The 194,208-nt window shown below is 74.5% G+C and carries 163 protein-coding genes, 3 tRNA genes and 3 pseudogenes (1 of these 169 running past the window's edge); 100 read left to right on the top strand and 69 right to left on the bottom strand.

Annotation, left to right across the window (positions count from 1 at the left end; all coding sequences use genetic code 11):
* Positions 1-65 precede the first annotated feature (65 nt).
* Positions 66-656 carry a mycofactocin system transcriptional regulator gene (mftR, locus tag ACI8AC_RS03070; RefSeq protein WP_456895060.1) on the bottom strand — a complete coding sequence of 197 codons (591 nt, stop codon included), beginning with the start codon at positions 654-656 and terminating at the stop codon, positions 66-68.
* Positions 657-811: 155 nt separating this feature from the next.
* Here mftR and mftA point away from each other — a divergent pair, with 155 nt between their 5' ends.
* From mftA to ACI8AC_RS03030, 8 genes are all read left to right on the top strand, one after another.
* Positions 812-925 (top strand): mycofactocin precursor MftA, encoded by a 114-nt coding sequence (mftA, locus tag ACI8AC_RS03065; protein WP_117378871.1) that lies wholly within the window; start codon positions 812-814, stop codon positions 923-925.
* A gap of 35 nt (positions 926-960) precedes the next feature.
* Positions 961-1,272 (top strand): mycofactocin biosynthesis chaperone MftB, encoded by a 312-nt coding sequence (gene mftB / locus ACI8AC_RS03060; protein ID WP_456895057.1) that lies wholly within the window; start codon positions 961-963, stop codon positions 1,270-1,272.
* Positions 1,273-1,308: 36 nt separating this feature from the next.
* Positions 1,309-2,538, top strand: coding sequence for a mycofactocin radical SAM maturase (mftC, locus tag ACI8AC_RS03055; RefSeq protein WP_456895055.1), 1,230 nt, complete (start codon positions 1,309-1,311; stop codon positions 2,536-2,538).
* Positions 2,499-4,484 carry a mycofactocin system FadH/OYE family oxidoreductase 1 gene (locus ACI8AC_RS03050; protein ID WP_456895072.1) on the top strand — a complete coding sequence of 662 codons (1,986 nt, stop codon included), beginning with the start codon at positions 2,499-2,501 and terminating at the stop codon, positions 4,482-4,484. Before mftC ends, ACI8AC_RS03050 begins: the two co-directional genes overlap by 40 nt.
* Positions 4,485-4,516: 32 nt before the next feature.
* On the top strand, positions 4,517-5,338 hold the full coding sequence (locus ACI8AC_RS03045) for a mycofactocin-coupled SDR family oxidoreductase (protein WP_456895053.1): 822 nt from the start codon (positions 4,517-4,519) through the stop codon (positions 5,336-5,338).
* 96 nt (positions 5,339-5,434) lie between these two features.
* Entirely contained in the window at positions 5,435-6,271 is an 837-nt protein-coding gene (locus ACI8AC_RS03040) for a mycofactocin-coupled SDR family oxidoreductase (protein ID WP_456895051.1), read from the top strand.
* An 11-nt stretch (positions 6,272-6,282) separates the two neighbouring features.
* The gene (locus ACI8AC_RS03035) at positions 6,283-7,110 is read left to right on the top strand and encodes a mycofactocin-coupled SDR family oxidoreductase (RefSeq protein ID WP_456895049.1); all 828 of its coding nucleotides are present in this window, start codon (positions 6,283-6,285) and stop codon (positions 7,108-7,110) included.
* A gap of 20 nt (positions 7,111-7,130) precedes the next feature.
* Positions 7,131-7,964, top strand: coding sequence for a mycofactocin-coupled SDR family oxidoreductase (locus ACI8AC_RS03030; protein WP_456895047.1), 834 nt, complete (start codon positions 7,131-7,133; stop codon positions 7,962-7,964).
* Here the strand turns inward: ACI8AC_RS03030 and ACI8AC_RS03025 are convergent.
* Positions 7,918-8,586 (bottom strand): pyridoxamine 5'-phosphate oxidase family protein, encoded by a 669-nt coding sequence (locus tag ACI8AC_RS03025; protein ID WP_456895045.1) that lies wholly within the window; start codon positions 8,584-8,586, stop codon positions 7,918-7,920. The two genes, ACI8AC_RS03030 and ACI8AC_RS03025, sit on opposite strands and share 47 nt — an antisense overlap.
* A 71-nt stretch (positions 8,587-8,657) precedes the next feature.
* The gene (locus tag ACI8AC_RS03020; protein ID WP_456895043.1) at positions 8,658-9,032 is read right to left on the bottom strand and encodes a YchJ family protein; all 375 of its coding nucleotides are present in this window, start codon (positions 9,030-9,032) and stop codon (positions 8,658-8,660) included.
* A 37-nt stretch (positions 9,033-9,069) separates the two neighbouring features.
* On the opposite strand from ACI8AC_RS03020, the gene ACI8AC_RS03015 reads away from it, so the two are divergent.
* Positions 9,070-10,998, top strand: a complete 1,929-nt coding sequence (locus ACI8AC_RS03015) for a mycofactocin system FadH/OYE family oxidoreductase 2 (protein ID WP_456895041.1) — start codon at positions 9,070-9,072, stop codon at positions 10,996-10,998.
* A 21-nt stretch (positions 10,999-11,019) separates the two neighbouring features.
* Here ACI8AC_RS03015 and ACI8AC_RS03010 read toward each other — a convergent pair whose 3' ends face one another.
* Positions 11,020-11,697: a TetR/AcrR family transcriptional regulator C-terminal domain-containing protein gene (locus ACI8AC_RS03010; protein ID WP_456895039.1), complete on the bottom strand. Its 678-nt coding sequence runs from the start codon at positions 11,695-11,697 to the stop codon at positions 11,020-11,022.
* Between the two features lie 29 nt (positions 11,698-11,726).
* Here ACI8AC_RS03010 and ACI8AC_RS03005 point away from each other — a divergent pair, with 29 nt between their 5' ends.
* The 8 genes from ACI8AC_RS03005 (at position 11,727) to ACI8AC_RS02970 (ending at position 20,013) form a co-directional block, all read left to right on the top strand.
* Positions 11,727-12,728: an ATP-binding cassette domain-containing protein gene (locus ACI8AC_RS03005; protein ID WP_456895037.1), complete on the top strand. Its 1,002-nt coding sequence runs from the start codon at positions 11,727-11,729 to the stop codon at positions 12,726-12,728.
* 30 nt (positions 12,729-12,758) lie between these two features.
* Entirely contained in the window at positions 12,759-13,637 is an 879-nt protein-coding gene (locus tag ACI8AC_RS03000; protein ID WP_456895035.1) for an ABC transporter permease, read from the top strand.
* A 119-nt stretch (positions 13,638-13,756) separates the two neighbouring features.
* Positions 13,757-14,452 carry a mycofactocin biosynthesis peptidyl-dipeptidase MftE gene (mftE, locus tag ACI8AC_RS02995; RefSeq protein ID WP_456895033.1) on the top strand — a complete coding sequence of 232 codons (696 nt, stop codon included), beginning with the start codon at positions 13,757-13,759 and terminating at the stop codon, positions 14,450-14,452.
* 65 nt (positions 14,453-14,517) lie between these two features.
* Positions 14,518-15,150, top strand: coding sequence for a hypothetical protein (locus ACI8AC_RS02990; protein WP_456895031.1), 633 nt, complete (start codon positions 14,518-14,520; stop codon positions 15,148-15,150).
* Positions 15,151-15,185: 35 nt separating this feature from the next.
* Positions 15,186-15,728: a cysteine hydrolase family protein gene (locus tag ACI8AC_RS02985; RefSeq protein ID WP_456895029.1), complete on the top strand. Its 543-nt coding sequence runs from the start codon at positions 15,186-15,188 to the stop codon at positions 15,726-15,728.
* Positions 15,725-17,167 carry a mycofactocin biosynthesis glycosyltransferase MftF gene (mftF, locus tag ACI8AC_RS02980; RefSeq protein ID WP_456895027.1) on the top strand — a complete coding sequence of 481 codons (1,443 nt, stop codon included), beginning with the start codon at positions 15,725-15,727 and terminating at the stop codon, positions 17,165-17,167. Before ACI8AC_RS02985 ends, mftF begins: the two co-directional genes overlap by 4 nt.
* A gap of 239 nt (positions 17,168-17,406) precedes the next feature.
* Positions 17,407-18,729: a GAF domain-containing protein gene (locus tag ACI8AC_RS02975; protein WP_456895025.1), complete on the top strand. Its 1,323-nt coding sequence runs from the start codon at positions 17,407-17,409 to the stop codon at positions 18,727-18,729.
* Between the two features lie 78 nt (positions 18,730-18,807).
* The gene (locus ACI8AC_RS02970) at positions 18,808-20,013 is read left to right on the top strand and encodes an MFS transporter (protein WP_456895023.1); all 1,206 of its coding nucleotides are present in this window, start codon (positions 18,808-18,810) and stop codon (positions 20,011-20,013) included.
* Between the two features lie 17 nt (positions 20,014-20,030).
* Here ACI8AC_RS02970 and ACI8AC_RS02965 read toward each other — a convergent pair whose 3' ends face one another.
* On the bottom strand, positions 20,031-21,032 hold the full coding sequence (locus ACI8AC_RS02965) for an iron-siderophore ABC transporter substrate-binding protein (protein ID WP_456895021.1): 1,002 nt from the start codon (positions 21,030-21,032) through the stop codon (positions 20,031-20,033).
* Between the two features lie 309 nt (positions 21,033-21,341).
* Here ACI8AC_RS02965 and ACI8AC_RS02960 point away from each other — a divergent pair, with 309 nt between their 5' ends.
* The 4 genes from ACI8AC_RS02960 to ACI8AC_RS02945 all read left to right on the top strand — a co-directional run bounded on the left by ACI8AC_RS02960 (position 21,342) and on the right by ACI8AC_RS02945 (position 26,311).
* Positions 21,342-21,863, top strand: coding sequence for a (2Fe-2S)-binding protein (locus ACI8AC_RS02960; protein ID WP_456895019.1), 522 nt, complete (start codon positions 21,342-21,344; stop codon positions 21,861-21,863).
* Positions 21,860-24,352, top strand: a complete 2,493-nt coding sequence (locus ACI8AC_RS02955) for a xanthine dehydrogenase family protein molybdopterin-binding subunit (RefSeq protein ID WP_456895018.1) — start codon at positions 21,860-21,862, stop codon at positions 24,350-24,352. The genes ACI8AC_RS02960 and ACI8AC_RS02955 overlap by 4 nt, the downstream gene beginning before the upstream one ends.
* Before the next feature lie 34 nt (positions 24,353-24,386).
* Positions 24,387-25,244: an FAD binding domain-containing protein gene (locus ACI8AC_RS02950; protein WP_456895016.1), complete on the top strand. Its 858-nt coding sequence runs from the start codon at positions 24,387-24,389 to the stop codon at positions 25,242-25,244.
* Positions 25,245-25,345: 101 nt separating this feature from the next.
* A complete protein-coding gene (locus tag ACI8AC_RS02945) occupies positions 25,346-26,311 on the top strand; it encodes an SRPBCC family protein (protein WP_456895014.1) in 966 nt (321 codons plus the stop codon).
* Positions 26,312-26,383: 72 nt separating this feature from the next.
* Here ACI8AC_RS02945 and ACI8AC_RS02940 read toward each other — a convergent pair whose 3' ends face one another.
* The 3 genes from ACI8AC_RS02940 to ACI8AC_RS02930 are packed head-to-tail and all read right to left on the bottom strand — an operon-like array spanning position 26,384 to position 28,382.
* Positions 26,384-27,010 carry an alpha/beta hydrolase family protein gene (locus tag ACI8AC_RS02940; protein ID WP_456895011.1) on the bottom strand — a complete coding sequence of 209 codons (627 nt, stop codon included), beginning with the start codon at positions 27,008-27,010 and terminating at the stop codon, positions 26,384-26,386.
* A complete protein-coding gene (locus tag ACI8AC_RS02935) occupies positions 27,007-27,693 on the bottom strand; it encodes an HAD-IA family hydrolase (protein ID WP_456895008.1) in 687 nt (228 codons plus the stop codon). The genes ACI8AC_RS02940 and ACI8AC_RS02935 overlap by 4 nt, the downstream gene beginning before the upstream one ends.
* Positions 27,690-28,382 carry a DedA family protein gene (locus ACI8AC_RS02930; protein WP_456895006.1) on the bottom strand — a complete coding sequence of 231 codons (693 nt, stop codon included), beginning with the start codon at positions 28,380-28,382 and terminating at the stop codon, positions 27,690-27,692. The genes ACI8AC_RS02935 and ACI8AC_RS02930 overlap by 4 nt, the downstream gene beginning before the upstream one ends.
* Before the next feature lie 64 nt (positions 28,383-28,446).
* Here ACI8AC_RS02930 and ACI8AC_RS02925 point away from each other — a divergent pair, with 64 nt between their 5' ends.
* Complete coding sequence (locus ACI8AC_RS02925; RefSeq protein WP_456895004.1) at positions 28,447-29,739, top strand: amidohydrolase family protein; 1,293 nt, start codon at positions 28,447-28,449, stop codon at positions 29,737-29,739.
* 199 nt (positions 29,740-29,938) lie between these two features.
* Here the strand turns inward: ACI8AC_RS02925 and ACI8AC_RS02920 are convergent, their stop codons facing one another.
* On the bottom strand, positions 29,939-30,547 hold the full coding sequence (locus tag ACI8AC_RS02920; RefSeq protein ID WP_456895002.1) for an SACE_7040 family transcriptional regulator: 609 nt from the start codon (positions 30,545-30,547) through the stop codon (positions 29,939-29,941).
* 69 nt (positions 30,548-30,616) lie between these two features.
* On the opposite strand from ACI8AC_RS02920, the gene ACI8AC_RS02915 reads away from it, so the two are divergent.
* From ACI8AC_RS02915 to ACI8AC_RS02905, 3 genes are all read left to right on the top strand, one after another.
* Entirely contained in the window at positions 30,617-32,230 is a 1,614-nt protein-coding gene (locus ACI8AC_RS02915) for a carboxyl transferase domain-containing protein (protein WP_456895000.1), read from the top strand.
* A 178-nt stretch (positions 32,231-32,408) separates the two neighbouring features.
* Positions 32,409-34,409, top strand: coding sequence for an ATP-binding protein (locus ACI8AC_RS02910; protein WP_456894998.1), 2,001 nt, complete (start codon positions 32,409-32,411; stop codon positions 34,407-34,409).
* Between the two features lie 6 nt (positions 34,410-34,415).
* Positions 34,416-35,570, top strand: coding sequence for an acyl-CoA dehydrogenase family protein (locus tag ACI8AC_RS02905; RefSeq protein WP_456894997.1), 1,155 nt, complete (start codon positions 34,416-34,418; stop codon positions 35,568-35,570).
* A 70-nt stretch (positions 35,571-35,640) separates the two neighbouring features.
* Here ACI8AC_RS02905 and ACI8AC_RS02900 read toward each other — a convergent pair whose 3' ends face one another.
* Positions 35,641-36,849, bottom strand: coding sequence for a globin domain-containing protein (locus tag ACI8AC_RS02900; RefSeq protein WP_456894995.1), 1,209 nt, complete (start codon positions 36,847-36,849; stop codon positions 35,641-35,643).
* A 279-nt stretch (positions 36,850-37,128) separates the two neighbouring features.
* Here ACI8AC_RS02900 and ACI8AC_RS02895 point away from each other — a divergent pair, with 279 nt between their 5' ends.
* On the top strand, positions 37,129-37,335 hold the full coding sequence (locus ACI8AC_RS02895) for a cupin domain-containing protein (RefSeq protein WP_456894993.1): 207 nt from the start codon (positions 37,129-37,131) through the stop codon (positions 37,333-37,335).
* Positions 37,336-37,365: 30 nt separating this feature from the next.
* Here the strand turns inward: ACI8AC_RS02895 and ACI8AC_RS02890 are convergent, their stop codons facing one another.
* From ACI8AC_RS02890 to ACI8AC_RS02880, 3 genes are all read right to left on the bottom strand, one after another.
* Entirely contained in the window at positions 37,366-38,058 is a 693-nt protein-coding gene (locus tag ACI8AC_RS02890) for a helix-turn-helix transcriptional regulator (protein WP_456894991.1), read from the bottom strand.
* A gap of 91 nt (positions 38,059-38,149) precedes the next feature.
* Positions 38,150-39,163, bottom strand: coding sequence for an NADPH:quinone reductase (locus ACI8AC_RS02885; RefSeq protein ID WP_456894989.1), 1,014 nt, complete (start codon positions 39,161-39,163; stop codon positions 38,150-38,152).
* A gap of 10 nt (positions 39,164-39,173) precedes the next feature.
* A complete protein-coding gene (locus tag ACI8AC_RS02880; protein WP_456894987.1) occupies positions 39,174-40,040 on the bottom strand; it encodes an IclR family transcriptional regulator domain-containing protein in 867 nt (288 codons plus the stop codon).
* Positions 40,041-40,122: 82 nt separating this feature from the next.
* On the opposite strand from ACI8AC_RS02880, the gene ACI8AC_RS02875 reads away from it, so the two are divergent.
* The 12 genes from ACI8AC_RS02875 to ACI8AC_RS02820 all read left to right on the top strand — a co-directional run bounded on the left by ACI8AC_RS02875 (position 40,123) and on the right by ACI8AC_RS02820 (position 55,123).
* Entirely contained in the window at positions 40,123-42,126 is a 2,004-nt protein-coding gene (locus ACI8AC_RS02875; protein WP_456894985.1) for an acetoacetate--CoA ligase, read from the top strand.
* A 22-nt stretch (positions 42,127-42,148) separates the two neighbouring features.
* Positions 42,149-43,957, top strand: a complete 1,809-nt coding sequence (locus ACI8AC_RS02870; protein ID WP_456894983.1) for a PEP-utilizing enzyme — start codon at positions 42,149-42,151, stop codon at positions 43,955-43,957.
* Between the two features lie 16 nt (positions 43,958-43,973).
* Positions 43,974-45,062: a PEP/pyruvate-binding domain-containing protein gene (locus tag ACI8AC_RS02865; RefSeq protein ID WP_456894982.1), complete on the top strand. Its 1,089-nt coding sequence runs from the start codon at positions 43,974-43,976 to the stop codon at positions 45,060-45,062.
* Entirely contained in the window at positions 45,059-45,577 is a 519-nt protein-coding gene (locus ACI8AC_RS02860; RefSeq protein ID WP_456894980.1) for an acetyl-CoA carboxylase biotin carboxyl carrier protein, read from the top strand. Before ACI8AC_RS02865 ends, ACI8AC_RS02860 begins: the two co-directional genes overlap by 4 nt.
* Complete coding sequence (locus ACI8AC_RS02855; protein ID WP_456894978.1) at positions 45,574-46,938, top strand: acetyl-CoA carboxylase biotin carboxylase subunit; 1,365 nt, start codon at positions 45,574-45,576, stop codon at positions 46,936-46,938. Before ACI8AC_RS02860 ends, ACI8AC_RS02855 begins: the two co-directional genes overlap by 4 nt.
* A complete protein-coding gene (locus ACI8AC_RS02850; protein WP_456894977.1) occupies positions 46,938-48,416 on the top strand; it encodes a biotin carboxyl carrier protein in 1,479 nt (492 codons plus the stop codon). Before ACI8AC_RS02855 ends, ACI8AC_RS02850 begins: the two co-directional genes overlap by 1 nt.
* The gene (locus ACI8AC_RS02845) at positions 48,409-49,251 is read left to right on the top strand and encodes an HAD-IIA family hydrolase (RefSeq protein WP_456894975.1); all 843 of its coding nucleotides are present in this window, start codon (positions 48,409-48,411) and stop codon (positions 49,249-49,251) included. The genes ACI8AC_RS02850 and ACI8AC_RS02845 overlap by 8 nt, the downstream gene beginning before the upstream one ends.
* An 89-nt stretch (positions 49,252-49,340) precedes the next feature.
* Positions 49,341-50,243: an ATP-grasp fold amidoligase family protein gene (locus tag ACI8AC_RS02840; protein ID WP_456894973.1), complete on the top strand. Its 903-nt coding sequence runs from the start codon at positions 49,341-49,343 to the stop codon at positions 50,241-50,243.
* A gap of 196 nt (positions 50,244-50,439) precedes the next feature.
* Positions 50,440-51,948, top strand: coding sequence for a GntP family permease (locus ACI8AC_RS02835; RefSeq protein WP_456894971.1), 1,509 nt, complete (start codon positions 50,440-50,442; stop codon positions 51,946-51,948).
* A gap of 10 nt (positions 51,949-51,958) precedes the next feature.
* The gene (locus ACI8AC_RS02830; protein WP_456894969.1) at positions 51,959-53,284 is read left to right on the top strand and encodes a four-carbon acid sugar kinase family protein; all 1,326 of its coding nucleotides are present in this window, start codon (positions 51,959-51,961) and stop codon (positions 53,282-53,284) included.
* Between the two features lie 13 nt (positions 53,285-53,297).
* Complete coding sequence (gene pdxA, locus ACI8AC_RS02825; protein WP_456894967.1) at positions 53,298-54,335, top strand: 4-hydroxythreonine-4-phosphate dehydrogenase PdxA; 1,038 nt, start codon at positions 53,298-53,300, stop codon at positions 54,333-54,335.
* A complete protein-coding gene (locus ACI8AC_RS02820) occupies positions 54,332-55,123 on the top strand; it encodes a DeoR/GlpR family DNA-binding transcription regulator (RefSeq protein ID WP_456895070.1) in 792 nt (263 codons plus the stop codon). The genes pdxA and ACI8AC_RS02820 overlap by 4 nt, the downstream gene beginning before the upstream one ends.
* Here ACI8AC_RS02820 and ACI8AC_RS02815 read toward each other — a convergent pair.
* The 3 genes from ACI8AC_RS02815 to ACI8AC_RS02805 all read right to left on the bottom strand — a co-directional run bounded on the left by ACI8AC_RS02815 (position 55,101) and on the right by ACI8AC_RS02805 (position 59,467).
* Positions 55,101-56,237, bottom strand: a complete 1,137-nt coding sequence (locus tag ACI8AC_RS02815) for a glycerate kinase (RefSeq protein ID WP_456894965.1) — start codon at positions 56,235-56,237, stop codon at positions 55,101-55,103. The two genes, ACI8AC_RS02820 and ACI8AC_RS02815, sit on opposite strands and share 23 nt — an antisense overlap.
* Before the next feature lie 80 nt (positions 56,238-56,317).
* Positions 56,318-58,921 (bottom strand): bifunctional FO biosynthesis protein CofGH, encoded by a 2,604-nt coding sequence (locus ACI8AC_RS02810; protein ID WP_456894963.1) that lies wholly within the window; start codon positions 58,919-58,921, stop codon positions 56,318-56,320.
* Positions 58,922-58,975: 54 nt separating this feature from the next.
* A complete protein-coding gene (locus tag ACI8AC_RS02805; RefSeq protein ID WP_456894962.1) occupies positions 58,976-59,467 on the bottom strand; it encodes a flavin reductase family protein in 492 nt (163 codons plus the stop codon).
* A 34-nt stretch (positions 59,468-59,501) separates the two neighbouring features.
* On the opposite strand from ACI8AC_RS02805, the gene ACI8AC_RS02800 reads away from it, so the two are divergent.
* Positions 59,502-60,929 (top strand): dihydrolipoyl dehydrogenase family protein, encoded by a 1,428-nt coding sequence (locus tag ACI8AC_RS02800; RefSeq protein ID WP_456894960.1) that lies wholly within the window; start codon positions 59,502-59,504, stop codon positions 60,927-60,929.
* 16 nt (positions 60,930-60,945) lie between these two features.
* Here ACI8AC_RS02800 and ACI8AC_RS02795 read toward each other — a convergent pair whose 3' ends face one another.
* Both ACI8AC_RS02795 and ACI8AC_RS02790 read right to left on the bottom strand, forming a co-directional pair.
* Complete coding sequence (locus tag ACI8AC_RS02795) at positions 60,946-61,473, bottom strand: NUDIX domain-containing protein (RefSeq protein WP_456894958.1); 528 nt, start codon at positions 61,471-61,473, stop codon at positions 60,946-60,948.
* Positions 61,474-61,518: 45 nt separating this feature from the next.
* Complete coding sequence (locus tag ACI8AC_RS02790) at positions 61,519-62,304, bottom strand: transglutaminase-like domain-containing protein (RefSeq protein WP_456894956.1); 786 nt, start codon at positions 62,302-62,304, stop codon at positions 61,519-61,521.
* A gap of 97 nt (positions 62,305-62,401) precedes the next feature.
* On the opposite strand from ACI8AC_RS02790, the gene ACI8AC_RS02785 reads away from it, so the two are divergent.
* Positions 62,402-63,196: an SGNH/GDSL hydrolase family protein gene (locus ACI8AC_RS02785; RefSeq protein WP_456894954.1), complete on the top strand. Its 795-nt coding sequence runs from the start codon at positions 62,402-62,404 to the stop codon at positions 63,194-63,196.
* 161 nt (positions 63,197-63,357) lie between these two features.
* On the opposite strand, the gene ACI8AC_RS02780 is transcribed toward ACI8AC_RS02785, so the two are convergent.
* Both ACI8AC_RS02780 and ACI8AC_RS02775 read right to left on the bottom strand, forming a co-directional pair.
* On the bottom strand, positions 63,358-65,334 hold the full coding sequence (locus ACI8AC_RS02780) for a putative bifunctional diguanylate cyclase/phosphodiesterase (protein ID WP_456894952.1): 1,977 nt from the start codon (positions 65,332-65,334) through the stop codon (positions 63,358-63,360).
* A 69-nt stretch (positions 65,335-65,403) separates the two neighbouring features.
* Positions 65,404-66,093, bottom strand: coding sequence for a glycoside hydrolase family 16 protein (locus ACI8AC_RS02775; RefSeq protein WP_456894950.1), 690 nt, complete (start codon positions 66,091-66,093; stop codon positions 65,404-65,406).
* 81 nt (positions 66,094-66,174) lie between these two features.
* Here ACI8AC_RS02775 and ACI8AC_RS02770 point away from each other — a divergent pair, with 81 nt between their 5' ends.
* The gene (locus tag ACI8AC_RS02770; protein WP_456894948.1) at positions 66,175-67,215 is read left to right on the top strand and encodes an LLM class flavin-dependent oxidoreductase; all 1,041 of its coding nucleotides are present in this window, start codon (positions 66,175-66,177) and stop codon (positions 67,213-67,215) included.
* Positions 67,216-67,277: 62 nt separating this feature from the next.
* Here ACI8AC_RS02770 and ACI8AC_RS02765 read toward each other — a convergent pair whose 3' ends face one another.
* The 6 genes from ACI8AC_RS02765 to ACI8AC_RS02740 all read right to left on the bottom strand — a co-directional run bounded on the left by ACI8AC_RS02765 (position 67,278) and on the right by ACI8AC_RS02740 (position 72,234).
* On the bottom strand, positions 67,278-67,943 hold the full coding sequence (locus ACI8AC_RS02765; protein WP_456894946.1) for a DUF4333 domain-containing protein: 666 nt from the start codon (positions 67,941-67,943) through the stop codon (positions 67,278-67,280).
* 260 nt (positions 67,944-68,203) lie between these two features.
* Positions 68,204-69,043: an ABC transporter permease gene (locus tag ACI8AC_RS02760; RefSeq protein WP_456894944.1), complete on the bottom strand. Its 840-nt coding sequence runs from the start codon at positions 69,041-69,043 to the stop codon at positions 68,204-68,206.
* Positions 69,040-70,032 carry an ATP-binding cassette domain-containing protein gene (locus ACI8AC_RS02755; protein ID WP_456894942.1) on the bottom strand — a complete coding sequence of 331 codons (993 nt, stop codon included), beginning with the start codon at positions 70,030-70,032 and terminating at the stop codon, positions 69,040-69,042. The genes ACI8AC_RS02760 and ACI8AC_RS02755 overlap by 4 nt, the downstream gene beginning before the upstream one ends.
* Entirely contained in the window at positions 70,029-71,465 is a 1,437-nt protein-coding gene (locus tag ACI8AC_RS02750; protein WP_456894940.1) for a pentapeptide repeat-containing protein, read from the bottom strand. Before ACI8AC_RS02750 ends, ACI8AC_RS02755 begins: the two co-directional genes overlap by 4 nt.
* 247 nt (positions 71,466-71,712) lie before the next feature.
* Positions 71,713-71,785, bottom strand: a tRNA-Arg gene (locus ACI8AC_RS02745).
* An 86-nt stretch (positions 71,786-71,871) separates the two neighbouring features.
* Positions 71,872-72,234: a hypothetical protein gene (locus ACI8AC_RS02740; RefSeq protein WP_456894938.1), complete on the bottom strand. Its 363-nt coding sequence runs from the start codon at positions 72,232-72,234 to the stop codon at positions 71,872-71,874.
* A gap of 160 nt (positions 72,235-72,394) precedes the next feature.
* Between ACI8AC_RS02740 and ACI8AC_RS02735 the strand changes: the two genes are divergently transcribed.
* The 3 genes from ACI8AC_RS02735 (at position 72,395) to ettA (ending at position 76,919) form a co-directional block, all read left to right on the top strand.
* Positions 72,395-74,404 (top strand): transcriptional regulator, encoded by a 2,010-nt coding sequence (locus ACI8AC_RS02735; RefSeq protein ID WP_456894936.1) that lies wholly within the window; start codon positions 72,395-72,397, stop codon positions 74,402-74,404.
* A gap of 206 nt (positions 74,405-74,610) precedes the next feature.
* Positions 74,611-75,150, top strand: coding sequence for a single-stranded DNA-binding protein (locus tag ACI8AC_RS02730; protein WP_456894934.1), 540 nt, complete (start codon positions 74,611-74,613; stop codon positions 75,148-75,150).
* Between the two features lie 98 nt (positions 75,151-75,248).
* A complete protein-coding gene (gene ettA / locus ACI8AC_RS02725) occupies positions 75,249-76,919 on the top strand; it encodes an energy-dependent translational throttle protein EttA (protein ID WP_456894932.1) in 1,671 nt (556 codons plus the stop codon).
* A 171-nt stretch (positions 76,920-77,090) separates the two neighbouring features.
* Here the strand turns inward: ettA and ACI8AC_RS02720 are convergent, their stop codons facing one another.
* Positions 77,091-77,549 carry a protein-tyrosine phosphatase family protein gene (locus tag ACI8AC_RS02720; RefSeq protein ID WP_456894931.1) on the bottom strand — a complete coding sequence of 153 codons (459 nt, stop codon included), beginning with the start codon at positions 77,547-77,549 and terminating at the stop codon, positions 77,091-77,093.
* Between the two features lie 60 nt (positions 77,550-77,609).
* Here ACI8AC_RS02720 and ACI8AC_RS02715 point away from each other — a divergent pair, with 60 nt between their 5' ends.
* On the top strand, positions 77,610-78,023 hold the full coding sequence (locus ACI8AC_RS02715) for an acyl-CoA thioesterase (protein WP_456894929.1): 414 nt from the start codon (positions 77,610-77,612) through the stop codon (positions 78,021-78,023).
* A 42-nt stretch (positions 78,024-78,065) separates the two neighbouring features.
* Here ACI8AC_RS02715 and ACI8AC_RS02710 read toward each other — a convergent pair whose 3' ends face one another.
* The 6 genes from ACI8AC_RS02710 to ACI8AC_RS02685 form a co-directional block, all read right to left on the bottom strand.
* On the bottom strand, positions 78,066-78,521 hold the full coding sequence (locus ACI8AC_RS02710) for a YccF domain-containing protein (RefSeq protein WP_456894928.1): 456 nt from the start codon (positions 78,519-78,521) through the stop codon (positions 78,066-78,068).
* Positions 78,522-78,631: 110 nt separating this feature from the next.
* Positions 78,632-79,231 carry a biotin transporter BioY gene (locus tag ACI8AC_RS02705; RefSeq protein WP_456894926.1) on the bottom strand — a complete coding sequence of 200 codons (600 nt, stop codon included), beginning with the start codon at positions 79,229-79,231 and terminating at the stop codon, positions 78,632-78,634.
* A gap of 116 nt (positions 79,232-79,347) precedes the next feature.
* Positions 79,348-80,946, bottom strand: coding sequence for a glycoside hydrolase family 13 protein (locus tag ACI8AC_RS02700; protein ID WP_456894924.1), 1,599 nt, complete (start codon positions 80,944-80,946; stop codon positions 79,348-79,350).
* An 88-nt stretch (positions 80,947-81,034) separates the two neighbouring features.
* Positions 81,035-81,469 (bottom strand): globin, encoded by a 435-nt coding sequence (locus tag ACI8AC_RS02695; protein WP_456894922.1) that lies wholly within the window; start codon positions 81,467-81,469, stop codon positions 81,035-81,037.
* The gene (locus tag ACI8AC_RS02690; protein ID WP_456894920.1) at positions 81,466-82,758 is read right to left on the bottom strand and encodes an MFS transporter; all 1,293 of its coding nucleotides are present in this window, start codon (positions 82,756-82,758) and stop codon (positions 81,466-81,468) included. Before ACI8AC_RS02690 ends, ACI8AC_RS02695 begins: the two co-directional genes overlap by 4 nt.
* On the bottom strand, positions 82,755-83,777 hold the full coding sequence (locus ACI8AC_RS02685) for a mechanosensitive ion channel family protein (RefSeq protein ID WP_456894918.1): 1,023 nt from the start codon (positions 83,775-83,777) through the stop codon (positions 82,755-82,757). Before ACI8AC_RS02685 ends, ACI8AC_RS02690 begins: the two co-directional genes overlap by 4 nt.
* 233 nt (positions 83,778-84,010) lie before the next feature.
* On the opposite strand from ACI8AC_RS02685, the gene ACI8AC_RS02680 reads away from it, so the two are divergent.
* From ACI8AC_RS02680 to ACI8AC_RS02670, 3 genes are all read left to right on the top strand, one after another.
* Positions 84,011-84,991: an ABC transporter substrate-binding protein gene (locus tag ACI8AC_RS02680; protein WP_456894916.1), complete on the top strand. Its 981-nt coding sequence runs from the start codon at positions 84,011-84,013 to the stop codon at positions 84,989-84,991.
* A gap of 134 nt (positions 84,992-85,125) precedes the next feature.
* Positions 85,126-86,115 (top strand): ABC transporter substrate-binding protein, encoded by a 990-nt coding sequence (locus ACI8AC_RS02675; protein ID WP_456894914.1) that lies wholly within the window; start codon positions 85,126-85,128, stop codon positions 86,113-86,115.
* Positions 86,116-86,334: 219 nt separating this feature from the next.
* Complete coding sequence (locus tag ACI8AC_RS02670; protein ID WP_456894912.1) at positions 86,335-87,330, top strand: ABC transporter substrate-binding protein; 996 nt, start codon at positions 86,335-86,337, stop codon at positions 87,328-87,330.
* Positions 87,331-87,444: 114 nt separating this feature from the next.
* On the opposite strand, the gene ACI8AC_RS02665 is transcribed toward ACI8AC_RS02670, so the two are convergent.
* Positions 87,445-89,514, bottom strand: coding sequence for a prolyl oligopeptidase family serine peptidase (locus ACI8AC_RS02665; protein ID WP_456894910.1), 2,070 nt, complete (start codon positions 89,512-89,514; stop codon positions 87,445-87,447).
* A 277-nt stretch (positions 89,515-89,791) separates the two neighbouring features.
* On the opposite strand from ACI8AC_RS02665, the gene ACI8AC_RS02660 reads away from it, so the two are divergent.
* Together ACI8AC_RS02660 and ACI8AC_RS02655 are read left to right on the top strand one after the other, a co-directional pair.
* On the top strand, positions 89,792-90,256 hold the full coding sequence (locus ACI8AC_RS02660) for an HNH endonuclease (RefSeq protein ID WP_456894908.1): 465 nt from the start codon (positions 89,792-89,794) through the stop codon (positions 90,254-90,256).
* Entirely contained in the window at positions 90,253-91,113 is an 861-nt protein-coding gene (locus ACI8AC_RS02655) for an SCO6745 family protein (protein WP_456894906.1), read from the top strand. Before ACI8AC_RS02660 ends, ACI8AC_RS02655 begins: the two co-directional genes overlap by 4 nt.
* A 115-nt stretch (positions 91,114-91,228) precedes the next feature.
* Here ACI8AC_RS02655 and kynU read toward each other — a convergent pair whose 3' ends face one another.
* Together kynU and ACI8AC_RS02645 are read right to left on the bottom strand one after the other, a co-directional pair.
* On the bottom strand, positions 91,229-92,485 hold the full coding sequence (kynU, locus tag ACI8AC_RS02650) for a kynureninase (RefSeq protein WP_456894904.1): 1,257 nt from the start codon (positions 92,483-92,485) through the stop codon (positions 91,229-91,231).
* Between the two features lie 10 nt (positions 92,486-92,495).
* Entirely contained in the window at positions 92,496-93,707 is a 1,212-nt protein-coding gene (locus ACI8AC_RS02645; protein WP_456894902.1) for an MFS transporter, read from the bottom strand.
* A 24-nt stretch (positions 93,708-93,731) separates the two neighbouring features.
* On the opposite strand from ACI8AC_RS02645, the gene ACI8AC_RS02640 reads away from it, so the two are divergent.
* Genes ACI8AC_RS02640 through ACI8AC_RS02630 form a run of 3 tightly spaced genes read left to right on the top strand, consistent with a single transcriptional unit; the run spans position 93,732 to position 96,084 of the window.
* Positions 93,732-95,156 carry an amidase gene (locus tag ACI8AC_RS02640; protein ID WP_456894900.1) on the top strand — a complete coding sequence of 475 codons (1,425 nt, stop codon included), beginning with the start codon at positions 93,732-93,734 and terminating at the stop codon, positions 95,154-95,156.
* A gap of 37 nt (positions 95,157-95,193) precedes the next feature.
* A complete protein-coding gene (gene ctaJ / locus ACI8AC_RS02635; RefSeq protein WP_456894898.1) occupies positions 95,194-95,571 on the top strand; it encodes an aa3-type cytochrome oxidase subunit CtaJ in 378 nt (125 codons plus the stop codon).
* Between the two features lie 51 nt (positions 95,572-95,622).
* Positions 95,623-96,084 (top strand): DUF5130 family protein, encoded by a 462-nt coding sequence (locus ACI8AC_RS02630; protein ID WP_456894896.1) that lies wholly within the window; start codon positions 95,623-95,625, stop codon positions 96,082-96,084.
* Between the two features lie 194 nt (positions 96,085-96,278).
* Here the strand turns inward: ACI8AC_RS02630 and pepN are convergent, their stop codons facing one another.
* Positions 96,279-98,828 carry an aminopeptidase N gene (pepN, locus tag ACI8AC_RS02625; protein WP_456894895.1) on the bottom strand — a complete coding sequence of 850 codons (2,550 nt, stop codon included), beginning with the start codon at positions 98,826-98,828 and terminating at the stop codon, positions 96,279-96,281.
* A gap of 112 nt (positions 98,829-98,940) precedes the next feature.
* Between pepN and ACI8AC_RS02620 the strand changes: the two genes are divergently transcribed.
* The gene (locus ACI8AC_RS02620) at positions 98,941-99,606 is read left to right on the top strand and encodes a mycothiol-dependent nitroreductase Rv2466c family protein (RefSeq protein WP_456894893.1); all 666 of its coding nucleotides are present in this window, start codon (positions 98,941-98,943) and stop codon (positions 99,604-99,606) included.
* A 77-nt stretch (positions 99,607-99,683) separates the two neighbouring features.
* Positions 99,684-100,439 (top strand): SDR family oxidoreductase, encoded by a 756-nt coding sequence (locus ACI8AC_RS02615; protein WP_456894891.1) that lies wholly within the window; start codon positions 99,684-99,686, stop codon positions 100,437-100,439.
* Between the two features lie 97 nt (positions 100,440-100,536).
* Here ACI8AC_RS02615 and ACI8AC_RS02610 read toward each other — a convergent pair whose 3' ends face one another.
* Complete coding sequence (locus tag ACI8AC_RS02610) at positions 100,537-101,214, bottom strand: DUF429 domain-containing protein (RefSeq protein ID WP_456894890.1); 678 nt, start codon at positions 101,212-101,214, stop codon at positions 100,537-100,539.
* A gap of 26 nt (positions 101,215-101,240) precedes the next feature.
* Between ACI8AC_RS02610 and ACI8AC_RS02605 the strand changes: the two genes are divergently transcribed.
* On the top strand, positions 101,241-101,732 hold the full coding sequence (locus ACI8AC_RS02605) for a ribose-5-phosphate isomerase (protein ID WP_456894888.1): 492 nt from the start codon (positions 101,241-101,243) through the stop codon (positions 101,730-101,732).
* 329 nt (positions 101,733-102,061) lie between these two features.
* Positions 102,062-102,679, top strand: a complete 618-nt coding sequence (locus ACI8AC_RS02600; RefSeq protein WP_456894886.1) for a dihydrofolate reductase family protein — start codon at positions 102,062-102,064, stop codon at positions 102,677-102,679.
* A 188-nt stretch (positions 102,680-102,867) separates the two neighbouring features.
* Here the strand turns inward: ACI8AC_RS02600 and ACI8AC_RS02595 are convergent, their stop codons facing one another.
* The 4 genes from ACI8AC_RS02595 to ACI8AC_RS02580 form a co-directional block, all read right to left on the bottom strand.
* Positions 102,868-104,103: a GNAT family N-acetyltransferase gene (locus ACI8AC_RS02595; protein WP_456894884.1), complete on the bottom strand. Its 1,236-nt coding sequence runs from the start codon at positions 104,101-104,103 to the stop codon at positions 102,868-102,870.
* A 464-nt stretch (positions 104,104-104,567) separates the two neighbouring features.
* Positions 104,568-104,822, bottom strand: coding sequence for an MBL fold metallo-hydrolase (locus tag ACI8AC_RS02590; RefSeq protein ID WP_456894882.1), 255 nt, complete (start codon positions 104,820-104,822; stop codon positions 104,568-104,570).
* 62 nt (positions 104,823-104,884) lie between these two features.
* Positions 104,885-105,529, bottom strand: a complete 645-nt coding sequence (locus ACI8AC_RS02585) for a response regulator (protein WP_456894880.1) — start codon at positions 105,527-105,529, stop codon at positions 104,885-104,887.
* Positions 105,517-106,821: a sensor histidine kinase gene (locus ACI8AC_RS02580; RefSeq protein WP_456894878.1), complete on the bottom strand. Its 1,305-nt coding sequence runs from the start codon at positions 106,819-106,821 to the stop codon at positions 105,517-105,519. The genes ACI8AC_RS02585 and ACI8AC_RS02580 overlap by 13 nt, the downstream gene beginning before the upstream one ends.
* A 218-nt stretch (positions 106,822-107,039) precedes the next feature.
* Between ACI8AC_RS02580 and ACI8AC_RS02575 the strand changes: the two genes are divergently transcribed.
* From ACI8AC_RS02575 to ACI8AC_RS02565, 3 genes are all read left to right on the top strand, one after another.
* A complete protein-coding gene (locus ACI8AC_RS02575) occupies positions 107,040-108,689 on the top strand; it encodes a hypothetical protein (protein WP_456894876.1) in 1,650 nt (549 codons plus the stop codon).
* 71 nt (positions 108,690-108,760) lie between these two features.
* Complete coding sequence (locus ACI8AC_RS02570) at positions 108,761-109,738, top strand: sigma-70 family RNA polymerase sigma factor (RefSeq protein WP_456894874.1); 978 nt, start codon at positions 108,761-108,763, stop codon at positions 109,736-109,738.
* A gap of 130 nt (positions 109,739-109,868) precedes the next feature.
* Positions 109,869-110,627 (top strand): potassium channel family protein, encoded by a 759-nt coding sequence (locus ACI8AC_RS02565; RefSeq protein WP_456894872.1) that lies wholly within the window; start codon positions 109,869-109,871, stop codon positions 110,625-110,627.
* A 19-nt stretch (positions 110,628-110,646) separates the two neighbouring features.
* Here ACI8AC_RS02565 and ACI8AC_RS02560 read toward each other — a convergent pair whose 3' ends face one another.
* Positions 110,647-111,462 (bottom strand): alpha/beta fold hydrolase, encoded by an 816-nt coding sequence (locus ACI8AC_RS02560; RefSeq protein ID WP_456894870.1) that lies wholly within the window; start codon positions 111,460-111,462, stop codon positions 110,647-110,649.
* 160 nt (positions 111,463-111,622) lie between these two features.
* On the opposite strand from ACI8AC_RS02560, the gene ACI8AC_RS02555 reads away from it, so the two are divergent.
* From ACI8AC_RS02555 to ACI8AC_RS02545, 3 genes are all read left to right on the top strand, one after another.
* A complete protein-coding gene (locus tag ACI8AC_RS02555) occupies positions 111,623-114,511 on the top strand; it encodes a BTAD domain-containing putative transcriptional regulator (RefSeq protein ID WP_456894868.1) in 2,889 nt (962 codons plus the stop codon).
* 101 nt (positions 114,512-114,612) lie between these two features.
* On the top strand, positions 114,613-115,110 hold the full coding sequence (locus ACI8AC_RS02550) for a hypothetical protein (RefSeq protein WP_456894866.1): 498 nt from the start codon (positions 114,613-114,615) through the stop codon (positions 115,108-115,110).
* A 149-nt stretch (positions 115,111-115,259) separates the two neighbouring features.
* Positions 115,260-115,688: a response regulator gene (locus tag ACI8AC_RS02545; protein WP_456894864.1), complete on the top strand. Its 429-nt coding sequence runs from the start codon at positions 115,260-115,262 to the stop codon at positions 115,686-115,688.
* Positions 115,689-115,723: 35 nt separating this feature from the next.
* On the opposite strand, the gene ACI8AC_RS02540 is transcribed toward ACI8AC_RS02545, so the two are convergent.
* The 4 genes from ACI8AC_RS02540 to ACI8AC_RS02525 are packed head-to-tail and all read right to left on the bottom strand — an operon-like array spanning position 115,724 to position 119,375.
* Positions 115,724-116,059, bottom strand: a complete 336-nt coding sequence (locus tag ACI8AC_RS02540) for a DUF1097 domain-containing protein (protein ID WP_456894862.1) — start codon at positions 116,057-116,059, stop codon at positions 115,724-115,726.
* Positions 116,056-117,249 (bottom strand): hydroxypyruvate isomerase family protein, encoded by a 1,194-nt coding sequence (locus ACI8AC_RS02535; RefSeq protein WP_456894860.1) that lies wholly within the window; start codon positions 117,247-117,249, stop codon positions 116,056-116,058. Before ACI8AC_RS02535 ends, ACI8AC_RS02540 begins: the two co-directional genes overlap by 4 nt.
* Before the next feature lie 9 nt (positions 117,250-117,258).
* The gene (locus ACI8AC_RS02530; RefSeq protein ID WP_456894858.1) at positions 117,259-118,041 is read right to left on the bottom strand and encodes an SDR family oxidoreductase; all 783 of its coding nucleotides are present in this window, start codon (positions 118,039-118,041) and stop codon (positions 117,259-117,261) included.
* Positions 118,042-118,097: 56 nt separating this feature from the next.
* Positions 118,098-119,375 (bottom strand): NYN domain-containing protein, encoded by a 1,278-nt coding sequence (locus tag ACI8AC_RS02525; RefSeq protein ID WP_456894856.1) that lies wholly within the window; start codon positions 119,373-119,375, stop codon positions 118,098-118,100.
* Between the two features lie 251 nt (positions 119,376-119,626).
* Here ACI8AC_RS02525 and ACI8AC_RS02520 point away from each other — a divergent pair, with 251 nt between their 5' ends.
* On the top strand, positions 119,627-121,042 hold the full coding sequence (locus ACI8AC_RS02520; RefSeq protein ID WP_456894854.1) for an FAD-binding oxidoreductase: 1,416 nt from the start codon (positions 119,627-119,629) through the stop codon (positions 121,040-121,042).
* Positions 121,043-121,318: 276 nt separating this feature from the next.
* Here ACI8AC_RS02520 and ACI8AC_RS02515 read toward each other — a convergent pair whose 3' ends face one another.
* On the bottom strand, positions 121,319-122,257 hold the full coding sequence (locus ACI8AC_RS02515; RefSeq protein WP_456894852.1) for a sugar phosphate isomerase/epimerase family protein: 939 nt from the start codon (positions 122,255-122,257) through the stop codon (positions 121,319-121,321).
* Positions 122,258-123,222: 965 nt separating this feature from the next.
* Between ACI8AC_RS02515 and ACI8AC_RS02510 the strand changes: the two genes are divergently transcribed.
* The gene (locus ACI8AC_RS02510) at positions 123,223-127,545 is read left to right on the top strand and encodes a multicopper oxidase domain-containing protein (RefSeq protein ID WP_456894850.1); all 4,323 of its coding nucleotides are present in this window, start codon (positions 123,223-123,225) and stop codon (positions 127,543-127,545) included.
* Positions 127,546-127,761: 216 nt separating this feature from the next.
* On the opposite strand, the gene ACI8AC_RS02505 is transcribed toward ACI8AC_RS02510, so the two are convergent.
* The 3 genes from ACI8AC_RS02505 to ACI8AC_RS02495 all read right to left on the bottom strand — a co-directional run bounded on the left by ACI8AC_RS02505 (position 127,762) and on the right by ACI8AC_RS02495 (position 130,362).
* Positions 127,762-128,883 carry an IS630 family transposase gene (locus ACI8AC_RS02505; RefSeq protein ID WP_456894848.1) on the bottom strand — a complete coding sequence of 374 codons (1,122 nt, stop codon included), beginning with the start codon at positions 128,881-128,883 and terminating at the stop codon, positions 127,762-127,764.
* A gap of 343 nt (positions 128,884-129,226) precedes the next feature.
* Entirely contained in the window at positions 129,227-130,150 is a 924-nt protein-coding gene (locus ACI8AC_RS02500; RefSeq protein WP_456895068.1) for an IS3 family transposase, read from the bottom strand.
* Between the two features lie 8 nt (positions 130,151-130,158).
* Complete coding sequence (locus tag ACI8AC_RS02495) at positions 130,159-130,362, bottom strand: transposase (RefSeq protein WP_456895066.1); 204 nt, start codon at positions 130,360-130,362, stop codon at positions 130,159-130,161.
* Between the two features lie 131 nt (positions 130,363-130,493).
* On the opposite strand from ACI8AC_RS02495, the gene ACI8AC_RS02490 reads away from it, so the two are divergent.
* Together ACI8AC_RS02490 and ACI8AC_RS02485 are read left to right on the top strand one after the other, a co-directional pair.
* Positions 130,494-131,417: an IS5 family transposase gene (locus ACI8AC_RS02490; protein WP_456894846.1), complete on the top strand. Its 924-nt coding sequence runs from the start codon at positions 130,494-130,496 to the stop codon at positions 131,415-131,417.
* A 123-nt stretch (positions 131,418-131,540) separates the two neighbouring features.
* Positions 131,541-131,666, top strand: coding sequence for a hypothetical protein (locus ACI8AC_RS02485; protein ID WP_456894844.1), 126 nt, complete (start codon positions 131,541-131,543; stop codon positions 131,664-131,666).
* 87 nt (positions 131,667-131,753) lie between these two features.
* Here ACI8AC_RS02485 and ACI8AC_RS02480 read toward each other — a convergent pair.
* From ACI8AC_RS02480 to ACI8AC_RS02465, 4 genes and pseudogenes are all read right to left on the bottom strand, one after another.
* A pseudogene (locus tag ACI8AC_RS02480) lies at positions 131,754-132,070 on the bottom strand (transposase); the annotation flags it as partial.
* A gap of 66 nt (positions 132,071-132,136) precedes the next feature.
* Positions 132,137-132,664 carry an endonuclease/exonuclease/phosphatase family protein gene (locus ACI8AC_RS02475; protein ID WP_456894842.1) on the bottom strand — a complete coding sequence of 176 codons (528 nt, stop codon included), beginning with the start codon at positions 132,662-132,664 and terminating at the stop codon, positions 132,137-132,139.
* A 37-nt stretch (positions 132,665-132,701) separates the two neighbouring features.
* Positions 132,702-133,124: pseudogene (locus ACI8AC_RS02470) on the bottom strand (endonuclease/exonuclease/phosphatase family protein); the annotation flags it as partial.
* Between the two features lie 1,016 nt (positions 133,125-134,140).
* Positions 134,141-136,246 carry an RCC1-like domain-containing protein gene (locus ACI8AC_RS02465; RefSeq protein ID WP_456894840.1) on the bottom strand — a complete coding sequence of 702 codons (2,106 nt, stop codon included), beginning with the start codon at positions 136,244-136,246 and terminating at the stop codon, positions 134,141-134,143.
* A 329-nt stretch (positions 136,247-136,575) separates the two neighbouring features.
* Between ACI8AC_RS02465 and ACI8AC_RS02460 the strand changes: the two genes are divergently transcribed.
* From ACI8AC_RS02460 to ACI8AC_RS02385, 16 genes are all read left to right on the top strand, one after another.
* Positions 136,576-138,084: a phage tail sheath family protein gene (locus tag ACI8AC_RS02460; protein WP_456894839.1), complete on the top strand. Its 1,509-nt coding sequence runs from the start codon at positions 136,576-136,578 to the stop codon at positions 138,082-138,084.
* 10 nt (positions 138,085-138,094) lie between these two features.
* Positions 138,095-138,595: a phage tail protein gene (locus ACI8AC_RS02455; protein ID WP_456894838.1), complete on the top strand. Its 501-nt coding sequence runs from the start codon at positions 138,095-138,097 to the stop codon at positions 138,593-138,595.
* A 6-nt stretch (positions 138,596-138,601) separates the two neighbouring features.
* Positions 138,602-139,540 (top strand): T4 family baseplate hub assembly chaperone, encoded by a 939-nt coding sequence (locus ACI8AC_RS02450; RefSeq protein ID WP_456894836.1) that lies wholly within the window; start codon positions 138,602-138,604, stop codon positions 139,538-139,540.
* Between the two features lie 1,264 nt (positions 139,541-140,804).
* Positions 140,805-141,965, top strand: a complete 1,161-nt coding sequence (locus ACI8AC_RS02445) for a Pvc16 family protein (RefSeq protein WP_456894834.1) — start codon at positions 140,805-140,807, stop codon at positions 141,963-141,965.
* On the top strand, positions 141,962-143,938 hold the full coding sequence (locus ACI8AC_RS02440) for an ATP-binding protein (protein WP_456894832.1): 1,977 nt from the start codon (positions 141,962-141,964) through the stop codon (positions 143,936-143,938). The genes ACI8AC_RS02445 and ACI8AC_RS02440 overlap by 4 nt, the downstream gene beginning before the upstream one ends.
* The gene (locus ACI8AC_RS02435; protein ID WP_456894830.1) at positions 143,935-144,207 is read left to right on the top strand and encodes a hypothetical protein; all 273 of its coding nucleotides are present in this window, start codon (positions 143,935-143,937) and stop codon (positions 144,205-144,207) included. Before ACI8AC_RS02440 ends, ACI8AC_RS02435 begins: the two co-directional genes overlap by 4 nt.
* Positions 144,204-144,878, top strand: coding sequence for a hypothetical protein (locus ACI8AC_RS02430; protein ID WP_456894828.1), 675 nt, complete (start codon positions 144,204-144,206; stop codon positions 144,876-144,878). The genes ACI8AC_RS02435 and ACI8AC_RS02430 overlap by 4 nt, the downstream gene beginning before the upstream one ends.
* Positions 144,879-144,902: 24 nt before the next feature.
* Positions 144,903-145,178: a hypothetical protein gene (locus tag ACI8AC_RS02425; RefSeq protein WP_456894826.1), complete on the top strand. Its 276-nt coding sequence runs from the start codon at positions 144,903-144,905 to the stop codon at positions 145,176-145,178.
* Positions 145,179-145,182: 4 nt separating this feature from the next.
* Positions 145,183-146,328: a contractile injection system protein, VgrG/Pvc8 family gene (locus ACI8AC_RS02420; protein ID WP_456894824.1), complete on the top strand. Its 1,146-nt coding sequence runs from the start codon at positions 145,183-145,185 to the stop codon at positions 146,326-146,328.
* On the top strand, positions 146,325-146,999 hold the full coding sequence (locus ACI8AC_RS02415) for a phage baseplate assembly protein V (RefSeq protein WP_456894822.1): 675 nt from the start codon (positions 146,325-146,327) through the stop codon (positions 146,997-146,999). Before ACI8AC_RS02420 ends, ACI8AC_RS02415 begins: the two co-directional genes overlap by 4 nt.
* 27 nt (positions 147,000-147,026) lie before the next feature.
* Positions 147,027-147,485, top strand: a complete 459-nt coding sequence (locus ACI8AC_RS02410; RefSeq protein ID WP_456894820.1) for a hypothetical protein — start codon at positions 147,027-147,029, stop codon at positions 147,483-147,485.
* 12 nt (positions 147,486-147,497) lie between these two features.
* Positions 147,498-147,866 carry a GPW/gp25 family protein gene (locus ACI8AC_RS02405; RefSeq protein WP_456894818.1) on the top strand — a complete coding sequence of 123 codons (369 nt, stop codon included), beginning with the start codon at positions 147,498-147,500 and terminating at the stop codon, positions 147,864-147,866.
* 59 nt (positions 147,867-147,925) lie between these two features.
* Positions 147,926-150,307, top strand: a complete 2,382-nt coding sequence (locus ACI8AC_RS02400) for a hypothetical protein (protein WP_456894816.1) — start codon at positions 147,926-147,928, stop codon at positions 150,305-150,307.
* Positions 150,304-152,874 carry a putative baseplate assembly protein gene (locus ACI8AC_RS02395; protein ID WP_456894814.1) on the top strand — a complete coding sequence of 857 codons (2,571 nt, stop codon included), beginning with the start codon at positions 150,304-150,306 and terminating at the stop codon, positions 152,872-152,874. Before ACI8AC_RS02400 ends, ACI8AC_RS02395 begins: the two co-directional genes overlap by 4 nt.
* A complete protein-coding gene (locus ACI8AC_RS02390) occupies positions 152,871-156,281 on the top strand; it encodes a phage tail protein (RefSeq protein WP_456894812.1) in 3,411 nt (1,136 codons plus the stop codon). Before ACI8AC_RS02395 ends, ACI8AC_RS02390 begins: the two co-directional genes overlap by 4 nt.
* A gap of 27 nt (positions 156,282-156,308) precedes the next feature.
* A complete protein-coding gene (locus tag ACI8AC_RS02385) occupies positions 156,309-159,740 on the top strand; it encodes a DUF6519 domain-containing protein (RefSeq protein WP_456894810.1) in 3,432 nt (1,143 codons plus the stop codon).
* Between the two features lie 125 nt (positions 159,741-159,865).
* On the opposite strand, the gene ACI8AC_RS02380 is transcribed toward ACI8AC_RS02385, so the two are convergent.
* Entirely contained in the window at positions 159,866-163,609 is a 3,744-nt protein-coding gene (locus ACI8AC_RS02380; RefSeq protein ID WP_456894808.1) for an eCIS core domain-containing protein, read from the bottom strand.
* A 758-nt stretch (positions 163,610-164,367) separates the two neighbouring features.
* Between ACI8AC_RS02380 and ACI8AC_RS02375 the strand changes: the two genes are divergently transcribed.
* Entirely contained in the window at positions 164,368-164,775 is a 408-nt protein-coding gene (locus tag ACI8AC_RS02375) for a hypothetical protein (protein ID WP_456894807.1), read from the top strand.
* 844 nt (positions 164,776-165,619) lie between these two features.
* On the opposite strand, the gene ACI8AC_RS02370 is transcribed toward ACI8AC_RS02375, so the two are convergent.
* Complete coding sequence (locus ACI8AC_RS02370; protein ID WP_456894805.1) at positions 165,620-166,876, bottom strand: serine hydrolase domain-containing protein; 1,257 nt, start codon at positions 166,874-166,876, stop codon at positions 165,620-165,622.
* Between the two features lie 350 nt (positions 166,877-167,226).
* Here ACI8AC_RS02370 and ACI8AC_RS02365 point away from each other — a divergent pair, with 350 nt between their 5' ends.
* Positions 167,227-167,616, top strand: coding sequence for a hypothetical protein (locus tag ACI8AC_RS02365; protein WP_456894803.1), 390 nt, complete (start codon positions 167,227-167,229; stop codon positions 167,614-167,616).
* 155 nt (positions 167,617-167,771) lie between these two features.
* Here ACI8AC_RS02365 and ACI8AC_RS02360 read toward each other — a convergent pair whose 3' ends face one another.
* Both ACI8AC_RS02360 and ACI8AC_RS02355 read right to left on the bottom strand, forming a co-directional pair.
* Positions 167,772-168,899, bottom strand: a complete 1,128-nt coding sequence (locus ACI8AC_RS02360) for a site-specific integrase (protein ID WP_456894802.1) — start codon at positions 168,897-168,899, stop codon at positions 167,772-167,774.
* Between the two features lie 41 nt (positions 168,900-168,940).
* Positions 168,941-169,159 carry an excisionase family DNA-binding protein gene (locus ACI8AC_RS02355; protein ID WP_456894800.1) on the bottom strand — a complete coding sequence of 73 codons (219 nt, stop codon included), beginning with the start codon at positions 169,157-169,159 and terminating at the stop codon, positions 168,941-168,943.
* Positions 169,160-169,240: 81 nt separating this feature from the next.
* Between ACI8AC_RS02355 and ACI8AC_RS02350 the strand changes: the two genes are divergently transcribed.
* The 4 genes from ACI8AC_RS02350 to ACI8AC_RS02335 all read left to right on the top strand — a co-directional run bounded on the left by ACI8AC_RS02350 (position 169,241) and on the right by ACI8AC_RS02335 (position 172,936).
* Positions 169,241-169,492, top strand: coding sequence for a hypothetical protein (locus ACI8AC_RS02350; protein ID WP_456894799.1), 252 nt, complete (start codon positions 169,241-169,243; stop codon positions 169,490-169,492).
* A complete protein-coding gene (locus tag ACI8AC_RS02345; protein WP_456894797.1) occupies positions 169,489-169,902 on the top strand; it encodes a type II toxin-antitoxin system VapC family toxin in 414 nt (137 codons plus the stop codon). The genes ACI8AC_RS02350 and ACI8AC_RS02345 overlap by 4 nt, the downstream gene beginning before the upstream one ends.
* 329 nt (positions 169,903-170,231) lie before the next feature.
* Positions 170,232-170,702: an IS110 family transposase gene (locus ACI8AC_RS02340; RefSeq protein WP_456895064.1), complete on the top strand. Its 471-nt coding sequence runs from the start codon at positions 170,232-170,234 to the stop codon at positions 170,700-170,702.
* Entirely contained in the window at positions 170,702-172,936 is a 2,235-nt protein-coding gene (locus tag ACI8AC_RS02335; RefSeq protein WP_456894795.1) for an ATP-dependent nuclease, read from the top strand. The genes ACI8AC_RS02340 and ACI8AC_RS02335 overlap by 1 nt, the downstream gene beginning before the upstream one ends.
* 179 nt (positions 172,937-173,115) lie before the next feature.
* Here ACI8AC_RS02335 and ACI8AC_RS02330 read toward each other — a convergent pair whose 3' ends face one another.
* From ACI8AC_RS02330 to ACI8AC_RS02320, 3 genes are all read right to left on the bottom strand, one after another.
* Complete coding sequence (locus ACI8AC_RS02330; RefSeq protein ID WP_456894793.1) at positions 173,116-173,466, bottom strand: hypothetical protein; 351 nt, start codon at positions 173,464-173,466, stop codon at positions 173,116-173,118.
* Positions 173,467-173,756: 290 nt separating this feature from the next.
* Complete coding sequence (locus tag ACI8AC_RS02325; protein WP_456894791.1) at positions 173,757-174,506, bottom strand: DUF4839 domain-containing protein; 750 nt, start codon at positions 174,504-174,506, stop codon at positions 173,757-173,759.
* A 350-nt stretch (positions 174,507-174,856) separates the two neighbouring features.
* A tRNA-Gly gene (locus ACI8AC_RS02320) sits at positions 174,857-174,930 on the bottom strand.
* Between the two features lie 170 nt (positions 174,931-175,100).
* Between ACI8AC_RS02320 and ACI8AC_RS02315 the strand changes: the two genes are divergently transcribed.
* The 10 genes and pseudogenes from ACI8AC_RS02315 (at position 175,101) to ACI8AC_RS02270 (ending at position 184,753) form a co-directional block, all read left to right on the top strand.
* Positions 175,101-176,600, top strand: a complete 1,500-nt coding sequence (locus ACI8AC_RS02315) for an amidase (RefSeq protein ID WP_456894789.1) — start codon at positions 175,101-175,103, stop codon at positions 176,598-176,600.
* A gap of 41 nt (positions 176,601-176,641) precedes the next feature.
* A tRNA-Pro gene (locus ACI8AC_RS02310) sits at positions 176,642-176,715 on the top strand.
* A gap of 142 nt (positions 176,716-176,857) precedes the next feature.
* Positions 176,858-178,378 (top strand): trigger factor, encoded by a 1,521-nt coding sequence (gene tig, locus ACI8AC_RS02305; RefSeq protein ID WP_456894787.1) that lies wholly within the window; start codon positions 176,858-176,860, stop codon positions 178,376-178,378.
* Positions 178,379-178,631: 253 nt separating this feature from the next.
* Complete coding sequence (locus tag ACI8AC_RS02300; RefSeq protein WP_456894785.1) at positions 178,632-179,267, top strand: ATP-dependent Clp protease proteolytic subunit; 636 nt, start codon at positions 178,632-178,634, stop codon at positions 179,265-179,267.
* Between the two features lie 20 nt (positions 179,268-179,287).
* Positions 179,288-179,914, top strand: coding sequence for an ATP-dependent Clp protease proteolytic subunit (locus ACI8AC_RS02295; protein WP_456894783.1), 627 nt, complete (start codon positions 179,288-179,290; stop codon positions 179,912-179,914).
* A 278-nt stretch (positions 179,915-180,192) separates the two neighbouring features.
* Positions 180,193-181,464: an ATP-dependent Clp protease ATP-binding subunit ClpX gene (gene clpX, locus ACI8AC_RS02290; protein ID WP_456894781.1), complete on the top strand. Its 1,272-nt coding sequence runs from the start codon at positions 180,193-180,195 to the stop codon at positions 181,462-181,464.
* 530 nt (positions 181,465-181,994) lie between these two features.
* Positions 181,995-182,642: a response regulator gene (locus ACI8AC_RS02285; protein WP_456894780.1), complete on the top strand. Its 648-nt coding sequence runs from the start codon at positions 181,995-181,997 to the stop codon at positions 182,640-182,642.
* An 11-nt stretch (positions 182,643-182,653) separates the two neighbouring features.
* On the top strand, positions 182,654-182,818 hold the full coding sequence (locus ACI8AC_RS02280; protein ID WP_456894778.1) for a hypothetical protein: 165 nt from the start codon (positions 182,654-182,656) through the stop codon (positions 182,816-182,818).
* 12 nt (positions 182,819-182,830) lie between these two features.
* Positions 182,831-183,589, top strand: a pseudogene (locus ACI8AC_RS02275) (GAF domain-containing protein); the annotation flags it as partial.
* Positions 183,587-184,753 carry a GAF domain-containing sensor histidine kinase gene (locus ACI8AC_RS02270; RefSeq protein ID WP_456895062.1) on the top strand — a complete coding sequence of 389 codons (1,167 nt, stop codon included), beginning with the start codon at positions 183,587-183,589 and terminating at the stop codon, positions 184,751-184,753. The pseudogene ACI8AC_RS02275 and the gene ACI8AC_RS02270, both read left to right, overlap by 3 nt.
* Here ACI8AC_RS02270 and ACI8AC_RS02265 read toward each other — a convergent pair.
* The 7 genes from ACI8AC_RS02265 to ACI8AC_RS02235 form a co-directional block, all read right to left on the bottom strand.
* On the bottom strand, positions 184,740-185,660 hold the full coding sequence (locus ACI8AC_RS02265) for a glycoside hydrolase family 6 protein (RefSeq protein WP_456894776.1): 921 nt from the start codon (positions 185,658-185,660) through the stop codon (positions 184,740-184,742). The genes ACI8AC_RS02270 and ACI8AC_RS02265 overlap by 14 nt on opposite strands.
* A gap of 106 nt (positions 185,661-185,766) precedes the next feature.
* Positions 185,767-186,162 carry a response regulator gene (locus ACI8AC_RS02260; RefSeq protein ID WP_456894774.1) on the bottom strand — a complete coding sequence of 132 codons (396 nt, stop codon included), beginning with the start codon at positions 186,160-186,162 and terminating at the stop codon, positions 185,767-185,769.
* Between the two features lie 592 nt (positions 186,163-186,754).
* A complete protein-coding gene (locus ACI8AC_RS02255) occupies positions 186,755-187,570 on the bottom strand; it encodes a polyprenol monophosphomannose synthase (RefSeq protein ID WP_456894772.1) in 816 nt (271 codons plus the stop codon).
* A 7-nt stretch (positions 187,571-187,577) separates the two neighbouring features.
* Positions 187,578-188,666 carry a PAS domain S-box protein gene (locus ACI8AC_RS02250; protein WP_456894770.1) on the bottom strand — a complete coding sequence of 363 codons (1,089 nt, stop codon included), beginning with the start codon at positions 188,664-188,666 and terminating at the stop codon, positions 187,578-187,580.
* 23 nt (positions 188,667-188,689) lie between these two features.
* Positions 188,690-190,687: a hypothetical protein gene (locus tag ACI8AC_RS02245; RefSeq protein WP_456894768.1), complete on the bottom strand. Its 1,998-nt coding sequence runs from the start codon at positions 190,685-190,687 to the stop codon at positions 188,690-188,692.
* Positions 190,687-192,312: an ArnT family glycosyltransferase gene (locus ACI8AC_RS02240; protein ID WP_456894766.1), complete on the bottom strand. Its 1,626-nt coding sequence runs from the start codon at positions 192,310-192,312 to the stop codon at positions 190,687-190,689. The genes ACI8AC_RS02245 and ACI8AC_RS02240 overlap by 1 nt, the downstream gene beginning before the upstream one ends.
* Positions 192,313-192,757: 445 nt before the next feature.
* Complete coding sequence (locus ACI8AC_RS02235) at positions 192,758-193,273, bottom strand: GtrA family protein (RefSeq protein WP_456894764.1); 516 nt, start codon at positions 193,271-193,273, stop codon at positions 192,758-192,760.
* 526 nt (positions 193,274-193,799) lie between these two features.
* On the opposite strand from ACI8AC_RS02235, the gene ACI8AC_RS02230 reads away from it, so the two are divergent.
* On the top strand, positions 193,800-194,208 hold the 5' end (the start) of the coding sequence (locus tag ACI8AC_RS02230; protein ID WP_456894762.1) for a glycosyltransferase. 890 nt of this gene lie beyond the right edge of the window; 409 of the gene's 1,299 nt are visible here — the first part of the coding sequence; its start codon is at positions 193,800-193,802; its stop codon lies beyond the right edge, outside the window.

Below are 194,208 nucleotides of genomic sequence, written 5' to 3'. Positions count from 1 at the left end.
AGCACCGGTGCTGAGCCAGGAGCGGCAACGACCAGGTCAGCTGATCACCGGGGAGCGGCCCCGGTTCAGTGCGCGCGGAGGGTGGGGAAGCCGGCCGCCAGCTGGGCGAAGGCGGCGTGCAGCTCGTCGGCCAGGGACGTCGTGCCGTCGGCCAGCCACACCTCGAACGCGGTGGTGGCCGCGGCGCGGCTGCTCGTCGCCACCAGCCGGGGCAGCAGCGCCTCGGGGCGCTCGCCGGTGCGCCCGGCGACGTGGCGGGCCACCACCCGGTCGACGTCGGCGTAGCGCACCTGCGAGTGCGCCTGCAGCGCCGGCTCCCGGAGGATCATCGTCATCCGCTGGCGCAGCACCGGGAGGTCCTCGGCCGCGTAGTCGTTGACCTGCACGTAGGCGGCGCAGATCGAGGCCAGCACCGGCTGGCCGACCGCGGCCGCGAGCAGCCGGTCCAGCCGGGCCACGTGGGAGGCGAAGTCGCCCCAGACCGCGTCGGCCTTGGTGGCGAAGTGCCGGAAGAACGTGCGCCGGCTGATGCCCGCGGCCTCGGCGATCTCGTCCGCGGTGACCTGCTCGAAGCCGCGCCGGGTGAACAGGTCGAGGGCGACCTGCTCCACGCGGGCCCGGGTGTCGGTCCGCGCGTCGGGCAGCAGGGAGGTCACGGGTCCCATCTTGCGCCACCCGGCAGCCGCCGAGGCGGGACGACGCGACACCTCGCCCGGCCGGGTGGTCGCGGCGCGCCGGAACCGCTGTTGCCCGTGGCACTGGGTGTCACTAACGTGCGCTCCACCCGTAACCCCGATCACAGGGAGGCCCCGTGCCCGAGACCACCGAGACCCAGACCACCGAGGCCCCGGCCGCCGAGGAGACCCTGGTCGAGGAGTCCCTCGTCGAGGAGGTCTCCATCGACGGCATGTGCGGGGTGTACTGATCGACGCCCCCGCGGCGGCGCCGGCGAGCACCGCGATGAGCGACGCCGGCGCCGCTCCCCCGCCGGGCGGCGGCGCCGCCCCCGACTTCGACCCGGCCCTGCCCTGGCGGCGGGCCCGCTCGGTGGCGCTGCGCCCCGAGCCGTTCGGCGCGCTGGTCTACCACTTCGGCAACCGGAAGCTGTCCTTCCTGAAGTCGAGGACGCTGGTCGCCGTCGTCGAGGCGCTGGCCGAGCACCCCAGCGCCGAGGCCACCCTCGTCGCGTGCGGGGTCCCCGAGGCCCAGCGACCCGCCTACGTCAAGGCGCTGGCCGACCTCGCCCGCTCCCAGATGATCGAACCCCGCTGAGCCACCACCCGCGCTGAGCTCCCAGGAGAACGCCGCATGACCGCCGTCCTGCCGTCCCGCCCCACCACGCCGCGTCCGGAAGGCGGCCGGCTGATCGACCAGTTCGAGTACGGGCTCGACGCGCCGATCTGCCTGACCTGGGAGCTCACCTACGCCTGCAACCTGGCCTGCGCGCACTGCCTGTCCTCCTCCGGACGGCGCGACCCCCGCGAGCTGTCCACCGCCGAGGCCGAGGCGGTCATCGACGAGCTGCAGCGGATGCAGGTCTTCTACGTCAACGTCGGCGGCGGCGAGCCGACCGTCCGGCCGGACTTCTGGCACCTGCTGGACTACGCCATCGGCCACGACGTCGGGGTCAAGTTCTCCACGAACGGCGTGAAGCTGAACCGGGAGCGGGCCGCGCAGCTGGCCCGCACCGACTACGTCGACGTCCAGATCTCCCTGGACGGCGCCACGGCCGAGGTCAACGACCGGGTCCGCGGCACCGGCTCCTACGCCACCGCGATCCGGGCGCTGGAGAACCTGGCCGAGGCCGGGATGAGGGACTTCAAGGTCTCCGTCGTCGTCACCCGGGAGAACGTCTCCCAGCTCGACGCGTTCAAGGCGCTGACCGACCGGTACGGCGCCCAGCTGCGGATCACCCGGCTGCGCCCGTCCGGTCGGGGCGCCGACGTCTGGGACCAGCTGCACCCGACCCAGGAGCAGCAGCGCGAGCTCTACTCCTGGCTGCTGGCCAACGGCGACCGGGTGCTCACCGGTGACTCGTTCTTCCACCTGTCGGCCTACGGCGAGGCCCTCCCCGGGCTGAACCTGTGCGGCGCCGGCCGGGTGGTCTGCCTGATCGACCCGGTGGGCGACGTCTACGCCTGCCCGTTCGCCATCCACGAGAACTTCCTGGCCGGCAACGTGCGCGACGAGGGCGGCTTCCAGCGGGTCTGGCAGTCCTCCGAGCTGTTCGCCGAGCTGCGCAGCCCCCAGACCGGCGGCGCCTGCACGAAGTGCGCCCACTTCGACGCCTGCCGGGGCGGGTGCATGGCGGCCAAGTTCTTCACCGGCCTGCCGCTGGACGGCCCCGACCCCGAGTGCGTGCAGGGGTACGGCGAGTCCGCGCTCGCCGCCCGCGACGCCTCGACGGTCATGCCGAAGAGCTCCGTCGACCACTCGCACACCGGCCCGGTGCGCGGCCAGCCCACGCTGCTCGGCATGCCGTCCATCCCCGGCAAGATCTGCGACGAGTCGCCGCTCGCGGGCCTCGGCCTGCGCTGACCCGGCTCACCGACCCCCTGGTCCTCGCGGGCCGGACGGCGCCCTCCCGGGTGCTGTTCGGCCCGCACGAGACCAACCTCGGCCGCGGCCGGGCGCTGTCGGCGCGGCACACCGCCTACTACGCCCGCCGCGCCGCCGGCGGCTGCGGGATCGTGGTCACCGAGACCGCCTCGGTGCACGAGTCCGACCACCCCTACGAGCTCAGCCCCCTGGCCGCGGGGTGCGGCCCCGGCTGGGCCGCCGTGGTCGCCGCCTGCCGGCCGCACGGAACGCTGGTCCTCGCCGGGCTCGGGCACACCGGCGCGCAAGGGTCCTCGGCCTGGACCGGCACGGCGCTCTGGGGCGCCTCGGCGGTGCCGGACGTCGTCACCCGCGAGGTCCCGGCGGTCATGGGGCGGCCGGAGCTCGAGGCGCTGGTGGCCGGCTCCGCCGCGGCCGCGCGGACCGCCGTCGCCGCGGACGCCGACGGGGTCGAGGTGGACGCCGGCCCGCGGTCGCTGCTGCGCCAGTTCGCCTCCGGGCTGACCAACACCCGCACCGACGCGCACGGCACCGACCGGCTGCGGCTGCTCGAGGAGGTGCTGGTGGCCGTCCGGGCCGAGCTCGGGGCCGGCCGGGTGCTGGCGCTGCGGCTGTCGTGCGACGAGCAGGCGCCCTGGGCCGGGATCACCCCGTCGTCCGCCGCCGCCGCGGTCGCCCGGCTGGCGCCGCTGCTCGACCTGCTCGTCGTGGTCCGCGGCAGCGGGCCGGCGACGTCGGCGTACCGGCCCGACGGCAACGAGCCGCCCGGGTTCAACCTCGGGCTCACCCGCGCGGTGCGCGCCGCGGCCGGGGGCGTCCCGGTGGTGCTGCAGGGCTCGGTCGTCGACCCGGCCGCGGCCCAGGCCGCCCTGGACGACGGGGTCGCCGACGCGGTCGAGATGACCCGCGCCCAGATCGCCGACGCGGCGCTCGTCGCCCGGGTCCGCGGCGGGTCCGCCCCGCGGCCCTGCACGCTGTGCAACCAGGCCTGCCAGGTCCGCGACGTCCGCAACCCGGTGGTCGGCTGCACCGTCGACCCGGCCAGCGGCCGGGAGGCCGAGGAGGCCGAGGGGGCCGCGGGAGGGGGCGGGCAGCGGGGCGCCGGGCGGGGCCTGCGGGTCCAGGTCGTCGGCGGCGGGCCGGCCGGGCTGGAGGCCGCCCGCGTGCTCGCCGGTGCCGGGGCGCGGGTCGAGCTGGTCGAGCGCGCCGACCGGCTCGGCGGCCGGCTGGCCACGGTGGCCGCCCTGCCCGGCCGGGCGCGGTTCGCCGACCTGGCCGGGTGGCTGGTGGCCGAGTGCGAGCGGCTCGGCGTCCGGGTCCGGCTCGGCGTCGAGGGCCCCACGCGGCCGGACGGACCGGTCCTGCTCGCCACCGGCGCCCGCCCGCGGCCGCCCGCCGTCCCGGTCGGGCCCGGCGTGCAGGCCGTGACCGCCGCGGCGGTGCTCGACGGGGCCGTGCCGGCCCCCGGCCCGGTCGTGGTGCACGACCCGGTCGGCGGGCCGGCCGGGGTAGGGGTGGCCGAGCTGCTCGCCGCCGCCGGCCGCGAGGTCGCCCTGGTGACGCCGCACGAGGTGGCCGGCGCCCGGCTCGGCGGCGACCTCGCCCCGGCCAACGCCCGGCTGGCCCGCGCGGGGGTCCGGCGCGAGACCGCGGCCGTGCTCCGCTCCGCCGCCGGGGGCCGGGCGCGGGTCGCCGACCGCTGGTCGGGCGCTGAGCGCGTCCTGCCGTGCGCCGTGCTCGTCGACGCCGGGCCGCTGCTGCCGGGAGCCGCGCCTCCCGACGCGTCCCCGGGGCTCCGGCCGGCCGGGGACGTCGTCGCCCCGCGCACCGTGCGGGAAGCGGTCGAGGAAGGGCGGCGGGCGGCGGTCGCCCTGCTCGCCGCCGGGCACGGGTGGCCGGTGCACCGGGCCCCTCCTAGCGTGTGACCCGGGTCACCGGGCGCCGCGGAGGAGTGGGCATGGGCACGCTGGACGGCAAGGTCGCGTTCATCACCGGAGCCGCGCGCGGGCAGGGCCGCACGCACGCCGTCCGCCTGGCGCGGGAGGGCGCCGACGTGATCGCCGTCGACCTGTGCGCGCAGATGGACACGATCGCCTACCCGATGGCCACCCCGGAGGACCTCGCCGAGACCGCCCGCCAGGTCGAGGCCCTCGACCGCCGCATCGTCGCCCGCCAGGCCGACGTCCGCGACGTGGCCGCCCTGCGCGGCGCCCTCGAGGACGGCGTCGCCGAGCTCGGCCGGGTCGACATCGTGCTGGCCAACGCCGGCATCTCCGCGGCCGGCAGCCCGGAGGAGGACCCCTCCCGCACCTGGGACGACGTCATCGGCGTCAACCTGACCGGCGTCTGGAACACGGTGCACGTCGCCGCCCCCCGGATGATCGAGCAGGGCGACGGCGGCTCGATCGTGCTCACCAGCTCCACCCAGGGGCTCACCGGCCGGGGCGGCGACGGCAGCGGCGCGGTCACCGCGTACGCCGCCTCCAAGCACGGCGTCGTCGGCCTCATGCGCAGCTTCGCGCACTGGCTGGCGCCGCACCGGATCCGGGTAAACACCGTGCACCCGACGGGGGCGGCCACCCCCATGGTGGAGAACGACGTCCTGCAGAACTGGCTGGCGGCGAACGCGGAGTCCGCCGGGATGCTGGCCAACCTCATGCCGGTCGAGCTGATCGAGGCGGTCGACGTCAGCAACGCCATCGCCTGGCTGGTCAGCGACGAGGGGCGCTACGTCACCGGCGTCACCCTGCCCGTCGACGCCGGCTTCTGCGTGCGGTAGCCGTTCCCGGCGGCGTCCACCCGGCTCAGGGTTGATCGGCGGCATAACCTCCGCATAGTTTGTGTGCGTCCCGTCACACGACCGCGGAGGGTCCCCATGGGCAAGCTCGAGGGCAAGGTCGCCTTGGTCACCGGAGCCGCGCGCGGGCAGGGCCGCAGCCACGCGGTCCGCCTCGCGCAGGAGGGCGCCGACGTCATCGCCGTCGACCGCTGCGCCGACGTCCCCACCGTCGGCTACCCGATGGCCACGCCCGAGGACCTCGCCGAGACCGTGCGCCAGGTCGAGGCGCTGGACCGCCGCATCGTCGCCACGCAGGCCGACGTCCGCGACACCGCGGCGCTCGGGGCGGCGGTGGACGACGGCGTCGCGCAGCTGGGCCGGCTGGACGTCGTGCTGGCCAACGCGGGCATCGCCAGCTTCGCGCCGGTCGAGGAGCTGAGCGACGAGATGTGGGACGAGATGATCGACATCAACCTCACCGGGGTGTTCAAGACCGTCCGCGCCGCCGTCCCGCACCTGCGCGCCCACGGCCAGGGCGGGGCGATCGTGCTCACCAGCTCGACGGCCGGCATCAAGGGGCTGGCCAACCTGGCGCACTACGTCGCCGCGAAGCACGGCGTGGTCGGCCTGGTGAAGACGCTGGCCAACGAGCTGGCGCCGGACATGATCCGGGTCAACTCGGTGCACCCGACCGCGGTCAGCACCGACATGATCCACAACCGCGAGACCTACGGGAACTTCGTGCCCGACAAGCCCGAGGACCAGGTCACCCGGGACGACGTCGCACCCCTGTTCCAGGGCCTCAACGCCCTGCCGATCCCGTGGGTGGAGTCGGCCGACATCAGCAACGCCGTCGTGTGGCTGGTCAGTGACGACGCCCGCTACGTGACCGGGGTGCAGCTGCCCGTCGACGCGGGGTCGGTGGTCAAGTAGTGCCCGGCCGGATGCAGGGCAAGGTCGTCTTCGTCACCGGCGCGGGGCGGGGGATGGGCCGCAGCCACGCGGTCCGCCTGGCCCGGGAGGGCGCCGACGTCATCGGGGTGGACGTCTGCGGGCCGATCCCGAGCGCGACCGCCCCGGTGACCACGCCCGAGGAGCTCGCCGAGACCGTCCGCCAGGTCGAGGCCCTCGACCGGCGGATGGTCGCCTTCCAGGCCGACGTCACCGACGAGGAGGCGCTCACCGCCGGCCTGGCCGAGGGGGTCGCCCAGCTCGGCCGGCTCGACTGCGCCGTGGCCAACGCGGGCATCGGCGTCCCGCCGCACGAGGTCGCCGACACCCCCGCGCAGGAGTGGCGGGACATGCTGGAGACCAACCTGACCGGGGTCTTCCTCACCGCCAAGGCCGCTGTCCCGCACCTGCGGGCCACCGGGGACGGCGGGTCGCTGGTCCTGGTCAGCTCGGCGCTGGGTCTGCGCGGCATGGCGAACGTCGCCTCCTACGTCGCCGCCAAGCACGGGGTGGTCGGCCTGATGCGCAGCCTGGCGCTGGAGCTCGCGCCCGAGGGGATCCGGGTCAACTCGATCCACCCCACCAACGTCGACACCCCGCTCATCCAGAACGAGAACGTCTACCGGCTCTTCCGGCCCGACCTGGAGCACCCGACCCGCGAGGACGTCAGCGGCGTGTTCCAGGAGCTCAACCTGCTGGCCACCCCCTGGGTGCAGCCCGAGGACGTCAGCGAGGCGGTGCTCTACCTGGCCGCCGACGACTCCGGCCGGTTCGTCACCGGCACCACCCACCGGGTCGACGCCGGCTGGATCACCAAGTGACCGCATCGAGAGGGGATGTCATGGCAGGACGGGTGCAGGGCAAGGTCGCCTTCGTCACCGGCGCGGCGCGCAGCCAGGGCCGCAGCCACGCGGTGCGGCTGGCCCAGGAGGGGGCCGACATCATCGCCGTCGACCTCGCCGGGCCGGTCGAGTCGATCCAGATGTACCCGCCCGCGACCGAGGAGGACCTCGCCGAGACCGTCCGCCAGGTCGAGGCCCTCGACCGGCGGGTCGTCGCGACCAAGGCCGACGTCCGGGACTCCGGCGCGCTCAAGGCCGCGGTGGACGAGGGGGTGGCCCAGCTCGGCCGGCTGGACATCGTGCTGGCCAACGCCGGGGTCTTCGAGCTGGCGCCGTCGCTGGAGCTGACCGACGGCGCCTGGCAGGAGATGATCGACATCAACCTGACCGGCGTGTGGAACACCTGCAAGGTGGCGCTGCCGCACCTGATCGAGGGTGGCGGCGGGTCGATCGTCATCACCAGCTCGACCGCCGGGCTCAAGGGGACGCCGAACACCGTCCACTACACGGCCGCCAAGCACGGCGTCATCGGCATCATGCGGACGCTGGCCAACGAGTTCGGCAAGCAGGCGATCCGGGTGAACACCGTGCACCCCACCGGCGTGGACACGGTGATGATCCAGAACCCGAAGACGTGGGGGCTGTTCACGCCGGACGACCCCGAGCCGACGAAGGAGAAGTTCACCGAGCTGTTCGAGACGCTGCACCCGCTGCCGGTGGCCTACGTCGACCCGGTGGACATCTCCAACGCGATGCTGTTCCTCGTCTCGGACGAGGCGCGCTACATCACCGGCGTGACCCTGCCGGTGGACGCCGGCTACACCGTCCGCTGAGGCCGCGGCGCGCCCGGGTCGAGGAAGCCGTGCCCGCGTCGGGGCGCCCCTGACGCGGGCACGGCTTCCTCTTCCGCGCTCCCCCCGGGCCCGCTGCCCTTGCCCGCGCTCGCCCCGGGCCCGCTGCTCGTCCCGGGCGGCCGCGGTCAGAGGTCGACGATCTCGTTGTCCGAGGAGATCCGCTGCCGGTCGCCGTGGCCTTGACGAAGCTGAAGGCCGTCGCCAGCCGACCGCCGGGGGAGTTCCAGTACTCGGCGGTGTCGGCCTCGACGCGCACCAGCACCACCGACGGGTCCTCCGCGCCCTGCGGCAGCCAGGCCGAGACGCCGGAGTTCCACAGCTGCTCCTTCTTCTCCACGTCGTGGACGACGACGGCGTGCCCGCTCAGCGACACCCGGGTCCCGCCCGACCCGACGCCGACGTTGACCTGAGGTGAGGCCTCGACGTGGCCGATCCAGTCGGAGCCCTGCTCGGCGAAGAACCACAGGTCGCCGTCGAACCCGACCTCCTGCAGCGCCATCGGCCGGCTGGTGAGCTTCCCCTGCGGCGTGGTGGTGGTCAGGAAGCCGACCTCCTGGCCCTTGATCAGCTCGGCGACCTTGCGGGTGTCCTCGGCGCTCACGTGCGTCGTCCTCTCGTGCGGGATCGGATGCCGCCCGACCGGTGCCCGGCCGGGCCGCCCGCGAACCCCGGCTACCGCGCGGCGAGGTAGCGCCAGGCGCCGCCGTCCCGCACGAACCGGCTGACCTCGTGCTGCGCACCGGGCTCCCGGTCGACGAGGTAGGACGCCCGGAACTCGACGGTGCCCTCAGCGGCGAGCAGGCCGCCGCCGGTGGTGGCCAGCACCTCCAGGCCGGTCCAGCGGACGGCCGGGTCCAGGTCCACAGTGCGCGGGCGGGTCGAGGGGTGCCAGGTGGCCAGCAGGTAGCCGGCGTCCCCGACCGCGAAGGCGCTGTACCGGGCGCGCACCAGCTGCTCGGCGGTGGCCGCCGGCGCGCCGGCGTGCAGCCGGCCGCAGCAGTCGTCGTGGGGCGGGCCGGTGCCGCACGGGCAGCGTCGGGGCGTCATGCTGCCCGAGTCTGCTCGGCCGGCGGCGGGAGGTGCGGTGACCCGGTACCCGCTGCTGTCCGCGCCCGTGCGGCTGGGGCCGCTGCGGCTGCCGAACCGGGTCGTCTTCCCCGCCCACCTCACCAACTTCGCCGAGGACGGCCTGCCCACCGCCCGCCACGCGGCCTACTCCTCCGCCCGCGCCGCCGGCGGCGCCGGCCTGGTCGTCGTGGAGGAGTCCACCGTCGACCCGGCCGACCGGCCCTACGAGAAGCTGGTCCGCGGGTGGGACCCGGCCGTCGTCCCGGCCTGGCGGGCGGTCACCGACGCGGTGCACGCGCACGGCGTCCCGGTGGTCGCCCAGCTCAACCACAACGGCGGGCAGTCCGACGGGCTGCACACCCGCGCGCCGGTGCTCGCCCCCTCCCCGGTGCCCGACCCGCTGTTCGGGGAGGTGCCGCGCGAGGCCACGCACGCCGACCTGCGCCGGCTGGTCGCCGGGTTCGCCGCGGTCGCCGGGCACTGCGCCGCGGCCGGTTTCGACGGGGTGGAGGTCCAGGCCTCCCAGTCGGCCCTGGCCCGCCAGTTCCTCTCCCGTGCGACCAACCGGCGCACCGACGGCTACGGCGGGTCGCTGGAGAACCGCGTCCGCTTCCTCGCCGAGGTGCTCGCCGCGGTGCGGGAGGCGGTGGGGCCCGAGCGGGCGGTCGGCGTCCGCCTCGCCGACGAGGAGGGCGCGGACGGCGGGACGACGGCGGCCGAGGCGGCGGCCACCGCGCGCCTGCTGGCCGGGCGCGGGCTGGTCGACTGGGTGAGCACCACCGTCGGCGTGGCGACCGCGACCCTGCACCGCGTCGTCCCCCCGATGACCACCCCGCCCGGCTACGCGCGCCCGTTCGCCGCCGCGGTGCGCGCGGCCGTCGACGTCCCGGTCATCGGGGTGGGCCGCTTCCTCACCCCCGACCAGGCCGAGGCCGCGCTGGCCGCCGGGGACTGCGACCTGGTCGGGGCGGTGCGCGCCCAGGTCGCCGACCCCGCCTGGGCGGCCAAGGCGCTCTCCGGCCGGGCGGGGGAGATCCGCCGGTGCCTGGGCTGCAACCAGGAGTGCGTCGGCGCGGTGGGGCTCGGCCGGGCGCTCGGCTGCGTGACCAACCCGCGGGCCGGGCGGGAGGCGCCGCTGCCGGCGCCGGCTCGCCGGCGGCGGGTGCTGGTCGTCGGCGGCGGCCCGGCCGGGCTGCGGACGGCGGCGACCGCGGCGCAGCGCGGCCACGCGGTGACCCTGCTCGAGCAGGCCACGGTCCTCGGCGGGGCGGTGCGGACGGCGGCCGCCGCCCCCGGCCGGGACGGGCTCCTCCCGCTGGTCGAGGACCTGGCGGCGGAGTGCGTGCGGGCCGGGGTGGCGGTGCGCACCGGCGTCCGGGCGACCGCCGCGGACGTGCTGGACGCGGCGCCGGACGCCGTCGTCCTGGCCACCGGCGCGCGGCCGGCCCCGCCCGCGTGGGCGGTCGACGTCCGGGACGTGCTCGGTGGGCGGGTGCGGCCGGCCGGGCGGGTGCTGGTCGTCGACGAGCTCGGCGGCGCGGCGGCCCCCTCGGTCGCCGAGCTGCTGGCCGCGCGCGGCTGCCGGGTGGAGCTGGTGACCGCGGCGCTGGCGGTCGGGCAGGACCTCGGGCCGCTGCTGGAGCTGCCGCGCTGGCGCCGGCGGGCCGGCGGGCTGGGGATCCGGCTCACCCCCGAGGTGGTTGTGACCGCCGTGGACGGCGGCACGGTCGCGCTGCTGCACCACCCGACCGGCGCGGTGCACGCGCGGGAGGTGGACGCCGTGGTGGTGGCCGCCCCCGGCGTGGCCGACGACGCGCTGTGGCGCGAGCTGTGCCGCGCGCCCGGGGACGGCGGCCCGGAGGTGCACCGGGTGGGGGACTGCGTGGCGCCCCGGCGCGCCTCGGCCGCCACCCGGGACGGCGAGCGGGTCGGCGCGGCGCTGTAGCCGCCGGAGGGGGCCGGCGGGTCAGGCGTCCGGGGCGTACCGCGCGCGCAGGCCCTCGACGAGCAGGTCCAGGCCGAACTCGAAGGCCGCACCGTGCGGATGGCGCATCAGCTCGGTGATCGCGGCCAGCAGCAGCGGCTGCCCGGCCAGGGCGCAGGCGCGCCGGGTGGTGGGGTCCTCGACCGCGGGGGCCGGGGGCTGGGTGCGCTCCCGGTCGGCCTCGGCCTGCCACTCGACGGCGCTGCCGATCACGTAGGAGCCCAGCGCGAACAGCGCCTGCTGCGCCTCGCCCGGCCGCAGGCCCGCCTCCACGAGCACGCCGAGCACCCGCTCGATGCCGGCGAAGCTCTCCGGGCTGGGCCGGTTGCCGGCCACCACCCGCGGCGCGTCCCGGGTGGCGACCAGCGCGGTGAACATGCGCCGGGCGTCCTCGCGCAGCCACTCCCACCAGGGCTGGCCCTCTTCCGGGCCGGTGTAGACCCGCCCGGTGCGGCGCAGCAGCTCCTCGGCCATGAGGTCCATGAGCTGCCGCTTGTTCTCCACGTGCCAGTAGAGGGTCGGCCCGGAGACCCCGAGCCGGGCGGCGACCCGGCGGAACGAGACCGCCTCCAGGCCGCCCTCGGCGAGCAGGTCGAGGGCGGCGCCGACGACGGCCTCGCGGGTCACCCCCGGCCGCTCCGTCGCCGTCCCCGGTTTCACGCTTGACACCCTAACGGTGTAAGAGGACGGTGGCCGCTGTGTCTAACGCCGTTAGAGAGCCGGCGATCGAGGTCGCCGGTCTCCGCAAGACCTACCCGGCCGGCGACTCCGTGGTCGAAGCGGTGAAGGGCATCGACCTGCGGGTCGAGGCCGGGCAGACCTACGGCTTCCTCGGCCCCAACGGCGCCGGGAAGTCCACGACCATCGAGATGCTCTGCACCATCCGGAACCCGACGTCGGGCACCGCCCGCGTCGCCGGCTTCGACGTCGTCCGGCAGCGCAGCGAGGTGCGCCGCCGCATCGGGCTGGTCTTCCAGCAGCAGACGCTGGACCTGCAGCTCTCCGCCGAGCAGAACCTGCGCTTCCACGCCGAGCTCTACGGTCTCTCCCGCCCGGAGGCCGACCGGCGCATCGCCGAGGTGCTCGACATGGTCGCCCTCGCCGACCGCCGCTCGGACCGGGTCGACAAGTTCTCCGGCGGCATGAAGCGGCGGCTGGAGATCGCCCGCGGCCTGGTCCACGCCCCGCAGGTGCTCTTCCTCGACGAGCCGACGATCGGCCTGGACCCGCAGACCCGCGCCGCCATCTGGGACCACCTGGCGTGGCTGCGCGAGCACACCAGCATCACCGTCTTCGTCACCACGCACTACATGGACGAGGCCGAGCACTGCGACCGCATCGCGATCATGGACCACGGGGAGATCGTCGTGGAGGACACGCCGGAGGCGCTGAAGTCCAGCGTCGGCACCGACCGCATCGCGCTGCGCACCGACGACGACGAGCTGGCCATCACGCGGGTCCGGGAGCGGCTCGGGGTGGAGGCCGGCATGCACGAGGGGCAGGTGACCCTCGCCGTGGCCGAGGGGGCCGCGGTGGTACCCCGGCTGTTCACCGAGCTGGGGGTCGGCATCCGCTCGGTGACCGTCACCCGGCCCAGCCTGGACGACGTCTTCCTGACCTACACCGGCCGCACGATCCGTGACTCCGAGGGCCCCCAGGCCCCGACGAACCCGTTCGCCGGGAGGCGATGACATGACCCGCTCCCCGGGAGAGGACGCAGCGTGACCACCCGCGACACCGCCGTCCCGCCCGCCGCCGAACCGCAGCTGCTCACCGAGGTGCGCAGCGACGCGGGGCACGAGGTGCGCGCCACCTGGGTGGTGATGCGCCGCGAGCTGCTGCGGCTCAGGCAGGACCGGGCCCGCATCCTCACCATGCTGCTGCAGCCGCTGCTGTTCGTCTTCGTCATGGGCACCGGCCTGGGCAGCATCGTCGACACCGGCGGCGACACCAGCTTCCGGACCTTCCTCTTCCCCGGGGTGCTGGCCACCTCGGTGCTGTTCACCGCGGCGTTCGCCGGCATCAGCCTGGTGTGGGACCGGGAGTTCGGGTTCCTCCGCGAGATGATGGTCGCCCCCATCTCCCGCGGCGCCATCATCTGGGGCAAGTGCCTCGGCGGCGCGGTCGTCGCCACCGTGCAGAGCCTCCTGCTCCTCGCGCTGGCCGGCACCGTCGGCATCCCCTACGCCCCGGTGCTGCTCCTCCAGCTGGCCGGCTGCCTGTTCCTCGGCTCGCTGCTGCTCACCGCGCTGGGCGTCCTGCTCTCCACCCGGATCAAGACCATCCAGACGGCGATGCCGGTCAGCCAGCTGCTGATCATGCCGATGATGTTCCTGTCGGGGGCGCTGTTCCCGATCGCCGGGCTGCCGGACTGGCTCGCCGTCCTCACCAAGCTCAACCCGCTGACCTACGTCGTGCAGCCGATGCGCTCCTTCGTGCTCGACCGGCTGGCGCTGTCGGCGGCCGAGCAGGAGCGCCTGGTCCCGGTGATCACCTGGGCCGGCTGGGAGGTGCCGGTCGGGGTCCAGCTGCTGACCGTGGCCGTCCTGACGCTGGGACTGGTCACCCTCGCCGCCCGGGTCTTCCGCACCACCGAGTAGGAGGACCACCCTTCCCCACGCCTCGCAGGCTCGGCGCAGGGCCCCGGAGGGTGGCCGTTCCAGCGCGTCCCGGGGGCGCGGCGCGGGACCGGGGACGGGGCCTCGGTAGGGTGCCGTCGGTGAGCTCACTAGCCGGTGCCGTCTGGCCCGAGCTGCCCGAGCGCCCGCTGCTGCTGGTGCCGCTGGGCGCGGTCGAGCAGCACGGCCACCACCTGCCGCTGGCCACCGACACCACCGTCGCCTGCGCGGTCGCCGAGGCGGCCGTCGACGACCTCCCCGGCGCGCTGCTGGCCCCCGCGCTCGCCTACGGGGCCAGCGGCGAGCACGAGGACTTCCCGGGCACCGTGTCGATCGGCACCGAGGCGCTGGCCGGGCTGCTCGTCGAGTACGGCCGCTCGGCCTGCCGCTGGGCCGGCCGCCTGCTCGTCGTCAACGGCCACGGCGGCAACCTCGACGCCCTGCGGGCCGCGGTCCCGCTGCTGCGCTCCGAGGGCCGGGACGTCGCCTGGTTCCCGTGCGCGGTCGCCGGCGCCGACCCGCACGCCGGGCGCACCGAGACCGCGCTGATGTTGCACGTGGAACCGGGGTCGGTGCGCCTCGAGCAGGCGGTGGCGGGGGAGACCGCACCGCTGGCCGAGGTCCTGCCCCGGCTGCGCCAGGAGGGGGTGCGCGCGGTCAGCCCCACCGGCGTGCTCGGGGACCCGCGCGGCGCCTCGGCGGAGGAGGGCGCGGCCCTCCTCGGCGACCTCGCCGAGCGGCTGGCCGGTGCCGTCGCGCGGTGGGACGTCGACCCGGGCGGGCGACTGCGGGGCTGAGGACGGCGTCCCACCTCCTGCGCGGCCCAGGGGTCGCCGCCCGGCCCCCGGGGTAGCCGGGCGGCATGGACCTCCTCTCGCTCCCCCGGGCCGCGACGGCGTCCGCCCTCGCCCTCGGCACGGCGCTGCGCGGTGCGCGCGTCGTCCACCCCCGGGGGCGCGCGCACACCGGCGTGGTCGTCACCGACGGCGGTGGATCCTGGGGTGCCCGCGTGCTCGACGAGGCCGGCCGCCACGAGGTCGTGGTCCGCGTCTCGCGGGCCGTCGGGCTGCCCGAGCCGCTCCCCGACGTCGTCGGCCTGGCGATCCGGTTCGACGGGCAGGGCGGGGACGGCGGGCCGCTGGACGTCCTCGTCACGACCGCCGGGAGCCCGCCCGGCCTGCGCCACGTCTTCCTCCCGGAGCCGCTGGGCCGGACCTTCTCCGCGGTGCTGCCGCACCGCACCGGCAGCGGGCGCCTGGTCGTGCTCGGCGCGCGGCGCGACGCCACCGGGGCGGGCTGGGACCTGCTGGCCGCCCCGGTGGCCGGGCGCTGGCGGCGGTGGGGCGGCCTGACCCTCGGCGCGGCCCTCCCGGACCCCGATGCGGAGGGGCTCCGGTTCCGGCCCACGGTGGGCGCCGACGACCTGCAGCCGGTCGCCCTGTTCCGCGCCGTCCGCGCCCGGTCGTACCGGGAGAGCCAGGCGCGCCGCCCCTGACCGGGGCCGCCCGGCCCGTGGTTAGGGTTCCGGGCATGGGCTCTCCTGCCGGGTGGCTGCTCGTCGTCGACTACCAGGAGGTCTTCCGCGACCCGACGTCCCCCTGGACGACGCCCCGCTTCGACGACATCCGACCCCGCGTCCGGTCCCTGGTCGGGGCCTTCGGCGAGCGGGTCGTGTTCACCCGCTTCGTCGTCCCCGAGCACCCCGAGGGCGCCTGGGCCGACTACTACCGGCAGTACGACTACTTCACCCGGCCGCACGCGATCCCGCTCTTCCAGCTCTCCGAGGACCCCGGCGGTCGCACGGTCGTCGACGCCCCGACCTTCGGCAAGTGGGTGCCCGAGGTGGCCCGCGTGGTGGGTGACGGGCCCCTGACGGTGGCCGGCGTGGCCACCGACTGCTGCGTGCTCTCCACCGTGCTGCCGGCCGCCGACGCCGGCGTCCACGTGCGGGTGGTCTCCGACGCGTGCGCCGGGGCCAGCGACGAGGCGCACGCCGACACGATGCGGATCCTGGGGTGCTACGCCCCGCTGGTCGAGGTCACCACCACGGCCGAGGTGCTCGCCGCGGCATGACCGCGGTCCCCGGGCCGCCGGCCGGGCGGCTCCCCGACGGCTTCGTCGTCCGCCTGGACCCGCGCACCCGCCGACGCGAGGGCGGCACCGTGCTCCTGGGCGGCTCGCCGCTGCGGCTGGTCCGGCTGCTGCCCCGGGCGCAGGCCCTCGTGGCCGGCGACCGGCTCGAGGTGCGGGACGCGGCGACCGCGGCGCTGGCCGCCCGCCTGCTCGACGCCGGCCTCGCCCACCCCTCGCTGTGCGGCTCGCCGGCCGCGGAGATCACCGTCGTCGTCCCGGTCCGCGACCGGGCCGCCGAGCTGGCCCGGCTGCTCGCCGCGCTGCGCGCCGACCCGGCCACCGCCGGCGTCCCCGTGCTCGTGGTGGACGACGGGTCCGCCGACCCCGCCGCGCTCCGGGCGGTGGCCGGGGAGTCCGGCGCCCGTGTGCTGCGCCACGCGGTCACCCGCGGCCCGGCCGCCGCCCGCAACACCGGGCTGGCCGCCGCCACCACGGAGCTCGTCGCCTTCCTCGACTCCGACTGCGTGCCGCGGCCCGGCTGGCTGGACCCGCTGCTGCGGCACACCGCCGACCCGCGGCTGGCCGTCGTCGCGCCCCGGATCACCGCGCTGGGGGAGCCGGCCGGGTTCGTCGCCCGCTACGAGACCGCGGTGAGCGCCCTGGACATGGGCCCGGACCCCGCGCCCGTGGCACCCGGGACCGCGGTCTCCTACCTGCCCAGCGCGGCGCTGCTGGCCCGCCGGGCGGCGCTCGGTGCGGGGTTCGACGAGTCCATGCTGGTCGCCGAGGACGTCGACCTCGTCTGGCGGCTGGCCGCGGCCGGCTGGCGGGTGCGCTACGAACCGGCCGCCACCGTCGCCCACGAGCACCCCGCGGGCGCCCGCGACTGGCTGCGCCGGCGGGCCTTCTACGGCACCGGCGCCGCCCTGCTGGCCGCCCGGCACGGCGCCGCGGTCGCCCCGGTGGTGGTCTCGCCCTGGACGGCGGCGGCCTGCGCGCTGGCGCTCACCGGGCGCCGGTCCGGGCTGCTCGCCGCGGCGGGGGTGCTCGGAGCCGCCACCGCCCGGCTGGCCCCGCGGCTGGCCGGTCCGGCGGGGCGCCCGCCGGTCGGCCTGGCCGCCGCTCTCGTGCTGCGGGGCAGCGCGGCCGCCGTCCGCACGCTGGCCCGCGCGGTGACCCGGCACCACTGGCCGCTCGCCCTGGTGGCGGCGCTGGCCTCCCGGCGGGCCCGCCGGGTCGTGGTCGCCGCCGCGGTGGCCGACGGGCTGCTGGCCGGCCGGGCGCACCGCCGGGACGTCGGGTTGCTGCGCTTCGCGGCCGCCCGCCGCCTGGAGGACCTCGCCTACGGCGCCGGTCTGTGGGCCGGTGCCTGGCGGGCCCGTGACCCCCGGGCGCTGCTGCCCGCGGCCCCGCCGTCCCTCCCGCGCCGCCGCCGCTGACGCCACCCAGGCCGTGTCCCGGACCTCCTGGCTCGCCGTCGCCGTCGAAGGACCCCGTCCTCCCCACCCCTCGCTCCGCTCGGGGCGGTGCCCTGGACGGGGCCGTGGTGGGCCCGGTCCTCCGGCGACCAGGTCACCTGATCGTCGGAGGACCGGGTGCACGCGACCGGGTTGGTGGTGCGAACGCCCTGGACAGGTCACGATGGGGGTGACATGAGCGAGCGCCCGGGCACGACGCGGTGACCACGGTCAACCCGTGGCTGGCCCTGCCCGAGGGCCGCCCCGACCCGCTGCTGACCCGCCGCCTGCGCGCCGCGCACGAGGCCCTGGTCACCCGCGGCGCCCCCGCCGGCGACCAGGTGCGCGCCGTGGTCTGGGACTCCTGGCGGCGCAGCCTCGGCAGCGGCGTGGACCCCGACGGCGGGGCGCCGCCGGTCGAGCTCCTGGACGACGACCTCGTGGCCTACCGCGAGGCCCACCCCCTGGCGCCGGTGCTGCCGGTGATCCGGCGGCTGCTGGTCGCCGACGCCGAGGCCGACCGGATGATCGTCGCGGTCACCGACGCCGCCGGCCGGATGCTCTGGGTGGAGGGCGACCGGCGGCTGCGTGCCCGGGCCGAGACCATGCACTTCGTCGAGGGGTCCCGGTGGTCCGAGGAGGTGGCCGGCACCAACGCACCCGGCACCGCGCTCGCCGTCGACCACGCCGTCCAGATCTACGGCAGCGAGCACTACCGCCGGCCGGTCCAGCCCTGGAGCTGCTCGGCGGCACCCGTGCACGACCCGGTCACCGGGGTGCTGCTCGGCGCCATCGACGTCACCGGCGGTGACCACGTGGCCAGCCCGCACGTGCTCACGCTGGTCCGCGCCACCGTGGCCGCCGTGGAGTCCGAGCTGCGCTGGCTGCACCGCGAGCGGCTGGCCCGCCCGGCCCCGCCGCCGCCCGCGGCCGCCCGGTCCCTGGTGCCCCGGCTGGAGGTGCTCGGCCGCGAGCGGGCCCGGCTGGTGCGCCCCCAGGCGTCGGTCGAGCTGTCGCTGCGCCACTCCGAGCTGCTGCTCCTGCTGGCCGAGGCCGCCACCTCCGGCACCGGCCGCACCGCCGAGCAGCTCGCCGCCGAGTGCCACGCCGGGGACGCCGCCGCGGTCACCGTGCGCGCCGAGCTCTCCCGGCTGCGCCGGCTGGTCGGCCCCGAGCTGGTCGGCTCGCGCCCCTACCGGCTGCTGGGCCCGCTGGACACCGACCTCGACGCGGTGCGCCGGCTGCTCGCCCGGGGCGCGGTGGGCCCCGCCCTGGAGCGCTACCCCGGGCCGGTGCTGCCCCGCTCCACCGCCCCCGGCGTCGTCCGCGCCCGCGGCCGGCTGTCCCTGTCGCTGCGCCAGGCCGTGCTGGCCGGCCGCCGTCCGGAGCTGCTGCTGCGCTACAGCCGGCTGCCCGAGGCGCAGGACGACGTCGCGGTGTGGCAGACCTGCCTCGAGTGGCTGCCCGCCGGCTCGCCGCGCCGCCCCGCGGTGGCCGCCCACCTGCACCGGCTGCGCCGCACCCCGCGGGCCCCGCTCGCGTAGCGGGCGGCGTCCCGGGCGTGCCCGCGCGGTCGGCGTCCCAGGGAATGCCGCGGAGCCGCCCGGCCTTGCCACCGGCACGTGGAGCACCCCCGCCGAGTCGCCCTCGCCGTCGCCGCGCTCGCCCTCGGCGGGTTCGCCATCGGCACCACCGAGTTCGTCACCATGGGCCTGCTCCCCGACATCGCCGCCGGCGTGGGCGTCGACGTCCCGACGGCCGGCCACGTCATCTCCGCCTACGCGCTGGGCGTGGTCGTCGGCGCCCCGGTGATCGCGAGCCTGGGCGCGCGGCTGCCCCGCCGGGGCCTGCTGCTCGGGCTCATGCTGGCGTTCCTGCTCGGCAACGTGGGCAGCGCCCTGGCACCGGGCCACACCGGCCTGCTGCTGGCCCGGTTCGTCAGCGGCCTGCCGCACGGGGCCTACTTCGGCGTGGCCTCGCTGGTCGCCGCCTCCCTCGTCCCCCCGCACGCCCGGGGCCGGGCGGTCAGCTCGGTGATGCTCGGCCTCTCCGTCGCCACCGTCGCGGGCGTGCCGGCCGCGACCTGGCTCGGCCAGCAGCTGGGCTGGCGGGCGGCCTACTGGGCGGTCGGCGCCCTGGCGGTGCTCACCCTGCTGGCGGTGCTGCTGGTCGTCCCGCCGTCCCCGGGGGAGGGCGGGGCGCGGGTGCGCACCGAGCTGGCCGCGCTGCGACGGCCGCAGGTGCTGCTCACGCTGCTGGTGGCCACCGGCGGCTTCGGCGGCATGTTCGCCGTCTACAGCTACGTCGCGCCGCTGAGCACCGAGGTGGCCGGTCTGCCCCGCGGTGCGGTGCCGTGGGTGCTGCTGGCGTTCGGGGCGGGCGGGGTGCTCGGCACGGTCCTCGGCGGGCGGCTCGCCGACCGGGCGCTCTTCGGCTCCCTGGTCGGGGCCATGGCCACGGTCGGGGTGCTGCTGGCCGCCGTCGGCCTCGTGGCCGGGGAGCCGGCCGCGCTGGTGCCCGCCATCGTCGCCCTGGCCGGCACGGCGTCGGTCCTGGTCGTCTGCCTGCAGCTGCGGCTCATGGAGGTGGCCGGCGAGGCCCGGATGCTGGGGGCGGCGCTCAACCACTCGGCGCTCAACGCCGCCAACGCGCTGGGTGCCTGGCTCGGCGGGCTGGTGATCGCCGCAGGCCTCGGCTGGACCGCCCCCGCCTGGGTCGGTGCGGGGCTGGCCGCGTTCGGCCTGCTCGTGCTCACCGCCTCGGCGGTGCTGCGGCGGCGGGAGATCGCGGCCGGACCGGCGCGGGCGGTGCCCGCGCCGGCCCGGTGAATGCGGAGGCTCCGCTTTCAGCCGAGGGTCTCGGCGAACAGCGGGACGGCGTTGTCCAGGGCGTACTCGATGCCGAGCACGGAGCCGCTCGAGAAGGCGCTGACCAGCTCCTCGTCCTCGAGCACGAGCGCGTCGCCCTGCTGCACCGACGGCAGGGTCTGCCACACCGGGTTCGAGGTGATCTCCGAGGCCTCGACGAAGATCGGGAAGACCACGGTCAGCGGGGCGTCGAGGAGGCCCACCTCCTCGTCGCTCACCGGGATGAAGAAGTTCTCGCCGGCCAGCTCCTGGATCGCCGGCTTGTTGACGAAGCCCAGCGACTCCATGAAGTCGACCCGGGCGTCGCCGCGCACGTAGGCGCCGAAGCCCTCGGAGGTGTAGGCACCCACGGCCACCTCGGTGCCCTCGAACTCCGGGTGCTCCGCGCGCGCGTCCTCGAACTGCTGCTCGAGGTCGGCCTCGAGGTCGGCGGCCTCGTCGCCGCGCCCGAGCGCCTCGCCCACCAGCTCCAGCTGCTGCTGCCAGGTGGTCTGGTACGGGCCCACGCCCTCGGGCTGGCCGACGGTCGGTGCGATCTGGCTCAGCAGGTCGTAGCGCTCCTGGGTCCCGTCGGAGCGGGTGTCGAGGATGAGGTCGGGCTCCAGGGCCGCGATCGCCTCGAGGCTGGGCTCGAGGGTGTCGACCAGCTCCGGCGCCTCGTCGTAGCGGCCCCCGGCCCAGGGGCCCACCCCCTCGCCGCCGAAGCCCAGCCAGTCGCTGGCCCCGACCGGCTCCACCCCGAGGGCCAGGGCGGTCTCGGCGTCCGACCACCCGAGCGCGACCACCCGCTGCGGCTCCTCCTCGACCGTCACCTCGCCGAAGGCCGTGTCGACGGTGACGGGGAACGCGCCGTCCCCCGAGCCGGTGGCGGAGGTGCCGCCGGCGGCGTCGCCCACCTCCTCGTCGGAGGTCGAGCCGCAGCCGGCGAGGAGGGCGGCGCTGAGCAGGGCAGCGCCGAGGGCGGCGGGGCGTCGGGTCATCGGGGACTCCAATCCAGTAGGACAGGCTCACCTAACTACACCGGGCTCGCCGACGGGGCACGAGGGTGCCGGGGGAGGAGCGGGCGCGGTGCTGCAACGGCGCTGCAACGTTGCCCCGGGGCGCGGATCCGCCCCGCCCACGAGGGCTGACCTGCGCACCTGAGGGTCCAGTGCCGGCACCGCGCCCGCATACGCGGCACCGGAAGCCGTCGCCGCGCAGGTAAGCGTGGCCTAAGTCACTCCTGCCTCGGCAGACTCCGCAGCAGGTGGCGCTCGTCCGCCACGCCCCTGCAGAGAAGCGGAGGACTCGTGTCCCAGATCACCGTGCGGGTCGACGGGGTGACCTACACCGACGAGGTCGAGCCCCGGACCCTGCTGGTCCACTACCTGCGAGAGCAGCTCGGCAAGGTCGGCACCGTCATCGGCTGCGACACCAGCAACTGCGGCGCGTGCACCGTGCACCTCGACGGCGCCGCCGTGAAGTCCTGCACCGTGCTGGCCGTCCAGGCCGACGGGAGCGAGGTCACCACCATCGAGGGCCTGGCCGCCGAGGACGGCACGCTCCACCCGGTGCAGAAGGCCTTCCACGAGATGCACGGCCTGCAGTGCGGGTTCTGCACCCCCGGGATGATCATGGCCTCGGTCGACCTGCTCAAGGAGAACCCGGACCCCAGCGAGAGCGAGGTCCGCGAGGGCATCGAGGGCAACCTCTGCCGCTGCACCGGCTACCAGAACATCGTCCGCGCGGTCCGCCAGGCCGCCGGCGAGATGGCCGGCCGGACGTCCGCCGGCCAGATGTCCGCGCCCGAGACGACGGGAGCCCAGGCATGACCCTCATCGAGGAACCGTCCGCCGAGGCGCCGGCCCGCGAGGTCGGCCGTGCCCGGCGGCGCAAGGAGGACGCCCGGCTGATCACCGGCCGGACCACCTGGACCGACAACATGGTGCTGCCCGGGATGCTGCACATGTCCGTCGTCCGCAGCCCCGTGGCGCACGCGAAGATCCGCAGCGTCGACGTCAGCGCGGCCAAGGAGGCCCCCGGCGTCGTCGCCGTCTTCACCGGCCAGGACTTCGCCGAGGAGCAGGGCTCCATCCCCTGCGCCTGGCCGGTCACCCCGGACATGGTCAACCCCGGCCACCCGTCGCTGGCCGTGCACGAGGTCAACCACGTCGGCGAGGCCGTCGCGGTGATCATCGGACGGAGCCGGACCGCCGCCGCCGACGCCGTCGAGCTCGTCGACGTCGACTACGACCTGCTGCCGGTCGTGCTCGACATGGAGGAGGCCGTCAAGGGTGAGGCCGACCTCTGCCACGACCACACCGAGTCCAACACCAGCTACCACTTCGTCTTCGACTCGGCCGAGGCCGGCACCGGCGGGGACGTCGACCAGGCCCTCGCCGACGCCGAGGTCGTGGTCAGCCGGCGTTTCGTCAACCAGCGGCTGATCCCGGCCTTCATGGAGCCGCGGTCGGTCGTCGTCCAGCCGCAGGGCGACAACTTCACCATGTGGTCGGCCACCCAGATCCCGCACATCCTGCGGGTGATGCTGGCGATGGTGACCGGCGTCCCGGAGCACAAGCTGCGCGTCGTCGCCCCCGACGTCGGCGGCGGCTTCGGCGGCAAGCTGCAGGTCAACCCGGAGGAGGTCCTCGCGCTGCTCGTGGCGCGGCGGCTCGGCAAGCCGGTCAAGTGGACCGAGACCCGCAGCGAGTCGCTCATGACCGCCCACCACGGCCGCGACCAGATCCAGTACGTCGACATCGCCAGCGACCGCGAGGGCAACATCACGGGCCTGCGCGTGCGGCTGCTCGCCGACATGGGCGCCTACCTGCGGCTGATCACCCCGGGGGTGCCGGCGCTGGGCGGGCTGATGTACCCGGCGATCTACAAGGTGCCGGCCTTCCGCTTCGAGTGCGACGGCGTGTTCACCAACAAGGTGCCCACCGACGCCTACCGCGGCGCCGGCCGGCCCGAGGCCACCTTCGCCATCGAGCGGATCATGGACGAGCTCGCCGTCGAGCTGGGCATGGACCCCCTCGAGCTGCGCCGCAAGAACTGGATCCAGGCCGAGGAGTTCCCCTACACCACGGTCGCCGGGCTGGAGTACGACAGCGGGGACTACGACGCCGCGACCCAGCAGGCGCTCGAGCTCATCGGCTACGACGAGCTGCGCGCCGAGCAGCGCCGCCGCCGCGAGTCGGGCGACCCGGTGCAGCTGGGCATCGGGTTCTCCACCTTCACCGAGATGTGCGGCCTGGCGCCGTCCCGGGTGCTCGGCTCGCTGTCCTTCGGAGCCGGCGGCTGGGAGGCGGCGTCCATCCGGATGCTGCCCACCGGCAAGGTGGAGGTCGTCACCGGTTCCACCCCGCACGGGCAGGGCCACGAGACCGCGTGGAGCCAGCTGGTCGCCGACACCCTCGGCGTCCCCTTCGAGGACGTCGAGGTCCTGCACGGCGACACCCAGGTGGCCCCCAAGGGCCTGGACACCTACGGGTCCCGCTCGCTGGTCGTCGGCGGCACCGCGGTGGTCAAGGCCGCGGAGAAGGTCATCGCCAAGGCCCGCAAGGTCGCCGCCCACCTGCTCGAGGCCAGCGAGGACGACCTGGAGTTCGAGGGCGGGAAGTTCTCGGTGCGGGGCACCCCGGGCGCGGGGATCGGCATCCAGGAGGTGGCCCTGGCCATCTTCGCCGCGCACAACTACCCGGAGGACGTCGAACCCTCCATCGACGCCGACGCGACCTTCGACCCGGTCAACTTCTCCTTCCCCCACGGCACGCACATCTGCGCCATGGAGGTCGACACCGAGACCGGGATGGTGAAGATCCGCAAGTACGCCTGCGTCGACGACGTCGGCACCATCGTCAACCCGCTGATCGTGGAGGGGCAGGTCCACGGCGGCCTGGCCCAGGGCATCGCCCAGGCGCTGTACGAGGAGGCCGTCTACGACGCCGACGGCAACCTCACCACCGGCACCTTCGTCGACTACCTGGTGCCCTCGGCCGCCGACCTGCCGCACTTCGACACCGGGAACACGGTGCACCCGGCCACGAGCAACCCGATCGGGGCCAAGGGCGTCGGGGAGGCCGGCTGCATCGCCAGCACGCCGGCCGTCGTGAACGCCGCGCTGGACGCCGTCCGGCACCTGGGCGTGACCGACATCCGCATGCCGCTGACCCCGGAGCGGGTGTGGCGGGCCCTCCAGACCGGCGGTGACGGCGGCGACCGTGCCGCGGCCGGCACCACCGCCTACGGCGGCGCGTCCACCGAGTCCACCGCCGGCGTCTCCACCCCCGCGTCGAACCCCGGGGGGATTTCGTGACCGTCCTCGCCCCGACCCCTGCTGGAGGTGCCCGATGATCCCCGCGGCGTTCGCCTACGCCCGGCCCACCACCGTCGAGGAGGCCCTGCAGGCCATCGCCGACGGCGGCGAGGACGTCAAGGTCATGGCCGGCGGCCAGTCCCTGATCCCGGTCATGCGGCTGCGCATGGCCGCCCCGGAGACCGTCGTCGACCTGGTCAGCGTGAGCGAGATGCGCGGGGTCCGGGACGACGGCGACGCCATCGTCATCGGCGCCATGACCACGCACCACGACGTGCTGGTCGACCCGCTGATCGCCGAGCACGCGCCGCTGCTGGTGCAGGCCACCGAGACCGTCGCCGACCGGCAGGTCCGCGCCCGCGGCACGTTCGGCGGGGCGCTGGCGCACGCCGACCCGGCCGGGGACCTGGCGGCGGTGGCGCTGGCCCTCGACGCGGAGATGGTCATCGCCGGCCCCGGCGGGCGGCGCACCGTTCCCGCGGCGGACTTCTTCGTCGACTACCTGACCACCTGCCTCGAGGAGGGGGAGCTGCTCGTCGAGGTCCGCATCCCCAAGCTCAGCGGGGAGTGGGGGGTGCGCTACGAGAAGTTCAACCGGGTGGCGCAGGCCTGGTCGATCGTGGCCGTCGCCGCGGCGGTGCGCCGCGAGAACGGGCACATCGCCGAGGCGCGGATCGGCCTGACCAACATGGGCTCCACGCCCCTGCGGGCCCAGGCCACCGAGGCGGCCCTCGCGGGTGCCGACGCGAGCGCCGCGGCCATCGCCGCGGCGGCCGCCCGGGCCGCCGAGGGGACCAGCCCGACCAGCGACCTCAACGCCCAGGCGGACTACCGCGAGCACCTCGCGCGGGTGCTCACTCGCCGCGCGGTGAGCGCCGCCGCCGGGCTGTAGCGTCGCACTCCCGCCCCGGATCCAGACCGTCCACCGCTCGGCCGGCCCGCTCCCCCCGGGGGCGGACCGGCCGAGCCACGTGACCCCTCGGAGGTAGCCCCGTGCAGTTGGAGAACTCGTTCACCGTCCCCGTGCCGATCGACGAGGCCTGGCGCGTGCTGCTGGACATCGAGCGGATCGCGCCCTGCATGCCCGGCGCCGCGCTGGACTCGGTCGAGGGTGACTCGTTCACCGGCCGGGTGAAGGTGAAGCTCGGCCCGATCAACCTCACCTACCAGGGCAAGGCGTCCTTCGTGGAGAAGGACGAGGCGGCGCGCCGGGCCGTCATCGACGGTCGCGGCAAGGACCAGCGCGGCAACGGCACCGCGGCGGCGCTCATCACCGCCCAGCTCAAGGAGGAGGGCGACACCACGCGGGTCGACGTCCTCACCGACCTCAACATCACCGGCAGGCCGGCCCAGTTCGGCCGCGGCGTCATGACCGACGTCGGCAACAAGCTGCTCGGCCAGTTCGCCGACAAGCTCGCCACCCAGCTCGGCCAGGGCGACCAGCCGGCCGCCGAGCCGGGCCCGGCCGCGAAGGCGGCGGCGACCGCCGCCGGCACCGCCGAGGAGGTCGCCGCCTCCGCCGAGCAGGTGCCCGGCGAGGGGGCGGCGGCCAAGACCACCCGCAAGGCCGCCGGTGCGGCGAAGAAGACGGCCGCCGCCGCCGCGGACAAGGCCGCGAAGCCGGCCGCGGAGGCCGCCGCCCCGACCGGGACGACCCCGGCGAAGGCGACCCCTGCGGCGCCGGTGACCACCCCGGCCGGCCCCGCCGCGACCCCGGCCTCCACGCCCGCGGCGCCGGTGACCCCGGCGCCGGCGGCCCCGGCGGCGACCACCACGCCCGCCGGGCCGGCCGCCGCACCGGCCTCCACGCCGGCCCGCTCGACCGAGGAGCCCGAGCCGATCGACCTGCTCGAGGTCGCCGGCGGCGCGGCCATGGCCCGGTACGCGGCACCGGTCGGTGCCGCGGCGTTGCTCCTGCTGCTGATCACCCTGGTCGTGCGTCGGCGCCGCCGCCGCTGACGACCACCCCCGGGCGCCGGGGGGAGGGCTCGCGTCCTCCCCCGGCGACCGGCCGCCGGGGCCCTCCGGCCGTCAGGTGCCGAGCGCGCCGAGCCAGTCCAGCGCGGCCGCGGCGACCACGTCGACGTCCCGGGCCAGCGCGTGGTCCCCGGGGACGGCGTACACCGAGGCACCCGGCCGCCCGGCGAGCACCGCGGCGACCTCCTCGGGGCGGCCGAACGCGTCCCGCTCACCCTGCACCACACCGACCGGCACGCCGGCACCGGTGAGCTCCGCCGCGCGGCTGCGCTCGGGACGCCCGGGCGGGTGCAGCGGGAACGCCAGGCACAGCACGCCCGCCGCCCCCTGCGCGGCCGCGGTGCGGCAGGCCACGCGGGCGCCTGCGCTGCGGCCGCCGAGCACCAGCGGTCCCGTCAGCCGGCCGGCCTCCCGCAGCGCCCCGAGCACCGCCGTCCAGGCCTCGTCGAGCCGGGGCGGCGCCGGGGCGACCCGCCGGCCGGCCACCCGCCACGGCTGCTCCACCCCGAGGACCCGCCAGCCGCCGGCGGCCGCCCCGGCGGTGACGGCGGCGAGGTCGGCCGAGCCCAGGCCCCCGCCGGCACCGTGGCCGAGCACCAGCGTGCCGCGCGGGCCGTCCGGGCCGCGGGCGACCACGTGGGCCGGGCCGAGGGGGGTCGGGAGCTCCTCGCCGGCCGTCACCGGGCCGGCAGCGCCAGCAGGGCGTCGACCGCGCCGGCGAGGTCGTCGGCCAGCAGCGCACGCCGGTCGTACACCTCCGGGTAGGCCCGCTCGCTGCGCGGGAACCAGGCCGCTCCCAGGCCGGCCCGCAGGGCGCCGTGGACGTCCCAGCCGTGCGCGGCGACCAGGCCCACCGCTCCCGGCGGCACGTCGCAGACCCCGGCGGCCCACAGGTACACCGCCCGGGCCGGCTTCCAGGTGCGGATGACCTCGCTGGAGAGCACCCGCTCGACCAGCGGCGAGACGCCGCCGCGCTCCAGCCCGGCCTCGGCGACGGCGGCCGAGCCGTGGGTGAGCGCCACCGCCCGCACCCCGGCCGCGGTCAGCCGGCGCAGCGCCGGCTCGACGTCGGGGTGCGGGGCCAGCTCGGCGAAGGCGTCGGCGACCCGGGTGCGGGCGGCCGGCGCCAGGTCGGTGCCCTGCGCGAGGGCGCCCAGGAAGGCGTCGCGGAAGCTGGTCCAGGTGCCGGCGGTGGCCGCGGCGAAGCCGGTGAGCAGCGTCCGGGAGAACACCGCCGGCAGGACGTGCTCGGGCTGCCCGAGCTCGACCAGCGTCGCCCGCACCGGGGCGAGGTCGAGCAGGGTCTCGTTCACGTCGAAGGCGACGACCTCCGGGCGCCGGGCGGCGTCGCCCGCGGCGGTCACGCCGCCGGCCGGTCGGTGTCGTCGGCGGGCAGCGGCGGCAGGGGCCGGCGCTCCCGGCCGCGGGCCCGGACGTCCTTCACCCGCTTGTAGACCAGCCAGCCCACGCCGAGGACCGCCGCGACCACCACCGCGTAGTCGAGGAAGCGCAGGTTGTCCTGGACGAAGTCGCCCGCGGCCACCCCCAGCCCGATCAGCACGCTGTTCCAGATCAGGCTGCCCGCGGCGGTGTAGACGATGAACTGCCAGAACGGCATCCGCACCACGCCGGCCGGCACGGAGATGAAGCTGCGCACGATCGGCACCATGCGGCCGAAGAAGACCGCCGCCCGGCCGTGCCGGGCGAACCACTCGAAGGTCTTGTCGACGTCGGCGGTCTCCACCAGCGGCAGCCGGTCGAGGAAGGCGTGCGAGCGGCGGGGGCCCAGGGCGCGGCCCACGTAGTAGAAGAAGATCGCGCCGACCACCGACCCGAGGGTCGCGAAGAGGACGACCGGGACCACGCTCATGTCGCCGCTGCGGATGAGCACGCCGGCCAGGCCGAGCACCGCCTCGCTCGGGATCGGCGGGACGACCGTCTCCAGCAGGATGGCCAGCCCCACGCCCACGGGGCCGAGGGTCTCCACCAGGTCGAGCAGGAAGCCGGTGATGCCGCCGGAGTCGGAGGGGGCAGCGGCGGCGAGGGACGACATGGTCCCCACGGTAACGGCGCGGTCGCGGGGACCCCGGGCGCGCGCAGGGGTAGCTTCGCGCACCATGCGCCAGCGCTTCGCCGCCCGGGCCGTCGTCGTGGGGGACAGGGAGGGGACCGTCGTCCCCGACGGGGTCGTCGACGTCGAGGACGACCGCATCACCTGGGTGGGGCCGGCCGCCGACGCCCCGGACGCGGGGGGTGCGGCCACCACCCGGCTGACCGGCGTCCTCGTGCCCGGCCTGGTCAACGCCCACGCCCACTCGCCGATGGTGCTCTTCCGCGGCCAGGGCGAGGGCCTGCCCCTGGACCGCTGGCTGCGCGAGGTCATGTGGCCGCGGGAGGCCCGGCTCACCCCGGAGGACGTCGAGGTCGCGATGACCGCGGCCGCGGCCGAGATGCTGCGCCACGGCGTCACCACGAGCGTCGAGATGTACTTCCACCCGGAGCGGATCGCCGCCGCGGTGCGGGCGGCCGGCTCCCGGGCGGTGGTCGCCAACCCGCTGATCGGGCTGCCCGGCTTCGGCACCTTCGACGAGCAGCTGGCCACCGCGCTCCGGCTGGCCGCCGGCGGCGACGAGGTGGTCGAGTACGGCATCGGCCCGCACGCGGCCTACACGGTGCCGCTGCCCGTGCTCCGGGACGCCGCGACGGCCGCCCGCGCGCACGACCTGCTGCTGACCGTGCACGTGGCCGAGACCGCCACCGAGGGCGACGAACTGCTGGCCGCTCACGGGGTCAGCGTCCCGCGGCTGCTGGCCGCCCACGACGTGCTGGGCGGCCGGGTGCTCGGGGCCCACTGCGTGCACATGGACGACGGCGACCTCGCGCTGTGGCAGGAGTACGACGTCGCGGTGGCGCACTGCCCCGGCAGCAACGCCAAGCTGGCCAGCGGCACCGCGCGGCTGCGGGACATGCTCGACCTGGGCATCCGGGTCGGCATGGGCACCGACGGCCCGGCGTCCAACGACAACCTCGACCTGTTCGAGGACCTGCGGCTGGCGGCCGGGCTGGCCCGGCTGCGCGAGCGCGACGCCACCGCCCTCAGCGCACCCGAGGCGTTCTGGCTGGCCACCGGCGGGGCGGCCGCGGCGATCGGGCGCCCGGACCTCGGGCAGCTGACCCCCGGCCGCCGCGCCGACCTCGTGCACGTCGACACCGACGACATCGCCTTCGTCCCGATCGGAAACCCCACCGACCTGCTCACCCACCTCGTGTGGTCGGTGGGCTCCCGGCACGTGCGGGACACGTGGGTCGGCGGGCGGCAGGTCGTGGCCGGTGGCGCGTCGACGACCGTCGACGAGGCCCCGCTGCGCGCCGACGTCCAGACCCGCGCGCTGCGCCTCGCCCGGGGCTGAGAGGAGTGGGGGGGGGGGGGGGGGGGGGGGCCGCCCCCCCCCCCCCCCCCCCCCCCCCCCCCCCCCCCCCCCCCCCCCCCCCCCCCCCCCCCCCCCCCCCCGCCCCCCCGCGCCCCCGCCCCCCGCCCCCCCGCCCCGGCCCCCCCCCCCCCCCCCCCCCCCCCCCCCCCCCCCGCCCGGCGACGACCAGCTCAGCTGATCATCGGGACGGCGCGGTCGCGGCGGCCTCGGCCATCGTGGTCAGCAGCGCGGCCAGCGCCTCCCGCGGCAGCCGCCCGGCGGTGTGCGGCGTGGAGTTGACCAGCCCGAAGAGGGCGTGCGCGCGGGCCCGGCAGGCCGCGGCGTCCTCCCCGGGGTGCAGCCGGGCCAGCACCGCCACCCACACCTCGACGTAGCGCCGCTGCAGCCGCCGCACCCGGGCGGAGTCGTCCGGGGCGAGCGAGCCCAGGTCGCGGTCGTGCACCGTGATCAGCGCCGGGTTGTCGACGGCGAAGTCGACCTGGAAGGCGATCAGCGAGCGCAGCTGCTCGGCCGGGTCCGCGCCGGCCGCGGCGACCCGCTCGGCCCCGCCGGCCAGCAGCCGCTCGCTGATCCGCAGCAGCATCTCGGCGAGCATCGCGTCCTTGCTCGCGAAGTGCCGGTAGATGGCCGGGCCGGTCACGCCCACGGCCGCACCGACGTCGTCGACCCCGACCGCGCGGGCGCCGCGCTCGGCGAAGAGCCGGGCCGCCGCGCGCAGGATCTGCTCCCGCCGCGACGGGCGCGCGGCGTCGACCGCCAGCGCGGTGTCGGTGCCTGCGTCGCCCACGGCCGCAGATGTTAACCGTCCCTCACCCGACGCTGGCCACCGCAGTGAACGGTGGTTAACATCATCGGCGTGGACGCTCCCGCCCTGGCCCTCCCCGCGCCCGCGGACGCCGCGGCCGCCGCCCGCAACGCCGCGGCCCACACCGCCCTCGCGGCCGACCTCTCCCAGCAGCTGCGCCGCGTCGCCGAGGGCGGCGGCGAGCGGGCCCGCACGCGGCACACCGAGCGCGGCAAGCTGCTGCCGCGCGAGCGGGTCGACGCGCTGCTGGACCCGGGCAGCCCCTTCCTCGAGCTCTCCCCGCTGGCCGCGCACGGCCTCTACGGCGGCGAGGCGCCGGCTGCCGGGATCATCACCGGCGTCGGCCGGGTCGCCGGCCGGGAGTGCGTGGTGGTCGCCAACGACGCCACCGTCAAGGGCGGCACCTACTACCCGATGACGGTGAAGAAGCACCTGAGGGCGCAGGAGGTGGCGCTGCACAACCGGCTGCCGTGCGTCTACCTCGTCGACTCCGGCGGGGCGTTCCTGCCGCTGCAGGACGAGGTCTTCCCCGACCGCGAGCACTTCGGCCGGATCTTCTACAACCAGGCCACGATGTCGGAGGCCGGCATCCCGCAGATCGCCGCCGTCCTCGGGTCCTGCACCGCCGGGGGCGCCTACGTGCCGGCCATGAGCGACGAGGCGGTCATCGTCCGCGAGCAGGGCACGATCTTCCTCGGCGGTCCGCCGCTGGTGAAGGCGGCGACCGGCGAGGAGGTCACCGCCGAGGAGCTCGGCGGCGGCGACCTGCACAGCCGGGTCAGCGGGGTCACCGACCACCTGGCCGAGGACGACGCGCACGCCCTCCAGCTGGTCCGCCAGATCGTCGGCACCCTCGGCCCGCGCGCGCCCCGGCCGTGGGACGTCGAGCCGGTGGAGGAGCCGCGGTACCCGGCGGAATCCCTGTACGAGGTCGTCCCGCCGGACCCGCGCACCCCCTACGACGTGCGCGAGGTCATCGCCCGGCTGGTCGACGGCAGCCGGTTCGCCGAGTTCAAGCCCCTCTACGGTCACACGCTGGTCACCGGCTTCGCCCGGCTGCACGGCCACCCGGTCGGCATCGTGGCCAACAACGGGGTGCTGTTCGGGGAGTCGGCGCTCAAGGGCGCCCACTTCATCGAGCTCTGCGACCGCCGCAACACCCCGCTGCTGTTCCTGCAGAACATCTCCGGCTTCATGGTGGGCCGCGACTACGAGGCCGGCGGCATCGCCAAGCACGGCGCCAAGATGGTGACGGCCGTCGCCTGCGCCCGGGTACCCAAGCTGACCGTGGTGATCGGTGGCTCGTTCGGGGCGGGCAACTACTCGATGTGCGGCCGGGCCTACTCGCCCCGGTTCCTCTTCACCTGGCCCAACGCCCGCATCTCGGTGATGGGCGGCGAGCAGGCGGCGTCGGTGCTCGCCCAGGTCCGCCGCGACGGGCTCGAGGCCCGGGGCGAGGAATGGGCGGCCGAGGAGGAGGAGGCCTTCAAGGCCCCGATCCGCGCGCAGTACGAGGAGCAGGGGCACCCCTACCACGCCACCGCCCGCCTCTGGGACGACGGCGTCATCGACCCCGCCCAGACCCGCACCGTGCTCGGGCTGGCCCTGTCGGCGTGCGCCAACGCGCCGCTGGGCGAGCTCGGCTACGGCGTCTTCCGGATGTGAGGGGCTCGATGCCTGTGAGGGGCCCGATGCCGAGGACGACGCGCGAGCGGGCATCGCAGCGAGGCGGCCGCCGACAGGGAGTGGGCATCGCAGCGAGCGCCAGTGAGCGAGGAGCGGAGCGACCGCGGAGGTGGCCGGTGGCAACGAGCGAGGAGCGGAACGAGTGCGGAGTCCAGCGATGAGCACCTTCGACACCGTCCTGGTCGCCAACCGCGGCGAGATCGCCGTCCGGGTCATCCGGACGCTGCGCCGCATGGGCATCCGCTCGGTCGCCGTCCACAGCGAGGCCGACGCCCGCGCGCTGCACACCCGCGTCGCCGACGTGGCCGTCCCGATCGGCCCGGCGCCGGCCGCGCAGAGCTACCTGTCGGTCGAGCGGGTCCTCGATGCCGCCGCCCGCACCGGCGCCCAGGCGGTGCACCCCGGCTACGGCTTCCTGTCGGAGAACGTCGAGTTCGCCCGGGCCTGCGAGAAGGCCGGGATCGCCTTCATCGGCCCGCCGGTCGCCGCGATCGAGGCCATGGGCGACAAGATCCGGGCCAAGCGGACCGTCATGGCCGCCGGGGTGCCGGTCGTGCCCGGGCGCACCGAGCCCGGCATGGACGACGGCACCGTGGCCGCCGCCGCCGTCGAGGCGGGCTTCCCGGTGCTGCTCAAGCCGAGCGCCGGCGGTGGCGGCAAGGGCATGCGGGTGGTGCGGGCGCAGGCCGAGCTGGCCGACGCGATCGCCGCCGCCCGTCGCGAGGCCCGCGCCTCCTTCGGTGACGACACGCTGCTGGTCGAGCGCTACATCGGCTCGGCCCGGCACATCGAGGTGCAGGTGCTCGGTGACGCGCACGGCACCGTCGTCCACCTCGGCGAGCGCGAGTGCAGCCTGCAGCGCCGGCACCAGAAGGTGGTCGAGGAGGCGCCGTCCCCGCTGCTCGACGAGGCGCAGCGCGCGCGGATGGGCGCCGCCGCGGTCGAGGCCGCGCGCGCGGTCGGCTACACCGGCGCGGGGACGGTGGAGTTCATCGTCGACGCGGAGCGGCCGGAGGACTTCTACTTCCTCGAGATGAACACCCGGCTGCAGGTCGAGCACCCGGTCACCGAGATGGTCACCGGCCTGGACCTGGTCGAGCTGCAGGTGCGCGTCGCGGCCGGCGAGCCGCTGCCGTTCGGGCAGGACGACGTCCGCCTCGACGGGCACGCGATCGAGGCCCGGCTCTACGCCGAGGACCCCGCCCGCGGGTTCCTCCCGCAGACCGGCACCGTGCTCGGCCTGGTCGACCCCGCCGGCCCCGGGGTCCGCCTGGACACCTCGCTGGCCGTGGGGTCGGTCGTCGGCACCGACTACGACCCGATGCTGGCCAAGGTCATCGCGCACGGCCCCGACCGGGAGACCGCGCGCGCCCGGCTGGTCGGCGCGCTGGGCCGCACCGCCGTCCTCGGCGTGCCGACCAACGCCGCCTTCCTGCGGGCCCTGCTCACCGACCCCGACGTCGTCGCCGGGCGGCTGGACACCGGGCTCATCGAGCGGCGCGGCGAGGCGCTGACCGCCGCCGAGCCGCCGGCCGCGGCCGAGTTCGCCGCCGCGGCGCTGGCGCTGCAGCTGGAGTCCGAGCCGGCCGGCCCGGTGGTCGACCGGTGGGACGTGCCCGACGGCTGGCGGCTGGGCGAGCCGGCCTGGACGCTCCGGCGGCTGCAGGCCGCCGGCGGCGACCCGGTGCCCGTCCGGGTGCGCGGCCTGGCGGGTCACGCGCAGGTCCGGGTCGGGGACGGCGCACCGCAGCCGGCCTCGGCCAGCCGGGACGGGGACGGGCTGCGGGTCACCCTCGACGGGGTCAGCACGCGGTACGCCGTCGTCCACAGCGGGGGCGAGGTGTGGCTGGCCGCCGACGGGCGGGTCGCCGCGTTCCGGGAGCACGAGCGGCTGCACTCGGCGTTCGAGGGGGCCGGGGGCGACGGCGTCGTCACCGCGCCGATGCCCGGGACGGTGACCGTGGTCCGGGCGGCGGTGGGCGACCGGGTCGAGGCGGGGACCCCGCTGCTGGTCGTCGAGGCGATGAAGATGGAGCACGTGCTGACCGCCCCCGTCGCGGGGACGGTCACCGAGCTCGGGGTGACGGCCGGCCACCAGGTCCGGCTCGACGAGCGGGTGGCCGTGGTGACCCCACCGGCCGCCGACGAGGGGAAGTGACGAGACGTGCTGGACTACCGGCTCGACGAGGAGACCGAGGCGCTGCGGAAGACCGTCCGCGAGTTCGCCCACGACGTGATCGCCCCGGAGATCGGCGAGTACTACGAGCGGGACGAGTTCCCGGTGCACATCGTGCGGCAGATGGGGGAGCTGGGCCTGTTCGGCCTGCCCTTCCCCGAGGAGTACGGCGGCGGTGGCGGGACCTACTTCGACCTGTGCGTCGCCCTCGAGGAGCTGGCCCGGGTCGACTCCTCGATGGCGATCACCGTGGAGGCCGGGGTCTCCCTCGGCGCCATGCCGATCTACCGGTTCGGCACCGAGGAGCAGAAGCAGCGCTGGCTGCCGGCGCTGTGCTCCGGTGAGGCGCTGGGCGCGTTCGGGCTGACCGAGCCCGGCGGCGGCTCGGATGCCGGCGCCACCCGCACCACCGCCCGCCTCGAGGACGGGCACTGGGTGGTCAACGGCTCCAAGGCGTTCATCACCAACTCCGGGACCGAGCTGACCTCGGTGGTGACCGTGACCGCGGTGACCGGCACCCGCCCCGACGGCGGCAAGGAGATCTCCGCGATCGCCGTCCCCGCCGGGACGCCGGGCTTCACCGTCGGGCAGCGGTACTCGAAGGTCGGCTGGAACGCCTCCGACACCCGCGAGCTCTCCTTCGCCGACTGCCGGGTGCCCGAGGAGAACCTGATCGGGGAGCGCGGCCGCGGCTACGCGCAGTTCCTCTCCATCCTCGACGAGGGGCGGATCGCGATCTCCGCGCTCGCGGTCGGGCTCGCGCAGGGCTGCGTCGACGAGAGCGTGAAGTACGCCGCGCAGCGGGAGGCGTTCGGCCAGCCGATCGGCCGCAACCAGGCGGTGCAGTTCATGATCGCCGACATGGAGGTGCGCGCCTCCACCGCGCGGCTGGCCTACTACCGGGCCGCGGAGAAGATGCTGCGCGGCGAGCCGTTCAAGCGGGAGGCGTCGATCGCCAAGCTGTACAGCTCCGAGGTGGCGATGGAGAACGCGCGCTACGCCACCCAGGTGCACGGCGGGTACGGCTTCATGAACGAGTTCCCGGTCGGCCGGTTCTACCGCGACGCCAAGATCCTGGAGATCGGCGAGGGCACCAGCGAGGTGCAGCGGATGCTCATCGCCCGCGACCTCGGCGTCGGCTAGGTCACCGCGGGCCGGGTGGAGTGCCCCGGCGCGGGAGGCGCGCCCGTGGCACTCCACCCCGGCCCTCGCCTCAGTCGGTGTCGGCCTGCCACAGGTCGGGGCCGAACACCTCGTACTGCACGTCCCGGGCGGGCACCCCGCGGTCGAGCAGCGAGCTCCGCACGGCCTTCATGAACGGCAGCGGGCCGCAGAGGTAGTAGAGGGCGTCGTCGGGGAGGTCCACCCGGTCCAGGTCCATCGTCCCCGGGTGGACGCCGTCCACGTCCAGGCTGCACTCGGTGCCCCGCTCGAACCAGACGTGCACCGACCCGTCCGGCAGCCGGTGGACGTCGTCGACGACCTGCTTGCGCAGCGGCCACGACGCCTCGTCGACGTCGGCGTGCAGCAGCGTGACGTCCAGGCGGGACCGGGCGGCGACGAGGTGGGAGAGCATCCCGGCCATCGGGGTGATCCCGATGCCGGCGCTGGCGAAGACGACCGGGCGCCCCGAGTCGTCGAGGACGACGTCCCCGAAGGGCAGCGACATCGTCACCGTGTCGCCGACCCCCACCCGGTCGTGCAGCAGGTTGGACACCTCGCCGTCGGGCTTGCCGCCGCCGTGCACCCGCTTCACGGCGAAGGAGCGGTGCTCGCCGTCGTCGGCGCAGGTCAGGCTGTACTGCCGGGGTTGGCGGACGCCGTCGGGCATCTCCACGCGGACGGTGACGTACTGCCCGGGCAGGGAGGTCTTCACCAGCCGGTCGTCGATGCGCCTGCAGCGGAAGACCACCACGTCGTCGGTCTCCTGGACCTTCTCGACGACCTCCCAGTCGCGCCAGACGGTCTCCGGCCGCACCCCGCGGGCGCTGTACAGGCCGCGCTCCTGGTTGATCAGCGCGTACGCCATCAGCCAGTAGACCTCGTCCCACGCGGCGGCCACCTCGGGGGTGACCGCGTCCCCGAGGACGTCGACGATGGCCCAGAACAGGTTGTCGTGGACGACCTGGTACTGGTCCGGGCGGATGCCCAGCGAGGCGTGCTTGTGCGCGATGCGCTGCAGCAGCTGCTCGGGGAGGCGTTCGGGGTGCTCGACCAGGGTGGAGGCGAACACCGCCACCGAGCCGGCAAGGGCCTGCTGCTGGGTGCCCTCGGCCTGGTTGCCGCGGTTGAACGTGCCGTCGAGCAGCTCGGGGTGCTCGCCGAACATGTGCGCGTAGAAGCGCTCGGCGATCGTCGGGATGTTCTCGCCGACCACCGGCAGTGTCGCCTCGATGACCGGACGGGACCTGTCGGAGAGCACAGCGGTTTCCTTCCGTCGTGGGGGAAGCACGAGGGGCCGGGGCCCGGCCCGGTCGCTGCCGACACCGGCGACGCTATCGCCGCCCGGCGAAGGCCACCAATCCGGCTCGTATCTACGAAGGCAGCTGGTAGAAAGGGCCGGGGACGGGGGGTGTGCCGTGGACGAGGTCGACCTGGACGCCGTCGGCCGCCGGCTGCTCCACGCGGTCGACACCGGGACCAGCGGCCGGGCCGCCGAGACGGTCCACGGCGGCCACGACAGAGGCTGCGGCAGACCGTCGTGGCCCTCGCCGAGGGCCGGTCGCTGGCCGAGCACGAGAACCCGGGCGAGGCCACCGTCCTGGTGCTCAGCGGCCGGGTGCGGCTGGTGGCGGGGGACGTCTCGCGGGAGGGCCGCCAGGGCGACCTCCTCGTCGTGCCACCGGCACGGCACAGCCTCGAGGCCCTCACCAGGGCGACGGTGCTGCTCACCGTCGCCACGCGCTGACGACCGGGTCGCCGACCGGAGCGCACCGGGTCACCGGCCCGCGGCGGGCACCGGCGCCAGGTGCGCCTCGCAGAGCGCCGGCTCGACGAAGGGCAGCAGCCGGTCGGCGGTGACCGGCGCGCCCAGCTCGGCCAGCGCTCCCTGCATCAGGCCCAGGTGGATCGAGCAGACGACCTCCCGGTGGGCGGCGGCCACCTCCCGGAAGGGGCAGTGCGGCAGCAGGATCCGCCGCGGCTCGCCGGCCGCCGGCCGGGGCGCGAAGCCGATCTCGTCGAGGAGCCCCAGCAGCGCGCGGACGGCGTCCTCCTCGCCCACCCGCTGGTAGGGCGCGGGCCGCTCGACGAGGTGGCGGCCCCAGGTCCGGCCCAGGCCGAGGGCGACCGCGGCGGGGGCGTCGGCGGTCCCCGCCAGGTGGGTGGTGAGGACCTCGGCCAGCCACCGGTAGTTGCGCCGGTCCCGTGCCGGGTCGGGGACCGCGGCCGCGGTGAAGGTCAGGCGGGGGCGGCCGCGCGCGCCGCGCTCGGCCACCTGCCGCTCGACCAGGCCGTCGGTGACCAGCCGGTCGAGGTGGAAGCGCACGGTGTTGCCGTGCAGCCCGGTCCGGTCGGCCAGCTCCCGCACCCCGAGCCCGGCCGGTGCCGCCCGCAGGAGCTCCAGGACGCGCTGCCGGCTGATCCCCGACCGCGCGAGCTCCCGCCCGGCCTCCGCCGCCGACCCGCTCATGATCCGAGTCTCACAGACCCGGCGGGCCCCGCCGGGCGCTCCACCGGCCCGGTCCTCCCGCCGGGTGAGCGGGACGGCGCGTCGGGTGCGGTCAGGCCGTGACGTCCACGAGCACCTTGCCGACGGCGCCCTCCTGCACGGCCTGGTGCGCGACGGCGGTCTCGGCCAGCGGGTACACGTGCAGCGGCAGCCCGGCGTCCCCGCCCACGCGGACGGCGCCGTCGAGCACGGCCGCGTTGACGTCCTCGACGCCGAGGACCTTGGCCCGCTCCGGCTCGGTGTAGACGAGCACGAACTGCCAGCGCGCGTTCTGCACCATCTGCGAGCGGACCGGCACGCTGACCTGGTCCCCGGCGTCGTCGGCGTACAGGGCCACCGCCCCGTGCAGGCCGATCACCTGGGCGTCGACGGCGGCGTTGACCGCGGGGTTGACCTCGGCGACGACGTCCACGCCGCGCGGGGCGATCTTGCGCACCTCGGCGACGACGTCCTGCTGGCGGTAGTCGACGACGTGGTCGGCGCCGGCCGCCGCGGCCAGCTGCGCCTTCTGCGGGCTGCTCACCGTGGCGATCACCGTGGCCTCGGCCCAGCGGGCCAGCTGGATCGCCGCGTTGCCGACCGCGCCGGCACCGCCCTGCACCAGCACGGTGCGGCCGGTCAGCGACCCGGGGCCGAGCCGGTCGGGTACCGCCTCGCCGAGGGTCAGGCAGCGGTGCGCGGTGAGGAAGGGGATGCCGAGGGCGGCGCCGAGCTCGAAGGACGGCCCGGCCCCCAGCAGCACCGCCTGCCGGGCCGGGACGACGGTGTACTCCGCGGCGGTCCCGTGCGGGCGCTGCCAGGCCGCCTCCCACACCCACACCCGCTCGCCGACGAGGACCGGGTCGACCCCCTGGCCGACGGCGTCGACGGTGCCGGCGCCGTCCTGGTTGGGCACCTGGCCGTCCGGGCCGGGGCGGGCGTTGGTGCGGGACTTCCAGTCGGTCGGGTTGACGCCGGAGAAGGCGAGGCGGACGCGCACCTCGCCGGGGCCGGGCTCGGGGACGGGGCGGTCGACGAGCTCGAGGACCTCGGGACCGCCGGGCTGGGTGTAGGTGATGGCTCGCACGCGGGCCTCCCTACCCGGTCGACGGGCGCAGGTCACCGTGCAGGGCCCGACCGGTGCCGCTGCCGGCGAGGCCTGCAGCGCGCGCCTTCTCCTCCACGGTGCGCACGGCGGCCCGCAGGTCGGGGAGGTGGCGCTGCACCATCCCGGTCAGGGACATCACCTGCCGCCGCCAGGTCAGGTTGATCGTCCCGGCCACCCGGTCGCCGAACCGGACGGGGACGGCGATCGACTCCCGCCCGTCGTCGACCTCCGACCGGGGGCGCACGTAGTCCCCGCCGAAGGCCGGGTCGCGCACCCCGTAGCCGCGTTCCCGGGTGGCCGCCAGCACCTGTTCCAGCGCCGGGGGGTCGGCGGCGAGCCGGTGCGCCGGGCCGTCCCGCTGCCGCAGCCGGGCCAACACCGCCGCCCGCTCCTCGGGTGGGCAGAACGCCAGGTAGGCCCGGCCCGACGCCGAGCGGAGCAGGTTCACCCGGAAGCCGTGCGGGCGCCGGGGGAGGACGTCGAAATAGGTCCGGGAGCTGTTGGTCTCCAGCGTCTCCATGTGGTCGAGCCGCGGCACGGCCAGGACCGAGGGCCACTGCAGCCGGCGGGAGAGCTCCTCGAGCGCGGGCGAGGCGATCTCCGCCAGCCAGGCGTCGTCGTCCGCGGCGTTGCGCGGCTGCAGCGTGTGGCTGGGCAGGAAGGCGCCGTCTACCATCCGCCGCCACACCAGCCCGTGCTGGTGGGCGGTCCAGAGGATGCGGATCAGCGTGGGCTTCGGGATCCCGGTCGCGCGGTGCAGGTCGTGCAGGCTCGCCGCCCGCATCCCGCGCAGGACGTCGAGCACCTGCAGCCCCCGCGACAGCGACTCGATCGGCTTCACCCGGTACTCCCGCACGGCCGTCCTCCCTTCTTTTCGCGCTGCGAAACCCGCCCGCGTGAGTGTTGCCCGTCACACCCGGCTGCGCCAGGGTCCCGGCATGCCGACGACGTCCCGGGCCCGAGCGGCCGTCCGCGAGGGGGACGTCCTCTGGACGCCGTCGCCCGAGCGCGCCGCCGGCACCCGCCTGGCGGCCTTCACCCGATGGGCCGAGGAGCGCACCGGGCGCCGGTTCGGCGAGTACGAGGACCTGTGGCGCTGGTCGACGACCGACCTGGACGGCTTCTGGCAGGCGGTGTGGGACTTCTCCGGCGTCCGCGCGTCCGCGCCGCACACGGCGGTCCTGGCCGACCGGACGATGCCCGGCGCCCGGTGGTTCCCCGGGGCGCGGCTCAACCTCGCCGAGCACGTGCTCGCGGGCGAGCGACCGGGGACGCCGGCGCTGCTGCACTGCTCCGAGGACTCCCCGGTGACCGAGCTGCCGTGGGAGGAGTTCGGCGCGGCCGTGCGGGCGGTCGCCGGCCGGCTGCGCGCGCTCGGCGTCGGCCCGGGGGACCGGGTCGCCGGCTACCTGCCCAACGTGCCGGAGGCCGTGGTCGCCTGCGTCGCGACGGCCGCCGTCGGCGCGGTCTGGGCCACCGTCTCACCGGACTTCGGCGCCCGCGGCGCCCTGGACCGGCTCGGCCAGCTCGACCCGGCCGTGCTGGTCGCCTGCGACGGCTACCGGTACGGCGGGCGCGACTTCGACCGCCGCGGCGAGGTGGCCGACCTCGCCGCCGGTCTGCCCGGGCTGCGCGAGGTGCTGCACGTGCCGGTGCTCGGCCTCGATGCACCGGGGACGGCGTGGGCCGACGTGCTCGCCGGCCCGGCCGTGCCGGCGGCGGAGTTCGCCTGCGCGCAGGTGCCCTTCGACCACCCGCTGTGGGTGCTGTTCTCCTCCGGGACCACCGGGCTGCCCAAGCCGCTGGTCCACGGGCACGGCGGGATCCTGCTGGAGCAGCTCAAGTCCCAGGCCCTGCACATGGACCTGCGCGCCGGCGACCGGGCGTTCTTCCACACCACCACCGGCTGGATGATGTGGAACTTCCTGGTCACCACCCTGCTGTCGGGCGCCGTCCCGGTCCTCTACGACGGCCACCCGACGTACCCGGACGTCGACGTCCTGTGGCGGATCGCCCAGGACAGCCGGGCCCGCCTGTTCGGATCCGGGCCGGCGCACGTCGAGCTCATGCAGAAGGCCGGTGTCGTCCCGCGCGAGCGCTTCGACCTCTCCGCCCTGGAGGTGGTCATGCCGGCCGGCTCCCCGGTCGCGCCGGCGGTCACCGCCTGGTTCTACGCCGACGTGAAGGACGACCTGTGGGTGGCGACCGGCAGCGGGGGCACCGACATCTGCACCGGCCTGGTCGGCGGCGTGCCGACCCGCCCGGTCCGGGCCGGGGAGATCCAGGGCCGCTGCCTGGGGGTGGCCGCCGAGGCCTGGGACGACGCCGGGCGGCCCGTGGTGGGCCGGGTGGGCGAGCTGGTGGTCACCGCGCCGATGCCCTCCATGCCGCTGTTCCTCTGGGGCGACGGGGACGGCTCCCGGTACCGGGAGAGCTACTTCGAGACCTTCCCGGGCGTGTGGCGGCACGGGGACTTCCTGGAGGTCAACGAGCGGGGCGGGTGCTTCGTGCGGGGCCGGTCCGACGCCGTCCTCAACCGGCACGGCGTGCGGATCGGCACCGCGGAGGTCTACCGCGTCGTCGAGGACGACCCCGCCGTCCTGAGCTCGCTCGTCGTCCACCTCGACCTGCCCGGCGGGGGGTCCCACATGCCCCTGTTCGTCGCCCTCGCCCCCGGCGCCCGGCTCGACGAGGACCTCGAGGCACGCATACGCCGCCGGCTGCGCGAGGAGAACAGCCCCCGGCACGTGCCCGACCGCATCGTCGCCGTCCGCTCGATCCCGCTGACCCGCAGCGGCAAGAAGATGGAGGTCCCGGTGCGCCGGCTCCTGCTCGGCGCCGACCCCGCCGCGGTGGCCGACCCCTCGGCGATGGCCGAGCCGGACTCCCTCGCCGACTTCGTCGAGTACGCCCGCACCCTGCGGGACCACCCCCCGAGCTGACGTCCACCGACAGGAGCCCGACATGGCCGACCGCTCGTTCCCGCTGCCGTCGCAGATCGACCCCGTCCCCGGCGCCGAGGGGTGGGAGCAGATGTACCCGTACTTCTCCCGCTTCCAGCCGGAGGACGACCGGCGGTTCTGGTTCTACAACTCGATGCACTTCCCGGAGGTGGTCCCCGCCTTCGACGGGATCACCTCGGAGATCCCCTACACCGCGATCGGCGCCAACACCTCCCGGCTGTTCCCGCTGCCGACCTCGATGGGCATCGAGTACCGCATCCTCCACGGCCGCGTGTACATCACGGCCAACCCGGTGACCGACCCGGCGACGATCGAGCAGCGGCTGCCGCACTTCCAGGAGCGGGCCGGCCACTACTACGCGAACTGGGACGAGATCTACGCCGGCTGGCAGCAGCGGATCGAGGCGCTGATCGCCGACATCGAGGCCGTCGAGGTGCCGCGGCTCGGCGACCTCGACGACCTCGAGGTCGTGACCGGGGCCCGCGGCTTCGCCTCCAACCACTTCCTGCGGGAGAACTACCACCGCTGCATCGACCTCTACTCGAAGATGTGGCACCACCACACCGAGCTGCTGATGCTCGGCTACGGGGCCTACGTAGTCTTCTTCGAGTTCTGCCGGACGGCCTTCCCCGAGATGGGCGACCAGATGGTGGCCCGCATGGTCGCCGGCATGGACGTCACCATGTACCGGCCGGACGACGAGCTGAAGAAGCTGGCCGCCCTGGCCGTGGAGCTCGACCTCGACGACCTGTTCGTCGAGGGCGGCGACCCGCAGAAGGTGCTGGCCGCGGTGGGCGGGCGCGGGGAGGCCGGCGCCCGCTGGCTGGCCGCGCTCGAGGCGGCCAAGGACCCGTGGTTCAACGTCTCCACCGGTGACGGCTTCTACCACCACCACCTGTCGTGGGCCGACGACCTGACCGTGCCGTTCGCCGCGCTGCCCCGGTACGTCGAGCAGATCCGCGCCGGCGCCGACCTCACCAGGCCCACCGAGCGGCTGGCGCAGGAGCGGGAGCGCATCGCCGACGAGTACCGCGCGCTGCTGGGCAGCGACGAGGAGAGGGCCGCGTTCGACCAGATGCTCGGCCTGTGCCGGCAGGTGTTCCCCTACATCGAGTCGCACAAGTTCTACTGCGAGCACTGGTTCACCACGCGGTTCTTCCAGAAGATCCGCGCCTTCGGCCGGCTGCTGGCCGAGCGCGGGGTGCTCGCCGAGGCCGACGACGTCTTCCACCTGCGGCACGTGGAGGTGGAGGAGGTCCTCGCCGACGTCCAGCTCGCCTGGGCCTCGGGCGGCACCGAGCTCGGCGCGCGGCACTGGCGGCCGATCGTGGCCGAGCGCAAGCGGATCGTCGAGGCGCTGTCCGCGTGGTCGCCGCCGCCGGCGCTGGGCCCGGTGCCCGAGGCGCTCAACGACCCCGCGGTGAAGATGCTCTGGGGGGTCACCGACGAGACGATCCAGACCTGGCTCGGCGACGACGAGCTCGACGAGGACACCGTCCGCGGCTACGCCGCCTCGCCCGGCGTCGTGGAGGGCGTGGCCCGGGTGCTGTCCAGCGTCAACGACATCGGGCAGATCCGGGAGGGCGAGATCCTCGTGTGCCCGGTCACCGCGCCGAGCTGGGGCCCGGTGTTCGGCAAGATCGCCGCGGCGGTCTCCGACATCGGCGGCACGATGTCGCACGCGGCGATCGTCGCCCGCGAGTACGGCATGCCGGCCGTCGTGGGCACCGGCCAGGCCACCGCCCGCATCCGCACCGGCGACCGCGTCCGGGTCGACGGCGACCGTGGCGTCGTCACCGTGCTCCGCTGACCCGGTGGGAACCACCATGACCACGACCGCACCGGTGCTGCACCTCTCCGAGGTGGGGCGGCGCGACGTGGCGCTCGTCGGCGGCAAGGGCGCCAGCCTCGGCGAGCTGCTGCGGGCCGGCATCAGCGTGCCGACCGGCTTCACGGTGACCACGGCGGCGTTCCGGCGGACCGTCGCGGATCTCACCGTCGACGGCGAGCCCGTTCCCGCGCGGGTGGCCGCGCTCGACCCCGCCGACGCCGAGGGCCTGGCCGCGGCGACCGCGCGGATCCGGCAGGCGGTGGAGGCCGCGCCGCTGGCCGCCGAGGTCGCCGACGCCATCGCCGCCGGGTACGCGGCGCTGGGCGAGGAGCGCGGGCAGCCCGACCTCCCCGTCGCCGTCCGCTCCAGCGCCACCAGCGAGGACAGCGCCGAGGCCAGCTTCGCCGGGCTGCAGGACACCTACCTGTGGGTGCGCGGTGCGGCGTCGGTGGTCGAGCACGTCCGCCGCTGCTGGGCCAGCCTGTACAGCGTGGAGTCGGTGACCTACCGGCTGCACCGCGGCATCCCGGAGATCGACCTCGGCATGGCCGTCGTCGTCCAGCGGATGGTCGGCGCGCGCAGCTCGGGGGTGATGTTCACCCGCAGCCCGCTCAGCGGGGACCGGTCGGTCGTCTCCATCGACGCGAGCTGGGGCCTGGGCTCGGCCGTGGTGAGCGGCGACGTCACCCCCGACTCCTTCGTGGTGAGCAAGGTGACCGGCGAGGTCGGCAAGCGCACCGTGGCGCACAAGACGCGGTGGCACCGGCCCGACCCCTCCGGTGCCGGGGTGGTGGAGGACGACGTCCCGGAGGAGCTGCGGGACCGGCCGTCGGTCTCCGACGAGGAGATCGCCCACCTCGTCGCCACCGCCCGCCGGGTGGAGGCCCACTACGGCCGCCCGCAGGACATCGAGTGGGCGATCGCGGAGGACGGCGGCGTGTTCCTGCTGCAGAGCCGCCCGGAGACCGTCTGGGCCGAGAAGGACGCCGGGCGGGCCGCGACCCCGGTCGCCGCCCCCGCCGAGCGGGCCTACGACCACGTCTTCAACCTGCTCGGCGGCAGGAAGCCGCCGGCGAAGGGGTGAGCGCTGTGCACCTGGGCCCGGACGACGTCCGCGACGTCCTGCGCGTGCTGGACTCCAACGGCCTCGACGAGCTGCACCTGGAGTTGGCCGACCTGACCCTCACGGTGCGCCGGGAGGGCGCCGGGTGGACGGCGGAGCAGACGGTGCTGCGCGAGCCGGTGCGCGTCCGGACCAGCGGTGGCCCCGCTGGCCGCGCCGTGGACGGCGCGGGTGACGGGCGCGGCGACCGGGACGGCTCCGCTGCGGACGTGCCGGAGGGGCTGGTGCCGGTGCGGCCACCGCTGCTGGGCACCTTCTACCGCGCCCCGCAGCCCGGCGCGCCACCGTTCGTGGACGTCGGCGACCGGGTGGTGGAGGACACCGTCGTCGGGATCGTCGAGACCATGAAGATGATGACGCCGGTGCACGCTGGGGTGTCCGGCGCGGTGGTGGAGTTCCGCACCGGCAACGGCGAGTTCGCCGACGACGGCGCCGTCCTGCTCCTGGTGGACCCGGCCGGAGCGGACGTCGCATGAGGCGGATCCACCGGCTGCTGGTCGCCAACCGCGGCGAGATCGCCGCCCGGGTGGTCCGCACCTGCGCCCGGCTGGGCATCGAGTCCGTGCTGGCCGCCTCCGACGCCGACCTGGACTCGCTGCCGGCCCGGCTGGCCGATCGGGTGGTCCGGCTGGGGCCGGCCGCGGCGTCGGAGAGCTACCTGGACCCCGACGCCGTCGTGCGGGTCGCGACGGCCGTGCTCGCCGACGCGGTGCACCCCGGGTACGGCTTCCTGTCGGAGAACCCGGCGCTGGCCCGGGCGTGCGCGGCGGCCGGCGTGGTGTTCGTCGGCCCGGCCGCCGAGTCCCTGGAGGCCGTGGGGGACAAGCTGAGCGCCCGCGCGCACGCGGTGGCCGCGGGGCTGCCCGTCGTCCCGGGCGGGGAGGCGGCCGACCTGGCCGGCGCCCGGACGGTGGCGGCCGAGGTCGGCTACCCGCTGCTGGTCAAGGCGGTCGGCGGGGGCGGCGGGCGCGGGATGAAGCTGGTCGGCGACCCGGCCGACCTGGCGCGCACTCTGGACCTCGCGGTGTCCGAGGCCGCGGCCGCCTTCGGTGACCCGCGGGTGTACCTGGAGCGGTTCGTGTCCTCCGGCCGGCACGTCGAGGTGCAGGTGCTCGGCGACGGCACCGACGCGGTGGCCCTGGGCGACCGCGACTGCTCCGTGCAGCGCCGCTACCAGAAGCTGCTGGAGGAGGCCCCCGCGCCGCTGCTGCCCGACCGGCTGCGGCGGGACATGGCCGACGCCGCGCTCGCGCTGGCCCGCCACCTCGGCTACCGCGGACTGGGCACGGTGGAGCTGCTCGTCGACCGGGAGCGGGAGACCTTCTACTTCCTGGAGATGAACGCCCGCATCCAGGTCGAGCACCCGGTCACCGAGCTCGTCACCGGCCTGGACCTGGTCGCCGAGCAGATAGCCGTCGCCGAGGGCCTGCCGCTGCGGATCCGGCAGGAGGACGTCGTCCTGTCCGGGCACGCCGTCGAGTGCCGGATCAACGCCGAGGACTGGGTGCACGACTTCCGCCCCTCCCCGGGGCGGGTCCAGCGGGTGGTGCTGCCGGCCGGGGACGGCATCCGGGTCGACACCCACGTGCAGGCCGGCTCGGTCGTGCCGCCGTTCTACGACTCGCTGCTGGCCAAGCTCGTCGTCCACGGTGCCGACCGGGCCGACGCACTGGCCCGGACCCGCGCGGCGCTGCGGCTGCTGCGGATCGAGGGGGTGACCACCACCGTGCCGGTGCACGAGGCGCTGCTGGCCGACCCGCGGTTCGCCGCCGGGGGGGTGGACACCGCGTTCTTCGAGCGGTTCCTGGACGCCGCCCGGCCGGTGGGGGTGCGCTGATGGCCGAGGTCGGGCTGGTCGACGTGTCGATCCGCGACGGCAACCAGAGCCTGTGGGGCGCCACCGGGCTGCGCACGGGGCACGTGCTGCAGGTCGCCCCGCTGCTGGAGCGGGTCGGCTTCCGCGCGCTGGACTACGCGTCGTCGACCTGGATGGGCGTGGCCGTGCGCACCCACCGCGAGGACCCCTGGGAGCGCATCCGGCTCACCCGCGCGCTCGTGCCGACGACCCGGCTGCAGTTCATCGGCACCGGGTTCCGCTTCATCTCATGGGAGCGGTCCCACCCCGACACCATGCAGCTGGTCTACGACCGGCTGGTGGTCAACGGCATCGACCGCGTCGTGGTGCTCGACCCGATGCACGACATGGACGCCGCCCGCACCACCGCGGCGATGCTCAAGAAGGCCGGCGTCGCCGAGGTGGTCGGCGCGCTCACCTTCACGATCAGCGCGGTGCACGACGACGCCTACTACGCCGATCTCGCCCGGCAGATGGCCGAGTGGCCGCACGTCGACCGGGTGTACGTCAAGGACCCGGCCGGCATCCTCACCGCCGAGCGCGCGCGGACGCTGCTGCCCGCGATCAGGGCAGCGCTCGGGACGACGCCGCTGGAGCTGCACTCGCACGCCACCATCGGGCTCTCCCCGCTCACGTACACGATCGCGCCGGACCTGGGTGTCGAGGTGGTGCAGACCGGGTGTGGCGCGCTGGGCAACGGCTCGTCCCTGCCCGAGGCCCGCCGCACGGTGGCCAACCTGCGGGAGAGCGGGCACACCGTGGACGTCGACGACCGCGCCCTCGGCCTGGCATGCGACTTCTTCGACCGGCTCGCCGCCGCCGGTGAGCTGCCGGTCGGGACGCCGCAGGACTTCGACGCGGCGTTCCTGCACCACCAGATCGCCGGGGGTGTGCTGACGACGACCCGCCGGCAGCTGCGCGAGATCGGCATGGAGGACCGCTTCGACGCCCTCGTCGAGGAGGTCGGCCGGGTCCGCGCCGAGCTCGGCTACCCGATCATGGTGACCCCGTTCCCGCAGATGGTGGTCTCCCAGGCGCTGTTCAACGTGCTCGGGGAGCGCTACGCGAACGTCCCCGACCAGGTGGTCCGCTACGTGCTGGGCAGCTTCGGCCGGCCCACCGGACCGGTCGACCCCGACGTGCGGGACCGGATCCTGGACCGGCCGCGAGCCCGCGAGCTCGGGGCGGAGCCGCCCCCGGCGCCGCCGCAGGAGCTGCGCCGCCGGTTCCCGCGGGGGATCAGCGACGAGGAACTGCTGCTGCGCGCGCACATGCCGGCCGAGCAGGTCGACGCGATGCTCGCCGCCGGGCCCGCGCCGCGGCACGCCAACCCCGACCTGGCCCCGGTGCTCGCCCTGCTGGCCGGGCTCGGCTCCCGGCGGCAGGTCGTCGACCTCGCCGTCACCAAGCCCGGCTTCCGGCTGGCCGTGCGCCGGACCGCGGGGGCCGGCGGTGCGTGAGGCGGAGGTCCTGGACCGGCTCCGGCGGGCCGGCGGCGTCGTCCTCGACATGGACGGCACGCTCGTGCTCGGCGACCGCGAGAACCGGGGGCTCGCGCCGCTGCCCGGCGCGCCGGAGCTGTTCGCGGCGCTCGCGCAGCGGGGCACGCCGTTCCGCGTGTTCACCAACGGCACGGTCAAGACGCCGGTCGAGTGCGCCGAGGCGCTGCAGCGGGCCGGGCTGCCGGTCCCCGCGGACGCCGTCCTGACCCCGGCCAGCTCGGCGGTCGACGTGTTCCGCCGCCGCGGGCACCGCCGGGTCATGGTGCTCGGCGGCAGCGGCATCACCGGGCCGCTGGAGGCCGCCGGTCTCGAGACCGTGCCCCCGCGGCGCGGCGCGGCCGCCGACGCCGTCATGGCCGGCTGGTACCGGCACGAGCTCACCTTCGAGGCCCTCGAGGTCGCGGTCGAGACGGTGTCGGCCGGTGCCCGTTACTACAGCGCCTCGCAGTCCCCGTACTTCGCCACGTCGGAGGGCCGGTCGCTGGGGTCCTCGCGGGCGATCAGCGCGGTGGTCCGCGACCTGACCGGTGCGCGGGTGGAGGTGGTCGGCAAGCCGTCCCTGCAGGCGCTGCGGACGGCGGCCCGCTCCCTCGGCGTCGCCCCCGCGGACCTGGTCGTCGTGGGGGACGACCCGGAACTCGAGGTGCCCATGGCGCACCGGGTGAGGGCCCTGGCCGTCGCCGTGCACACCGGCATCGGGCACGCCGGCTCGTTCACCGACCTGCCGGCCGAGGTCCGTCCGCACCTCGACCTTCCCGACGTGGGGGCGCTGGCCGCCCTCCTGCGCGACTGACCGACCTACGAGGTCGAGAGGGCCCGCCGCCCGGCTGACCGCACCGTCCTCGCGTTGCCGGGTCGGCGCGGCGCTGGTGAGGTCGGGCGGTGCCCCTGCCGCCCGACGACCGCCGCCCCACCCCGTTCCTCCCGTCCCGGGTCCGCCGGGTGCTGCTCCACCGGCAGGTCACCGGCCGGTTCCCGCCGCTGCTGCGACCGCGGACCTTCAGCGAGAAGCTCACCTGGCGGGTCTGCTTCGACCGCCGCGCCCTGCTGGCCCCCACCTGCGACAAGCGGGCGATGAAGGAGCACGCGCGGCGGCGGGCGCCCGGGCTGGTCCGGGTGCCCCGCACGCTGTGGGCGGGCACCGACGTGGCCGAGCTGGCCGGCGTCGACCTGCCGGAGCACTGGGTGCTCAAGCCCAACCACTCCTGCCGCCGGGTGCTGGTGGGGACCGGGCCGGCCGACCCCGCCGACCTCGCCGTCCGCACCGCCGGGTGGGTCGCGGAGCGCTACGCCGACCTCAACGAGGAGTGGGCCTACCGGCGGGCCCGTCCCGGCCTGCTGGTCGAGGAGTTCGTCGGCGTGCCCGGCCGGGTTCCCGTGGACCTCAAGGTGCTGGTGTTCGACGGCGTGCCGCGCCTGGTGGAGCAGCACACCGGCCGGGGGAGCGACCACCGGATGCGGCTGCTCACCCCCGACTGGGAGCCCCTGCCCTGGACGGCGGGCTACCGGCCCGGGCCCCCGACCCCGCCGCCCGAGGGGCTGGCCGACCTGGTCGCCGCCGCGGCCGCGCTCGGGGCCGGCTTCGACATGCTGCGGGTCGACCTCTACGAGCACGGCGGCCAGCTGTGGTTCGGCGAGCTGACCCCGTACCCGGGGGCGGGCTGGACGCCGATGGAGCCCGAGCTCGACGCCCTCCTGGGCAGCTGGTGGACGCTGCCCGGCCGCCGTCCGCGGCCGCAGGCCCCGGCGGTGCCGCCGGCAGGGGAGGAGCGGGCCGCGGCGTGACCGGACCCGTCGCCGTCCGCGGTGCCGCGCTGACCGGCGGCCGGGCGGGCTCCGGTCGACCGCCGCACCGGCACCCAGCTGCGGAGTTGCGCGAAGTACGCAGGTTTCTCGTCGGTAACGCTTGCACTGCGCAGGTGTGTCGCGCACCATAACCGGGGCGTCCCCCGACGGCGGGGGACGACGAGGAGGTACCCGCGTGGACGTGCAACTGCTCCTGGCCCTGCTGCTGGGCATCGCGACGATCGTCGTCCTGGTCCTCCGCACCCGGCTCGACGCCTTCGTGGCGCTGCTGATCGCGGCCCTGGTGACCGGCTTCGTGGCCGGCTCGCCGGCGGGGGAGACAATCACCTCGATCACCACCGGCTTCGGCAACACGCTGGCCTCGATCGGCATCGTGATCGGCCTGGGCGTGGCCATCGGCAAGATGCTCGAGGTCTCCGGTGCCGCCGACTCGCTGGCCCGCACGTTCGTCCGGGCGCTGGGCCGGGGGCGCGAGCACTGGGCGATGGCGGGCACGGGCGCGGTGGTGTCGATCCCGGTGTTCTGCGACTCCGGCTACGTGATCATGAACCCGCTGGCGCGGTCGATCGCCCGCCGGCTGCGGGGCCGCTACGTCACCCTCGCCCTCGCGCTGGGCTGCGGGATGACGCTCACGCACCACCTCGTGCCGCCGACCCCGGGCCCGCTGGGCGTGGCCGGCATCCTCGGCGCCGACCTGGGCGCGCTCATCCTGGCCGGGCTGGTCTTCACCGTGCTCCTGGTGCCGGTGGTCATCGGCTACGCGAGCTGGATCGGGCCCAAGCTCGAGTCCGAGGTGAACGAGACGGTGCGCGAGGCCGTGTACGCCGGCAGCCGCGCCCCCTCGCCGGCCACGGGTGCCTCGGCGGGCGGCGGGGCCGCGGTCACCGAGACCGGCGGGCCGACCAGCCCGCCCGCCGGCGGCGAGCCGCCGTCCGACGAGCCGCTCAGCCACCAGCTCGGCGAGGCCCCCGAGGGCGAGAAGCCGCACCGGGTGGGCTTCGGGCTGGCCGCCCTGCCGCTGCTCGTGCCGCTGCTGCTCATCGTGCTCAACACGGTCGCCACGGCGATCGACCGCAACGCCCAGGGGGTCCTGGACCCGAACGCCGACTACACCCCGTCGGCCTGGGCCGCGGTCCTGGCCTTCATCGGCAACCCGGTCGTCGCCCTCATCGTCGGCATCGTCCTGGCCGTCTACCTGCTGCTGCCGCGCTGGACGCCGCGCAAGCGGGTGCACGGCTGGCTGGCCGACGCGGCCGCCTCCGCGGGGCTGATCATCCTCATCACCGGTGCCGGCGGTGCCCTCGGCCAGGTGCTCCGCGACTCCGGGGTCGGGGACGCGCTCGCCGAGGCGATCGCGGACCTCTCCCTGCCGGCGGTCCTCATCCCGTTCGTCGTCGCCTCGCTCGTGCGCGTCGCCCAGGGCTCGGGCACGGTCGCGATGATCACCGCGGCCTCGGTCACCGCGCCGCTGGTCGCCACGATCGGGCTGTCCCCGCTCCTGGCCGCCCTCGCCTGCTGCGCCGGCTCCATGGTGTTCAGCTACTTCAACGACTCCTACTTCTGGGTCGTCACCCGCTTCACCGGGCTCGACGGCACCGCCGCCCTGCGCGGCTGGTCGGGCATCACGACGGCGGTCTGGGCGGCCTCGCTGCCCCTGCTGCTCGTCGCGAGCCTGTTCCTCTGAGGCCGCGCCCGTGGCCTCCGTGCTCGTGGTCGCCGACGACCTCACCGGCGCCAACGCCGCCGCGGCCGGCTTCGCCTCGGCCGGGCTGCGCGCGGTGACGGCCAGCGCGGCCGAGCGCGGGGACGTCGTCACCGAGATGGTGTCCCGCTTCGACGTCGTCGTGGCCACCACCGACAGCCGGCACGCCGACCCGCGCACCGCCCAGCAGCGGGCCCGCGAGGTCGTGCGGGCCGGCTGGCCGGTGCGGCTGGTGTGCAACCGCATCGACACCACGCTGCGCGGCAACGTCGGTGCCACCACCGCGGCGGTGCTCGAGGAGGTGGCCGGGTTGACCGGCGCGCGGGCCGTGGCGCTGTGCGCGCCGGCGCACCCGGCCGCCGGTCGGCACACCATCGGCGGCCACCAGCTGCTCGGCGGGCGGCGGCTCGAGGAGACCGAGGTGGCCCGCGACGCCCGGACGCCGATGCGCACCTCCGACGTGGTCGGGATCGTCCGCCAGCAGGCCGCCCTGGCCGCGCGGGTGATCGACATGGCCGCGGTCACCGGCCCGCGCGACGAGCTGGTCGCCACCGTCCGCGCGGCGCTGGACGACGGCGCGGAGCTGCTCGTCGCCGACGCCACCACCGCCGAGCACCTCGACCGCGTCGCCGGGGCCGCGGTCGCCGCCGCCGAGGGCACGGGCGTCGTGTGGGTCACCAGCGACCCCGGGCCCGCGTCGGTGGCCATGGCCCGGGCCCTCGGCCTGGACCGGTCCACCCGTGGTGCCCCGCTGCTCGTGGTCTCCGGCTCGGCGACCGAGCTGACCCGCCGGCAGCTGCGCCAGCTGGCCGGTGAGCGCGGTGCGCAGCTGAACCGGGTGCCCACGCTGGCCGGCGGCATCGTGCCCGACGTCGACGCCACCACCGCGCTCCTCGACGGCCTGCTCACCACGGCCGGGCAGGACGACGTCGTCGTCCTGGCCACCGCCCTCGAGGACGCCGACGTCCGGGGCGCCGAGCCGGCCGACGCCGACCGCATCCCCCGGGAGCTGGCGCGGGCCGTGCGGCGCAACCTGGAGACGCACGCCGTCGAGGGGCTGTTCACCACCGGCGGTGACGTCACGGCCGCGGTGCTGGCCGAGCTCGGCTCGCACGGCCTGGAGATCGCCGAGGAGGTCGTACCCCTCGCCGTGGCCGGCAGCGTGGTCGGCGGCCCCTGGGACGGGCTGCAGGTGGTCACCAAGGGCGGGCTGGTCGGCGACGCGGGTACCACCGTGGCGTGCGTCGACCACCTGCGCCGCACCGTCGAGCTCAACCGCCGGCACGTGACGTCGGCCGAGTCCCGCACCCCGTACTGACAGGAGCAACGACATGACCCGACACGTCCTCGCGGTGACCCTGGGTGACCCGGTCGGCATCGGACCGGAGATCACCGCCGCCACGCTGGCCCGGACCGCGGGCGCCGCCGACCACCACGGCGTCGCGGTCGGCGACCCCGCCGCCCTGCGCCGCGGCGCCCGGGCCATGGGCCTCGACGTCGAGGTGCGCACCGTGGACGGCTTCGACACCGAGCCGGTCGACGGCGTCATCGACGTCGTCGACACCGGCGTCCTCGGCGACGACGTCCCGGAGTGGGGGAAGGTCGACGAGCGGGCCGGCCGCGCCGCCGTCGCCGCGATCGAGCTGGCCACCCGGGCCGCGCTCGACGGGCAGGTGGCCGGTGTGGTCACCAGCCCGATCAACAAGGAGGCGATCTGGGCGGCCGGGTCGGCGCACCTGGGCCACACGGAGATGCTCGGCGAGCTCACCGGCGTCACCCAGCAGGACACGATGTTCGTCGTCCGCAACACCGCGCAGGAGGGCCACCACCTGCGGATCTTCTTCACCACCCGGCACGTCGCGCTCCGCACGGCCATCGAGCAGATCACCGCCGAGCGGGTGGAGGAGTCCATCCACCGGGCGCACACCGCGCTGCAGGTCTTCGGGGTGGAGAACCCCCGGCTGGCCGTGGCCGCGCTCAACCCGCACGGCGGGGAGAACGGCAACTTCGGGGACGAGGAGATCGTGCACATCGGCCCGGCCTGCGAGGCGGCGCGGGGGAAGGGGCTCGACGTGCGCGGGCCGATCCCGGCCGACTCGGTCTTCCACCAGGGCCTGGTCGGCCGCTACGACGGCGTGCTCTCGCACTTCCACGACCAGGGGCACATCCCGGCCAAGACGTTCGACTTCGACGGCACCATCTCGGTGACCGTGGGGCTGCCCATCCTGCGCACCTCGGTGGACCACGGCACCGCCTTCGACATCGCCGGCACCGGCAAGGCCGGCGCCGGCACGATGCTGTCGGCCTACCTCGCCGCCGTCGACTACGCGCCGTTCGCCGACACCATCCGCAAGGCGTACGCGCCCTGAGCGGCCCGGAGGACACCGCCACCCGGCGGGCCACCCAGCAGCGCCACGCCGAGCTGCTGGAGCTGCTGCGCACCGGCGTCGACGGCGTCGAGGCCCTGGCCGGGCGGGTCGGGGTGTCGCCGTCGACGGTGCGCCGCGACCTCGCCCGGCTGCAGCGCGAGGGCCGGATCGCCCGGACCTACGGCGGTGCGCTGGTCCGCGACGACGTCCTCCACGAGCGGTCCTTCGGCGAGAGCGCGCGGCTGCACGCGGAGGCCAAGCAGGCCGTCGCGGCGGCCGCCGCCGGGTTCGTGCCGGCAGGGGGGACGGTCTTCCTGGACGCCGGGACCACCTGCCTCGCGCTGGCCCGGGTGCTCGCCGGCGCCGGGCCGCTCACCGTGGTGACCCGCGGGCTGGAGGCGGCCCTGCTGCTGTCCCGCGCGGCCGACGTGCGCGTCGTCGTGGTGGGCGGGCAGGTGCAGCCGCTCAGCCACGGCCTGATCGGCCCGCTGGTCTCGGTGGCGCTGGACCGGCTGGCCTTCGACGTGGCCTTCCTCGGCGCGGACACCGTCGACCCCGAGCGGGGGCTGGGCGAGCCCACGGTGGAGGAGACCTGGGTCAAGGAGGTGGCCGCCGGCCGGGCGCGGCGGGTGGTGCTGCTGGCGGACTCCGCGAAGTTCACCGCGGGGGCGGCGCCGGCCTACCTCGGCATCGGGCCGGACTGGACGGTGGTGACCGACGCCGGCATCCCGCCGGCCACCGCGGCGGCCTTCGACCGGCGGGGGGTCAGCGTGCGGGTCGCGCCGTGAGGTGCCGCCCGAGCAGCTCGGCGCCCACCCGCTCCAGCAGCGGGGCGGCCCCGGCCATGCTGCGCGCCGGGTCGGGCTCGAGGTCGGCCAGCGCGTAGGCGGCCTCGAAGCCGGCCGCGCGCAGCTGCGCGTCGTCGAGCGCCCGGACGCCGCAGACCGCCACCACCGCCGCGCCGGCCTCCCGCGCGACGCGGGCCACGCCCACCGGCGCCTTGCCGCGCAGCGACTGCTCGTCCAGCGACCCCTCCCCGGTCACGACCAGGTCGGCGCCGCGGACGTGGCCGGGGAAGTCGAGCAGCTCCAGCAGCAGGCCGATGCCCGGCCGCAGCGCCGCCCCGAGGACGGCGAGGGCGGCGAACCCCACCCCGCCGGCGGCGCCGGCCCCGGGCTCCCCGCGCAGGTCCCGGCCCGTGGCGGCGGCCACGACGTCGGCGAACCGGCCCAGGCAGCGGTCGAGCAGCGCGACGTCGTCGGCGTCCGCGCCCTTCTGCGGGCCGTAGACCGCCGCGGCGCCCTCGGCCCCGGTGAGCGGGTTGTCGACGTCGCAGGCGACCAGCACCTCGGCCTCGGCCAGCCCCGGGTGCAGCCCGGCGAGGTCCACCCGCGCCAGTCGCTCCAGCGCCGCACCGCCCGGGCCGAGCTCGACCCCGTCGGCGTCGAGCAGCCGCACGCCGAGCGCCTGCAGCAGCCCCGCCCCGCCGTCGGTGGTGGCGCTGCCGCCGATGCCCAGGACGACGCGCCGGGCGCCCGCGTCCAGGGCAGCGGCGACCAACTCCCCGGTGCCCCGGCTGGTGGCCGTCCGCGGCGCGGTCCGGCCGCCCGGCAGCCGGGCGAGGCCGGAGGCGTCGGCCATCTCCACGACCGCGGTGCCCCCCGACCGTGCCCAGGCGGTCTCGACCGGCTCCCCGGTCGGGCCGGTGGCGGTCGCCGGGACCCGGGTGAACCCGGCGGCCACCGCCGCGGCCAGCGTGCCCTCGCCGCCGTCGGCGACCGGCAGCGCGACCACCTCGGCGTCGGGGCGGGCTCGGGTCAGGCCGCGGGCCAGCGCCGCGGCCACCTCGGGAGCCGGCAGGGAGCCCTTGAACTTGTCGGGGGCGAGGAGGACGCGGGGCACGCCGCTCGTCGTTCCCGCGATCACGGCGCCGGAACCACCGGGGGCGGCTCGGCGGTGGTCACCGCGCCGTGATCGCGGTGTCAGCGCGGGGTGAGGGAGAGGGTGAGCCGGCGGCGGCCCTCCTCCGACCGCGCGGTGGCGAGCCGCTCGGCCGACGGGGTGCCGTACTCCGTGGTGCGCTGCCGGGCGGGGCGGCCGATGGCGGCGGCCATCGCCTCGAGCTCGGCGATGGTCTTCAGCGAACCGTTCTCGCTGCCGGCCATCCGGCTGATCGTCTCCTCCATCAGGGTCCCGCCGAGGTCGTTGGCCCCGCCCTGCAGGACGGTCCGGGTGCCGACGTCGCCGAGCTTCACCCACGACGTCTGCACGTTCGCGATGCGGCCGTGCAGCAGCAGCCGGGCGACGGCGTGCACGGCGCGGTTCTCCCGCACCGTCGGCCCGGGCCGGGCCACGCCGGCGAGGTAGATCGGCGAGCTGTGGTGCACGAACGGCAGCAGCACGAACTCGGTGAACCCGCCGGTCTCGTCCTGGACGCCGGCCAGCGTGCGCAGGTGGGCCACCCAGTGGGCGGGGGTGTCGACGTGGCCGTACATCATCGTCGAGGTCGTCGGGATGCCCACCCGGTGCGCGGTGGAGATGATCTCCAGCCAGGTCGCGGTGGGCAGCTTGCCCTTGGTGAGCACCCACCGGACGTCGTCGTCGAGGATCTCCGCCGCGGTGCCCGGGACGCTGTCGAGCCCCGCCTCCTTCGCCGCGGCGAGGAACTCGGCGAACGACAGCCCGGTGCGGGCCGCGCCGTTGACGATCTCCATCGGGCTGAACGCGTGCAGGTGGATGCCCGGCTGCCGGCGCTTCACCTCGCGGGCCAGGTCGAGGTAGGCGGTGCCGGGCAGGTCGGGGTGGATGCCGCCCTGCATGCAGATCTCGGTGGCCCCGGCCGCCCACGCCTCGTCGACCCGGTCGCCGACCTGCTGCAGGGAGAGGGTGTAGGCGTCGGCGTCGGTGCGCCGCTGGGCGAACGCGCAGAACCGGCAGCCGGTGTAGCAGACGTTGGTGAAGTTGATGTTCCGGTTGACCACGTAGGTGACGTCGTCGCCGACGGTGTCCCCGCGGACGGCGTCGGCCAGCGCGCACAGCGCCTCCAGGTCGGCGCCGTCGGCCCCGAGCAGCGCCAGGTACTGCGCGTCGGTCAGCCCGGCCGGGTCGGTCTCGGCCCGGCGCAGCGCCGCGTGCACCTCCGGGTCGCCGACGGCCAAGGCGGTCGAGGAGCCGTCGCGGGCGGCCTCGGTGCGCGAGCGCAGCTCGGCCCAGTCGCCGTAGACGGCGTCGAAGTCGCTGCGCCGGTCACCGGTGCGCCCCACGGTGTCGACCTCGACGTGCAGGTCGACCCGGCCGGTCGCCGTCCAGGCGTCGTCCGGCTCCTGCCACGGCAGCCCGGCGGGCACCCGGCCCTCGACGGCCAGCCCGTCGGGGCCGGCCAGCGCGGCGACGTGCGGGCGCACCCGGGGGTCCAGCCACGGTTCGGGGGCCAGCACGTAGGGCGGCTGGGCGGCCAGCCGCTCGCGGAGGGTGAACCCGGCCTCGGCGGAGAGGGCGGCCAGCTTGTCGGTGTTGGGCCACGGCCGCTCCGGGTTGACGTGGTCGGGGGTCAGGGGGCTGACGCCGCCCCAGTCGTCGACGCCGGCGCGCAGCAGCAGCTCGAGCTCGGTGGAGTCCGAGAGGTTGGGCGGGGCCTGCACCCGCGCCTTCGGGCCCAGCAGCAGCCGGGTGACCGCGACCGCGGCCACGTACTCCTGCAGCGCGAGATCGTCGTGCGCGGCCATCGCGGTGCGCGGCTTGGCCCGGAAGTTCTGGACGATGACCTCCTGCACGTGCCCGTGCCGGGCGTGCGCGGCGCGGATCCGCAGGACGGCGTCGACGCGCTCGGCGGCGTCCTCGCCGATGCCGAGCAGCACGCCGGTGGTGAACGGGACGGCGGAGCGCCCGGCGTCCTCGAGCACCCGCAGCCGCACCGCCGGGTCCTTGTCCGGGGAGCCGAAGTGCGGCCCGCCGCGCTGCGACCACAGCCGGGTCGCCGTCGTCTCCAGCATCATGCCCATCGAGGCCGACACCGGCTTGAGCCGCTGGACCTCCTCCCAGGTCATCACCCCGGGGTTGAGGTGCGGCAGCAGGCCGGTCTCCTCGAGCACCCGGATCGCCATCGCGCGCAGGTAGCCGAGCGTGGAGTCGAAGCCGTGCGCCTCCAGCCACTCGGCGGCGACCGGCCAGCGGTCCTCCGGCCGGTCGCCGAGGGTGAACAGCGCCTCCTTGCAGCCCAGCGCGGCACCGGCCCGGGCGATGTCGAGCACCTCGTCGGGGGAGAGGAACGGGGCCTTGCCTCCCCGGCGCAGCTGCCCGGGCGTGGTCACGAACGTGCAGTAGTGGCAGCGGTCGCGGCACAGGTGGGTGAGCGGGATGAACACCTTGCGGCTGTAGGTGACCACGCCGGGTCGGCCGGCGGAGGCCAGGCCGGCGTCGCGGACGCGGCCGGCGGCGGTGAGCAGCCGGTCCAGCGGCTCGCCCTCGCCCAGGCCGCGGGCGGCGAGCAGGGTCTCGGCCTCGGAGGCGTCGAGCGTGGCGCCGCGCTCGGCCCGGGCCAGGGCCCGGCGCAGCGCGTTCGGCTCGACGGTCGGCTTCTCGCTCATCACCTGCACGCTAACCCCCGCAGGTGTCGGCCGGGTTCCCGCCCGGCGCCGGTGTCAGTGCGGGCCGGCGTACCGGCCGCGCAGCCGCAGCAGGGGGACGGCGTCCTCGCGCAGCGCCGGGATCCCGGTGACCTCGAGCAGCGCCAGCAGGTGGTCGCCGGCCGGCACGGCCTGCTGCAGCCGGCAGTCCAGCGCCGCGGGGGCGTCGTCCAGCACGATGGCGCCGCTGCCCTCGGCCCGCCGCCAGGGCACTCCCTCCAGCAGGTGGCGGGCGCTGGGCCGGCCGGCCGAGGCGAACCGGCTGGCGACGATCGCGTGCTGCGCCCCGAGCACGGTCAGCCCGCACGAGCCGACCTCGGCCAGCACCTCGGCCGGGTAGCCGTCGGCGGCCAGGCCGACGGCGACCAGCGGCGGGGCGGCCGAGACGCTCATCACCGAGGAGACGGTGGTGCCCACGTCGTCGATGCCGTCGCGGACGGTCAGCAGGCACACCCCGGCGGCGTACTGGCGCAGCGCGTCGGCGTACTCGCGTGGGGAGACCGGCATGGCGGCCAGTCGACCACACCGACAGGATGGGCCGGTGAGCAGCGCGGTCGAGGTGACCTACGACGTGGTCGTGCTGGGCGGCGGGTCGACGGGGGAGAACGTGGCCGACGCCGTCGTCCGCGGCGGGCTCACCGCGGCGCTGGTCGAGGCCGAGCTGGTCGGCGGGGAGTGCTCGTACTGGGCCTGCATGCCGAGCAAGGCGCTGCTGCGCGGCGGGGACGTGCTGGCCGCCGCCCGCGCCGTCGACGGCGCCCGGCAGGCGGTCACCGGGGGCCAGGACGTCGCCGCCACGCTGGCCCGCCGCGACACCTTCACCCACGACTGGGACGACTCCTCGCAGGTGGAGTGGGTGCGCGGCGCCGGCATCGCCCTCCTGCGCGGCACCGGCCGGCTCGACGGCGAGCGCACCGTCGTGATCACCGCCGACGACGGCAGCACCACCCGGCTGACCGCCCGGCACGCCGTGGCGGTGTGCACCGGCTCCCGGCCGGCCCTCCCGCCGGTCGACGGGCTGGCCGACGTCGACCCCTGGGTGCCGCGGGACGCGACCAGCGCCAAGGAGCCGCCCGGCCGGCTGCTCGTCCTCGGGGGCGGCTACGTCGGCTGCGAGATGGCCACCGCCTGGTCCGACCTGGGCGCCCGGGTCACCCTGCTGCAGCGGGACGGGCAGCTGCTCGACGGCGCCGAGCCCGAGGCCGGCGCGGCGGTCGAGGCGGCCCTGCGGGCGGCCGGGGTCGACGTCCGGCTGGACGCGGAGGTCACCGCCGCGCGCCGGGAGGGCACCGAGGTGGTGCTGACCACCTCCGGCGGCGAGGTCCGCGGCGACGAGGTGCTGGTGGCGGTCGGCCGCGCCGCCCGCACCGGGGACGCGGGGCTGGAGACCGTCGGCCTGGCGCCGGGGGAGTACCTGGACGTCGACGACACACTGCTCGTGCGCGGCTCCGACTGGCTCTACGGGGTCGGGGACGTCAACGGCCGCGCCCCGCTCACCCACATGGGCAAGTACGAGGCGCGGCAGGCGGGCGCGGCGATCGTCGCCCGCGCGCGGGGCGAGCAGGTGCGGCCCGACGACTGGGCGCCGTGGGCGGCGACCGCCGACACCGCCGCCGTCCCCTCGGTGGTGTTCACCCGCCCGCAGGTGGCCTCCGTCGGGCTGACCCGGGTGCAGGCCGAGGCGGCGGGGCTGCCGCACCGCGCGGTCACGTACCCGCTGGGTGGCGTGGCCGGCGCCTCGCTGCTCGCCGACGGGTACGAGGGCACCGCGATCGCCGTGGTGGACACCGAGCGCGAGGTGCTGCTCGGGGTCACGTTCGTCGGCGCCGACGTCGCCGAGCTGCTGCACGCGGCGACGGTCGCCGTGGTGGGCCAGGTGCCGATCGCCCGGCTCTGGCACGCGGTGCCGGCCTACCCGACGGTGAGCGAGATCTGGCTGCGGCTGCTGGAGGCCTGGCGCGACAGCTGAACGCCGTCGGCCACGCTCAGGTGCGGTCGAGCAGCAGCAGGCTGTAGGCCGCCAGGCTGGGGGCGTCGGTGAACCGCCCGTCGCGGACCATCGCCCGCAGCTCCGCCTCGGTCACGAACGCGGTCTCCATCCCGGCCTCGGTCACCTCGCGCGCCGTGGGCCCGGGGGTCAGCCCCGTGGCCAGCCAGACGTCGAACTCCTGGGTCGACTGCCCGGGGGCGAGGTCGAGGTGCCCCAGGTGGCGCAGCGACGCCGCCCGCAGCCCGGTCTCCTCGGCCAGCTCGGTGCGCGCCAACTCCTCGGGCGTGCCCGCCGCCCCGGCGCTCCACGTGCCCTGGGGGAACTCCCACGTGCGCCGGGCGACCGGGTGGCGGTACTGCTCGACCAGCCAGAAGCCGTCCCGCTCGGCCGCGATGACGAGGGCGAAGTGGGCCTTCTCCACGACGCCGTACACCCCGGTCGAGCCGTCGGCCAGCTCCACCTCGTCCTCCCGGACCCGGATCCACGGGTTCCGGTAGACCTCCCTGCTGCCCGTCGTCCGCACCGGGTCAGCCTCTGGCATCCCCCAGGGGCCCGCACACCCGGGGGATCAGGGCAGCGGGTGCGGGGCGGTCGACGCCGCGGGCAGGGGGCCGTCGACGGTCGCGGTGACCGCCATCGACCCGAAGCGGGCGACCCCGCCCAGCGTGGTGAGGAACGCGGTGTCGGCGGCGTCCCGGCCCGAGCAGATCCGCACCAGCGAGTGCAGGGGGGCCAGCCGGGTGGCGTCGACGACGTGCCAGACGCCGTCGACGTCGGCCTCCACGACGGCGTGGAAGTCCATCGGGTCCAGCCCGGGCGCGTAGACGGCGACCAGCCGGGCGGGCACCTCCAGCGCCCGCAGCAGGGTGACGGTCAGGTGCGCGTAGTCCCGGCACACCCCCCGGCCGGCCAGCAGGGTGTCGACGGCGGTGTCGACGGGCCGGCTGGCCCCGGCGCTGTAGGTGAGCCGGCCGTGCACCCAGTCGGCGACGGCCGCGACGAGCTCCGCGCGCGGCAGGCCGCGGTCGAACTCGGCCGTGGCGAAGCCCTCGAGCTCGTCCGACGGGCAGTAGCGGCTGGGCCGCAGCGCCTCCGCCCACGCCGCCGGGGTCACCGGACGGGACGGGCCGTCGCCCTCGACCGTCGCCGTGTAGGCCACGGTCGTCGTCCCGGCCCCCAGTCGCACCCGGTGCACCCGGGCCTCGCCGACGGCGAGCTCCTCGACGTCCAGCGGCCGTCCGTCGCAGAGCACGGTCAGCTGCTCGGCCAGCGGGGCCGCGGCGGCCACCTGCAGCAGCGCCGTCGCCGGGGCGGGGGAGGAGACCGTGAGGGTGGCGGCGACGTCGGTGCGCATGCCGACCATCGTGGCGTCCGCGCTGGTCGGACGGGGTGTGGGCTCACTCACGCACCACGCCCGCGGGATCGGCGCGACGGCGTGCTGGAGTGGGACCGTGCACGTTCCGCCGTCCCGCAGCTCCTGGCACCGCTACGTCGCCCTCGGCGACTCCTTCACCGAGGGGCTCGCCGACCCCGACCCCGAGCGCGCGGGGGAGTTCCGCGGCTGGGCCGACCGGCTGGCCGGGCACCTGGCCGCCGCGGCCGGCCACGACGTCGAGTACGCCAACCTGGCCGTCCGGGGCCGGCTGCTGGGCCAGGTGCTCGCGGAGCAGGTGCCCGTCGCGCTGGAGGCACGCCCGGACCTGGTCAGCCTGGTGGCCGGGGGCAACGACCTGCTGCGCCCCGGCGCCGATCCCGACCGGCTGGCCGCGGCCCTGGAGGACGCCGTCGCCCGGTTCCGCGCCGCCGGGGCCGACGTGCTGCTGGCCACCGGGGTCGACCCCCGGGAGACCCCGATCATCCGGCGCACCCGCGGCCGGGTCGCGGTGTTCAACGCCTCGCTGTGGTCGGTCGCCGCCCGGCACGGCGCGGTCGTGCTGGACCTGTGGGGCGCGCCGTGGCTCTACGACTGGCGCCTGTGGGACGGCGACCGCATCCACCTCACCGCCGAGGGCCACCGCCGCACCGCCCTGGCCGCCGCGGCCGCGCTGGGCCTGCCGGCCGAGGGGGACTGGCGCGAGCCGCTGGCCCCCCAGGCGCCCCGGGCGCTGCGCGCGGCGGTGGCCGAGGAGGTCGCCTGGCTGCGCGGGTTCGTCGTGCCGTGGGTGGCCCGGCGGGTGCGCGGGCGCTCCTCCGGGGACGGCCGCGCCGCCAAGCGCCCCGTGCCGCTGGCGCTGCCGCGGGTCTGAGGGCGCTCCGGCGGTCACGCTGCGCACGGTTCCGCCTTTCAGGATGACGGGACCGTGCGCGCTGTCCGGGTCCCCGGCACCTGCGTCTTCGAGTGCCGTTGCGCTCGGAGACGTAGGACCGCGGGCGGGTCGGTGGCGGCGCGGGCCGGCCCCGCCGGTGATCAGGGCCGCGACTGCCCGGGGGCGTCCCCCTCGTCCGCGGTGCCGACGTCGGTGGGACCGCCGTCCGGAGGCGCGGTGCCGGTGGAGCCGGCGTCCGCCTCGTCGGGCAGCCGCTCGTCCGGCAGCCGGTCGTCCGGCGGCCTGGCGTCCGCTCCACCTGCCGGCTCGGCGGCCAGGACGTCCTCGACGGTGACCACGCCGGGCGGCAGGGTGCCGGTCGCCTCGCCCGGGACCTCTGCCGCGGCGGGGTCCCGGGCCGGCAGCGGTGCGGGCCGGCCGAAGGCGTAGCCCTGCGCCATGACGCAGCCGTGGTCGCGCAGCCACTGGGCCTGGTCGAGGTCCTCGATGCCCTCGGCGATCACCTGCAGGCCCATGCCCAGGCCCAGCTGCACCAGGCCCTGCACGAGCGCGGCGGTGGAGGGCTCGGTGACCACGTCGGCGACGAACGAGCGGTCGATCTTGACCGTGTGGATGGGCAGCCGGTGCAGCGCGGTGATCGCCGAGTAGCCGGTGCCGAAGTCGTCGAGGGCGAGGGTGACGCCGGCGTCGGTGACCTCCGAGACCGCCTGCAGCGTCGCCTCGGCGGCGAAGAGCGCGGTCGACTCGGTGATCTCCAGCTCCAGCCGCTCGGGGGGCAGCCCGGTCACGGCGAGCGTGTCGGTGACCAGGTCGGCGAACCCGGGCTCGGCCAGGTGCCGCGCCGAGATGTTCACGTGCACGCGCAGCCCGGCCGGCCACCCGGCGGCGTCCTCGCAGGCCCGGCGCAGGACCCAGGCGCCCAGCCGGGAGGTGAGCCGGTTGTCCTCGGCGGCGGCCAGGAAGGCGCCGGGCGGGAGCAGCCCGCGGGTGGGGTGCTGCCAGCGGATGAGCGCCTCGTAGCCGAGCAGCGTCTCGTCCGACAGCGCCACGATCGGCTGGTAGAACAGCCGCAGCTCGTCGTTCTCCAGCGCGTTGCGGAGGTCGGCCTCGAGCTGGAGCTGGTCGACCTCGCTGTCGCTGAGCACCCCGTCGTAGACCTCGATGCGGGCCCGGCGGCCGTCGGCCTTGGCCCGGGTCAGCGCGCCGTGCGCCTGGCGGAGCAGGTCGTCGGGGGCGACGTCGGAGCCCAGGGTCAGCCCCACGCTGGCCGACAGCACGAGCTCGCGGTCGCCGATGAGGAACGGGTCGTCGAGCACGGTCAGCAGCCGGTCGGCCAGGGCGCGCAGCCCGTCGAGGTCCTCGACGTCCTCGGCCAGGATGAGGAACTCGTCGCCGCCGAGGCGGACGGCGGTGTCCTCGACCCGGGTGCTCCAGCGCAGCCGGTCGGCGACCTGGCTGAGCAGCTGGTCGCCGCCCTCGAGCCCGAGCGCGTCGTTGACCGCCTGGAAGCGGTCGAGGTCGAGGTGGACGAGGCCCACCTGCAGCCCCCGCCGGCGTGAGAGCGCGAGGGCGTGGTTGAGCCGGTCGTTGAGCGCCCGCCGGTTGGGCAGCCCGGTGAGCTGGTCGGTGAAGGCGCGCCGGACCAGGTCCTCCTCGGCGCGGCGGCGGTCGGTGACGTCGACCAGCGAGAGGACGGCGAACTGCGGCTGCCCCGTGCTCGTGTGCACGACCTCGTGCGACTGCAGCGCCCACAGCTCGGTGCCGTCGGCGCGCCGCAGCCGGCGCTCGCCGTCGACCCGCAGCCACGGGTCCACCGGCTCGTCGGTGCCGCCGGGCCGGTCGGGGACCGGCGCCTCGTCGGGGTGGGCGAGCAGGTCGACGTGCCGGCCGACGAGGTCCTCGGGTGCCCGCCCGGTCATGGCGCACAGCGCCTCGTTGACGACCAGGAAGTGCCCGTCCAGGTCGACCAGCGCCTTCGGGATGGGCGCGGTGAGGAACAGGGCCCGGAACAGCTGGCCGCGGTCGGCGAGCAGGGTGTCGATCGCCCGCAGTCTCGAGCCGGCCGCGCCGGGGCCGCCGGCACGGGGCCGCGGGACGTCGGGAGCGCTCAGGGTCACCGACACAGGGTCGCCGATGGAACTCCGTGAGTGACGGAACCCCGTCCCCGGAGAGTCGTGGTCAACCGGTTACGGTGCGTCACCGGCCCACGCCCAGATGCGAAGCCCGGCGATCTGCACGTGGCCCTCGGCGGCGGCCGCCGGCACCACGGCGTCGGCGGTCTCGGTCTGCAGCACCCAGCGCATCGGCCCGGTCGGGATCGCCCGGGGGTCGGTGGTCCCACCGACGACGGCGCCGTCCAGGAGGAAGGTCAGCCGGCCCGGCGCCCACTCGGTGACGGCCGTGCGCCAGCCGGACATCCGCCCCAGGGACGCGCTGTGGAAGCAGAACTCCGGCGCGGCGCCGACGCACAGGCTGTGCGCGGCGAACTCGCCGTCGAGGGCGCCCTCCGGGTAGTCGACCTCACCGTCGTCCCACACGTCGGACGCCGGCCAGAGCAGCCAGGCGATCTTGTAGCCGGGCACCGGGTCGGCGCGGAAGGTCACCTCGTAGCGCCCGTGCACCTGGCCCGACCACGGGTCGCCGCCGATCGGCGGGAGGAGCGCGGCCACCGTCGGCTGCCCGTCGATGCTGCGCACCCAGACGTCGGCCACCCCGCCGGCCACCGAGACCGTGGCCGCGGTGTCGTAGCGCCCGCGGCCGGTCGTGTCGGTCAGCCCGTCGTAGTGCCCCCAGCCCGGGTAGGCCCCGGCGAAACCGCCGAGCGGTGCGGGAGTGCTGAAGCGCTCGTCGAGGACGAGGACCCAGGGACCGGTCACGGCACCCATCCTGCGGTCGGCGGGAACACCGCGCCCCCCGCCGCTGCTGGTCCTCCCCGTACGAGGAGAGAGGTGGACGACGTGGACGCAGAGCCGAAACGGATCGGCTTCCTGAGCTTCGGTCACTGGCAGCCGGTGCCGGGCTCGCAGGTGCGCACGGCCCGCGACGCCCTGGTGCAGAGCGTGGAGCTGGCGGTGGCCGCCGAGGAGATCGGCCTGGACGGCGCCTTCGTGCGGGTGCACCACTTCGCCCGCCAGCTCGCCTCGCCGTTCCCGCTGCTGGCCGCCATGGCCGCGCGGACCCGGCGGGTGGAGCTGGGCACCGGCGTGGTCGACATGCGCTACGAGAACCCCCTGTACATGGCCGAGGAGGCGGCGGCGACCGACCTGCTCAGCGACGGCCGGTTGCAGCTGGGCATCAGCCGGGGCTCACCGGAGACGGCGCTGCGCGGCTCGGAGGCTTTCGGCTACGTGCCGCCGGCGGGGACCAGCGACGCCGACCTGGCGCGGCAGAAGACCGAGCTGTTCCTGGCCGCGATCTCGGGCCGGACGGTGGTCGAGGCCGACCCCGGGATGACCGGCGGGGCCTCGGGCCGGCTGGCCGTCCAGCCGCAGTCGCCCGGGCTGCGCGAGCGGATCTGGTGGGGGTCGGGCACCCGGGCGACCGCGGAGTGGACCGCCCGCCAGGGGATGAACCTGATGAGCTCCACCCTCCTGGTCGAGGACACCGGTGTGCCCTTCGACGAGCTGCAGGCCGAGCAGATCGCCCGATACCGGACCGCGTGGGCCGAGGCGGGCTGGGAGCACACCCCCCGGGTGTCGGTCAGCCGCAGCGTGGTCCCGGTGACGACCGACCTGGACCGGCGCTACTTCGGCGAGCGGTCGGGCGAGGACCAGGTGGGCCTGCTCGAGGGGGTGCGCGCCCGGTTCGGCAGGAGCTACGTGGGCGAGCCCGACCAGCTGGCCGAGGAGCTGGCCAAGGACGTCGCCGTCCGCGAGGCCGACACCCTGCTGCTCACCGTCCCGAACATGCTGGGCGTCGAGTACAACGCCCGGCTGCTCGGGACGGTGGCCCGGGAGGTCGCGCCGGCGATCGGGTGGGTGCACCCCGACCGGCGCTGACCGCCTGCACGCGCGAAGGGGGCGGGGTGCCACGGCACCCCGCCCCCTTCGCGCGGATCGGGTCAGAGGACCTCGTAGCTCACCGTGCCGGTGTCGTCGACCTCGGCGGCGACGTCGACGCTGTCGGTCGCGTCGGTGGCGTTGGTGACCGTGCAGGCCAGCGGGGCCTGGGTGGCGCCCACCAGGACCGTGCGGCCCTCGGCCTCGCAGGTGGCGACGGCCTCGACACCGGCCTGCGCGCCGATCTCGTCGGCCAGGAAGCCCTCGACGTCGGCGACCAGCGTGTAGGTGTGGTCGCTGGTGAACTCCACGTTGCCCTCGCCGTCGGTCTGCTCGACGGTGAACGACGTCTCCTGGCCGTCCAGGGTGGCGGTGCAGGTGAACGTGTTGCCGGCGCGCGCCTCGACGTCCTCGGGGCACTCGACGCCGGTGGCCGCGAGGCCCACCTGGTCCTCGGTCAGCGCGGCGATCTGCCGCTCGGCCTCGGCGGTGTCGATGGTGGTGGCGCCGAAGAGGAAGATCGCGCCGACCACCAGGCCGCCGATGGCGGCGAGGGCGGCGACGATGCTCCCGACGATCGCGCCGGTGCGCTTCCTGCGCGGGGCCGGCGGCTGGCCCCAGCCGGCCGGCGGGGCGCCGAACGGCGGCTGGCCGCCGAAGCCGGCGGGCGGGGGCGGCGGGTAGGCAGCCGGGCCGCCGCCGTACGGGGTGTTGATCTGCTGGGTCATGGCGTTCTCCTCGGACGGTGCTGGGGGGCTCGGGGAGAACCGTGCCGGGCACCCCTTCGGGCGGACTTGTGGCGCACTTGCAGGCGCGGTCCAAGCCCACGGCCGTCACCCGATCGGGTGACGTCCCCGCGGTGATCGGCGGGTCGGCGTCTCGTCGAGCCGGTCGAGGACACGCTCCTCCAGCAGTCCTGCCGCTCGGCCGCCGAAGCCCGGCGCACCCTCTCCTCCAGCGGGTGAGCCCCGCCCCGGCCGAGCGCGGCTCAGCTCCGCCGGTAGCGGTGGACGGAGATGGGGACGAAGACCGACAGGATGACCGCCATCGACAGCGCCGCCCACCCGAGTTCCGGGAACAGGTCGAACGGCTCCCCGAGCGCCAGGGCCCGCACCGCGTCGGTGACGAGCGTGATGGGGTTGACGTGGACGAAGGCCTGCAGCCACCCGGGCATCGTCTGCACCGGGACGAAGATCGAGGACGCGAAGACGAGCAGGAAGATGAGGGGGAAGGAGGCGGCCTGGACCGTCTCGGGCCTCTTCAGGGTCAGCCCCAGGCAGGCCCCGACCCACGAGAAGGCGAATCCCCACGCCAGCAGCACCAGCAGGGCGAGCACGGCCCCGGCCGGTCCGTCGGTGAAGCGGAAACCGACGAGGTGGCCGACCCCCACCATGACGAGGATGACGCCCATGTTCCGCACGAGATCCGCGCAGATGCGGCCGGACAGAACAGCACCCCGAGCGATCGGCATCGACTTGAAGCGGTCGACGATGCCGTGCGACAGGTCCTCCGAGAGGCCGATACCCGTCTGGACCGCCGCGAAGGTGATCGTCTGGACGAAGATCCCGGTGAGCAGGTAGTCGACGTAGTCGACCGGGCCGGCCGTGGCGATGGCACCGCCGAACACGTAGCGGAAGAGCAGGATGAGGATGACCGGCTGGATGGTCACGAAGACCAGCAGTTGCGGCTGGCGCGCCACGGTCCTCAGGTTGCGCCGGGTGATCGCCCAGGTGTCTCGCAGCGCCCAGGAGATCGACGTCTCCTCTCCGTCGTCCGGGGGAGGCGGAGCAGGGCTGTCGGACGACGATCGCTCCGTCGATGCGCTCACGGGGCCACGACCCGGCGAGGAGTCCCTGCCTCCGGTCGTCCGCCGTCCCCGGGGGGTCCCTGGCCGGTCAGGGTGAGGAAGACGTCGTCCAGAGTGGGCCGGCGCAGGGCCATCTCCTCCACCGCGATGCCGGCGTCGTTGAGCACCGCGGCCGCACGGGCCACCGAGTGACCGCCGTCGGTCGCCGGGATCACGATGATGCCGTCGTCCTCGGTGCTGGGTCCCTCTGCGTCGGCCACCGGTGCCAGCACGCGCCTGGCCGCATCGGGCGCCTGCGCGACACGGATCCGCAGGACCTGCCCGCCCACTCGCTTCTTCAGGTCGTCGGGCGTGCCCTCGGCGACGACGGTTCCGCGATCGATCACGGCGATGCGGTCGGCCAGGCGATCCGCCTCTTCCAGGTACTGCGTCGTGAGCAGCAGCGTCGTGCCTCGTGCCACCAGGTCGTCGATCATGCCCCAGAGCGCGAGCCGGCTCCGGGGGTCGAGACCTGTGGTGGGTTCGTCGAGGAAGAGCACCTCGGGTTCGTGCACCAGGCTCGCGGCCAGGTCCAGGCGTCGCCGCATGCCTCCGGAGTAGGTCCGGACGACGCGATCGGCGGCCTCGACGAGGTCGAACCGCTCCAGCAGTTCGTCGGCACGCCGTCGCGTGCGTGCGCCGAGCCGGTACAGCTCGCCGAACAGGCGCAGGTTCTCCCGTCCGGTCAGGTTGAGGTCGACCGCGGCGGACTGGCCGGCCAGGCCGATGCGCCGCCGCGCCCGGCGGGGCTGGCGGACCACGTCGATCCCGAGGACCTGCATGCGGCCGGCGTCGGGCCGGAGCAAGGTCGTGAGCGCGCGGACGGCGGTGGTCTTGCCTGCGCCGTTGGGGCCGAGCAGCCCCACGACCGTGCCCCGCGGGACGCGGAAGCTGAGCCGGTCCAGGGCCCGTGTCCCGCCGAAGGCCACGTCGACGTCCTCGACGACGACGGCGTCGCCGGGGTCCCTCATGCGGACTCCTCGGCCGGACCCGGACGCTGCGAGATCGGCCGGCCGCCGTCCTCGCGGCGCCGGTGTCGCCGGTCCACCCGGTCGACGTCACCGCGGGTGTCGCTTCCTGACCGATCCGAGGTGCCGGTCGCCTCCGCCGGTAGGCGGATGCCGTCGGGTACCGCCCCCTCCACCGTCGAACTCCACCACGCGGAGACGGACAGGTCCACCGTGGACCCGACGACCCGGGCGTCCCTGAACCGCACCTGCTCCCCGGAGAAGGTCGCCTCGTTGAAGCTGGTGCGTCCCCCGCGGAAGGTCGCTCGGTCGAAGCTGACCTCTCCTCCGGAGAAGGCCGCCCCGGCGAAGCTGGCCATCCCCCCGGAAAAGGTGGCCCGGTCGAAGCTGGCCACCTCTCCGCCGAAGGTCGCCCCACCGAAGCTGGTCATCCCTCCGGAGAAGGTCGCCCCGCCGAAGCTGGTGTGCGCGGCGGAGAAGGTCGCCCGGTCGAAGTGGGCCGTTCCTCCGGAGAAGGTCGCCCGGTGGAAGCTGGTTATCCCTCCGGAGAAGGCCGCCCCGCCGAAGCCCGTGTGCGCGGCGGAGAAGGTCGCTCCGTCGAAGCTGGCCAGCTTTCCGGAGAAGGTGGCCCCGTCGAAGCTGGCCCGCTGCCCGGAGAAGGCGGCACCGCCGAAATCGGTCCTCCCGGCGAAGGTCGCCCCGTCGAAGGTGGTCCGCTCCCCGGAGAAGGTCGCTCCGCTGAAGTCGGCGCTCCACAGGTCGGCGCCGGTGAGATCGATGTCAGCCCGGCACCAGGAACTGCTGCTGGCCGGGGAGAGGAGGTGCTGGCGGAGAACACGGACGACGGTGGAACGAACCTCCGCCTCCTGCTTGCCCGCACCCTGCCCCGCGGGCATGCGGAGATATGCGCAGAGGACATCGACGCAGACCTGCTGTTCGGCCGGATCCCCACGGCGGCTCCACTCGTCGGCGAGCCCCGCCATCGCGTACACGCCGGCCAGGCGGACGGCGGCCTGCACATGCCCGAGCTGCTCGGCGGCCGAGACGTAGCGGCCGCGCAGCTCACCACCCTCGGCCAGTGCGTGGCGCTCGCGTTCGAGCTGATGCCGGCTTTCGGCCGTCCACTGCCGAGCCGCGGCAGTCCGTTGCCGATCTTCAGCGGTCCGCTGACCACGGTAGGCGATCAGGGTGACGCCGCCGGCCGCCACGATGGCCACGGCGACGACGGCACTGCGCAGCACGTCGAGGAGCTGGTCCGAGTTCAGCTCTGTCCAGGCGCTCCACCACGAGCCCTCTCCGGCGACCCACCAGGCGAAGGTCTGGCCGAGGGCGGCGCCGAGGAGGAGAGCCACTGCCGCCCCGAGGAAGACGACCTTCCACAGCTTCCACGGCACTGATCTCGGCCGCCTCGGTCCTTCGTGGGGGCTGCCGGCCACGGGTCGCAGCCTAGGGCGGGCCGGGGTGATCCGGGACCAGTCCATCGAGATGTTCACCGAGCCCGCAGGAATCGGCGCTCGGCGGGGAGGACCGGAACAGCGAGGACGCGCTCGTGGGAGCGACGACGACCCGGGGCGGCCGGGACCGTGGCCGGGGACGATCGCGGTGGCGCGGGGCGGCTGGGTGGTCCCCGGCTGCGTCCCTCCCGATGCGCACCGCCCACACCTGCAGGCCGGAGGTCGTGTGCGCGCCCGGCAGGGATCGAACCTGCGACCAAGTGCTTAGAAGGCACCTGCTCTATCCGCTGAGCTACGGGCGCTCGCGACCGATCATCGCACCGTGGGCGCCGCCTGCCGGGCGGGCCGCGCGGGGCGGCACCCGGTGGCGCCGCCCCGCGCTCCCGGCTCAGCCCAGCTTGGCCCGGGCGTGCTCGCTGAACTGCCGCATGGCCGCCACCGGGCCCACCTCGAGGAAGGCGGTGTCCTCGTCCATCCGGGCGGTGTGGCCGGCCGGCCAGTAGTACGCCTCTCCGGCGCGGGTGACCGACTCGGACCCGTCGGCCGCCGTCACCCGCACGGACCCCTCCAGCACGACGCCCCAGTGGGGACTCGGGCAGCGGTCTCCCGGCAGCCCCATCAGAAGGGGACCCATGTCCGTGCCGCCGGGCACGCGCGCGAAACGGACGGCCATGTCCCCCCACTCGGCGTACCGGGTCACCAGTGGCCCCTGCTGGACCTCGATCGGGAGGGCGTCGAGCGCGGAATTCATGGTGGTCTCTTCTCTCCTCGGGTGCCGGCCCGTCGGACCGGTCACCCGGGGAGGCGGGACAAACCGTGTCCCGGTGGGGACGACGCCGCTCCCGGACGGGCGGGCCGGTCATAGGCTCGGCTCCGTCGGACCCCGGACGACGGCGGAGGGGGCGAGCACGGTGCACGGACCCGACCGTGCGGGACAGCACGCCGACCCCGGCGCCGCGCTGGCAGCGGGGGAGTTCACGGCCGCGCTGCGCCTGCTGCGGGAGGCCCGGGCCCGCCGCCCGCTCTCGCCGGTCGAGCTCGACCAGTTGGCACGGGCTGCCTACGGCGCCGGGGAGCTCGAGGAGGCGATCACCGCCTGGGAGGAGGCCTGCGCCCGCGCGGCGGCCGAGGGGGACGACGTGGCGGCGGCCGCCGCCGCGGCGACCGTCGCGGTCCACCTGATGATGGACACCGGGCTCATGGCGCCCGTCCGGGGCTGGATGGCGCGCGCGGAGCGCCTGCTCGGGGACGCCGCCGGGTCGCCCACCCACGCCCTCCTCGCGATGACGCGCACCTACGAGCGGTTCATGACCGGGGACGTGGAGGGGGCCCGGCGTGCTGCGGAGCGGGCCGTCGACCTGGGCGTGCGACACGGTCCGCCCGTGGCGGCCGCTCTGGGGCGGGTGGCCACCGCGCGGCTGCTCATCCTCGACGGGGACGTCGACCGGGGCCTGGAACTGCTCGACGAGGCGGCCGTCAGCGTGGTCTCCGGCGAGCTCGACGCCCTCGGGACCGGGATGGTCTACTGCGAGCTCATCTGCGCCATGCAGGGCCTGGCCCAGTACGACCGCGCCGAGCAGTGGACCGAGGCCATGGAGCGCTGGCGGGTCGGCACGGCCTTCGGCGGCATCAACGGCCGCTGCCGGGTCCACCGCGCCGAGATCCTCCGGCTCCGCGGGGCGTGCGCCGAGGCCGAGGACGAGGCCCTCGGTGCCTGCCGGGAGCTGCGGCCCTGGATGCGGCGGGAGTACGGCTGGCCGCTCACCGAGCTCGGGACCATCCGGCTCCGCCGCGGCGACCTGACCGGGGCCGAGGAGGCCCTGCTCGCCGCCTCCGAGCACGGGTGGGAACCGCAACCCGGCCTCGCGCTGCTGCGGCTGGCGCAGGGGGACGCGGCCACCGCGGCCGGGATGCTGCAGGATGCGCTCGACCACCCGTGCCCCGTGCCGTCCAAGGAGTGGCCGCCCGCCGGCGCACTCCGGCGGGCGCCGCTGCTCGCCGCCCAGGCCGAGGTCGCCGTGGCGACCGGTGACCTCGGCCGCGCCCGCGCCGCCGCCACCGAGCTGACCGCCGTCGCGGCCACCTTCCGCAGCCGTGCCCTGGACGCGAGCGCAGCGCTGGCGCGCGGCCGGGTCGCCCTCGCCGAGGGGGACGCCCCCGCTGCCGTCGCCGCCTGCGAGCAGGCCCTCGCCGGTTGGGACGACGTCGGCGCGCCCTACGAGACCGCGCTCGTGCGGGAGGTGCTGGCGCGGGCGCACCGGGCCCTCGACCACCCGACCCTCGCCGAGCGGGAGGAGGTGGCCGGGCGGGCGACCCGGGAGCGCCTCGGCGCCGCGCCGCCCCGGCGACCACCCCTCGCCCCGGCCGCGGACGGGGAGACGGGGGTCTTCCGGCTCGACGGCGACACCCGCACGGTCACGTTCGCCGGGCGCACGGTGCTCCTGCAGGACCTCAAGGGGATGCGCTACCTGGCCCGGCTGCTGGCCGCGCCCGACCGGGAGCTGCACGTGCTGGACCTGGTCGCCACCGAGGGGGGCGGCGTCGCCGACACCGGGGACCTGGGGCCGGTGCTCGACGCGCAGGCGCGTGCCGCCTACCGGCGCCGCCTCGCCGAGATCGACGAGGACGTCGAGCAGGCCCGCGCCCTCGGCGACGAGGGTCGGGTCGTGCGTGCGCAGGCCGACCGGGACTACCTGGTCCGCGAGCTGTCGCGGGCCTTCGGGCTGGGCGGGCGGGCGCGGTCGGCCGGCTCGGCCGCCGAGCGGGCCCGGACGAGCGTCGGCCGGGCCGTCCGGTACGCGCTGGCGCGGATCGCGGCCCACCACCCCGCCCTGGGCGACCACCTCGGACGGACGGTCCACCTCGGGACCTACTGCTGCTACGGGCCCGATCGGCGGCTGCCGGTGCGCTGGCGGGTCTGAGCCGTGCGGGGGACCGGGTCGGTGGGGCGTCACGGCCGCAGGTGAGCACGGGCTCCCGACGCGACCACGCCGTCCGTCCACAGGCCGGTCTGCCGTCCACAAGCCGGTCCGTCGGGCTCCCTGCCCGGCGCGGGGCGGGAACGGTCGTCCGCGTCCGGCACCGCGCCGGTCCCGCCGCCCCGGCGGGGCACACCCCGAGGAGCACCGTGAACGACACCTACGTGACCGTCGTCGGCAACGTGGTCGACGCGCCCCGCCGCTACCGGCCCGACAGCGGCAACCCCGTGACCAACTTCCGCATGGCGTCGACCTCCCGCCGCTACGACAACCGCACCCAGGAGTTCGTCGACGGCGGCACCTTCTGGGTCGACGTCGAGTGCTGGAACGAGCTGTCGGGCAACGTGTCCGGCAGCATCAGCAAGGGCGACCCGGTGATCGTGCACGGCGCCCTGACGACGCACAGCTGGGAGGGCGACAGCGGCCGCCGCAGCGTGCCGCGGATCAAGGCCTTCGCCGTCGGCCCGAACCTCGCCCGGGGCCGCGCCGACTTCACCCGCACCCCGCGGCCCGCCCGGCCGGGGGCCGAGGGCCAGGTCCCGGAGCCCGAGGGCCGGGAGCCCGAGGCCGGCGCGGGCTCGCTCGGATCGGGCGGGATCCCGCTGCCCGGCCGGGACTACGTGACCGCCGACCCGGCGTTGCACCAGTCGGACGCCCCGGACCTCGCCGCGGAGCCCGCGCACGTCTAGTTGCCCGGGCTGGGAGGATCGGGGGCGAGCACGCACGGGGCGGGCCGGCCACCGGCCGGCCCGCCCCTCATCGCGACCGACGGAAGGCCCCCAGCCCAGTGGCTCAGTACATCTACACGATGGTCCGTGCGCGCAAGGCGCACGGCGACAAGGTGATCCTGGACGACGTCACCCTGTCGTTCCTGCCCGGCGCCAAGATCGGCGTGCTCGGGCCGAACGGTGCGGGCAAGTCCACCGTTCTCAAGATCATGGCGGGGATGGAGCAGCCCTCCAACGGCGAGGCGTCCCTGGCCCCCGGTGCCACGGTGGGCATCCTCGAGCAGGAGCCCCCGCTCAACGAGGAGCTCGACGTCCGCGGCAACGTCGAGGAGGCGGTCAAGCCCCTGCGCGACGCGCTGACCCGCTTCGAGGAGGTCAGCGCGGCGATGGGGGAGCCCGACGCCGACTTCGACGCCCTCCTCGCCGAGCAGGGCGAGCTCATGGAGGTCATCGAGAACGCTGACGGGTGGGAGCTCGACGCCCGCATCGAGCAGGCCATGGACGCGCTGCGCTGCCCGCCCGGCGACGCCGACGTGAAGGTCCTCTCCGGTGGTGAGCGGCGCCGCGTCGCGCTGTGCAAGCTGCTGCTCGAGGCCCCGGACCTGCTGCTGCTCGACGAGCCCACCAACCACCTCGACGCCGAGAGCGTGGCCTGGCTCGAGCAGCACCTGGAGAAGTACGCCGGCACCGTCGTCGCCGTCACCCACGACCGGTACTTCCTCGACAACGTCGCCCAGTGGATCCTCGAGCTCGACCGCGGCCGCGCCTACCCCTACGAGGGCAACTACTCCACCTACCTCGAGACCAAGGCCGCCCGCCTCAAGGTCGAGGGGGCCAAGGACGCCAAGCGGCAGAAGCGGCTCAAGGACGAGCTGGAGTGGGTCCGCTCCGGCGCCAAGGCCCGCCAGGCCAAGAGCAAGGCGCGGCTGCAGCGCTACGAGGAGATGGCCGCCGAGGCCGAGAAGTACCGCAAGCTCGACTTCGAGGAGATCCAGATCCCGCCGGGCCCGCGGCTGGGCAACGTCGTCGTCGAGACCAGCCACCTCACCAAGGGCTTCGGCGACCGGGTCCTCATCGACGACCTGACCTTCACGCTGCCCCGCAACGGCATCGTCGGCGTGATCGGGCCCAACGGCGTCGGCAAGACGACGCTGTTCAAGATGCTCGTCGGCGAGGAGAAGCCGGACGACGGCGACATCAAGGTCGGGGAGACCGTCCAGGTGTCCTACGTCGAGCAGACCCGCAGCGGCATCGACCCGAAGAAGACGCTGTGGGAGGTCGTCTCCGACGGCCTCGACCACATCCAGGTCGGCAACGTCGAGATGCCCTCGCGCGCCTACGTGGCGGCCTTCGGGTTCAAGGGCCCGGACCAGCAGAAGCCGGCCGGCGTGCTGTCCGGTGGGGAGCGGAACCGCCTCAACCTCGCCTTGACCCTCAAGCAGGGGGGCAACCTGCTCCTGCTCGACGAGCCGACCAACGACCTCGACACCGAGACGCTGACCAGCCTCGAGGGAGCGCTGCTCGAGTTCCCCGGCTGCGCCGTGGTGGTCAGCCACGACCGGTGGTTCCTCGACCGCGTGGCGACGCACATCCTCGCCTACGAGGGCGACTCGAAGTGGTTCTGGTACGAGGGCAACTTCGGCGACTACGAGAAGAACAAGGTCGAGCGGCTCGGCCCCGAGGCGTCCCGCCCGCACCGCGCCACGTACCGCAAGCTCACCCGCGACTGAGCTGCGGTCGCGGTCGACCCGCGGCGGACCCACGACCGGCCGGCCGGAGTACTGCTCCGGCCGGCCGGTCGCCGTCCCGGTCCGACCGCCCCGCCGCGGCCGTGATCTCGGAGATGTCGCCGCGCCGGGGCGGGCGTGTCCCCGGGCAAGAACTCCGAGATCACGGACGGGTCAGGGCACGAACCGGGCGACCAGCGCCCGCTGCCAGGGCGTCTCCACCGCCCGGCGGCGGTAGCGCGCCCGGACGAAGGCCACCGCGTCCTGCGCGGGGACGCCGTCCAGCACGGCCAGGCAGGCCAGCGCCGTCCCCGTGCGGCCGGTGCCGCCGTGGCAGGCGATCTCCACCCGCTCCGCGGCCGAGCGCTCCCACGCCGCGCGCAGCGCCTCCCGCAGGGCGGCGGGGTCCGCGGGCAGCGCGAAGTCCCGCCAGCGCACCCACAGGCTCTCCGCGGCCGGCCCGGTCACCGGTCGCCCCGCCAGGTACACCCCCAGCGCGACCGGCCCGCCCGTCGGTTCCCGCAGCGCCCGGCCCCGCACCCGGCGGCCCGAGGGCAGCTCGAGCACACCGGGGAGCGCGGCGTCCCACGGCCCGTCCGCACCGTGGAGCGCGGCGTCCTCCGGCCCGTCCACGACGCCACCGTAGGCCGGTGCCTGCGCGGGGCCGGGAGGCGGTGCGGCACAGTGTCGGCCGTGAGGCACACGGTGCAGGTCCCGATGCGCTGGTCGGACATGGACGCCTACCAGCACATCAACAACGTCGCCTTCCTCGGCTACTTCGAGATGGCCCGCGTCAGCCTGCTCTTCGAGCACCCCACCCACGACGAGCGCACCGGCATGCGCCGCGGGCTCGTCGTGGCCGCCCACGACATCCAGTACAAGCGCTCGGTGGTCTACGACGCCGAGCCGCTGGAGGTGCAGATCTGGGTCTCCGGGATCCGCGCGGCGTCCTTCACCTGCCACTACGAGGTCTTCGACCACGGCCGGCTGGCGGTCACCGGCAGCACCCTGCTGGCGCCCTTCGACTTCGCCCTGCAGCGGCCCCGCCGGCTCACGCCGGGGGAGAAGGAGTTCCTCGCCCGCTGGGGCGACGAGCCCGCCACCTGAGGGCCCCCTGGCGGGGCGGCCCGGGACCGGCGGGGGCGCGGCTCAGGAGCGGTACCCGGAACCGGCCGGCGCCCCGGCCACCACGCCGGAGCCCGCGTGCATCCAGTCCCGCGGCGGCGCGGTCTCCACCACCCGCTTGCCGAGCGGGAACAGCCCCACGGCGGCCAGCTTGAACGAGGCGATGCCGAAGGGGATCCCGATGATCGTCAGGCAGAAGCCGATGCCCGCGACGACGTGGATCAGCGCCAGCCACCAGCCCGCGACGAGGAACCACAGCAGGTTGCCGACCGCCGAGGCCACCCCCGCGCCCGGCGCGGGGACGGTGGTGCGCCCGAACGGCCACAGCACGAAGAAGGCCAGCCGGAACGCGGCGATGCCGAAGGGGATCGTGACGACCAGCAGGCAGGCGATCAGCCCGGCGACCGCGTAGGCCAGCGCCAGGATCCAGCCCTGCAGCACCAGCCAGACGACGTTGAGCAGCAGTCGGAGGGTGTCCACACCTGTTCCACGCCCGGCGCCGGAGCGGGGTTCCGCGCCCGTCACGGCCCCCGGACGACGACGGGCCCCGCGCCTCCGTGAGAGGGGGGCGGGGCCCGTCGAGGACCGTCTCAGCGGCGCCGCTGCGCCACCCGCCACGCGGTGCCGAGCACGGCCGCGGCCACCGCGGCCTTCACCAGCCCGCCGAGGATGAAGGGGTAGAAGCCGGCGTCCAGCGCCTGAGACGCGGTCATCCCGGTGCTCAGTGCCAGCCACGGCACGCCCACCGCGAAGATCACGGCCTGGCCGGCGACGAACAGCGGCACCGCCTTGAGCGGGGTGCGGTCGGCGCCGCGCCGCGCCGCCAGGCCGATCAGGCAGGCCGCCGGGATGAAGCCGACGACGTAGCCGCCCGTCGCACCGAACACGACGTCCCACCCGCCGCTGGCCTCCGAGTAGAAGGGCAGGCCGACCAGCGCGCTGAGGATGTAGAACACCTGGACCGCGACGCCGCGCACCGGGCCCAGGCTGGCCGCGACGAGCACCACGGCCAGCGTCTGGCCGGTGATCGGCACGGGCGACCCCGGCACCGGCACCGACACCTGCGCCAGCAGCGCGGTGAACAGGACCCCGGCGGCCACGAGCGCGGCGTTGCGCGCCCGGACGGCGGGCAGCAGGTCGGCGAGGACGAGCGGGCGGGACGGCAGCGCCGGCACGGATGCGGTGGCCAAGGATCCTCCTGCGGCTCGGGCGGCACCCGGGGTCGGGCGCCGTCGGTCGCCGGTGAGTCTGCCCCATCCCCGTGCCCGGCGGCACCGCCGGGCACGGGGGACGGCGCCGGGCGCGGTCAGGCGCGCAGCCACACCGCCACGTCGGTGCCGACCTCTCCCGCGGAGACGTCCGCGCTGGCCAGCAGCACCTCACCCTCCGGGACGGGCACCGGGCTCCCGGAGAGGTTGACCAGGCAGACCAGCCCCCCGGCACGGCGGAAGGCCAGGCAGCCCTCGGGCGCGGGCAACCACTCCAGCGACCCACCCGAGGCCGCCGACGCCCGCAGCCGCAGCGCAGTCCGGTACAGCGACAGCATCGAACCGGGGTCGGCGGCCTGGGCCTCCGCGGTCAGCCCCGCCCACCCCTCGGGCATGGGCAGCCAGGTGTCCCGGCCGGTCGAGAAGCCGTAGGGCGGCTCGGTGCCCGACCACGGCACCGGGATGCGGCAGGCGTCCCGGCCGCGCTCGGTCCGGCCCGAGCGCTCCCAGATCGGGTCCTGCAGCACCTCGTCCGGAAGCTCGACGTCCGGCATGCCGAGCTCGTCGCCGTTGTAGAGGTACGCCGCCCCCGGCAGGGCCAGCTGCAGCAGGGCCGCGGCGCGGGCCCGCCGGGTCCCGACCTCCCCGCCCCCGTAGCGGGTGACGTGCCGGGGGCGGTCGTGGTTGGACAGCACCCAGCAGGCCGGCGCCGGGGTGTCGGCGACGGTGGCCAGCGAGTGGACGACGGCGTCCCGCAGGGCGGGGACCGACCACTCGGCGGTCAGCAGCTTGAAGTTGAAGGCCAGCTGCAGCTCCCCGGGCCGCAGGTACTGCGCCAGCCGGGCGTCCTCGGAGACCCAGACCTCGCCGACGGCCATCCGGCCCGGGTAGGCGTCCAGCACGGCGCGGATCCGCCGGTGCACGTCGTGCACGGCGTCCTGGTCGAAGCGGTGGTCGCCCGGGCCGTGGTCGGCGAGCAGCCCGGTGTCCTCCATCGGCAGCATGTCGGGCAGCCCGTCGGGCTTGGCCATGCCGTGGGCGACGTCGATCCGGAACCCGTCCACGCCGCGGTCGAGCCAGAACCGCATCGTCGTCTCGAGGTCGTCGAGGACCTCGGGGTTGGTGAAGTCCAGGTCGGGCTGCTCGGGGGCGAACAGGTGCAGGTACCACTGCCCGTCGGGGACCCGCGACCACGCCGGGCCGCCGAACACCGACGGCCAGTTGTTCGGCGGCTCCGCGCCGTCGGGGCCGCGACCGTCGCGGAACAGGTAGCGCGCCCGCTCGCGGGACCCGGGGCCGGCGGCGAGGGCGGCCTCGAACCACTCGTGCTGGTGCGAGCTGTGGTTGGGGACCAGGTCGACGGTCACCCGCAACCCGGCGGCGTGCGCCTCGGCCAGCAGCGCGTCGAACTCGGCGAGGTCGCCGAACACCGGCTCGACGTCGCGCGGGTCGGCCACGTCGTAGCCGTGGTCGGCCATCGGGGAGGGGTAGAACGGCGTGATCCACAGCGCGTCGACGCCGAGCTCCACCAGGTGCGGCAGGCGGGCGCGGATCCCGGCCAGGTCGCCCACGCCGTCGCCGTTCCCGTCGGCGAAGCTGCGGATGTAGACCTGGTAGAAGACCGCGTCGCGCCACCAGTCGACGTCGGTGCGGCGGGGGGCGACCAGGCCAGGGGTCAGGGCGGTGTCCGGGTTCACCGGTCTCCTCGGTGGAAGGACCTCGGCCTCCTCACCCCTCGCACGCTCGGGGCGAGCCTCGGGCCGAGGCGGGGGGACGGGGGTCCTGCTACAGGGGGGAGAGGCCGCCGGGCGCGTCGTCGGGCCAGCGGTTCTGCATGCTGCGGGCGGCCATCTCCAGGTACCCCCACAGTGTGGCGTCCTGCGCGGCGGGCAGGTCGAGGGAGTCCACCGCGGCGCGCATGTGCTCGAGCCAGGCGTCCCGCTCGACCGGGCCGATGGCGAACGGCGCGTGCCGCATCCGCAGCCGGGGGTGCCCGCGTTGGTCGGAGTAGGTGGTCGGCCCGCCCCAGTACTGCTCCAGGAAGGCGCGCAGCCGGGCCTCGGCGCCGGCCCAGTCGTCCTGGGGGTAGAGCGGCGCGAGGCGGGGATCGGTGCGGACGCCGGCGTAGAAGCGGGCGACGAGCCGGGCGAAGGTCGGGGCGCCGCCGACCTCCTCGTAGAAGGTCCGCGCCGAGGGCAGGGTCCGGCCGGGGTCGCTCACGGTACCGATCGTCCCGCAGCCCGGGCCCCGGCTGCCATGTGACCCTGGGCTCGGACGTAGCCGAGCAGCGGGACGACGACGGCCACCAGCCCGAGCGCCCCGATGACCGCGACGACCTCGGAGGGCGCGAGCCGCTCCGCGACGAGGCCGGCGGCGAGCACACCGATGCCCTGGACGCCGTAGAGCCCGCTGACCGCGACGCCGAAGGCGCGCCCGCGGTAGGCGGCCGGCACGGCCTGCACGAACGCCACGTTCAGCGGGATCGACCAGGCCGCCCCGAGCCCGGCGACGAACATCAGGGCCACCACCACCAGGTAGGTGCCCCGGCCCGGCTCGGCCCAGGTGGCCACCAGCCCGGCGAGCAGGATCGGCGCGAGCGACAGCACCACCAGCGGCGGCACCAGCCGCTCGCGCAGGTGCGGCGGGACCAGCCGGGCGATCACCAGCCCGCCGAGCGTGGCCCCCAGCGGGTTGGCCGCCAGCAGCACCCCGACCTCGGCGGCGCGCTGGTCCAGCTGGTCGACCAGCGGCGCGGCGATGCCCTCGGCCGCGTTGGCGAACAGGGTGCCGACCCAGGTGAGCGCGATGATCGTCCGGAGCCGGGCCGAGCGGCCGATCAGCCGCAGCCCCTGGCCGGTGTCCCGCCAGACCGACCGGGGTCCGGCGTCCTCCTCCTCCACGGCCGGGGCCGGGCGCCGCTGCAGCCGCGCGCCGAGCCAGACGGCCGAGAGCACGAAGGTGCCCGCGTCGAGGAGCAGCACCAGCGACGGCGACAGCAGCGTGATGAGCGCGCCCGCGAGCACGAACCCGACGACCTGCGAGACCTGCCCGCAGACGTTGGTCAGGGAGGTGGCGACGGCGTAGCGGTCCCCGGTGAGGACGTCGGCCATCAGCGCCGAGCGCGCCGAGTCGAACGGGGGCGCGCAGACCGCGACCAGCAGGAGCAGGCCGAGCAGCACCGGCAGCGGGGTGCCGGGGATGGCCATGCCGGTGACCAGCAGGGCGCGCAGCACGTCGCTGGCGATCAGCACCCGGTGCCGCGGCAGCCGGTCGGCCAGCGTGGACAGCAGCGGCCCGCCGAGCAGCCAGGGCAGGTAGCTGATGCCGAAGGTGATCGCGGAGAGCAGGGGGGAGGACGTCCGCTGGTAGACCAGCACGGTCAGGGCGACGCGGGCCAGTTCGTCGCCGATCGTCGACAGCAGGTACGTGCCGAACAGCGGCCGGAACTCCGGTACGGCGAAGACCTCGCGGAAGGTGGCCGGCCGCCGACCCGGGACGTCGTCGGTCACGGCGAGCCCGCGGCCGCGGCGGGGACCGCGCCCAGCAGCGGCAGCGGCGTCCGGATGCCCTCGGCGACGAACCGCTCCTTCAGCCGCAGCCGCAGCTCGCGGCCGACCTGCCACTGGTCGGCGTTGGTGCTGCGCACCTGCACCCGCATGAGCACCGCCTCGGTGGTGATCTGCTCGACCCCGAGCGACTCCGGCGGCGCCAGCAGCACCGCGGCCCACCCGTCCTCGCCGTACATGGCGTCGGCGACCTCCTGCATGAGCTCCCGGCAGCGCTCGAGGTCGGTGTCGTGGGCCACCGGCATGTCGATCACGACCTGCGCGTAGCCCTGGCTCTTGTTGCCGACGCGGAGCACCTCGCCGTTGCGGGCGTACCAGACCACCCCGTTGACGTCGCGCAACCGGGTCGTCCGCAGCCCCACGGCCTCCACGGTGCCACGCGCCTCCCCGAGGTCGACCACGTCCCCGACGCCGTACTGGTCCTCCAGGATGATGCCGATGCCGGCGATGAAGTCCTTGACCAGGTTCTGCGCGCCGAAGCCGAGGGCCACGCCCACGACACCGGCGCTGGCGAGGATCGGCGCCAGGTTGATGCCGAGCTCGCCGAGCACGAGGACGACGGCGATGCCGGTCACCACCATCGACGCGCAGCTGCGCAGCACCGACCCGATGGCCTCGGCGCGCTGGGTGCGGCGGGCCGTGACCGGCTCCGGGGTGTCCCCGGGCACGGTGGAGCGCGGCCGCCGCGGGCGCAGGACCGCCGGCACGGCGCCGGTCGCCGTCCGCTCGGTGAGCCGGCGGATCGCCCGGTGGGCGAGCAGCCGGACGAGCACCGCGACGAGCAGGATGACGGCGATGCGCGCCGGCGTGGCCACCAGCGTGTCGGCGTTGGCCGCCAGCCAGTCGAGCCCGGCGAGGTCGTAGACCCGGGCGCACAGCGTGGTGGGGTCGTCCACGCAGTCGGGGACCGTGTCCGCCAGCCCCCCGTCCCCGGCGGCGACCACGCTCAGTGAGGATCTCATCACGGACGATCCTCTCAGGTCGGAGGGCCCGCGTCAGCGCTTTGTGACAGGAGTGCCACCGCCGCGGGGGCGGCGCCCGCACCCGCGTGCCGGGCGGTCCCCGTGGCGGGCGATCTCGGCGCACCCGATCGGGTGTGCCCGACCGTGGGCGGGTGCGGTGCCGTCCGGCGCCTCCCTAGCGTGCGGCCCGAGTCCGCCGCCGACCGGCGCGGACCGGGAGTCCTGGAGGACCCGTGCGCCGCTCGTTGCTCAGCCTCACCCTCGCCGGGGCCGCCCTGCTCACCGCCTGCGGCGCCGAGGAGGCGGCGCCGGCCGCGCCGGGGGCCGCGACCGCGGAGGGCGGCACGACCGCCGTCCGCCTCGGCGCCATCCCCATCGTGGACGTGGCCCCGGTCTACCTGGCCCAGGAGCAGGGCATCTTCGCCGAGCACGGCCTCGAGGTGGAGCCGTTCCTGGCGCAGGGCGGGGCGGCGATCGTGCCGGCGGTCATGAACGGCGAGGCGCAGTTCGGCTTCTCCAACGTCACCAGCCTGCTGCAGGCCGAGGCGCGCGGCGTGCCGCTCGGCCTGGTCGCGCCGGGGGCCGGGCCGACCGGCGACCCCCGGGCGGACTACGCGCTGGTCCTGGTGGCCGGCGACAGCCCGTACCGCACGGCGGCCGACCTCGAGGGCGGCCGCGTCGGCATCAACACGATCAACAACATCAGCGACACCGTGGTGCGGGAGAGCGTGCGGCAGGCCGGGGGCGACCCCAGCGGCATCGAGTTCGTCGAGATCCCCTTCCCCGACATGGTCGCCGCGGTCGCCTCCGGCCAGGTCGACGCCGCCTTCGTGGTCGAGCCCTTCGCGACCCTCGGCGCGGCCCAGGGCCTGCGCCCGGTCGCGGCGCCCTACACCGAGACCGCCGAGGGCCTCACCGTCGCCGGCTACTTCACCTCGGACCGGTACGCGGCCGAGAACCCCGACGTCGTGCGCCGCTTCGCGGCCGCCATGGCCGAGGCCAACGCCTACGCGCAGGCCAACCCCGACGCCGTCCGGGAGATCCTCGGCGCGTACACCAGCATCCCGCCGGAGGTGGCCGCGCAGCTGACGCTGCCGGACTTCCAGACCGAGGTCGACGAGGACTCCGTGGCCCGGCTGCTCGAGCTCGGGGAGCAGGACGGGATCATCGAGGGCGACGTCGAGGTCGCCGACGTCCTCACCGACGTCGGCTGATCGCCGGGTCGCGGGTCACGATGCGGTCGAGATCCGAGGCTCCGCGTTGACGGTCGTCGTCCGGGCTGCCTAACGTCGCCCGACCCGTCGGCCCCTGTCCGGGGGCGGCGGCGCGGGAGGACGAGGAGGAGCGCGTGCGACGAGGGACGTGGACGAGCCTGGCCGTGGCCGGTGCACTGGTGCTGGCCGGCTGCGGCGGGGACGACGGGGGGACGGCCTCCGGTGGCGGGGGCGAGGGGGCCGGGGACGGCGGTACGACCTCGATCCGCGTCGGGGCGATCCCGATCGTCGACGTCGCCCCGCTGTACCTGGGCATCGAGCAGGGGATCTTCGCCGACGCCGGGCTGGAGGTGGAGCCGTTCCTCGCCCAGGGCGGGGCGGCGATCGTGCCCGCGGTCGTCAACGGCGAGGCGCAGTTCGGCTTCTCCAACATCACCAGCCTGCTGCAGGCCGAGGCGCGCGGCGTCCCGCTCGGCCTGGTCGCGCCGGGCCCCGGCGCGACGGGCGACCCCGCCGAGGACTTCGCCGGGGTGATCGTGCCGGCCGACAGCCCGGTGCAGTCGGCGGCCGACCTGGCCGGCCTGCGGGTGGCGATCAACTCGATCAACAACATCAGCGACACCGTGGTGCGGGAGAGCGTGCGGCAGGCCGGGGGTGACCCCAGCGGCATCGAGTTCGTCGAGATCCCCTTCCCCGACATGGTCGCCGCGGTCAGCTCCGGGCAGGTCGACGCCGCCTTCGCCGTGGAGCCGTTCGCCACGCTGGGCGAGAGCCAGGGCCTGCGGGTGGTCTCCTCGCCGTACACCGAGACCGACGACGACCTGAGCGTGGCCGGCTACTTCACCTCCGACCAGTACGCCGCGGAGAACCCCGAGGTCGTGCAGGCGTTCGCCGACGCCATGGTCGAGGCCCAGCAGTACGCGCAGGACAACCCCGACGCCGTCCGCGAGGTGCTGGGCACCTACACCCAGATCCCCGCCGAGGTCGCCCAGCAGCTCACCCTGCCGACCTTCCAGACGGAGCTGAACCGGGAGTCGATCGAGCGGCTGCTCGAGCTCGGGGAGCAGGACGGGATCATCGAGGGCGAGGTCGACCTCGAGGCGATCTACGCCGAGACCGACTGACGCACCCCGCCCGCCGGGCCCCGCACCGCCGTCGCGGTGCGGGGCCCGCGCGTTCCCGCCCCCGGAGGGGCGCACCGGTCCGGGGGCTCCAGGACACGATGCGGTCACGAGGGCCGGGTCGGGCCGGCCGGCGTCCGTACCGTGTCCACGGGCCGCGCGTGAGCGCGGTCACGGCGGCCGGTGGAGGTCGCCGCCCGAGCGGGAAGCGTGGAGGACCGAGTGCGCCGGACCCTGATGACCCTCACCGTCGCCGGCAGCGTGCTGCTGGCCGGCTGCGGGGGTGCGGACGAGGAGGCTCCCGAGGCCGGTGGCGGGGGAGCCGCGGCCGAGGACTGCGGCGAGGTCGACGCCAGCATCCGCGTGGGCGCCATCCCGATCGTCGACGTCGCCCCGCTGTACCTGGGCATCGAGCAGGGGATCTTCGCCGACGCCGGGCTGGAGGTGGAGGCGTTCCTCGCCCAGGGCGGGGCGGCGATCGTGCCCGCGGTCGTCAACGGCGAGGCCCAGTTCGGGGTCTCCAACGTCACCAGCCTGCTGCAGGCCGAGGGCAGGGGCGTCCCCCTGGCGCTGGTGGCGCCGAACTCGGGGGCCAGCGGCAACGCCGAGGACGACTACGCGGCGGTCATCGTCGCCGGGGACAGCCCCTACCAGACCGCCGCGGACCTCGACGGCGCGCGGATCGGGATCAACTCGATCAACAACATCAGCGACACCGTGGTGCGGGAGAGCGTGCGGCAGGCCGGGGGCGACCCGGACTCGATCGAGTTCGTCGAGATCCCCTTCCCGGACATGGTGTCCGCGGTCAGCTCCGGGCAGGTCGACGGCGTCTTCGCCGTCGAGCCGTTCGTCACGCTCGGCGAGCGGGCCGGGCTGCGCGCGATCTCGGCCCCCTACACCGAGACCGCCGAGGACCTGCTCGTGGCCGGGTGGTTCACCTCCGACCAGTACGTGCAGGAGGAGCCCTGCGTGGTGCAGGCCTTCGCCGACGCCATGGTCGAGGCCCAGCAGTACGCGCAGGACAACCCCGACGCCGTCCGCGAGGTGCTGGGCACCTACACCCAGATCCCGCCGGACGTCGCGCAGGAGCTGACGCTGCCGGCCTACCCGACCGAGATCAACCGGGAGTCGGTCGAGCGGCTGCTCGAGCTCGGGGAGCAGGACGGCATCGTCGAGGGCGAGGTCGACCTCGACAACCTGGTCGTCGAGTCCGACTGAGGGAGGACCCTCCTCCTCCCCACCGCTCGCAGGCTCGGGGCGGGCCCCGGGAGAGGGCCGACCCCCTCCCCGCCCCGTGCAGGTCCGGGGCGGGGAGGGAGGGGCCGCCGGCGGTCAGCCGGTCAGGCCGGTGTGCGCGGCCAGGAACGCCAGCTGGTCGGCGGCCAGGCCGACCGTGCGGCTGACCGCCCGCGCCCCGTGCCCGACCGAGGTCTCGCGGCGCAGCAGCACCGGCGCGTCGGAGGCGGTCGCGTGCTGCAGCGCCGCCGCCAGCTTCCGCGCGTGCAGCGGGTCCACCCGGGTGTCGGACTCGAAGGTCGTGAACAGCACCGCCGGGTAGTCGGTGCCCTCGACCACCCGGTGGTAGGGGGAGTAGCCCAGCAGCCAGCCGAGCTCCTCCGGGTCGTCGGCGGTGCCGTACTCGTCGTTCCAGGTCCGGCCCAGGCCGAAGCGCTCGTAGCGCACCATGTCCAGCAGCGGGGCGCTGCAGACGACCGCGGCGGCGAGGTCGGGCCGCTGGGTGAGCGTCGCGCCGACCAGCAGACCGCCGTTCGACCCGCCCATCACCGCCAGCTGCCCGTGCGTCGTCCAGCACTCGGCGACCAGGTGCTCGCCGGCGGCGGCGAAGTCGTCGAAGACGTTCTGCTTGCGCTCGCGCATCCCGGCGCGGTGCCACTCCTCGCCGTGCTCCGAGCCACCGCGGAGGTTGGCCACCGCCCACACCCCGCCCGCGGCGACCCAGGCCAGCGCCTGGGCCGAGTAGGCGGGGGTGAGGGCGACGTCGAACCCGCCGTAGCCGTACAGGACCGCCGGCCGCGGGGTCCCCGGCCGGCCGTTCCCGGAGAGGACGAACAGGTGCACCGGGGTGCCGTCGGCGGAGGTCGCGTGGGTCTCGACGACCTGCACGGCCGGGACCTCGCCGGCCACCGGGGCCCGCTCGTCCGGCGCGAGGTCGGCCGGGCGGGCGGCGTCCCAGCGCAGCACCGACGGCGGGGTGGCGAAGTCGGTGAACCCGACCCACGCCGTCGTCCCGCCCTCGGGCGGCGCGCTCACGCCGGAGACGCTGCCCGGCGGCAGCGCGGTCACGTCGGCGCGGCGGCCCGATCCGTCGCCGGCCCACACCGACAGCCGGTCGGTGGCGTCCACCGAGTGCACGGCGAGCACCTGCAGGCCGCCGTCCGGCCCGTCGACCAGGGCCGCGTCGGAGAGGACGCCGTCCTCCTGCTCGGGGACGACGTCCCGCCAGGCGCTCGGCTCCCAGGTCGCCGGGTCCGCCGGGTCGGCCACGGCCAGCCGCCAGCGCGGGGTCCCGCGGTCGCTCATCAGCCAGAGCCGGCCGTCGCGGGCCACCCAGGCGGCGGTCTGCGCGTCGACGCCGACCTGCAGGGGCTGCAGCGCGCCGTCCCCGCCGAGGTCGGCCAGCCAGACGTCGTCGCGCGGGGCCGTGCCGGCCGAGGCGGAGACGACCAGCCAGCGGCCGTCGCGGCTGGTGCGCACCCCGTAGTAGTTGGTCGGGTCCAGCCCCTCCCCGTGCACCAGGACGTCCTCGGCGGGGTCGGTGCCCACGCGGTGGCGCCACACCCGGCGGTGGAACTGCTCCTCCCCGGACGGCACCTGGTCGGGGGCCAGCCGCCGGACGTAGAACAGCTCCCCGCCCCCGGGCAGCCACGCCACGGGGGAGTAGCGGCAGCGGTCGACCGGCCCGTCGAGCAGGTCGCCGGTGGCCACGTCCAGCACGTGCAGCCGGGACTCCTCGTCGCCGCCGGTGGAGAGCTGGTAGGCCAGCCGGTCGCCCTCCCAGGACGGCGACCAGGCGTCGAGCGTCGTGGTCCCCGTCGGGTCCAGCGCCATCGGGTCGACCAGCACCCGGGTGCTGCCGTCGGCCTCGCGGACCCGCAGCACCGCGTGCTCCTGGCCGGGGTCGCGGCGGGTGGAGAAGGACCGGCCGCCCCGGTGCACGGGCACGCCGACCGCGCCGGCGTGCACCAGCTCCTCGAGCCGCCGGGCGAAGGCCGGGCGCAGCGGCAGCCCGTCCAGCGCCTCGGCGGTGAGCGCGTCCTGGGCCTCGGTCCAGGCCGCGGTCCGCGGGTCGGCGGGGTCCTCCAGCCAGCGGTAGGGGTCGGCGACGGGGTGGCCGTGCAGGTGCTCGACGAGGTCGAGCCGCGGGGCGTCGGGGTAGCGCACGGGAGGCACGGTAGCGACGGCGGGGCACCCGGTCGGTACCGCACGCGAGCGCGCGCCCGCACTCGCAGGTCAGAATGGGGTCGCCCGCGGGCCGCACTGCACCCGGCGCGCGGTCGGCGGGCACCGGAGGTGCTCCGTGCCGCGATCCCACCCCGGGTCGCCCGCAGGCCAGCCAGGTCCGCGGCGCGACTCCCCACCCCGGCCCCGCACGCCTGTCCCGGCGCGGGCCACGACGGCAGCCACGCTGCTGCTCAACGCCACGTACGAACCGTTGTGCGTGGTCTCCAGCCGGCGCGCGATCGTGCTGGTGCTGACCGAGAAGGCGGTGTCGGTCGACTCGGCCGCCGACGTCGTCCACGCCGAGACGGTGGCCGTCCCGGTCCCGGTCGTCGTCCGGCTCACCCGCTACGTGCGCGTCCCCTACACCGCCCAGGTGCCGCTGTCCCGGCGGGCGGTGTTCGCCCGCGACGGGTCCTCCTGCGTCTACTGCGGGGGGTCGGCGACCAGCATCGACCACGTCGTGCCCCGCAGCCGCGGGGGCACCCACACCTGGGACAACGTCGTGGCGGCCTGCCGGCGGTGCAACCACACGAAGGCCGACCGCTCGCTGGCCGAGCTCGGCTGGGAGCTGCCGCACCCGCCGCGGACCCCGAGCGGGGCGGCCTGGCGGCTGCTCGGCGCGCGCACCGTGGACCCCCGCTGGCGGGAGTGGCTCGGCATGCCCGAGAGCGTGAGCGCGTGACGTCGCCGGGGACCGCGCGGCGGCTGTGGGCGCTGGGCGAGCCGTACCACGCGCTCACCTACTTCGCCGACGAGTGCCGGACGGCCGGCGCCGACGCCGGCCTGCAGGGCTTCTGGCAGACCTACTTCGGGATGCGGGCCGCGCCCCTGGGCCCGGCCGGCCCCGAGCTGGTCACCGCGGTGTTCTACAACTTCGCGCCGGACTTCGTCGCCAAGCGGGTGCCGGCGGTCTGGTCGGCGGTGACGCCCGCGGCCGCGCTCGAGGCCCGGCTGGCGGGGGTCGACGGCGCCGTCCGCCGGGTGCTCGGCGACTGGGCCGGCTCGCCGGAGGCGGAGGAGACCGCCCGGCTGCTGGTGGAGGCCGCCGCGGCGGTCGACCTGCCCGGCCGGCCCCTGGCGGCGGCCAACGCGGGGCTGCCCGTCCCCGCGGAGCCGCACCTGGCCGCGTGGCAGGCGCTCACCACGCTGCGCGAGCACCGCGGGGACGGCCACAACGCCGCGCTGCTCCAGCGCGGCATCCCCGGTGCCGGCGGGCACGTGCTGGCCGCGGCCGCCGGCCGCACCGACCGGGAGTGGCTGCAGCGCGCCCGCGGGTGGGACGACGCGGCCTGGGACGCCGCCACCGCGGACCTCACCGCGCGCGGCTGGCTGGCCGGCGACGAGCTGTCCGCGGAGGGCGCGGCCATCGTGGCCGCGGTGGAGGCCGACACCGACCGCCTGGCGCTGGGCCCGTGGCAGGCGCTCGGCGACGCCGGCTGCGACCGGCTGGCCGAGCTGCTGGCGCCGGTGCGCCTGGCCGTGGTGGCCGGCGGGATGTGGCCCGACCGCAACCCGATCGGCGTCCCCGACCCCGCCTGACCGCGGCGACCCCGCCGATGATCAGGTGACCTGGTCATCGGCGGTCCTGGCTCACCACCGGAGGTGAGCCAGGACCGGCAACGGTGATCTGACCTGATCGTCGGCGGGGCCCGTCTCAGGTCACCCGGGAGCGCTCGGCCGGGTAGCTCTCGTGGGCGCCGGTGGCGAGCACCTCGCGCAGGCGGTCCACCGCGTCCCACACGTCGACGAACCGGGTGTAGAGCGGTGCCGGGCCCAGGCGCACGCGGTCCGGCGTCCGGAAGTCCGGCACCACCCCGTGGTCGACCAGCGCCCGGGTGAGCTGCCAGGCCTGCGGGTGGGCGAGGCTGACGTGCCCGCCGCGGCGGGCGGGGTCCCGGGGGGAGGCCAGCGCGACGCCGTGCGGGGCCAGCCAGGCGTCGGCCAGCGCGACGACCAGCTCGCCGAGCGCCCGGCCCTTGGCGGCCAGCCGGTCGACCCCGGCCTCGGCCACCAGGCGGACGCCCACCTCGACCGGGGCCAGGCCCAGCACCGGCGGGGTCCCCACGGCGAAGCGCTCGATGCCCGGCACCGGGTCGTAGGCCGGCCCCATCGCGAACTGGTCCCGCTGGCCGAACCAGCCCCAGATCGGCTGGCGCAGCGACTCCTGCAGTTCCCGCCGCACGTAGAGGAAGGCCGGCGCCCCGGGCCCGCCGTTGAGGTACTTGTACGTGCACCCGACGGCGAGGTCGGCACCGGCGGCGGCGAGGTCCACCGGCACCGCGCCGGCGGCGTGCGAGAGGTCCCAGACCACCAGCGCCCCGGCGTCCCGCGCCGCCTGCGTCACGGAGGCGACGTCGACCAGGGCGCCCGAGCGGTAGGCCACCGCGGAGAGGACGACGACGGCCACCCGCTCGTCCAGCGCCGCGGCCAGCACCGCCGGGTCCAGCCCCTCGTCGATGTCGGCCGGCACCTCCCGCACGGTCATCCCGCGTGCGGCGGCCACCCCGGCGACCACGTAGCGGTCGGTGGGGAAGTCGTCGGCGCAGCACACGAGCACGTCCCGCCCGGTGCGGGCGTCGGCGGCGGCCACGAGCAGCTTGTAGAGGTCGACGGTGGTCGAGTCGCCGACCAGCACCTCGCCGGGCCGGGCGCCGAGCACACCCTCGGCCAGCAGGTCGCCGATCCGGGTGGCCGCACCGATCCACGACGACCACGAGCCGATCAGCCCGCGGGCCCACTCCTGCTCGACCACCCGGGCCAGCGCGGCCGGCGTCTCGCGGGGCATCCGGCCGAGGGAGTTGCCGTCGAGGTAGAGCACGCCGTCCTCGCCGGCGCCCGCGAAGCGCGCGCGGAACCCGGCCAGCGGGTCGGCGTCGTCGAGGGCCGCGGCGGCGGCGCGGGTGAGGTCCACGCCGTCGTGTCTACCGGGTCCACGCCGGGCGCGGGCCGGGGGTGGACGCCAGCCACCAGGCGGCCGTGGCGGTGACCCCCAGGGCGGCGGCGAGCAGGAACGGGGCCTCGAGGCCGGCGCTCGACGCCAGCCACCCGCCGCCGAGGGCGCCGAGCGCGGCGGCGCCGTAGACGGCGATCCGCCAGGTCGCCGTCACCCGGCCCAGCAGCCCCCGGGGCACGACCCGCTGGCGCAGCCCCGCGGCGGCCACGTTCAGCAGGCCGAAGCCGGCGCTGGTGGTGACGACGACCGCGCCGGCCGACCACCACCCGGGCGCGACCGCCAGCAGGCACGGGGTCGCGGTGGCCAGCAGCGCCCCGGCGGCGACCACCCCGCGGTGCCGCCGGCCACCGACCAGCCGGTCGGCGAGCAGGGCGCCGGCCAGCCCACCACCCGCGCCCAGCGCCAGCAGCCCGCCGAAGCCGACCGCCCCCAGCCCCAGGCGCTGCTCGGCGTAGAGGACGAAGACGGCGAACCAGGCGCTGTCGGCCAGCGCGACGACCGCGACGGCGCCGACCAGCACCCGCAGCAGCCGGTCGCCGGCCAGCCACCGCAACCCCGCGCCGGCGCCACGGGGCGGGCCGGCCCCCGGCCCCTCGGGCGCGGCGGCCGCCGACAGGACGGCGGCCGGCACCGACAGCACCAGCAGGACGGCGACCGCGGTGACCGCGCCGTTGACGAGGAAGGGCAGCGCCGCCCCCGCGGCGAACAGCAGCCCGCCCACCAGCGGGCCGACGAACTCGTTGCCGACGAGGGTGCCCGCGACCAGCCGGCCGTTGGCCCGCTCCAGCAGCGCCGTGGGCACCAGCCGGGGGACGGCGGTCTCGGTCGCGACGTCGCGGACGGTCTCGGCGACCCCGAGCAGGACGGCCGCGACCGCGACGGCGGGCACGGTCGCGCGGTCGGCCACCAGCAGCACCACCAGGGCGAGCAGCACCAGCACCCGGCCGCCGTCGGCGAGCGGCAGCAGCACCCGGGCGCCGTGCCGGTCGGCCAGCACGCCGGCCACCGGACCGGTGAGCAGCCACGGCAGCGTCCCGGCCGCCGCGACGGCGCCGACGGCGAGCGGGTCCCCGGACAGCGACGCCGCGAGGAGGGGGAAGGCGGCCAGCCGGATGCCGTCACCGAGGTTGACCAGCACCGCGGCGGACCAGAACGTCCAGAACGGGCGGCCCAGCCTCACGCGGGGAGGCTAGCGTCGGCGGGCGTGACCCAGCTGCACGACCTGACCGCGCTCGAGCAGGCCGCCGCCGTCCGCGCCGGGGAGACCGGCCCCGTGGAGCTCGTCGAGCACGCGCTGCGGCGGATCGAGGACCTCGACGGCGGGCTCGGTGCCTTCCTCACCGTGACCCCCGACCGGGCGCTGGCCGCCGCCCGGCGGGCCGAGCACCGGCTGGCGCGGGGCGGGGACCTCCCGCCGCTGCTGGGCGTCCCCACCGCGATCAAGGACCTCAACAACACCGCCGGCGTCCGGACGACGTTCGGCTCGGCGCTGTTCGCCGACAACGTGGCCACGGTGGACGACGCCGTCGTCACCAAGCTCGCGGCGGCGGGGACGATCAGCGTGGGCAAGACGAACACGCCCGAGTTCGGCTTCCCCTGCTACACCGACAACGCCCTCGCCGGGCCGGCCCGCTGCCCGTGGGACCGCTCGCGGCTGGCCGGGGGGTCCAGCGGCGGGGCCGCGGTCGCGGTGGCCGCCGGGATGCTGCCGGTCGCCCAGGGCAGCGACGGCGGCGGCTCGATCCGCATCCCGGCCAGCATCAACGGGCTGTACGGCATCAAGCCCAGCCGCGGCCGGGTCAGCAACGCCCCGCTCGGCGGCGACGTCACCGGCCTGGGCACCAACGGGCCGATCGCCCGCACGGTGCGCGACGCCGCCGCGCTCCTCGACGCGATGGCCGGCCCCGTGCTCGGGGACGCCACCTGGGCGCCCCCGCTCCCGCCGGGGGAGACCTTCCTCGGCTGCGCCGACCGGCCGGTGGGCCGGCTGCGGATCGGCCGGCACCTGGAGTCCCCCATGCCCGACGCCGTCCTCGACCCCGACGTGCAGGCGGCCCTGGACGACGCCACCACCCTGCTCACCGACCTCGGGCACGAGGTCGAGGACGTCCCCGGCGGGCTGCTCGGGCCGGACGTGCTCGCCGCCTTCGAGCGGGCCTGGACGCTCTCGGGCACCCTGCTGCCCGTGCCGCCCGAGCGCGCGCACGAGCTGCGCCCGCTCACCCGCGAGCTGCGCTCCCGCGGCCTGGCGCTGTCGGCCCAGGCGGCGATGGAGGCGCTCACCGCCCTCCGGCTGTTCTCCCGCCGGTTCCTGCACGCCACCCGCCGCTTCGACGTCCTCGTCGCGCCGGTCACCACGACGACGCCCCGGCCGCTGGGCTGGTTCGACGCCGACGGCGACGGCGCGGCGGACTTCGAGCGGCAGAAGCGGTACGCCGCCTTCACCGCGGTCTTCAACGTCACCGGCCAGCCGGCGGTCAGCGTGCCGCTGCACTGGACGCCGGAGAACCTCCCCGTCGGCACCATGCTCGTCGGCCGCCCCGCCGACGAGGCGACGCTCGTCGCGCTCTCCGCACAGCTCGAGGCGGCCCGCCCGTGGGCGCACCGCCACCCGCCCGGGTGGGCCTGAACGGGGGGCCGGGCGCGCCAGCCGGTAGGTTGGGGCTGTGACCGTCGTCGAGACACTCCTCGTCTTCGTCGGGGCCCCGCTGGCCGTCATCCTGGTCTTCTGGGCGCTGATCTACCTGCCCGGGGGGCGGCGGCGGAAGCTCCGCTACAAGCCGGGTCAGGCCTGGGAGTACGACCCCGTCTGGTACGAGCCGCACCCGGCCGGCGGCCCCGGTGGTGGTCACGGGACCGGCCCGGCCGCCGTCCCCGGCTCGGGCACCAGCGCCCTCGGCTCGTCGATGTACCCGGAGCAGCAGACCGAGCCCGGCGCGGGCGACGGTCACGCGCCGGCGCGCACGGCCGGGGCCACCGCGGTGGGGGCCGGCGGGCAGGCCGTCGTCGGCGGCCCGCTCGGCGGGGCCCGCGGCACCTGGTGACGACGTGACCTCGCCCGACCCCCGCACCCCGAGCGTCCCCGGAGACCGCCGATGACCAGCGCACTGGAAGTCACCTCGCACGACACCGCGACGAACGCCGGCACGCTGCCGACGCGCGACGAGCAGCCGGACGGCCCGACGATCTTCTCCGACCGGGAGCTGGCGCGGCTCGACGAGGCGCTGACCATGTCCTCCCGCGAGACCGGCCTGCGGTTCACCCTCTACATCGGCGACCTCGGGCCGCAGACCCGCACCTACGCCGAGGAGCTGTTCGCCCGCTCCGGCGGCCACCTGGCCGACTCGGTGCTGCTCGCGATCTCGCCCGGTCAGCGCGTGATCGAGGTCGTCACCGGGTCCGGGGCCGCGCGCCGGCTGCCCGACCGGGCCTGCGCCCTGGCGGTCCTCTCCATGACCAACGCCTTCGCCGGCGGGGACCTCGTCGGCGGCATCGTCAACGGGCTGCGCCAGCTCTCCGACCAGGCGGGGCACCCGCGCGGGCTGCACACCCACTGAGAGGACCCCGTCCTCCTCACCGGGGCAGGACCCCGCCCTCCCCGCCCCTCGCGGGCTCGCGGCGGTGCCCGGGACGGGCCGTGGGGCAGGCCGCCCCGCTGTGATCACGAGGTCCGGGAGGCGGCACACCGGTCCACGCCGGCGTGCCCCTTCCCGGACCTCGTGATCGCCGGGGCCAGGGGCCAGGGGCCGGGTCAGGCGGCCGCGGTGTCCCGCTCCCGCGCCCGCAGCGCCCGGGCGATGCCGTCCCGGCCCTCGGTGACCAGCCGCCGCAGCGGCGCCGGGTGCGACCCGTCGGCCAGCCACGCGTCGGCGGCCGCCACGGTGCGCTGCTCGACCACCGGCGGGAACAGGTACTGCACGGTGTTCTTGGCGATCTCGCCGGGGCGGCGCTCCCACATGGGGCCGCACTCGTTGAAGTAGCGCTCCACGTAGCCGGCGGTGAGCTCGCGCTGCGCCGGGTGCCAGAAGCCGGCCACCAGCGCCTCGTGCACGGCGTTGGGCACCGACGCGTCGTGGAAGGCCTGCTGCCAGGCCTCCGCCTTGGCCTCCGCGGTCGGGCGCAGCGCCCGCGCGGTCGCCGCGCGCCGGACCCCGGTGGCCGTGGCGTCCCGCTCGGCCTCGGCGGCGATCTCGGCGTCACCGGCCGCGCCGATCGCGATCAGGCCGTTGAGGAAGGCCCAGCGTGCGTCGGCGTCGACGGCGAGCCCCTCCACCGTCCGGGAACCGTCGAGCAGGCCGCGCAGCACCGCGGCGTGCTCCGCGGTCCGCGCCGCGGCCGCGAACGTCCGCGACCACTGCAGCTGCGCGTCGCTGCCGGGTTCGGCCGTCTCCAGCGCCTGCAGCGCCTTGTCGGCCAGCGCCCGCCACCCGGTGTCGGCCCAGGCGGGGTCGGCGTAGGACGTCAACGCCGACTGCACCCGCGCCAGCAGCGACTGGACGACGCTGATCTCGGTCTCGGCGTCGATGCCGGCGAGCACCAGGCGCACCCAGTCGCGGGCCGGCAGCTCGGCGTCCCGGGTCATGTCCCAGGCCGCCGACCAGCACAGCGCCCGGGCCAGCGAGTCGGGGATGTGGGCGATGGACCGCTGCAGCGTGGCCAGGGACCGCTCGTCGAGGCGCAGCTTGGCGTAGGTGAGGTCCTCGTCGTTGACCAGGACGAGGTCGGCCGCCGGGTGGCCGGCCAGCTCGGGGACCTCGGTGCGCTCGCCGTCGACGTCCAGCTCGACCCGGTGGGTGCGGGTCAGCCCCTCGGGCCCGGCGCTGTAGAGGCCGACGGCCAGCCGGTGCCGGCGCAGCACCGGGTGCTCGGGGACCGCCGTCTGCTCGATGGCGAAGGAGCGGTAGCGGCCGTCGTCGGACAGCTCGAGGACCGGGCGCAGGGTGTTGACCTGGCTGGTCTCCAGCCACTGCCGCGACCACTCCGACAGGTCGCGGCCGGTGGCCTCCGACAGCGGGTCGAGCAGGTCGGCCAGCGTGGTGTTGCCGTACTCGTGGGCCCGGAAGTAGCGGCGGATCCCGGCCAGGAACTCCTCCCGGCCGACGTAGGCCACCAGCTGCTTGAGCACCGAGGCGCCCTTGGCGTAGGTGATGCCGTCGAAGTTCACCTCGACCGCGGCCACGTCGACCATGTCGGCGGCCACCGGGTGGGTGGAGGGCAGCTGGTCCTGCGCGTAGGCCCAGGCCTTCTCGCTGTTGGCGAAGGTGGTCCAGGCGGTCGTGTACTCGGTCGCCTCGGCCTGGCACAGCACCGAGATGTAGGTGGCGAAGGACTCGTTGAGCCACAGGTCGTCCCACCAGCGCATGGTGACCAGGTCGCCGAACCACATGTGGGCCAGCTCGTGCAGCACCGTCTCGGCGCGCCGCTCGTAGCGGGCGCGGGTGGCCCGCGAACGGAACACGTAGTCCTCGAGGAAGGTGACCGCGCCGGCGTTCTCCATGGCCCCGGCGTTGAACTCGGGGACGAACAGCTGGTCGTACTTGTCGAACGGGTACGGGTAGTCGAAGACCCGCTGGTAGAAGTCGAAGCCCTGCTTGGTGACCCGGAAGAGCTCCTCGGGGTCGAGGTGCTGGGCCAGCGAGGCGCGGCAGTACAGCCCCAGCGGGATGCCCTCGTGCGAGTCGGTCACCCGGGCGTAGGGGCCGGCGACCAGGGCCAGCAGGTAGGTCGACAGCCGCTTGGTCGCCGCGAAGTGCACGAGCTGGGAGCCGCCGGGGCCGGCCTCGACGGTGCGCTCGCCGCTGTTGGAGACCACCTGCCAGTCGAACGGCGCGATGACGTGCACGGTGTACGTGGCCTTGAGGTCGGGCTGGTCGAAGCAGGTGAACACCCGCTTGGCATCGGCCGGCTCGAAGTGGGTGTAGAGGTAGACCTGCCCGTCCTCGGGGTCGACGAAGCGGTGCAGCCCCTCCCCGGAGTTGGAGTACCGGCAGTCGGCGTCCACCACGAGGGTGTTCTCGGCGGCCAGGCCGGGCAGCGGGAGGCCGCCCTCCTCGGTCCACGTGCCGACGTCGAGGGCCGCCCCGTTGAGGGTCGCCGAGCGCACCCGCTCGGCGACCAGGTCGATGAACGTGTCCGCCCCCGGCTCGCGGCAGGTGAAGTGCACCGTCGTCGTCGAGCGGAAGGTCCCCTCGCCCGGCCGGCCGGCGCCGTCGGTGAGGTCGAACTGGAGGTCGTAGCCCCCGACCGCCAGCAGGCGGGCTCGGGCGGCGGCGTTCTCGCGGGTCAGGTTCGGTACGGCCACGCCCGGCAGCCTCCCACGCGCCGCCGACACACCGTCGGTTGAGGGAACAACCACCTCCCCGGGCGGCTTGCCACGAGGGAGCACCGAACCCGACCTGCAGCGAGGAGACCCCATGACCGAGGCAGTGCAGAGCGCCCCCGTGAAGGCCCGCGTGGACTTCTGGTTCGACCCGTTGTGCCCGTGGGCCTGGCTGACCAGCCGCTGGGTGCTCGAGGCCGCCAAGGTCCGCGACATCGACCTGCACTGGCACGTCATGAGCCTGGCCGTGCTCAACCGCGGGCGGGACCTCCCCGCCGACTACCACGAGATGATGACCAAGGCCATCGGCCCGGTCCGGGTGGCCGTCGCCGCCGCCCAGCTGCACGGCGAAGAGGTCCTCGGTGACCTCTACACCGCCATGGGCACGCTGCGGCACCACGAGGGCGTCGAGATCGACGAGCTCGTCGTCCCCGCCCTGGAGCGGGTCGGCCTGCCGGCCTCCCTCGCCGAGGCCGCGACCTCCACCGACTACGACGAGGACCTGGAGAAGAGCCACCACGCCGGCATGGACCCCGTGGGGGACGACGTCGGGACCCCCGTCATGCACATCGACGGCGTGGCCTTCTTCGGCCCGGTGATCAGCAAGGTGCCCACCGGCGAGGAGGCCGGCCAGGCCTTCGACGGTGCCGTCCTGCTGGCCAACCTGCCGGACTTCTGGGAGCTCAAGCGCACCCGCACCTCCGGTCCCGACATGGCGTCGGTCCCGGCCGAGGCGCTGGAGCTGACCGGCCGCCGCTGACGTCCCGAGCGGGGTGCCGGGGCGCGGGGAGCGCTCCCCTGGCACTCCGCTCGGAGCGGCTGCGGCATGCTGGCCCGGTGCCGCACCCCGTCCGCCGCCGCATCCTCATCACCGGCGCCAGCTCCGGCCTGGGCGAGGGCATGGCCCGCCGGTTCGCCGCCCTGGGCCGCGACCTCGCCCTGATCGCCCGCCGCACCGACCGTCTCGACGCGCTGCGCGCCGAGCTGCTGGAGCGCCACCCCGGCATCCGCGTGGTGACCGCCGGGCTGGACGTCGACGACCCCGAGGCGGTGGCGCGCACCGTCCCCGGGCTGGTCGAGGAGCTCGGCGGGCTGGACCGCTTCGTCGTGAACGCCGGCATCGGCAAGGGCGCCTCCGTCGGCACCGGGCAGGCGGCGGTGAACCGCGCCGTCCTGCACACCAACGTCCTCGGCGCGCACGCCCAGTGCGAGGCGGCGATGGAGGTCTTCCGCGCCCAGGGCAGCGGTCACCTGGTGCTCATCTCCTCCGTGGCGAGCGTCCGGGGGATGCGGCAGACCCGCACGGCCTACGGCGCGAGCAAGGCGGCGCTCAACGCGCTCGGCGAGGGTGTCCGCTCCGACGTGCTGGGCACCGGCATCCGGGTGACCACCGTGCTGCCCGGCTACATCGCCACCGACATCAACGTGGGACGGCGCGGCCCGTTCACCGTCGACCTCGACACCGGCGTCGACGCCCTCGTCGCGGCGATCGAGCGGGAGCCGGTGCGCGCCTACGTGCCGACGTGGCCGTGGCGGCCGGTGTCGGCGCTGCTGCGGGTGCTCCCCCTCCCGGCCGTCCGCCGCTTCACGTAGGCAAGGCCCGGCGAGGGGTGAGGAGGACGGTGGCCCCGTCCGGACCCGTCCGGAGGCTCGCCCCGAGCGTGCGAGGGGTGAGGGGGACGGGGTCCTCTTACCAGCAGATGCGCATCGGTCGGCCGCGGGCGTCGAGCGTGCCGTCCCCGACGCACTCCGCCGTGCCCTCGGCGACCCGCCGCGCCGACCAGGCGGCGGCGCAGGCGTCGAGCGCGTCCACGGCCGGCAGCCGCGCCGGGGCCCCGAGCAGCGCCGCGTCCACGTCCATCACGGCGCGCAGCGCGGCCAGCCGCCGCGCCAGGCCGCGCGCGGTGACCTTGGCGTCCCGCAGCCCTGGGTCCAGCGCCCGGAAGGCCAGCTCGGGGTGCACCTCCACGACGTGCGAGGCGGGCGGCTCCCCGAGGGCCCGGTCGAGGGCGCGGATGGCCGGCACCAGCCGGAACGCCTGCGCGGACGGCGCCCGCGGCGGGTTCGTCGCCGCCCGGGAGAGCGCGCGGGCCTCCGCGTAGTCGTCGGTGGCGAGCACCGCCCGGACCGGGGTCGGGAAGACGGAGCTCGCCGCGCCGTAGGGGCGCAGCCGGCCGCGCGCCTGGACGTCGCAGGCCCGGACGCCGTCGTCCGCCAGCCCGATCGGCATGTCGATGCCGACCACCTCGACCTCCGGGACGGCGAGGACGGCCGCCACGTCGGCCAGGTCGAGCAGGCGGACCGACCGCCCGTCGAGCAGGGCGCCGACCCACCGGCCGCGCCAGCCGTCGACCCCCAGTACCGCCACCCGCGCAGCCTGACAGACTCCCGCCCATGCGCGTCTTCGTCGGGACCGACCACGCCGGCCTGGAGTTCAAGGAGCACCTCAAGCAGGCCCTCGCCGACGCCGGGTACGAGCCGGTCGACTGCGGGGCCTTCGAGTACGACGCCCAGGACGACTACCCGCCGTTCTGCTTCGAGGTCGGCGAGCGCACGGTCACCGAGCCCGGCAGCCTGGGCGTGGTCATCGGCGGCTCCGGCAACGGGGAGCAGATCGCGGCCAACAAGGTCCCCGGGGTGCGGGCCGCGCTGGTGTGGAACCGGTCGACCGCCGAGCTCGCCCGCCAGCACAACGACGCCAACGTGGTCTCGATCGGCGCCCGCCAGCACAGCGTCGAGGAGGCCACCGAGCTGGTGCTGGTCTTCCTCGCCACCCCGTTCAGCGGGGAGGAGCGGCACGCTCGCCGGATCGGCCTGGTGAGCGAGTACGAGCAGGAGCGGCACCGCCCGGCCGGCGGGCTCCCCACCCGGGAGGACCGGGTCTAGGCACCCTCCCGCGCGCCGGGGCGGCCCCCCTCCCGGGTCCCGCGCCGAGCGACGGCGAGGCGTGAGGGGCACCGAGGTCCACTTGCCGGGTGTCCCTCTTCCTGGTGCCTCCGGCCCTGGGAGCCGGCTGCGCTGTCATGCGGAGAGGTGGATGCCGTACCCGTCGCCACTGCCCGGCCGGGTCGTCACGTGGACGCGCCGGAGCGGCACTTCCCGACCACCCCGGTCGGCGGGAAGATCCGGACCGTGGCAGCGCGCGCTGAGGTCCCGCAGACGTCGGCTCGCAGAGGTCAGGCGTGCGGTGACGACGCGGAGATGGCGGTCGTGAGATGAGCGGCGAGGTCGTCGTGAACCGGTGCATGTCACTCGACGGCTTCATCGCCGGTCCCGGCCGTTCGATGGACTGGGGGAACGATCGCGCTCTCGCCGACTTCGTGGCACCGGACGATCTCGCGGGGATCGCAGCGGCCACCGGCGCCATGCTCGTCGGCCGGCGGACCTGGGAGGTGGGCGCCCGGATGAAGACCGAGAAGCCGGACAGCGTCGACTACCCCTTCTCCGGACCCGTGTTCCTCCTCACCCACAGGCCGCTGGTGCCGCCGGACCCGGACGTCACGATCCTCACCGGCGACATCGGCGAAGCGGTCGCCACGGCACTGGACGCTGCCGGCGGCAGGAACCTCGAGATCCTCGGCGCCGACGTGGCCGGCCAGTGCCTGCAGCGGGGGCTCGTCGACGAGATCCTGGTGTATCTGCTGCCGGTCCTGCTCGGCGACGGCATCCGCTTCTCGCCCCCGGGCCTCGCGAGGACAGACCTGGAACCGATCGGCAGCACGCGGTCGGGCGACGCCACCATCCTCCGCGTCCGCGTCCGCGAGCTGTCGGACCAGACTGTCCGACAGCGCCGGATCCCGCGCGCCGGGGTCACCCCGGCCGACCCGCTGTAGAGATCACCACACGATGCGCGCCCGGGGAGCGGCCGACGCCCACGCCGCGGGAGGACCCGGCGACGGCGTCCACGGACAGCGGACAGGTGACGCGGGGTGTCGTCGGTCAGGTCACTGGCGTACGGCATGCCGTGCACGGTGCCGACCGTCCCTGCTAGGGCGGTCGCAGCCGAACAGGACACACCCGGTCAGAACTCGTCGGGGCACCAGGGGGTGACCGGCCAGCGGAACGCGGTGGCCGCCAGCGTCACCGCGCCCGGGCTGACCTCGGTGACCCGGCCGGCCGCCTGCAGCGTCGCCAGCGAGACCCCGCCGAGGTAGGCGGCGGCCAGCGCCTCGACGTCGGCGACAAGGTCGGGGTCGCGGTCGGTGGGGGCGCAGTGCCCACCTGCCGGGTGGCCGGTCAGCCGCCAGCGGCCCTCGTTCCACGGGCAGAACCGGTCGCGCACCTCGAGCACGAGGTCGACCGGCGCCGGGTAGCGGCGGGCGGCCAGGGCCCGGTCGACCTCCACCAGCCGCACCCACAGCCCGTCGAAGGGCTGCGCGTTCAGGGCCCGCGGGTCGGCCAGCAGGTGGCGGACGGGGTCGTCGGGAGACAGCAGCGGCGCCCGGACGGTCCGCACGAGGTCCACCGAGAGCAGCAGGTTCCAGAGCGCGGCGTAGGCCGGCGTCCCGGAGGCGCGGACCTCCTCGACGGTGATCGTGCCGTCCGGCTCGCCGGCGTCGGTCCAGCCGGCCTTGAGCCGGAAGGCGGCGTACCCGCTGACCGTGCCGTCGGGCTCGGTGCACAGGGCGTACTGCCGCTCCATCGCGCCCTCGCGCTGCGTGGGGTCGTCGCGCACCTGCCGGTCCCACCAGCGGTCGTCGCGGGCCAGGTTGCCGGGGACCCAGCGCCGGAGGCGCTCGTGCACCGCCGGCGCTGCGGCGCGGTAGGCGGCGGCGTCGACGAGGTCCACCCGGCCCGCCCCGAGGTCGACGTCCGGGCGCAGCCGCAGCCGCTCGGTGCGCCCGTGCAGCCCGCCCTTCCAGGTGGCGGTGCCGTACCCGAACCGGCCGTAGATGGAGGCCTCCGAGGCCCACAGCGCCGCGACCGGCTCGCGGCCGCGCATGGCGTCGAGCTGGCGGCGCATGATCCCGGTGAGCACGCCCCGGCGCCGGTGGGTGGGGGAGACGGTCACCCAGGTCACCCCGCCGCAGGGGACGACGGCGCCCGGCACGGTCAGCTCGCGGCTGTAGACCCCCGAGGTCGCGACCACCCGGTCGCCCTCCCACAGGGCCAGGGACCGGTCCAGCTCCGCGTACGGCGGGACGGCGTCGACGAACGAGGACGGCCCCTCCTCGGCGAAGACGGTGTGCATGGCGCGGGCGAACGCCGGCCACTCGTCGGCGGTCACGGGGCGGAGGTGGTCGGCGAGCTCGGTCACCGCTGCTGTCTACCGGGTGGGGACGACGGGAGGCGACCCGGTCACCGGTCGAGCGCCCGCGCCACGGCGTCGCGCACCGCACCGCGGGAGGGCCCGCCGTGGCCGGGCAGCACCACGTCGGCGTCCAGCCGGGCGAGCGCGTCCAGCGCGGCGGCGGGCCGGGTCGTGGTGGGACGTCCGCGGCAGCAGCTGCGGGCCCGGCCGCGCCGAGGTCGGGTGCCCGGTGACCAGCGCGTCGCCGGGGAGGACGACGCCGGCCGCGGGCAGGCGCAGGGCGGTGTGACCCGACGTGTGCCCGTGCGTCGGGACCGGCACCGGCGCGCCCGGGAGGTCCGGCGGCCCGCCGGGCGGGAACGGCAGGACCGACGTTCCCGGCATCTCCCGCGTCCCCCCGCGGGTGAGCGCGCGCACCGCCCGGGCGGCCACCCGCGGACGCCAGGAACCCGCCGGCACGCGGGGCACCGTCACCTGCTCCAGGCGCTCCCGCCGGACGTGGGCTGCATGGACCGGGTCGGCGGGGACGGGAGTGCCGTGGGTCGCCTGCAGCCGGGGCACCCGCCCGGGTGGTCGGTGTGGGCGTGGGCGACCACCACGGCCCGGACGTCCTCGGTGCGGTGGCCGGTGAGCGCGACGGAGCGCTCCACGTCGTCGGCGTCGCCCGGGTGGCCGGCGTCCGCCAGCGTCGGGTCCGCGCCGTCCTCCAGCAGGTACCGGTTCACCCGGCCCCGGTGCGGGGGCCCGCCGCGAGCCCGCGCGCGGTGGGGGGGCAGCGGGGTCCTCCTCAGCCGCGCAGGTAGGCCAGCGTGGCCATGACCCGGCGGTGGTGGTCCTCGTCCTGGGCCAGGCCGAGCTTGGCGAAGATGCGCTGGGTGTGCTTCTCCACCGCGCCCTCGGTGACCACCAGGAGGCGGGCGACGGCGCTGTTGGAGTGGCCCTCGGCGATCAGGCCCAGCACCTCTCGCTCCCGCGGGGTGAGCCGGCGCACCGGGTCGTCGGCGCGGCGGCGGGCGAACAGCTGGGCCACCACCTGCGGGTCCAGCGCGGTGCCGCCGGCGACGACGTCGTCCAGCGCCGCGACGAACGAGTCGACGTCGGTCACCCGGTCCTTGAGCAGGTAGCCGACCCCGCCGCGGCCGTCGGCGAGCAGCTCGTCGGCGTAGGCGACCTCCACGTACTGGGAGAGCACGAGCACCGCCGTCCCCGGCACCGCCGCACGCGCCTCGACCGCCGCGCGCAGGCCCTCGTCGGTGTGCGTGGGCGGCATGCGGACGTCGACCACGGCGACGTCCGGGCGGTGCTCGCGCACCGCCCGGACCAGGGAGGGCCCGTCCCCGACGGCGGCGACCACCTCGTGGCCCTCGTCCTCGAGCAGCCGGACCAGACCTTCCCGCAGGAGCACCGAGTCGTCGGCGATCACGACCCGCACGGGACCTCCGCGACCAGCCGGGTGGGCCCGCCGGCGGGGGAGTCCACGGTGAGGACGCCGTCCACCGCGCGCAGCCGGTCGGCCAGGCCGGCCAGGCCGTGCCCGGGCGCGGCCACGGCACCGCCGCGGCCGTCGTCCTCGACCACGACCCGCAGGGCGGGGCCGGCGACCACCACGACGACCTGGCAGGCGGTCGCGCCGCTGTGCTTGGCCACGTTGGCCAGCGCCTCGCTCACCACGAAGTAAGCGGTGTTCTCCACGACCGGTGCCAGGCGCTCCTGCGGCAGGTCGACGGCGAGCTCGACCGGCACGGGCGAGCGGGCGGCGACGGCGGCCAGCGCCGCGGCCAGGCCGCGGTCGGCCAGGACCGGCGGGGCGATGCCGCGGGAGAGGGCGCGCAGCTCCTCCAGCGCCTCCTTGGCCAGACCCGCGGCCTCGCCGAGCGTGGCCCGCGCGGCCTCGGGGTCGCGCTCGAGCTGCCGCTGGGCGCGGGAGAGGTCCATGCCCAGCCGCACCAGGTGCTGCTGCGGGCCGTCGTGGATGTCGCGCTCCAGCCGGCGCAGGGCCACCGCCTCGGCGGCGACGGCGGCGTCGCGACCGCCGGCCAGCCGGCCGATCTCGGCCTGGGTGGCGGCGCGCGAGGTCAGCAGCGCCCGGCCGACCTGGGCCTGCAGGACGGCGACGGCCCGCACGGCGAGCGGCAGCAGCAGCGCGAGGACGACGCCGATGAGGGTGTAGAAGGCGATCCGCTCCCCGCGGCCGGTGTCGAAGCCCATCACCTGCAGCAGGTCCTGGCTGCCCTCGCTGTCGGGCAGCGCCCAGTCCCAGGCGCCGTACGTCAGCCCGCCCAGGGCGCCGGCCCAGAAGGTGACCGTGATCGAGAAGCCGAGCACGGCGAACGGGAACCGGACGACCGCGTGCAGGGCGTCGAGCCAGCACTGCGGGTCGCGCAGCGGCGTGGTGAGCCGGCGGACGCGGCCGCCGGTGGGGGCCGCGTAGGCCGGCCGCGGCAGCGGGCGGCCCAGCACGGCCGGCAGCCAGGCCCGCTCGGCGGCGGCCAGGCCGCGGGCGGCCAGCAGCGTGGCCGCGAGCACGGCCACGCCCACCCACACGACGAGCAGCCCGGCGCCGGTGGCCAGGCCGGTCACGACGACGACGAAGGCGGCCAGCCCCAGCGGGAAGGCGGCCAGCGAGTAGCCGGTGTCGACGCCGAGCTGCCGCAGCCGACCGCGGAGGGCGACGGCGGGCGGGGGAGCGGGCACGGGCGGCCGGACCGCAGTTTCGGTGGTCATGCCGTCGAGCCTGGTCGCGGGCGGGCGCGGGGCCGATCCCGCCAGCAGGCCGATCGGGTGTCGGGCTGACCCGACAGGTGGGTGCTCATCTCGGCGGCGATGGTCCTGGCCCGTCCCGGCGGTGTCCAGCACCCGGCTCGCTACTGTCGGGTCCTAGCCGTGGCCCCCCGCCGCCGTCGTGCCCCCGCGCGACCGGGTGCCCGGCCGGGGGAGGTCCCGTGCGCGCAACGACCGTGCCGATCGTGCTCACCGTGCTCGTGGTCGGCAGCGGGTGCACCAGTTCGTCGGGCTCGGACGCCGACGCCCGGGAGTCCGCCGCGGTGACCACCGCGGAGCCGGACGCCGGGCTCACCCTGGTCGCCGACGAGGACCCGGTCGCGGCGGCCGTGTCGGCCAGCCGGGCGCTGTTCGACAGCGCCGGGGTGGTCGTGCTCGCCCGGGACGGCGACACCCCGGGCACGCTGCTGGCCGCCTCGGCCGCCGCGGGCCTCGGCGTCCCCCTGCTGCTGGAGCCCGGCGGCAGCGACGGCGGCGGCGCCGTCGCCGAGGAGCTGGAGCGGCTCGGCGCGGGCACCGTGCTGGCGGTCGGGGAGGCCGAGGGGAGGGCCGACGGCGGCGCCGAGGTGGTGCGCGTCCCGGCCGACCCCGCCGCGGTGGGTGAGGCCACCGGGCTGGACCTCGGCGACCCGCAGCAGGTGGCCGACGGCGAGGCGGCCGCGGCGGTCGCCGGCCTCGACCCGGAGGAGCCGGTCGCCCTCGTCGCCGGCGGCGGGGCGGAGGAGGCCGCCGGGGAGGACCCGGGCACGCTGCCCGAGGTGGAGCGCGGCGAGCCGCTGGCCGACACCCTCGTGCTGGCCACCGGTGCGGACGGCGAGCTGGCCGGCCTGGCCACCGCCCGGGCCGCGGGCGCGCAGGTCCAGCTCACCGACGGCGCCACCGACCCGCGGGCCTCCGAGGAGCTCGTGGCGCTGATGGGCGAGGCGGACCCGGGCAGCGTCGTCGCCCTGGGCACCGGGTTCGCCGCGGAGGACGGCCTGGACTGGAAGCTGCAGACCGCGGCCACCGGCACCCAGCTGCCCGGCGGCGGGCAGCTGCTGTTCCCGGAGCACTTCCTCGTCGCGCTCTACGGGCACCCGGGCACCGGCGCGCTCGGCGTCCTCGGCGAGCAGCCGCTGGAGGCCGCGATCGAGCGCGCCCGGGCGCACGCGGCGCCGTACGAGCCGCTGGTCCAGGACGCCACCGTCGTCCCCTCGTTCGAGATCATCGCCACGGTGGCCTCGGAGTTCGCCGGTCCCGACGGCAACTACTCCACCGAGGTGCCCGCCGAGGAGCTGCGGCCGTGGGTGGAGGCCGCGGGCGAGGCCGGCCTCTACGTCGTGATCGACCTGCAGCCGGGGCGCACCGACTTCGTCACCCAGGCCGAGCTGTACCGGTCGCTGCTGGAGATGCCGCACGTCGGCCTGGCCCTGGACCCCGAGTGGCGGCTGGAGCCGAACCAGGTGCACCTGACCCAGATCGGGCACGTCGACGTCGAGGAGGTCAACCGGGTGATCACCTGGCTGGCCGACCTCACCCGGGAGAACCAGCTGCCGCAGAAGCTGCTGGTGCTGCACCAGTTCCGGGTCGACATGCTGCCGGGCCGCGAGCAGCTCGACATGTCACGGGACGAGCTCGCGGTCATGGTGCACGCCGACGGCCAGGGCGGGCAGGCAGCCAAGCAGGACACCTGGCGGGTGCTGCACCAGACCGGCCCGGAGGGCCTGTACTGGGGCTGGAAGAACTTCTACGACGAGGACCTGCCCATGCTGACCCCGGAGGAGACCATCGCCCAGGTCGACCCGCGCCCCCAGCTGATCAGCTACCAGTAGGCCGCCGGGGCTCCCGTTCCGTCGGTCCCCTGTGGTGAGGTGACCGGGCCATCGACTCCTGAGGAGGGCCCGTGACCACCGTCGTCGGCGAGGAGCTCGACCCGCGCCTGCTCGAGCACCGGCGCGAGCTGACCGGCTACTGCTACCGCATGCTCGGCTCGGCGTTCGACGCCGACGACGCGGTGCAGGAGACCATGGTCCGGGCCTGGCGCGGCCTGGCCGACTTCGAGGGCCGCTCGGCGCTGCGCTCGTGGCTGTACCGCATCGCCACGAACGTCTGCCTCGACCAGCTCTCCGGCCGGCAGCGGCGCGCCCTGCCGATGGACCTCTCGGGCTCGCCGTGGAGGCCGGTGGAGGCCTCGCTGTCGGCCCGCCGGCCGGCCGAGGCCTGGGTGGAGCCGGTGCTCGACCGGAGGGTCGTGGCCGAGGACGCCGACCCCGCCGAGCAGGCGGTGCAGCGGGAGTCGGTGCGGCTGGCCTTCGTCGCCGCGCTGCAGCACCTGCCGCCGCGCCAGCGGGCGGTGCTGCTGCTGCGCGACGTGCTGCGCTGGAAGGCCGACGAGGTCGCGGGGCTGCTGGAGACCACGGTGGCGTCGGTGAACAGCGCGCTGCAGCGGGCCCGGGCGACGCTGGGCTCGCTGGACGGGGAGTTCCGGTCCCAGCCGCTCGACGACGACACCCGCGACCTGCTCGACCGCTACGTCGACGCCTTCGAGCGCTACGACATCGACGCCTTCGTGGCCCTGCTGCACGAGGACGCGACCCAGCACATGCCGCCGTTCGAGATGTGGCTGCGCGGCCGCGAGGACATCGGCGCCTGGATGCTCGGCCCCGGCGGGGGGTGCCGCGGCTCGAAGCTGCTGCTCACCGAGGCCAACGGCGCACCGGCGGTGGCCCAGTGGCGCCCGTGCGAGGGCGGTGGTCACACGCCGTGGGCGCTGCACGTGCTCGAGGTGCGGAACGGGCGGGTGGCCCACATCTCGAGCTTCCTCGACCTCGACAACGACCTGTTCGCCCGGCTCGGCCTGCCGGCGCAGCCCCCGGCCTGACGAACGGCCTGCCCCCACCACCCGCGCGTCCGCGGTGACGCCCCGGGCGGGTCCTGCGGGGTGACCCGGCGCGGTGGGCCGGGTGGGCCCGGTCGGGTGGCGGGGTCATGCGCCGCTAGCGTCCCGGCGCATGGCCCACCCCGTCCCGACCGACGACCGCCTGGAGCGGTGGGAGCAGGCCGCCGAGTGGCCGCTCATCGCCGCCGCCGTCCTGTTCGTGGTCTCCTACGCCTGGCCGGTCATCGACCCGGACCTGGCCGCGCCGTGGCCCGAGGTGCTCACCGTCCTCACCTGGGCGACCTGGACGGTGTTCGCCGTGGACTACCTCGTCCGGCTCGGGCTGGCGAGCGACCGGCGGGCGTTCGTGCGCACCCACCTGGTGGACCTCGCGCTCGTCGTCCTGCCGCTGTTCCGCCCGCTGCGGCTGCTGCGCCTGGTGACCCTGCTCAACGTGCTGAACCGGAACGCCGGCCGGTCGTTGCGCGGGCGGGTGGCGGTGTACGTGGCGGGGGCGACGACGCTGGTGCTGTTCCTCGCCGCCGTCGCCGCTCTCGACGCCGAGCGCGACGCGCCGGACGCCAACATCACCGGCTTCGCCGACGCCGTCTGGTGGGCGTTCGCCACCGTGACCACCGTGGGGTACGGCGACCGCTTCCCGGTGACCCCGACCGGCCGCGCGATCGCGGTCGGCCTGATGCTCGCCGGCATCGCCCTGCTCGGCGTGGTGACCGCCGCGCTGGCGTCGTGGCTGATCGAGCGGGTGGAGGAGGTCGAGGAGGAGTCGCAGGCGGCGACCCGGCGGGACGTGCACGCGCTGGCCGACGAGGTGGCCCGGCTGCGGGCGGAGCTGGCCGCCCGGCCGGGCTCCGAGCCGGCCCGCGGCGGGTGACGGGCCGGCCCGGCGCGGGTCAGGCCGGCGCGGTCGCCGGGACGGCGGTGCAAGCGGCGGCGAAGCCGGCCACGACCTCGTGGACGCGGTCGCGGTCGTGCTCGTTGAGCACGTCGTGCAGGTCACCGGGGAAGGTCACGACGCGGGCGCGCGGGAGCTGCGCCGCGCTCGCCCGGGGGTCGCCGACGCGGACGATCTGGTCGTCCTCGCCGTGCACGAACAGCACCGGCAGCTCCGGCAGTCCTCGGGCCAGGCCGGCGGCGGCCTCCGGCCACACGCGGACGAGGGCCCGCAGGGTCTCCGGCCGGAAGCCCCCGTGCCAGGTCAGCGGGTCGTGGAGGAGGGCGTGCACGTACTCGGGGTGCGTGCTGAACACCTCGCCGGGGTCGACGGCGACCTCCTCCTCCGGGCCGTCGGCGAGCATCGCCTCGACCCACTCCTGCCGGCGCAGGGGTGCTCCCGAGAGCACCAGCCCGTCGGCGGTGCCGGGGGAGCGCAGCGCGAGCAGGTAGGCGGCCAGGCCCCCACCCGAGTGCCCGACGAGCACCACCGGCCGGCCGGGGTGCCGGTCGCGGGCGAGGTCGGTCAGCTGCCGGGCGTCGTCGACCCAGCCGTCCCAGTCGAGGACGGCGCGCTCCCCGTCGCTGCGGCCGTGCCCCATGGCGTCCATGGCGTGCACCGCGGCGCCGTCGGCGACGAGCCGCCGGGCCAGGGGGTCGTAGAGGCCGAGGTGCTCGCCGTAGCCGTGCAGCAGGACGACCACGCGCTCCACCCCGCCGTGGGGCAGCCAGGCCTCGTGGTGGACGCGGCCGTGGGATCCGGTGAAGAAGGACATCGTCGTGCCTCTCGGGGAGGGGGCCGGCGGTCGCCCGGCCCGGTGCTCCCGAGCCTCGGGGGCGCGGCTGTCGTCGCCCTGTCGTCGCGGTGCCGCGGACGGCCTCCCGGGCACGACGGCCGTGTCAGACTCCACCGGACCGACGTCGAGGTGGACGGCCATGCTGTTCCGTGTGCTCGGTCCGCTGGAGGTCGAGGTCGGGGCCGAGCGGATCACGATCGCGGGGGAGCGGTCCCGCGCGCTCCTCGTCGCGCTGGTGCTCGCGCCGGGCACCGCCGTCCCCACCTCCCGGCTGGTCGACACGCTGTGGCCCGACGCCCCGCCCGAGGACCCGGCCAACGCGCTGCACCAGGCGGTGCGGCGGCTGCGGGCCGCGCTCGGCCCGCTCGGTGCCCTGGTGCGCCGCCGGGCGCCGGGCTACGAGCTCGCGGTCGACCCCGCGGCCGTCGACGCCGAGCGCTTCGAGGCCGCGTGCCGCGAGGCGCGCCGGGTCGGCGCGGCCGACCCGGCCGGCGCCGTCCGCCTGCTCGAGGAGGCCCTGGCCCTCTGGCGGGGGCCGGCCTACGGGGAGTTCGCCGACGGGCCGGCCCGGGCCGCCGCCGTCCGGCTGGAGGAGTTGCGGACGACGGCCCTCGAGGAGCGTGCGGCCCGGTTGCTGGCCGCCGGGGCGGTGGCCGACGCGGTCGCCGCGGCCCGCGACCTGGTGGAGCGGGAGCCGCTGCGCGCGCGGCCGGTCGAGGTGCTCGTGCAGGCGCTGGCCGCCGACGGGCGGCCCGCCGAGGCGGTCGAGGCCTACCACCGGCACCGCCGGCTGGTCGCCGACGAGCTGGGCATGGACCCCTCGCCCGAGCTGCGCGAGCTCGCGACCCGCGTGCTCCGCGGCGACACCCGCCGGCCGGTCCCGCGGGTCCCCTCGCCGTCCCGGGCGCTGCCGTGGCGACCGGACGCCCTGCTGGGGCGGGAGGAGGACCTGGCCCTCCTGCGCAGCTGCCTGCGGACCCAGCAGCTGGTCACCGTGGTCGGCCCGGGCGGGGTCGGCAAGACCCGCCTCGTGCTGGAGGTCGCGCACGAGCTGGCGGCCGGGGGGACGCGGGTGTGGTGGGCGGACCTGTCCACCGCGGACGCCGATCGCCTGGCCGACGTGGTCGCCGGCGCCCTGGGTGCCGAGACGCCCCGCGGGCCGGACGCCGTCGGTGCCCTCGCCGCCACGCTGGGCGGGTTCCGCGGCGTCCTGTGCCTGGACAACGCCGAGACGGTCCTCGCGCCGCTGGCCCCCCTGGTGGAGCGCCTGCTCGAGGCCGCGCCGGGGCTCACCCTGCTGGCGACCAGCCGGGAGCGGCTCGAGGTGGCCCGCGAGCACGTGCACCTGCTGGCCCCGCTGCCCCTGCCCTCCGGCGCGGACCGCGGCAACCCCGCCGTCCGGTTGTTCCTCGACCGGGCGCCCGGGCTGGAGGCCGGGCGGCTCCCGGACGACGACGTCGAGGTAGTCGCCCTCATCTGCCGCCGGCTCGACGGCCTCCCGCTGGCCATCGAGATCGGGGCCGCCCGCGCGCCGGCGCTGGGCCTGCACGGGTTCGCCGAGCACCTGGACCGGGGGCTCGGGCTGCTCACCGGGGGCCGCCGGACCGCCGCGGAACGGCACCGCTCGGTGCGGGCGGTCGTGGACTGGTCCTTCGGGCTGCTCACCGGCGACGAGGCCCGGCTCTTCCTCCGGCTGGGCGTCTTCCCCGCGTCCTTCTCCCTGGACCGGGTCGAGGCCGTCTGCGGGGACGACGGGGTGCCCGCGGCCGAGGTGGCCGGCCTGCTCGGCCGGCTGGTCGACAAGTCGCTGGTCCAGGGCGGGCGGGGCCGGTTCTGGCTGCTGGAGACGCTGCGCGCCTACGCGCGGGAGCGCTGCGACCCGGGGGAGCGGGCGGTCCTCGCCCGGCGGCACGCGGAGGACGTCGCCGCCCGGCTGGCCGCGCTGAGCCCGCGGCTGGCCGGCCCGGACGAGGCGGAGGTGGCCGCGGCCGTCGCCGCCCTCGAACCGGACCTGCACGTCGCCTGGGCGCACGCCGTCCGGCACGACCGGGGGCTCGCGGTGCAGATGGCCGCCGACGTCATGGACTACGCCTACGTCCGGCAGCGGCTCGACCTGCTGGAGTGGGGGGCGACCGTGGCCGGGTGGGAGGGCGTCGAGCACCCCCGGCTGCCCGACGCCCTGGCGGCCGCCGCCGCGGCGGCGTGGGCGGTCGGCCGGATCGCCGAGGCCGGGGAGCTCGCGCGCCGCGGCGTGGAGGCGGCCGGGGGGTTCGACGCGCCGTCGGCGGGGCGCGCGGTGAACCAGTGCGCCTGCGTGGCGATGTTCCGCACGCGCGGCGAGGAGGCGGCCGACCTGTTCGGCCTCCGGGCCCGGCTGCACCGGGCCGTCGGCGAGGAGGTGATGGGCCTGCTCGGCGACCTCTCCGTCCACCAGGCGCTGACCTACGCCGGGCGGGCCGCCGAGGCGGTCGAGGCCCTCGGGCCGCTGCTGCAGCGGGCGCGGGAGCTCGGCAACCCCGGCGCCCTGTCGTGGGGGCACTACGTGCTGGGGGAGGCGCAGGCCACGCTCGACCCGGCCCGGGCGCTGGCCGCCTACGACGCGTGCATCGAGCACGGGATGCCGGTCGGCAACAAGCTGTACGTGATGCTGGCCCGCACGTCGGCCGTGGCGCTGGTGGCGGTGCACCAGGCGCCGCAGGAGGCGATCGCCGAGTTCGAGCGGGTGCTGGGGGAGTGGGAGGAGATCGGCAGCGAGCTGTCCCAGTGGTGGGTGCTGCAGAACCTGGCGGTCTCGCTGACCCGGGCCGGCGCGTGGGCGGACGCCGCGCTGCTGGCCGGGGCGGTCTCGGCCAACGCCGACCGCTTCCCGGCCTTCGTGCGGGAGGAGGACGGGCTCCAGCGGGCGGTCGACGAGCTGGGCCACCACCTCGGGGCGGCCGAGCTGGCGGCGCTGCTGGAGGAGGGGAGCCGGCTGCCGATCGCGGCCGCCGCGGCGCACGCCCGGGCGGCCATCCGGCGTGCCACGTGATCAGGCCGGCCTGCTCGTGGCCGGTCCTGGGCTCTGACGGCGTTCCCGCGGGGACGCCGGGACCTGCGCTGCCGACCTCGAGGGTGCGGGAGGATGCCGTGGTGCCGGAACGGGAGCGGATCGACCGGGAGGCGCTGCACCGTGGCGCCCAGGTCGCCGTCCTCTCCGGCCTGGTGCGCGGGGACGACGTCGACGACCTCGTGGTGGCGGTCGCTCCCAGCCACGTGCCCGGCCGGTTCAGCCCGGACGTCGCCCTGCTCGAGCTGGCCGTCACCGCGCTCGACCTCGCCTGCCCGGCCGGGGCCGAGCCGCTCCAGTACGAGGGCCTGCGCGAACGCCTCCTGCCGGAGGTTCCGTTCCGCGGCCGGGTCGAGCACCGCAACAGCCAGTACGCCCTGTACGCCGCCGCCTGCATGCGCGGCGGTCTGCAACCCGACCTGCTCTCCGACGCCGGCTGGTGGCAGGCACCGCTGTGGCAGTACGCGCTCTTCGCCGTCGTCATCTACAGCCGCGCGGCGGCCGAGCGGCTGGCCGTGCCGGTGGAGGAGATCGCGCGGCGGATCGCCGCGGGGCACGACGTCGAACCGGGAGGTGCGTGACCTGCGCCGGTCGCCCCGGCGGTCGGGCCGGAGCGACGTGCCGCAGGACCCTTGCGGGGCCGGCCGATGTGCCCGAGGGTCATGGCCGGCGTGTTCCGGCTGACGGGTCGGATCGACCTTCCTAGGTCGTCGCCGGAAGGTGAGGGAGGGTGCGGGTGAACGGGCAGAGCTGTGCGTGCGACACGTCCGCCGACGTCCGCGTGCTCCTCGTCGACGACCACCCGCTGGCGCGCCGGACCCTGGCGGACGTGCTCTCCGAGGAGGACGGGCTCAGCGTCGTCGGTGAGTGCGAGGACGGCTCGCAGGTGGTGGAGGCAGCCGCGCGCCTGCGACCCGACGTCGTCTTCATGGACCTCTCGATGCCGGTGATGGACGGACTGGCGGCGACGCGGGCGCTGCGTGCCGCTCGGTCCGAGGCCCGGGTCATCGTGCTGAGCGCGGAAGGCGGCGAGGCGCGAGCCGATGCCGTCGTCGCCGGGGCGCACGCCCTGGTCCCGAAGGGCACCCGTCTCGGTGCGCTGCTGCGCTGCCTGCGCACGGTCGCCGACGGTGGCTGGGACTGCCCCTACTGCCTGTGAACCGGTTCGGCGGCTCCCCGGCTGCCGGCAGCTCCTCACCGGCAGCGGTGTGCTGCGGCGGCGGGGGCAGGGCGCTCCGCCGGCCGCGGGGCGCCGAGCAGCCGCTCGACGACGTCGGCCGGGCGCTCGGAGGCGAGGGCGAGCACGGCCCCGAGGAGGAGGGAGACGACGGTCGACCAGAACACCGTCCGGTTGCCGAAGTAGCCGGCCGCGCCGACGAACGTGCCGGGGGTGAAGGCCAGGAGGCTCCACGTGGCCTGCACGCACATCGCGAACGCGGCCACGGCGACCGCGAGCCCGAGCACCGCGGCCGAGCCGCCGAGCTGCGTCGCCGCCCGCACGATCGCCCAGCCCCAGATCACCCCGCTCACCGTGCAGGCGACGGTCCTGCCCAGGCCGCCGACCCCGCCGCCCGCGGCGTAGACCCCCCGCGGCGTAGAAGCACGCCCGGGCGGCGAACCCGACCCAGACGACGAACGGGGCCTGCCAGGACTCGAGGGCGGTCACGCTGCCGGCGAACCAGGTGAACACACCGGCGCGGGCGCCGATCGAGATGCCGAGGGCGAGCAGTCGCTTCATGGGAGGTCCTTCGAGGTCCGGCCGGGGTCACGGGCACGAGCGGACCCGGCCTCCCCGTGACATCCCGGCCGGGTGGCACGACCAACGTCACGTCGGCCCGACGCGAGGGACCGCCGCGGGCGGTGCGAACCTGGCGGGCGTATCGATCTCGTCCGACGGGTTCCGGGGCGGCTCCCGTCAGCCCCCCGTGCGGCGCTCCCTCGGCAACCAGGCGAACGGGTCCGCCGTCCCGGGCACGTACCCGAGGGCCACCCAGCCGCCGTAGCCGGCACCGGCCAACCGGTGCACGAGGGGTTCGACGCCGAGCCGCCCGGTACCCCGGTGCGCCGCGGCCAGGTGCGTCGGCGACCTGGACGTGCGCGGCCCGGGGACCGTGGACGGCGACCACCCGGTCGAGGTCCTCGCCGTTGACCGCGAGGTGGTACAGGTCCAGCAGCAGGCCGGGCCCGGGTGCGCCGGTCTCCGCAGCCACCCGGTCGGCGACGGCGAGCGCGTCCTCGGCGGTGCGCAGCGGGTACCGCGGTGCCGCGTTGAGCGGTTCGAGGAGCACGGTGCCCCCGATCCGCGCTGCCGCCCGGGTGGCCAGGGTCAGGTGCTCGACGGCGAGCGCGTCCTGGACGGCGGGGTCGGTGTCGCCGGCCCGGTTGCCGTACAGCGCGTTGAACAGCCGCACACCCAGCCGCTCGCCGATGCCGACGGTGGCCGCGACGGCGTCCCGCCACTCGACCTCGCGGCCCGGGACCGACAGCAGCCCCCGATCGCCGTCGGCCATCGCCCCGGCGGGGAAGTTGAGCGCGACGAGCCGCACCCCGGCGTCCTCGACCGCGCGCACGAACCCCTCGACCTCCCGGTCGCCGGGGGTGGCGGAGTCGAACGGCCACCAGGACTCGACCGCCGTGAAGCCCGCCTCGCGGGCGGCGTGCGGCCGGCGCTCCCGGGGCAGGTCACCGAAGAGGATCGAGGTGTTGACCGCCCAGCGCACCGGTGGGCCTCAGCCGCGACCGAGGTAGGGCATGCCGGTCGCGACCATCGTGGTGAAGGGGACGCTGACCTCCAGCGGCAGCCGTGCCATCTGCACCACCGTCGCGGCCACGTGCGCCGGGTCGAAGGTGGGCTCGGGACGGATCGAGCCGTCGGCCTGGCGGGCCCCGGCCGCGATCCCGGCGGTCATCTCGGTGGCCGCGTTGCCGATGTCGATCTGCCCGCAGGTGATCCGGTGGCCGCGGCCGTCGAGCGCGATAGCCCTGGTCAGCCCGGTGACGGCGTGCTTGGTGGCGGTGTAGGCGACGCTGGCCGGCCGCGGCACCTGCGCCGAGACGGAGCCGTTGTTGACGACCCGCCCACCGGGTGGGTCCTGCGCCTTCATCAGCCGGACGGCGGCGCGGGAGCAGAGGAAGACGCCGGTGAGGTTGACCTCCACGGTGGCCCGCCAGTCGGCGAGCGGGATCTCGTCCACCTCGCCGGCCGGACCGAAGGTGCCGGCGTTGTTGACCAGGAGGTCGAGCCGGCCCCAGGCGCCGCGGACGGCGGTGAAGGCCGCGTCGACGTGCTGCTCGTCGGCGACGTCCGTGGGAAGGACCAGCGCCGCGGGGGCGCCGTCCGCGGTCTCCTCCAGCGCGGCGGGGGTGCGCCCGAGCAGGGCCACGGCCCAGCCGTCGTCCAGCAGCGCCCGGGCGATGGCGCGGCCGAGGCCGGAACCGGCGCCGGTCACCACCGCGGTGCGCGTGCCGGCGGCCACGGCGGCGCGGGGATCCGGCGGCGGAGGAGAGCCCACGGGGTCATCGTCGTCCACGGCGGCCGCGCTCGCGGGGCGGATCGCGGTCGGGCGGGTCAGTCAGCGGACCTGAGCCTCGCCCGCGCCACGGCGTCCGGCACCAGCTCCCGGCCGTACTGCTCGGCATCGGCGAAGAAGGTGGTCGCCAGGGCAGCCTCCGGATCCGGTTGGTCGCGGAGCTTCCACGCCGCCCACGCGAGCCAGGCCACGTGCGCCGACCGCACCCAGTCGGAGCAGTCGACGCCGTCGCACGGCTGCACCCGGCACTCGACGAGCCGCCGCTGCTCGTCCGGTTGCTCCGCGAGCGGGATGACGCGGGTGTCGGCCGCGACGAGGGCGTGGCGGAGCGGGTTGCGGGTACGCGCGTTCGGCACGTGGCCCGTCTCCTCGTCCAGCAGCACGTCGCCGATGTCACCGACGACCCGGATCGCGCCGGACGCCCACCCCTCGTGGACGCTGACCAGCAGCGAGTCCCGCGTCTCGGGGCGTGTCGGCATGTCCATGCCCCGCTGGCGCAGGAGGCGGAGGGCGGCCGGTACCTCCTGGTCGGCGGGAAGCGGAGCCGCGGTGGCAGGGGAGTCCTGCAGGTTCTCCCGCGCCCGGTCGCGCAGGGACACCTGCAGGTCCGTGTCGCCCGCCGACACGACGACCGTGTCCGACATCGCCTCGAGCAGTCCCCCAAAGCTCTGGTAGCCGTAGTTGCGCTCGTCGAAGGACGGGTCGAGGGCCAGCATCTTCGTCTTCAGCCAGGCGGCGACCACCACCTCGGTCGTGGACTCGGCCAGCGCGGCCACCAGCAGCGGACGAACCCGCTCGATGTCGAACTCGGCGGCGACGGCCGACCGCGCACGAGGGTCGACGGCCGCCACCAGCGTGGCCCAGTACTTGTACTCCGAGCACACGGCCACGAGGCGGCGACTGGCAGAGGCCTCGGTGCCCACCCCGACGACCGTCTTGCCGAACTCGCGGAGCTTCTGCACCAGGGGCGAGTAGTCGCCGTCGCCGGCGACGAGCATGAACACCTCGACGTCGGGGTGGACCATCAGGGTCTCCATGGCGTCGACCGCCATGCGGATGTCCGCCGCGTTCTTCTGCTGCACCCCGAAGCGCTTGACCTGGACGAGGTCGACGCCGTTGAGTCCGAGGTCCTCCTGGTACCGGCCGAACTGGGGCTTCGACCAGTCGGCGTAGGCCCGGCGCACCGCCGCGTTGCCGTAGTCGCGGCAGAGCAGCTCCAGCGCCTTGTACGGCACCGGGTTGGTGCGCCCGGGCAGCGTCTCCTCGGCGCCGAGCACGAGGTTCTCGAAGTCGATGAACAACGCGATCTGCGCCATGTGACCTCCTTGAGCCCGACGCTCGCGACCGGACCATCCCCGTGGTCGACCGGCTCCCCCGTGGTGCCGGTCGTGCCGTCCGGATCCTGTCACCGGACGATGACGATCCGTTCCGATCCGTCTCGGCGTGGCGGCCGCGCCGGAGGGGCTGCTCGCGACGGGGCGGGGCTTCCGGCCCTGTCGACGCCACGGGCACCGCTGCCAGGGTGCGCGTGCCGAGGGCAGGGAGCCCCGCGCGCGGAGGAGGCACCATGGCGATCACCGAGGCCGGCCGGCCGGGACCGGTGCGCGACGAGGCCCTGGTGGCACTCGCCGCCGATCTGCGCGGGGCACTGCTGCGCCCGCACGACGACGGCTACGACGCGGCGCGGCGGGTGTGGAACGGCGACGTCGACCGTCGTCCGGCGGCGATCGCCCGCTGCCTCGACGTCGCCGACGTCCAGCGCGCCGTCGGCTTCGCCCGGGACGAGGGGCTGCTGCTCTCCGTGCGCGGCGGCGGGCACAGCGCTCCCGGCTACGGCACCAACGACGGCGGCCTGGTGATCGACCTGTCGCTCCTCAAGGCGGTCACGGTCGACCCCGACACGCGCAGCGTGCAGGTCGGCGGTGGCGTCCTGTGGCGCGAGCTGGACGAGGAGACGCAGCGCGCCGGCCTGGCCACCACCGGGGGCACGGTGTCCAACACCGGGGTCGCCGGGCTGACCCTCGGTGGCGGCCTGGGTTGGCTCATGGGCAAGCACGGCCTGGCGGTCGACAACCTGCTGTCGGCCGAGGTGGTCACCGCCGACGGCGAGCTGCGTACGGTCGACGCGGACCGCGAGCCCGACCTGTTCTGGGCGTTGCGCGGCGGAGGCGGCAACTTCGGGGTCGTCCCGTCGCTGCGCTTCCGCCTGCACCCGGTCCCCGAGGTGCTCGGCGGCATGGTCGTGCACCCGCTCGACCGGGCCGGTGACGTGCTCCGCTTCTACGGCGACTTCTGCGCCACGCTGCCCGACGAGGCCGAGGCCTACTGCGCGCTGCTCACGGATCCGCAGGCCGGCGTCCCCGTGATCGCCCTGCTGCTCGGCTACAACGGCCCGCTGGACGAGGGGGAACGGGTGCTGCGGCCGGCCCGGGAGTTCGGCTCCCCGCTGGCCGACCTCGTGGCGCCCATGCCCTACGTGGCACGCCAGTCGATGCTCGACCAGCCCAACGCCGTCAACGGGCTGCACCGCTACTGGCGCTCGGCGTTCACCGAGCAGCTGGACGACGGCCTGATCGACGCCGTCACCGCGGCCGCCGCCGGCTTCACCTCCCCGCTGAGCGCGGTCATCTTCTTCCACGTGCACGGTGCAGCCACCCGCGTCCCCCCGGAGGACACCGCGTTCGCGGCCCGCCGTGTGCAGTGGGACGTCGACGTGATCGCCCAGTGGACCGAGGCCGGGGAGTCCGAGCGGCACACGGACTGGCTGCGCTCGAGCTGGGCGGCTGCGGAGCCGCACATGAAGGGCAGCGCCTACGTCAACCACCTGGCCACCGACGACCCACCCGAGAAGGTGCGGGCCTCCTTCGGCGCGAACCTCGACCGGCTCCGCCTGCTGAAGGCCCGCTACGACCCGGGGAACCTCTTCCGGCTGAACCCGAACATCACACCGGTGGCGCCCCCGCCCCGCCGGTCCTCCACCTGAGCCGGTCCGTCCGCCGAGGGAGCCGCGGAGGAGCCGTCCCGCCGACACGGCCCGAGCCGGCGTGTCCCTGGGGAGACGAGCCGGTGTGAGCTCCGACGTCCGAGGCCGGCAGCCGCGCCGGCACCTCGAGGCCGCTGCATGTCCCCGTCGGGCGCAGGCCGGGCCCCCGACCCCCGCCCGGCGGGGTGCTGAGCATCCAGCGGGCGCGCGGGCTCCTCGACGCGCGAAGGGGCGGTCCCGGGGAGCCGGGACCGCCCCCTGCGGAGCGCTGCTACCTCAGTAGGTCGTGCAGGTGAGGTAGTCGAAGCCCACCTGCGCGGCCTCGAAGGGGTCGAACGTCGGGTCGCCCCGGCGCGGGTCGTGCTCGACGACGAAGTAGCGGGTGCTGCCGCCGGCGGCCGCGAAGATCGACGGGAAGTCGATGTCGCCGCGGCCCACGATCTCGATCCGCCGGTCCAGGTCCTCGTTGAGGTCCTTGACGTGGAACAGCTGGATCCGGTCGCCGTACTCCTCGATCACGTCGAGCGGCTCGAGCCCCGCGAAGGAGACCCAGTACAGGTCGAGCTGCGAGACGACGTTCTTCGCCTGGGTGTGCTGCATCAGGATGTCGAAGGCGGTGCGGTCGCCGAAGACGGTCGTGAACTCGAAGTCGTGGTTGTGGATCATCAGCGTCTGGCCGGCCTTGCGCGCCTGCTCGCCGACGGCGTCCAGGTACTCGGCGTAGGCCACCCAGTCGGCCTCGGTCGGCAGCGGTTGGGCCCACGGAGCCCCGGCGCTGCTGCCGGAACCGAAGTACTTGATGCCGAGAACGCGGTTCTCCTCGAGGATCTGCTCGATGTCCGCGGGGGCGCTGTGCGTGCCGACGCCGACGTGCCGGGCCGACGCCTCGAGGCCGTACTCGTCCAGGAGGGCCGCGTACTCCTCGGCGGTCCAGCCGCTGAGGGTGTACGGCTCGACGTTGCGGTAGCCCATCTCGGCGAGGCGGCGCAGGACGTCCTCGTGGCGCGCCTGCGCGCCGGCGCCGCTGCCGATGTAACCGGCGAAGGTGTACAGCTGGATGGAGATCTTGCTGAGCGGCACGCCGCGGCCGGCGCAGTCGGAGGCCTGCTGGCCCTGGGCGGGCGGGGCGGCGCTCGCCGTGCCGGCGAGGCCGACGAACAGCAGCGCCGACAGGACGGCGACGAACACGGCCCGCAGGCTGGTCGTCAACTTCATGGAACCCCCTCGGATCGTCACATGGGTGCACGTCATCGCCGCAGGTGCGGTCGCCCTCTGTCTCAGGACTGTTGCGCTGCGTTGACTCTGTGCTGTGGCCCACAACGTAGTGGGACTTACGCCCGACGCAAAGCGAAAGTTCGCGCAGGGTCGGGCGGAAGACGGCTGGCACGCGGGTCGCAGAGCCGCTCGTCCACGGCGGTGGTCGGGCGTTCGGGGCACCTGAGACCCGCCGGCAGGCGCGGGCATCGGACCGACAGGCAGGCGCGTCGATCCAGCGAGGACGACGCAGCGCCCGTGGTCCCCCTGCCGCGGTCCGTACGCCCTGTCGCCGGGACGACAGCCGTCGACGAGCACGCGCGCAGCCCTACCTGCTCCCGTCCTCGGGAGCACCGGCGGACTTCACCACCCAGCCGGTGAGCAGGCCGGCCGCGGCGGCTGCGACAGCCGCCATCGCGGAGCGGAGCAGACGGTGCCTGGATCTCGTGGCGGCCTCCCGGGCGGCGATCGTCCCGGTCCCCACCCGCTGGCTCGATCCGCTCGACGGCCCCGTCCGCGAACACGACCGGTCCTCGACGCAGGAAGCGGAGAACGGCGACCAGGGGGCGCGAAACGGGGACCGAGGCCGCCTGCCCGAGGGGACTGGCAGGCTGGTCGACGGGCACGCCCGCCGGCCGGGGGTCTGCCCGTCGCGAGGCGTCGGTGATGGCCGCCGAGAACCGGACACCTGCCGATGACGATCTCGGTGGCACCCCGGGCCGCTTCGTCCACGTCTGATGGTCCGTTGACGTCATGGTGACGCGCGCGCACCTAACGTGAGCCGCCCATTCCCGACCGTGCACCGGCCTCGTCCTGGCCCTGCCTGACTCCACGGCGTTCCCTCACGGGGCGAACCGGCCCTCGACGGGACCACGGCGTCACGCGAGCACGCGTCAGGACCGTGCGAGTGCCACGAGGAGCTCGGGATGAGAGTCGGTGCCTCCGGGGCGACAGCCCAGCGAATCCGCCGGTTCAGGGTCGTCGCGCTGCAGGTGCCGATCTTCTTCAACTCTGACGGGGACCACGACCACAACGGCCTGATCTTCGCGCTCGAGCGGAACAAGGCAGAGCTCGAGACGCTGAAGGACCCTGCGGCTGTCGGGTACGGCAAGCCGCACCCGCTCGTCCGGCCGCTCGTCCTGCGCGCGCGGGCCGGCGACACCGTGGAGATCCACTTCCGGAACCACGTGCGGGGCAGGCGTGTCGGCATCCACCTGATCGCCGACGGTTACGACGTCCGCCAGTCCGACGGTGCCCACGTGGGCATCAACCCATCGAGCCTCGCTGCACCCCCGGGGACGACCGGCGACAGCCGGACCTACGTCTGGCACTGCCGGCACGAGGGGGTGTTCCCCTTCCACGACGCGGGCGACCTGTCCGGCGGCGAGGACGGCACGAACGTGCACGGGCTGTTCGGAGCACTGGTCGTGGAGCCACCGGAGGCGACCTGGACCGATCCGGTCGACGGCACCCGGCTCGACGGCCCGCACCCGGACGGCTTCGCGCAGGGCGACGGGTTGTGCATGGACGTGCACCCGCGGGGGACCGCCAAGGCCCCCGCGGCGCCCTTCCGCACACCGCCGCCGATGTACCCGTCACCGAAGGCGTCCTTCCGCGAGTTCGCGGTGTTCTTCCACGACGAGGCCGAGTACATGCCGGCGCACGAGACCCCCGAGCCCAACCCCTGTCCCGCCCGCGGTGGCCACGGTGGCAGGCGCGACGGGTGCTGCTGTGGAGGGTGCGGTGGGGGCGGCCGTCCCGGCGGTCATGACCTGCACGGCGGCGACCTGCACCATCCCGGCGACCACCATCACCACCGGCACCACGCCTCGCAGGGGGCCTGCGGTCGCCACGGCTCCGGACCCCATGACGACGGCAGCTGCCGGCGGGTGGACCACCGGAGCCGCGGACCCGGCCCCGATCACACCGGTGGCCACGGGCACGGGGGCAGCGAGCACGAGGGCGAGCTGCCGATCATGACGATCAGCTATCGCGCCGAGCCGATGATCAACCGCGAGCGGAAGCTCTGGCGGATGATCCGCGAGGGCAGCCTGCTCGAGCCGGTCATCGGCGAGGAACAGCACCACAGCTCGTGGTTGTTCGGGGAGCCGGCCACCCCTGTGCTGTGTGCCTACGTCGGAGACCCGATCCGCATCCGCTTCGTGCACGCCGCCGTCAAGGAGACGCACGTCTTCCACCAGCACGTCTACCAGTGGCACGCCGACCCCGGGAACCGGAACTCGCCGATCGTCGACTCGATCACCGTCGGGCCGCAGACCGGGCACACCATCGAGTACCTGTACGGGGCCGGTAGCGCGCAGGGCGCGGTCGGTGATGCGATCTTCCACTGCCACCTGTATCCGCACTTCCACGAGGGCATGTGGGGGATCACCCGGACCTTCGACCGCCTCCAGACCGGCAGGGCGCTGAGCAACCCGATCGAGGCCAAGACGTATCCGGACGGCTCACCCCTCCTGGCGCTGCAGCCGCTGCCCGACCGTGAACCACCGCCGAGCCCCACTCCGGCCCGGCCCGGCTATCCCTTCTTCATCCCCGGTCAGGTGGGCCAGAAGAGCCCCATCCCGCCGTGGCCGGCGGCTCTGGGCGCGATGCCGCCGGAGCTCGACTACCGGCCTCCCGGGCTGGTGACGCCGTTGGAGGCCGGTCACCTCAACTCCGACCCCCAGCCGGGGGCACTGTTCAACCTCTTCCCGTTCGACCGCGACGGGAAGGGCCAGAAGCGGGAGGTCCAGAGCCGGGCCATCGACGTCATCGCCGCTCCCGTCGTCTACAACAGCGACGGCTGGCACGACCCGCACGGTCACCTCTTCGTCCTCGCGGAGGACGCGGAACGGGTCCTACGCGGAGGCGAGCAGCGCCCGCTCGTGGTGCGCGGCCACCGCGACACCGTCGTCCAGACGACGTTGCACAACCGGCTCCCCGCCACGATCCCCGGGACGGCGTTCGACCTGCCGTTCCCGCCGTGCGACTTCTTCCCCACACCGCTGGCCGAGTGCGGGCTGCACGTGCACCTGGTGAAGTTCGACCCGCTGGTCAGTGACGGCGCCAGCGTCGGCTGGAACTACCTGAGCGGGCCGCGCACCGGCAAGGAGATGGTCTACCGCTGGCACGTGGACGAGGAGTTCGGGACGGTCTTCTTCCACGACCACCTGTTCGCGAACTACCGGCAGAAGCACGGCCTCTTCGGCGCCTTCATCGCCGAACCCCCGAACGCGGAGTTCCTGGATCCGCGCGACCTCTCCCGGGGGATCGCCTCCGGTGTCGAGGCTGTCATCAAGGTGCCCCGGTCCTGGGGCTGCACCACCTACTTCCGGGAGTTCGCCGTCGCCGTCGCCGACTTCGTCCCGTTGTTCGACGGGCACGGTGACCCGCTCAACCCGCCCGAGCAGGCCGGCGGCCACAGCGACCAGGGCGTGATGGCCGTCAACTACCGCTGCGAGCCGATCGTCGAACGCGGCGGGGACCCGGCGTTCTGGTTCCTCTCCCGCCACCACCAGTACGAGGTCAGCGATCCGGACCGGGTGACGCCGCGCCGCACCGCCGACGTGCGCCACGGTGACCCCGACACCGACGTCTTCGAGGCGCACGCCGGGGACCCGGTGCGCATCCGGCTCTTCCAGGGCTCGCACGAGGAACAGCACAGCTTCCAGGTCCACGGCATGCGCTGGCGGCAGTACGCGAACGACGTTCCGCTGCCCGGATCGGACCGGCTGGACGTGACGCCGCCGATCAGCGCCTGGCGCAACCAGCAGACGGTCGGGATCTCCGAGGCGTTCACCTTCGCCCTCGACCAGCGCTACAGCCGCGGGGACCACCTGTGGAAGTTCAGCGCCGCGGACGACCTGTGGCTGGGCTGCTGGGGGCTGGTGCGGGTCCTCGAGCGTGGCGACGACCGGCTCCCGGCGCTGCCGCTGGGGAAGACCGAGGAAGCGCTCGCCGCCGCGGCCGGGACGCCGCCGGAGCCGCCCACCAAGCCCACCGACATGTGGCGTTACCACGTGGTGGCCCGGTACCGGCCGGTGGTCTACCGGGAGCGCGACCTGATCGACCCCCGTGGCGTCGTGTACGAGTTGAGCGCCTACGCCCCGAAGGGCCAGGCGGTTCCGACGGTCGTCCCGCAGCCCTCGTCCGCGGTCCTGCACCCAGACCACCGACCGGTCGAGCCGCTGGTCATCCGTTGCAGGCAGGGGGACTGGGTGCAGGTCACGCTCGAGAACCGCCTGCCGAATGACCTGGCACCTGAGCCCTTCGCTCCTCAGGTGCCGGTGGAGGACTGCGGTCGGCGGGTGTCCAGTCGGGTCTCGATGCACGCCGACCTGCTCCGGTACGACGTGCGGACCAGCGATGGTGCCAACGTGGGTGACAACCCCGTCCAGAGCGCGGAGCCCGGGGCGGCGGCCAACACCGTCACCTACAGCTGGCACGCCGACGAGGACGTCGGGGTCGCGCTCCTGCAGGACATGGCCGACTTCCGCAACCACCGCCACCACGGCGCGGTCGGCGCTCTCGTCGTCGAGCCGAAGGGCGCCCAGGCCACGACGTGGCACCGGCCCCGCGCCACGATCACCGTTCCCGGCGCCACCAAGGGCACGGCCTCCCGCACGTACGAGGAGTTCGTCCTGATCCTCCAGGACGGGCTACGCCTCTTCTTCCACGGCAACGAGTCGTTCCCCGTGCCGGACGTGCCTGACCTGCAGGACGACCCCCGCGGCGACACCCCGGACGTGGAGGACCAAGGCCAGAAGGGCTTCAACTACCGCAGCGAGCCCACCGGACGCCCGTGGTGGCTCGACCTCGACGAACCCGCCACACCGTTGATCTCCGTGCCACCGGAGTCCTGGGTGTGGTTCCGGCTGGTCGGGGGCGCCGACAAGCCGCGGAACCACAGCTTCACCATCCACGGCCACACGTGGGTCACCAACCACATCAGCGAGGCCGGGCGACGCGTCGGCGCGGTCTCCGGGGTCACCAGCGGTTGGGCTGAGACGTTCCATTTCCAGGCGGCCCGACTCCCCGTCGGCGCCCAACGGGCCGACTATGCCTACCGGTCCGGGGTGCTCAAGTGGGACGTCGTGCAGGGGCTGTGGGGGATCATGCGGGTGGAGCCGCCCGGTTGGACGCTGCCGGGAGCAGCTGCTCCCGTGCTTCCCGTCGCGCATCGCCCGTGGAGAGACCTCGTCCGGGAACTGATGCTTCGGGCGATCGGGAGAGGACGTGGCCGGCGCTGACCAGTCGGGCGCTCGTGTTCGGGGGAGCGAGCGGTGAACGAGGGCCTCCACCTGGCCGTACGAGGCCGCCGCGTCCGATCGATCCATGCCCGGCGAGATGGAGACAGGGGTCTCCGGAAGGGCGGACAGGTGCTCCGGACAACCTCCAGCGCTCCTCCCCAGGGCTAGTGCCCTGACCACGAACGTTCGCCGGGATGGTGAATAGCAGTGGTGTGATCAAGCCGCGGTGCGCTGCCGAGGTTGGCCCCAGCGCCGGTGGTGCTCGCTGCGGATGCGGGCGCGTTCGCGGCGTTGGGCGGCGAGTACGTCAGGGTGGCGGGCGTGGGCGTTGCGCCAGCGCAGGTGCGCGTGCAGGGCGCGGGTGAGGACGACGTGGTTGGGGTGGTCGGAGCCGGCGATCACGAAGGAGCGCAGCGAGCCGAAGTTCGGCTCGATCGGGTCGGCCCAGGAGGCGTAGGTCGGGGTGAAGTCCAGCTCGACGGCGTGCCGGGCGGCCCAGGCGCGGATCTTGGGGCCCTTGTGCGCCGACGGGTTGTCCAGGATCACGTAGATCGGGTCGGCGTCGGGGCGGGTGGCGCGGATCGAGCGCAGCGCCGCGAGGGTGTTCGCCGCGGATTTGTGGTGGCGGACCACGCCCCACAGCCGGTCCTCGCCGATCGAGTAGCAGCCGTGGAAGTACCGCACCCCGGCGGTCTTGTGGAAGTTGGCCGGCAGCCGGGCCGGTCGCCCCTGGGGCGCCCAGCCGGCCCCGGGGTGTGGCTGGATGGTCAGCGGGCCGAACTCGTCGAAGGCGAAGGTTCGGTCCGGGTACCGCTCGAGAACCTCCTCGATGCGGGCCAGCTTGGCCTCCCGGTCCGGGTCCGGGGACTCCTTCCAGGTCTTGGTCCGCTGGAAGGTGATCTCGTGGGCGGCCAGCAGCCGGCGAGCTCGCTCCCGGCCGATGCGTACGATCCGGCGCGGGTTGCCGGCCAGGTAGCCGACCAGCTCGCGCAGGCTCCAGTGGGTGAACGGCTGGGCGAGCTTGGCCGGGCGGGTGGTGGCCGTCTCGATGAGGTAGGCCTCGTCCTCAGCGCTGATCCGGCGGGGACGGCCACCCGCCCAGCGAGGGTCCAGCGCCCTCATTCCGAGCTCGTTGAACCGGTGGATCACCTCCCGGACGGTGTCCTCGTCGGCGGCGATCAGCCGGGCGATCGCCGGCACGGTGTTGCCGCTGGCCGAGGCCAGCACCACCATCGCCCGCCGGTAGCGGATCACGCTCTTGGTCGCCTTCGGCTCCCCGCGGCGCACGATCCGCAGCAGCCGCTGACCTTCCTCATCCGAGAGGCGCCGTGCCTTCACGCGTTCGGCCATGCTCCAGCATCGACCCACCGGCAAGGTTGTGGTCACGGCACTAGCAGAACCGCTCCCTGGGTTGGATCCTCATGCCCAGCTTGGAAGGCGAGGTTTCCTTGCGCCCCTTCCGGCTGGTCAAAGCCCCATTTGCCTTTGACCGTGCCTTCAGCGTGCCTTCACCGACGGAGGTGGCCAGCCGGGAGTAGTCATCGACGAGTGAGTGAGGACTTCCAGCGTGCCTACCGCCGGTACCGGCCGATGGTCGAACGCAGCGTCGCCTGGCTGACCCGCGGCGATCGGCGAGTGCCTCACCGCGGCGTGATCAAAACGACGCTGAACCGCCCCGGGTTCAGTGGAGGCTCGGTTCTGCCGGTTGGTCCTCGGTGAGGCCGGCGATCGAACGGTAGTAGTTGTCCTCGAACTCGACCGGTGGGATGTCGCCGCAGGCGCCGTGCAGCCGTCGATGGTTGAACCAGTCGACGTACTCCAGGGTCGCCAGCTCGACGTCGTCGAGGCCGCGCCAGGGGCCGCGGCGGCGGATCAGCTCGGTCTTGTAGAGGCCGATGAGGGACTCGGCGGCGGCGTTGTCGTAGCTGTCGCCCTTGCTGCCCACCGAGCGGACAGCGCCGGCCGCGTCGAGACGTTCGGTGTAGCACACGGCCAGATATTGCGAGCCCCTGTCCGAGTGATGGATGAGCCCGCGGACCTCGTGGCCGTCGCGGGCTCGCTGCCACAGCCCTTGCTCGAGAGCGTCGGCGGCCAGGTCGGTGCGCAGGGAGGTCGAGCAGCGCCAGCCGACGATGCGCCGCGAGTAGACGTCCATGACGAAGGCGACGTACACCCAGCCCGACCAGGTCGCGACGTAGGTCAGGTCGGCGACCCACAGCCGGTTCGGCGCCGCAGCCCGGAAGACGCGCTGCACCAGGTCATCGGGCCGGGGATCGACCGTCGCGGCCGGAACGGTGGTCCGCTTGACCTTGCCGCGCACCGCGCCGGTCAGACCGAGCTCGCGCATCAGCCGCTCGACCTGGCAGCGCGGCACCCGGTGGCCTTCGCGCTGCAGAGTTCGCCAGACCTTCCGGACCCCATAGACGACGAGGTTGTCCTCGAAGACCCGGATGATCTCGGGCTTGAGCTGATCGTCGCGGGCCGCCCGGTGCGAGGGCGGTCGGGTTCGTGCGGCGTAGTAGGTGCTCGCAGCAATCGCGGCGCCCGCCTCGGTGAGCGCCCGGCAGATCGGCTCGACCCCGAACTCCTGTCGGTGCTGATCGATGTAGTCGATCAGCGCTGCTGTGGCCGGTCGAGCTCGGCCGCGAAGAAAGCCGACGCGCTCTTGAGGATCGCGTTCGCCCGGCGCAGCTCGCGGTTCTCCCGCTCCAGCTCGGCCAGCCGTGCCCGTTCGTCGGTGGTCAGACCCGGCGCGTGGCCGGCGTCGATCCGGGCCTGCTGCACCCAGTTCCGCAACGAGTCCGGCACGATCCCCAGCTGCTCGCCGACCCGCTAGGCCCTGTTTGAGAAGTCGCTGAGGAGCGGGCCAGGCGTGTCGGTGCCGGGAAGTAGGCGAGGTCTCCGGTAGAGGGATCAACGACCAAGAAGACCCTCACCACGGAGACCTCGTGGACGGCAGGCTACCTGCCAGCGCCCGCCATGACCTGACCGACGAGCAGTGGGCGATCCTCGCGCCGCTGTTGAAGACGCTGCTACCGATCGGCTCCAAGCCAGGCAGGCCCCGGCGCTGGACGTTGCGACAACTGATCGACGGCATCCGGTTCCGCATCCGGACCGGCTGCCCCTGGCGGGACGTGCCCGAGCGCTACGGCAGCTGGCAGAGCGTCTACGGGCTGTACCGCGCCTGGCAGCTGGCCGGCATCTGGGCGGCGATCGTGACCGGCCTGCAGGCGCTGGCCGACGAGGCCAAGCTGATCGACTGGGTTGTCTCGGTGGACTCCACGGTCAACCGGGCGCACCCGAACGCCGCCGGCGCCCGCCGCCATCCCGAGACCCAGCGCACTCCGCCGGTCGGGGAGCCGGCCGACCACGCGCTGGGCCGTTCCCGCGGCGGGCTGTCGACGAAGGTGCACCTGTCGGCCGAGCGGGGCCGCAAGACGCTGTCGACGACGCTGACCGCAGGGCAGGCCGCCGACAGTCCCCAGTTCATCCCCGTCCTGGAGCGAATCCGGGTGCCGCGGCGGTCCGGGCCGGGTCGTCCGCGCACCCGCCCGGACCGGGTACTGGGCGACAGGGCCTACTCGGCCCGGGCCAACCGGAGCTATCTGCGCCGGCGGGGCATCCCGGCGACCATCCCGGTCAAGGCCGATCAGCAGGCCAACCGGCGCAAGAAGGGCCCGGCAGGGGGCCGCCCGCCGGCGTTCCACCCGGAGCGGTACAAGGACCGCCACGCCGTGGAGTGCGGGATCAACCGGCACAAGCAGCACCGCGGCTTCGCCACCCGGTACGACAAGCTCGCCGTCCGCTACGACGCCACCGTGCAGATCACCAACATCAACATCTGGCTACGCGACTTATCAAACAGGGCCTAGCAGGCGGCGTTGACGCTCAGCTTCTCCGCCCCGTCGACCAGATCGAGCGCGAAGCGGATCGCCCGCTCACGCAGCTCATCGGGGTACTTCCGCGGTGCCGCCATGACTTCCATCCTTCGGTGGTTGGAAGCCTCCATCAATCCCGGGGCGGTTCACGCCTGGCTGTACCTGCGCGCCGCGATCAATCTGCGACGACTACTCACCCTGGGCTTGACCGGCACCGACGGCCATTGGGCACTCGCCTCCTGACCAGCACCACCGGCCGGACCAGGGTGACCGGCGAGCACGGCGACTTTTCGCCCGGACGCTGACCGAGTCCAGGCTGGCGCGGGATCAGTCGGGCTCTCCTTGCTCGCCGAGCCGGTCAAGCACGGTCTGGTGCAGGCGGTCGAAGACACCGGCCTCGGCCCACTCGTGCAGTCGCCGCCAGCAGGTCCAGCCCGACCCGTAGCCCAGCTCGGTAGGCAGCTTGGCCCAGCCGATGCCGGTGGACAGGACGAAAGCGATGCCCTCGAGCACGTCCCGATCCGACGTCCGTGGCCGTCCAGTGCGGCCGTGCACCGCCGGCTTGCGCGGTGGGATCAGCGGCTCGACCAGCGCCCACAGCTCGTCACTGATCAGCCGAGCGGCGGGGAAGACGCCGCCGATGACATGGCCGGCACCCTGCGCCGATGGCGCACTGACAGCCAGAGCCCGAGGACCTACTTCCGCAACGTCTTCTAACTGGCCTCGGTCATGCTGGCGCCGATGGGAAAGTGATCGGAGAAGCCATCCTCATCGACCGGCTTGCCCATGCCGCCGAACGGCCGGGGACGCCGGTGCGTGCCGGTGGTGAACGTGCCTGGGAGCCGCAAGACCTCGACGGTGTCCGCACTTACCCGCAGCTTGGCGTTCGAGGTGGCCATGTTCTTATTCACCAGGAATTGGTCGAAGACGTTTGGCTGGTTGTCGAAGTAGAAGGTGCCCTCGGGTTCGCCGGTGGTGGGCCACGTAAGGTTCCATAGTCGGGGAACTTGGGCGCCGATCACCGATTGTCGTTGCCGGGTGCTCAGGGCGTGGGTTACCAGGGAGGTGTCGAATGGTTCGTCGTTGAAGTCGCCCATGGCGAACACGGGGGTGTCGGCGCCATGGACCTCGAGGGCTCGCTGGTGGAAGTAGGCGAGGGTCTCCCCGGCGATGTGGCGATATCCGGCGGATTCGGACTGGCCGCCGCTGCGGGAGGGCCAGTGGTTGCCGAAACGGTCCAAGTGTGTGTCCAACGTGTGTCCGAAAGTTGACCTGCAGAATGTCGCGAGTGGCGTTGCGGCGGACCGCGACGTGGAAGAACGTCCCCCCGGCCGGAACGTGGAAGAGGCCAGGGTCGTACAAGAATGCAACGTCGATGCCGCAGGCGTCGGCGGTGTCGGCGTGCACCACCTTGTAGGACCGAACCGGTAGCAGCTGGTGGACGGCGCTGGCCAGCAGGTCGAGCACAAAGCGGTTCTCAATCTCGCAGACACCCAGCAAGTCCGGGGCGCGGCCAGCGTTCATTTGTGCGATTACGGAGACCAGCTGAGCGACCTTGCCGTCCCGTAGCTGCGGTGTCCAGCCGACGATGTCGCTGCCGATGGCCCGCCTGACCTTGTCACTACGGTGCTCGGGCGGCGCGTTTTCCTCGTCGAACAGGTTTTCCAGGTTCCACCAGGCAACGCAATAGGTCGACGGCATCGGCGATTCCTCCACTCGGTGTAGCGCACACGGGCACAGTGACCATCGTCGGACGCGCTCGCGGCGCTCCTCACACGTTTGCTGGGCCAGGAACGCAACGCGACCGACCCCTAAGCTTGTCGTTCAACCCCTGACCTGCTGCTCCCTGGTGTCGGTGGGATTCCGGGTGTGACCGTTTTACCGACGTGATGGCGGGAAGTGCGGTGTCGGTTGTGACGCCGAGTGGTTGTCCCGGGTCCGGGATGACTGGGTTCGGAGAGCTGGCCGGCTGGGCGGTCCTTCGGGCGCAGGAAGCGAACCCTCGCCGGACGCGGACGAGGGTCATCCGGTCGGGCGGCAGGAGTTTCCCACGGCCGTGGGCCGATCGGCGACTCTGTGTAAGTGCGTGACCGGGTGATCATCGGTCAGGCTCGGTCGAGCCGGCCGGGAAACATGGTTTCGAACTCAGGACGGAGCTGCTCCTGCTCTGAAGGTGGCACGCTGATCTCCTGACAATCTGTCAGTCCCCGCCAACATGTGGACGGTCATGCGGTAGGGGCCCAGATACCCACGCTGGGCTGGGCTTCGTCCTCGCCCGGCCACGGTGGCATGGTGGTGGCGATGGCGGTGAGCGGTTCCCTTTCCCCCGCTCGGAATTGGAACGTGGTCCCGGCGGGTATGGAGAGCGAGACGCCAGGCCGTAGGTCCACCAGCCCGTCCGGCTCGGTGCTGGGCTGGCGCTACATCTGTCCGGACCCGCTCACCACGTACCAAAGCTCCTCGACGGTGCGGTGCTTGACGGCACGGGAGACGGTTCCGGCCGGTAGTGTGAAGTGGGCCGTTCCGCCGCGGGTGCCTTCCACGAGCAGGCGAACCTCCGAGCCGTCGGGGGCCAGGTAATCCGCAGACGCGGGAAGCTCCTTGGTCTCCGCTCCGTTCACACGTCCTCCTCGATGTCGATACCGCCATGGTGTCCTTGCTTACGCCCTGGCCCGTTAGCTGTGCGCCCGGAGGGTTGGAGTGGCAAGGCGGTGCGGTCACCCGCACACGACGTGCCCGCGTCCCGCGCCGATCAGGTGTGGTACGCCGCGCAGGCCTGGAACCGGGCCGGGGGTGTAGCGGTCGACAATCGACCCGTCGCCAAGTTGGCCGTGGAGGTTGGATCCCCAGGCCCAGAGCACACCGGTGGTGTCGAGAGCGAGGCTGTAGGCGGCCTTGGCGCTCACCGCGACCACCGTCGGGAGGTGAGGCAGGGGGGCGGGAATCGCGCGGGGCATGTCAGTGCCGTCACCGAGCTGGCCGGCCTGGTTGTCACCCCACGTCCAGACGACGCCGTCGACGTCGACGGCCAGGCTGTGGGCATCGCCGGTGGCGACGGCCCGGACCCTCACGAGGCCGAGTACCAGCGTGGCCGTGGAGCGTGGGTCCGTGGTGCCGTCGCCGAGCTGGCCGTCGTCGTTGCTGCCCCAGGCCCAGACGACGCCGTTGACGTCGACGGCCAGGCTGTGTTCTGGGCCGCCGGTGACCGTCCGGACACGGACGAGACCTGTAACCGGGACCGGAGTGGCGCGGTCGGTGGTGGTGCCGTCACCGAGTTGTCCGCGGGAATTCCATCCCCAGGCCCACGTGGTGCCCTCAGCGTCGACGGCCAAGGCGTGGTAGTCCCCGGCGCCGATGGCCCGGACGGGAGGGAGGCCCGGGATCCGTGTGGGGGTGAGGGCGAGCGTCCCTTGGCCGACGTTGGTCCCCCAGAGCCAGACGGTGCCGGTCGCGTCCAACGCCACGTTGTGGGACGCGCCGGCCGCCAGCGCCCGCACGTCGGCCAAGCCGCTGACTAGCGCGGGGGTGCTGCGGTTGGCCAAGCCGCCGTCGCCGAGCTGGCCGGTGTCGTTGGCGCCCCAGGTCCACACGTTTCCATCGGCCTCGAGGGCTGCGCTGTGCCGGGCACCGCAGCACACGGCGCGGACCCCGGCGATCGGTTCAGGCGCGTGGCGGTCGACCGTCGTGCCGTCGCCGAGCTGCCCGTAACGGTTGTGCCCCCACGCTTGAGGCCTGCCCTCGACATCGAGGACGAGGCTGTGTGCAGTCCCCGCCGCTAGGGACATCACCGGCACGTCGCCCGTGTCGACCGGGACGGGGCTAGTCCGCGTTGTAGTCGTGCGGTCGCCGAGCTGTCCGGTGGAGTTGTAGCCCCATGCCCATGCGGCGCCGTCGGCGTCGAGGGCCAGGCTGTGGGAGGCGCCGGCGACAACCGCAACGACGGCGTTCAAGCCGGAGACCGGCCCGGGACTGGCGCGGTCCGCGGTGGTTCCATCGCCGAGTTGTCCGGACCCGTTCTCTCCCCATGCGAACACCGTGTCCCCCCTGGCGCTGGCGCCCACGGCCAAGCTGAAACGGCGGCCCGCGGCGACGGTGTGGACCTCGGTGAGGCCGGGGACTCGGGCGGGCGTGGTGCGGAATGGCTCTGCGTCGTCGCCGAGCTGCCCGGACAGGTTGTCCCCCCACGCCCACACCAGGCCGCGGGCGTCGACGGCCAGACCGTGTCGCTCGCCGACGGCGAGGGCCCGAATCTTGGTCAGGCCGATGACCGGCCTCGGATCGACATGGGCGGTGGTGGTGCCGTCGCCCAGCTGGCCGACCGCATTGTCGCCCCAGGCCCAAACGATCCCGTTCCAGTCGAGCGCGAGGCTGTGCGCCTTGCCGGCGCCGATGGCCCGGATGCTCGCCAGATGGGGCAGTCGACTCGGGATGCTGCGATGGGTGGTGCTGCCATCACCAAGCTGGCCGTACCGGTTGTCCCCCCACGTCCAGATGTGGCCGTCGGCGTCGAGGGCCAGGCTGTGGTCACCACCAGCAGCCAGCGCGCGGATCCCGGCGATGCCGCCGAGCACTGCGGGCATGGTCCGCTGTTCGGTGGAGCCGTCCCCGAGTTGGCCGAAGTTGTTGGCGCCCCACACCCACACCGCCCCGTCGCTGCGCAGCGCGAGGCAGTGCCGGCCACCGGCGACCACGGCCGTACCCGTCGGCGTGACAGCCTTCTCCACCACCGGGCCCGGCACGAACCGGTCGGTGGTGGTGGCGTCACCGAGCTGACCGGAGACATTCCATCCCCAGCTCTGGAGGCTCACCGCCGAAGCTGCCACGGCCGCTCCTCTCGCCTGACGAACAGCCTGAGCCGGGACAATAGAGGCCCCAGGGTCGGCCCGGCGAACGCCGCTCGCCGGGCCGCAGATAAACGCGTAGCGACACGCGAAGCTGTGGCGAGTCGGAGCCGGTGCAGCGAGTTCCCCTTGCCCGGTCGCGGAGTGCGGTTGTAGCGTCTCGATCCGCGGCGCGGCGGCGTGAGACACATCTTCGATTCGTAGCGATTTCTCTCGGATTCCGATTTGTTCGCGCACTCAGGGGGAGACGTATGCCCACATTGCTGCATCCGGGCGTCTATGTCTCCGAACTGCCGTCGGGTGCCCGATCGGTGGAAGGGGCGGCGACCAGCACGACGATCTTCGTCGGGGAGACCGAGCGCGGGCCGCTCGGACCCACGAAGATCAGGAGCCGGTCGGACTACGAACGGGTCTTCGGCGGTTACTTCCGGGTTCGCGACGGCAATGCGGCGCCGACTCGGGTGCTCACGACCTACGCCGTCGACGGCTACTACCAGAACGGCGGGTCTACCGCGTACATCCTGCGGACGATGGACGTCCCGGACGAGGGCGCCGCGACCGCAGTGCGCGGTCCCCTCCGGGCGAGCTCGCCCGGCTTGTGGGGCAACTCGCTCGCGGCCGCGTTCCTGGCGGCCAGCGGAAACGACCCGGGCCGGTTCCGGATCGCGGTCGTCCACGCCTCGCCCGAGAGCGGGAGCCGCAGGCTGGTCGAGACCTGGGACCGGCTCTCGGTCGACCCCGACGACGAGAACTACGTGGTGGAGGTGCTCAAGCGCAGCCTTTACGTGCGCTGGGACCAGTCCTCGCGGACGGCTCCCGACCTGGACGAGCTGGGGACGACGCCGTCGACGAACCCGCCGGAGTCGGTCATCGTGGACGACGCCGAGGCGATGGTCGGCGGCGTGGGAGGCGGCGGCGAGCTCGATCCCGCGGACTACGTGCCGCTGCTCTCGGCCGGGCTGGCCGGCGTGGACGACGCCGCGCTGCTCGTCGCGACCTGCGAACCGCTGCTGACCGGCGACGACGCCGCCTACCTGCAGGTGGTCGACGCCTTCACCGGCTTCGCCGAGACCCGGCCCCGCCAGGACCTGTTCTTCGTCAGCGACCTGCCCGGGCACGGCGACGTGGGTCCCACCGAGGCGACCTCGCTCGTGGTGGCGCAGAAGCGGGGCCGCACGTCGAGCACCTTCGCGGGCCTGTACTGGCCCCACGTCGTCGTGGGCGACCCGGTCGGCATCGGGCGCAACCCGACCATCACGCTGCCGCCGGCCGGGTTCGTCGCCGGGCTGTTCGCGCGCATCGACGGGCGCCGCGGTGTGTGGAAGGCCCCCGCGGGCACAGAGGCGACGCTGAACGGGCCGATCGCCCTGGAGCAGGAGCTCAACGACCTGCACAGCGACGACCTGAACCCACAGGGCGTGAACGCGCTGCGCCAGATTCCGGGCGCCGGGCGGGTGGTCTGGGGTGCGCGGACGACGCTGTCCAGCAGCGAGTGGCGGTACGTGCCGGTCCGGCGCACGGCGATCTTCCTGCGCACCAGCATCTACAACGGAATCCAGTGGGCGGTGTTCGAGCCGAACGACGAACCCCTGTGGGGCAGCCTGCGCGCCACCATCGGCGGCTTCATGGAGACCCAGTTCCGCAACGGCGCCTTCGCGGGCAGCACGAGCGACGAGGCGTACCTGGTCAAGGTGGACGCCGAGACCACCACCGGGATCGACCAGGCCGCGGGTGTGGTGAACATCCTCGTCGCGTTCGCGCCCCTGCGGCCCGCGGAGTTCGTGGTCGTCAAGCTCAGCCAGAAGACCCAGGCCGGATGAGGAGGACCCGGTGCCGCAGTTCTCCGTCAACACCCACCGGCTCGATCCCTACACCAACTTCAAGTTCCGGGTGAAGTGGGACAACGTCTACGTCGCTGGCCTGTCGAAGATGTCGGCGATAAAGCGCTCCACCGAGGCGATCGAGTGGCGCGAGGCCGGCGGGCCGTCGATCGTGCGCAAGCTTCCCGGGCGCACCAAGTTCGAGCCGGTGACGCTGGAGGCCGGGTTGACCCACGACCGGCAGATGTTCGACTGGGCGGACCTCGTGAACTCTCCGCGCGGAGACGCCGGGATGTCGCTGCGGAACTACCGCAAGGAGGTCACCGTCGAGGTGATGAACCTGCAGGCCCGCCCGGTCATGGCCTTCACCCTGCACCGGGCGTGGGTGTCGGAGTTCCAGGCCGTGCCGGAGATGGACGCGAACGCGAACGCCGTCGCGATCCAGACCCTGAAGATCGAGTACGAGGGGTTCTCGGTCGACCCGTCGGTGACCGAGCAGCCGGAGACCTGATCCGCGATGCCCGTCCCCGAGCGCCTCGACAGCCCCTTGCGCCCGCCGCGCGGCGACGTGAGCGGTCCCGCGGCGCCGTCCTCCCCGCCCGACCGGACACCGGGGCGCCTGCCGCTGCGTGGGCTCACCGGGTGGGAGGAGGAGTACCTCGAACGGCACCAGGCCGAGCCGAACACCGCCCGGCTGTGCAACGAGGTCCTCGCGCGGTGCCTCGTCCAGCCGGGCGACGACCCGGGGGAGGCACGCCGGACGGTGCGCGACCTGCTGGTCGCCGAGCGCGACCGCGAGCTCGTGGCCCTGCGCCGCATGTCGCTGGGGCCGCAGGTGACTGCCCGCGTCGACTGCCCCGCCTGCGGTGAGGCCGGGGAGGTGGAGTTCTCGCTCGACGCCCTGCCGCTGGAGTTCCCGAAGCCGCCACCGCACCTGGATGTCGTCGTGCCGGGCATCGGCGAGGTGCGGCTGCGGCTGCCGACCGCGGGCGATCAGGAAGACCTCGGCGACGCCGACCTCACCGGTGCGGCCGAGCGGCGCAGCTGGTTGCTGGCCCGCTGCCTGCTGCGCTACGGCGACCGCACGGACGGCTTCGACCTCGACTTCTCCCGCAGCCTGCCCGTGCTGGTCCGGGCGGTGCTCGAGGCCGCCGTCGAGGGCAACCTGCCGGACCTCGCGCTGGAGATGGCGATCGACTGCCCCCACTGCGGGGCGGCGGTCACCGCCCCGTTCGACGTGCCGAACTTTTTTTTTCGAGCTGACCGGGCGGGCGCACCGGCTGCTGCGCGATGTGCACCGGATCGCCCGCGCCTACCACTGGTCCGAACACGACATCCTCGCGCTGCCGCTGGACCGTCGCCTGGCCTACCTCCTGCTGCTGGAGGAAGAGGCCGACGCCGCCCTGCTCGCCGGGCTCACCGGCGACGGCTGAGTGTCGCGCCGCGGGGGCGGTGAGATGCCCTCGCTCTCGCAGGTCGTCGCACCTCCGCTGCGACCGGCGGCGTCCCACGCGCGCCAGGCCGAGCCGGCCGGACGGTGGGCGCCGCTGCAGCCCGGCCGTCGCGCCCCCCTGCACTCCGGAGCGCGGCACCGGTCGGGCAGTGCGTGGCGCGCGCCCAACCCGCTCCCGGCGGCTCCGTTGAGCCCCGGCACCGCACTGGCGGCGCGATCGGCGGACGGACCTGCGCTCGACGCCGGCGCAGCGGACCCCCCGGATGCGGCGCCGCCTCCGGGGCAGAGGCGCACGCGGTGGGCCCGTCCTGCCCCGCACGTCGAGGCGCCGTCACCGACGCCGGCCCGAACCGGGCCGGGCAGGACCGCGGCCGGCCGGGACGCCCCTGAGCCGGCGCCGCGCGGGTCCGTGTCCGCCAGGGAAACTCCGGACCGGGGGCCTCGGCTCCTGGCTGCACCGGACCGGGCCGCATCAGGCCATGCCGTCCCGGACCTCGCGGCGCCGGCCCGGGCCGCCGCCAACGTGACCGGGTCCGGCCGCACCGGACCCGGTCGGGCAGCGCAGCCGGTCGCGCCGGCGCCGGCCCCGGTCCCACGGGCGACGACGCCGGTCCCCGTCCCAGGGGCGAGGGCGCGGGGGCCGGCCAGGACAGCCGCCTCGCCGGGGCCGACAGCGCCGAGGGCCGCAGCGGCGGGGACCCCATCGCGACCGGCCGACTCCGGCAACACGACCGCGGTGTCACGTCCCGCCGTGCGACCGCCCGGCACCCCACCCGCGGGGGCCGCCCACCCGGCCTCCGGGTCCTCCGCAGGCGCGACGCGGGTCCTCCCGGCCCCTGCCGGCCGTCCCGAGCCGACCGCACCGCCTCCTCTAGCCGCCGCCGCACCGGTCCCGGCCACCCGCCGTACCGGCCGGCTCCACGCGGGGCCGCCCCGATCCGGTCCGTCCCGGACCGGCGCTCCCCACCCCGAGCGGCCCCCCGCACCCGACGGCTCACGCGGCGCCGCCCCGCGACCCAACCCCACCGCGCGGTCGGCGGCCCACCCCCGCGTGCTCGCGGCGCCAGCACCGCGCTCGGCCGGGCACGCCGCGCCGCCCGCCCCCGTGTCGGTGGAGATCGGCCGGCTCGAGATCCGCACCGTCGCGGCGCACCGCCCCGCGCCACCTCCGGTCGCGCCGGCGCGGCCCACACCGCCCCCGCGCCCCCACACGATCGACCCGGGCCTGCGTCTCCACCGTCCGGGACTGCGCGGGTGGGGGCCGTAGATGGCCGCGTACTTCCAGGGCCTCAACGACGTCACCCAGGTGCTCGTCGAGCACATCCGCGCCGGGACCGCCATCGAGGACGTGCAGGCCGGCGCACCCCGCGACGTCGCGGCCACCTCCGAGGCGGCGGCGCGCATCACCCTGCTCTACACCACCCCCCAGCCCGGGCACCGCAACGACCCGCCCGACCGCCGCCCCGACGGCTCGCTGCGTCCTCCGCCGCTGGTGCTGTCGTGCTTCTACCTCGTCACGACCTCGGGCACCGACGTCGACGACCCGGTCGCCGCGCACCACGCCCTCGGCCGGATCATGGCCCTCTACCACGACACGCCGGCGCTGCGGCTGCCCCTGTCCGACACCGTGGGCGCCGCCAGCACCTTCACCACCCTCGGCGAGGGCGACCTAGGGGTCGTCCAGGTGCCGATCGCCCTGGACCAGGTCGACAAGATCTGGACCTCGCTGGAGGCCAAACTCCAGCCGTGGGTGCTGTTCGAGGTCGCGCCCGTCGCCCTGCTCGCCCGCCTGGACGACCGCGAGCCGGTTCCCGTAGTGCGGCCGGGCGGCGTCGTCCTCGGCGTCCGGGCAGGCACGCGTCCGCTGGTCACCCGGGTCAGCCCCGCCGCGGTCCGAGCCGGCGGGCGCGTCCGGATCGACGCCGCGCTGCCGGGCACGCTCACCGGCGTCGCGGTGGGCGGGGTCGCCGTCGCCCCGGACGACGCATCGCTCGCTGCCGCGCCCGCCGGGACGCCGCTGCTGCTCAGCCTCGACAACGGCGGGCTGGAGGCGCTGAGCCCGGGGGCGCACGCGCTGTCACTGCGCGCGGCGGGCCTGCCGTCCCGACCCGGCACCGTCCGCGTCGCCGACCCGGCCGCCCCCGCCGTCGACGCGCCCGGCCTCGACCCGCACGATCCGGCAACCGACCTCGTTCTGACCGGCGTGAACCTCGGCGGCGCCCGGGAAACCGTGCTCTGGCCGGACGAGGAGGTCGCCACCCCCGCCGACGTGCGCACGCTGGCGGTCGCCGACGTCACCGCGGAGTCGGTGACGATCTCTGCGGCCGACCTCTCGGCCCTGCCTGCCCGGGCGGGGGCGTGGCGACTGACGCTGCGCGTCGGCGACGGTGTCTTCACCCCCTATGTCGTGCTGGAGCTGGGATCGTGACGGGCATCGGACTCGCCCGCGAGGCCGCGCTGCTCGGCGCGGAGTGCCTCGTCGCCGAGTCGGCCGACGAGGTCCGCGATGCCGACGAGGGCTGGACCGCGCACTCCGCGGCCCGCCGGGAGTTGCGCGCCCGCATGTGCGAGCACGAACGGTCCCCGGACGAGGACCGCGTGCGGCTGTGCGACCGGCTCGGCCTCGATGGCCCCGCCTACTGGCTGGTCATGCTCTGCGCGGCCGTCGAGTGCCACCCCGAGGCGGCGGCAGCGGTCAGCCTGCTCGCCGAGGACCCGCGCCAGCAGCTGCCTACGCCATGGGTGGTTGCCCGGGTCCTGCGCGGCATCCGCGAGGTCCCGTTCGCCGCGGCCCTGTCCGCGTCGCTCGACGGCGGCGCCGCCCGCTCGGCCGGCCTCGTCGAGGTCGTCGAGCAGACCCCCGGCCTCCCGCACGCCCAGCAGACCGTGCGGCTCACCCTTCCCGAGCTGAGGGCCCTCACCGGCACCCGGGCCGGAATCGAGGAGCGCCACCACACAGCGGTCCCCCCGGGCCGCCCCGCCTTCCCCGCCGACCAGGTCACCCGCGCTGCTCGTCTGCTCGACCGCCGCGGTCTGCTGGTCCTGTGCGGGCCGTCACGCCGAGCGGGCCGCCAGCTGGCCTGCGACGTCGCCGCCCACCTCGGCCGCACGGCACACCTCGTCACCGTCGACGGGGACCTGCCGCAGGCAGCCGACCTCGTCCGGATGCCGGACGGGCTGCCCGTCCTGGACCTGCACGGCGTGCCGACCGTCACGCAGACCGCACTGTCCCGACTGGCCGCCGGGGCCGGGCCGCTGGTCGCGGTCGTCGACGACACGGCCGACACCCTCGACGGCAGCGACGGGGCCACCGTCGACGTCGGCGTCCTCGGCCACCGCGAGGCCCTGCGCATCTGGACGCCGCTGGTCGGCGAGGCCTGCGCGCGGACGCTCGCGGCGCGCTTCCGGGTGAGCGCCGAGGAGGCCCGCGGCGCGGTCCGCGACGCCCGAGACCTGCGCGGCCCAGACGACGTCCCCGCAACGGGGAGCTCCCCGCCGGTCGCCGCCGGCGCTGTGGCCGCACAGTTGCTCGTCCGCGGTGCGCGCCGGATGGGCCGCTCCGTCCAGGTCGTGACGACGTCCGCCCGGCTTGCGGACCTCGTCGTCCCCGCTCCGCTGCGCGCCGAGCTGGAGGACATCGTCTCCTGGCACCGCCACGCCCACCGGGTGCGGTGGGACATGGAACTGCCTGCCGCCGCGGACGCCACCGGCACCGGCCTGACTTGCCTGCTCGCCGGCAAGCCCGGCACCGGCAAGACCTTCGCCGCCCGGTGCCTCGCCGGAGAGCTCGGCCTCAACCTCTACCGCGTCGACCTCAGCCAGGTGGTGTCCAAGTACATCGGCGAGACCGAGAAGGCGCTCGCCCGGCTGTTCGACGAGGTCGAGGCCGGACACGGACTGCTGCTGTTCGACGAGGCGGACGCGTTGTTCGGGCGCCGCTCCGAGGTCAAGGACGCGCACGACCGCTACGCCAACATCGAGGTCGGCTACCTGCTCCAGCGGCTGGAGGCACACGAAGGGATCACGGTGCTGACCACGAACCTGCAGGGCAACATCGACGCCGCGTTCGTGCGGCGCATGCGCTTCATCCTGCAATTCCCCCTGCCCGACCGGGACCTGCGCCGCCGGCTGTGGGAGCGGTCGCTGCCCGCCGCGCCGTTCCGCGACGAGGACCTGGAGCTCGACGCCCTCGCCGAGCGCTTCCCGCTGGGCGGCGGCGCGATCCACAACATCGGCCTCGCGGCGGCGCACCTGGCGGCCGCGAGCCCGTCGGGCCGCGTCACCGCCGCCCACGTCCTGCGCGCCACCCGTCGCGAGCTGCAGAAGGCGGGCCGCCCGGCCGACGCGGCGGCGTTCGGGCCCCTCGCCCCGCTGCTCAACGCGAACGGGGTGGCCCGGTGAGACCCGTCCGGTTGCGGATCGACCACCTCGCGGTGGAGATCGGGGAGGACGTGCGTGCCGGGGAGGCCGAGGCCACGGTGCGCAGCGCCCTCGCGCTGCTCGCCACCAGGCTGGCCGGCGCGCCCCTCGGCGGCGGCCGCGACGCCCCGCGGCGGGCACTGCAGCTGATCGAGCTCGAGCCCGGGTGGGCCGACCGGATCGCCGGCCCCGAGGCGGCGGCGCGGCTGGCCGACGAGCTGTTCCGCCGGATCGCCGGAGCGGCTCCGTGACCGGCGCGCTGAACTACCTGCGCGGCGCGTTCGTCGCCTACGAGCCCGGCGGCTACCCGGACCGCAAGCGGGTGATCCCCTTCCGGTTCAACCCCGAGGGCCTCACGCGCACGGTGGCCGTCGAGGCCGCCCCAGCGGCCACGGGGGTGGAGGGCGCCGGCCCGGGTGGAGCCGCCCCGCCGTCGGCCGAGGCCAGCGCCGAGGCGGGCGGCGCGGTGAAGGAGACCTTCTCGGTGGCAATCCGGCTGGACCTCGCCGACCGCGACCGGGCACTGGGAAGCCTGGACGAGCGGCTCGGCATCGCCCCGGAGATCGCCGCGATCGAGGACCTGCTGCACCCCACGCAGACGGAGGCCGAGGCGGCGTCGGACGGGACCGAGCCCGTGCGCGCCGCGCGACCCCGCCCCACCGTCCTGCTGGTGTGGGGACGCAAGCGCGTCCTGCCGGTGCGGATTGTGTCCCTCAAAGTCGACGAATCGGTCTACAACAGCGACCTCAACCCCGTACGCGCCGAGGTCGAGGCGTCGCTGGAGGTGCTCGGCGAGTCGGCGGCCCGCGGCGACCCCGCGGTGCGCTCCGCGCTCGACCACACCGAGGCCGGGCGCCGCGAGCTGGCCCGCATGTACTACGACAACACCGCCGCGCAGGGCTCGACGATCCTGCCGCTCTGAGGAACCGCAAGGGAGGACACCGCCGTGATCGACCGCAGGAGTCGCTACTCGTCGACGCCGGTCCTCGTCGTCGACGACGGTCACGGCGGCACCCACCCCCTGCTCGACCTGCGACCCACCCCGCCGACCAGCGGGGTGCTGGAGGTCGTGCCGACCGCATCCGACCGGCTGGACCTGCTGGCGTTCCGGTTCTACCGCGACCCGACCCGGTTCTGGCGCCTCTGTGACGCGTCGAGCCGGCTCGATCCCTTCGACGTCGTGGCACCGGGTGAGCCGCTCCCGGTCCCGCCGGACAAGTAGCTCCGTGGCGTCGGCGCGCGTCGCCCTTCTGATCGCCGGGACTGCGCTGGAGGCGGGCGTCCTGGCGCAGCTGACACGCGTCGAGGTCCGGGAGAGCGACACCGACCCGACGGTGCTGGCGCTGCGCTTCGGCCTCGTGCAGCGCGGCGACGGCGAGTTCGGCCCACTCGACGACGATCTGTTCGAGCCGGGGGTGGCGCTGGCCTTCGAGATCGAGCCGCCCGGCGGCGTCGCACAGCGCCTCTTCGACGGAAGCGTCACCCACGTCCGCCCGCACTTCGAGACCATCGCCCAGAACGCCTACGTCGAGGTGCTGGCGATGGACGCGGCTGTCGTCCTCGACGCGGAGGAGCGCGTAGCCGCGTGGCCGAACATGACCGACGGCGACGTCGTCGCGCAGATCCTGGCTGGATACCGGATCCCGGTGCAGGCCGCCGACACCCCCGTGCGCTACGACGACGAGCGTCAGCTGCTTGTGCAGCGCGCCACCGACTGGCGCTTCCTGCAGCACCTCGCCCGGCGCAACGGCGCCCGCTTCTACTTCGAGTACGACCCTGGGCAGCGCCAGGTTGTCGCGCACTTCGCCGTGCCGGAGGTCACCGGGCCGCCCCAGGCTGACGTCGTGATCCAGCAGGAGGGGCGGTCCCTGGTCTGGGCGGACCTGCAGCTGGTCGCCACTGGGCCGGTCACCGTCACCGGCGCGGCGCTGGACCCCGTCGGCAAGCGGATCGTCCGCGGCGCCGGAACCCCCGCTCTCCCGGTGATGGGCGACGACGACGCGGCCGAGACAGTCTCCTCCGGCCTGCGGACCGCCGGGGCCGGCGCAGCCGCGACCCTGCTGCGGGACCCCTTCCCCCTCGACGAGGCGATCGGCGCGGAGGCGACGGCGGCGACGGACGCGGCCCGGTTCCTCGTCGAGCTGCGCGCCGAGCTGGATCCCGAGCTTTACCGGGGGCTCCTGCGCGCGCGCCGCCCGGTGCTCGTGCGCGGCGTCGGGCGGCGGTTCTCCGGCACCTACTACGTCACGTCGGTACGCACCACCCTCGACGGCGCGGTGCTGTCGCAGACCTTCGCCGCCACGCGCAACGCCACCGGCCTGACCGGGCAGGAGAACTTCGGACGATCCGCGGAGGAGGTGCCCCCCTCATGACGGGGATGCCCGACGACGACTGGGTGGTCGACCGGTTCTACGGCAAGTACGAGGGCGTGGTGACCGACGTCGAGGACCCACTGAAGATTGGGCGCCTGCGCGCACGTGTGCCCGCCGTGCTCGGCGAGGAGGTCGACACCGGCTGGGCGCTGCCATGCGTGCCGGCCGGCGGCGCGAACGGCGCCGGCATGCTCTTCCTCCCGGCCGCCGGCGCCACGGTGTGGATTGAGTTCGCCGGCGGCGACGTCTGCCGCCCGCTGTGGGTCGGGACGTTCTGGGGCGCTCCCGCCAGCACGGGCGGGGCGGACGACCTGGGCGAGGCAACCGGCTCCGAGGCCCCCACGGCGGACGGCGGCAAGGACGCGTCACCGACCCTGCACGTCCTTCGCACCCGCGGCGGCCACGAGCTGACCTTCGACGACGACGGCGAGGTGGTGCTGCTCGCCAACGGCAACGGCAGCAGCTCGGTGCGCTTCGAGCGCGACGGCACGGTGGTGGTGACCGCGGAGAAGATCAAGCTCGGGGCCGGAGCGGGGGAGAAGCTCGTGCTCGGCGATGCGTTCCAGCAGCTGTACAACAGCCACACCCACCCGACCGGGGTCGGCCCGTCCGGGCCGCCCGCCCAGCCGATGGCCGCCAACCACCTGTCCGCGACCGTGACGACCGAGTAGGGAGAACCGGTGGCCCTGGATCCCACGGTGCTCGCAGCGTCCCTGCGGTCCGGCTGGCTCGTCCCCGAAGGCGGGCACCACCCCACCGATGCCATGTCGTCCGCGGACGCATTCGCCGCCGCCGTCGCGAGCTGGTTCGCCTCCGCGACGGCCGGCGCGTTCCCCTGCGCGACCGCCGCGGCGCGCCGGCCGCAGCTGGCCTCCGCGGCCGTTCCCGCTCTGCAGGCCGGTTCCGCGGCGGCGGCCGGGGCGCAGCTTGCGCTCGCCCTCGCCGGTTACCTCGCCGGGCAGGTTTTCGGTCCCGGGGTGGCCGCCCCGCCCGCAGCCGTCGCGGCCGCCCAGGCGGCGATCACGGCCGTCCTGGCCGACCTCGACATGGCCCTCGACACCCGAGCGGATCGGCTCGCGAGGGCCGCGCACCTCCTCGCGGCGTCGTCGATCGTCACGTTCCCGCCCGTCGTCTCGCCCCCCGTCCCGGTGACCTGAGGAGCGGAACCCTTGGCCCTCTACGCATACCAACCGTTCACGCTGCGCGCCGACCGCGGCGCCGTCGCGATCACCGCCGACGCGGACCGACATCTGCGCGACAAGATCCTCGCCGTGCTCTTCACCGCGCCGGGGGAGCGGGTGAACGCCCCGCGCTTCGGGGTCGGCCTCGACCGGAGCCTGTTCGAGGGTCTCGACGACCTGACGTCCGCGGCCGTCGAGTTCCGGGTCGCGGAGGGCCTGCGCCGCGAGCTCGGCGACGAGGCCCTGATCGACCGGGTCGACATCGAGACCGACCCGCCGGGTGGCCAGCTCATCGTGTCGATCGAATACCGGCGCCGCCTGGACCGCAGCCCGCGCCGTCTGGAGGTGGCCCTGTGAGCAATGGCCCTGTGAGGGATGGCCCTGGGAGGGGTGATGCTCCGGCCGGGGCACCGCTCGTGTGGGACGCCGGGCGGCTCGACGGCACGGAGTGGCAGGGCATCCGGTACCTCACCCTCGAGATCGCCACGGGCGCCGACTTCCCGGCCGTCGTCACTGCCCATCTCAACCACCCGGTCGGCGACCTGACCGCGGAGAACGTCGTGATCCGCGGCGGCCGGCGGCGGCCGGTGCCCCCGCACGAGGTCGACCTCGGCGACCGATCCGTGACCGTGCGCTTCCGCGGGTTCGGCGACCACTCGCCGCACACCGTCACGCTCACTGCCGGTGGCGGACGGGCGCTGCACCCGTTCTTCGCCTCCGCCGAGTTCCGGTTCACCATCAACTGCGAGGCCAGCGACTGCCGCCCGCTCCCCGGAGGCGCCGGGCGCGCGGCGGTGCAACCCCCCGCCGTCGACCTGCTGACCAAGGACTTCACCGGCTTCGTCGGCCTGCTCACCGACCGCGTGCGGGTGCGCAGCCCGGCGGTCACGGACCTGTCCGGGGCGAGCTTCGAGCGGATGCTGCTCGAGCTGCTCGCGTGGTACGGCGACATGACCAGCTACTACCAGGACCGGGTGGCGGCCGAGGCGTTCGTCGAGACCGCCAGGCAGCGCTTCTCCCTGCGCCAGCACGCCGCCCTCCTGGGCGCGCCGGTCGACGACGGACGCGCTCCCGCCACCGTGCTCGCGTTCGACGTCGGCGCGTCAGGGTTCGTGCCCGCCGGACTGGCCGTGGAGCTGCCGACCGCGCCGGACGAGGTTCCGGTGACCTTCACCGTCACCGCCCGCACCCGCGTCCTGGCCGAGCACGCGAGCAGCCGGCTGCGGGTGGCCGCCTTCCCCGGGGCCGCCGCCGCGCAGGTCCCGGTGGGCGCGACCGAGCTGCTGTTGTGGGGGGACGGGCCGGTGCTGCGCCGGGGCGACCGGGTGGCCTTCGTGCAGGGCTCCTCCGCGCAGGTCGTCACGCTGACCGCCGACGCCGTCCGCCGCACCGCGGCCGGCTGGGTGAGCGACCCGGAGGACACGTTCGACCCCGCCACCGACCCGCCCGCTGCCGTCACCCGCCTGACCTGGGCCGAGCCGCTTGCCCAGGCACTGCGACCGTGGGGGCCGGTGCCGCTGTCGATCCACGCGAACCTCGTCGACGCCCGCTACGGCACCCCCCGCATCGCCGTCGCCGGGGGCGCCCCGCCCGAGCGCGACGCGGTGCCGCTCCGCCTGACCCGCGAGGCGGCGGTCGTGGAGCGGCGCGGCGCTGGCGGCGCGCTGCTCCTGCGGGCGCTGCGGGTGCCGGAGTCTCCGGTCGTCCACGATGACGGCCCTGCGCAGATCGGGGAAGGCGGCAGCGCGCCCGCCCTGGACGTGACGATCTCCGGAGACCGGTGGACGCGGGTCACGCACCTCCTCGCCTCGCGCTCCTTCGACCGGCACTACACCACGTCCCTGGACGAGGAGGGCGCCGTCTGGCTGCACTTCGGCGACGGCGTCGAGGGGCACGAGGTCGAGCTCGACGGCCCGGAGCGGCCGCAGGGGACGATCCGGCTGGACTACCGGCTGGGCGACCCGCTGACCGGCAACGTCGGGCTCGGCACGCTCACCCGCGTGGTGGCCCCCGCCACCGGCAGCGCCGTGGGGACCGCCCTGACCGCGCTCGCCGGGGTAACGGTCACGAACGTGCTGCCCGCCACCGGAGGCCGCGCGCCCGCGACGCTCGCCCGCCTCCGGGAGGAGCTGCCCCGGTCGTTGCGGCACGGGCCGCTGCAGCGCGCAGTGACACTGGCCGACTACGCCGCCGTCGCCATGCAGGTACCGGGCGTCGGGAGGGCGACCGCCCGCGCTCGCGGCGGTCCGTTCAACACGGTGGCCGTGCTGGTCGACCCCGCGGGTGCGGACGACCTCGACGACGACCTGCGCCGCCGGGTGCACACCCACCTCGAGACGCTGCGCATGACCGGCCGCGAGCACGTGGTGCTGGCCGCAGACTACGTCGCGCTGGAGGTGGCGCTCGTGGCATGCGCGGCGCCCGGAGTGCCTCCGAACCGGGTCCGCGACCGGGTGCTCGGCGAGCTCGTCCCCGGCTCCGCGGAGCGTCCCGGATGGTTCCACCCGGACCGGCTCAGCTTCGGTGACGCCGTCCGGCTGGGCGACCTGCTCGCGTTCGTCCAGGGCCTGCCGGGGGTCCGGGCCGTCACCGCCACGGCCTTCCGGCCCCTCGGCGAGCGCGTCGGGCCGCCGATCCACGACCTCATCCCGCTCGGGCGCACCAGGGTCGCCCGCCTCGACGCCGACCCGGACTTCCTCGAGAACGGCACGCTGACCGTGCAGGTCGTCGGTCTCGACGCCGACGGCTCCGCGTTCACGGTCGACGGGCACCCCGCCGCCGAGGGGGTGGGGGCGTGAGTCGCCCGCCGAACCCGCGCTCGGCCCGGTCCCCGGTCGCCGGGACGAACGGCGACCCGGGCCGGCTGGACTACCTGCCCCAGGAGTACGCCGACCTCCTCGCCCTGCAGCAGGACCTGGCCGTTCCCCGCCTGGGCCGCCCGCGCCCCGACACTGACGCCGCGGAGGCGCCCGACGGCGGGCAGAGCGGCGACCTCGCGTGGACGTTCATGGACCTGTCCGCCCTGCTGGGCCACGTGCTCGCGGTCTACCAGCGGCACCACGCGCGCGAGGCATTCATCAGCACGGCACGCGCGCCGAGCAGCCTCGTCCGCCACGCCCACCGCCTCGGCCACGACCCCGACCCCGGCCTGGCCGCGAGCGGCCACGTGGTGCTGTTCACCAAGGCCGGCGTCGGTGGCAGCGTCGCGGCCGGGCTCGCCCTGGCTAGCACCCCGCTGGGCGAGCTCGCGACCCAGGACTACGAGACCCGCGACGACGTCGTCGTCGACGCGGCGCTCAACGAGATGGTGCCGCTCGACGCGCGGAAGCCGGTCACCGTCGCCGCGGCCGAGACGCAGCTGCGGGTACGGGGGGTCGGCCACCGGCTGCGGGCCGGAGACGTCATCGCCCTGGTCGCGCCGCCGCAGTGGCGCGGGTTCGTCGTCACCGATTTCGTCGAGGAGCCGTCGGCGGAGGATCCGGCGGGGGACGCGACGCTGCTCCGGCTCGACCGGGAGGTCGGCGCCGCGCTGGGCCTCGTGGACGTGCGGCGGGCGGTGGTGCTCGCCCACCCGCACCGGGTGCTACGCGCATTCGCTGCTGACGCCGACCCGGCGCTGTTCCCGCCCGCCGCGGTGCGGGCCGCCACGGACGACAAGCCGCAGGAGGCCCCGCGGTACTGGTACGCGGTGCACCGCCCGGACGGAACGGGGCACGTGGCGGACGACGTCTACCTCGGCGAGCGGGTCGACGACCCGCTCGCCGGAGGGCACGTCCTGCGCGGCACCGGCGCCGACGCGGCGCTGCTCGAGATCGTTGGGGAGTCGGAGGCGGGGGTGACGCTGCACCGCGAGGCCGAGGAGGAGCTGACGACTCACACCGTCACCCTCACCCCGACCGACGACGGGGGCTTCACGACCACTCTGGACGAGGTCACCGTCACCCAGCTGCAGGCCGGCCACGTCTCGGGGACGGTCACGGCGGTCCAGGTGGCCGGCCGCGATGGCGCACCGATCCCGCGCGCGCAGCACCCGCTTCCCGTCGACTGGTACGCCCACTGGTCGGCCAGCCTCGCCCTCGCTGACGCCACGAGCAGCACCGAACTCCTCACCGAACCGCTGCGCCTGCCCGGGTTCCTGCCGGCGATGACCCCGGGACGGCCGCTGGTGTTCCGCGACCGGGCGGGGACCGTCGCCCAGGTCGTGACGGTCCGCCGCGCGGAGCTCGACGACGGCTCGGACCTCGGCGGGAAGGGCGAGACCCGAATCTGGTGGGACCCGGTCACGCCCCCGCCGCCGCCCGGTTGGCGCCTGCACGACCTGGTTGTGCACGGCAACGTCGTCCGCGTCTCGCACGGGCGCACCGTTCGCGAGGTGCTCGGCGGCTCGGACGGGGTCACGCCCTTCCAGCGCTTCCCGCTGCGCGAGAAGCCGGTGACCGTGCTGCCGGGCCCGACGGGCGGCGAACCCGAGCTCACCATCCGGGTCGACGGGGTGCGCTGGACGCGCGTCGCCGACTTCGCCGACAGCGGACCCGACGACCGGCACTACCGCAGCGTCTCCGACGAGGCGGCGGGAACGACGGTGGTGTTCGGCGACGGCCGCAACGGGGCGGTGCCGCCGTCGGGGCGCAGGAACGTCGAGGCTGCTTACCGCGTGGGTCTGGGTCGCGCGGGCAACGTCGAGCCGCGGCGGCTGAGCCGGCTCACCCGCGCCCACCCGCTACTGGCCCGCGCGGTGAACCTCACGCCCGTCCACGGCGGGGCGGAGCCGGCCGACCCCGAGGCGGTTCGCACCCAGGCCACCCGCTTCCTCCGCACGTTCGACCGGGCCGTGTCGGTCGCCGACCTCGCCGACCTGGCCCTCACCATGCCGGGCATCGCACGGACCGCCGCCCGCCGGGACGGTGCCCAGGCGGCGGTCCTCGTCGTCGCGACCGCCGACGGGGTCGCCCCGCCCGCGCTCGACGCGGTGCGCGCGTTCCTCGACGCCCGCCGCGACGTCACCGTGCCGCTCGCGCTGCGCGGCCCGCAGCCACGCGACGTGCTGGTGTCCGTCACGGTCGAACCGGACCCCGCCCACCTCGCCGAGGAGGTCCGCGACCGGGTGCGCCGGGCGCTGCACGGCGGCCCGCCTGGCGCCCCCGGGCTGTTCACCTTCGCCTCCCGCGCCCTCGGGCAACCCGCCTACCTGAGCGAGGTCCTCGCGGTGCTGGAAGCCGTCCCCGGAGTCGTCGGCGTGCGGGTCACCCGGTTTGTGCCGCAGGGGCACACCGGCGTGGCCGACGTCGTCTCGGCGGGAGTGGAGGAGTGGCTGCGGCTGCTGCCCAACAACCTCGCCGTCAACCTCGCCGGCGGTGCGCCATGACCAAGCCACCACCCGACCCCGGGGCGCGCGGTCCCGATTCGCTCGACCCCTACCCGTTCGACCGGGATGTGCTCGCCGAGGTCGCCGATCGGCTCTACGCAGCGCTGCCGGCGCTCTACCGGGTGCCCGACGCGCCCCCCGCCGGCCGCGGCGACCTCCTGCGGTTGCTGCAGGTGCTGGCCGCCCCGCTCGCCGTGGTCCGCCAGAGCATCGACGACTTGCACGCCGACCTGTTCGTCGACACCGCCGACGACGCCATGATCCCCTACCTCGCCGAGATGGTCGGCGTGCGGCTCGCGTTCCCCGACGCCGCGTCCAACCGCCGCGACGTCCGCGGCACGGTCGGCTGGCGACGACGCAAGGGCACCCCGGCGGCACTGGAGGAGATGGGCAGCGAGCTGACCGGCCAACCGATCGTGCTCACCGAGGGGTGGCGGCGGGTGCAGCTGGCCCAGGACCTCGACCTCCCGCGGCCGGAGCGGGTCGTCGTCGACGTCCGGCCCGCCGTCGTCGCTGAGCAGTCCGGCGGGCCGCTCGACGCCTTGCACCACACCGTGGACATCCGCGCGATCTCCGCGACCACCGGCCGCCATCATCCCCGGCACGTCACACACTGGCTGTCCCCGACGGTCACGTTCCCCCTGCGCGGGGCGACAGCGCCGGACCGCAGCGTGCCCCCCGACTCGGACGTGCGCCACGCCGTACACCCGCTAGGCGTCCGCCAGCAGCTGCGCGCGAGCCGGGCCGCGGGCGACCGGACGCCGTTCGTGGACCGCATCCCCGAGCAGCACTTCGCGGCCGCGCCGCAGCGCTGGTTCGCCGCCACGGGCGGGATCACCGTGCGGGTGTGCGGAATGCCGGCCGCGGTCGCCGGCATCCCGGCCGGCGTCGAGCGCGTGCCGGAGACGCTGGTGGCCGACGCCGTCCTCGGCGCCGGGAACGCCACGCTGACCGCACTGGACCTGCCGACCCGGGGTTGGCGCGGGCCGGTCCGCGTCGAGCTGGGGCTCGCGGCGGTCACCGAGCAGCCAGAGCCCGGCTCGTGGCGCCCGGGGGCGGTCGACGTGCGGGCGGGCGTCGACCTCGACGTGGCCGGCGCCACCGGTTCCACGGCCTCGGGCGGCGCCGCGCCCGCGGGGGAGCGGGTGCCGGTGCTGCGGCTGCGCCCCGGCGGCGGCGCCCCCGGCGGCTTCTTTCCCGGCGCCGATCTGGAGGTGGCGAGCGCCGCGGCCGCGGCGGCGACCCAGGCGCGCGACGACCGGCTGATCGTGGAGGGCTTCCTGCGCGGTGTGCTGCACGTGCGGGTCCCTCCGCTCGAGCTGCGCGCCGAACGCCTCCTGCTGCTCGCCGCCGACGGCAGCCTCTACGACGCCGCCACCCCCGACGGCACCCCGCGCACGATGCCGGGCGCCGCGGGCGCCCGGCGGCTCGACCGGGGGGCGCTGCTCGCCGTCGGCCCGGGTGCCGCGTGGCCGCCGGCACCGCTGCGCAGCGAACCCCGGATGCTCTCCCGCGTCCCGGCCGCCCCGGGGCGGGGACCGGCGGTGCTGCACGGCGCCCGTGCCCTGCGCACCGACGGCGGCGAGGCGCCGCTCCCGGCCGACATCGCGTGCGCGCTGGTGTTCGCCGCCCAGGTCCGGGGCTCCGGCGGACCGGCCTTCGCCCCGTTCCAACGGCTGTCCTGGACCGGCCACGACCCGCGGGGTGCTCGCTGGGCGGCGGTCGGTGCCACCGGCGCACCCCTCGACGCGCGCGGCGCGATGGCCCGGTACGCCGAGCTCGCCGCGGACCGGGCGGAAGACCCGGACGGGGTCGCGCTCGCCGTCCGCTTCGAGTGCGCGCGCGCGGACGCGCGGCTGTGCCCTGGCGAGGTCGCCTGGAGCGCCGACGACGGCCGCACCGTCCTGGTTCACCTGCCCCAGCTCGACACCGACGAGCCGGTGCCCCCCGGTGCCGCCTGGCCGGCCGGTCCCGGGCTCGGATTCGCCAGTGACGCCGTCCGCGTCGCCGAGGACGGCTCCACGTGGGCGTCGCGGTCGACCGCGGTGCGGCGTGCCGCGCTCGGTGACGTCGCCCCGATCGCCGAGGCCGCCGGGCTGCGCCGCCGCCGGGTGCGCTCCCGGCGGCTGTGCGCCTGGGACCGGGAGGACCGCACCGCCACCCCGCCGATGACCTTGCCGTTCACGCCGCCGGGTCGCCTGGACCTCGACGTCGCGCACGGCCTCTTCGCGTTCGCGGAGCAGGAGCCGCCGCAGGCGTGGCCGGCCTCCGCCCACGAGCCGGACGCCGGCGTGCCGCCCGCCGTCACCACCGACCACGAGGAGGGCGCCACCGCACACGTGGGAGCCCGGCCCGCGGCCCGCGAGCCGGAGCTCGGCCTGCGTCTGCCCCTGCCGACCCGGCTGGTCTCCGCCGGCGGCGTCCTGCACCCCGACGCCCCGGCCGAATGGCACACCATCCCGCGCTACCCCACGCTCACGGCGGCGCTGGCCGCGGTGTCGGACCGATGGCGGGACCTCCCGGTGCCCGCCGACGGCACGCCGGTCCAGGACGTCCAGGTCGTGCAGTTCGAGGACAGCGCCACCTATCCGGACGAGGCGCCGGTGTGGCCGGCGGGACCGGACGACCCCGCGCTGCGCAACACCGCCCGGCTGGAGCTGGTCGTGCAGGCCGCCGAGCGGGAACGACCGACCGTGCTCGTCGACCCCTCAGCCGGCTGGACCCTGCCCCCCACCCCACCGCGGTACGCCGCGCTGACGCTGCGCGGGGTCGCGGTCGGCGGGGCAGGCTGGTCAGGCGCGACCCTGCCGACCGCCGACCGGGTCCGCCTGGAACTGTGCAGCGTCCTGCACGCCGAGAACCGCCTCACCTTCGGTGACCTGCCGACCGGCACCGACGTGACCGTGACCCGCTGCGAGACCGCCGGCCTCGACCTCGCCGGCACCGGGCGGCTCACCGTCGCCGACAGCATCGTCGACGCCGCGGGCGACACCGCGGTGTCGGCCCCAGCGGGCCTGGTCGAGCTAGAACGGGTGTCCGTCGGCGGCGGGGTGCGTGCGCGCGTGCTGGAGGCCACCGAGGTCATCGTCGACGGCCTGGTCACCGTCGAGGACCGTTTCCACGGCTGCGTCCGCTACAGCCGGGTGGGCACCGGTTCGACGCTGCCGCGCATGCACCGGGTCCGGGTCGGCACCGCCGTGCGTGTGGTGTCGCGCAACCGACGCGACCCGGCGTGGTGGCGCCTGCGCGACGACTGCGACCCGGCGGTGCTCCGCGGGGCGGAGAGCGGCGCGGAGATGGGCGCGTTCGGCCTCACCCGCCTCGCGGTGCGGACCGCGGCCTTCGCGCAGCGGCTTGAGGAGTTCACACCCGCCGGGCTCGTGTCCGGCATTGTCCGGATCGACTGAGTTCCGACCGACTGAGGGGGAGGCCCGGTGTACGGCGACTACTCGCGCGGGCACGAGCCGGACCGCGCGCGCGGTGAGCGCTACCACCGGGTCCTGATGCAGATGGGCCGCCCGGTCCTCGACAGCGACGTGGCCGCGCTGGTGGACGCCGTCCTCGACGAGGTCCGCACCACCACCCGTGGGCTGGGCGGCGCCGCCGGCAGCCCCGACCTCGGCTTCCTCGTCACACCCGGCCGGCCGCTCGCCGTGTTCGCCGAGGCGGCCGCCGGGCTGCGCGTGGTCGGCGGGCAGCCGGACGTCGGCATCGACCACCGGTTCCGCCTCGCCGGCCGCTACCCCGCCCTGTACGTCGCTGCGGGCGGCGCACGGGTGCGGCTCACGGTGCCGCTGCTGCAGCCGGCCGTCCCGGTCGGCGGCGCCACCCGCCTCGCCGTGTGGGCCAGGGTCGAGACCTCCACCCGGATCTCCGTCGCCGGTGCCGGCCTGGACCTGGTGCCGGGCGCACCGGACGACCTGCAGCGCGTCGAGCTGGACCCGATCCTCCCTCTGACCGGCAGCGTGGACCTCGAGGTCGACGCCGGCGGCAGAGTATGGCTGTTCCTGCTCGAGCAGCACCAGCCGGCCGGTGCTGCGCCGACGTTCTGGACCGCGCCGGGCACCTACCACGTCGACGGGCTCGTCGCCCGGACCGCCGGCGGCCCGTTCCCGCCCGTCGCCTTCCCCACCGCGGTCGGGTTCGCCTGGGATGCCGCCGACGCCGCCCCGCCCCTCGCCGGGCTGGTCGCCCCGCCCCCGCTGCGGGAGGGCGAGCCCCTGGTCGCCTACCTGGAGGTGTGGGAGCGGCACATCTCCGGCGTGGAGGCCCCGGGCATCGTCGAGCGGGCACTGGGGCCGGCCGACACCACCGCCCGCACGGCCCTGCTCGGGCAGGTCAAGCTCGCCACCGTCACCGGCGCGCTGCCCGAGGTCGCCGAGCGGGCAGCCGCCGTGGTCCGCTCCGCCTTCGCGGCCGCCTCCGAGCGATCCGCCGGGGAGCTCGTCGTCAACGTGTCGGAGGCCGCACCCATCAACGACCCGTGCGCGCTGCCCGACCTCGCCGGCTACTCGGGTGCGGACAACCGGCTCTACCGGGTTGAGGTCCACCGGGGCGGAGACCTGTCCCGGGTAGGGCTGAAGTGGTCGCGCGACAATGGCGCCGAGCTGTTCGCGGCCCGCCTGGGCGACGACCGCAACCTCGTCTTCCCCGCCGGCACGCCGCTGGTCGCCGGCGACATCGTGGAGGTGCGCAGTCACGTCACGGACCTCGGCGACGACGCACTGGCCACGGTCGACCCGGCAGGCCCCTCCTTCACGCCGGCCGGTCGCGCCGTCGGCCAGCTCGCTGCGCTCGTTGCCGTTTCCGTCGCGTCGTCGTCGGACGAGGTCGTGTTCGGCCTCGTCGACCCCGTCGACCGCACCACCCCGGTCCCGATCGACGACCGCTACGGCACGCTGCCCCCCAACGGGCCCGATGCCGTGCTCAAGCTGCGTCGCTGGCACGGCGTCCTCGCGCCGAACGGGACCACCGGCCCCCACGCCCTCGAGGACGGGCTCACCGTCGAGCTGTCCGCCACCGGCACCTATCGGCCGGGCGACTATTGGCAGTACGAAGCCCGCGCCGGCGGCGGCAACGCGAACGGTCCGTGGCGCGCGGCCCCCCACGGCCCGCAGCGGCGGTTCGCCCCCCTGGCGCTGCTGGCGCACCGCGCCGCCGACCGGCCACTGGACCTGCTCGCCTGGCTGGACCGGCGCTTCCCGGCCCTGTGCGACATCGACGCCGACGCCGTCGCGTTCGACGGCCACCGCGTCGACAGCGCCAGCACCACCGTGCAGGAGGCGATCGAGCAGTTGTTCGAACGGCCCGTCGGCTCGGGGTGCGGCGAGCTGGTCGTGCAAGCCGGCGGCCGGGAGGAGGTGCAGGCCGCCTTCGACGCGGTCGGCGCCGGTCAGGCCGCCCGCATCTGCTTCCCGGCGGGCACCTGGGAGCTGGACGCAACGGTGCGGGTGGTGGGCAAGGGCGACCTGCTCATCACCGGCGCGGGACCCGACGCCACCCGACTGGTGGGCGCGCGCCTCGACGCCGTCCTGCGGTTCGAGGAGTGCGGCCGGGTGCGCATCGCGGACCTGTACGTCGAGGGCGGGCAGCAGGGCCTAGTGGGCGACGGGCTGACCGGCGCGCTGTCGGTGGTCGACTGCGCCGCCGCCGACCTCGAACGGGTCGCGGCCCACTGCGGCGATGCCTCGACCCGCCGGGTCAGCGCCGTCGAGTTGCGAGTGGACCCGCCGACGTCACGGGTGCCCCCGCCGCCCTTCGGGGTGCGGGTCCGCGACTGCACGCTGCAGGCAGGCTCCTCTCAGGTCGGGTTGCTGGTGGTCAACCCGACGACGGCCGACATCGAGGGCAACACGGTCGTCTCCCCGCAGCGCCCCGCCACGGTCGCGGACCTGCTCGCCGAACCCGAGATCGTCGGCCGGTTCGGGCACCTGCTGATCAGCGACCTCCGGTTCGGCGAGACCGAGGAGGCCAACGACGAGCTGCTCGTGGGCAGCCCGGACGTCGTCGTCGAGCTCGTCGGGGCCGGGTCGCGCCGACGCTTCGCCGTGCACCTGGAACCCTGGGGCTTCGAGTGGATCACATTCTCGACGACACTGCGGCTCAACGGGGACCAGTGGCAGCGGCTCCTGGAGGACAACCCGATCGTGACCGGTAACACCTCGGTGACGACGGCGTTCATCGCCCCCCGGCTGCGCCGGTTCCGGCGTGAGCTGGTGAAGCGGATGTTCCGCCAGGCCACTTCCATCACGGTGGCGTCGGACGTCTCCGACATGCTGACGGCCGAGGGTGACAGGTTCGCCGAGACCAGCACGTTCACCGCGGGCGGCCAGGGCATCGTGGTCGCGGGCACCGCGACGTCGATCGGCGAGAAGTTCCGCGAGACGGCGGAGCTCGTCGGCGAACCGCGCCCGGATGCCCGAGTGGTGGGCAACCGGGTCGTCGGCTTCCGCGAAGGCATCACCGTGGCCGGTAGCCGCCACACCTTCCGGGGCGTGTCCTACCGGGTGACCCTGCTCGACAACCTCGTCCACCTCCGCGTACCGGGAGTTCCCGCGCAGCGCCACGGGATCCGCGTGGGGAACTGCCACCACCTGCGCGTCGAGGGCAACACGGTCGAACTCCGCGCCCCGGGGCGGCAGTTCTGGGAGCGCGTACCGGCGATCGACGCGATCGTCGCCCACGGCATGTTCGGACCGTTGTTGCAGATCTCGGAGAACAGCGCGATCGGGACGCGCCGCGCCGTCGTCGCGTTCGCCGAGAACCCCGAGCGGTCCCCGACGTCCGGGTGGCGGTGGCGGGTCGAGCACAACGCGCTCCTGACCGTGGGGCGGGAGGCCGTCGCGGAGACGAAGAACTGGGAGTAGCTTCGGGGCGCGGTACGGGACGGCAGAGGGTAACCGATGCGATTGCCCATCGGGTGTTCGAGTCCCCGGACAGGCGCCGCACCTCCGGGTGCGGCGCCTGTCGCTCGTCCGGTCAGCCTACGAGGTCACTCGTTCTCCTGTGTGAAGCGCCAGCGACGGGCCCACTGACGGGGCCCGGGCGTGGCGCCCCGCCCCCTGCCCTTAGCCTCTGGCCTCTGACCGGGGTGCTGACGACGGATGAACGGGTCGAGGACCCGGGTCGCTGCCATCGACCTGGTCATCGCTGTCTCGACCGTGCCGGCCGGTGCGCCCGGTACCTCGGTGCTCTCTGGTGGCGGGCCGGTGAGCACCGTGACCAGCAAGCTGATGCCGGTCGGGATTCGGGCGGGGAAGGAGACGCGCTGCCGGAAGGACGGAGGGTGCACCGCCTGCTCGAAGCGGTCCTTGGCCTCCTGATCTGTTTTGAATTTCGACGCGATGATGCTGGCGAGGCGCGACACCCTCTCGATGGGGTCGGCGCCGTAGGAGAGGTCGACGACGATCTCCATCGCGGCCGGTAGGGGAGCCGTATCGGTGCCCACGGGGATCCGGGGCAGGGTCTGTTTAATAAACGTCTCCACGCCGAGGTAAAGCTTCCCATTGAGGCTGCTCAGCATCGGCACGAGGTTGTCGTACTCCTCGAGCCCGCCGAACTGGTGCCCGATGACGTGGCCCCCTACGAAGTACTTCTCTTTGCCTGACCAGTTGCCGCGGTGGAAGGCTCGCTCGAAGTCCCCCATGTTGCCCACCATCCTGGTCATGGAGCTGATCCGCGGCACACCCTCGGTGACGATGTCGATGCGCCCCTTGAGGGAGGCGCTCACCCTCTCCGGCCGGGCGGCCTGGTTCGGCATCGCGCTGTCCGTGGGCCACTCGGCCGGTCCCATGTGCTCTTCCAGGACCGCACGGATCGTGGGCAGCCGGGTGACCTGGGCCTTGAACTCCCCGACGTGGAGATCGCCCCCAGCGGGGCCACCGGGCAACCCGTAGTTGAGCTGCGTGAGTTCTCTGACCTCTTCCGGGGTGAAGTACAAATGGCCCTCCACCAGCTCGGGGTCGGAGTTCTCCACGACGACGTCGGACCCCCGGACGAGCTCGCAGCGCCGCAGCTGCAACCGGGTGCGGAGCGACCTCAGCAGGGCGATGAGCGCATTGCGCCGGATGCCCCTGGTCATCGCGGCCTCGATCTCCTCCAGCGCGGCGCGCTTGCGATTCTCGGGCGTGTCCGGCCGATCCCCGACCCCCAGCGAGGCCAGCGCCGCCCGGCCCAGCCGCACGGCCTGCGCCACGAGCCAGTCCAGCGCCTGGTCGACCAGCTCGCGGAGCCGCCCGATGATCTCCACGACCTTCTCCGGCACGTTGCCGAGCCCGACCTGGTTGGCCAGAAACCCGATCGCCACCGGGATCGCGGCCGCGAGGCCCTGCTCCAGCATCCGGGCGCCGGGGACGACGTCGCCCGCTGCGACGGACGCCAATGTCGACACGTAGCGCTCGACGATCGCGAGGATGTCGCGCAGGTACTCCACTGCCGACTGGACGGCGTTGAAGAAGGCGATGAAGCCGTTGATCACCGCCATGACACCGGAAGGGTCGAGCAGGCTCAGCAGCTTGACCGTCGCGCGCTGGACCACCGTCGTCACGACCCAGTCGCGGGCCATCTGCAGCAAGGCGTCCCAGAGGCCGGCGAGGCGGTCGGTGACGTGGCGCCAGACTGCGCCGATGCCGCCCTCCTGGACATCCTTGACGAACGTCCAGGCGCCGGAGAGCCGTGCGATGCCGCCGCGCACCGTCGCGACCGTGCCTTCGCCCAGGTGCTTGCCGAGCTTGCCCCACAGCGCGTCCGCGGTGATCCCCAGGACCTGCAGCACCAGCGTCAGGATCGACCCCGGTGACAGGTCCGGGGGCGCGGTGATGCCGAGCGCGCCCAGGCCGCGGAACAGCCACGCGGCCAGGCCTTCCACCAGGTACCGCAGGATGTTGTCGAGGAAGCTGGCCAAACCCGCCCGGACCGCCAGCAACATGTTCGTCAGGAAGGCGACGGGGTCGCGCGAGATGTCGGTGATCGCCCGCTGGACGTGGCCGATGATGCTCGCGAGCAGGTCGGTCGGGAAGTTCATCAGCGCGAGGACGAGCGAGACGACGACCTCGATCACCACGCCGACGAACTCCACCAGCCGGGCGAGCGGCTCGCCGAACAGGGCGAGCACCCGGGCAAACGCGTCGAGCGGGCGGAGCAGGTCGTCGAGGCCGAGCGTGTCCCAGATCCCGTGGAACAGCCCGGTGACTATGTCCAGGGAGATGCCGAGCCGGCTCATCTCGCCCTCGATCCGCCCGGCGGCGGTACCGATCACCCCGGACGTCGCAAGCTGCGCGTAGGTCTCCTCGCCGCCAGGCAGGAGCGTGACGAACCCCCGGATCAGGTTCTCGGCCGTGCGCAGGACGGGCTCGCCGGTGAACGGGTCCTGCCCCACGATCACCGTGAGCAGGGGGAAACCCGGGACGCCGCGCGCATGGCTGCTGAGCCAGCCCAGCAGCGCGTCCTTGACCAGCTCGAGGACCCTCTCCAGCACCGTGGCGGCGAACCGCGCCACCCGTCCCGCGAGGTCGAACGCACGCCGGGCGAGTGCGGCGACGTTCGTGGGCAGCTCGGGCAGGTTCTGGGGGCTGATGGCCGCCCAGGCGTCGGCGAAGAGCGTGCCGAGCCCGGTGAGCAGGTCGCCGAACGTGGCGAACTGGGTGTCGAGCCAGTCGGCGGTCTCCTCCAGGGTGCCGCGTTCCTGCATCTGCGTCAGCCGCTGCTCCTGCCCGGCCAGGCGCAGAAAGTCGGCGAGGATCTCCACGGGGGGCGCGGCGACGTCCACCCCGCGCAGCGGGTCGCGGTGCAGGACCTTGGTAGTCAGGCTCCACAGCGGCCCGATTTCCGGGGTCTGCAGGAGCGGCTCGGCGACGTCCGCGGCGACCGCGCGGACGATCTCGAGGACGCGGTCGACGAGGGACTCGACGAAGGCCCCGGCGTCGCTCAGGAACGCGTCGACGTAGCGGGCGACGACCGCGACGTTGCCCGCGATGCCCCCGTCGATCGACAGCTCGTCCCAGGCCGCGTCGATGTCGCGGCGGACCCGGGCGATCGTCAGGTCGTGGGCGGCGAGACTCTCGGCGATGAGGTCGACGACGTCGCCGAGGACGTCGATCGTCCTCAGCACCGGGCCCACCGCGGCGCCGAACGGCCCCCGGGTGAGCAGCGACTCGACCAGCTCCTCGCGGCCGACCTCCACCGGCTCACTGGTGAGCGGATCGCTCCCGGTGACCACGGTCAGCAGTCCGTACCCGGGCAGCGCGCGCACCGCGGAGCGGACCCCGTCGAGGATCCAGTCAGGGATGAGGTCTTCGGCCGACACGTCGGGCAGGAAATCGGTGACGTCGCGCAGCAGCGTCGCCTGCGCGACGGCCGACTCCTGCTGGGCGACGTGTACGGCCTCGTGCGCCATGAGCCCGACGTCGGTCGGGGACGAGCCGGCGCCCAGGAAGATGGTCGAGCCGCTGGTGAAGGCGCGCGCGTGCAGAGCGTGGGCGGCTCCGGCGGCGTCGGGGCCCTGTCGGACGCGGACGTGACCGAGGTCGATCCCCAGGTGCGGCTCGATGCGCGCGCGGATTTTGGCCTCGAGGGGACGGCCGCCGCCGGGTGCGGCGAGCGCGGTCGTAACGGCGCGCGGCAGGTGGGTGCCGGTCGTCGAGGAGGCGGGGTGGGACGGTGCCCGCCGCAGGTACCGACCGGGCGCGCGGGACGAGTGCCCGGACCGGCTCGCGCCGGTCACGACTCGCGCGGCCACTGCGTCGGCCTCGCACTCGAGCGGGTCCGCGGGGCTGCTGACGTGCAGCTTCGGCTGGACGACCGGTGTCGGAGACGGAGCGTGCGCCGGCGGCCCGCGGACCCGCGGGTAGTCCGGCGTCCTCAAGTGCGGCGCGGCCCCTGGCCCCGCGGACCCGGCGCGTTCCGGTCGGGAGGGCCGCGGCGGTCGGGAGGGACGCGGCCTCGGATGGACGGGCCGACGAGGAACAGGCGACGGGCGCGTAGCGGCCGAGGAGGTGTCCCGGCCACGCGCGCGGCGCGCCAGCCGCTCCCGGGTCGTCCACGCCTCGGAGCCCGTCCGCTCCGCGCCGGCCGGCCCGCCTCGCGGAGCTACCCCCCGGGCCGCTGCCTCGAGCCGCTCACGGGTGGTCGGGGGCTGGCGCCCGGCTGCAGGCGGGTCGGGGTGCCGCCGTTCCTGCCGTGGCCGTCGTCCTGTCGCCGGCGTCTCGGCCCGCCGCTCCGGACGCCGCCGCGGACCCGGCGTCCGCGACGCACTCGGCTGGGTGGCGGGCGGACGCCGCACGACGTGCGGTGCGCGCTCGCCGCTCATTGACACCTCCGCACGGCTGGTCCGGCGGCGCCGACGAGCGGCGACGGACCCCGACGATGCTCCCACCCCGCTGCAACGGCGTCATCACCGTCGGCTGCAGAACAGTGCCGACGACAACGCTTCGGCGCCATCGCGCCTGGCTAAGCTGGGGGCACGGAGCGCCGGTCGATTTCCTCCAGGAGGAGCCCATGGCGGCAACCGTCAGCCTGAACGCCGCAGTTCGGGTCGAAGGCGGGCCCACGCTCGCCCTCGGTGCCTCGCTCCAGCCGGAGACCTACACGATGAGCACCGTGAGCATCGACGGAAACCAGTCGGCGGACGTGGCGCTGCTGCCTGACGCCGGGACGGTTATTCTGCTCGGCTTGCGGGCGCGGCACGTCTCGGGGGAACAGGCGGGGAAGTCCGCGACCGTTACGGTGACCCCGAAGAACGGCGACGAGTCCGGTACGGGGATCAGCGTCGCCGGCGCGCTTGTGGTCGCGAATGCCGGGGTGCTCGCCGCCCTCGTCGAAAACGGCCCGCGCGCGCTGACGATCGCCAACGCCGGGGCGGAACCGGTGGTTGTCGACATACTGGCGTGCCTCGACCAGCCATGACAGTCCAGCTGGAACCTGTTGATTCGGCCGATGAGGACATGACGGGCGACCCGGGGTGATCGGGCGGCGCAAAGAGGGCCCGACGTGCTACCCGCAGACGGCACATTGGAACTTCCTGAGACCGTCCTCGACGGGCGTGCCATGCCCCGCACAGGGGCTGGTGCGGGACGGGCGTCGCTGATCGTGCCGTCGCCGAGCTGACCCCACTGGTCTTGAGCCCACGCCCGGACGACTACACCAGTGTCGGGGGCCAGGCTCAGGTACGTGTCGGCAGCGACGGTCGGATTCTCGGGACTCCGGGAACGCGGGGTCGGGGTCGGGGTCGGCTAACGTTTGCTGCCTAGCTGCACCAGTGGTTGTAGCCCATGACCACAGAGCTCTCGTAGGCGAGCTTCCCACGATCATTGAAGCCCCAGGCCCGGACAAGTTCGGCTTCGACGGCCCACCCATGGCCGTCCCCCGCCTGGATGTCTTGCGCCGGGTCTGATGGAAGGTCTCAATCGCCGAAAGGATGAGGGTCATGGCAGCACCTCAGACGGCCCGAAGGTAGACCATGTCGCGGGACACCGGTGATCGGTTCGCGCGACACCGCGGTGGAGCGGGTGACGGGAATCGAACCCGCATGGCCAGCTTGGAAGGCGGGACCATCCTCCGCGTCTGTCCTGGTCAGGGACTTGCTGTCGCGCCCTGATGTGTCTCGTGACCCACACATGACCCAGGGGGCCGGGCCTATGACTCCCGACTGGCCTGCACAAGGAGTCGAGCAGTTCATGGGCGTGCAGTGGCACGAGATGGTCGCCCGCAGGCGGCGGCGGAGAACCCGCCGCCGCCTGGGACCCGCCGGTCAGTCCTCGACTGCCCCGTACACGACTGCCCGGAAGTCGGCCTCGGGCAGGTCGAAGCCCACCATGTGCTGCGTCATGAGCACGCCGACGATCTCCTCGACCGGGTCGACCCAGAAATAGGTCTTCGCCGCACCGGCCCAGCCGGACTCGCCGGGAGAGCCGGTCAGCGCGGCCGCGCCGAGGTCCATGGCGACGCGAGAGCCCAGGCCGAACCCGTGGCCGGGCACCGGTACGCCCGCGAGCGCGTACGGGAGCAATGTCGGGTCGAGATGGTTCGTGTGCATCAGCTCGAGCGTCTTGCGGCCGATGATGCGGGTGCCGTCCTCCGCCTTCCCCGTGAGCAGCATCTTCGCGAAGAGCAGGTAGTCCGACGCGGTGCCGAACAGTCCGTGGCCGCCGCGCTGGAAGACGTCCGGCGTGTCGCTCGGGTAGGTCGATTCCACCTCCCGGCGGCCGAGATCGCCCGTGGCGAACGCCATCGCGAGCTTGCTGAAGGTCATGTCCTTGCTGACGATGTCCGGCAGGCCGTACATGGCGGCGAGGCGGTCGCGTGCCGACTCGGGAACGCCGAAGGCGGTGTCGGTCATGCCGAGTGGCCCGAACAGTCGCTCCTGGAGGAAGTCGCCGAGCTTTTGGCCCGAGATGACCTCGATCAGACGGGCCGCGACGTCGATGCCCACGCTGTAGTGCCACTGCGTCCCGGGCGCGAAGGCGAGCGGGAGCGTCGCGAGCTCATCGACGAACTGCTCCAGCGTGCGCGTCGGGTCGTTGCAGATCCGGTGCTGGCGGTACTGCTCCGACACCGGGAAGTCCTCGAGAAAGTCATAGGTGAGCCCGCTCGTATGGGTCAGCACGTCGCGGATCTGCATCGGGCGTAGCGGCGACTGATCCTCGAGCGTCCCGCCTGGCCCGGCGATCTTCGTTGCCCCGAACGCCGGGATCCACTTGGCGACAGGGTCGACGAGCTGGAACTTCCCCTCCTCGAAGAGCGTCATCAGCGCAGTGGAGATGATCGGCTTGGTCATCGAGTACAATCGGTAGATCGTGTCCTCGGCCAGGGGCACCTCTGCTTCACGGTCCTGCCAACCGACCAGCCCGGCATGGATGAGCCGGCCGCGGCGTGACACCAGCGTCGCGAAGCCGGCATAGCCGCGCTCGTCGACGTACTTCTGAAGCGCAGGCGCGATGCGCTCCAGCCGGTTGGCGCTCATCCCCACCGACTCCGGAGACGAGAGCCGGGACTCAACCTGTGTCATGCGTCACTCCTTCGAGCGGGACGGGCGCCCACCATATGCCGCTGGCCCACCTCGAACGGGCTGGCTGACTACCGGCTGTCGTCGAGCTCGCAGCCGCCCTCCCTGCGGGGTAGGCGTCACCGAAGCCTGTCCCGGAATGGGCCGCTTGGGGACACAGGCCACGGCTCCGCGCCGAGCGGCTCTTGCCCAGATCACTGGACTGTCCTTGGTCGATGACGCGCACGAGTTGGACCCGCCACCGTTACTGATTGAGGCCTTCTCGACGCAAGAACCTGGTGGGTGTGCCGACAATCGGCACGACCACGTAATGCATCGGGCGTCGAGTGCCGCCCCGTTCGTCAGGAGCGACCGTGCCCCTTGTTCGTCGAGTTGGCGCCATCGTGCTGGCCCTTGCTGCCATCGTTGTCTGGTTCGCAATGGCTCCCGACGAGTCCAGCGATCGATCCTCGGACATCGCCAGTGCGTTAGCCGACTACGAGCTCAACGAGGCGCGCACGCAGGGCGCGCCGCAGCAGCAGGTGGTCAACGGGTGGGTGGCGAAGGACCTACTGACCATCGTCGCTGAGCAGCAGAACGACTCCATGACCGACGAGCGGCTGCCTGCGCTTGCCGTGCTGGTCGTCCTGGGACTGGCCCTGCACATCGCGACGTCCACGCGGCCCGCTGAGGCGGATGGTGTGGCCTCCGCGTCAGCTGTACCAGCAGCGGACCCAAGCTCCGAGCCGTCTCCCGCCGTGTGAACCACTCAATCGCGGCCGTGGGTGCCTCAGTAAGCGTCCCTACCGTTCCCGCTCACCATCAGGGCGGTGCGGTACCCCTTCGGGGGCCGCTCAAGGGACATCCCAAGGCCGCTGTCCGCACCACATCAGCAGGGGGCAGGCTCCCGGCCGGGGTGCTATTCGTCCTGCCCCGGAACGTCGTCCGGAGATCCGCTGGCGGCGCCGAGCATGGCGTCGAGGGCGCGGGCGATGTCGGCGTCGCGGTCGTCGGCGGCGTGCTGGTAGAGGAGCGCGGCGGCGGGGGAGGAGTGGCCGAGCCGGCGCATGAGCTCCTTCGTCGTCGCGCCCGTGGCAGCGGCGAGGGTGGCGCCGGTGTGGCGCAGCTCGTGCGGCCGGACCGCCGGCAGGCCGATGGCGTCGGCGGCGCGGCGGAAGGTCGAGTTCCAGTTGCTGCGGGCGAGGTAGCCGCCGGACCTGGTGGCGAACAGGAGGGCCTTTGGAGGCGCGGGGACGTGCTTCTCCAGGTGGTCCTCCAGCACGGCTGCGATGGCGGCTGGGAGGGTCACCGTTCGGTGTCCGGCGTCGGTCTTGGGTTCGCCGACGACCCACCGGCCGCCGACGCGGCGAACCGACCGATCGACGCGTAGCCGGCCGCCGGGCAGGATGTCGGACCGGCGCAGCGCGGTGGCCTCGCCGAACCGGAGGCCGCCGAAGGCCAGGACGAGCACGAGTGCGCGGTAGCGCTCGGTCCTCCGGTCACGTCCCAGTTGCTCTGCCAGCTGCAGGGCCTCGGCCGCGGTGAGTGCCCGGGACGGCCGGGAGGCCTTGGGTGTGCCGGCCCCACGCAGCCGGCAGGGGTTGGAGGCGATGGCCTCGTCGGCGACAGCGATGTTGAGGATGGCGCGCAGGAGCCGGTACGACTGGGCCAGCGCCGTCGGACCCGTCGTCCGGCCGGCCTGGGCGTGCCAGGCGCGGACGGCGGCCGGGGTGATCTCGTCGACGGGGACGTCGGCCCATGGCCCGGCGAGGTGGTGGCGCCACAGGCCGGAGTAGAGGAGACGGGTGCTCTCGCGGAGGTCGGTGCGGGCGAGGTAGTCCGCGGCGTACGCGCCGACCGTGCGGCCGCTGGAGGTCGGTGCTCGCCAGCTCTTGCGGAGGAGGTCGGTCTGCTGGGTGGCCAGCCAGGCCCAGGCGTCGGCCCGGGTGCTGAAGACCTTGGCGTGCCGACCATCGGGGCCGCGGTACCGGGCGCGGAAGCGACCGCTCGGGAGCCGGTCGACCGTGCCGAACGTCCGCTTGGCCAAGGCGCGACCTTGGCGGGCGGGTCAGCGGTCGTCGGTCGGCGTCACCGCTGGCCGGGGACGCGGCCGGCGTCCACAAAGGCGTCTAGCGTCGAGCGCTCCAGGCGCACATACTTGCCGACTTTGATGTAGCCGATCCGGCGCTCGGTGATCAGTCGGCGGACGAAGCGCTCGCCGGTGCCGAGGTACTCGCCGGCCTGCGCGACGGTCAGCAGCGGCCCGCGGCCGAGATCGTTCCCCGGTGCCGCTTGTCGCGTCGTCATGGGGTCGAGCGTCGCCGGCGTCCTCCAGTGCTCCTCCGGTCGTCCTTCCTGCCGCCATCAAGCCGTGTGATCATGGAGTACGTGAGCGCGGAAGCGGGCTTCGAGGTCGTGGTGGGAGCCGACGGCGGCATCGCACCCGAGGAGCTGGCGCGCCACGGTGTCCGGCCGGGCGCCCACCTGCGCATCGTGGCCGAGGTCGACCGTCCCCCGATCCGACCGGCCTATGGCGCGCTTCGGGGGCAGCTCCCTGAGGTGTCCTGGGAGGACTTCGAGGCGGCCAGCGGCCTGGCCGTCGAGGATGTCGAGTCCGGTCCGACGTTCCCCGACCGGTGAGGGTCGTCGCGGACACGCATGCCCTCATCTGGTTCCTCGAGGCCGATCAACGGCTGAGCGTGCGGGCCCGGGAAGTCCTCCAGCAAGCCCAGCAGGACCCCGACAGTGGCATCGTCGTCTCGGTGGCGAGCCGCCTCGATCTGCACTACCTCCGGCGGGCCGGTCGGTTCAGCCCGGCCGACGTCCAACGCTGGTGGGCTGTCACCCAGGACCCGGGCTGGAACATCAGCTCGGCCGCGGTCACGGGCCCTGTCGTGGCGTACTTCGACTCGGCCATGCTTGCGGCGCTCCGGGACCCCTGGGACCGGCTGATCACTGCGACGGCGATCGATCTCGAGGCTCCGCTGATCACCAAGGACCGCGCGATCACGACCGTCGGGCAATCCGGCGCAGTCGAGGTCATCTGGTAGTGGGCGTGACGCGTCGAGCAGCGGCCCACCCCCTGGGTCGACGCCCCGCAATGCCCTCGGCTCACTCGTCACAACGGGTCGCGGCCCCCACAGTGCATGAGGTGTAAGCCTTTGCGATTTTGATTGCTGCCCTTGCGGATGAGAATGCTCCTGTCGTCCGGCGACGTCGGAACACAGTGGTGCCGGCGAGCCCGCTGAGGTGTATGGCGCGGGGCCCTCGGGAGCCCCTTGATTGCTGCCATGAGCGCGTGGGTCTGTGTCCTGGCAGAGGGCCCTCCGGACGACGCCGATGGGTCGTCGACCGCAGGGAGGGATCCGACGTGGAAGTCATGTACGAGCGGGTGGCCGGGCTGGACATCGGCAAGGCGACGCTGACCGCCTGTGTGCGCACGCCCGGTCCGCGGGGGCGGCGCAGTCAGACGCGCACGTTCTCGACGATGACCCGTTCTCTGGAGGCGATCTCGACGATGACCCGTTCTCTGGAGGCGATGCGGGACTGGCTGCTGGAGTGCGGCGTGACGGTCGCGGCGATGGAGTCGACCTCGACCTACTGGAAGGCGCCGTTCTACTGCCTGGAAGAGGTGCTGGAGGTCGGGCTGGTCAACGCCGCGCACATCAAGGCGGTCTCCCGGCCCAAGACCGACGTCAAGGACGCCGAGTGGATCGCCCAGCTGCTGGAGTGCGGCCTGATCCGCCCGTCGTTCGTGCCGCCGCCCGACATCCGCCGGCTGCGGATGCTGACCCGCTACCGGGTGCAGCTGATGGGCGACCGCACGCGGGAGATCACCGGCTGGAGCTGATGCTCGAGGACGCCGCGATCAAGCTGTCCGCGGTCGCGGCCAGCCTGTCCAGCGTGTCGGCGCGGGCGATGCTGGGCGCGCTGATCGCCGGCGAGCGGGATCCGGCGGTGCTGGCGGATCTGGCCAAGACCCGGATGCGGCGCAAGATCCCGGCGCTGACCGAGGCGCTGACCGGTCACTTCGACGAGCACCACGCCGTCGACCAGGGGAAGACTGGTCATCACGGCCACCGCCGTTGGCTTCGCAGCTCGCAATTCCGAAGGATCCAGCGGTGGCCGCCCTCATGGAAGAGCCGCCACGACAGCCCTGCAGCTCGCCGGCGGCGAGGGGCTAAACGACAAGCTCAGGCGGCGCGCTACAAGTCCCGGACCTCCTCTACTGCCTACGCTTCCCGGGATCGGCTGGCGGTCGGGCCTCGGCTTCATGGCCGATGTCCATGCATGTTCGATTTATCGACCGGTCGGTTCGCTTGCCGACCCAGGCGCGGGGGACAGATGCTTAAGCAGTTGCGACTGGTCCGGTACAAGGGCTTCGAGGACTACCGGGTCAATTTTCCCGACCACACGATTTTGGTTGGACCAAACAACGCAGGAAAGTCAACCGTGGTAGGCGCCGTACGCCTGTGCAGCTACCTGATCGGCGTCGCTAAGCGTACGAAGCCGAACGTCGGTCTGCATGACGAAACACGTGACCGGCACGTAGTGGCCTATCCGGTGCACTTGCCGCCTGACAGGTTCGTCTCGGAGAACGTCAGGCACGAGTTTCGGGAGCTTGAGACCCGACTTGAACTAACGGTCAAGAACGGGACTGTCCTGTACGTCGTGTGGCCGGTTGCGACCGAACCCTTCTTCTACTTCGAGCAGATGCCTGGCGCGAACCCCACCCCGAGGATCGCCATCAGGGTAGCGCGGGCGTGGCTTCCGACCATTGGAAATTCGCCCACGCTAACCCCGTTGGCGCAAAGCGAGAGAGTGCTTTCGCGCGCCCATGTCGAAAGCAACTTCGGGACACGATTGGCGAGCAGTCACTTTCGCAACCAGCTACTTTTCTACCAGGAGTACAAGCCGGCACTTTATGAAGAGCTGGTTGTCTTCCTGTTGGAGCACACGCCCGAGATCACGGCCCTCCGACTGGACGCCGATAAGGATGCTGTCGACCTCTACTTTGAGGAGCCGGGACGGCGTGCGCCCAAAGAACTGGTCTGGGCGGGCGACGGCCTACATATCTGGCTTCAACTACTATTTCATATGTGGCGCCACCATGAGAAGCAAGTGCTCTTGCTCGACGAGCCGGACGTATTTCTTCACCCTGACCTTCAGCGAAGGCTCGTGAGAGTGCTCGAAGGCCTTGAGATTCCGCAGACGATCCTCGCTTCGCACTCGGCAGAGGTGGTAGCGGAGGCCGAGCGGGGAGCGGTCGTGATGATCGACCGACTTCGTAAGCGCTCCGTAAGGCCGCAAACAGACGTAGGGCTTGGTGACTTGGGTGAAGCAATCGGCTCCGTCTTCAACTTGCGGCTCACGCGCGCCTTTCGCTCCAAGGTCGTCCTTTTCGTGGAGGGTCAGGACATGAAGATGCTCAGCCACCTCGCAAAGAGGGTCGGAGCGCATAAATTCGCAAGCGAGCAAGGTCTTACAGTCATTCCCTTGGGAAGTTTCTCTCAGTGGCGCAACGCGGCGGCATTTGGCCTGCTCAGCAAGAACTTCCTCGGTGATGCCGTGAAGGTGCGAGTTCTCTTGGACCGCGACTATCGCAGCCGCACTCAGGTGGCGCACGTTATAAATAGTCTCGAGACGACGCCATCGGTCTCTGCCCATGTATGGGGACGTAAGGAGATAGAAAGTTACCTCCTGGATGACTCTCTCCTCCTGCGGGTCGCAAATGTGACGCAACAGCAACTCGACGAAGCTCGCGGAATAGTCTTGGCTGCGCTCGAGGCGGACGTCCAGGCCAATTACATCGCCGAACGCCTTTCGGAGATGAAGTCAACCGGTCTCCATCAGTCCACAATCCTCAAGGCCGCCACTAAGGACTTCAAGGCGACTTGGTCCGACTCTGTGGACCGACTGACTATCCTTCCGCCCAAGGATTACCTGACGGGCTTAAATAGGGAGCTCAAAGTTGAGGGTGCGCGATCGCTATCGTCGAGCAAACTGGCAGCACAGGCTAGAGAAGACGAACTTCCGGCTGAAATCCGGGCATACCTCCACGCTGTGGAGGATGACTTAGCCTAACGCGCCGGCAGACCCCGTCAGGGTAGGCGAGACGAGCCCCGGCGTGGTGGCGGTTCGGCCGGGGTGCAACTGAAGTCTCATGACCGTAGTTAGGTCGCCAGTAAGGGGGGTCATCTGTTTGCCCTCGCTGGCGGAAATCCGTCCTTCTGTGCGTGTCGCGTCGAAAAGGGGTGAGTCCCTTAACCGCCGCCCCAGATGACCGAAAGCTCACCGTACGCGAGTACGCCCGCTCCGACGGTCACAAGTGCCCATCCGAAGGCTTTTCGGTTCAACTCCTTCAGACGATGCGATTCCGCTTCGTTGAGGAGCGACTCGCCATCCTTGCGCGTGGCCTTACGAATGCGGCGGCGCTTGTAGAGCTGCCAGATGTGAACATCCTTCAGAGACTCTCTGAGCGCCGCGTCGATGATGTCCTGCTGGGTGTTCACAACATCCTTGGCGAACGGGCTGAAGCTTCGAAGCTCCAAGAAGGCCTGCAAGCCCGACCCGCCGGTGACAAGAAGCGAACCGTAGATGGCCCAGGTGTCCACGTCAGCGATACTCACTACTTCTCCATGCTTTCTGTGCGGACTGTAGCGGTACGCGGAACGCCCTTTGACGCAGTCCGTTCTCGTTCGGCAGGGCGAACTGCGTCGTCCCTGGTTGCAGATGCCTCTGAACCTTGGGCGGGGCCGCGGCGCCTATGCGGTCGGCCGCCTCGTCGCCAGGGCAGTCTTGACGTTGAGCACGAGATGGCGCCGCGGTGTGCGATGCCTCGCGGCCGGCTCACTGAGTAGACGATCGGGCCGACCGTCGGAGGTCGGCCCGCCAGCCCCAGTCGCTATCTCACCTCAGTGGAAACCGGCTCAAGGAAGAAGAGTTCCGTGGCGCTGTTGTAGTCGCCGATCTGGGCGACGACGTGGAGGTTGTCTCCGACGCCGATGGTGTCCGGGATGTTTGAACCGGTGAGGCGTAGATCAGACACGATGTTGATGTCGTTGAACTGGAAGTTCGGACCTGACGACGTGGTCTCACCGAAATCGCCGGCGCCGACGAGAATGTCGTACCTCGTCTCGTAGTCCTCGTGATGTGCCATCGCGGTGATAGCTCCGTCGAACTCGATGGTCCTGCCCCTGTACTTGGCCGCGAACTCTGCGACCGAAGGGGCAGCCGGGTCCTTGAGTGCCAGTAGAGCTGCGAGCTCCGCGTTGTTCTCGGCAGTCAGGACCTCGTCGGCGGTGGGCTGCGTGGGTGTGGCCTCGGACGTCGTCGCTGCCGGTGGCAATGTCTCTGTCTGCGCACTGGACGCGGCCGCGGCATCGGTCGACTCGGAACTACTGCCGCCACCCCGCGTCTCGGTGACCACGCCAATGATGACGACGAGCGCGAGGACGGCACCGGCAACCGCGAGGAGACGCCAGGGAGTCTTCGGCTTCACACGGCGGAAGGTCAACTCCGTCCGCAACATGGACCCCTGACTCTGCGCGTCGAGTTCCCAGCCGTCCTTCAGCCACTTCGCGATCGTCTTGCCTTCGGTGCCGCGGATGACCCGGACGGTCTGGAGCTCGTACTGCGGGTCGTCGACAGCCATGGCGCGGACTGTAATGAGCCGAAGCAGCGCGTCACGGTTGTTCGGTTGATCCACGGATCATCGTCGCCACATGGATCACAACTGGCGCACCCGACCGTCTGGCCTGCAGCCAGCGGGACATCGAGAGCGAAGGAAAGTTCGGCGCCGCGGCCCGTGACCCAACCGGGTCGCGGAGACGTATCAGGCGACTGGGGAGTGGCGGCACCAGGAGATTTCACGTCCAGCGCGTGACCCAGTCATGACCCACGCAGCGGAAAACAGGGGTCTCCAGGGGGTCGAATCGGGGTTCCGGATGGTCCTCCAGATCTTCTCCAGAAGGCCTAACAGGCGGGTTGACCTGCGGTTCTGTGTGGAGCGGGTGACGGGAATCGAACCCGCATGGCCAGCTTGGAAGGCTGGGGCTCTGCCATTGAGCTACACCCGCGGAACGGCGTGCGTCGTCGACCGGGATCCACGAGGCCACCGTTCGCGTAGAGGGTAGCGCCTACCCGCACGTGGGCCCCGGTCGGGCGCTGACCCTGCGGCGGCGTCCGCAGGCACGACGGCGAGGGAAGCACCGGCCGGACGTCGGACGGCGTTGCTACGGTCCGCCGCGTGACCGACGCCACGAAGCAGTCCGACGCCGGGCAGGCCGCCGCCACCGACGACACCGCCTGGCTGGACGCCACGGCCCAGGCCGAGCTCGTCCGCACCGGGGAGGCCAGCCCGCGGGAACTGGTCGAGGCGGCCATCGCCCGCATCGAGCGGGTCAACCCGCAGCTCAACGCGGTGATCCGGGAGCGCTTCGACGCCGCCCGCGCCGAGGCCGCCGGCGACCTGCCCGAAGGCCCGTTCCGGGGCGTGCCGATGCTGCTCAAGGACCTCGGTTGCCACGTGGCGGGGGAGGAGACCCACTACGGCACCTCCTTCCTGCGCGACGCCGGGGTCCGCTGGCCCACCGAGAGCCACCTGGCGCGGCTGTTCCGGGCGGCCGGCCTGGTCGCCCTGGGGCGCACCAACGTCCCGGAGTTCGGCACGACGGTCACCACCGAGGCGCCGGCGACGGGTCCCGCCCGCAACCCCTACGACCTGAGCCGGTCGACCGGTGGCTCCAGCGGCGGCTCGGCCGCGGCGGTGGCGGCCGGCCTGGTGCCGGTGGCCCACGCCAACGACGGCGGCGGGTCCATCCGGATCCCGGCCAGCGAGTGCGGCCTGGTCGGGCTCAAGCCCACCCGGGCGCGGGTGAGCCAGGGCCCCGAGATCGGGGAGAGCTGGGCCGGCGCCACGATCGACGGCGTCGTCACGCGGACGGTGCGCGACACCGCCGCCGTCCTCGACGCCATCGCCCGGCCGATGCCGGGGGACCCCTACGTCGCCCCGCCGCTGCCGCGCCCGCTGGTCGAGGAGCTCGGGGCCCCGGTCGGCCGCCTGCGGGTCGGCCTGCTCGACGCCGACCCGGGGGAGCAGTACCTCGACCACCCGAGCTGCCGGGCCGCCGTGGAGCGCACCGGCCGGTTGCTCGAGGAGCTCGGCTGCGCCGTCGAGCCGGGGACCCCGGATGCGATGTTCGACCCGCTGTTCCCGCGGTTCTTCACCACCACGATCGCCGCCGACACCGCGCTGACGATCAGCGCCTTCGAGCGGTTCACCCTGGGCCGGGAGATCGCCGACGAGGAGCTCGAGCCCCGCAACGTCATGTACCGCGCCGTCGGGCGGAAGCTGACCGCGGAGGAGTACCTGGGTGCCCGCATGTGGCTGGGCTCCTGGACGCGCCGGATGGCCACCTGGTGGGCGCCGCCGGAGCTCGGCGGCCAGGGGTTCGACCTGCTCGTGACGCCGACCGTCGGCGCCCCGTCGCCCGAGCTGGGCTGGTTCACCGCCGACGGGCACGAGCACGAGGGACGCCGGATCAACAGCTTCATCCCCTACACCGCGCAGTTCAACGTCACCGGGCAGCCGGCCATCAGCCTGCCGCTGCACCGGACCGACGACGGCCTGCCCGTGGGGGTGCAGCTGGTCGCCGCGGCCGGCCGCGAGGACGTCCTGGTGCGGGTGGCCGCGGCCCTGGAGCAGGCCGCCCCCTGGGCCGACCGCCGGCCGGCCGTGCGCGCCTGACCAGGATGGCCCGCGGTGACGGGCCTAGACTCGGACCGCCACGGGGTGTGGCGCAGCTTGGTAGCGCACCCGCTTTGGGAGCGGGGGGCCGTGGGTTCGAATCCCGCCACCCCGACCGGGGCGTCGCCATCCGTCCCCTCCCGCCGCCCCCCGGCCGCCTCCGCGGTGCCTAGACTCGGGGGTCGACCGGCGTCGTCCGCCCTGCCCGGCGGCGCCTCCTTCCCCTGTCTGACCGCCGACCGAGGAGCACTGCTGCTGTGAAGAGCACCATCGAGGAACTGGGCCCCACGCGGGTCCGGATGGCGATCGAGGTGCCGTGGGGGGACCTGGACCACGCCTTCGGTGAGGTCTACAAGGAGCTCGGCCGCCAGGTGCGCGTGCCCGGCTTCCGCCCCGGCAAGGTGCCCAACCGGGTCATCGACACCCGCATCGGCCGGCCGCTGGTGCTCGAGCAGGTCGTCCAGCACGCCATCCCCGAGGTCTACTCCGAGGTCGTGCGGGAGAACCAGGTGCGCGTCCTGGGCCAGCCCGACATCGAGGTGACCCGCCTCGACGACAACGACACCCTCGCCTTCACCGCCGAGGTCGACGTCGCCCCCAAGCTCGAGCTGCCCGACCTCGACTCGCTCGCGGTCACCGTCGACGACGTCGAGGTCACCGACGAGGAGATCGACCAGCAGATCACGGTCATGCGCGAGCGGTTCGCCATGCTCACCGCCGTGGAGCGCCCCGTCGAGGACGGCGACTTCGTCTCCATCGACCTCGAGGCCAAGCTGGACGGCGAGGTGCTCGAGGACGGCTCCACCACCGGCATGTCCTACGAGGTGGGCTCCGGCTCGCTCATGGAGGGTCTGGACGACGCCGTCCGCGGGCTGTCCGCGGATGAGTCGGAGACCTTCGAGACCGCGCTGCTCCAGGGCCCCAACGCCGGCCAGACCGCCGAGGTCACCGTGACCGTGCGCTCGGTGAAGACCAAGGAGCTGCCCGAGCTCGACGACGACTTCGCCTCGACCGCCAGCGAGTTCGACACGCTGGAGGAGCTGCGCGACGACGTCCGCACCCGGCTCGGCCGCACCAAGGTGCTGCAGCAGGGCGCCCAGGCCCGCGACAAGCTGGTCGAGCACCTCATCAGCACGATCGAGGTCCCGGTGCCGGAGAACCTGGTCGAGCGCGAGGTCGAGTGGCGCAACAACGCCTTCGAGCAGCAGCTGGCCCAGGCCGGGATGGACTGGGACACCTTCCTCAAGATGTCCGACGTCGCCAGCCGCGAGGACTACGACGCCGACCAGCGCAAGAACATCGAGGAGGCGGTCAAGACCCAGTTCATCCTGGACGCGATCGCCGACGCCCGTGAGGTCACCGTCGACAACGACGACCTCTCCGCGCAGATCGTCGCGCAGGCCCAGCGCAACCGGACGAGCCCGGAGCAGTACGCGCAGCAGCTGCAGCAGGGCGGCAACATCGCCGAGTTCGTCGCCGACGTCCGCCGCACCAAGACGCTCGCCCAGCTGCTGGAGCAGACGACGATCACCGACGCGTCCGGCAACCCCGTGGACCTCGAGGCCCTGCGGCCGAAGACCGTCCAGGCGTCGGGGGCCGCTGCGGAGACCCCCGAGGAGCCGGCCGCCGACGAGGCCGCTGCGGACGAGGCCGCTGCCGACGACGCCGCTGCGGACGACGCCGCCGACGAGGGCCCCGAGGCCGAGGTCGTCGACGCGGTCGCCGTCGAGGCCGCCGAGGGCGCCACCGAGGACACCGAGGACGTCACCAAGGGCTGAACGAGGACGCCTGGACGGACGCCGTCCGCCCCCGTGACCCGGGGGTGGGCGGCGTCCGTCGTCTCCCGGGCCCCTGCTGCGCCCACGGCGAACACCGCCCGCGCCGGGACTGCCGCCCCTCCGGTGCGCGTTAGGGTCGACGCAGACCTCGGCGGGCACCGGGTACCGCGACCGGCGCAGAGTGCCCCCGGGCCGCACCACCCCGACCCGACGAGACCGACCGGCCCACAGTCCTACGGAGGTCACCACACCCGTGAGCACCAACCCGAACCCGGCGAGCGCGCCCGTGCTGCGTGGCGCCACCGGGGGGATGAACCTCAACGACTCGGTCTACGAGCGCCTGCTGCGCGAGCGCATCATCTTCCTCGGCACCCAGGTCGACGACGTCATCGCCAACCAGCTGGCCGCCCAGATGCTGCTGCTGTCGGCGGAGGACCCCAAGCAGGACATCCACCTGTACATCAACTCGCCCGGCGGCTCGGTCAGCGCCGGCATGGCCATCTACGACACGATGCAGTTCATCGACTGCGACGTGGCCACCTACGGCATGGGCCTGGCCGCCTCCATGGGCCAGTTCCTGCTGACCGCCGGCACCAGGGGCAAGCGCTACGCCCTGCCGCACGCGCGGATCATGATGCACCAGCCCTCGGCCGGCGTCGGCGGCACCGCGGCCGACATCGCCATCCAGGCCGACCTGTTCCGGCGGACCAAGCGCGAGCTCAACGAGCTGCAGTCCTTCCACACCGGGCAGCCGATCGAGCAGATCGAGCGCGACTCCGACCGCGACCGCTGGTTCACCGCGCAGGAGGCCCTCGAGTACGGCTTCGTCGACCACGTGGTCACCCGCGCCACCATGACCGACCAGTCCAACCCGGTCACCGACAACTGACGGCTCGGAGGAGACCGACCATGAGCTTCCAGATGCCCTCCAGCCGGTACATCCTGCCCTCCTTCGTGGAGCGCACGAGCTACGGCATGAAGGAGTCCAACCCGTACAACAAGCTCTTCGAGGAGCGCATCATCTTCCTCGGGGTGCAGATCGACGACGCTTCGGCCAACGACGTGATGGCCCAGCTCATCACGCTCGAGTCGGCCGACCCGGACCGCGACATCACCATCTACATCAACTCGCCCGGTGGCTCCTTCACCTCGCTGATGGCCATCTACGACACGATGATGTTCGTCCGGCCCGACATCCAGACCGTGTGCATGGGCCAGGCCGCCTCGGCCGCCGCCGTCCTGCTCGCCGCGGGCACCCCCGGCAAGCGGCTCGCGCTGCCCTACTCCCGGGTGCTCATCCACCAGCCCTCCGGTGAGGCCGGCGGGCAGGTGTCCGACCTGGAGATCCACGCCGCGGAGATCCAGCGCGTGCGGACCCAGATGGAGGAGATCCTGGCCCGGCACAGCGGGCGGTCCATCGAGCAGGTCCGCGCCGACATCGACCGCGACAAGATCCTCACCGCTGAGGAGGCCAAGGAGTACGGCCTGGTCGACCAGGTGATCCAGAGCCGGAAGCTGAACGCGCTCCCGTCCTGATCGATCCGGGTCGGAGGCGCGCGTGTCGCGCCTCCGACCCGTACCGTCGGGAGGGACGGGACGCATGTGGTCGGGACCGCACACCGGGCGAGTCAACGCCCCGGCGGGCAGGTCCCGGCAGGTACCGTCGGCGAGCGCCCGACCCCCGGCCGGCCGAGCCGGGGCGAGAGCCTCGCGGAGAGAGATGACCAGGCGGGGCCGACAGACGCGACATCGGCAGAGTTCACACGCAGGCACCGGTTCCCGGGGCCTGGTTCCCCCGAGGTGGAGGTCAGCAGGTGGCACGAATCGGTGAGAGCGGTGACCTGCTCAAGTGCTCGTTCTGCGGGAAGAGCCAGAAGCAGGTCAAGAAGCTCATCGCGGGCCCCGGGGTCTACATCTGCGACGAGTGCATCGACCTCTGCAACGAGATCATCGAGGAGGAGCTCTCGGAGTCGTCGGACCTCAAGTTCGACGAGCTGCCGAAGCCCAAGGAGATCCACGATTTCCTCGAGCAGTACGTCATCGGCCAGGAGAAGGCCAAGCGCACGCTCTCCGTCGCGGTGTACAACCACTACAAGCGGGTGCAGGCGGGCAATGCCGGCAACCGCGACGACTCGGTCGAGCTGGCCAAGTCCAACATCCTGCTGATGGGCCCCACCGGGTGCGGCAAGACCCACCTGGCGCAGACCCTCGCCCGGATGCTCAACGTCCCCTTCGCGATCGCCGACGCCACGGCGCTCACCGAGGCCGGCTACGTCGGTGAGGACGTCGAGAACATCCTGCTCAAGCTGATCCAGGCCGCCGACTACGACGTCAAGCGGGCCGAGACCGGCATCATCTACATCGACGAGGTCGACAAGATCGCCCGCAAGAGCGAGAACCCGTCGATCACCCGCGACGTCTCCGGCGAGGGCGTGCAGCAGGCGCTGCTGAAGATCCTCGAGGGGACGACGGCGTCGGTGCCCCCGCAGGGCGGCCGCAAGCACCCGCACCAGGAGTTCATCCAGATCGACACGACGAACGTCCTGTTCATCGTGGGCGGCGCGTTCGCCGGCCTGGAGAAGGTCATCGAGCAGCGCATCGGCAAGCAGGGCATCGGCTTCGGCGCCGAGGTCCGCAGCAAGGCCGAGATCCAGGAGGCCAACGCCTTCGCCGAGGTCATGCCCGAGGACCTGCTGAAGTTCGGCATGATCCCCGAGTTCATCGGCCGGCTCCCGGTGATCACCAGCGTGCAGAAGCTGGACCGCGAGGCGCTGATCAACATCCTCACCGAGCCGAAGAACGCCCTGGTGCGGCAGTACCGGCGGCTGTTCGAGCTCGACGGGGTGGAGCTGGAGTTCAGCGACGACGCCCTCGAGGCCATCGCGGACCAGGCGATCCTCCGCGGCACCGGCGCCCGCGGCCTGCGCGCGATCATGGAGGAGGTGCTGCAGTCGGTGATGTACGACGTCCCCAGCCGGGACGACGTCGCCTCCGTGGTGATCACCAAGGAGGTCGTGCTGGAGCACGTCAACCCGACGATCGTGCCCCGCAAGCCGAGCCGCGCCCCCCGCGAGAAGAGCGCCTGACCCCGAACACCTGACCGACGAGCCCGTCCCTCTGCCGAGGGGCGGGCTCGTCCAGTTCCCGGGCCGATCGTGTGCACGGCCGCACGGCTCTCGCCGCGGCTCCCGTGGCGGGGAAGGGCTGCGGCGCCCGGTGTCGCCGCCGGTCGACGGCTGCCGGCTCGGGGACGCACCGCCGCCGGGCTCGGGAACCACCGCCGCCGCCGGGATGGAGTGCGCCACCCGGGCACGCGGATCCGCGCCCAGCACCTCTGCCGGTGCGGCGCTGACGAGGAGCAGCGGGACGAGCCCCGGGGAGGCACGGGGCTGGAGCCCGAGCCTTCGGGGGAGCCGGCGTTCCCCCGAAGCGGGGAGGCCCCCCTGCCACCGGCTCCTGACCTGCGGGAACGGCCTCGCGTCGCCGAGGGGGGAACCCGCAGCCGGGCGCCGAGGCGTCCCCTGGAACGGTGGGATCCTTCTTGGGGACCTGGGACCCTACCCGAGCGGAACCCCCGGCTGCACCGTGAGGACCGGCACAGGGGGAGGTGGTGGTCGTGGCCATCCGGATCCTCCTCGTCGACGACCACGCGGTGGTGCGCCAGGGACTGCGCATGTACCTCGACCTCGAGGACGAGTTCACGGTGGTGGGCGAGGCCGCCGACGGGGAGCAGGCCGTGACGCTGGCCCGTGCACTGCGCCCCGACGTCGTGGTCATGGATCTGCTGATGAACGGCATGGACGGCATCTCCGCGACCGAGAGCATCCGCGCGGAGATGCCGGATGTGGAGGTGCTCGCGCTGACCAGCGTGCTGGAGGACGCGTCGGTGGTGGGAGCGGTGCGCGCAGGAGCGGTGGGCTACCTCGTGAAGAACATCGAGGCCCCGGAGCTGCTGCGCGCCATCCGGGCCGCCGCAGCCGGGCAGGTGTACCTGTCGCCGGCGGCGGCGGCTCGACTGGTGCGCGAGGTGACCGCGCCGGTCCACCCGGGGCAGCTGACACCCCGCGAGTCGCAGGTGCTGCTGCTCCTGGCCCGGGGCAGGGCCAACAAGGAGATCGCTCGTGAGCTGTGCATCGGGCAGCAGACGGTCAAGACGTACGTGAGCAACATCCTGAGCAAGCTCGGTGTCCAGAGCAGGACGCAGGCGGCGCTGTACGCCGTGCAGGCGGGTCTGCTGTCGGTGCAGGAGCTGTCGAGGGCGTGAGGGGTGGTGCCGTGGACGTCGAGACCGGCCACCTCGGTGTGCCCTCGCAGCGGGCCGAGCCGCCGGACGGCGGCATCGTGCGGCCTGTCGATGCGTCGCTGTTCCGCCGCCTGGTCGACTCCGTCACCGACTGCGGCATCGTGGCCATCGACGTCCACGGTCGGGTGGCCAGCTGAAACAGCGGGGCCGCGCGGACCTTCGGCTACCGGCCGGACGGGATCGTCGGCGAGCCGATGGGACGGCTGTACCCCGCCGCGGTCGCCGCATCCGGGGAACTCGACGAGGCGCTCGCCGAGGCGGCCCGTGGAGGCAGCCACGTCGGGACGGGGTGGCTCCGGCGCCGGGACGGGTCCCGCGTGTGGGGCAGGACGGTCCTGTCGGCGTCGACGGACGGCGCCGGCAACCTCGAGGGGTACTGCCTCGTCGTGCACGACCTCACCGAGCAGAAGGCGCAGGAGGACCAGCTGCACCAGCGCGGCCGCCTGGAGCAGCGCCTGTTGCGGGCGCTGGCCGAGACCAACCAGGCCATCCTGGAGGGCGGCCCCAGCGATGACGTGCTGCTGCTGATCGCCCGGCTGGCCCGGTGGCTGATCCGTGCAGCAGCGACCGTGATCGTCATGCCACTGCCCGCCGGCGATCTGGTGGTGCAGGCTACCGACGGCCTGGAGGCCCTTGCGGGGGAGATGTCGAGCGCATCCGGGGGGGCGGCCCTGGCGGCGGAGGTGATGCGCAGCAAGCGCGTCTGCGTCGTCAGCGACCTGTCCCGGACGTCGCCGGCAGACCGGGACCCCGTAGCGCCAGGCGACCTCGGGCCCGCGATGTTCGTCCCCCTGCTGGTGCGCAAACGCGTCATCGGCGTCATCGTCCTCGCGAGCCGCAGAGGGCAGGCCGCCTTCGGCGACGACCAGCTGCTGACCGTGCAGCTGTTCGCCGCCGACGCCGCGATGGCGGTGGAGCAGGCCAGGCTCCGCGAGCACCTGCGTGAGGTCGCAGTGACCCCGACGTTGGCCGAGAGGCCGTCGCGGGAGACGCTGGACCGCCTGGCACGCAGCGTCGTCGAGTTCGCCGACGCCGAGGCGTGCGCCATCCAGCTCCTCGGTGACGACCGGAGGATGCGGACCGTGGGCAGCCACGGGCTCGCGGGCGATCCGGTGTCGGGGGTGGACCTCGCGTACAGGCACGGCGGCGGGGATCCGGCGCTCGACGCGATCACCATGCACCGCCCGGTCGTCGTCGTCGACGCGAGGGCTCGTCTGCGCGGTGAGGTGCACCTCAGCCCGGTGCACGACCATCCGGACGAGCCGACGTGGGACACGCTGGTGTGCCTCCCGCTGATCGGGCCGGTCGCCACTCGAGGCGCGATCTGCTGCTTCTTCGCTCAGCCGCCCGCCGATCCCGAAGTGGCCTTCCTCAAGGTCGTCGCGAACGACGCCGCGACGGTCGTGGGGAACCTCCTGCTGCTCTCCGCCACGCGGGAGAAGGTCTCGCTGGCGGAGCGACAACACCTCGCCAGAGAACTGCACGACTCGGTGTCCCAGGCCCTCTACGGGATCGGACTGGGGGCCCGCACCATCCGCGAACTGCTCGACCGGGACCCGAGTCGGATCACCGGGGCGGCCGACTACGTCCTGCAGTTGGCCGAGGAGGGCCTCACCGAGATACGGGATCTGATCTTCCAGATGCGGCCCGAGTCGCCGGACCGGGAAGGCCTCCGCGCCGCGCTCACCAGAGAGGCCGACGCCGTCCGCGCCCGGCACGGGATCGTCGTCGAGACCTTCCTCGACGACGTCCCCACCTGCTCCGTCCAGGTGCAGCACACCCTGTACCGGATAGCGCAGGAGGCGTTGCACAACGCGGCCAGGCATGCGCACGCCCGCCGTGTCGAGGTCCGGCTCCGAGCCCACGGCTCCACCCTCGCCCTCGACGTGGACGACGACGGTGTCGGGTTCCGCCCCGACGACGAGTACCCGCAGCATCTCGGACTCCGCTCCATGCGCGAGCGCGCGGCCATGATCGGCGGAGCGCTGGAGATCGACAGCTCACCCGGCGCCGGGACACGAGTGCGGTTGACGGTTCCGTCCGAGTCGGCGCCTGACGTCATGTTTCGTTGATCAGGCTGGTCGCGAGTTCCGGCGAGAACTGACCCGCAGCGGTTCCTTCGCCGATGCCGCAGTTGCCGTCGGATTCACCCGGGACCTTCAGCCACAGGAGCATCTCGGCCTCGTCGTGGGCGCTCGGGGCCCGACCGATCTCCCGGTCGTCGGGATTGCACCAATCGCCGTTCGAGCCATTTCCGTTGCGACTCGTGTCGACCACGAAGGGCTTCGGCGTCCCCAGCAGATCGTTCAGTTCCGCCGCGTACTCGACTTCCTGCTCCGTCGCGTTGTAGTTCGACACGTTCAGGGCGAACCCGTGCGCCTCGCCGATGCCGGCCTCCTGCAGCCGCTCGGCCATGACGTCCGCCGTCACCCAGTTCGAGTGGCCGGCGTCGAGGTACACCCAGACGTCCTCGTCCTGCAGCGTCGACACCGCGTAGGACAGCAGGTCCAGCCTGTCTCGCTGCTCGTCCTCGCCCAGGCAGCTGTCCAGCTGGGCCAGCGCGTCCGGCTCGAGGACCACCAGAGCCGGGCCGTCACCGAGCCCGGCCGCGAACCCGTCGATCCAGCGGCGGTACCCGCTCTCGTCGGTCACCCCGCCGGCGCTCTCGCCGCCGCAGTCACGCCCCGGGATGTTGTAGGCGACCAGGACGGGAACCTGTCCCGCGTCGGCCGCAGCCGCGGTGTAGTCCGACACCGCGGCGGTGATGTCACCGCTCCACGCGCCGAACCACTTCCCCGTCGGCTGGTCGGCGATGTGTTCGCTGACCGCTCGGGCCGCGGGATCGTCCGGATTCGACTCCACCCAGGCGGCCGCCTGCGAGTCGGGGTCGACGTACAGCGACGAGGCCAGCTCCGAGAGGGACGTCCCGTTCGCGGCCGGCAGCGACGCCGGCTCCGCGACCGAGGTGCCGTACGCCATGGCCGAGACAGCAAGAGTTGCCCCGGCAACCGGCGCGACCACCTTCCATCTGGCCGTGCGGATCTTGTCCTGCAGTGATGACGAACGCATGGAAGAAGTACTCCCGTCAGTCGCGTGGAGATCCGGTGGTCCTGCTGCTCGCTGTTTCTCGGGAACCGCGGTGGTGCTCGTCGACGAGATCCCGCATCAGCGTGGAGAAATCCGCGTCCTTGGGCTCGTACCGATCTGCGCCCGCCGACAACATGCTGCGGATCCGCATCTCGTCGAGATGCGCGGACAGCGCGATGATCCGCACGCGGGGAAGTGCTGCGCGGATGGCGGAGGCGACCCGCTCGCCACCGCCGTCGGGCATGTGCGCATCCACGAGGACGACGTCAGGGCGACGGGCCAGGACCAGCGTTATCGCGTCGTCGACCCGGAGTGCAGCGCCCACGAGCCGGACGCACGGCTCGTCCGTGACCAGATCGACGAGCGCGCCGAGCGCCGGCGGGTAGTCGTCCACGACGACGATCCGCAGAGGCACCGCTGTACGGCCACACGGGGGAATGAGCACGCGGAAAACGCTATGGACGCCCACTCGGCATGTCGGCGTACGAGGGATCGATCTTCGCGTCCGTCAGATGCAGTACGTCCGGGGTGGCCGGCAGGAGCCCGGGGCCTGCTGTGCGGATGCGCCAGGGCCCCACCTGTCGCGGCGATGACGGAGGGTGCGACGAGCTCGCAGTCAGGCGTCGCGCCCGGAGGCCGCCGGGGTGTGCAGGGTGGTCGCGCGCTTCTCCCGCGTGCTCGGCGGACATGGCGCAGCAGGCGGCGCGCTGCGCCCGGCGCGGCGGGGGGCGTGATCGGCAGGCGGCCGCCTGGGATCGCCGACTCGGGGTGCCCGTCGCGACCGGCGGACCACGGCGACGTGTCGCCGGAGCCGGCCGCACCCCGGCGTCCGGATCCGGTCGACGGGGGGCCCGGACCACGCGGAGCCGGCCGGACCGGTGGCGGGCGGCGGACGTCGCCCGCGCGTGGACGCCGCCGCGGTGCCGCCGTCCCTACGGCTCGATCGGCGCCGCCGGGCTACCAGGCGCCGCGACGTCCGACGACCCCTACCGGGACGACGACGCCATCCCGGCCCTCGAGCCGGCCTCGGCCGAACGCCCACCCGAACCGGGACGGTGGAAGAAGCGGCGTCGGATCCCCCAGACGGTCACCCGCCACAGCGCCTCACGGACGATCGCACCGCTCATCTTGCTCCGGCCGCGTTCCCGTTCGACGAACGTGACGGGCACCTCCACGATGTGGAAGCCGCGCTCGACCGCTCGCCTGGCCAGGTCGATCTGGAAGCAGTAGCCCTGCGACGCGACGGTGCCCAGGTCGAGAGCCTCCAGCGCGCCGGCGCGGATCGCCCGATAGCCCCCCGTGGCGTCCTTGATCGCGATCCCGAGCGCCAGCCGGGCGTAGGTCGTGCCACCGCGGGACAGCAACCGGCGCGCCAGCGGCCAGTTGCGGACCGCACCTCCGGGCACCCACCGCGAGCCCAGCACGACGTCGGCCTGCACGAGCGCGGCGAGCAGCCGCGGCAGCTCCTCGGGCTGGTGTGACCCGTCCGCGTCGATCTCGACGAGCACGTCGTAACCCCGATCGAGGCCCCAGCGGAACCCCGCGACGTAGGCCGTGCCGAGCCCCTGCTTGCGGGGCCGGTGCAGCACCGACACGTGGTGGTCCTCGGCGGCGAGGACGTCGGCGATCCGCCCGGTTCCGTCGGGGCTGTCGTCGTCGACGACGAGGATGTCCGCGTGCGGCACGGTCGCGCGCAGCCGGGCGACCACGCCACCGAGGTTGGGGGCCTCGTTGTAGGTCGGGACGACGACCAGGATCGCCTCGACGTCGCGACCGGGCCGCAGTCCCTGATCCGTGTCCATGCTGCGTTCACAACCTCGTGTGCTCTTCCGGCCGATCGGCCGCCTGGTCGATCCGAGGGATCCAGAACTCGACGGTGGCACCGGCCCCGGGCGTCCCCTCGGTCCGGCACCAGCCGCCGGCGATCTGGGCGCGCTCGTGCATGAGGGTCAGGCCGAGGTGCCCGGCGTTCGACCCGGCGATGCCGGGGTCGTAGCCGACGCCGTCGTCGATGACGGTGACCAGGACCCCGTCGCTGACGTCCCGCAGTTGCACGTGCACCGTGCTGGCCTGGGCGTGCCTGCGCACGTTGGTCAGCGCTTCCTGTGCGAGCCGGTATGCCACCAACAGCGTCTCGATGGGCAGGTCGGCACCCAGATCGTCGTCCAGACGGACCAAGGCACCGGTATCGGCGTGCAGCTGCTGCAGGCACCGCTGCACCGCGGAGAGGAACCCACCCTGCTCGAACCCGGGGGGCCGCAGGTCGAAGACGACGTGGTGCAGCCGTCCCACGGCGACCTGCATGATCTCCTCGAGGCGGTTCAGCAGCCTCCGGTCACCGGGATCGCTCAGCCGCCGTCGCAGCTGGTGCAGACGGAACGACGCCACGGTGATCGCCAGGATCGGCTCGTCGCTGAGGTCGGCCGCGATCCGTTCCCGCTCCTCCTCCTGGGCGCACAGGAGACGGGCGAGCAGCTCCACGTGCGCCCGGTCGGTCTCCTGGAGCCGCCGCACGCTGTCGCCCAGCACCTGCAGGGTGCGCTCGAGTTGGGAGTCGTCCCAGAACAGCAGGGCCAGCCCGCTGTCCGGGGCCTGGCCGAGGGGCATGATGGTGAGCCCCACGGGGATCTGGGTGCCGTCCTGGCGACGCGCGGCCATCTGCAGGTGGTTCGCGACCCGTGCGGCGCGGCACTCGTCCAGTCGCTGCTCGACGTCGGCACGGAACCGCTCGGGCACGAAGGTGTCGATCGGGGCACCGACCACCTCGGCGGGCGAGTACCCGAGCAGTCGCTCGACGCGCGCGTTCACGCCACTGGCCCGGTCGTCGATGCCGATGACCACCACCGCAGCCGGGATCCGGTCGAGGATGCGGCGCAGCTCCGGGTCGTCCGGTGGCACCCTCACGCCCCTGGCGGCCATGACTACCCGCCCTCGGGGGGAGGGGCCGGTGCCGGGGGTGCGCCCTCGGGGGGAGGGGCCGGTGCCGGGGGTGCGCCCTCGGGTGGGGGGGCCGGTGCCGGGGGTGCGCCCTCGGGTGGGGGGGCCGGTGCCGGGGGTGCGCCCTCGGGTGGGGGAGCCGGTGCCGGGGGTGCGCCCTCGGCGGGCTGGTCGGCTCGCGACTCGCCCGGCTCCTCGGCCAGCTCGGGTGGCAACGTGTACTCCTCACGCGGAGGGACGTCGCCCACCGGTCCGGCCGGCGCGCTCACCTGGAACTCGGCGGTGGTCTCGCTGCCGCTGTCGCGCCCGACGAGCCCGAAGGTCAGGGTGCCCTGGTCGCTCCCGTCGACCTGGAAGCTGCCACCCGCGCCCGCCGCGCCCTGGTCGTCGACCTGGAACGCGGTGACCAGCTCTCCCGGGTTGCCCTGGCCGCGGCCGAGGTAGACCAGCACGACCTCGTCCGGACCGAACCCCTCCGCGAAGAAGCTGAACGTCGTCCCGGGGGCACCGCCGTAGGTGCTGGGCTGGGCGCTCGGGGTGTAGGGGAGGACCTCGAAGCCGGAGCTGGCCGACGCCCGGCTCTGCTCCCCGATCATCACGAGGCTGTTCGAGCCCTTCAGCCCGTACGGGACCTCGAACCCCACCCCTCCGAAGTCGCCCTGGTCGTCGGCCTGCGTGGTCATCAGCGGTGACCCGCTCGACGCGTTGATGTAGATCAGCACCTGCTCGTCGGGTGCGAAACCCTCCCCGGACAGCGTCACCGCCTGCCGGGCCTTCACCGCGTACGGCTCCGCGGCCACGGTGGGGTACAGCCCGGTCAGGTGGAACGCCGCGGTGGCGGCGGTGCCGCTCGTCTCGCCGACCAGCACCAGCGTGCCGTCGCCCACCGTCCCGGTGCCGACCCGCACCGATGCCTCCCCGACGCCCCCGCTCTCGTCGGCCGTCAACGTCGCCGACGGCTCACCGGTCACCCGGCCCCAGTACACGTTGATCGTCTCGCCCGGCTCGAACCCGCGCGCCGAGACTGCGATGACGTCGCCGGGCTTCCCTGTCGTCTCGCTCAGCTCGACGGACCCGGTACCCGCGGTGGCGACAGCCTCCGCCGTCGCGGTGATGTCGCTGTCGCGCTGCTTGGCCGTCACCTCGAGGTTGCCGGGTGCCAGCCGCTCCGGCAGCGCCAGCTGGGTGCTGAACCCACCGTCCTCGTCTGCCTCGGCCGACCCCACCCCCTCGCCTTCGGCGGCGCCCGCAGCGCTGAGCACGAGATCCACCGTGGAGCCGGGGTCGAAACCGAACCCGCTGACGGTGATCGATGCACCCGGCTGGGCCACGGCCGGGTTCAACGTGATCACCGAACCCGCCGGCGCGATCCGCTGGCCGTCGATGGTCACCGGCTGGCGCTGGCGGTTCTCCCGATCGGGGACCTCGGCCTGGGTGTCACCGCTTCCTGCGGTGGGGACGGTCTCGCCCCCGGAGTTCCCGATCACGCCCCGGCCGACCCACACCGCCACCACGATCACCGCCACCGCCACCGCGATGGTCCGCCAGCTCAGGGCGGGTACGAGTGTGCGGACGTGCGCCCACCTGGAGGTGGTGGCTCCGGGGGCGGTCGGGTCCACCGGGGGAGTGCGGCCTTCGTCGGTCGACCGCGTGTCCTCGGGAACCCGATCGTCGAGCGGAGGCGCGGGGACGGGGAGCGCGGCAGCCACGCCGGCCGGGCGTACGGCGTCGCCGTCCGGGTGGGTGGGCTCCCCGCCGACGACGGCGCCGGCCTCGTCGTGCGGGAGGGCCGGGCCGTCCAGGAACGGTCGCGCGCCGTCTCTCGCGCCCTGCGCCGGGTGCGGACTGCGGCCGTCCGGGGCGCCGGGCCGGGCGATCGCGGTCTGCGCCTCCGCGTCGGCCGAGCGCCGCTTCGGGCGCAGCAGCCGCGCCGCCGACCGATCCGGTGCGTCGTTGCCCGGGGGTCCGAATGCATCGGTCATTACCCTGATCCCTCCCGGCCGTCGGGTCGTGCGGGTCGGACGTCCTCACCGACGCGGTGGACGGACAGTTCGACATCGCCTTGCTCGACGTGCCACACCTCTTCGGAGTGGTTGTCGAGCGCGTCGAGGATCCAGTCCTCGCGTCCGTCGCCGTTGTTGCGATCCATCGCCTCGCGCATCTTGTTGGACATGACGATGTAGTCGATCTCTCTCCAGTCCTGCCTGAAGAGCTCGTCACGCACCTCCGGGTCGGCCGAGGCCTTCCAGTGCGAGTGCGCGAAGCGGTACCTGGGCGTCATGTCGTGCAGCGAGACCCACATGTCGTCGTCGATGATCAGCCGCGCGGTCGGCGGCACGTTCTCCTCGACCCACGCCAACTGCTGCTCCTGCATCTCGGTCAGCCGCAGCCGGTACATGTCGTGGGCCTGCAACTGCCCCTCGTCGCCGTGCACGACCAGGTATCCGCCGACCGGCGACAACAGCACCGCGGCCGCGGCCACCGGTACGGCTCTCCGCGCCACGGCCGGGGCACGGCGGACCAGCGCACCGGTGACCATGCCGATGGCCAGCGCGAGCAGCGGCACCAACGGCACGATGTAGAACTCCAGCAGGACGCTGCCGCGGGCCAGGTAGATCGCATAGCTGATCACCAGCAGGGCGGTGACCAGCTCGCCCTCGTTGCGACGGGAGTCGCGTGCGCCCTGCACCAGCAGGACGGCGGTCGCGACACCGCCCGCGGCCAGCAGGAAGAGGTCCTTGGGCAGCCAGAAATCGCGCATCATCTGCCAGAAGACGCTGTCCCCGCTGATCACCGTGCCCTGCGTGCGGTTCAGCTGCCACCACACCGTGTACGCCAGCGACACCCGGTCGGCGGGCGGGTTGGCCAGATCGAAGTTGAGACCCGTCGGGAGCAGTTCCTGCTTGAGGACCGCGTACATGAAGTAGAAGGCGACCGGGGTTCCCGCGGCGAAGTAGAAGAAGCCCCTGGCGAAGCGCCGGTTCAGCCGATACCGGATCCGCCGGTACAGCAGGAAGACGAGTACCGGGCCGAAGAAGATCGCGTTCTCCTTCGTCACCACGGCCATCCCGAACGCAAGACCCGCCGCGAGCGCAGAGGTGATGCGGCTGTCGCGCCTGCTGAGCAGGAACAGGCTCAGCAACAGCCAGAAGACCATGAGGTTGTCCAGCAGCACCTGGCGCTGGTAGAAGATCCCCAGCGGCGAGAGGTTGAACAGCGCGGTCGCCACGAGCGCGGCCGTCGTGCTGGCCGAGAAGCGCCGGGTGATCTCGAACAGGAAGAAGACCGACGCCGTGTGCACCAGCACCATCAGCACCCGCCCGGTGTTGATCGGGTTACCGAACAGGTCGAACTGACCGGGCAGGATCCCGACCCACGCCGCCAGCACCAGCCACCCACCGGGTGCGTGGTCGTAGAAGTACGTGTACGGGGACAGCTTCCACTCCCGCAGCACCGACCACGCCTGCTGGGTGTAGATGCCCTCGTCGGTCAGGTACAGGGGGTAGTCGAACAGGTTGTAGCCGTGGGAGATCCCGCCCACCGCCAGCGCGGCGACCAGGACCCGGCCGTCCCGCCGCTGCGACGTCGCGGTGAGCTCACGCAGCACCGGGGGCCACCCCGATCACCCACGCGACCCGCGGCTCACCGAGCAGGCCGGGCACGGCCTTCCCCTCTGTGAGCACGTGGATGTCGAGAACAGCACGCTTCATTTGCCTGCTCCAGCTTTCCGGCGAGGCGCTACCGAGATCGTCGGTTCCGCGGACCACCGCCTGCATCCCGCGAGAATCCGTCTTCCCCCCGGCCCTTCGGGGGGTGCGCCGGCTCACCCTGACGGGTGGCCGTCCCGGTACCTGCTGCCGCGGGCCGACGTCGTCCTGCGCCGGGCCCGGGGGCGCTCGGCCCGGCCGCGGTCAGCGCCGTCATGGTGCTGGACGGGCGCCGGCCTGCCGCCCTGCACGGCCCGGCCCCTCCACCATCCGGCCACGTCGCGACCGGCCGGTGCGCGGCCGGTCAGCCTGGATGGCGCACCGTGGGGCGCTGCGACGATCGGCTCACGACCGTGCGAGATCGCGTTGCCCCGCACCGGCCGCGTCATCCCCCGGTAGCCGAGGTGCCGGGACGGCAGGCCCAGCGCAAGGGGGGACCGCCCACGTCGACGTCCCGGTGCCGGGCCGCTCGCGCCAGACCCACGTCGTGCTCGCACCGAAGTTGAACCCGGCGGCCGCCGCGATCCCGGCCAGGTTGGCCAGCAGGTGGTGCACGTCCAGCCCGACCAGTGCCCACACCACGGCGACGTTGAGCGTCATCGTGGTCAGCGAACTGAGGCCGAACCTGCCGAACTGCGCGAGCGACGCCCGGCGCCGACCGAAGGTCCAGCGGTTGTTGACCAGGTAGTTGTGGGCGACCGCCAGCGCCACGGCCACCGGCGCGGCCACCAGCAGCGGCAGGTCCGCCACGACGTAGAGCCCGTGCAGCACCAGCACGTTCACCACGACACCGCCCGCGCCGACCACGGCGAAGCGCAACGCCTTCATCGACGTGGGGACGCACGGGAGGCGGGCGCTCACCGCAGCACTCCTGGACACCGACTCCACCATCCGACGGTCGACCCCTCGGTTTGCACTCACCCGGAACCGTGCGACCGGAATCGTGCGCTGCGAGACCGTCGGCTCACATCCCGCAACGAGCCGACATCGCGGCCCGACCTTCCGGGGTCACGGCACCGACCCCGCTTGGGGGATGCGCCACCGGCTCGCCGCAGCGGACGTCGTCGCCGGTGGGGCGGACCCCGTGGCGTCACAGGGATGCCGCGCCCGAGCCCGTGAGGCATGCGTCCCGCTGCCGGCGGCTCCCGGGCGCCCCCGGTCGTGCCTGCTCCCCGGGGGCCTCGCCACCGCCGGGGAGCGCCTCCGCCGGACGACGGGGGCCGCCTCCCCGGGAAGTCCGGGCACCGCCTCGGTTCCCGGCGGGATGTCGCCGCCCGGCCGACATCGGACCATGTGCAGCACGAGTCCGATCCAGTGCAGTGGCCCGCCGCGCCGATGACGCAAGCCCTCCGGCACCACGGTCCGGCACTCGACGCCGGGGGACCCCATGACCGTGGTGCTCGTCGTGCTGACGGTGCTGTCGCTGCTCCTGTCGTTGCAGGCCGCCTACACGCTGTACATGATGATCTACACCTGGGATCAGCCGGAGGCCGAGCGGCTGGCCCGCGCTCCGGACGTCTTCGCGCCGCCGACGGTGTCGTTCACGGTTCTCCTCCCTGCGCGGCACGAGGAGGACGTCATCGCCCAGACCATCGAGAACGTCGTGCGGGCGGAGTACCCCTCGCGGTTGCTGCAGGTGTTCGTGATCTGCCGGTTCGACGACGAAGGCACGATCGACCGGGCGCTGGCCAAGCTCGAGCAGCTCGCCGACGTAGGGCTGGAGAACGTCGACATCGTCGTGTTCGACGACGATCCGATCAACAAGCCGCACGGGATGAACCACGCGCTCGCCTTCG

The organism is Geodermatophilus sp. SYSU D00758 (assembly GCF_054049955.1).
This window is presented reverse-complemented; position numbering and strand designations above follow the sequence as displayed.

What these genes read in the sequence shown, in the direction of transcription:
- mftC (WP_456895055.1), top strand. Translation starts at nt 1,309, where the DNA reads ATGACCGCCGTCCTGCCGTCCCGCCCCACCACGCCGCGTCCGGAAGGC.
- ACI8AC_RS02765 (WP_456894946.1), bottom strand. Translation starts at nt 67,943, where the DNA reads ATGACCCAGCAGATCAACACCCCGTACGGCGGCGGCCCGGCTGCCTAC.
- ACI8AC_RS02340 (WP_456895064.1), top strand. Translation starts at nt 170,232, where the DNA reads ATGTACGAGCGGGTGGCCGGGCTGGACATCGGCAAGGCGACGCTGACC.
- ACI8AC_RS02910 (WP_456894998.1), top strand. Translation starts at nt 32,409, where the DNA reads ATGAGCACCTTCGACACCGTCCTGGTCGCCAACCGCGGCGAGATCGCC.
- ACI8AC_RS02600 (WP_456894886.1), top strand. Translation starts at nt 102,062, where the DNA reads ATGAGCGGCGAGGTCGTCGTGAACCGGTGCATGTCACTCGACGGCTTC.
- ACI8AC_RS02370 (WP_456894805.1), bottom strand. Translation starts at nt 166,876, where the DNA reads ATGACACAGGTTGAGTCCCGGCTCTCGTCTCCGGAGTCGGTGGGGATG.
- ACI8AC_RS02445 (WP_456894834.1), top strand. Translation starts at nt 140,805, where the DNA reads ATGGCCGCGTACTTCCAGGGCCTCAACGACGTCACCCAGGTGCTCGTC.
- ACI8AC_RS02620 (WP_456894893.1), top strand. Translation starts at nt 98,941, where the DNA reads ATGACCGAGGCAGTGCAGAGCGCCCCCGTGAAGGCCCGCGTGGACTTC.
- ACI8AC_RS02930 (WP_456895006.1), bottom strand. Translation starts at nt 28,382, where the DNA reads ATGTCGTCCCTCGCCGCCGCTGCCCCCTCCGACTCCGGCGGCATCACC.
- ACI8AC_RS02955 (WP_456895018.1), top strand. Translation starts at nt 21,860, where the DNA reads ATGACCCTCATCGAGGAACCGTCCGCCGAGGCGCCGGCCCGCGAGGTC.
- ACI8AC_RS02740 (WP_456894938.1), bottom strand. Translation starts at nt 72,234, where the DNA reads ATGAATTCCGCGCTCGACGCCCTCCCGATCGAGGTCCAGCAGGGGCCA.
- ACI8AC_RS02985 (WP_456895029.1), top strand. Translation starts at nt 15,186, where the DNA reads ATGGGCTCTCCTGCCGGGTGGCTGCTCGTCGTCGACTACCAGGAGGTC.
- ACI8AC_RS02755 (WP_456894942.1), bottom strand. Translation starts at nt 70,032, where the DNA reads ATGAGGGACCCCGGCGACGCCGTCGTCGTCGAGGACGTCGACGTGGCC.
- ACI8AC_RS03040 (WP_456895051.1), top strand. Translation starts at nt 5,435, where the DNA reads ATGGGCAAGCTCGAGGGCAAGGTCGCCTTGGTCACCGGAGCCGCGCGC.
- ACI8AC_RS02270 (WP_456895062.1), top strand. Translation starts at nt 183,587, where the DNA reads ATGGCGGTGGAGCAGGCCAGGCTCCGCGAGCACCTGCGTGAGGTCGCA.
- mftF (WP_456895027.1), top strand. Translation starts at nt 15,725, where the DNA reads ATGACCGCGGTCCCCGGGCCGCCGGCCGGGCGGCTCCCCGACGGCTTC.
- ACI8AC_RS02560 (WP_456894870.1), bottom strand. Translation starts at nt 111,462, where the DNA reads ATGTCCTTCTTCACCGGATCCCACGGCCGCGTCCACCACGAGGCCTGG.
- ACI8AC_RS02870 (WP_456894983.1), top strand. Translation starts at nt 42,149, where the DNA reads ATGGCCGACCGCTCGTTCCCGCTGCCGTCGCAGATCGACCCCGTCCCC.
- ACI8AC_RS02510 (WP_456894850.1), top strand. Translation starts at nt 123,223, where the DNA reads ATGAGAGTCGGTGCCTCCGGGGCGACAGCCCAGCGAATCCGCCGGTTC.
- ACI8AC_RS02565 (WP_456894872.1), top strand. Translation starts at nt 109,869, where the DNA reads ATGGCCCACCCCGTCCCGACCGACGACCGCCTGGAGCGGTGGGAGCAG.
- ACI8AC_RS02555 (WP_456894868.1), top strand. Translation starts at nt 111,623, where the DNA reads ATGCTGTTCCGTGTGCTCGGTCCGCTGGAGGTCGAGGTCGGGGCCGAG.
- ACI8AC_RS02265 (WP_456894776.1), bottom strand. Translation starts at nt 185,660, where the DNA reads ATGGCGTACGGCACCTCGGTCGCGGAGCCGGCGTCGCTGCCGGCCGCG.
- ACI8AC_RS02335 (WP_456894795.1), top strand. Translation starts at nt 170,702, where the DNA reads ATGCTCGAGGACGCCGCGATCAAGCTGTCCGCGGTCGCGGCCAGCCTG.
- ACI8AC_RS02515 (WP_456894852.1), bottom strand. Translation starts at nt 122,257, where the DNA reads ATGAAGTTGACGACCAGCCTGCGGGCCGTGTTCGTCGCCGTCCTGTCG.
- ACI8AC_RS02990 (WP_456895031.1), top strand. Translation starts at nt 14,518, where the DNA reads ATGGACCTCCTCTCGCTCCCCCGGGCCGCGACGGCGTCCGCCCTCGCC.
- ACI8AC_RS02245 (WP_456894768.1), bottom strand. Translation starts at nt 190,687, where the DNA reads ATGACCGATGCATTCGGACCCCCGGGCAACGACGCACCGGATCGGTCG.
- pdxA (WP_456894967.1), top strand. Translation starts at nt 53,298, where the DNA reads ATGACCCGACACGTCCTCGCGGTGACCCTGGGTGACCCGGTCGGCATC.
- ACI8AC_RS02375 (WP_456894807.1), top strand. Translation starts at nt 164,368, where the DNA reads ATGGCGGCAACCGTCAGCCTGAACGCCGCAGTTCGGGTCGAAGGCGGG.
- ACI8AC_RS02520 (WP_456894854.1), top strand. Translation starts at nt 119,627, where the DNA reads ATGGCGATCACCGAGGCCGGCCGGCCGGGACCGGTGCGCGACGAGGCC.
- ACI8AC_RS02790 (WP_456894956.1), bottom strand. Translation starts at nt 62,304, where the DNA reads ATGCGCACCGACGTCGCCGCCACCCTCACGGTCTCCTCCCCCGCCCCG.
- ACI8AC_RS02390 (WP_456894812.1), top strand. Translation starts at nt 152,871, where the DNA reads ATGACCAAGCCACCACCCGACCCCGGGGCGCGCGGTCCCGATTCGCTC.
- ACI8AC_RS02415 (WP_456894822.1), top strand. Translation starts at nt 146,325, where the DNA reads ATGACGGGGATGCCCGACGACGACTGGGTGGTCGACCGGTTCTACGGC.
- ACI8AC_RS02965 (WP_456895021.1), bottom strand. Translation starts at nt 21,032, where the DNA reads ATGACCCGACGCCCCGCCGCCCTCGGCGCTGCCCTGCTCAGCGCCGCC.
- ACI8AC_RS02890 (WP_456894991.1), bottom strand. Translation starts at nt 38,058, where the DNA reads ATGAGCGGGTCGGCGGCGGAGGCCGGGCGGGAGCTCGCGCGGTCGGGG.
- ACI8AC_RS03030 (WP_456895047.1), top strand. Translation starts at nt 7,131, where the DNA reads ATGGCAGGACGGGTGCAGGGCAAGGTCGCCTTCGTCACCGGCGCGGCG.
- ACI8AC_RS02855 (WP_456894978.1), top strand. Translation starts at nt 45,574, where the DNA reads ATGAGGCGGATCCACCGGCTGCTGGTCGCCAACCGCGGCGAGATCGCC.
- ACI8AC_RS02805 (WP_456894962.1), bottom strand. Translation starts at nt 59,467, where the DNA reads ATGCCGGTCTCCCCACGCGAGTACGCCGACGCGCTGCGCCAGTACGCC.
- ACI8AC_RS02525 (WP_456894856.1), bottom strand. Translation starts at nt 119,375, where the DNA reads ATGGCGCAGATCGCGTTGTTCATCGACTTCGAGAACCTCGTGCTCGGC.
- ACI8AC_RS02580 (WP_456894878.1), bottom strand. Translation starts at nt 106,821, where the DNA reads ATGACCACCGAAACTGCGGTCCGGCCGCCCGTGCCCGCTCCCCCGCCC.
- ACI8AC_RS03045 (WP_456895053.1), top strand. Translation starts at nt 4,517, where the DNA reads ATGGGCACGCTGGACGGCAAGGTCGCGTTCATCACCGGAGCCGCGCGC.
- ACI8AC_RS03035 (WP_456895049.1), top strand. Translation starts at nt 6,283, where the DNA reads ATGCAGGGCAAGGTCGTCTTCGTCACCGGCGCGGGGCGGGGGATGGGC.
- ACI8AC_RS02685 (WP_456894918.1), bottom strand. Translation starts at nt 83,777, where the DNA reads ATGAGATCCTCACTGAGCGTGGTCGCCGCCGGGGACGGGGGGCTGGCG.
- ACI8AC_RS02630 (WP_456894896.1), top strand. Translation starts at nt 95,623, where the DNA reads ATGACCAGCGCACTGGAAGTCACCTCGCACGACACCGCGACGAACGCC.
- ACI8AC_RS02850 (WP_456894977.1), top strand. Translation starts at nt 46,938, where the DNA reads ATGGCCGAGGTCGGGCTGGTCGACGTGTCGATCCGCGACGGCAACCAG.
- ACI8AC_RS02925 (WP_456895004.1), top strand. Translation starts at nt 28,447, where the DNA reads ATGCGCCAGCGCTTCGCCGCCCGGGCCGTCGTCGTGGGGGACAGGGAG.
- ACI8AC_RS02875 (WP_456894985.1), top strand. Translation starts at nt 40,123, where the DNA reads ATGCCGACGACGTCCCGGGCCCGAGCGGCCGTCCGCGAGGGGGACGTC.
- ACI8AC_RS02950 (WP_456895016.1), top strand. Translation starts at nt 24,387, where the DNA reads ATGATCCCCGCGGCGTTCGCCTACGCCCGGCCCACCACCGTCGAGGAG.
- ACI8AC_RS02355 (WP_456894800.1), bottom strand. Translation starts at nt 169,159, where the DNA reads ATGACGACGCGACAAGCGGCACCGGGGAACGATCTCGGCCGCGGGCCG.
- ACI8AC_RS02255 (WP_456894772.1), bottom strand. Translation starts at nt 187,570, where the DNA reads ATGGACACGGATCAGGGACTGCGGCCCGGTCGCGACGTCGAGGCGATC.
- ACI8AC_RS02450 (WP_456894836.1), top strand. Translation starts at nt 138,602, where the DNA reads ATGCCCGTCCCCGAGCGCCTCGACAGCCCCTTGCGCCCGCCGCGCGGC.
- ACI8AC_RS02605 (WP_456894888.1), top strand. Translation starts at nt 101,241, where the DNA reads ATGCGCGTCTTCGTCGGGACCGACCACGCCGGCCTGGAGTTCAAGGAG.
- ACI8AC_RS02325 (WP_456894791.1), bottom strand. Translation starts at nt 174,506, where the DNA reads ATGGCTGTCGACGACCCGCAGTACGAGCTCCAGACCGTCCGGGTCATC.
- ACI8AC_RS02810 (WP_456894963.1), bottom strand. Translation starts at nt 58,921, where the DNA reads ATGAGCGAGAAGCCGACCGTCGAGCCGAACGCGCTGCGCCGGGCCCTG.
- ACI8AC_RS03020 (WP_456895043.1), bottom strand. Translation starts at nt 9,032, where the DNA reads ATGACGCCCCGACGCTGCCCGTGCGGCACCGGCCCGCCCCACGACGAC.
- mftB (WP_456895057.1), top strand. Translation starts at nt 961, where the DNA reads ATGAGCGACGCCGGCGCCGCTCCCCCGCCGGGCGGCGGCGCCGCCCCC.
- ACI8AC_RS02865 (WP_456894982.1), top strand. Translation starts at nt 43,974, where the DNA reads ATGACCACGACCGCACCGGTGCTGCACCTCTCCGAGGTGGGGCGGCGC.
- ACI8AC_RS02295 (WP_456894783.1), top strand. Translation starts at nt 179,288, where the DNA reads ATGAGCTTCCAGATGCCCTCCAGCCGGTACATCCTGCCCTCCTTCGTG.